Raw genomic sequence first — 230,686 nt, 5'->3', positions numbered from 1 at the left:
AAGTTAATTTAAGGTAAAAACTTACATTAAGTTAACATTAAAACCCGTAAGAGAAACATGTGAACAGGACGCTTGCATTAATCTTCATTCTTCCAATCAGTGCATTTGCGCTTAACGAATGGCATATTCAAAGCGATGGCTTTATATCTACGCCAAGCGCTGAAAAGCCTGTTATAGCATACAAATCAGATGAGCAATTTATTGCACCTCAGCCTATTGTTAACTTAACCGCGCCCCTTAATCAGCTTTCAAACAAAGCGCACGACTACTTGTACAAACAAAGGCGCTTACCTAAAACGCTAAGCGATACCGCATTTAGTGAATTTGATATTGAAACACTAAAAACCTTAAAAACCGGTGATCAGTATATTTTGAAGGTAGACGAATACCTAAGCTACACCGTCGAAATTACCGACATTATTGAAGCCAGCAACGGTGATCGCAGTGTGTTTGGTAAGCTAAATGATCACGCACAAAACTACCATCAAGCCGTTATGACCCTGACAGAAAATACCTTACACGGGCAGTTTAATGCGGGTAACGAAAACTACCAATTTGAAAGTTATGGCAAGTATGGCTGGGTAACCAAGCTGTAAGTGACAAGATTCAAGCAACAAAGGGCGAGTTTGTAGCCGCGGTTTTACATCGCACTACACGCTCGCTCTTTGCTTTTAAGCCGCGTATTACTTGTTTAACACTGGCCACAAAGTCGCGCCATCGCTGTCGATAGGGCTTAAAATTTTCAGGCCTAATATATTTGCAATAAGCGGATACACATCTAAGTTACTCACTTCATCAAGTTGCATACCGTTTTTAAACGCAGGGCCGGTGGCAATAAATGTGGCGGCCATATCATCGGTGTATGCGTAACCATGGGTGCCTAAATAAGGCGCCATTTTGCTGTCGGTGAATACGCGCGGTGCAGTCGTTTGTAAAATAATATCCCCCACACGCGGGCCTTTATCGTAATGATAATCACGCTTTTGTTGATCATTTAAAACGATGTATCGGCCATCTGCCGCCTTAGCAAGCTTTTTGCTAAACCCCGCAATATCGGCTTGGCTATCTGGTTTGGCGTAATAAAGCACGCGCGGACCGGTGTTTTTAACAATGAAGTTATCATCCTCTGGTAGCTGACTAATTTTGATGCTCTGTTGGGGATCCACTGTCGACATGCCATGATCAGAAACAATCACCAAATTAATATTCTCATCAAGCGCTTTTAAGCGTGTGTGCAAGTCTGCCATTAGGGCATCTAAGGTTTGTACTGCATCAAAGGTTTGCTTTGCATCAGGGCCATACTCATGCCCCATACTGTCTACCAACGAAAAGTAACTCACCACCAAACGTGGGCGCTTTTCTTTTGGTAAGCTTAACCATTGAATAATTTGATCAACACGTTTTTGGTAATCACTGTGCTTAGAATAGTGATAAAAGTAATCAGGCAACATGCCGTTAAAGCGCGCATCAGACTCTGGCCAAAAATAGGTTGCCGCTTTAACCCCCTGCATTTGTGCAAGGTTCCAAAGCGGAATACCATTTAACCAAGTGCTGTCGTCTTTGCCTTTGCCCATGCTGTAACACTCATTGCGCTGTGTATCGCAAAAACGGTTATCAACAATACCGTGGTTTACTGGCAACAACCCCGTAATAATCGACACGTGATTAGGAAAAGTTTTAGTTGGATAAACAGGGCGCATTTTGGTTGCCCTTACACCCTGTTCACTGATTGCTTTTAACGCAGATGCACGGTGTTTTTCAATGTAATCCCAGCGAAACCCATCAATCGAAATAAGCACAACAGACTGCTCACTATCGGCTTTTACCGTTCCACTTATGATTAACAAACCTGCTAAAAGTAACTGAAAAATACGCATACAAAACCCTTATTAGTTTAATTTTTTGATTCGTTCGAGTATGTTACCGTACTCTTTTGAAAATTTTGTGATCGTGCTTTCAAGCTTTTTCACACTGCGTTTTAAACGTGTACCATTTGCTAAGCTATACATAAATCCCCACAGCCCAGTAACCACACTCAACACAATAAATACCACAACAGGAAAGCCATCTAAATGCTCCACGACTTGCGGGTATTGATCAAGTAACTCAATGCCTGCGTCTGGCACAAGCGCATTCACCAGTGGATAAAAATCTTGCGGGTCTAAATACCAAGCCAAGCCAATTGATGTAAGGCCTAGCATTACCATACGGTTAAAACCATGCACCATACCAAAGCGTTTAACTGATGAGTAATCATATTTAATATCTTTACTCACATTCACCGCATACTCACGGAAGTACTTTGAATAACGCTGTGTTTCTACATCACTGTAGGCATAGTAAACCCAATCACCGACATCGACAGACCCTAATAAGTCTTCACCGGCTTTAAAAATATACGGCTCGCCCGAGGCTGTTTCGAGCATGATCTCACCTTTTAGGGTCGTGCTACGATTACGGTATACCTGAACGCGCTCTGTCACATCGGTGCCAACATAATTACCGCCACGGTAGGTGGTGGTGGTTTCTGTTGTAGTGACTGTTTCACGGGTTTCATTGGCGTGCGCGCTTTGTGCTTTGTCTAATACTTTACCTAGCACGGCACGGTGACGAATAGTGCCCTTTTCATTACGCGCCCACACGTTTTTATGCACATAGTTTGTTTTGTAGTCTAGGCTGTATTCACCCATTATGGCGTGTTCAAGATCAGCAATAGTGGTTGGTTTAACTAAATGTGATTCAGCCTTTCGCTCTGCACTCACCGTTTGGTTTTCTGTGCTTTGCTCGTCATCTGCCAAAACCGATGCTACCGGCTCAACATGCTGCTTAACACCACAACAATAACAGTGTGCGGCATCTTTACTAATACGCTGCTGACACGAAATACAAATTACATCGGACTTACTCGGTAAGCGAGCAAGCATGTGATACCCCAATTGATTTTGACTAGTTGATAACATCACATCGGTGGCCGCTAAAATCGCATCGTAGTGTGCTTCCTTTTTGGCCTTGGCTTTTTTATGGTATTTATGTTCTGCAATAAATACCCCGATAGCGACAGGCAAGGTTGCTAATAATGCCGGCACAAACTCAAGTTTGACAGCAAATAGCATCACTAAAAATGTAATAAAGCCCAATACAAGCCATAACACAGTCCCGCCGGTGTAGGCTCGGTTAATGCTGCTATCCCAACTGCGGTATTGTTGATCAGCAAAGTGCACAATCACAATTGGCATAAAGCGGTTATTCTTCACGACTTTAATCGCGTCGTTGTTTGCTATTCGGTAATTTAGCGTCAAGGGGCTTGGCTGAAATGCAGTGATCACATTGCCCTTTTGTAAATTAGCAATCACCTCTTTTTCAGCATCCACGCTAAACTCGTGAATCTGGCCGTGTTTGTCTTCAACTTCTAACCACCAATAGCCATATAACATATCGTCATTATTGGTTTTATAACGGCGCTTATAGTAGTACATCGATTTAACAACACCGGTAATCGTGCAGGCTTGTGGCGAGTAGTGTTTTACTTCAGCAAGCAAGTCTGGGTTGAGCTCTTCAACCGTGTGCATTTGTCTTTTTTGCTCAAGAGCTTCACCACAATCACAACAGTGAAGATCGGTGGCATACACCGTATTTTGGCAATGTTGCATAGTCATTCCTTGCTTAATTATTTACTTAAATCAATTGTTAATGTTTGCTCGCCAGCCTCTATTTGATGCCAACGACGATACGTTTTATACCCTGGTGCCGACACCTGAATATCGTACGCGCCCGTTTTTAAAGTCATTCCTGGGCGATACTTAGGCCCTATATTCATAATACGAACCGTGGCATTAGGTGCATTGGTGGCAATGGTCAGTTTGGTTTTTTGCTCAACCAAATATTGTCTGCGAGATTGTTGCTCGGCGCTTAAATTTGCCGTGTCGTGACGTAAAATATCAACCTGTGCCAGCGCATGGCTCACCGGGCTAAACCCCTCGTATATATGCAGCTTTTCTTCAAAGGCTAAGCCTAAAGGATGCAGTACCGGCTGGGCATGAAGAGTCCAACGAATCGCGTAGCTAAATACCGGATTACTCGACTCATCCACTTTGTCTAAAAAGTAGTTAACCGGACTTTGCTCATCTTCGGTAAAGCTATTATGAATAAAGAGCACTGGGGCAATTAAAATCACGGCAGGCATTATCAGTTTTTGCAGTACGCTCAGCCATGTTGTTGGCTGCTTTTCTTGGGCAGGTTTAATAAGTTGCCATAATTTCAACGGCAGCTTGCTAAACGTTAAACAAATTAAAAATAACGATAACGACATCGAAATAGGCGGAATAATCACCGAACGCAGCGCCTGTTTACCGTACTGTGCGTACTCACCGCCATCGGCAAATTTACCTTCAGCGCTATTAAGCATGGCTACGTACTTGTCGGTACGTTTTTCAATATTCGGATCGAGCACCTGATCTTTAAAGTTCTTTTTATTCCAGTCTGCGCGAATGTTTTTCACGTATAAGTCGCCCATACGGTCGGCGATTTTGGCTTGAATTTCTGGGTGTAACTGAAACTCAACCCAGCTTAAGTTAGGCTGTAAGCTCATACCCCGTTTGCGCATTTCACTTTGCCATTGGTTTGTCGCTTCTTGTGTGACTTTAGTCGCAACGGCATTAGCAAATACCTGACGTTGATTCACATTCCACGTGCTATCAAGCTCAAGGCCTTTGCTTGCAAAATGGGCACGCAGCTTTTGTTGCGTGGTGTCGTGTGCACGAAACGCCATTAAGTTTTCAAGGGTAAACGGGTAACCCGTTTCTTTAACAAACATCTTATGAAAATTAGGATGCTGTAAAAAACGTAATTGATAATGATCAGGGTCGTCGGTGTATTTATACCGCTTATCTTTAAAGCCGCCGTCGCCACCGGTCGCTAAACTTGCCGCTTGCAATGCAGTGTAAACACCGCCCGTTAGCACACCCATTAAAATAGTGCCTGCGGCGTTTTCTGCCACCGAGACATCTTCTTCAATTAACCAATAGTCTGGCTCAATGTAACCAATACCGGCTTTTAAAATGGTGCTTCGGTAATCGGCCGCTTCACGTTCGTAACAGCGATTACGGCGGTCTTTTTCGCTGCTTTTATCGTAGCGCTCACGGCACTTTGCAATACTATTGTGGTAATCGTATATTTTAGGGCCGTACTTTTGTGCACGCGCAGAGGCTTTAGCAATATGGGCTTTTTGCGCTTGTTGATACTTATTCCACCCGCTGTTGATTTCTTGCTCAACCTGTTGCCAATAACCTTGTTCGCGCTCACCAATGCTGGCTAACGTGTGGTTATATTTTTTACTGCCCTGTGCGTAGGCTTTGTACTTAACCACCAGCTCATCGTACAACTGGCTGTAATTTTTATAATGTTTATCAAAGTCTTGATACGCCTTCTTTTGCACGAAAGAGGCAATAATTTTACGCTTATCTTGCTCAAGGTTATCAGACAGTGCCGCATCGCTATAAAGTAGGCCACCAAACAACGCTAAAAAAGTCAGGTTTTCTGAGCTGTGCAGTTGTTCGGGGTTGTAATCAAGGTCGTTTACTTTAATTGAGTTAATTGCCAAGGCATCACGCAGCGCTGCGCTATAGGTTGCAAACTGGCGTTGCTCAGCCGTTGAGGGTTCTATTAACGTTTTTTCGATGGCGTACTTTTGCCCAAAAAACACCACCGGCCACACAAGGCAAAGTAGCGCAATAAACGAAACAACACCGCGGCCAACTTTAGCAACCATGGCTTTAGGTAAAAAGTCGGCTAATAACAGTGCGACACCAACGCCCGACACCGCACGCCCATAAATTTCGAGGTGCTCTAAATCGGCCGCAGAAGGGGTGCCTAACCCTACGAGCGACACAAGTTGCGCATTAAAAATAGCTTCGGGTAATAAATATAAAGTAGCTAAAACAAGCAGCAGACAGCGCCACCAAAACGGCTTTATTATTGTAGTCATAGTATTGTTCTTTATTGCTTTTTACGTAGTTCTAATTCAACCGCTGGGTCGGTTTCCAAGCTAAAGTCTTCATCGGCTTGGCGTGTGCCAATTTCGAGATTGGGTGCTTTAGGCGTCTGTGTAACCTGTGGAACATAGCTCACTGCTTGAGTCGATTTAAGCGTGCCTCCAACAGCTGGATAAAGCTTGTTACTTTGATACGCTTTAAGCTCGTCTAGGCGCTCTAAATCAAGATCATCGGGCATGCTTGCTATTAACTTAGCGTCGGCTTCATCGCTAAAATAAGGGGTCACGTTTGGCAGCTCAAACACCGAGCAAAAGCCATACACCGTGTCGTCAATAATCACGGAGTCGGGACGCACCGAGCGCGACTGCGCCAGTAAACTGCGCTCATGATAGTCGTGACCGTTAATTGAATAAGTCGCAATCATAATGCCACGCGCCTTGGCACTGGGCTTTAAACGAGCAGCGGTTTGCTTGTAGTGTCGAATATCAAGCACGTAGCCAAAGTTACGCTTCAGCTGTTTTGCTAATTTGTCGAGCTGCAACGGGCTGTCGTAACGCTTTTCACGGTGATAACGATTACCTAACGCTTGCAAGCTTTCGAGCTGTTCTTTGTTACGCTCATAAATAGGGTCACTCCCTGCACCGCGTTTTAAGTCACTGGCAAGCTTGTTCATAGACGCTTTAGCTGGCGACTGAATAAACGCTAAATAAATGTCGGGGTTAATGTCACGCATACGTGTTAAATTGCGCATTTCTAAACTGCTAAAAAAGTAATTACCGCCACCAATGTATTCATACGCCAGGTAGTCGAGCATTTTAAGATCGTTGATCGAAGCGTTTGATTTAATTTCAATATTAAGCTTTTGATGCGGTTTACGATAACGCGCAAAGCTCGATGCTAACTCACGAAAAGAGGCAGGCAAGTCATCACTCAGTAAGCCTGTATCTTGATTGCGCAGGCGTAAATACCCCCACTCTTTTTTATAACTCATCGACTCAATTTTGCGACGCTTGTTGTCGACCGTGCCCGTTTCGCGGCCGGTACGCGCATCGTGGTGTACAACCCACACATCGTCGCGGGTAATACGCACGTCAATTTCAATCACGTCAAAGTTATTATCAATGGCATCAATCACTGCATTAACTGAGTTTTCGGCGTAACGAATCGAACCTCGGTGGCTTTGCAGGTTAAATCCACTGCATTGTCGCGCCGACACATAGTTAATATTGCCAAGTTGGCTCTCAAAAAAGCCTCGGGCAAACAGTGCTTCTTGCTTGGCTTTCACTGCTTGCTTTTGTGCAACGGTGAGCGTGCTTTCAGGAGTCGCTTCTGGGGTACTTTTACAGGCCGTTAAGCCAACACAAATAAGTAAAATGCCGACCAGCAGCAAAGGTTTAGTAAACGAAGTTTGCATCATTGCATTTACAGCCAAAAGGCTTTCCTTTTTTATTAGAGCTCATAAAGAAGTGTGTAAAGCTGAATAATATATGAATAGAGGTCCCGATTTAAAGTAATAACTTTAATTAATCCAAATATTTTAATTTAAGATACAAGCTGTTAGATTAAATTTAATAACTATCGCAGTTTTGATAACAACACTGAGCAGCCTAATAGGAAGCGCCTCGTGGGAATGAAACATGATCGACTTTCGTAAAAAAATTACCCCTGCGCGCGAAATGCGCTCAACCAACACGTTACACACTGCCCTTGAAAGTGATCGGGGGCGCATTATTAACAGTGCCGCCATTCGTCGTTTACAACAAAAAACCCAAGTCTTCCCACTCGAACGCAATGCAGCGGTGCGCTCGCGGCTAACCCACTCTCTTGAAGTACAACAAGTGGGGCGCTTTATAGTGCAAACAATTTTTAATAAGTTAAGCGACGCTCAACAAAAAGAGTATGGCCTTGCAGGCCTAGAAAGGCCCTTAGAGAGCCTTGTTGAAATGGCGTGTTTGATGCACGACATTGGCAACCCGCCATTTGGTCACTTTGGCGAAGCCGCCATAAACCAATGGTTTGAAAAACACTTAGAGTCGCTCACGCCAGAGCGCTGCAAAGCCAGTGGCATACATGTTATTTTTAAGCACCTTGCACAAGACATCAAAAATTTTGAAGGCAATGCGCAAGGCATTCGCATTATTCATTCTTTGCTTTCACTCAACCTAACATACAGCCAAAGCGCCGGCATATTAAAGTACACCCGCCCTGCCAGCATGGCTAAAAAAGACATCCCACAAGACAAAAATTACTTAATGAAAAAAGTGGGTTATTACTTTAGCGAAAAACCCTTTATTGAGGCACTGCAAACCGAGCTTGATATAGAGCAATATTGCCGCCACCCCGCAAGTTACATAATGGAAGCAGCCGACGACATTTCGTATTGCCTTGCCGACATAGAAGACGCTGTAGAAAAAGGCATTATAAACGTTGAACTATTGTGCGAAAAATTAAAAGAGCAATACACGCGCACCTTAACAAACCTCACGCTTAACGACACCAAGCACAGTGACTTTGCCGAAAAAGCCATTGATTACGCACTGAGTAAAGCCGCCGAGCAGCCCTATAACTATAATAGCGAGTTTTTTATTTACCTACGCGTGACCTTGCTACACCCGTTGGTAAATTATGCCGCAGAGCGTTTTGTTGGCAATATTGAAGCCATTTACCACGGCGACTTTAACCAAGCCTTACTGGAAGATCGCAGTCACTTACATGCAGTCACACTCACGTTAAAACAAGTGGCCATTAAACATGTATTTTGCCACAAAGAAGTAGAGCGCCTAGAGCTGCAAGGTTATCGGATCATTAGCGGTTTGCTCGATTGCTACAAACCGTTACTCGCCCTTGACCACGACGCCTTTAAACGGGTTTTAAAAGGCGACCCCCAGTATTTAATTGAAACACGGCTCGTTAAAAAACTCTCAAATAAACACATAAACAGCTACCAAAAAGCCATTGATGCCTTAAAAGCAGAGCCCGATCACTTTGCAGCCTATGAGTTTTATTACCGTTGCAGACTTGTTCAAGATTATATTAGCGGTATGACCGACCAATTTGCTTACGACGAGTACCGCGCTTTAATGGTTATTGATTGATTCATTTAGCTATTTATTTTAATTTGTTAACAAAATGTGGATAAAAAACCTATCAAGGCTTAGAATTAAGTCATTGTTTGGGTCACCAGATTAACCTTACTGGTCAGGAAACTATGCCAATTATAAAAACAACACTTTTACTGATACTTGCTAGTGTAAGTTTCACCAGCGAAGCGCAGTATAATGAGGCCATGTGCATTTTGTTAAAACAACAAATGCATGAATTTCGTAATAATACGAGTAATCGCAATTATCGCTCTGCAGCTCGTAACTATGAAAAGAACTGTAAAAATCCGACGCCTGTCCACAATGTCGAAGCATTTGAAAAGTTAACCGCGCAATCGGCAGAATCAACCCCCATAACCCCCAACAAATCAGTAAGCCCAACAGAGCACTCGGCTGCCATTCAAGGCATTGCTGACGATACTCCAGCACCTGAGCCACAAAACCTCGACGTAACGCAATTAGAGCAAGCAACTCAAGATACGCCGCCCTCATCAGAACCAGAACTCATTTCTGATGTAGCCGCCATTGAACCTGCTGTTGCAAATGTATCAGCGCGTGAAACAACAGATCCAGTGCAGAGCGTACCGCAGCCGCAAAACGAGACTAACGAAGCGCTAACAACGGCGCAGGCAGCAATGCCGCAAACAACAGCATCACAAACAGCAGCGCCGCAGACAAATAATTCAACCGATAACCTTGAAAGCGAGCCCGCATCTGATACACCCCCTGTGTCAGCAACAGAGGCAGAAAAACCAGTCGATGCCGCGCCAATACCTGCAGAGCCTGCACCAACACCACAACCAGCTCCGATGCAAAGCGCCGCGCCTAGTTCGTCAACGTCACTGCTTATGCCCAGTTTAATCGTGCTATTAGTGCTGCTTGTGGCGGGTTTGTTTATAGTACGATTACGCAAAAGTAAACAACAAGACACACACCCTGAACTTGAACACAGCTTACTAGAAGCGCAAGCACTAAAAGCCGCCGCAAACGCAAATAAAGAAGCCGAAGAACTTAAATCGGCCACCGCCGCGATACTTGCAGAGCAAAGCACAGAACAAGCCTCCGACATAGAGAGCGAATTAGAGCAAAGTCGTTCGTTTACAGCCACAGACAACGAAGACAGCAACGATGAGCTTTCGGAACTTGCCCGCTTTAGTGCTGAACGCGACTTTCACGAACAACACACTGATTTTGCCGATGCGGATCAGTTTAATGAGCTTGAACTCGATAACGACGAGACAGAGCCCAAAGATACTGAGCCCACGCAAACTGAAACCTTGTTAAGCAGTTCATCATTCGGCTTCGACGAGTACGCAAAACAAGAACCGCTTACAGACGACGAGCCATTGACCAATGAACTTATTAATGACGAGCTTGAAAGTAACAGTTTTGAAAGCAGCGATTTTAAAAATGACGAGCTTGAACAAGCGCCGGCATTTACTAGCAGTTCATCATTCGGCTTCGACGAGTATGCAAAGCAAGAGCCGCTTACAGACGACGAACCATTGATCAATGAGCTTATTAATGACGAGCTTGAACAAGCGCCGGCTTTTACTAGCAGTTCATCATTCGGCTTCGACGAGTACGCAAAGCAAGAGCCGCTTACAGACGACGAGCCATTGACCAATGAGCTTATTAATGACGAGCTTGAAAGTGATGATCTTGAAAGTAACGTTCTTGAAAACGATAGTTTTGAAAGCAGTGCTCTTGAAAGTAACGAGCTTGAAAATAACGAGCTTGAACAAGCGCCTGCTTTTACCAGCAGTTCATCATTCGGCTTCGACGAGTACGCAAAGCCAGAGCCGCTTACAGACGACGAGCCATTGACCAATGAGCTTATAAATGACGAGCTTAAAAGCAGCGATCTTGAAAGTAACGAGCTTTCAAATAACGAGCTTGAAAATAACGAGCTTGAACAAGCGCCTGCTTTTACCAGCAGTTCATCATTTGGCTTCGACGAGTACGCAAAGCAAGAGCCGCTGTCAGACGACGAGCCTGTAAAAGATGACGTACCAGAGTACGACTTATCATCGTTAATGGGTGACGATTTATCATTTGCCGATCAATTTAGCGACCAGCCATCGCTAGTCACTGAACCTAAGCCATCAAACACCGACGACGATATTAGCGACGACGATTTGGCAAAAGCGTTACAAGCACTTGAGCAAGAACTGTACGAAGAGCCTAAGCACACTCAGGTTGAATATACAGAGCAAAACGATGATGAAACACCAACAGAAACCGAGCAAGAGCAAGAGCCAGCACAGCAAGATGATAACGACGAGCATACCGACAGTAAGCCACACAATCCGTTTGCTAACTTGTCGCTAGACCCTGCGTGGGATCCAAACTCATCAGAAAAACCCTCGTTAGAGAGCAAAGCTAAACAGCCTAAATCTCAAGCCTTGATCGACGCCGAAGAACGCGCCAAACAACTCAAAACCGACGACTAGCGACTAAGGTTTTTTAAAATAAAAAAAGGGAAAGCACCGTGCTTTCCCTTTTTATTTCAGTGTGGTGCGCGGGCGCATTAACCAATGAAAAACAAATATCAACGAAAAGAAAACAGCCACGGCCAGCACACACAAAAGAATAATGTTTTTTGGCAAAAACGAGTCACTCTTGTAGGTGTGGCGCTTTATTTCGCGCTCAGCACTTAACTTTGTTCTTTCGGCTTTACTGGGTAATTTAAACTCATGAAATGAGTCGTTAGATGTTACTTCTGAACGCACCGTTTGGGTGCTCTTTTGCTGCCATAGCATATCAAACTGCTGAAACTGCACTTGCTTATTCTCAATACACCACTCTAAATATTGCACTGACAATGGCTTATTAAGGCAACGAGACGGGATCACATAAAAACGGTCCCATGCGGCCTGCTTGCTAATGTATGCTTGTTCTGACAAGGGTTTCGCTAACGAATTTTCAAGGTAAGCAATATCATGGTTATAAAATGCGAACTTGCGCTCAGCTATTTGCTCTTCGGTTAAACAATTCGATGCAATGCGATCAGATAAGTTTTGAATGCGCTGTTTGTAATCATCAACTTCGTCGAGCAGGTGAGTTTTACGCAGTGCCGATTGCAGTTCACTGCGTTCAGCTTCCATAGCGTGGCATTCAACTGAAGGTGCTGTTGTTTGCGCCCATGACACACACGGCGACAATAACAGAGAGAATAAAATCCGTTTAATCATTAATTTACGTCACTGTAAAATAGATAGGCACAGAGTACCATTTTTAGCTAAAAATTCAATACGGTTGCGTTAAATCTCCGCGCTTCTTTATCCGCTCTTCTTTAAATAATGGCTAAGGTGTATACGCCCCTCGTATTCATTATTTACCTACTGAGCGCTGCCACTATTAAATCATTCTTGCTACAACAGGCAGTACTACCTATTCATTTAATTAAGTGAGCAATCTTGGGGCAATAAAATCCCGTTGATAACACGGCAAACATGTCGTTATTGAGTTGTTCTCGGCAATTGCTCCTGCATTGCGCTACCTCCTGCATCCATGCAGTCATAAACCAGACATTTTAAGCACCGCTAGCGACAGGTTTAATCCCTCAAAACGATTAAGTATTCTTGCGAATTAATATAATGCCGCTTAGTCATTAAAGTGACTGCTGATGCTTATAAAATTGCTCGTCGTCAAGCTCAAATTGGCGCATTAACCAGTCTTTAAAAACCTGCACCTTGTGCCATGTAAAATGCTCTGCTGGCCCCGCTAAATAGTATTTAAATTGGCATGGGTATTCAAAGTCGGGGTAAATTTCAAGCTGCCCAAGTTGTAATTGCGTTTCTATTAGGCGTCGGCGAACGATAGCAATACCTTGCCCTGCAAGGGTTGCTTGTATAACCAATGCCGCATTGTCTATTTCGAGCGAAGGTAACGCATCGGCGTTCATGCCTAATTGCTCTGCAAACGTTAACCAACCTCGTTCGGCATCGGGGCAAATATCTTTTATTAGTTTTTGCGCCATCACTTGCGGCTTAAGCGTTTTAGTTACATCAATTAAACCCGGTTTGTAAGCTAAAAATAAGCTGTCATCGGTTAAAAGCTCGCTTTGTAAGTCTGGGTAATTACCAAGACCAAAGCGGATACCTAAATCAACTTGCCCCGTTGAAAAGTCGGCCAATTGATCGCTAGGTTCAATACGTACTTTTATGTTTGGGTGTTGGTGTTGAAAATCGCTGATACGCCCCAGTAACCAGCCACTAGCAAACGAAGGCAGCACCGATAAGTTTAACGTATTTGGGTGACTGTCTTGGCTTAATGACTGCACACCCGTATGCAAATGATCAAACCCCTTGAGTACATGAGGCAATAATTGCTCGCCCTGACGCGTTAGTTCAACGTAACGCGTATGACGGGTAAATAAAGCACAACCCAGTTGCTGTTCGAGTAGCCGAATTTGTTGGCTCACAGCAGCTTGGCTTACATATAACTGCTCAGCGGCCAGCTTAAAGCTGCCAAGCTTTGCAGCATGCTTAAAATACCAAAGGCTCTTTAAGGGAGGAAGTTTCATATGCACTTATGGTTAATAAAAACTTAAGCATAGGCAATTTTTAATCGTTTGTCAGCATTGTTCTCTCACGTAATACTCATACAGCCAACCGCCATCAATTAAGGATAACTGTTATGAAATACTGCATCATTTTACTCTTTATTTGCCTATCGAGTGCAAGCTATGCAAACCAACCCGCTGTAACACAGCTTGATACCGACGAAGGCTACCCCTATAAAAACTTAATTCAAAAAGTAGAACGCGTTGAAATCAGCTACGTTGAAAACCAATACACCGTAACGTGCCGCGTGAATGTGCAAACACTGCATAATCAATACAATGGCAAAGAGCACACCGTGTCTGCAAAATTATTTGCCAAACGCCCCATGGCCGCCTGCCTCACACGTGACAAAGCCAAACAAATTTTAACCATGCTTTAACCTGTTTCAACCTTGTAAAACTAGGCTACGAATAGCAGTACTTCCCCAGTAGCCTAGTTTTTTTTAGCGCCCAAAATTTCTAACGTCTAACTTCTAACTTCTAACTTCTAACTTCTAACTTCTAACTTCTAACTTCTAGTTTATAACTTCTTCCACTTTCTCAACTTCAACCGGCTCTGCCAACGCATTCTCATAAAACGCGAACACCGCTTTGGTATAAGGCTGAGCATAATGCGCATCAAGCGCAGCTTGCGATACAAACTGCTCCACTAAAAACAAACAGCGCTGCTCCTTACTTGCAAACAACTCGAATCGGTTGCATCCGGGCTCTGCGCGAGTGGCAGCTAAAATGCACTGTAAACGCCCTTTACACTCTTCGAATAACGCCGCTTTAGGGGTGATTTTTGCAACTATATTTATCATACTGATTCCTTACTAAATAACTTTAAAACCCATGTTCTAATAGGCGGTGCCACTGTAAACGCCACCACAAACGCAGCCGGCCACGCATTGGCAAAGGCCTTCATCCAACTTGCTATAAACGTATCGCTTAGGCCTAAATTCACGTATGTAACCCATGCCGATAATAAAAACGACATTAAGAACGAAAACGCCGCAGTAAAAATAAAATGAATTTTCATATGTCCTCCTTGGCGTTACTATATTTGCACAGGGCAAGTGACAACAGTCACGAAAATGCAAACTAAGATTGAGGGAGTCGTATGCTGGATGATCTGCATTTGTTTATTGAGATAGCGCGCCGTAAAAGCATGAGCCAAACAGCAAAAGATCTCGGCTTAAACCTTTCAACCCTTTCTAGGCGCATACAGGCATTAGAAGACAAACTTGGCGAACCATTGCTGCAACGCACCGCCAGAGGCATTGTACTCACAGCCAAAGGTGAAACCCTTTACGATGAACTCGGCCAGCAAGTGCTTGCACTTAATAGCCAATTAAAACAATTAAATGACTCGTCGGGAGCAAAAGACTTTTACCTCCTGTGCCCACAAAATATCATTGCCGGCCCACTCATGAGCGCAATAAATCAGTTTGCCTTAGCCAACCCTGCGCTTAATCTCCACATTTACCCAAGTAATGCCAATAGCCAACTAAGCCAAAAGCGGTTTGACCTAGCGATTAGAGTGGGCGAGCAACAAGATTCAAGCTATTTTCAAAAACGCCTAGGGGCGATTGCCATAAAGCTAATAGTAAAGAAAGGGGCGCCAACATCACGCCTAGTGCTGCCCTATTCAGAGTCGCAGCTACCTAGCGGATTATTAACCGCATTAAAAAATGAATTTGAACAAATAAGCTTTTGTTTTGATATTACAATCGCCAGAAAAATGATCGAAGCAGGCTACGGTGTAGGCATACTGCCCATGAGTGAAATTGGCTGTATAAAAGACACCCACAACTTTAGTTATGTAGAAACGCCCCACAGCATTCCAGCAAGACCAATTTACGCCCTGTGGGCTCACTCGCGCACACCCTCTGCGAATGCGCAGTTATTAATAGCGCAACTACAAACCAGTATTGCGGGTTCACCAAGCTTACAGGGAGAAGTATTAGCGCTTTAAGACTTGCTGCTTGTGTTGTAAAAGAGCCTGTCGCAGCGATTTTATAGCGCGTATTCGCTCTAGGCTTGGCTCTTTAAGATAGCTAATCTAAGATCGACTCTCTAAGCTCGCACATCGCACCTTGGCGCTATTCCGCTCTTGTAGGCGTGAAATTTATTTCGCGCGTTTTTCAATTGCCGCAACACACAAAAATACACCGCCATACCTAAAAGCCACCACCCGTAGAAGCCGTTTTAACGGTGAATCTTTCGCAGCGGTTTTATAGCGCGTATTCGCTCTAGGCTTGGCTCTCTAGTCTTTGCTCTCTATGATCAACTCTCAAATCTCGCACCTTGGCGCTATTCCGCCCTTGTAGGCGTGAAATTTATTTCGCGCGTTTCAATCGCCACAACATCCAAAAACACACCGCCATACCTAACAGCCACCACCCGTAGGAGCCGTTTTAACGGTGAAATTTGGTTATCGAGCTTTTAAGTATTTTAATTAGGAACTAGAATGTTATCTTTCAAAAATACATGATGAAAGGATTTCTCATGCTCCTAAAAGATAAGTCACCCACTAAGTCTAATTCACCTAAGATCCAAGCTGGTGAAAAGCAAGAGCTAGACATCGCATTTTATTTACGTCGAGCATTCAAAGATCATCCTCAAGTCTTCGTCTTTAATGATGTTAAATTTAAGCACAATAACGAAACGGCACAGATAGACCATCTTATTGTTTATACATACGGGTTTATACTAATCGAATCAAAAAGTATTACTGGTGAAGTTGCCATAAATGAACACCAAGAATGGAGCCGTAGCTACCGAGGGAAATGGCAAGGCATGCCATCACCAATAAAACAAGTTGAGCTACAAGTCGCATTACTTAAGAGTTTAGTTATAGACAATGCGCAACATCTACTTCCTAGAATGTTTGGCAAAATACAGCAAAACTTTGGTGGTCGTGAATGGCATAGTCTCTGTGCTATATCGAGTAATGCGATAATTAATCGAGATTGCATGCCTAAATCGCTTGAAGATCGATTAGTTAAGTCAGAGTTTATAGCTGATAAGCTTTTGCAAATTATGAAACTCCCAACTTCAACACCCAATGCATTGCACTTTTTATCAACAAATGCGCGCCCTTGGTTTAGTAAAGAAAGTATCACTAGAATTTGTAAGTTTCTTTTAGAGAAAAATATCGCACCTACTGAACAGCTTATAACTGATACGACATCATTAAACCTTAGCGAGCCCACGCCAATATATAGTGGTGAAACAAAAGCAGAAGCCCTATCAAATAGTGAACAACCAAGAGTTATAAACCTACAATGTAAAGGTTGTGGTAGTGTAAATACTCTTGAAGCTCATTCAGGTCGTTATGGATATTACGTTACATGTTCCAAATGCAATACTAATACTCCAATGAAAGCTCCATGTGTTCAATGCGAGGATGTAAATACTAAAGTAAGTAAGCGCAAAGATGCTTATTCTTTAATTTGTGGTAGCTGTGAAAATAAAGCACTAATCGTATTTGATAATTCTGTCGCGTTGGCGACGGCAACCAAAGAGAAGTAACCGCCGACTTCTCTTTGGAATCTCTCGGCGCCCCGAGGTTCACACTGTTTCCTCAATTTGAATTAATTAAATGAACGTAACCAGCGTAGATAGGCCATCCATGGCCAAGCTACGCTTTCTACAGCATCCATGCTGTTAATTACTCATAATTAATTCAATTTCGGGTGTGAACACGGGGTGTAACCGTAACTAAAGCCTTCAAATTACCAATGAGTTATTATTTGTTTTCATTATCTATTTTAGTAAACTGGCTGTTCGAAAACAGGGAGTCGTTATGGAACAGGTTGGTATTTACGAGCAGCTGATTACGCAAGTAATCGAGCAACACCTAGATCGTGAACAGTTTTATGTCGGAGAACGCCAACTTGAATCAGCAGAAGCTGCCACTTGGCTGTCTCGATTTTTAGGTAAGTTAATTGCTCACGCGATTGATGCTATACCTAGTTCAAATAATCGCTTACAAGAGCAAATCAATCTAGCAAATAACTTAGTTTTTTGGCTTAAAGATCATATTCGAGATGATGAGCTAATAAGTGAAAACCTAATAGATAGCCAAGGTAGAATCCTCACTGCACTATTCAATACTGAAAACCCAATTGCAGCAAACCTCAAAGACTACGCCAAAAATATATTTCCATTAACAGGGCTTACCCAAAGCGAATTATTTAGTGGCGCGAATGCGGGTATATCGCTCGAGACAGAATTAAAGCGTGAGATAAAATCGGCCGACACTATTTACTGGTTAGTTTCATTTATAAAGTGGACAGGGCTAAGAATATTTAAAAATGAACTTGAAGCCTTTACCAAAAGTGGTAACAAACTAAAAGTTATCACCACCTCTTACATGGGGGCAACAGATGCTAAAGCGGTTGAGTTTTTGGCAAGCCTACCAAACACTGAAGTAAAACTAAGCTATAACAATCAGCAAGAACGTTTACACGCAAAATCTTACTTATTTATGCGTAACACCGGTTTTCATACTGGCTATATTGGTTCGTCTAACTTATCGCATTCGGCACTCACCAGCGGCCTTGAATGGAATTTAAAAATTACAGCGCAAGAAATTCCGCATATTATCGCTAAAACCAAAAGCACCTTTGAAACCTACTGGCAATCACCAGACTTTGAACTGTTTAGTGGTAAAGTTGAATGTAAAGAAAAGCTAATAAACTCACTGAATGAACAGCGTGGTAAAGGACAAGCAAATAACCAGTTCTATTTTGATATAACCCCTAAAACTCATCAATTAGCTATTTTAGAAAAACTAAGTGTTGAACGAAGCGTTCACAATCGCTTTAAAAACTTAGTAGTGGCAGCAACAGGCACAGGTAAAACAATCATATCTGCATTTGATTTTAAAACCGTGTACGACAAAAAACCAAATGCCAACTTTTTATTTGTTGCTCACCGAGAAGAAATCCTCACTCAAGCACAAAGCGCATATCGTGGAGTGCTAAAAAATAATGATTTTGGCGAGCTTTGGGTTGGCAACTACAAACCTCAAAGATACAACCAATTATTTTCCTCAATTCAAACCCTTAACAACCAAATCGACAACATAAAATTGAGTGCTGATTTTTATGATTATATTGTTATTGATGAAGTGCATCACGTAAGTGCTAACAGTTACCGTGGCATTCTTAATTACTTCAAGCCAAACATTTTATTGGGGTTAACGGCCACACCTGAAAGGCAAGATGGGGCAAATATATTAGAGGATTTCTGTGGTGTTATTGCCGCAGAGATCCGCTTACCAGAAGCAATAAATCAGCGCCATTTATGCCCGTTCCAATACTTTGGCCTTGATGACGATACAGATTTAAGCACGGTAACGTGGCGAGGCGGTCGTTACGATATTAGTGAGCTTAGTAACCTCTACACTGGCGAGAATAACCGCGCGAATAAAATCATATCGAGTCTCAACGACATCGTTACAAATATTAACGCAATTAAGGCATTAGCATTTTGTGTAAGCCAAGATCATGCTGAGTTTATGGCCAGAAAGTTTAACCTTGCAGGTATAAGTGCAGACGTACTTACCAGTAAAAATACTAGTGAACGAAAACACAAACAGCAGGCGCTTAGACGAGGTGAAATACACATACTCTGCGTCGTTGATATTTTTAACGAAGGGGTCGATATTCCAGAAGTAGATACCCTGCTCTTTTTGCGTCCAACTGAGAGCCTAACGCTATTTTTACAGCAATTAGGTCGTGGCCTACGTTTACCCGACAACAGTCAAAAGCAGTGTTGTACTGTACTCGACTTTGTTGGTAATGCTCGCCCCGAATATGACTTTGCTAATAAGTTTCGCGCACTCATTGGAAAAAGTAACCAGCCAATAAAAACCGAAATAGAAAATAACTTTCCGCACTTGCCACTGGGCTGTCGTATAGAGCTACAAGAACGCACGCAAAAAACTATTTTACGTAATATACAACAAGCAACAAACAGCAAACGCCGTTTGCAACAGCTTATAAACAGTTATTCTCATCATACAAGCGACGAGCTAACACTAAGTAACTTTTTACGTATAAACCCACAAGTCACACTAGAAGATATTTATAAACCGAAAGATACAAGGCATGGCGGTTGGCATTGGTTAAAAGACGATGATATTCCAGCAGATCAAGTTGATATATATAGTGCCTATTACAGAGCTATAAATACGCAATTACTTAGCTGTGATTCATTGAGCTATTTGTGCTTTTTACGCGATTTATGTAACAGCGACTTTAGCATTGAGATAACACCTAAAAATCAACAATACGCACTAATGGCTCATTACAATTTTTGGGATAACACTGGCACAAGTCTAGGGTTTAAATCCCTTAAGCAAAGCTTACAAGCACTAAAAAACCCGTTATTACAACAAGAGTTATCAGAAGTTATAACGCTTTTAATAAATCGTATTCATCAACAAGAAAGTGACTTAGCGTGCCTACCAAACCATGCAATAAAATTGCACAGCCGCTACACTCGCCAACAAATATTAGCGGCATTCGGAGCGCATACGTTTGATAAAAAATCGACCGCTCGCGAAGGTGTATTAGAGTTCAAAGAACAAAATTTAGAGCTACTATTCGTCACGCTCAATAAGTGCGAAAAAACCTACTCACCAACAACGCTGTATCACGACTATGCAATCAGCCCAACCTTGTTTCATTGGCAAACGCAAAACAGCGCCCGACCAGAACACGGCCGCGGCCTAAGCTACATTCAGCACCAACAAACAGGCAAAACCATCTTGCTGTTTGTGCGTGAACAAAGCAAAGATGAAAACGGCCGAACCATGGGATTTGTGAACTATGGCGAGGTTACATATCAAAGCCACAGCGGCAGCCAGCCAATGAATATAACATGGGAATTAGTAAGCCCCATGCCAAACGAGATGTGGCATGAGGCAGGGAAATTGGCGGTTGGGTGATTAGTTACAGTGAAATTGTAAATGAAATCATTTCTCCACTTGCATGCCTCTCAACTGGAGTTTCTTGGTGCTCAGAAGATACTCTCCAAACAGGTAAATTTGGGTATAACTCCTTACCTAATACAGTTGATATTGCCGCAAATATCTTAGGCCCTAATGGCATAAGTAATGGTCGAGTACTTGTCTGTAAGGAGCATATCAACTCTTTTAATCGTCTATAGCAAATAACAGGGTTACTTACTTCATAATAATTCAGACTCTTACTATGTATATCTTTCAGCAGATTCTCATTTTTTCTTATTACTTCTTCATCAAACCTATTATCACTACCTCTAGGTATAAAGTAAAAGACATATTCTGAATCTAAATAATTAACCACACCAAGAGCTTTACCCTCTTCATAGCCGAGCCCTAAAACTAATGATGTTGGTAGGCATAAATCACCTATTTTTCCAGTTAACTCAGAAGAGATTTCACAAACCTTAGAACTAGGCTGTAACCCTTCCGGCGGCTCAACATAACAAGACAACGAATAGCTTATTGTAATAGTAGACCCCCGACCTAATGAGTTAATTAACATACAAATAACCTCTGCTAATCTATGTCGAGTCATTACTGTAATATCAACGATGCAATTGATTTCCTGCCCTTTGAAAGTAGAGATTTCAGACTCTAAATTTTTTAAAACCGTTTCATCTTTCCCCTCATAAATAACGGATTTTTTTTCAGAAAAAATTACTTTATTATCTTGATAACTACACTTATCCGTATTACTTTCATATCCTAAACATATCAACTTTTCAGCTCTAATCTTAGATATAATGTGGGTACTTCGAGATTCATAACCAAGCCCAAAAATACCTAAATCATAAGTACCAATTTCCTTTGTTGGCTCTACTTTCATAATCCATCTATCCTTAATTGTTCTTGTGATTTTCCAAGGTTTGAAGTACTACAAAGAACATATGAAAGTTCAACCTCTTTTTGTAGAGTTAGCAGAAGATTAAAGTGATGAGAAAACAAATATGATACCCTAAACCTTAAATCGCCTTCTGTTTCTGCACTATAAAAAGTACCTAAATTAGACCCTACAGTGATAAGGGCCCCAGAGTTCAGAGCTAAACCAACAGCACTCCTTATATCTACATTTTCTTGAGATCTCATTAAAAATGAGCCTTTAGGTTTATCTTTAAACTCTTCGGAATAAATTTCACTTTTATAAAACTTTGATAGATGTTCAACTAACTCATAAATATTACGAAAAGCTAAACCCTTACCATTTAAGTCAATAGTACTTAGTAACGCCCTAAAAGAAGAGAAGTATTCATCAAGTTTATTAATTTGATCATTTATCGATATTGTGTTGTTAGCTTTAGCAATTGAAGAGAATACATTCATAATACCTATTAACATTCTTGGGTTATATTCCACAGCTTTACAAATATTCTTAAAACCAGCATAAAAATCAGCAGGTCTTCTTCGTGCTTTTATTTTGTTTTTACTCCCTTTTAAATGGTTTCTTAAATGCGTTATAAACTTTATCTTTCGTAATAAAGCTTGATTCTTAGGATCTAAATCTTGATAACTACTAAATGTACCAATAACTTTATTAAGATACTCATTAAAAGACTGATCTTTTTTTATAAGCTCATTAACATCTATATTAATATCTATTTCCGTTGGAGATTCAAAATAAAGTCCTACATCTTTTGTTAATCCCTTCCTTCTAAATACGCCGGAGCAAAGCTGTTCTGCAAATATAAACTGGTCACCATTACCTGTTAAGTCAACAAATTTAATATCCTGATCCTTCATAGCACTATCAGGGTTTCGAGTTACCTTTACTCCTTCATGATAAGGTGAAAGTGCCAACTTAAAAATCACATCTTTATTGCCCCCACCTCTCATTGCATCAACTAGTGGCTGAATTAAATCATTCGGAGCAAGTTCCAATTCATCGAAAAGGAAAGCCCACTTCTCATTTGATTCATCAAACAAAGTATTAACTATACTTACAGAGTTGCATATCATATCTGTTATATTCACGTTTAAAATAACAGGCTTTTCGATATAAACTCCATTAAAAGTTTTTGATATATAATCCGATAATTCAGACTTTTTCAAGGTCAACGCTATTATCAAACCTTTCAAAGTTGGAATTAAAGGACTTACGCACCAGTAGTCAGATAAAGTATTAACCAACTCTACTTCTTCATTCTTAGGAAGTTCTACATGTCTATATTTATTATTTTTTTTCTGGATTCTATTCGCTCTATATGAAACAACGTTACAAAAACACTCTAATATATGATAAATGAACAAGGCCTCTAGATATTTTTTAGATTCAATAAAATACTCACATTTCTCAACTCTATCGTATTGAGTTTTCCAAAAACGGTCTGTTGGTATAAAAACTCCAGAAAATTTTATATTCTCTCGATAAAAATCAGAATTATCCCCCTGCCAGTAATCCAAAGACTGTAGCTCTAACATTCGCAATAAAGTTGTCTTGCCACTGCCTCGAGGACCAACCATAATCAAATGATCTGAAGAACATATTTGGCTATAATGATCACTAACAATGAAGCCATTACATAAATCAGAAATTGCAGTACTTCTAGCATTAAATGACTCTCCAATACTCGGAATAAAGCTATACATTTTTATATCCTATCTGACTTATATTTCTATTCTTATCGTGCACTAAAGAAATACCTGCACAATCTAGTTTATTAATTGTCGACTTATACTCTTGAGGTGTAAAGTATCTCAATAAATCAGATACATAAAGCACTTCATCACCTTCAACAAATGGTCCATTTTTATGTACATAATCTGTAATCATATCTGCAGCTTCTTTTGGTGTGATTGAAGAACCAAACCCACCAAAATGAGGAAGGTTATCTGACTCTGAAGGCTGCCATCCACTCAAACAAGTCCATTCGTGGCAATAAAAATTACCTACAAGCTTACCTCTATTTTCTGTTTCATCTAAATCGACTTCTAAAATATACATTTGATTTGAAGTTAAATTATCTATTTTGTCATATAAGATTGCTGATACACTTGCTGCAGAGAGGATTGTAGGAGGAGTTCCGCTGTATGAGGAGCCATACCGTAATGTAGCGAAATGTTTATGTCCATGTATTACAAGCCAAGGTCCGACATCTGCTTCATCTAACATTTTAAGTAAGTAACTACCACCTTCCATGCTTTCATTATCATAGTCTTCATCAATGTACTCCATTTTTTCTGGATGATGGTGGCAAACAAGAATGTTAAATAAAGCACTTTTACTAAACTCATCAGATTGAATATGTTCAATAATTTGATTTGTTGTCTCGATTGGCAACCTTCCATGCTTATATTCGTCCCCATACCCATGATAAGCACTTGTATTAATACATAGAACATTAAATTTATCGTTTTTATTACAAATAGCCCAGTTCCATGCCCAAAAATGAGTATTCATTTCGTGGGCTCTAAAGGGAAACGCAGGCGATACGAATTGTAATGAATGCTTTGGTGAAAAACCGCATTTCGTTTTATCATTTCTAGACTGATGATCATGATTGCCAGGCACGCAAATTAAATGGGGGTTATTCGTTTTTTCTTGAAGCTCTCTTAAAAAAAACCAACCTGCTTCGAAAGATTTTTCGCATCCTTTATTTGCAATATCTCCAGAACAAACAATTAAATCTATAGGGTCGTCATTTATTGAACTTACATAATTGATCAATGATTCAGCATATTCTCCAAGTCTTAAGTTTTCAATGATAAGCCTTGAATCATCAATTGTATTATCTACTTGCGTATGAAGATCAGAAACCACAAGTATCTTAATTTTACCTTTCTTTTTCAAAACTACCCAATCCTATATCAAGTCGCCAAACTGTTATAATCATATATTTTTTGCAATCAATTCAGCTTTCAGCAAGCCACCTTTAGTCAATAACTTAGGTGCAAAGCTTGGATTTCGCTTAGATTTATAAGCGTCGAGTATTAACTTCAAACCATGCGCCTCGAGAAGAGAGATATTTACCTCTGTATCCATTTCAGCAGACTCAATAAAATCCTCAGAAAAACTCGGTGCAATTATTAGTACTTGAGCAACTCGTTTGCCCTGATTTTCAGCGCGAGTTACATAAGCTTTAACTTGGCGAGAGGTCGTTGAGTATTTGGCAAAATCACCGTTTTTGCAGGTTTTCGCTTCACCAATAATGATATCGTTATCACTCAACGAAATAACAATATCAGCCTTGTCTTTGGTTGTATTGAGGTCTTTACGCAGATCTTCATCAATGTTTAATTCTAAAACTTCTAATATAGCTTTTGTGACTTCTTCAAATTTAATACCTAAATCTGCCTCTAAAACTTCGACACCTGCATCTCGAAGTGCATTCACATCTCTTCTTGCTAAGGCATCGTAGTTTTCAATTAATTTATCTGTGGCATTTGCAAAGCTTTCCAATATTGCAAAACGAGGATTACCACGCTTTGACAAACCTATGCTGTCGCGAACTTCTTTTACTTCATCATTTGATAGCAGGTATAAAATGTCATGGGGTGTGATACTAAGTGAACGAAGCTTTTCTGTGTCTATAATTTCAGTTGGCTCTAACTCAAAAGCTTCTTTCAAAACTGCTGGCATGGTTGGGAAGTGCTCTTCGAGCGTTTTGAGTAATTGTTTAAACCCACTAGCACTCAAAGAATCAAACTCTTTTTCAGTTGCACCAGACAACGAATTTAAAATTAAGCCTATCCTTTCATCTAAAGTTGTCCCCAACTTTTCAGTATCAATTTCAAGATCAGTGATTAACTGCTTTAAGCGTTCTTTTCGCTGATTTTGTGTATCTTCAGGGCTATGTATATCATCACTTAAAAGCTTAGATGCACTTATACCTGAATGAATAATTGTTTGAATTTTCTCAGCTCGACTAATGCCTCTGATCTTACGGCCATGAGCTTTTAGTGCATTTGAAAGTTCAGCATCTGTGCAAGTTCTTAATATTCTTAACACATATTTATCAGCTAAGTCTTTGCCTTGTAATTCATTTAATAATGTAACAATTTCATCTGGAACAAATACTTCTTGTCGTTTTTTGCTGATAAATACTAATCCCATATCTCTCAAGCTATTTAGCGCATCTAGAACACCATTTTCTGGAATCACATCTACTAAATGCTCTATTGCAGCGCACTCATCAGTTGTTAGCTCTAATTCATTAGAAAGAACATTTAGAATACTTCTTTCATCATCAGTTACTTTTGCATCACGATTATTTTTTTGATCGTTAAAATACGCTTCATTCATGCAAGCATGATAAATTTTGAGAGCTTTATTTCTGTCGAATGTACTTTCAGGTGAGCCTTGCTTTATACATGCAAGTAGATCTTTAGATAGCTTTGACAACTCTTTCCACTCTTTTGCGTATAGAGTTTCAATCCAACTTATTCTTGCAACACAGTTACCATCTCGACTTAACAAATTAATTAATAAGTTTAGCTGTGCAGAACTCATTAAAATCTGTTCTTTAACAGACTCTTTAAAGAAGTCTCTCACTGTATTAAAAAGCTGAGTTATTTCACTGCCCGATGCATTTTTTATTTGTCCATCAATATTATCAATCGTTTTAGCTAGCTTCTTATTATTTTTAGCTGCATCAGAACAAAGGCGATCGAGACATGAAATGAATTTTGATTTTTCAACTTGGTTGACGATAGATAAAACTTGATTAAGTTTCATTTTACAGAGTCCTTTCTTATTATGTGGTTATTAACCTAGCAGTTATTTGTAATTAGAGCAATTTTCGTTCAGTTAATATTCATTTCTAGAGTTTAATGGAACAGCTATTGAGTAACACCAATCTACCAGCACACTCCAATTCCCCGTGATCACACCTGAAACTAAGTTAATGATGAGTAATTTACAGCATGGATGCTGTACAAAGCGTAGCTTGGCCATGGATGGCCTATCTACGCTGATTACGCTCACATCATTAACGTAAGTTGAAGATCAAGTGTGATCCTCGGGTGCGCCGAGAGAGTCCAGAGAGAGGTCGGCGGCAGCCTCTCTTTGGTTGCCATCGCCAACGCGATAAAACCTCAAATAGAGGTTTTTAATCCCTTAAAAATCCTGCACGCAAACTCTAGGTCTGTACGTTAAACTTCACTATCTACACGTTATAACTTGGCTTATCTTCCGCCACTAAACCAAGCTCATTATTTTGCTGTTGATAAACAGCACTTTCTGCAAACTCAAAACTATTTATGACTACCCACAATTTGGCGCTGTTTGCCTGTGCAACCTGATACGCCCAGTCGCTCACTGAGCGTGATTTTTCGGCATCACAATTAAAGTAATCGCTCAACTCACGAGTTATATGCTGGTTATATATAACGAGGTTTTGTTCTTGCCAGCGCTCGCGGTGCTCTTGCGCAGCTAAAAAATCGCGTTTGCTGTTATTGCATTTACTATGAGCTGCCACAAAGTTATGGCCTAAATCGTTGGCGTAACGCGTAAACGGAATAAAGTGATCAACCTCGGTTTTGCTGTTTAATGCCTTTTGACAATAAAAGCAGTGACCGCGTTGTAGTTCTATTAATACAGGTTTTGCTTTATTGAGTGCATTGCGATCAAAGCCAAATAAAAAGTCATGGAGTTGGCTTTGTGGGCCGATTAGCGCTTGGTTGTATTTAATACTTTGAATTTTTTGTAGCCATGCATTTTTAGCTAAGTACACAACTAAGTCGTAAAAGCGTCTAAAGCAACTGGCAATACCTGCATTTAAGGTAATGTATTGCTGCCCTTTAACATGAGGATATAAGAAACACTCTTCCTTGCCATTTAGCTTTTGTAATAACCATAACGGTCCATCTTTAATGGTTTGTAACGTTGTTCTGCGTATGTTTTTCCAATCACTGCACTTTTTTAATTGGCTAACTGAAGTAATGTTATTTAATTTTGCATCGTGCAGTGTGGTGATGATTTTGGCTTGTTTTTTGGAATTGGTATTTTGTAAAAGCAGCTGGTCTCTATTATTACCAATGGCACCAAAAGGAGATGCTTGATGCCAATACAACGCAATAAACTTTTCGACTAATTCGTCAAACGTTATTTGTAATTGCGCATTCGGATCTATTTGCTGTTTTTCAATGCTGATATCAGCAAGCGCATGCAACAAGGCAAACTTGTAAGTGGCACTAAAGTCCCCTTCCACCAGCATGCGTTGAATATAAGCGATAAAGTCGAGCTGTTGCTGCATAGCCATATCCAAACTATGCCTTTAATGAAGACTTTGATAAAACGCTGAGGGCTTCTTTTAAGCGCATAAGCTAAATCCTGTTACTGCGGCTTAAAATGAGTAAACCGCTCCATGGTTATTTATTAATACTAAATAACGAGCCGTTAAGCTGATATTAAGTTTAAAAACAATCTAGCACGAATGGCCATGATAAATATAGGGTTTATCGATGAATAAAGTGGTTGCTCTAAATTAACATGTGAGGGATTCGTTTAAAAATGCGGCATAACGAAGCATGCCGCACTGTCGTTTTGTAATTTACAAGACTAAAGACTTACTTTGGCGTTCGTCTATGCAAAATGGCGTTTAGCCATGTTTCTGAGGCACGCTCTGGGCGCTGGTCGGCGCTTTGCCACGACTTTAAAATAAACAGGTTGGTGTTTTTAATAATGCTTTCGAGGCCAACTTCGTTTAGATCGGTAAATTCGCGGCCGTTGTGTTCACGCTCGCCGTCGCCGTATTTAAACGATACATACACAATACCTTGAGGTTTAAGTGCGCGGGCTAGGTTATTAAAGGCGTCGGTTAAGTCGTTTTTTGAGACATGAATTAAACTTGCGCAGCACCAAATGCCGTCGTATTTTTCAACGTCATTTAGGTCTTGAAAACTGCTTACTGCCACCTCTTGATTTAAGTATTCTGAGGCTAGCTTGGCTATTTCGGGGCTTATATCAAACGCATCAACGTTAAAGCCGCGCTCTTTAAAAATAAAGGCGTCGCGGCCAGAGCCACACCCAGCATCTAACACGGTGCCATTTTTTGGCAGCAGCGGTAAAAACTCATCGTAAAGCTGAGTTAAATCTACATCGAGCGTGGCATCGACAAATGCTTGTGCGTTTTGGTTGTAGTAATCGATTGTTTTGGTTGCCATTTTACGTCCTTTATCGTGGCAGTAGTGCTTAGGTTAAAAATAGCATTAAAGCGAGATATCGGTAAATAAAATGAATGAAGAAAGTTTAAATTGGCCAAACTAGTTAAATAAAGCACGGCATGAAACCGTCGTTGCATTTTTACTGCTAATCGCGCCAAAAGTGTTAATTAATTTAAACACGCGAAGTATTCCCCCTGCCTACCTCACGACTAATTTAACACTTTAGCAGGTAAAAGCTGCGCCATTGAACGCGTTATGTTTGATATATAACAGGTTATTTGTTGCAAAAGTCACAATTTAACGGGGCTTTTGTCGCCCATTTCTAAACATACGACTATAATGTTAAATGAAATCAACATTCTTAATACCAAATACTAGGGATACACAATGAAAAAACTTCCTATCGCATTGGCGCTATGTGCTGCTTTCGTGTCTGCAAACACGCTTGCAGAAGTTCGCATAAATGGCTTTGCTTCAATTGTGGGGGGTAAAACTCTCGACGACGACACAACTTTATACGGCTACGATAACGATATCTCTTTTAAGAATGAGAGCATGTTTGCTTTACAGCTTTCAGCTGATTTACAAGAGAAATTAAGTGCGACAGCACAAATTGTTGCCCGTGGCGATAACGACTTTGACGCTGAGTTTGAGTGGGCTTATTTAACCTATGAGTTTACCGACGAGCTGCAACTAAGCGCAGGTAAAATGCGTGCGCCGTTTTACCGCTACTCAGACTTTTTAGATGTGGGTTACACGTACCGCTGGGTTCGTCCACCGCAATCAGTGTATAACTTACCGTTTTCGACCTATGAGGGTTTAAGCTTATTGCACAATACCCAATTAGGCGATTGGGACTCTACCTTGCAAGTTATTTACGGCAGTTTCGATGGTGATATTGCGGTTGTATCTGTTAATGGCGACACTGAGTTAAACGACATTGCGGGTATTAACTGGACTCTAGCCTACGACTGGTTTAGCGCTCGCGCTGCCTACTTTGTTGCCGAAACAACCATTGATATTGCAAACGATACCGACGCAGGTATTGCACTTAATGGCTTAGAGCAAGCATTACGTGGTGCAGGCTTTGTTGATCAAGCCAATGATATTGCTGCAAATGAAGATGATGGCTCATTCTTTGCGATTGGTTTTTCGATTGATTACAACAACATTTTATTTGACGCTGAGTACACTGAGTTTGAAGTAGAAAACAGTGCGCTGGCTAAACAAACACAATATTACACGTCGGTTGGTTATCGAATGAATGAGTGGACCGTTCACTTAACTTACGAAAACAACGACGACAAACACGATAGTAATCGCTATAACGCGTTACCTGCTGTACCGCCATTAAACGCGGGTATTAACCAGGTATTAGAGGGCGTTAAAGCAAAAAGTAACGTTTACACCATTGGTACTCGTTATGACTTCCACCCGTCTGCCGCTTTAAAAGTTGACTTTAGTCGCTTTAAAGATGACATCACTGATACAGAAACTGATGTCGTTGCTGTTGCTGTTGATTTAGTTTTTTAATTGGAGTTCATAATGAAAAAATTACTATTAGCTACAGCGGTAACGCTTTTATCGAGCACCGCTTTTGCAGACGTTGCCGTGATTGTTAATCCGGCCAATGGCAATGCAATTGATGAAGGCACCATTAAAAAGATCTACCTTGGTAAAGCAAAGTCGTTCGACGATGGCACTAAAGTAAACCCTGTAAACCAAGATGGTAACAGCGTGAGCGATGAGTTTAACGACAAGGTGGTAGGTAAGTCGAGCAGCCAGCTTAATGCGTATTGGTCTAAGCTGGTTTTTACCGGTAAGGGCACGCCTCCTGAAAAGCTGGCGAATGATCAAGCCGTTATTGACTTTGTTGCCTCTAATAACGATGCGATTGGGTATATTGATGCTGCGAAAGTGACCGACAAAGTAAAAGTTATTGCGACGTTTTAATCGGTATTTGTTTACGTAGTAAAAAGCCACTTCAATATGAAGTGGCTTTTTTAATTTTAGCGTGTCGCTTTTAGCTTATTCAACTTTAAATTTTGCTGTGGCGTCTAACAGTGAGTCAGACAGGTAATGTAAGTTTTTAGCAACATCGCGTACTGCCGAAAGCGAGTCCATGGTCTCTTCGAACGACATGTGCATATTAGATACATTTTCTACAACCATGCTGGCAACAGAGGTTTGCTCTTCGGTTGCGGCGGCAATTTGCGAGTTCATGCCGTTAATTTCTAAAATTTGCTCAGAGATTTTCTCAATCGATAGGCCTGTATTCTCTGCGGCTTCGGCGTTGTTCATTGCCATGTCGCGCGCTGAGTTCATTGCATTTACCGATTCACTGGCTGCGGTGGTAAGTGTTGAAAGCAGCTCTCTGATTTCATTTGTCGATTGCGATGTACGTGAAGCCAGCTCTCTTACTTCGTCGGCTACCACGGCAAAGCCTCGACCTTGCTCACCGGCGCGCGCGGCTTCAATTGCAGCATTCAGCGCTAATAAGTTAGTTTGCTCTGCAATTGAAGTAATCACGTTCAAAATTTGCGTTACGTTTTTAGTGTCGCTTGCCAATTGGTTGATTGTTGAAGCGGCTTGGTTTATTTCGTCGCTTAAGGTGCGTGACTCTATCACGGAGCGCTGAATTTGCGTGCGGCTTTGCTCTACTTCGCGCTCAGCTGTTTGCGCTGCTTCTGATGCACTTGCAGCAGAATGAGAGATGTCGGCAACGCTTTGGCGCATTTCTTCCATTGATTGCTTCACTATTTCTGCATCGGTCGTTTGTTTGGTTGTGGCTTTTTCGGCGCGTTCCATACCTTGAACTAATCGGGTTGAGTTTTCCATTAGCGGCTCACACACTGCAATTACTTCAAGTACTGCGGCCTTTAATAGCTTTATAAAGGCATTAAAGTTAATGGATACATGACCAATTTCGTCTTTAGCATGCACAGCCAGCTGTGTGCTTAAAGAGCCTTTGCCATCTGCAAGTAAGCGTAAGTTGTCGGCAGCCGCACTTGCAGACGAGCCAATACCACGGGCAATCCAAATTGAGGTAATCACCAATAAAACTAACGATATAATCGACACAACGAGCATTAAATGCAATGCGTTGTCAGAACGCGCTTTAGTGGCTTGTACTAATTCAAAAAAGCGGTCATCAGCGCGCGATTGAGCCCCTTTAAAACCGGTGAGTACGGCTTCATATAGCTTTGTTTTTTGCTGTGCTTGCTGCTGAATTTTACTAAAGTCGGCTGTACCGTCGATCATGGAGCTGGCAATAGCAGAAGAGGTCTTTGCGTATTGCTGTAGTTTTTCTTTTGTTTCTGCGTTCACATAGCTGTTATTGATAGCAATAATATTTTGCAGGTTTTCGTTAATTATTTTGTACGTTTGTGCTGCGCTATCTACTAAGTCTGACTCGCCAAAGGTGACTGCTTGTGTGTATAACTCATCGAGCTTTTCGAGTAAGGCCACATTTGCCGAGGTGAGTTTAACGACTTGATAAGACGACTTTTCTAGCTCATCAAGTGAGCCTCTATTATCGCTCATCGCGATATAGTTGGTTAGCACAATAATGACAAATGCAATGACTGCAATGCATGTTATGGCATGAATTTTTTTTGTAATACTTAGATTTTTAAATGAAATACCTGCAGACATTGAATCCACCTTTGCTGTCTTGTTACCTAGTATTATCGCCTGTTTTCCCTAAAGTATTAATTATATTTTCATTTTCAGACTTTATTCGTATAAATAAAGTGTAGTATCATCATGATATAGGCTTAACTTGTGTGATTTTTCTAGTATAGCAGTTATCTAAATAGACACGCTTTTTGGTGTCAGTATTTTTAGCTGTAATTCATTTATTTTCGCTAAGTTAGCAGATTATTTCGAACAGAAAACCGGTGTTAATTTTGGGGGAAAGGTCACATTTAGGGCAACATCACTAGGCCATGTTTATAAGGCATGCCCCTACTTTATACCCCCAGCCTTAACTTAAGGCTTGTAAAGTATGTTTGCTAGCTGTTTATTCGCTGCACACCTTACGTGTTAAGCAACTAACTAGCATAATAATCACATTGAAACGAAAAAAGGCCCTTTCGGACCTTTATGTTATACGGGCATTACTGGGCGTTTTGCTTTGCAACTAACGCTTTTAAGCTGTTACCAGCAACAAACAACGACGCTGCAAACAACCCTATATCTTTTAATAAAAACTCACCCACAAAGCTCAATACAGGAAAACCGGCATCGCTCGTAATACCTGATAAAAACACCATCATGCTAATAGTAACTGTAAATAACGCCATGGATAACAGCCCACCAAGCACCGACAAAGCGGGGTTAATAAAGCGTGCGAAAAATAATAAGCCGATGATAATTTCAAGCGAGCCTAAAAAGTTTACCAGGCCTTGCTTTGAGAAAAGGGCATACATCCACGAAACCAGTGGGTTATTAGCTATCATGCCGTACATGCCCTCAGCCTGCCCCGCAGAAAACTTAATACCACCAAACCAAATATAGATGATACCGAGTGTAATGTAGATAAGCGGCACACCTGCTTTTTCTAGCTTTTCACCAAGGGCGTTAAACGTTGTTAATTGTGTATTCGTAAAAGCCATGACAGCTCTCCTTTATTTAACCTACTAGTAGGTAGGTTTGCTAGGTAAAATTTTTTGAGTGCTGAACTAGGCCAGCACCTCAATCCATGCATCACACGTTTGATTAAACAAACCAGCATGATGCTCACTTCGGTTTAGCATAAGTGCGCCTTTTATTGCGCAACATATAATGACCGCTTGCTGATAAGCAGTCGGTTTAAAATTAAACTCACCGTTATCAAGTCCGACTTGCAAAATATCACTGAGTATATTTAGCTCAAGATCAGCCATTTTTAATACCTGCTTTTGCAGCGGTTCGGCCATGAGTCGCAAGTCGGTTTGCATGGCGTAAATACCACACATTTGCCCATCGTTCGCACAACTTTGAAACACAGCAAAATAACCTTGTAAACGTGCTTTGGCTGATGGCAACGTTTTTAAGTGTGATTCTAGCTGCTTTAGCTGCTCGCATTTTAACTGACAAAACGCAATGCCCAAATCGGCTTTGGTTGCAAAATGATGGTGGATACTCGCTTTGCGAATATCGAGCTCTTTAGCAAGGTCTGCATAGCTAAAACCATGGAAACCATTGCTTTGAATAAGCGCATCGGCGTGTTGCAGTATGTTTGTATATGTCGTGTTCATGTTGAGGATATTACCTACCAGTAGGTAGGCTTGCAAGTTATTTTTTAATCAATGCGTAAAATAAATCATGCCTGAGTATAAAAAATACGGTGCGTTTAAGGCTAAAAGCCGCGTTATTTCTGGCATGAGCACAGCGAGCAAGCTATTTTTAAAAACGACTTTTTTAAGCTGCATGACGTTTTAAGTGCACTGTTAAAGGTTCACTGTGAGAAACATTTTTTAATCGATTGCTCTGTTATCAGCAGCTTTATTATCAATTGTTCTTTTGTCAGTTTTTTATTGTCAGTTTGTTCTGCTAGTTAAAGGCTTGTAGCAATGTACTTAAGCGAGCCACACCACACAGAACTAAAAGATTACAACAACCTATGTAAAACAAAACAGACGAGAACATTGCACATTTACGAATTTACTAGCACTATTATATAAGAGAGTACTTAATAAATAGGTAAAAAATGCGCACTAACCAAACTAATTGCCAGCAAGTAAGCTGTAAACTGTGTGAAGACAACTTAGAACTAGGCTTTGACTTCACCATGGCTTTTCAACCTATTATTGACTGCTCCGCAAAGAATATTTTTGGTTACGAAGCCTTAGTGAGAGGCCCTAATAATGAGTCGGCTTATTCTGTTATTTCTCAGGTTAATGACGATAACCGTTACACATTTGATCAACTGTGCCGTGTTAAAGCCATTTCTCTTGCTGCAAAGCTAGCGTTACCGTCTATTTTAAGTATTAACTTTTTACCTAATGCGATTTATCAACCAGAGCGTTGTATTAAAACGACGCTAGCAGCCGCCCAAAAATACAACTTTCCTGTTAAGCAAATAATGTTCGAGTTTACCGAAGTTGAACAAGTCGAAGACACCGCTCATATAAAACGCGTTGTTGAATATTATCAATCACTTGGATTTATTACTGCGACCGACGATTTTGGCTCTGGTTACTCAGGGTTAAATTTATTAGCCGATTTCCAAAGTAATATTATTAAGCTTGATATGGAGTTAGTTCGCGATATTCACCTTGATAAAGCACGCCAAACAATTGTTAGCCACTGTATTGCAATGTTCGAAGAGCTTAATATAACGCCTCTTGCCGAGGGCATTGAATGTATTGAAGAATACCAATGGCTGCGCAGTGCCGGCGTCAGTTTAATGCAAGGGTATTTATTTGCTCGCCCAGGATTTGAATGCCTACCAGAGGTCGATTTTAGTTTGTTGAACTAGCATAAGCTGCGAAATTCGAGCTACGAAATTCGAAGTGCTAAAAGCGTAATGCGAGGTACGAGGAGCGAGTTACGAAGTGCTAAGTGCTAGCTACGAAATGCGAGTTACGTATATGGACTCCCCCTGTAAGGCAAGAAAATTCAAAGTGTAATTTGATAATAGCAAGTTCACGTATATTCGGCCTTATTGTGGGGAGCTACCCCGAGACCTGAATGGCTTAATCCACTGTATTCAAGGCTCCTTATCGAGGTTAAGGTATCCACGTACCATCGCAACTCTCAGGTTTCACCTTGCGTGCTTGTCATCACATTACATTCGTTTTCTACTTACCTTTACTCGGCTTACTCTAGCAGTGTTATTCACCTTATAGCTGTGACTAAGCTAAATCAGCTCTATAAGGCGTTGCGCTTTTCAGCATGGCTAATGCCATTCGTACTAGTTTATTGGCTACTGCTATCGTGATCTTATTAAAGTGATGTTTGCTTGATAATGCTCTGATCCAGCAACTCAGCTTATCTTGTTTATCGCGTATGTTTGATACCACCGCACGCGCTCCATGTGTGACCAAAGAACGTAGGTACTTATCTCCGCGCTTCGTGATCCCATATAACTTATTCTTTCCTCCTGAACCACTATGACTTGGCACAAGTCCTACCGACGCACTCGCATTGCGACCATATTTATACTCTGAGCCATTACCTAAACGTGCATAAAGAGCACTTGCTGTTATCCACTGAACTCCTGGTAAACTTGTCAGTAATTCACACTCCGGGATAGATTTAGCCAATTCAACTAGCTGCGCTGTCGCATGCTTTATTTTACTATCTAACCGATGAACCTCTTCAAGCAGATCAGCTAAAATGAAACGACTTGCTGGCGTTAATTGATTACCATCATCTTCAAGGATATCTGGTAAACGCTTTTTGAGTGACGTAATACCTTCAGGCAGCTTAACACCGTATTCTGCACCTAAACCACGCGCTCTGTTCGACACCTGTGTTCGCTGTTTTATATACCCTTTGCGAAGCTTAAGTAATGATGCAAGGTCTTGTTGGCTGATTGATTTTACCGCAACAGAATAAATATTTGGCCGTTTAAGTGCCTCATAAATTGCCAAAGCATCATTTGCATCGTTTTTATTACCTGCTCGGTACTTGGCAACTATGTGAGGAGGGATTAACTTAACTTTGTGTCCTTGTCCTTCAAATTTACGACCATAATAGTGAGCGCTGCTACAAGCTTCCATACATATAATCGCTTCTGGATGGTTCACTATAAATGAAAGCATCTTGCGTTCAGTCATTTTCTCATTCGACTTTAAAACACCGAACTTATTAAAGAAAGCGACTTGAAAGACCGTTTTGGCTAAATCAATCGTTATAGTGCTAGACTGTGTCATGGTATGGGCTCCTTTTTGTTTGTCACTGTCACCTTAGTCGATTTTGACAAAGGTGGGGAGTCCATACCATTGAGGTGCGAGGTGCGAGTTACGAAGTGCGAGTTACGAAGTGCGAGTTACGAAGTGCGAGTTACGAAGTGCGAGTTACGAAGTGCGAGTTACGAAGTGCGAGTTACGAAGTGCGAGTTACGAAGTGCGAGGTGCGAAGTGCGAGTTACGAAGTGCGAGTTACGAAGTGCGAGGTGCGAGGTGCGAAGTACGAGGTACGAAGTGCGAAATGCGAAATGCGAGCAGCGAGGTGCGAGGTACGAAGTGCGAGGTACGAAGTGCGAAGTGCGAAGTGCGAGGTACGAAGTGCGAAGTGCGAGCAGCTAAAAGCGTAATGCGAGGTGCGAAGTGCGAAGTGCGAGCAGCTAAAAGCGTAATGCGAGGTGCGAAGTGCGAGGTGCGAAGTGCGAGGTGCGGACTAAATACGCGATGTAGAGCCATTGCTACCGATTGAACTTTTCGCACGAAATAAATTTCACGCCTACACTGTTTAAACTGTGTAGGGTGCAAATAGGGCAATAAAGTCTGTTTTATTAGCTCTAATCTTTCCTCGTTAGTATTCATATAAATTTAATAGCCTTCCGGTGGGTGGATCTGTATAATCCGCGGCCTATTATTTACCCTATTGCTTGTTTATTTTCGCAGTTTTGCACCATAACCCTGTCAGTATTTTTCTAGGAATAATTCGTTGATCTCAACCGCAAATATCACCATGCAATTTGGCGCAGAGCCGTTGTTCGAAAACATTTCAGCCAAGTTTGGTAACGGTAACCGCTATGGTTTAATTGGCGCAAATGGTTGCGGCAAGTCAACCTTTATGAAAATTTTAAGTGGTGCACTTACCCCTTCTTCAGGCAATGTGTCGATTACGCCAGGCTTAAAAGTCGGTACGCTAAGCCAAGACCAATTTGCGTTTGAGCAATACACAGTGGTTGATGCGGTAATAATGGGCGATACAGAGCTTTGGAAAGTAAAGCAAGAGCGTGACCGCATTTACTCATTACCAGAAATGAGCGAAGAAGACGGCATGAAGGTCGCAGAGCTTGAAAGTATCTTTGCCGAAATGGATGGTTACACGGCAGAAAGCCGCGCTGAAGAAATTTTAATTCAAGCTGGTATTGAACAAGCGTTTCATTACGGGTTAATGGCCAATGTAGCACCGGGTTGGAAACTGCGAGTGTTATTAGCACAAGCGCTGTTTGCTAATCCTGATATTTTGCTTCTTGATGAGCCAACCAATAACTTAGACATTTACACCATTAACTGGTTAGCCAATGAGCTTAACCAACGTAAGTGTACGATGATTATTATTTCGCACGACCGTCACTTTTTAAACTCGGTTTGTACGCACATGGCCGACATTGATTATGGCGAACTGCGCATTTACCCGGGTAACTACGAAAAGTTTATTGAGGCATCTAGCCTTCAACGCGAACAATTACTGGCCGAAAATGCGAAGAAAAGCGCTGAAATCGATGAGCTTCAAGACTTTGTAAACCGCTTTGGCGCTAACGCCTCTAAAGCAAAGCAAGCGAGTTCGCGTGCTAAACGTATGGATAAAATTAAGCTAGATGAAGTTAAATCATCAAGCCGTATGAGCCCATCATTGTACTTTGACGAAGGCAAAAAAATGTACCGCCAAGCACTTGAACTCACTAAGTTAGGCCATGGCTTTGACGGCGAAACCTTATTCAGCGGCGGCGACTTATTACTTGAAGCGGGTGCAAAACTGGCTGTTATTGGTGAAAACGGCGTGGGTAAAACGACGTTTTTACGCTGCTTAGTGAACGAACTTCAAAGTAACGAAGGGGTTGTTAAATGGTCAGAAAATGCAAGCGTTGGTTACTGCCCACAAGACAGCACTAAAGACTTTGATAACGACTTAACTCTATTCGACTGGATGTCGCAGTGGCGCACAGCCAAGCATAACGATTTAATGGTGCGTGGCATGCTAGGGCGTTTGTTATTTACCGCAGACGATGCCAACAAAAAGGCGCGCAACTGTTCTGGTGGTGAGAAAAACCGTTTGTTATTTGGTAAATTAATGATGCAAGACATTAATGTACTCGTAATGGATGAACCCACGAACCACATGGATATGGAAGCCATCGAAGCGCTTAACAATGCGTTAAAAGATTACGAAGGCACGCTTATTTTTGTGAGCCACGACCGTGAGTTTGTTTCGTCATTGGCAACCCGCATTATCGATATTAAGGACAAACAGATCATCGATTTTCAGGGCACATTTGACGAATATATGGACCATGTTGCACAACAAGAGTCATAACCCCTTTTTATACAGGTGAGCTATTTAGCTCACCTTTTTGTTTACGTTCAGTTACATAATACCTTTGACCTACTTACCCACTTTAGGTAATTTACATCTCCCTTACAAAACATAACAAATTTTTAGGATGTAAATGAAAAAGTTCCTTGGCGTATCGGCACTGACGCTTGCGCTCACGGCCTGTGGCGGCTCATCAACAGATAAAAAACCAGATGATAAAGTAGTACAAAATACCGCACCTACATTGTCTGGCTCATTAACAATAAATACAAAAGCACTTGAGCCTGCAACCTTAGTGGTTGATGTAAAAGATGAGCAAAACGATACAATCACTGCAACAATCATTGATAAGCCAGAATGGCTGAACCTGTCTAGCAAAAATAACCAAGTCACCTTTAAAATTGAACCCAGTTTGTTCGATATTGCGAACCATACATTTACGGTTGAGGTGTCGGATGGCAAAGCGACTAATCAGTATACGCTCATTGTGAATGTCGCTGAAAATCGCGAAGCATGGCAATCTATAACGTTAAGCGATGACGATATAATCGGTAATTGGCACACTAAGGATGCGAGCATTCAACTCATTTTTGCCTCGAAAGATAGCGGCGTTCTATCACACAATGGTGAGCTAAGTGCTTTTAAATGGTCAAATCCTGACGTGGTAGCGTTAAACACACACGCTATTGACTGTGTTTTGGACTGTTCTCAAAAAGCATTGATTGAAATTGATGTTTTGGCTAAGCGTGATGATGCACTGCGTGTTGAGTTTTTTAATGTATCTGAAGACAAAGGCGACGTAGTTACATTGTATAAAACACAGCCTGAATTACGCTCACACTATTATGTTGATACCCGTGTGAGTACATTTCACACTGTAAATCATTTGAATACAGAAGCAGAAGAAAGCTACTTTGAGTTTGTGTTAGCCAGCTCAGTGCCGACTCCCTCAGGAAAAACACTATTCCAACCTTATGCCGATTTTTCGGCGATGCTTAATGGCACACAACTTACAATTACTAGCGACACGCTTGTTAATACGTATAACACGTCGCAATTACACAAAGATGGCTACGAGTTTAATGTTGCATTTGACTTAAACTTAATAGATGCAGAAATTATTGCGCAATTTGATGACTTTTTGGTCGTAAAAGTAAGCCACAATTTAACTTATCACGATGAAATAACCCCAAGCCAAATAGCTGAGTCAGCAGAGCTTGTTGCCGCAATGCAAACGCAAACATCGATCGGCACATTTCGCCGTATTACACCAACCGCAGTACCCAACCTTGAAATTGGCACACGTTATACAGGCCGTTTAGATAATAAGATTGCAGACACTGGCGAGGGTTTAACATTACGCTATGTGCCTACACACTTTGCTATAACAGCTGCTAACCAAGCGACCGTCACGTTTAACACACCAAAAAACAACGATTCATTTAAGTGGCATTACACCTTAGATAATAATGGCGAAACCATAAAGTTAACAGGCAATGGCTCAGATACATCATTGCAATTTTTTACAATGCACACAGGTAAAATGCTTTATGCGCTTGAACGTAATAAAGAAGAGCGCCAAGCACGCCTAGCCTACGAGCTATTAGAAGTCATAGACGAAACCAATATCACATTAGCTGATTACAAAGAGGTATTTAGCTACTTACGCCAAGACTTTATCATCGGAAATAATAAAGTATTTTGGTTTATTAACGACGATGGAAAGGGCAGCTACTATTTCAACTCTAGTTTTGGGGAGACAGACGCTGCTTATTTCACACCAAACGCATACTGGCAACTCGAAAGCGACAATAGCATTACGTTTGCATTAATGTCTTTGTGTCCAAACGCTGATGAGTTTGTAAGCTGTAAAAACGAAATATTAGCCAATGAAACTGGCAGTTATTTGTCATTAGCTAACTTTAAAATGCTTTATAAAGACGGTGATAAATACATTTTCGACCGCTTAATATGGCAACGTTTATATGATTACAGCGATCAAGTTTATAAAGAAAACGTATATCAGCATAGTTATTGGATGGGTCAGCAATAAGCAAACAGGTTTAGGTTTGTGTTTTTAACCTGCGCGCGTCAATTGTTTCATGATGTGGTTACACACTCTGGCGCGATGGCGCGCGAAATAAATTTCACGCCTACAAGTACGGGTTACGAGGTACGAGATACGAGGTGCGAGATACGAGGTGCGAGATACGAGGTGCGAGATACGAGGTGCGAGATAAGAGCTACGAGAGGCGAGGTGCGAGCTACGAGATGCGAGGTTCGAAGTTCGAGCTACGAGAGGCGAGATAAGAGCTACGAGGTTCGAGGTTCGAGGTTCGAGGTGCGAGGTGCGAGCTTAGAGAGTCGAGCTTAGCGCTGAATACGCGATATAAAATCGTAAAAAAGCGCGAGAGATAAGTTTCATGGCTGCATTGCGCGGTATTTTTTCGTGGCATTTATATTATAAATTTAAAGCAGGGATGATACGCTGGAGACACTTTTTAAAAAAATGGTGGGAAAGGATAATGGTATTATTACGCGTAATATTAATCTCAGCAGTAGCGCTGTTTAACGTAAGTTCGGTGCTAGCAAATAATGAAAAACTCAGTTACGACGCTGAGTTGAGTACGTACTCGTACGACTACCCTATTAAGTTTTTTAACCTGTCTTCTCAACAATCTTCTTTAAAAATGGCTTACTCGTATTTAAAACCTAAGGGTGATAAGCCTACCGTTGTGCTTATGCATGGTAAAAACTTTAATGGTCATTACTGGACATCGACAGCGAAGTATTTAAATGAAGCGGGCTATGGTGTTTTAATCCCCGATCAAATTGGTTTTGGTAAGTCATCAAAGCCTAAAGATTATCAGTTTTCGTTCCCTGCCCTTGCCAATAATACGCATCAATTAATTACGTCGTTAGGTATAAAGCGCCCAATTGTTTTGGGGCACTCTATGGGTGGAATGCTGGCAAGCCGCTATGCATTAATGTTTCCTGAGCAAGTGCGAAAACTTATTTTATTGAACCCGATTGGGCTTGAAAACTACCTTAGCTATGTTCAATACAAAGACACTGATTTTTTCTATGATCTTGAGCTTGGTAAAACACCCGAGAAGATCATTGCCTATCAAAAACAAAACTATTATGACGGGAAATGGAATCAAGACTATGAGCAACTTACGCACTTTTTGAGTGGCCAAATTGAGGGGCCTGATCATGAGTTAATGGCATGGGTTAATGCTAAAACCTATGACATGATTTTTACTCAGCCGGTTATTACTGAGTTCGACCAATTTAAAATGCCTGTTGCTTTAATTATTGGTACTCGCGATAGAACAGGTCCTGGCCGTAACTGGAAAAAGCCGGGTGTAGAATACCAACTTGGTCGCTATGACGAGCTGGGTAAAACGGCCGCTAATCTCATTCCTACTGCGCACTTAATTGAACTAAAAGACATTGGTCACTTGCCTCATATTGAAAATTTTGAGCTATTTAAAAAGGCGATGAATAAAGCGTTAGCCTTTAAAGAATAACGCTCATAATGTGCGTATTTTTGATATGCAAGCGATGCTTACGCTTTAATAATATTGCTATAAAAAAGGCCACAGCAATGCTGTAGCCTTTTGATATTTATCAACTTAAATTAAAGATCAAAACGGTCAGCGTTCATTACTTTCACCCATGCGTCGACAAAGTCGTGTACAAAACGTGCTTTGTTATCGTCTTGTGCATAAAACTCGGCGTATGCGCGTAAGATTGAGTTTGAACCAAACACTAAATCAACCCGTGTTGCAGTCCATTTAGTAACGCCTGTGCTGCGCTCAATTATGTCGTAATAACCTTTGCCTATTGGTTTCCACGTGAAGGCCATGTCGGTTAGGTTTACGAAAAAGTCGGTGCTGAGTGTGCCTACGTTATCGGTGAATACACCGTGCAAAGTCCCATCATAATTAGTGCCAAGTACACGCATACCACCCACAAGTGCTGTCATTTCTGGTGCCGTTAAGCCCATTAATTGCGTGCGCTCTAACATGAGCTCTTCTGCTGATACTGCATACTCTTCTTTAAGCCAGTTACGGAAACCATCGTGTATTGGCTCAAGCACGTCGAACGACTCGGCGTCGGTCATGTCGTCAGTTGCATCACCTCGCCCTGGTGCAAATGGTACGGTTACATCGACCCCTGCAGCTTTTGCTGCTTGTTCAATTGCTGCACTGCCACCTAGCACGATTAAATCGGCAAGGCTTACTGGCTTGCTTAAATCTGCTTGAACCGACTCGAGCGCACTGAGTACGTTGGCTAAACGTTTTGGCTCGTTGCCTTGCCAATCTTTTTGCGGTGCTAGGCGAATACGTGCTCCGTTTGCGCCACCTCGGTGATCAGAACAACGATAGGTGCGGGCACTATCCCACGCGGTAGTAATAAGATCGGCTTGGCTTACGCCACAATTCAGTAACTTGGTTTTAAGCTCGCTAATTTCGCTGTCTGTTAGCGTGTAATCGACCGCTGGGATCGGATCTTGCCAGATCAGATCTTCATTCGGTACATCGGCCCCTAAATAACGAGACTTAGGCCCTAAATCACGGTGCGTTAACTTAAACCATGCACGCGCAAACACATCGCTGAAGTATTCAAAGTCGTCGTTAAAACGCTCGATGATCTTGCGATACGTTGGGTCCATTTTCATCGCCATATCGGCGTCGGTCATAATTGGGTTTAAACGAATAGAGGGATCTTCAACATCAACCGGTTTGTCTTCTTCTTTAATGTTAATAGGTTCCCACTGCCACGCACCTGCTGGGCTCTTTTTAAGTTCCCAGTCGTAGTTAAGTAGCAAATAACAATACCCGTTATCCCACTTAGTTGGGTGCGTTGTCCATGCGCCTTCGATACCCGATGTCATGGTATCGCGGCCAATGCCACGCGAGGTATGGTTGTTCCACCCTAAGCCTTGTTCATATACATCAGCGGCTTCTGGCTCTGGGCCTACATTTGCTTCGCTGCCATTACCATGCGTTTTACCCACCGTGTGACCACCGACGGTAAGCGCTGCGGTTTCTTCGTCGTTCATTGCCATACGAGCGAATGTTTCGCGCACTTGCTCTGCCGTTTTAAGTGGATCGGGGTTACCGTTTACACCCTCTGGGTTTACGTAAATTAAGCCCATTTGTACCGCAGCCAATGGGTTTTCCATGGTGTTTGGTTTTTCTACATTGCTGTAACGTTCATCACTCGGAGCGAGCCATTCTTTTTCGGCTCCCCAGTAGATGTCTTTCTCTGGATGCCAAATATCTTCGCGGCCGCCCGCAAAACCAAAGGTTTTTAAGCCCATTGATTCGTACGCCATGTTACCAGCTAGAATCATTAAATCGGCCCAAGATAATTTGTTACCGTATTTTTTCTTAATAGGCCAAAGTAAGCGGCGTGCTTTGTCTAGGTTGGCGTTATCGGGCCACGAATTTAAAGGTGCAAAACGTTGGTTACCTGTGCCACCGCCACCACGACCATCTTCTAAACGATACGAACCAGCAGAGTGCCATGCCATGCGGATCATTAAGCCACCATAATGGCCCCAATCAGCTGGCCACCACGGTTGGCTTTCGGTCATGAGGTTTTTTAAATCGGTTTTTACAGCTTCAAGGTCGAGAGATTTAAATGCTTCGGCATAATTAAAGTCTTTGCCGTATGGGCTTGTTTTGCTGTCGTGTTGATGAAGAATGTCGAAGTTTAGCGCGTTAGGCCACCAATTTGTGTTTGATTGAGCGGTGACCGTGTTACTACCATGCATTACCGGGCATTGACCCGTTTTTCCATTACTCATTTTTTGCTCCTTATAAGCTAAAATGTGACGAAATATTTTAAATCTCAATTAAATGCAGTTTCGCCATAAAAGGGATTTTCTGTTAGTTATGAATCACTAATCAGTTAGAAGTTCCCGTTATTTAGAACTATAGGAGTTGTATGAAAATAATGCCAGACCCCAAACGCGACTTTAAATCGATTGCTCTGATAGAAAAATCTGATTTGTGTTAAAAGCGAAAGTCGACCATTTTATAAGGGTATTAATTAACAGTGAGTCCCATATGAAAACCATTAATCCTGATGTTGCTAAACAATTAAGTATTAACTTTTTCATCGCCAATTTGCCAATATTAGTATTAACGGGGATCATCGCTGCCTCTATCGCAGGACTGGCTTTTAGAAGCCCATTACTATTTTGGCTCGTGCTTATTGTTACGCCATTCAGTATTAATTATTTATATTCAAAAAGACGTATCAAACAATTTTGTAAAGACAACCGCTGCGATGATGTGTCGTGTCTTGGTAAACGCACTGATTAAATTTTAATTTTATTACCCTGTCACCAGATTATTTTCACTCCATTTAGTCTATTTTTTAGTTAGTTAGGCTATTTTCATCGGTAATTTAAAGGTTACAGCAACACCTTGATCTAGCTCGCTCGCTATACTTACTTCGCCTTGCAATGCTTGGGTTGCAAGGTTATAAACAATTGACATACCAAGCCCACTGCCTCCTGTACCACGTTTGGTGGTGAAAAAGGGTTCAAACACTTTATGTATTACCTCTGCGCTCATGCCGTGACCGTTATCTTTATAGCACAGTGTGTATGTGTCGTTTTCGTGGTTAACGGTCACTACTATATCAATGTGATTTTGCTGACGGCCCGTAAACCCATGCACACAACTATTATTCACCAAGTTTAATATTATTTGACTTAAAGCCCCGGGCACGGTGATCAGATTAAGATCATCGTCGCACTTTATGGTCACTGTAACGTTATGACCGCGGGTCAGCGGCATTAAACTGTGCACTATGTTTTCGAGGTAATGCTTAATGTTTGTTTCAAGTAAGTTAAGTGAAGACTGATCAACGGCGGTCTGTTTAAAGTCACTAATCAGCTTTGCAGCGCGCTCAAGGTTAGTGAAAGATATTTTAAAGCATTCATTTAAATGGTTCATACCATCAATAAGCGCAGCCTTTGTTAAGGTGTTTGACTGGACAAGCTTATCGAGTTCGGTGAGTTTATCTTTTGCAGAGCTATTTGCCGTGACGGCGATGCCAATAGGCGTATTAACCTCATGCGCAATGCCGGCAACAAGATTACCTAGCGATGCCATTTTTTCGGATTCTATGAGTTTTTCTTGGGTGTCTGTAAGCTCTGTTAAGGTTTTTTCGAGTGTACGAGTTCGTTCTGCAACCCGTTGCTCTAATAGTTGATTTGAGCGCTCTAGTTCAGCGTTGATGCGTTCATTTTCTTGCGCCGATAGCGCACGCCCATATAAATCGGCTAATGCCCCGATAAATGAACACTCATCTTCTGTCCATTGGCGTTGTCCGCCAATGTGTTCACAGCAAAAAATACCTATCATTTTGCCTTTATAACGAATGGGAGCGTCAAGCATCGCACCAATATTGAGGGGAGCAAGGTAACTTTCGCTAAATTCCGATGTTGCAGGGTCTGTGTGAGCATCAACAGCGGTAATCGTGCGCTGGGTATCGAGGGCTTTAAAATAAGCAGGATAAGCATCACGAGGCAATACGATCATTTGGATCTCTTTGCCGTTTTCTCTGTCGAGTAGCAAACGACATTCAATCGCGGTGTTTTCTTTATTTAGTAACCATATTCCTGCCCGACCAATTTCAAGGCCATCAAGTACAGCATTTAGAATTAAGCGTTCAGCTAATTCAACATTACCACTATCAAGATCCGAAGACATTGATACGCCGTAAAGCAGTTGGACTAGTTGTTGGCGCATTACACTCACCTTTTAGTTGCAGGACACCTTAAGTCTAGACGAACATAGAAAATCTGAGATATCAAAAATTACTTTTTAGAAACTCTTTTAGTATTAAGTAGTTGTTCAGATTAAAGTGGCTATATTGTACCTAACTCCTGTTGATACCCCCTACAACGTTATGTTGTTTAAGCAGTTTGACCAGCTCTATTTTGAGCTGGTTTTTTTTTGCCTAGTCCACACAGGCCTCGCATGTTAAAGTTACTTTAGAATTCACTAAACAATGAATATGTCATGCGTTATACCTTAATTTTATTCACCTTTTTAATGAGCTTTAGTCACTTTGCCAAGGCTCAAACAGCACAAGAAAACAGCCCTGCCTTAACCGAAGCAGAGCAACAACAGGCACTCGATAAACTGCAAGAGCCTATGTATAAGCCTTTGTTAGAGCGCTATATTCTTGATGAGCTTAAAGCGGTACGCCAAGATCAACAAAAGCTGCGTGAAGATGTAACAAAACAAGTTACTCATACCCAGTTAGATACTGCCGACCGTGCATTAACTTATACCACCGACACCATTAACAATGTGTTTTTCATTATTACTATTACGGCATCTATTTTAGTGTTAGTTGGTTGGAACTCATTACGCGATGTAAAAAATAAAGTAGAAGACATTGTAAATACACGAGTGAGTGCAATTACTAAAGAATACGAAGAACGCTTAAAAGTACTAGAAGAAAAGCTACGAGAGCGCTCTGAAGAAATATTAACGAACCAGAAAAAAATCTCGATCACCAACGAAGTACACTCTCTGTGGATGCGTGCGAATTTAGAAAGTGATGTAGCTAACAAGATTGAAATTTTTGATGAGATTTTAAAACGTAAACCAGAAGATGTAGAAGCAATCGCGTATAAAGCCGATGCACTATTAGAAATTAATCAAACAGGTGAAGCGATTGAATTGTGTAATCAAGCGCTCGAAATGGACAGTGACTATGGTTATGCCTATTGGCAACGTGCCTGTGCTTACGCGCTGTTACACAAACATGCTGATGCGATGGCTGATATTCGTATGGCCCTTGAGTACTCGCCAAACTTGCGTAATGAGTTATTACACGAAAGTGCATTTGCAAGCTTACACGATAACGAAAGCTTTAATTCGTTATTAAATGAAACGGCTTAAGCAGGTTCGAGCAACGAGGTTCGAGTAGCGAGGTTCGAGGTTCGAGGTTCGAGGTTCGAGCAGCTAGGTTCGAGGTTCGAGCAGCTAGGTTCGAGCAGCGCGATTCACTTTTATACTAAATAAATTTTACGCCTACCATTCAACAAAAAAGAGCAGCTCAGCTGCTCTTTTTTACTTAACGGAAGAATAACACCTTGGTTATTTTGCCATTCTCAATTTGGTAACTGGTCACAAACTCAGAACGTTTATCCACTACATTGGGGTCTTGTGAGCAAGTTTCTGATAACTCGTGATCAATAACAATGTTGCCAAGCACAATGCGTTTTATAGGCGATGACTTAATACACTTCAATTTTTTAAACATAATGCCGTAACGCGCAATCAGTTTTTCCTTGCCTGTGAACATTAACTCATTAGGAAACGCATAAAACTCAACATTCTCATCGTACATTTTAATAAATGCTTCAATATTACGCGCATTATAAGCCGCTATCACTTGTTCAATAACCGCCATAGACTCGCGAGATTGACGCGCTTTCTCTTGCTGTTTAGCCGTTAACGCTTCTTTAGCTTGGTTAACTGCTTTTTCGGCCTCTGCGACAGCTTCTTGCTTTGCTTGTGCTGTTTTTGGTTTTTCTGCTGGTACTGGCGTTTGTGTACCAAGCACTTTGCTGTCATCAACCTGAGCTGCTGCTTTTTGTTCTTCAGCAACGACTTTAGGTTGCGCTGTTTCTGTTGTTACAGGCTCTTGCGGGTTATTAACGGCTTGCTCTGTTGTCGTTTGTTGGTCTGTCTTTAAGGCGCGGGTGTCTGTGTGGGTTGCTGTTGTGTTGCCTTCAATAAATTCTATGGCTGGCACTGATTTTTCTGTTTTTTGCTCGCTTTTCGTTTCTTGTTCAGCTTTTGTTTGTGGCTCGGCTTTTTGGGCAGTTTCGTCACTTGCAATAGACTGCCATGTGAATAATAAACTAATTGCAAAAAATAACGGTTTCATACTTTTCCTAAATGCATCATTCCTGATTTGAGGCGCTAAAGTAGCAAATTCTCGCTGTTAGGCATAGTCTTTTACCAATACTGCTCAACGGTTATCTGCCCAGGCTCGCGGCGACGGTTGCGACTAAAGCCAAGCTCTAACAAAATTGCCGTGGTGTCTTTTACCATTTCGGGGTTACCGCAAATCATAAATTGAGCCGTGTCTGGATTAACGTGTTTGCCAGTGACCTCAAATAAACGATGATCTTTTATAACGTCAGTGATCCGGCCATTAAACCCGACTGATGCTGACTCCCTGCTGACTACGGGCGAATAGTGAAGATTAGGGTTTTGCTTTTGCAAGGCGGCAATACGCTGTTGATAGCTTAGGTCTTCGTTTAAACGCACACCATGCACTAAATGCACGTGCTCAAACTTTTGCCACACATCGCCTTGCTCTAAAATTGAAATAAATGGCCCAAGCGCGGTGCCTGTACTAAGCATATACAGTTGCTCGCTACTCGGTACTTCGTCCAGTGTAAAAAAACCCGTAGCGCGGCGTTCAATGGTCACCGAATCCCCCGGTTTTAATTGCGCTAACTGCTGAGACAGTTGACCGTCTTCAACATTTATTAAATAAAACTCAAGATCAGGGTTGTCTGGTGCATTCACATACGAATAAGCGCGTGCTACCCGTTTATCACCCACTTGCATCGCTAATTTAGTAAACTGGCCCGCTGTAAATGGCTCGACATCTGCATTCACTATTAGGCTAAATAGCGAGTCGGTCCACCATTTTACGTCTTTAACCTTCGCTTCAATCCAATTAGACATACGCATCCTCGAGTTATGTTCCTTTATTAAAGGTGGCAAGAATTGGTAGTGGTGTCAATGGGCATAGTAAGAAGTTTTAAAATACGCGATACGAAAAAGATAATACACGTTAATAGGCTAGGTAAACTCGCTGCGACCGTTTCGCAGCTGACTAGTTTTTGTTGATTATTTGCTGGCTATCCCTTTTAAATTAATACATTACACACGCATAAAAAAAGCCGCATAAATGCGGCTTTGAGGTTAGTCTCACTTCACTTTGGGCGTGTCTCCAAATTTCAGTGAATACGTTACCAAGGAACTTTTTTAATGTAATTAAATTGATTCTAAAGCAATTTTAACCATTTCGTTAAAGGTGCTTTGACGCTCTTCACTCGGCGTTGCTTCTCCGGTGATCACGTGATCACTTACGGTAAATAGTGCCATAGCTTTTGCGCCATACTCGGCTGCTACGCCGTACATGCCTGCTGTTTCCATATCAACGGCGAGTACGCCTAGTTTGTCGAGCTCTTGATAGAATGTGTTATCTGCTTGGTAGAATGTATCTGTTGTGAATACATTACCTACTTTTGCTTCGATACCTAGCTCTTTCGCAGCGTTTACGCCATTAAGTAGTAAACCAAAATCAGCAATAGCGGCAAAATCGTAACCACGCACACGTGCACGATTTACGTTTGAGTCAGTGCTTGCACCTTGTGCAAAGATAACGTCGCGAATTTTAATATCGCTACCAATACCGCCACAGGTACCAATTCGAATTAGATTTTTAACGCCATAACTAACAATCAATTCACGGGCATAAATTGACATCGATGGAATACCCATCCCAGAACCCATAATACTCACTGGCTTACCTTTGTAGGTACCGGTAAAGCCATACATATTACGAACGCCTGTTACTTGTTTTGCGTCATCTAAAAAGTTTTCAGCAATGTACTGTGCGCGCAGTGGATCACCCGGCATTAATACCGTTTCTGCAAATTCGCCTACATTGGCACTGATATGAGGAGTACTCATTATTGGTTTCCTTTTTTGTTCGCTAATAGCTCATCTTTAAAGCCATCACCGTATTCAAGTGCAGGCAGATTAAACCACTGGGCAAGGGTTTGACCTATGTCTGCAAAGCTAGCTCTTTCACCAAGCGGGGTGTTTGTCATTCCCGGTTGGTAGGCAAGTACTGGCACATATTCACGTGTGTGGTCAGTACCCGCTGCGGTTGGATCACAACCGTGATCAGCGGTAATGATAAGTACATCATCACTCTGTAGCTGATTTAAAATAGTCGGTAAGTAATCATCAAACTCTTTTAATGCTGTGGCATAACCCACTGCATTACGGCGATGACCGTACTTTTCATCAAAATCAACTAGGTTTGTAAAAATCAAACTATGGTCCGGAGCCGATGCTATCACCTCTGAGGTTTTCTCAAGTAGGTTCATCAGGCCCGGCGCTTTGTGTTTTTGGGTAATGCCTTGGTGTGCATAGATATCGGCAATTTTGCCAATACTGATCACTTCACCGCCGTCTTGCGATAATTTATCAAGCAAGGTTGGCGACGGTGGTAACACCGAATAATCACGACGATTACCTGTGCGGGCAAAATCATCGCGGTTAGAACCCAAAAATGGCCGCGCAATCACTCTTCCTATGTTCATTTCATCAAGCAGCGCCCGTGCGATTTCGCAAACCTGATAAAGTTTCTCCAGTCCAAATGATTCTTCGTGCGCGGCTATTTGAAACACGCTATCAACTGAGGTGTAGCAAATCGGCATGCCGGTTTTCATATGCTCTTCACCCAGTTGTTCTAAAATGGTGGTTCCTGAGGCATAACAGTTACCTAGAATGCCAGGAATACCCGAACGAGCAATTAGCTCGTCAACAAATTCTTGCGGAAAACACGGCTGTGTATTAGGGAAATAACCCCAATCAAATAACACAGGAACGCCCGCCATTTCCCAATGGCCAGACGGTGTATCTTTACCGCTTGATAACTCTTTAGCATAACCCCACGCACCTGTTGGCGCTTGACGGTCACTGACTAAACAAGGCTCTTTACCTGCAGCTTCACATGCATCGGCTAACCCTAAACGCGTTAAATTAGGCAACGCTAAATGCTCACCCGTTTCGTCTGCATAGGCTTTCAATAGATGAGCAAAGGTATTCGCGCCTACATCACCAAACTTCTCTGCGTCAGGTGCTGCGCCAATTCCTAGGCTATCTGCCATTAAGATGATTGCTCTTGCCATGGGTACCTCGTTATCAATGTGTGAATACTTTATATGCTCTTTGAATTTTTGGTACAGGACATAAGTCCTGTTTCATTAAACGGAAACATTATAAATTTGCGTCCTTAAGCGAAGCAAAAGAGATTAATCGTGTCTTTTTTGCTATTGTGATCTACCTAACAATGTTTCCTTCTGTGTGGGCGAGAACTTTAGTGACACGAACAATTATAGCTATTGCTGGCGCATCTGCGTCGGGCAAGTCTCTTTTTAGCAAGACAATTTATAACGAATTAGTCAGTGAGCTTGAACCGGGCGCGATCGCAGTGATCGAAGAAGATGCTTATTACAAGGACCAGTCGCATTTACCGTTCGACCATCGAACGCAAACTAATTACGACCATCCTGATGCTTTCGAGCATGAACTTTTACATGAGCACTTGCTTCAATTACGCGCTGGTAACTCTGTAGAAGTACCTACTTACGATTATGCAATGCATACACGCAGTGATGAAACACGTCGTGTTGCACCTGCAAAAGTGCTCATAGTCGAAGGTATTTTATTATTGAGTGATCCGGCACTTCGAAAAGAATTTGATATTAAGGTGTTCATTGATACACCGTTAGATATCTGCCTTATGCGCCGTATGCAACGAGATATGGAGCAGCGTGGCAGAACATTACAGTCCGTTGTTGAACAATATCAAGCGACAGTGCGACCTATGTTTTATCAGTTTATTGAGCCATCAAAGCACAAGGCTGATTTAGTGGTCACACGCGGCGGTATGAATCGCGTTGCGATTGATATAATTAAAAGTAAAATAAAATATTTACTGCAACAATAACAACGGGAAACAGTCAGTATGACAACATTTATGAGCTTAGTAGGCATTGTTGTGCTACTAGCCATTGCATTTGCGGCATCAACAAACCGTAAAGCAATAAATTTAAGAACAGTCGGCATTGCCTTCTTGCTACAAGTATTAATTGGTGGCTTTGTCTTGTTCTTTGAGGTGGGTAAAAACGTACTGGCAAGTATGTCTAAAGCCGTTTCTTCAGTCATTGGCTATGCAAATGACGGGATCAGCTTTTTATTTGGCTCACTCGCATCGCAAGATACCTTAGGGTTTATTTTTGCGATTCAAGTATTGCCCGTTATTGTGTTCTTCTCAGCGCTGGTCGCTGTGTTGTACCACATAGGGGTGATGGATTGGATAATTAAAATTCTTGGCGGTGGTTTACAAAAACTATTGAAAACCTCGCGTCCAGAATCGCTTTCTGCAACCGCCAATATTTTCGTTGGCCAAACAGAGGCACCACTGATTGTTAAACCGTTTATTGCCAGTATGACTAAGTCAGAGCTGTTTGCAGTAATGGTGGGTGGCCTAGCAACCGTAGCAGGTTCTGTTATGGCGGGTTATGTGACAATTGGTGTAGAGCTCAAATACTTAATTGCGGCCAGCTTTATGGCTGCACCGGGTGGTTTCTTAATGGCAAAAATGATTGTGCCAGAGACTGAGACCCCTAAAGAAGATTTAGCCGATTTAGACGTGCAAGAAGAAAAGCCCGTTAATGTCATCGATGCTGCGGCGTCAGGTGCCGCAAACGGGATGCATTTAGCGCTCAATGTGGGTGCAATGTTACTTGCTTTTGTGGCGCTTATTGCACTTCTAAATGGTTTATTAGGCGGTATTGGTGGTTGGTTTGATCACCCAACATTAACGCTACAAGAAATTTTAGGTTATGTATTTGCCCCAGTTGCCTGGTTATTAGGTGTACCGTGGAGCGAAGCCGTAATCGCAGGCAGTTTTATAGGTCAAAAGGTTGTAGTTAACGAATTCGTTGCTTACCTCGACTTTATAAATTATCGCGATACGTTAAGTGCGCACACACAAGCGATTGTCACATTCGCGTTATGTGGGTTTGCTAACTTATCATCGATAGCAATTTTACTAGGTGGATTAGGCGGTATGGCGCCTGGTCGGCGAAAGGATATCGCACGCTTAGGGCTCAGAGCAGTGTTAGCAGGATCTATGGCTAACCTCATGAGTGCAGCAATTGCAGGTTTTTTCCTCTCGCTAGCTTAGAAACTTAATGAGATGAGCCGTAGTTGCAAAACAATAGGATAGGACTTTAAGGGGTTAAAGGTCTATCTGACTTGAACGATACTTCACCAAGGGCCGAAAGGCCCTTTTATCGTTTTTATGTGCTAATATTTATTTACTAAGTCTTTTTAAGTACATAAATGAAATCTTCTCTACTTATATCTTTATTCTTATGTATGAGTTGGTCTGTATTCGCCGCACCATCACTCACGGTCGTGACTGAGCTCTCTCCTCCTAATCAAACGCTCATCAATAATCAGGTTACGGGCGTAAGCACTGAGTTAGTGAAAGCTATTTTTGACAAAGCTGACTTACAAGCAAATATTGAACTTTACCCTTGGGCACGTGCCTTTAATATGGCGCAAAAAAAACCTAATACCTTTATTTACAGCATTGCAAAAACGCCTGAGCGATTAAATCAATTTGAATGGATTGGTGAAGTAGCGACGTACCATATGGGATTTGTTAAACTGACCTCCCGTAAAGACATTAAAATCAGCTCAAACGAACAAGCAAAACGCTATAAAATAGCGGTACAACGTGATGATCTTGCTGCGAAGCAATTGACCGAGCGTGACTATATTCTGGTCTATACGACGGATATTACAAAGTCGTATCAGTTATTAATTTCGGGTAAAGTTGATTTAATTATCGATGATAAAAACTATCTTAATGCGATGGCCGATCAACTGGCACAGGATGAGTCACGTTTTACCTTTGTTCATGCTATCGATTTTTTAAGCATAAATGGCTATTTAGCTGCCAATAAACACACCAACCCACGCTACATAATGGCCTTAAAAGCCGCATTCAATGAAGTATCAAAAACACAACGGTATAAAGAAATAATGATGCTTAACAAACAACATTAATTATTGGGTGGGGCGTACTTAGCAATATATTTATCAAGTAGCCCTTGGCGACTTAACTTGTTGTAGCTCGCTTGCAAACGCTCAACAAACTCTTGAGGCATGTTTTTGTTAAGCGCCAAAAAGTTACCCACGGTTTCATTTAGTGGCAACTCAATAAGTTTTACCACTTCTTTTCCAACATAACCATATTGCGTAAGCTGGTAATGAAATGACAACTCAGAGCCAATTATTAAGTCGAGTTTATTTTTGAAAAAGAGGTTGATGCACTCATAATGATGGCCGAATTTGAGTAAGTTTTTATTATTTTCGAAGCCAATACTTTCGACAAATTTTTCGTAAATGCCATCTCGTACAACACCTAAGGTGTAGTCTTTCACTTCTGATAAGTCACGGGGATTAACATGGGTATTCGATTTTAAGCGGTAAAAGTAATTGCGCGATGATGCCAATGGTCCAACCCACTTAAACAATGCTTCACGCTCGCTAATACGCGCAGCTGATATAAGCCCAGACATAGGATGCTGCTGTGCTAAATGGTAGGATCTTGCCCAGGGTAACAGTTCGAAGTGACACTCAATGCCTGCATCAACGCACATTGCACTTACAAACTCGAGATTAATGCCTTGTAAGTGCCCTTTATTAGAAAAGTTATACGGCGGAAACTGCTCAGTATAAATCGTGAGCGTTTGTTTTGCTAACGCGACAGGGGCAAAACATAGGCATACTAATATTAAATATTTTAAAATAGCTAATGCACTCAGATAAAATTACTGCATTAAATATAGAAATATTCATCATGCCAGTCAATTTTTAGGCATTAAAAAAGCAAGCCGTAGCTTGCTTCTTTTTAACTTTTACTTTTCAGTAAAAATTATAACGGAGTGATGTTATCCGCTTGAGGACCTTTTTGACCTTGTGAAAGAGTGAACTCTACACGTTGGCCTTCAGCTAAAGTTTTGAAACCGTCGCTTTTGATAGCGCTGAAGTGTGCAAACACGTCTGGGCCATTTTCTTGCTCGATGAAACCAAAACCTTTAGACTCGTTAAACCACTTAACTGTACCTGATACGATGTTAGACATAGTATTATTCCTGATATTAAAAAATTAAAAATGCCCATGTGGGCGGGTGTAGCAAAAAATGAGATGGTACTTAAAAACTTCAGGACGGTACTACAAGTATTACTTATACAACAACGAAATAAAGATTTATTAATTACACGCTTTCTTTCTAGCTGACGCCCACTATATAGAGTTAAAGCGATAAGTCAAACACTATCGACAATTAAAATTCAAATTCAAGCGCTAAACGAAAGCTGTGGTCTTTACCCGATTGACTTAATTCACTTATAAAGCCGGCTTCCCATTTAAGCTGGTGTTTAGGGCTAAAGCGGTGCAAGCCGATAAAACCAGGTCCTACACCAAAAAAGTCTTCACCCGAATAAACTTCTATCGATGGCTGAAACTCAGCGCGATAACGATAACGGTATTGTAAGCGGAACTCGGTTTCCCATTCACTATCTATGTCTGCGCCCCACTCGTACACTAAAAACGCATTCATGGTTAAGCTTGTACGACCAAATTCTTTTTCCCATAAAAAGCCTGTCGTGGCCTCGTAAGCATCAATTGTATGTTGTTTTTCAAGCTCGAATAAGGCGCCCCAGTCAGCCCATAACCGCCCTTGCTCAACAAGCTGCCAGCGCAGTTCAACCTCATAAGACGCTAAACCGAAATCGCCATTATCGTCTCTTTCGCCAACCATATACCCCTCAAGGCTCATGGTATCGTTAATGGCTCCGCCAAAACCTGCACGCTGAGCAAGTACGTTGCCTTGGTCGGTTTGCCTTGAAACGAGCCGCCATTCAACCTCACGCTCAAACGGCATAACATAGGGGTGATATACTTTATCAACCACCATGCCATCGGCGTGCGCAACATGCGCCATACTTGCCAATAACAAGCAACTAAAGCTAATAATTAAGAACCGCATACAGGCTCCTTAGTGTGTTTAACGTTTAAAACACGGGCGAGGACTAAAAATACAATTGTGGCAATTGCATAAACCCATAGCGCCGTTTTACTGGGCGTTGCTTCGTAGCCTAGCAACGCTTTTAACACCCGACCCAGCTCGGAGTTTTCAACCACAAACCCGCGCCAGTCTAAATAGTTTGATGTTATATCGAGTACGTCGATTTGACTCGCTAAATCAAGCAATATGAGTAATTTCGCCGTCGCATTTAATGCCAACAACACAATTAATGGCTGGCATCCTGCACGCCTGACAATGCTCTCGAGTAAAAAAAACAACAGCACGCCAAAGCTAATGCAAATACCGACCCCTAAAAAGGTTCCTAATAGTAGTGGTTCGGCCGCGTCTTTACTGTGCCAAAAGCTCACCAAATAAATCATGTAATGACTTAAATACAGCGCCATAGTCGCTACTAATGCCACTGCTGCTGCCATTTTACTGTGCCGACAGCTTAGTACCGCGGCAACAAATATCACCACACACAGTAGCATTTGAATAAACTCTAAACCTCGGTGCTGAAACAGCTGACTGACCCACGCCGCACCTTGAACAAACAGTAAACTAACCGCAATACCTACCATGCTGTGTATCAGTACTTGTCGTTGGCTAAGGGGCACAATCAAACTTAATAAAACGGCTAAAATTACCACTGGCAACAACTGATTTATGCTCATTAATAAACTAGTTATCAGCATTTTTATCCTCCGTCGCAATCACGGTGCCGCGTGCAGTATTAGGCGAAAATTCACCGAAAAAATCGTAGCGGCCGGGGCTTAGCGGGCCAATATAAATAACGCTTGTGCGGCCTGGGTAAAGTACTTTTTCGCGGTTTAGATCAAAACTATCGAACTCTTCTGGGGTGTTATCTTGATTGTCGATCAGTAAACGTAGTTTTTTGTTTGCCGGCACTTTAATTTCGGCGGGATAAAATAAATGATCTTTTAATATGAGTGTGTACTCTTTGCCATAAGCGAGCCAAGAAGGCAGGCACAACATCATAGTGAACGCAAAAATCCATTTATTCACTCCTGTCTCCTTGTATAAAGGACACGCTCACACGTAAGCCACCTAAGTGACTATCGGCAAGCGCAATATCAGCGTTATAAATCGATACAATGTGTTCAACAATCGCCATACCAAGCCCTGCCCCTTGCTCTCCTGATGGGTGTTTATCGCCGCCCACCCGATAAAAACGGTTAAAAATACGCTGTTTTTGGGCTTCATCAATACCGGGGCCTGAATCATCAATTTGCCAGATATACCGACTATTGTCGGTTTTCAGGGTAATGCTCAGTTCTCCCTGAGCGGGGGTGTATTTTATGGCGTTACTGAGTAAGTTGCCAAATAAAGTGACGAGCGTAAATTCGTCTCCGTCGATGATAAAATCATCTCCTTCTATGCTAATTGTGTGCTCTTTTTCATCAATGCGGTCATAAAGTTGCGACACCACTTGCTGGCTAATTTCTAGCACTGAAATGGGGCTAAATTGCGCCTGCCATTGCTCGGGGTAAGTTCGCCCTAAAATCAACATTTGCTCAACAATGTTACTGAGTTTATCGAGCCCTTTTTCCATCGCATCAAGTTCAATATTATCACCCCCTTGGGCAAGTAAATTATGTACATTGATTTTTAAACTGCTGAGTGGAGTTCGCAGTTCATGGGCAGCATCTGAAGCAAAAAAACGCTCCCGTAAATAGGCACTCTCAACACGCTTAAACAAGTCGTTTAAGCGGTTAATAACGGGTTTAATTTCTTGCTCTGGGGTTTGCCATGGTATTGCGGTAAAGTCATTTGCTTGGCGATGCTGAAGCTGATTAGAAAGACGTGTTAGCGGTGCAAGCCCTTGTTTTACAAAGACACTGATTAGAACAGCCAAAATGGGCACACTCCACAGCAATGGGGTCATTGCTGACAGAATAACGGTTTCGGTGAGCGCTACGCGCTTACTTAACGGCTCTGCAATTAATACCCGCTTATTAGCTTCGCTTAAACGGTAAACCTTGACGCGTTGTCCTGCTAAGTTTTCGACACTAAAACCTGGCTGCCATTGGCTTTGATTAATAGGGTTATTGTGCAATGACGTTGAACTTGAGACCACTTTGTCATCAACCCAAACCTGAAACAACAGCTGGGGCAAATCAGTGCTATATGTGGGTGTTTCTTTGCTAAGCGGTTGTTCAATCAGCACATGCGCAAGCGTCACCAACTCATTATCGAGTAATGCTTCAGCCTGATTCATACTTTCGCGGTAACCTTTGGTGAAAGCCAAAAAGCAGGTCAAAATCACCATTGAGAGTATTAATAAGGTGAGTCGCTTACGAATTGACACTAGCGTTTACCCACCACATAGCCGATACCACGCAGGGTTTTAATAAATTCCTTAGGGAATTTTTTACGCAAATGATGAATGTGCACTTCGATGGTGTTTGAACCCACTTCTTCACCCCATTCGTAGAGTTTACTCTCTAACTGCTGTTTGGACTGCACCCGACCTTGGTTTTCTAACAAGGCTTTTAGCAACATAAACTCTTTGCGGGGTAAATTGACAGGCTCGCCTTGATAACTCACGGTAAAAGCTGCGGTATCCATTTCGACGTCGCCCACTTGCAGTATGCTCGTTTGCGCTTGCGTTAAACGCCGGCTTGCCACTCTAAGGCGAGCAAATAACTCGGCTGGATCAAACGGTTTAGCCAAATAATCATCAGCACCTAAATCAAGCCCCATCACTTTATCATCAATGCTGCCACGGGCTGTTAAAATCACCACAGGAAGCTGTTTACGATTCTTTTTTATGTGCTTTAGAATATCGATGCCATCACCATCTGGTAGCCCTAAATCAAGAACTACCAGTTCAATTTCATCGCTTTGCAACCATTGCATCGCAGACTTAACGGTCGCACTGTGTTCAACACTATAACCTTGTTGACGTAAAGAGCGACACAGGCCTTCTGCGACTAAATGATCATCTTCAACGAGCAATAAATGCATGAGTTATCTCTTTAATTTTTTCTCGACCTTCGCCAATAATTGCGTGATTTCTTGTTGGCGATAAAGATCTGCTTTTACTCTATCAGGGCGCGCAGGCGCTTGCTGAGCAACCAGTAAAAATTCTTTTGCTGATTTGTATTTATGCTCATCATATAAAAACGCGGCATATAAATAGTTGCTGTCGATTCCACGAGGATTTAGCTCAAGCGCCTGTTTAAATAGTTTTTTCGCTTCATCATCGTCACCAAAACCGATGGGCCAACCGGGTACTTTTCCGTATAAGGTTGCTAGGCTTGTGTATGCCGAGCCATCAAGTGCATTTGGGTCAAGTTTGAGTGCTTTTTCAAATTGCGCCTTAGCATCTTTAGCCAGACCTAACGCCCCTAGCCCGCCTTTTGCACCTGCATAGCTCGATAACACAATGCCGTACCAAATATGGCTTGCCGCTTGTGCGTCATTTGCTTTTGTAAATTCAGCCGTTTCACTGGCCAGCTTTTCAAACGCGTTTAACTGTGCATCATCAACTAATTCGTAATTAACCACTGCCCACTGCTTTTGCACCGAGCTTAAATCACTATTAAAGTCGGCTTTTGCTGGGGCTGCCATAATAACGCCTAACATCATCAGGGCTTTTAAATTTAGTTTAGTCATAATCGTTCACCTTAATCAATTTAGTTCGCAAAAAAACTTTTTATTTTAGGAAGTTGTTTTGCAATTGCGTTATCAACTAGTGATGGAAATGCACCGTTAATACGGGCAAATAATGTTTCAGGGAAGCCGATAAAGCGGCGACGTTTTTTTGATTTAATTAACTCAACCAATGCATCAGCTACTTTTTCTGGCGGATCCATCGTGTTACCAAGTTCTTTGTTCATGGCGCGTACTTGTGGCGAGTTAATGGCGGTGTCGGTTGCACGAGGTGCTAAATACAACACCTTAACCTCGCTGTGGCTCAGCTCTCTAGCAAGTGCTTCTGTCATACCTCGCAGGCCAAATTTACTGGCACAGTACACCGTTTGATACGGATACCCGATACTTCCAAACGACGAACCTATGTTGACGATGGTGCCTTTATTGCGAGTAATTTGGGGCAAAAACAGCTGGCATAATTTAATCGGTACAGTGAGATTAATATTCAATAGATGATCTATTTGCTGCTCACTCATTTCACTAAAGCCTTGCATAACGTTCACACCCGCATTGTTTATAAGTAAACTTGCCCCCCCTATTTGCTTCGCAAATTTAGCGAGCTCATCGCGCGATTCACTGTTATTTAAGTCGGCCTGAAAATATTCAGCGTCGTTGCCACATTCTAATTGCAGTGCAGCAAGTTGCTTAATGTTGCGCCCTACCAACACCACACGCCAGCCTTCTTTTGCAAGACGAAGCGCAATAGCACGACCAATGCCCCCCGTTGCACCGGTTAGTACACAAACGGGGCTACTCATGCGCTTTGCTCCAAATCTGACTCACGAAAGAAAGGCTCGGTATCAAGATCACGGAAAATATTGCCGTAAAGTTTATAAAAGCATTTAGCAGCGTGGATAATGGCGTGTTGATCGTCTTCGTTATCGATTTGATTCATTAAACTTTCGAAGAACTTCACATGTTCAATATCAAGTGCACCGTGTGACGTAAGGTAAGTAAACGCCTTTTTAGGTAAACCAATGACGTCACGAATTTGCCCTGCTGCGTTATCTGCCAAGGCAATTGAAGTGCCTTCGAGCACATGCACCATGCCAAAAAATGCCACTGGATTACCACGATTTATTAAATCGTACGCGTATGACACCATCAGCTCTGTTGAAAACTGCGGACGCGAATTGCGTACCCGCTCTTTATCAAAACCGCAGGCAGCAATATCGTTTAACACCCACTCTTGATGGCCCAACTCTTCTTCGATGTATTCTGCAACGGCTTCACGTAGCCATTCTTGTTTATCGCTAAGCTTTGCACCCAGCGCCATTAAAAGCGGTACGGTGTGCTTAACATGATGATACGCTTGCGATAAAAACGACGCATATTCTGCAAGGTTTACCTCACCTTTAAACACACGACCAATGATTGGTGCTGCTAATAGGTAATCACGCTCTTTTTGTGTTTCGGCTTGTAATGTATTGAAAAATTGACTCATGTTCGTCGCCTCTTGATAGAATGCTGAAATCTCGCTAGCAAAAAATGAGTTAATCACCTCGCGCTTAGGGCGATTATTGCTCGTTAATAAACCTTGTGTGTGGCTCATTGGCTCTGCCAAACGGTGCCATTTTAGGATGTGTGCGTACTCAGGCAGCTGCGCGTTTTGGGCAGCAACATGCGCGGCAAGTTCATCATCAGTCATTGCTGGGTTGGCAAATATTAGCGCCGATAAAAACGCGCGGCCTTCACCAACAACGACCGCTTGCTGTACATGACTGTGACTAAGTAATAACGACTCAGGCCACTCAGCGCTGATATTGCGGCCAACGCTCGTGATTAGCTGGTTTTTTAAGCGTCCCTGGATCACTATGCGACCCTCGTGCTCAGCGACCAAGTCGCCTGTTGCATACCAATCATCGCTCTTATGTGCCGCTTGCCCTAAGTAACCTAAAAATAATGAGCCTTTAATAAACAGTTGGTTGTTTTCAATTTTGTATTGAATGTGATTGAGCGCGCGCCCCGCCGTTTCAATATCATCATCAGCTGGGGTATTTAAGCTCACCACCGATGAAGACTCAGATAAGCCATAACCCTGATAAACCGGTAAGCCATATTCACGGGCTTGCTTGATCAGTTTGCTACTCACCACAGCTCCCCCCACAGCAATAAATTGTAAGCTAGTCGGGGCTTGCCATCCCTGCTTTGCAAAGGCCACTAAGCAGCTGAGAAGTTCTGGCACTAAAATGAGGGTATTGGGCTCAGTGCGCTCTATCGCAGCAATGAGTTTTTGCGGTTCACGTAACTGAGCACCCGAAAAACCAAGTTCAGCCAATGGCACTACATTAACACTCCCACCCGCTAACAAAGGCGCATATACACCAGCTAAGTTCTCAAGAAGTACAGGTAAAGGTAAAACACACAGATGGTTTGGTTTTTCTAAACCAATACGTTTATAAAGTGACGTTGCCACCTTAATTTGGCTTTCAAGCGATAAACACACCCCTTTTGGCGTACCTGTTGAGCCCGACGTAAAGGTTATTTTTTGCGTATTTTCGAAATATGTAATCGGCTGTGTATCAGATAACTGATATACATATAAAGGGTAGCGTTTACATACGTCAACCAAGGCCACTAATGTTGCATTTTCGCCTTCGAAAACACGGTCACATACAAACAACTCAGCCCCACTATTTTGTAGACTCAGCGCAATTTGCTGTGCGGTAAAAAACGTTGGAAGCGGAATTGCGACCCTTTCAAGTTCAGTAATTGCGGCTTCAAGCACACACCATGCTGGTGTGTTATCAAGTTGGAAAGCAACGCCTTGGCCTGAAAATTCAGCCAATGTTGGTAATAAACGCGCGACCTCTTCAAGAAAGCCATGCTTAGTTAAAGAACGCACACCATCAGGGTGCTGGCACATCAATAAAACGTCGCTATCGCGGTGCGGTAACTGTGCAAACCAATTCATAGCGCCTCCAAAAACACAGCAAGCTCAAGCGATGACAACAAACACTGTTGTTTAATATTGAATAAAGCGGGGGTGTTTATGATGCATTGATGCGCTTCATTTAAGTCAACGACACAAAGGGTCGGTTGGTTATCGTAATAGCTGCCCCAACTCGCAGGGTCTTGAAGTGCATAGGCATTCGCAACACCAATTTCATTGCAATGAACACCCAGCATTTTTAATAAAGCACGTACTTTACGAGTGGCACAAAACACTAAATGGCTTGCCCCTACTTGATAAAGCGCTTCGTTCATTAACACAAAATGCGCCAAGGTGGCTTTTCGATGCGTTGAGCACAAATTACCTAGCTCAAAAATCTGCTCACGCTTGGCATTCACGAAATGCTCAATAGGCGCTGGCAGGTACTGTTCAATAAACAAAGGATATGATGCAGAGCGAAGCCCTAGCGTACACACTTCACCATCAATATTGAGCTCGCAAAGTAACGGCATAAATTGCGTAATTTTCGCATTATAGGCAGCAGCAAAACCTTGCTTAATAGTATTCTCGAGACGGTCACGGCCGTGTCCCCCTTCGCGTACACAAACAAAAGTGGGATCGTTTACTTGCGTATATTGTGAGTGTTTAACTGAAAGCATTATCGTTCGCTCCACATAGGTTATGTATAAAATTTATCGAGCGAAACTTAAATAAAACTTAAGAAATATTTATTTTTATAAAATATTTTTATTTCCTTGAATTGAAATGCATTTATTTTCATTAAAAACAAAAATGCCAGTCGCAAGGACTGGCATTTTATCGCTCAGATAATAAAGCTATTTAACCGTGTTATTTAACGATGCTCATTTCTTTTAATAAGTTTTGGGCATTGTCGACCTTATCCATCACCCACAGCATGTAGCGTGAATCAACATGGATAGAGCGATTTAGATTAGCATCGTAATCCCAATCACCAATAATACTCTCGTACACACCGTCAAACAGTAAACCAACCAGCTCGGCATTGCCGTTTAAAGTAGGTGAACCTGAGTTACCACCTGTGGTATCAACATTCGATAAAAAGTTAACGGGCACCGTATTCATGCCGCCCGTGTAGTCGCCGTAAAGCTTTTGTTTAATCAACTCATTTTGCTTTTCAGGAGAGTTGAATGGTTCAACGCCGGTGTTCTTTGCAAGCAATCCTTCTAAAGATGTAAAGGGGGTTGCCACTAAGCCATCCTGCGGTGAATAGCCGCCTACCGTGCCATACGTCACACGTAATGTGCTGTTAGCATCAGCATAAACAGGTTTGTTCATCGCTTTGTTGTAAGCAATAATGGCTTCCATTAGAGCTGGGCGCGCAGCTTGTTGCTTACCTTCAAGCTCTTTTTTCGCATCTTCAATGTCTTTCATCACGTTAAAAATAGCGTGTGCGTATTGAATAAATGGATCGCTGCTTTGCTTTAATTGTGCAAGGTCTAAATCAGTCATCCATAGACGCTTTGTTTCATCGCTTAGCACTGAGTTAGCATACATATCATCAAGCAAAGCCTGTTGTTTTTGCTTGTCAAAACCAGCGCTTAAACCAAGTGCTTTATCAACTTCTGCAACACGCTCGTCGCTTGGTAGCGCTGCATACTGCTCAATAAAGTACAGTAAAATAGCTTTATCAACCGTTTCGTCGTAACGGCGGCTCATGCTTTCTAGGCGAGATTTAATACGTGGAATATCACGCTCTTGGTAGCCGCTTTCACGTTCTGCGTCTGGCTTTTGCTTTTCATAGGCTAAACGATACAGCATGCGCGCTGATGACATCATTTGCGAACGATGCACATACCCTAACATGCGGTCGCGTTGATTATGCTGCTGCGACTCATCGACTAACGCAGTTAAATCTGCCAACACGCTGCCGTATTTAGCTTTACGTTGACTGTCTTTATTAATCCACGCTGCTAGATCTTTTTCGAATTGCTGTTTGCGGGTATACATTGAACCTTTATTAAAGCTCTCTATCATTGAGCCATAATTTTTAATGTAATTGTTATAGCCAGCGATTGTGCTTTCGTAAGCAATACGCGCCGCGGAACCCTCTGGGGCATTTTCTTCAATCAATGAAACATATTTTGAATTGTATTTGCGTGCCAGTGGATAAGCCGTGTTAAACACGTAATCAACCTCAGGTGAAATACGGTAGCGGTTAGTGCTACCTGGGTAGCCCGTTACCATTACAAAGTCACCTTCTTGTACGCCCTTGGCACTGACTTTTAAAAACGCATCGCTTTGGTAAGGAACATTGTCTTTAGAGAACTCAGCGGGTTTGCCATCCTTGCCCACATAAGCACGGTAGAATGAAAAGTCACCCGTGTGACGCGGCCACATCCAGTTATCAATGTCGCCGCCATATTTACCCACGCCCATGGCTGGGGCATACGCTAAACGCACATCTTTAATTTCAAGTGACTTAATTAAGTAATACTCTAAGCCACCATGAAAAGTATACACATTACAGCGGTAGCTATCATCTTGCTCACACTCGCTTACCAATGCTTTTCGGTTTGCTTCAATGGCATCAAAACGCGCTTTACCGGTTAGGGTATCGGTGCCTTGGTTTACTTTATCTGTGACTTCAACGACATCTTCAGTCACGTACACGCGTGAACCTGGTGCAGCAGGCACTTCTTCGGCATGATTTTTAGCAAGAAAGCCGTTTTCAAGAATGTTGTTCTCGGTTGTTGAGTTGTACTGGATTGAGCCATACGCACAGTGATGATTTGTTACCACTAACCCTTTAGGTGAAACAAACGAAGCGGTACACCCCCCAAGGCTGATAACTGCATTCATTGGAAACTCTGTCAATTTTGAGATTGACTGTACGTCGATGTTCAAGCCTTTCGCTTTCAAAATTGATTCAAGTTCTGGCAATTGGTGAGGTTGCCACATACCTTCGTCTGCAACAGCAACATTTGCCACAGCGAGACCCACTGCAGCTGCAATAAATTTAAAACGCATAGAATACCTTTATATTATTTTGTTAATCATTTTTAGCGGTCGTATCATTCACCTTGTTTTGTACAATAGCAATAATTTGCGACTACGATTGTCAAAGTTTGTAAACATTTAAGCCTACTTAGCCTCGTAAACCACGGCATTATGCGCATGCAAACTTTCTTGATGTTCAATTTTAAACTGATAGTCAGCAAGCCCATTCATTGCCTCTAAACATGCCTTTAATCGCCTTGCTGCATCCTCACAAAATAATAAGTTTTCTGCATTAAGGGCTGCAAATGCTTGCTCATCTTCACGCTTAACCGCGGTTTGCACGGGAGTACCAATTGCGTGTTCACATGTTTGTATAAAATGCGAAAGATCAGGCAATTGTTCACTCTCAAAGGTGGCGTCTATGTAAGCATAAGAGCGCTGGCTATGCGGCGTTGCAATCGAGCTTTCTTCACTGGCAAGCCAGCCTAACAATGCGTGCTTATCGATGCTGTCCTCTTTAAAATGTGTGTCGACCGCTTCACTTAAAAGCTGTCGCGACAACGCCGCTGAGCACGGGCATGTACTACTGTAAGCAATCGTGACGTTTAATTTAACCGTTAGGTGCGCTTGCTGAGTAATGGTTAACACCACGGGGTAAGCGTTATACCCCGCGTTATCACTGAGCAATGCCGGTTTTAACAACGGTAAATCAAAATGCAGCACCAGCTTTGCTCCTTGGCTTAAGCCCTGTTGAGAAGCAAGCATGTGGTTCATACACTCAGCCAATCGATGTTGAGTTAATGTTTGCTGTGCCAACATCTGATTAAGCATTAAATACAAACGCGACATATGAATGCCTTTAGCATTGCTGTCTAGGCTAACAAACACATCGGCAAACGCATTAAGCGCCACATTTAACCCCGCCAACTCAAGCTTGATAGGTAAGGCTATTTTTTCCATACCGACCCACTTTAACGGAAATTGAAAATGGCTATTACTGTGTGAGGTTATATCGGGTAAATACATAGTGGATTCTTATAAATGACTAAAATTAAAAGCCTGATGGCCTTTTCCTAATGACTGACTTAAAAAATAAAATGCCAATACAGTTTATTGAATAATCAATGATACAATATAACATACCGTTTAATCACTGAGAATGGGGCTAAAAAATACGGTTGCTTTTAAAATTGACAAAAAGGCGATATGATTTTGGTCTGTTTATATAATAAAGACAGTCGGGGTTTAGGGTAGATTCACCACTTATCGCAGCCAATAATCACCTTATCGCAACGGATGGGGTCATTCGTCGTCATCCACAGTATCCTCAGTCTATTGGTTACACAGTCATTGTGCTCCTAGTGAGCATAACTGCGCCGCGACTAACTATTAACGAAGCTTTCGCATTACCGGCGCAATTTAATTTTAGAAATAAAAAAGAGATAAACAATGAAACACTTACTCGCAACAGCGATCAGTTCAGCGTTATTGTTAACGGCCTGTTCTGAACCACAAACAACAGCAAACAATACCACTACAGAGCAAACAGCACCGGCAAGCGCTGTTGAACAAACAAACCCACTGTTTGTGAAAAGCGAACTACAATACGAAACGCCTGATTTCAACGCCATTAAAGATGAGCACTTCATGCCTGCTTTCAATAAGGGCATGACAGAGCAAATGGCAGAAGTTCAAGCGATCATCAACAACACAGCAAAGCCTGACTTTGCTAACACCGTTGTTGCACTTGAAAAAAGCGGTGAATTATTAACGCGCACACGCAGCATTTTTTATAACCTAGCAGGCAGTGATTCAAACCCTGCTCGTCGTGAAATACAAAAAGAACTCGCTCCAAAGCTTGCTGCACATAACGACAATATTTTCTTAAATAAAGCATTGTTCGATAAAGTTGCTAGCGTACATGAACAAATGGATTCTTTAGCGCTAACAGCCGAAGAAAAGCGCTTACTTGATGTTTACTACAAGCGCTTTGTACGTGCAGGTGCAAAACTAAACGCAGAAGAAAAACAACAAATCCGTGATATCAATACAAAGCATTCAAGCTTAACCACGCAGTTCTCGCAAAACCTATTAGCACTGACTAAAACCAACGTTGTGTTAGTTGATGACAAAGCACAGCTTGAAGGCTTACCTGCGGGTCAAGTTGAACAGCTTGCTAATGCTGCCACAGAAGCGGGTCACCCGGGTAAGTACCTAATCAAAATCACTAACACCACACGTCAACCAATTTTAGCCACACTGAAAAATCGTGACCTGCGTGAAAAAGTATGGCGTGCATCTGCAGAGCGTGCTCTTTCAGGCGAAAACAGCAACCGTGAAATTGTTGCTGAACTTGCTAAGTTACGTGCTCAAAAAGCCAAATTACTAGGTTATGACAGCTGGGCTGCGTTTGGTTTAGAGTCGCAAATGGCGAAAAAACCAGAAGCCGTATTTGATATGTTTGCCAGCATGATCCCGGCATTGATGCAAAACGTCAACGCAGAAGCGGCAGCAATCCAAGCGAAAATTGATGAGTCAGGTGAGCAATTTAAGCTGCAACCGTGGGACTGGTTATTCTACGCAGAGCAAGTGCGTAAAGATAAATACAACCTAGATGAAAACGCTGTTAAAGAATATTTTGAATTTAACCGCGTATTAGAAGACGGCGTGTTTTACACAATGAACCGTTTATACGGTATTACTTTCAAACCACGCAACGATCTGCCCGTTTATCACCCAGATGTGAAAGCGTACGAATTATTTGATGCAGACGGTAAGAGCTTAGCTATTTTCTTTGCTGATTACTTTGCCCGTGAAGGTAAACGTGGTGGTGCATGGATGAGCTCGTTCGTGAAACAGTCTGGCTTAAAAGAGCAAAAACCCGTGGTTGTGAATGTTATGAACATTCAAAAAGGTGCCAATGGCGAACCAACACTTATCAGCTATGATGAAGCCACGACAATCTTCCACGAATTAGGTCATGGCCTACACGGCATGTTCTCAAACGTGAAGTACCCAACATTGTCTGGTACGTCGGTATCGCGTGACTTCGTAGAGTTCCCTTCTACCTTTGAAGAAGACTGGGCAATGTACCCTGAAGTTATCGCTAATTATGCAAAACACCACAAAACAGGTGAGCCAATTCCTGATGAATTACTGAAAAAAGTAATTCAATCTCGCAGCTTTAACCAAGGCTACGATACGCTTGAGTATGTTGCAGCAGCGCTGTTAGATATGGAATGGCACTCACTAAGTGCAGATGCTCCCCTGCAAGATATCGAGAAGTTTGAACAAGAAGCACTGACTAAACACGGCGTGAACGTACCATTTGTTCCACCTCGTTATAAATCAGCCTTCTTCTCACACTCTATGGGTGGTGGCTACTCAGCTGGTTACTACGCATATATGTGGAGTGAAATCTTAGCGGCAGATGCCTTTGCTTATGTACAAGAGCAAGGTGGTTTAACACGCGAAATGGGTGATAAATACCGTAAAGAAATTTTAGAAGTTGGTAACTCACGTGACCTTATGGAATCGTTCAAAGCATTCCGTGGTCAAGAACCTGATACCTCAGCGCTATTAAAACGCCGTGGTTTAAAAGCGACTGTTCAGTAGAGCAGTTGCGACTCCCCACTTTGTGCTTATAAAGGCACGAAGTGGGGGCATTTCGCTAGGCAATGGCTATGTGGGATTAACCCCGTAGTTTCACACCGACCTGTCACAACGTTTTATGCCGCGTTTTTAATAATTTAGAGCTTTTCTATTCCACCACAAAATCAAAGTAGGTGGCTGGGTATGCCTGAGGCTGATAAGTAAAGTGCCACCATTCCATTGAATACGGGGCAAAGCCTGCATCGGTCATCAACTGTTTAAGTTTATATCTATTTGCTTTTTGACTGGGGCTAATTCGTGAGTCGTCGGTGTTAGAAAGGGTATCAAACATATCAAACGGTGACCCCATATCAAGCTCTTTCCCCTTAGAGTCAACCAACGTTAAGTCGATAGTTGAACCTCGGCTGTGGCCTGATTTAGCAGCAATATAGTCGCCAAGCAGCTGGTCTTTCCCTAAATTTGGATAAAACTCAGCTTTTGTGCGGGTATCCTCTAGGTCGTTTACCCAACGCACAAAATGATTAACAGCGCGTTGTGGGCGGTAACAATCAAATATTTTTAGACCAAGTCCCTCAATTTGCGCCGCATTTTGCACTTTTTTAAGCGCATTGGCAGCGCTGGTGTGCAATAAACACTTAGGGGCGTTATAGCCCTCTATCGGTTTGCCGACAAAGTTATGATGGCCAAAATAACGAATATCGAGCATCGCATTTGGCAATAATGCACCGACATCTACAAACTCGCTGCGCTTATCTTCTTGTGGGGTTGCATTGACCGATGCCGCGCCCAGTAATGCCACACTGACAAAGGCCATTGATTTAGACACGCTATATAAGTGAGTGAATGCCATTAAATTTATCCGTTAATAACTTAATTAATTTCACTATTACACAATAAATAACTTATTCCAACTCTGTCGCCTCAAAAAGCGACGTATCCTGTTGATCATAAATCGTATCGACAACACAGCGATTGCGACCTGTTCTTTTTGCTAGATAAAGCGCTTGGTCGGCTAATTTCATAACGTCGTCTAGGCTTAATTGCTCAAGCGGCCAGCCCGCAATACCAATCGATACATTAATATTACCCACCGGTTCAATAATGCTTTTAGAAATGCGTATACGTAAACGTTCAGCCAATTGATACGCACGCTTAGGGTGCACATTAGGTAAAATAACAATGAATTCCTCACCGCCAGTGCGTGCCACAATATCGCTATCACGCGTCACATCGAGGAGTATTTTTGCTAAAGATTGCAAAACAACATCGCCAATATCGTGACCAAACTCATCATTTACGCGTTTAAAGTGATCAATATCAATCGCTAATACCGCAAATGAGCGCTGCTGTGCCATTAATTGGCTTAACTGCATATTTAAGCTTCTTCGATTGTGCAAACCCGTTAACGGATCAGTGTGTGCTTCGTGACGCAAAAGGCCTATTTTACTTTCTAACAGCCCAATGCCTTTGAGCATTGCTTTTCTCAGTTCATCACTCTCATAATACCAAGAGCGAATGTGTTTAAGTGCAACTGATGTTGTGGGCTCATCCAAAGTATTTGCTGTTTCAGCCAGCTTTCTTAAAGGCTGAGCTATCAATTTTGCAAGCACCCAAATTAACACGAATGTTAATATTCCTATTGGCGCCGTTTTAATAAATACTTGCCACATTAAGCTATCAAGCGGTGCAAGGGTACTTTCAAGCGGACGTTGTGTTACCACACCCCAGGGTGCCATTGTCATGGGGGCATACCCCGCTAACATTGCAACACCTTGACTATTAATCACTTGTTGCTTACCAACTTTGCCTTTAAGCACAGCATTGATCACTTGGTTATCAAATACTTGCTCACCTATGCGCTCTTTATCGGGGTGATAAAGCAAACGGTTGTTTTCATCAACGACATACAAATACGAGCCGTCTTGGTGATAATGCACCTGCAATAGTTCGTTGAGAATACTGGCACGCTTTAAATATAACGTGCCGCCTACATAGCCAATAAATTCATTATTTGAGTTAAATAACGGCTGCGACATAAAAATCAGTAAGTTACCGGCCATTGAGATATAGGGCTCACTGATCATAGGCACGCGATACGACAACGCGGCTTTGGTACCATAACTATCCACTTTACGATTTTGTAAGTTAAGTGAAAGGGGCGACACCCCTAATATGTCACCAAACTTATTGACTATAATTGTTGAGTTAAAACTGTTTGTTTGCAGCCTTAATCGTTCTGCTTCAGCATTAATGAGCGTTTGATTTGTAAAATCTGCTTCAAGTATTTTGGCAACGTATGCTAATTGCTGCTGCGCCGCCAATAAAAAGTTATCGGTAGCAGACACAAGCTTCGCCGCATACGCTTCATGATTATTTAATGTGTTATCTATCAGCTGCTGTTTTTGAACTTGATAGCTTGAGTAGTAACTATTTAGCAAGGTAATGAGCGTTGCAGAAAACGCCAGCAGTAAAATTAAGCGATGCAGGTTCAAGCCCGCTCTCAAACAATTAAGCACGATACATCTCATTTTATAAAGCTCAATCTCCGTATCGAGCACATCTAATACCTTTATACTAGCAATTATAAATTTGTACCTCTATAGAACTTTTCTCAAATATTGATTTAGCGCAACAATAAGTGCATTTACTCTAATAAATCACTTTATTGATTAACCACTGCCATAGATTCATAGATTCATAGATTCATACACTTTCATTTAAATTCATGCGTGTGGTGCCCTCGTTTATAAAAAATTAGATACGGCTTGCTTTAAAGGAATAAATTATCTAGATTAAAATCATTAATAAAAGATAAAAAATTCAAAATGAAACAACACTGTTCATCCATTCTAAACACATTACCGCCGCATCGCTTAATGGCGTTAGACGTTATGCGCGGCTTAACCATCACCGCAATGATTCTAGTAAATAATCCAGGCAGTTGGAGCGCAATGTATTGGCCGCTAAAACACGCTGAGTGGCACGGCTGGACACCAACCGATTTAATCTTTCCCTTTTTTATTTTTATTGTTGGTATGTCGATTACTCTTTCTGTCGATAGCATGCGAGCTAAAGGGTTTAACCATGCTTATATACTAAAAATGGGGGCAATTAGAGCCGTTAAACTACTCGCTCTTGGTTGGTTTTTAGCACTGTTTTTTTATAATTTTCGTGATCCAACCTTTAGCTGGATTGATGACACACTTTTGCAACTGAGAGTACTTGGCGTGCTGCAGCGTATTGGCTTAGTGTATATCGTAGCACTGTGTTGTTACCTCTATTTAACGCCTCAAAAAATTGCATTAACCTGTATTAGCTTACTTGCAGTCTATGCTGTAGCGATGCTCTACCTTCCCTACCCACTGCCCAACGGAGATGTCGTTAATGGTTTATGGTTACACGGTAATAATTTAAGCGCGTGGATTGATAATGCAGTACTGGGCAGTCACCATGTTTATTATGCTAAAGCACAGCCCTTACCTTTTGACCCTGAGGGAATTTTCTCTACTTTGCCTGCCATTGCCAGCGCGCTGAGTGGCATACTGGCGGCGGTGTACTTAACCAAACAAACAGACCTAAAAAAACAAGCGCGCGTCTTTATCCTCACAGGTGTGTTAGCGGTTATTGCAGGCTACTTAATCTCGCCACTTACACCTATCAATAAAGCACTTTGGACACCAAGTTATGTGTTACTCAGCTCTGGACTTGCAATAATTACCTATGCGTTTTGCAGTGCAATTTTAGACATTTACAAAGTACGTGCATGGGGTGCTCCCTTCATTGTGTTTGGTGCTAACGCCATTTTATTCTTTATGTTTGCAGCCATACTGGCGCGGTTATTAATTATGATCCCCGTGGGGGATACAAGCTTAAAGGGCCTTATTTACCGCTCAATAAACACGTTGATCACAGATAACCACTTAGCTTCTTTTGTGTTTTCGTTGCTGTTTTTAGCTGTCTCATACGGTGTGATGTATGGCTGCTATAAAAAAGGCATTTTTTGGAAAGTGTAAATAATGAATTAAGCCAGTTGTGGCAACACAACTGGCTCGTTCTGGCTCGTTAATAGAACTGACTGTTAATAAGACAGGCTCCTAATTAACAGTGCTGCTTTGCTTATCAAGTAAATACAAAATAGATTGATAACTAATGCCACTGTGTTCAGTTAAGCCTATTTCACAACTGCGGCTATTAGACACCCCTCGATTGCAGTTTTTTGGTACCTGTTGTTTGAGTGTTTTGAGCGCATTGGCGTTAAGCTTGGGCAGGTTAAACCCTTTATCGCCAGCAAAGCCGCAGCATTCTATATCAGCCGGAATAATAACGTCTGAGCTGCATGCCTTGGCAAGTGTGACTAAACTTTGCTCTTTTCCTAACCGCTTTGAGCTACAAGTTACATGCAACATAATAGGCTCGCTTGTTTGAGTTACCTGCAAATGCGCTAAAAGCTGCTCGGTTGCAAAGTCTGCACTTTCGAAAATAGTCAGTTGCGTATTTTTTGCTGCATTCAATGTGGTTAAAGCGCAGGGACTGGCGTCAAAAACGATGGGGTATTCTCCATTATTTGAACAGTCAATTAGCTCTGTTAGTAATTGCTCACTTTTGCTTTTAGACTCTTTATTAAGGCCTTTACTCGCAAAGGGCATACCACAGCATAATGAATCTGGCTGCTTAGGGATGATAACTTCAAACCCTGCCTTTGCAGCTAACGAATGCATTACTTCGATAAGAGAACGCGTATCATCACTGCCTTTATCGGCAGCAAAAACCCGTCCTGCGCAGCTTGGCACATACACCATTTTTTTATGTTGCGGCTTTTGCTTTACGTGACAATTAATTGGTTGCTCAGCACGAGGCCACGCCGAAAAATACAAAGGCGTACCCAGTAGTCTATGAGCAGGTTTAGTTAAGCTCACAAGGTTGTTTGTGCCGATAGCTTTTTCAAGCACCTGCATCACATTTAAACCCAATCGTGCCCCACCTGCTATGACCGCAAAATGCTTACTCGCAAAGGCTGCAAGCGAGCGTGTGAGTTTGTTTGTAGCCGCTTTTTCGGCTCTTAATGATTTAATAAATTCGCCCGTGTTAATACCCACAGGGCATTTTAAGCCACACAGCCCTGTTGCTGCACACGAATCAATCCCCAGATATTTAAAGTCATTTTCAATAACGGTGAGCTTTTGATTTAACTGTTGCTTGGTTTTTAAATCGTCTGTTGCCTGCAACGCGGAGTGTAATTCAGTGCGATGACGCCACAAAGTTATGCGCTGTCTTGGGGTTAGAGTGAGTCCTTTTGAAGGGCACACAACTTCACAAAAACCACATTCAATGCAGGTATCAATAATATCGTCACTTTTGGGCATGGTTTTTAAATGTTGCGTATGCGCATTTTTATCAGCATTGATGATCACCCCGGGGTTGAGTATATTTTTCGGATCAAACAATTGCTTAAGCTTCACCATCACGGCAAAACCATCATCGCCCCACTCTGTCGCCACAAAAGGCGCCATGTTACGGCCCGTGCCATGCTCTGCTTTTAGTGATCCTTTAAGCTCAACGGCGACTAAGTTGGCAACATCTGCCATAAATTGCTCATAGCGCGTTACTTGCTGCTTAGTATCGAATGCTTGTGTAAACACAAAATGTAGATTTCCTGCCAGCGCATGACCAAAAATGATCGCTTCATCGTAGCCATATTTTATAAAGAGCTGATGAAGCGCATTAACACCCAAAGCCAGCTTATCAAGGGCAAAAGCAACATCTTCTATAATTACTGTGGTGCCTGTTTCGCGCACAGCTCCCACCGCTGGAAATGTTCCTTTGCGAATATTCCACAGTGCGGCATTGCGTACGCTATCAGCCGAAAAGACGATGGTAGCAAGCGCAGATTCGCTAAACTCATTAATTAACAGCTGCGTGGCGTGCGTAAGCTCATTGAGCGTGTGTGCATCTTCTGCTCTTAGCTCAATTAAAAGCGCCGCGGCGTGCTCTGGGTAATCAGCAACATTCTTGGGCATAATGGCGTGCTCTGCCACTGACATCAAGGCACGTTTATCAAGTAGCTCAACGGCGGCGACATCAAGCTCGCTAAGTCTTTGCACTAACTCACACACTTTGTTTATGTCATCAAAAATAAAGAAGCCGGTGTGCTTATGGCTGTGCTCAATAACCGTGTGGTAAGTGATATCGGCAATAAATGCTAACGTCCCCTCAGAACCAATGATCACATGCTTAATAATGTCTATTGGATCAGAAAAATCTAACAACGCATTTAAACCGTAACCGGTGGTGTTTTTTAGTCGGTACTTATGCGTAATTAGCTCACTGAGTGCAGAGTTTTGCTTAACACTGGCTACTAAATTCATTAACTCATTAACCCAATCGCTATGGGTGCTTAAGAAACGTTGGCAGCTGTGTTCGTCAGCCGTATTAAGTTCTGTGCCATCGGCAAAAATAAGCGTCATATCTTTTAGTGTATGGTAGCTATTTTGTGCGACACCACAGCACATACCAGAAGAGTTATTAGCGGCCATACCGGCAATTTTACAGCTGTTAATCGACGCAGGATCAGGACCAATCTTTTTACCATAAGGGGCCAACACCTGATTGACTCTTGCTCCAATAATGGCAGGCTGAAGACGAATTGCATCGGCGTTATCTAAAATTTCAAAGTTGCTCCAACTATCACACAGCAAAACCAAGACAGAGTCGGTAATTGCTTGGCCAGATAAGCTAGTGCCCGCAGCCCGAAAGGTAATAGGCACGTTATGTTGATTTGCCGCGCTAATAACCTGCTTTGCTTGTTTTTGGTTACTGACAAGAACCACTAACTCTGGAATTAAACGATAAAAGCTCGCGTCTGTTCCATACGCATAGCGGCGCGAGTAATCTTCTATTAATGCGGACTCTGGTAAAAAAGGTGTAATGTATTGTTTAAACGCATGCAATCGGGTTAATGCCATCTCGCCCCCAAGCTAGCCTTAATCTGGTGTGATAAATATGGAATATATTATTACTTTAATTTTAATCAAAAAGCGACTTATTAAATTGATAAATTATCAACTTCGCTCTGAGCAGGTCGGGTTTTCGTTATATTTTTTGGGGTTATAAGTAATATTCAGTGTTTTAACTACGCTTTTTGCAGTCCAAACCAAAAACCGTTAGGGTAGCAAAAAAATACTGTATTTCTATTTAAAAACACATTAACATCGAGAATAATTTATTCTTAAAATTAATTAAGCGTTTTGCTTTGGAGCTTGCTGTGTTAAATAAGTTTGCACTATCGTCACTGGTTATCGGATTAGGGTGTTTCATGCCATTACAATCATCATTTGCTGAGTCTGCGTTAACTTTAAAACAGCAGTTAGGGCAAAAACTAATGCTCGACTTACGCTATTACTGCGAACAAAAAATCGGCGAGCAAGACATCGGCGAGCAAAAATGCCGCACGCCAGTTACACACTTACCCGCTGATTTAGCCAATATCATCACTAAACATAATATTGGTGGCGTAATTTTATTTGCCGAAAATATTGATACCGTGCCGCAAGTAATTAAACTTAATAACGACTTACAAAAAGCCGCGGCTAAGTCAGCGTTAGGCTTACCTTTGTTTATCTCGATTGACCAAGAAGGTGGCCGGGTTGCTCGTATACCACGCGATGTAGGCACGTCATTCACGGGCAATATGTCGATTGGCGCAACGTATAAAGAGCATGGAACTCACTTTGCCAAAGAGTCCGCTCGGATTATTGCCGATGAACTGCTTGCTCTGGGCGTTAACGTAAATTATGCGCCGACGGTTGATGTAAACATGAACCCTGATAATCCTGTGATCAACGTACGCTCTTACGGTGAAGACCCCCAATTGGTTGCTAAACTGGGTGGCGCTCAAGTGGCAGGCTTTGAAAATAATGGGGTTATTTCATCGTTAAAGCATTTTCCGGGGCACGGCGATACCAATGTCGATAGCCACACAGGCCTGCCTAAAGTGATGCACGACAAAGAGACTATTTGGCAACAAGATTTACCGCCGTTTAAAGAGATCATTAAAAACCAGCAACCAGGTATGATAATGACCGCACACATACAGTACCCAGCGCTTGATAACAGCACCTTTGTGAGCAAAGAAGGTAAGACCATGATCAAGCCTGCAACCATGTCGCGCAAAATCATCACCGATTTGCTACGCGATGAGCTTGGCTATCAAGGGGTTGTTATCACTGATGCCCTCGACATGGCAGGCATCAGCCATTTTTTCGAACCTATCGAAGCTGTAATCAACACATTTGCCGCAGGCGTTGATATCGCGCTGATGCCCATTGAAATCAGAAGCCCTAAAGACTTAGCCGTACTCGAAACACTGCTAGAGCGCTTAGAAAACGAAGTAAAACGTGGCACCTTAAATGCCGATGAAGTGAGTGCATCAGCAACACGCATTTTAAAACTTAAAGAAAAATTCAACCTAACAACGCAGCTTGACGATGAAGCCGCAATAAAAAAAGCGCAGTTATTGCTTGGTGATCAACACCACCGAAAAGTAGAGGCAGAACTGGCATTAGCGGCCATTACCGAAGTTAAAAACGAAAAGCACACTTTACCGCTTAAACTTAAAGAAAACACCAAAGTGCATATAATTATGCCTGACACACGAAAATGTTTCGCTCTGCAACAAGCTCTGCTGGATAACACACACACGTTGTTAAGCTTTAGCTGCACCAGCTTGCAAGGCTTTGAGCCACTTTCAACGTTAAAAGAGTTAAACGAAGCGGATGTGATTATTGCGGCGAATGCTTCACCAAAGCAAAGTGCTGTCGAAGTAGGTGGTATGGATGACTTGGCCGATAACCCAGAGTTTGCGATTGCAGACCAATCAGCCGCGCTAGAATCGTTACTTAAACAAGCTAAATTAGCAAACAAAAAGACCGTATTTGTCAGCTTACGCGCACCGTACGATATTGCCCAATTTGGCAAATTTGGTGATGCAGTCCTTGCCACCTATGCTTACAATATTGACGTGGACACTGACGAGAAAATCGCAGGCCCTGCATTCACAGCATTGGCAAAAGTTTTGCTGGGTAAAGCCCCTGCGAAAGGACAGCTTCCCGTTACAATTAATGGTATAAATTAATGTCTAATACCCTTAGATTGAACTGAATGTTATGGTTGGTTCAAGCTAAATACTGAAGGAGAGGCACGTGCAAAAAGATGCATCATTAACGACCCCAGCAGCGATTAGGAAATTGGTGCGGGCAGGTGACTACAGCGGTCATACTTCTGGCTTTGCTCCTGGTTTCGTGCAGGCAAATCTAGTTATTTTACCGAAACAATATGCGTTCGACTTTTTGCAATTTAGCCAAGCCAACCCTAAATCATGCCCTATTATTGCAACCAGCCACTCGCCAGGTGTAACCGATATGCCAACCGTTGGTGAAGACATTGATATACGCAGCGACTTGCCTCGCTATCGCATATTCAAAAATGGTCAAATGGTTGAAGAAGTCACTGACATAAGCGATGTATGGCGTGATGATTTAGTGACCTTTCTAATTGGCTGCTCATTCTCATTTGAAGAAGCATTGATTGCAGCTGGGCTTGAAATTCGTAATATCACCGAGCATAAAAATGTGCCGATGTATGTGACTAATATGCCCTGTCAAAGTGCAGGAATGTTTCATGCAAATATGGTCGTAAGTATGCGACCAATGAAGCCTGCTGATGCGATTCGCGCTATTCAAGTGTGTAGCCGTTTTCCAAGTGTTCATGGCGCACCAGTTCATTTTGGTGACCCAGCAGCGATTGGTATAAAAAATATAAATAAGCCTGAATTTGGTGATGCTGTCACCATTAAAAATGGCGAAGTTCCTGTGTTTTGGGCCTGTGGTGTCACCCCACAAATTGCCATTGCGAATGCAGCACCCGATTTTTGCATTACACATAGTCCTGGTCATATGCTGATCACCGATATTCCAAACAGTAGAATGGCGGCGTTATAAAATGACCATGAAACTTAATTGCGATTTAGGCGAAAGCTTTGGCATGTGGAAAATGGGCCTTGATGAGCAAGTAATGCCACATATTGATATGGCCAATATTGCCTGTGGTTTTCATGCGGGTGATGCCGATGTAATGGCAAACACATTGGCCCTTGCCAAGCAGCATAATGTCACTGTTGGCGCTCATCCAAGCTACCCCGATAAACAAGGTTTTGGTCGCCGTTCAATGGCTATGAGCGCTCAAGAATTGATAAATTGCCTGCATTACCAAATAGCGGCGATTGATGGCATGGCAGCAGTCCATGGTTTAACACTTAATTATGTGAAACCTCATGGCGCGCTTTACAATGACATGATGCGTGATGAACGTATTTTAGAGAGTGTAATGCGTGCCGTTGCAAGTTACCCAAAGTCATTAAAATTAATGATTTTAGCTACCAATCAAGCTGATAAACACAAAGAACACGCAAGCGCACTCAATTTAGAACTTATTTTAGAGGCATTTGCCGACCGCCAATACACCGACGAAGGTACACTTGTGTCACGTAACCTTGCTGGCAGTGTACACGACAAGCCCGCGTTAATCGCACAAGTTAAACAGTTGATTAAACACGGTACTGTGACCACTCGAAGCGGTCAACAGTTAACGCTGAATGCAGATAGCCTCTGCGTGCATGGTGATAACGAAGCAGGCATTGCCCTAATTCAAGAGATTAAAACATTATGTCAGCAAGCCTAAGCGACGAAGCCCTCAGCCGACAAATTGAAACCATGATGGTTGAACAAAATCCACGTGGTATGCAGCATTTATACGCAATGCAAATCACCGGCACGTACTTACGCGCAGCTCAGGCATTACATAAAGCAAATGGACCGGTATTAATTGGCACTGGATTTGCGGTTAATAACACCTTTGAAACCGATGGCCCGGTTGGTGCAATTGCACTTTATAGCGTGTTAGACAAGCTAGGAAAACAGCCCATTTTAGTCACTGGCAACCCCCTTTACAGCGCATTAAAAAACGATTTTAACTGTTTTGAATTGCCGATTAACAGTATAGAAAATGCCCGCACCTTTAGCATTAAAGCGCTTGAGCAATTAAAGCCAGATTGCGTACTGTCAATCGAACGTCCGGGGCTTAATGAGCATCAACGTTATTACAATATGCGTGGTATCGATATTTCGGAGCACTGTGGCTGTTTTGATTTTTTTATAACAGAAGCAACCTGCCCAACCATAGCAATAGGCGATGGTGGCAACGAAATTGGCATGGGTAATCTTGCAAAGCATATGCATGGGCTCAACATAACACCCAGTGTAACGCCTTGCGATGAATTACTACTTGCCGATGTATCTAACTGGGCAGCCTATGGCCTTATCGCATTTTTAAGCCGCTGGCATAACACCGATTTTTTGGCTGATATAGAGCCTTTGAACATTTTGCAATACCTGAGTGAGCGCGGCAGTGTGGATGGTGTTACCCATAAAAACGAGCTCACTGAAGACGGCCTTCATGCAATGCATGGCCAACAATTAATAACTCGGCTTCGCCAACTTACTAGACAGAATGAGGTTTAACAATGGGTACGGTATACCTAAACGGTGAATACCTAAGTGCTGATGAAGCAAAGATTTCACCAATGGATCGCGGCTTTTTATTTGGCGATGGCATCTATGAAGTGATCCCATCTTACAACGGTAAAATGCTCGGCTTTGGTGCGCATATCGAACGCATGAATAACGGCTTAAATGAGCTCGAAATAAAGCTAGATTACAGTGCTGATACGTGGCGTAAAATTTGTAACGACTTATGCGAAAAAAACCATGGTGATAACCTAGGCATTTACTTGCATGTTAGTCGTGGTGCCGACACAAAACGCGCCCACGGCTACCCAAGCAATATCACGCCAACCGTATTCGCCTTTGCCTTTGAAATTCCTGCAGAGCCCAAAAGCGATGTCGACAGTGCAACAACGTACACGGTATCACTTGAGCAAGACCGTCGTTGGCAACGCTGCCATATAAAATCAACAGCGCTACTTGGCAATGTTATGCATTACCAACATGGCGCAGCGGCAGGCAACAAAGAAACGATTTTATTTAACCGCTTAGAAGAAATTACCGAAGCAAGCTCAAGTAATGTGTTTATTGTTAAAGAGGGTGTGATCAGCACTCCACCACTTGATAACCAAATTTTACCGGGGATCACTCGCTGGTTAATCCTCAATATTTTACACAGCCACAGTGATTTTAAGGTGCAAGAGCGCATTATAAGCAAAGATGAGCTACTCGATGCCGACGAAGTGTGGATCACCAGCGCCACCAAAGAAGTGGGCCCAGTGGTAAAAGTGAACGGTAAATTGGTGGGTGACGGTAAACCGGGTGCAGTATGGCAACAAGTACAAAGCTTGTTTACCAAGCATAAATTTGATTACTAGTTAAAATTAGAAATCTAAAAAATGCCTACTTAAAGTAGGCGTTTTTGTTTTATCTGCTATTTGCTGCTTTTTGGCTCAAACGGCCAAGCCTGTAATAGACCGTCACTGGTTTCTGAATACAACTGCGTACCATCGTAAGCCACACTCAGCACCGAGGTACGTTGGCGCTGCTGTTTTGCTTCATATTCAGCGATTAGCTCGCCATCAGCAACACGGTATAATCGCATCTTCATTTTTGGCGATCCCGTCAATAGCCATTTGTCTTGATTGATAAATTGCGATGCGGTGAACTCAATAAAGTTAGAGTATGAGGCTACCTCAGCAAGTTCTTTTTTATTAGCTAAATCAAAGAAAATTCGATCATCGACCGAGTCGATTGCAAAGCCTAACGTGCCTGCTCTATTTAAGGTGACACGATTCACTCTGGTAGCTAAACGCTGTTCAAAGCGTGTACTGCCATCACTCGTTGACCAAAGCTTAACGTATTTGTCGCTCGAGCCGGTAAACGCCCATAGCCCATCAGCCGACAACGCCACGCTATTAATATCAAGACGATGAATGTCAAAGCGCTTAGTATCGCCCGTACGGGTATTTATTACCTCAGCCTTGCCGCTACGATAAGCAATCACTAATGTATCGCCTGACGCTGAAATAGCGATATCTCTGGCTATCTCCTGCCCTGTTAGCCAAGAGCCAATACTTCGACCCGTGCGGGTATCAAATAAGGTCACCGATAAACGATTAGAAATATAAAAACGCGATTTGTTAGCACTAAAGCCCGCAAGCTCCACATGCTCAGCGCCCTGCCCTGTTATGCAATTGTATAGACGTGCTTTTAACTGGTTATCCCAAACACACACTTTAGACTCAGTTGCGAGTAGAGAGTGACTGGCATCTTCAGTCAATGCTGCGGCACTTAATAACTCATCACCATGAGCAAATTCATCCTTTGCAGGCGCGGTATACACCTCACCCCCACCACAACCCACAAGGCTTAAAGCAAATAAACAAGAAAGCGATTTAAGCAATTTCGACGTCATACTACTACTCTTATTTTTATAATTATTTTGTATAGCAGCAGTGTAATAAAAATAAGTAGAAGTGTGTAGGAGTTCTGACTTTAGCTGTCAGCTTTCGATGGTTAGTGGTTAGTGGTTAGTGGTTAGTGGTTAGTGGTTAGTGGTTAGTGGTTAGTGGTTAGTGGTTAGTGGTTAGTGGTTAGTGGTTAGTGGTTAGTGGTTAGTGGTTAGTGGTTAGTGGTTAGTGGTTAGTGGTTAGTGGTTAGTGGTTAGTGGTTAGTGGTTAGTGGTTAGTGGTTAGTGGTTAGATAGTCGAGGTGCGAGGTAGGAGGTGCTTTAGCGCCGAACAAAAGCCGCCCTATCACAGCTTAAGATAACCCCACGATTTTCTTGTAGGCGTGAAATTTATTTCGCGCGAGGCCGTCACCAGTTGGGCGAGGTAGGAGGTGCTTTAGCGCCGAACAACAGCCGCTGCTACATTTGCTAGGCCCTATTTTCTAGTGCCTAGCGCCTGCTCACTTTCCTCACCCATGTGTAAAACAAAACACATTAAGTTTATTACCATCTAGGTCTCTAAAGTAACCGGCATAGAAACCGGGCATTTCGCGAGGACCCGGAGCACCTTCATCTGTTCCACCGAGTTCAATGGCTTTTTTATAAATCTCATCAACTTGAGCTGGTGTTTCAACGGCAATCGCAATCATCGTACCGTTACCAACAGTGGCTTTTTCATCATTATAAGGTTTTGTAACTGCAAAGCCTGGTTTATCTTGGCCTGTGCTCCATGCCACAAAGCGGTCAGTTTCTAAAAAGCGCTCAGCGTTTAAAGTAGAAAAAAGTTCATCATAAAACTTCACCGCTTTAGCTAAGTTATTCGTGCCTAACATTATGTAACCAATCATTTTCTGCTCCTTAAGAAAAAATAGTGTGTTCAACATAGAAGGGAATTGGGCATCTGTCTATTGATTTTTCCATTCATCGCAATGAACTATATTTTTATGGTTTGCTACTTTATAACAGAATATACACCGACCAATAACAAGGAATCATTATGAAGTTCAAAGCGTCTTTGGCGTTACTTGCTGTAGCCAGCTTTTATAGCCACGCACAAACTAGCAACACATTCCAACTTGAAAATGTCTTCGATCTTGAATACGCGAACCAATTAGAAATGACAAAAAATGGCGAGACCATTTTTTTCGTACGAAATCGAATGGACATTAAAACCGATCGCAAAGTCAGTAATATTTGGTCGGTTAATCCTGATGGTAAAACAATGCTACCGCTTACATCCGGCGTACATATGGATTACTCACCTGTGTTGTCGCCAGACGAAACTCGCTTGGCATTTATTTCTACCCGTGATGGGAGTAGCCAAATTTATGTTAAGTGGCTAAAAACAGGGAATGTCGCAAAAATTAGTAACCTAACGCAAAGTCCGGGTGGTTTAACATGGACGCCAGATGGTAAAAATTTGGTGTTTAGCCAATTTGTCCCTGAAAAATCAGCCAGCCCTGTATCTTTACCGGGCAAGCCTGAAGGCGCTAAGTGGGCGGAGCCTGCAAAATATATTGATGACGTCTATTACCGTGCCGATGGGGGCGGTTATACAAAGGCGGGCTATCGCCATTTTTTCATGATCAGTGCAACTGGCGGTAACGCGCGTCAGCTGAGCTTTGGTAACTTTGATCATGGCGGCTCAATTAGCTTTAACGAAACGGGCGATGCTTTTTATTTTTCAGCTAATCGTCATGAAGATCATGAGTTAAAACCTACTAACTCGGAAATTTACAAATTAAACGTAGCTGACTTATCAATTTCACAGGTGACCGACCGGGTAGGTCCTGACTCACGACCAGCAGTCTCTCCGAATGGCCGATACCTTGCCTACACAGGCTACGATGATAAAAAAACAAACTATGAAAACAGTGACATTTACCTTCTTGATTTTAAGTCTGGTGAGACCTCAGTTTTAACAACAGACCTTGACCGTAGCGTTGAAGAAATTAAGTGGGATGATGACAGTAGAGGCATTTACTTTAGCTATGACAGCGAAGGGAAAACGCATTTAGCGTACCAACCTCGAAACGGTAAACACAAAGTTATTACCGAGAAGATAGGCAGTGTGGCATTTGGTCGCCCGTATTCAGGCGGAGATTTTGATGTAAGCGAAGACGGTGATGTTGCAATTACACTGGCTGACACTCAGCGCCCTGCAGATATTGCATTAATTAAACGCGGTAAAGTGAATCGTTTAACTCAACTTAACGAAGATGCACTTGGCAACAAAGAGCTGGCTAAAGTGGAAGAAATTTGGGTTAAATCAAGCCATGATGGCTTAGCTGTTCAAGGGTGGATTGCCTACCCTCCTGGCTTTGATAAAAACAAAAAGTACCCATTGGTACTCGAAATCCATGGTGGGCCCGTTGCAAACTATGGACCTCACTTTAGCCCTGAAGTTCAGTTGTTTGCCGCTAAGGGCAATGTCGTTCTATACATGAACCCACGTGGCAGTGACTCATATGGTAAAGAGTTTGCGCAAACAATTCATCATAACTACCCAAGTAATGACTTTGATGACTTGATGACAGGTGTCGATGCGGTTATCGCTAAAGGCTTTATTGATGAAAGCAAACTGTTTGTTACTGGAGGCTCAGGTGGTGGCGTATTAACGGCATGGATTGTGGGTCATACTGACCGCTTTGCAGCTGCCGTTGTTGCGAAGCCGGTTATCAATTGGATCAGTTTTGTACTAACTGCCGACTACTATCCTTTCTTTGCTGATTATTGGTTTCCGGGCAAACCTTGGGACAATATTGAGCATTATATGAAACGCTCACCCATTAGTTATGTAGGTAATGTAAAAACTCCTACTATGCTATTAACGGGTGAGTCTGATTATCGCACGCCGATTTCTGAAACAGAGCAATTCTATCAAGCGTTAAAGCTACAAGGTGTTGATACGGCAATGGTACGCATTCCAAATGCGTCACATGGCATTACAGCTCGTCCATCAAACTTAATGAGCAAAGTAGCGTATATTCAATGGTGGTTTGATAAGAACAGTGGAAATGATTAACAACATCGAGCGAAGCGAGAACGTTTCATTTGCGCAAGATGAACTGATTTCGTGACGCAGTTTCGTTTAAATTATCGCAAAAAGTATTAGACACGATTTTATATCGCGTCACTTGCAAAGCATAAAATGTAAAATAGTTTCGCACATACCAGTAGCAGTGGCTTTATGCCGTGTCATGAATAAAACCATTACGCGGGGTAAACCCGCTCTTACTTTTTGACTTTACTCTTAACCATTATTGTAAACCCCCTTTACAGTACATATGTAAGTAACTCCTTACATACATTTCTCAAATATCGGACATAGTCTCCTCATCAGTTAGTAAAAAATCGGTTTATGGCCAATATCAATAACTTGAGTTGGTAAAAAATCGGTTTGTGCCGCTAAAAACCTAGCATCAGTTAGTAAAATTTTGGTTTGTAGGTCGTTTAAGTTGGTAAAAAATCGGTTTATAAACGAAGTTCTCCTCGCAAATTACCGCCCCTAATCAGCTATAAAAGCCAATTTTGGCCTTTTACCCACACTTATAAGCAATAAATAGGCTGAATCAACCAAGAAATAGCGGAGGTAGTTAAATCCTGATCCAAAAAATGCAGGCTGGTAAAAGCGTGATCTGTCTTTTCTAAAAGCTAGTAAATGGCTGATCCAAGACTTAGTTAAACTCTGATCTGAGATGCGAGATGCGTGGTGCGAGATACGAGGTGCGAGGTGCAAGATGCAAGATGCGAGATGCGAGATGCGGGATACGAGATACGAGATACGAGATACGAGATACGAGATACGAGATACGAGATACGAGGTGCGAGGTGCGAGGTGCGAGGTGCGAGATGCGAGGTGCGAGATGCGAGGTGCGTAGTGCGAGGTGCGAGGTGCGAGGTGCGGGATACGAGATACGAGGTGCAAGATGCGGGATACGAGATGCGAGGTGCGAGATACGAGGTGCGAGATGCGAGTTACGGGATGCGACTCTGAAGACTGATAACTAAAAGTGAAAAAGGGCCCGAAGGCCCCTAACAACATTATTGAATAGCTATAAAGGAATATTACAACTTGGTTAGAACTGGTTCATGGTGTTCGCTTCACCGCCCGCTTTCAGTGCGTTTTCACCAGAGAAGTACTCTTTGTGCGTATCACCAATATTAGAACCTGCTAAGTCTTGGTGTTTCACTGACGCTTGCTCACGACGGATTTCTTGACGTTGAACATCGCGAACATACGCTAGCATGCCTAAGTCACCAAAATAACCTTCTGATAGGATATCTGTGCTTAGCGCCGCGGTGTGGTAAGTCGGCAGTGTAATTAAGTGATGGAAAATACCGGCTTCACGCGCACCATCTCGTTGGAAGTTTTGAACAAGCACATCAGCCGCTGCAGCAAGCTCAGTATCATCCATTTCTGGTGCCATTAATGCTTTGTTATCATCAATGCTTGGGTATGCAGATAGGTCTTTACCTTGCTCTTGCCATTCAGCGTATACTTGCTCACGGAACTTAAGCGTCCAGTTGAACGAAGGTGAATTATTGTATACAAGCTTCGCATTTGGCACGTGCTCTTTAACGCGGTTAACAAGCTCTGCAATTTGTTTAACGTTTGGTTTTTCTGTCTCAATCCACAGTAAGTCTGCGCCTGATTGCAAGCTTGTTACACAGTCGAGTACAACGCGGTCTTTCTCTGTTCCTTCACGGAATTGGTATAAACCATTGTCTAAACGTGTTGGCTTACATAGTTGGCCATTCAGCTTCATTGCGGTGTCGCCTTCGTTTAACTCATCAACACTGTTTACAGGCGTTGTTTCTAAGAATGAAGTATATTGGCTTGCCAAGTCGCCAGGCGCTTTCGATACAGGTACTTTTTGTGTCAAGCTTGCACCTAGTGAGTCAGTACGCGCAACAATAATACCGTTATCAATGCCTAGCTCTAGGAATGCATAACGAACCGCATTGATTTTTGCTAAGAAATCTTCATGTGGAACGGTTACTTTACCGGCTTGGTGACCACATTGTTTTGCATCAGATACTTGGTTTTCAATTTGAATCGCACACGCACCTGCTTCAATCATTTTCTTCGCAAGTAGGTATGTTGCTTCTTCATTACCGAAACCAGCATCGATATCGGCAATAATTGGCACTACGTGGCTTTCAAAGTTATCAATTTTATCAAGGACTGCTTGTACGTCTCCGCCGTTTGCTTTCGCCGCATCGAGGTCTTTATAAAGGTGATCAAGCTCACGTGCATCTGCTTGCTTTAAGAACGTGTAAATTTCTTCAATTAGCGCTGGAACAGAAGTCTTTTCGTGCATGCTTTGGTCAGGTAATGGACCGAACTCTGAGCGCAGTGCAGCAACCATCCAACCACTTAAATACACGTAGCTGCGTTTCGTTGTTTTATTATGACGTTTAATCGCCATCATCATTTGTTGTGCAGTAAAACCGTGCCAACACCCTAAAGATTGCGTGTATTGGCTGTGGTCTGCATCGTATGCTGCCATATCGGCACGCATGATATCTGCTGTGTACTGTGCGATGTCTAACCCTGTACGAAAACGGTTTTGTAAACGCATGCGGCTTGCATATTCAGGGTTAATTGATTGCCACGTTTTGCCCTGGCTTTGGCATAAAGTCGCTAAGTTATCTGTTTCGCGTTGATATGTAGTCATAATAAAAATCCTTCGAACGGGTTCATTTAATCTTTTTTGTTAGTGAGAGTGGCTAAGAAGTGTTCGCTCCGTAGCGCTTAAATCAACATTAGGCCGATTTTTTGGATTTAGTAAATTTATAGTTGTTATTGCCACTATATTTTTGGTGAATGACATTTAGCCTGCCATTTACCCTTTTTTACGATATGGTTGAGCCATGACTGATCGAATTACGACCGTTTAAAGGACATTATTATGACCACCACTCTCTCACTAAATGGGTTAAGTGTTGACCAGCAGCTAGCACAGTTCGTTGAACAACAATTGCTACCTGGTACAGACATTTCTCCAGCTGCGTTTTGGCAAGGCTTTGCCGATATTGTTAATGAGTTAACTCCTATCAATCGGGCGCTTTTAGAAAAACGCGAACAACTGCAAGCCAAGATTGATAACTACCATAAACAGCAGCCGGTATGGGATGCAGCCAATTACCAACGTTTCCTTGAGGAGATTGGCTACCTGGTGCCAGAGCCCGCCAGTTTCAAAATTGAAACCGAACACGTAGAGCCCGAAATAGCCAATACAGCAGGCCCTCAGTTAGTTGTGCCTGTTAGTAATGCACGCTTTGCACTGAATGCAGCTAATGCACGCTGGGGCTCCTTGTACGATGCGCTGTACGGCACCGACGTGCTCAGTGAAGACGATGGCGCAGAAAAAGGCGCTGCATACAATCCTGTGCGAGGCTTTAAAGTAATGGCTTTTGCACGCCAATTCCTTGATAAAGCGCTGCCTTTAGCCAATGGCTCACACATTGAAAGTACCAGCTACGCCATTGTGAATAACGAGCTACTTATCACCTTGCGTGATAGCAGCCAAGTGCGTCTGGCACACCCAGAACAATTGGTTGGTTATCAAGGTGAAGCACAAAATCCGAGTGCTATTCTGTTGAAAAATAATGGCTTACATGTTGAGCTACAAATCGATCATCATCACCCAATTGGGCAAGCAGACAAAGCGGGCCTCAAAGATGTTGTTCTTGAAGCTGCACTAACCACCATTATGGACTGCGAAGATTCTGTGGCTGCGGTCGATGCTGAAGACAAAGTGAATGTCTACAAAAACTGGCTTGGTTTGATGCAAGGCAACCTTGTTGAAGCATTCAACAAAGATGGGAAGACTATTGAACGTCGCTTAGCTGAAGACCGCCAATATCAGGGTATTAATGGCGAAACGGTGACCCTAAAAGGGCGAAGCATGATGTTTGTGCGTAACGTAGGACACTTAATGACAAACCCAGCAATTCAAGATAGCGAGGGGAATGATGTGTTTGAAGGCATAATGGATGCCATCATCACCAGTACCGCAGCCCTGCATGACTTAAAAGGCACGCACGGCCTTAAAAATTCGTCAGCTCACAGCATCAATATTGTTAAACCCAAAATGCACGGCCCAGAAGAAGTGGCCTTCACCAATACCCTATTTACACGTGTTGAACAGATGCTTGGTTTACCTGCAAACACCATAAAAATGGGGATTATGGACGAAGAGCGCCGCACTTCAGCAAATTTAAAAGCCTGTATTTACGAAGCAAAAAACCGTGTTGTGTTTATTAACACAGGTTTCTTAGACCGTACAGGTGATGAAATTCATACCTCAATGCAAGCAGGTGTCGTACTGCCTAAAGGCGCTATAAAACTAGAACCTTGGATCAGTGCTTACGAAGACCGTAATGTCGATATTGGCCTTGCAACAGGCCTCAGTGGGAAAGCGCAAATTGGTAAAGGTATGTGGCCAATGCCTGATAAAATGGCGTTGATGATGGAACAAAAAATTGGCCACCCGAAAAGCGGGGCTAATACCGCGTGGGTGCCCTCTCCTACTGCGGCTACACTGCATGCAATGCATTATCATGATATTGATGTATTTGCCTGTCAAAAGACACTGATGGACCGTAAAGAAGCAAGCCTCACACGCTTACTTACCCCCCCACTGATGAAAGACTCAAGTACGTTATCAAAAGAAGATATCCAAGCCGAGCTTGATAACAATGCACAAGGCATTTTAGGGTACGTTGTGCGCTGGATTGATCAAGGTATTGGTTGCTCAAAAGTGCCAGATATCAACCATGTAGGCTTAATGGAAGACCGTGCAACGCTGCGTATTTCAAGCCAGCATATGGCGAACTGGCTGTATCATGGTGTATGCAATGAAGAGCAAATTCGTAAAACGATGGCACGTATGGCTAAAGTCGTCGATGGGCAAAACGAAGGGGATCCAGCTTACACCAATATGGCTGACTCAGCCGAAAGCCTAGCACAAAGTGTTGCGTACCAAGCAGCATTAGCCCTTGTTTTAGAAGGCGTTAAACAGCCAAGTGGTTATACTGAACCATTACTGCATGCGTTTCGTATAAAGTATAAGTCTCAACATTAATCACTTTTCTCACTCCCTTTCGAGTTTGATGTGTCGTTCTTTGCAGCCTTCGGGCTGCTTTTTTTCGTCTAAAAATCAATAAACGCATGTCTTTATACCATTTCACTTAATTAAGTGGTCTATTTTGAGGCAATAATACATCGTTGATAACAAGACAAAAATTTTGTATTGAGTTGTGCTCGGCAATTGCGCCTACTTTTATATCTATACAGTCGTTAGTGAGCGCTGTCTTACACGCTTGCGACTCATGTTATCCCTACAATAATTCAGTATTTTTTCAGCTTGATATTGTTATTTAACGGAATAAATACAGTGAATAATGGCCATTCATCGGCTAATAAAAATTGATCAAAAAAGGGGCATTTGTTATCAAATGCCCCTTTTTACGTGCTAATTTTTTAAAATTAGTTTTTGACAATCGCATTGTGATAAACGTTTTGAACGTCATCACAGTCATCTAACATCGTGATGAACTTTTCAAAATTAGCAATATCATCTGGATCAGTGATCTCAGTATGTACTTGTGGAACAAACGTGATTTCGTCTATTTCAAATGTAATACCTTCAAACGCTTCTTCAAGTGCTGTTTTTGCTTTGTAGTATTCTGTATGCGGTGCAAATACTGACACTTTGCCGTCTTCTACTTCGACATCCGTCACGTCAACATCAGCCATCATTAGGGCTTCGAGTACCACTTCGTCATCTTCGCCAGCAAAACCAAGAACCGCGAAGTGATCGAACATGTGCGCGACACAACCAGGCGTCCCAATTTTTGAGTCAGTTTTAGTGAACGGTAAACGCACATCTTTAATTGTGCGGTTAGGGTTGTCTGTTAAACAGTCAACAATCACCATACAGTTACCTGGGCCATACCCTTCGTAACGTGCTGGAGAGTAGTCTTCCCCTGCTCCACCGGCTGCTTTTTTGATGGCATTTTCGATTACATGCGCAGGAACCTGATCACGCTTTGCACGTTCAATAATGCGTTTTAATGCTTGGTTTACTTCTGGGTCGGGTTCACCATTCTTTGCAACAACGTAGATCTCTTTACCGTACTTAGAATTTACTTTTGTTTTTGCATTGGCCGTTTTAGCCATGGCGTTTTTGCGGACTTCAAATGCTCTGCCCATCTTATGCCTCTATGAATACATTTGATAATTGCCGATATTTTAGCAATTCATTGTCGCTTGGGCTAGTACCAGGTCTGTTTATCGTTCTCGCTTAAATAGACAACGACTGTGGCGACAACCTTGAATGTAAAAAATTAAGTAAACGATGCAGAAATTAATTAAAGGAAGGGCTATTTAACATAACACTTTATTTTGTTGAAATGCGCCAATTAAATTAGGTAACTCTGAAAAATGATGCAGTATGTAATCTGCCTGATCAGCATAGTCAGGAATGTCATCTGGCGCATACAAACAAGCACGCATATTCGCATTATGTGCCGCTTGAATATCAAACAAATAATCGCCAACATACAACAGCTCTGATTTATCAAGCTCCCAAAGCGTTGCAATCGCATTGAGCGCACTTGGATCTGGCTTTGCTGGCGCATCTGAGCGAGTCAGCACTGTTTCAATTGGCAAAGGGTTATTTTTAAGTTTGATTGCTGCAGCACGGTCATAATTACGCGTTACAATAGCCATTGGAATATTATTTTCTTTGAGTGCAGTAACCGCACTGGCAACACCTGGCAATAAATGCGAGTGCTGCGCATCTAAAAGCTCATGTTGATGCACGATGTTCATCGCTTCTTCGCGCATATAAGGTGAAGGTAAAGCGGCTATGAAGGCTAACAAATCTTTTTCAAGCGGGCAGCCAACTTGCGCTTTAATCAGTGAAAAATCGAGTTCTGACGAAACCAAGGTGCCGTCTAAATCGAAAATGACACCACGTATATTGTTATCATGGATATTCATATAAATCCCTGTATATGAGAATTGGGGGAAAATTTTAAGACCCATTAATAAGATAGTGTACGATAACCGTTAATTAAAGGATCAAAGGATTAAAAAATAGACTTTTTCAATCCTTTTTTATCGGATAGGGTTATTATTTAATTGACTCAAATTTAGCTTCAAGCCAGTTATCATCTTGGCTAAAGGTAAGTGTTTTCACCTTTCCTTTGCCTTCAATATTAACCATATTGACCTGCGCAGGCCATAAATCACGTAACGCGCCATTGCTCATACGAATCCCTTTGATGCCTTCAGGGATGGTAACTTCTTGGTAAACCCAAAAGAACTTACCATCAACTTGCGCTCCCACTTTTTTAAGCTCAAGTTGCTTGCCCTCTAAGGTTTGCAGTGCAATGTGTGACTCAACATAATCAGCAAAACGCTTTTGATCTTCTTTGTTACTTAAGATATCGGCATTGCCATTAAACAAATGTTCAACAGCATGCTCCGTATCGTGCAAATAAAAGCGATGCATTAGCTCTATGTTATTAGTGCGTTTATTAAATAATACCGTAGTCACAGACGCTTTTAACTGGTGCGCCATCGTTGGCGCACTCAGTAATAAAGCGAAAATAATGGCTATAAAGCGCATTATTTTTGCTCCTCAGCATCTTTTTCGTCGTCTTTTTTCAGCTCAGTTTTGATATCTTGCATGATATCACGGCTCACTTTCGCTTTACTCTTCTCACGCTTATATACTTCGATACGCGATGGAATAATACGACGAGGGTAGTTATTGTTTTCCACATCAACATCGGCTGTTTCCCAGCGAGGGTCAACCGTAACAGACACTAAGTTTTTACCTTTTTCAGTAATAATTAGCTTTTGTACGTGTTTGTGGTTACGACGCCAGATTTCAGCCGGAATGTACTGTTCTTCTTTCGTGCCATCTTCATAGGTCAGCTCTAATAAGATAGGCATCACTAAGCCACCTAAGTTTGAAAACTCAAGCACATAGTAGTTTTTATCTTCCTTAATTGCACGTTCAAACGTTTTACGCTCCCACGGCTCTAACCCTTTAAGGAACTTGTTATACGCGTTACGTTCTTTGTTAGTCACTGTAAAGCGGTCGTTTTCGTCATAGAAATCTGTGACATCTGGGTTTTCTTCAACCCATAACTTTTTGCCTTCTTCTTTATTGCGTTTAACGAATAATGGCATTGGTTTATCAGCTTCAATGTCGCGAAGACGATTAAAGTCGATATCAGGATTCTTTGTGTCTAAACGCAGTTGATAAACCTTGTCTAACGAGATATCAACATGGTCTGTGGTGTAGAACCAACCACGCCAGAACCAATCTAGATCAACCCCTGACGCCTCTTCCATAGTACGGAAGAAATCTGCAGGAGTAGGGCGTTTGTACTTCCAACGCTGCGCGTACTCTTTAAATGCAAAGTCAAACAGCTCACGACCCAGAATCACTTCACGTAAAATATTAAGTGCAGCAGCAGGTTTAGTATACGCATTAGGTCCTAAACGTAATACGCTGTCAGACTGTGTCATAACGGGTACTTGGTTTTCAGACTTCATGTATTCAACAATATCACGCGGCTCAACACCCCAAGGGATTGTGTGGTCCCATTCGCGCCCCGCAACACCATCTAGGAAGCTGTTTAGACCTTCGTCCATCCACGTCCACTGACGCTCGTCTGAGTTAACAATCATCGGGAAGTAAATGTGACCGACTTCGTGGATAACAACACCAATTAAGAAACGTTTTTCAGCTTGAGAGTAAGTACGGGTGCCATCGTCTTGAAGCTCTGTACGCGGACCATTAAATGTGATCATGGGGTATTCCATCCCCCCAACAGGGCCATTGACTGATTGAGCCACAGGGTAAGGGTAGTCAAACGAAAAGCGTGAATACACTTCCATCGTGTGCACAACAGCTTCGGTAGAATATTTCTTCCACAGGTCACCGCCTTCTTTCGGATAGAAAGACATTGCCATCACTAACGGCTGTTCTTTACCACCTTGATGGTAGCCTTTTGCATCCCACATAAACTTACGTGATGATGCCCATGCAAAGTCACGCACGTTCTCGGCTTTAAAGTGCCATGTTTTGGTTTTGTCGGTGCCTTCTTTCTCGTTCTCAAGTGCTTCTTCTTCGGTCACGATAAATACAGGGCGCTTAGCGTTTTCAGCTTCTTCAAGACGATTACGCTGCGTACGTGTTAATACACTGCCTGGGTTATCTAGCTTACCTGTTGCCGATACAATGTGATCCGCAGGAACGGTGATTTCGACATCATAATTACCAAACTCCAGTGTAAACTCACCGCTTCCTAAGAATGCTTTGTTAGTCCATGCTTCATAGTCTGTGTACGCAGCAAGACGCGGGAACCACTGTGCTAATAAAAAGATATCGTTGCCATCTTCTTCAAAGTGTTCATAACCTGAACGTGCGCCTACCGCATCTTCTTCAACAATGTTAAAGGCGAAGTCCATGCTGAACTCAACGTCTTTACCCGGTTTAAGCGGCTCATTTAGGTCAATACGCATTAATGTATCAACCACGGTTACTTTAAGCTCTTTTCCGTCTTCGTCTTTAACATTGGCGATTTGAAAACCTAGCTCGTTGTCGGCCATAAATTGCTGACGACGTAACTGGCCTAAGCTCAATTTAGTGGCTTTTGGCTGAGGGTCACCTTGCAATGTTTTACCATTGAAAGTAGCGGTCATCTCAGCAATTGAATCAGATTTAAAAATATTTTGGTCTAATTGCAACCAAAGGTACTTTAATGTGTGAGGTGAATTATTCTTATATTCGATAGTTTGACGCGCTGTTAAGCGACGTTTTTTCTCATCAAGGTTTACATCGATGTCGTAATTTACTTGCTGTTGCCAGTAGTTTTCGCCGGGTTCACCCGCGGCACTACGGTATACGTTAGGCGTTGCAAGTGCTTCATCAAGTTGACGGAACTTGTCAACAAATGAGCCTTTTGTTTGCTCAACAGACGACCCCATGACTGCGGTTGATACTGCTAAAGGCAATACCAAAGCACTCAAAGTAATAACTGCTTTTTTCATTGTTAATCCTGTAAAATATGCGTGAGCGTAACATCTCAAACCACTAACAAAATTTCAATAAAATCACGATAAAGTGCGGTTTTTTTAGGGTAGTATTCGCGCTTTCCTAGTCTGTATTTTTCAATCCTTTCATCTGCTATTAACAAAACTGTAAAGCCCCTTTACAAACCTAACAGGTTCAGTGCTAATTCATACCCCCGTATTACACTTAAAATATAGCGAGGTTGCTTATTTTTTGTTTAAAGGTAAGAGGGGACTTAAATGAAGTTTTACATTGTAAAAAAAGACTCTCGATTAGCTGCTATTCCAGCAGAAGAATCGGTTTTAAACGAATACAAAGCACGCGGATTTGAGTTTGTAGAGGTCATTGCCGCTCGCGATGAACCCGATGCACTATCGCGTACCACTCCCCACGCTAAACGCCCTAAAAAATGGCTGTTTTATGGCTCTATGCTGGTTATTTTGAGTCTAATTGCAATTATTTTCGCAATAAAGTAGTTTTTGCGACATTTTCTATTGAAATTTACTGCTGTTTGTATTTAAAATCGCCCACTTTTTTCGATTTGGGTGTTTATGTGTGTCTATTTATACCCAAAAAATGTTTCGGTAATCAGCATAGAATTCGGTGAGCGTATGGATTTTTACATCCTAAAAAAACAACAAGAACTAATTGCAATTCCAGCGGACGAACAAAATTGTAAACAATACCTAGATTCGGGGTATTTCTATATCGACAAAGTAGCGGCATGTAATGAAACCAATGCCCTTAAAGTTTTACAGGCCAAACAAACAAAGGCTATCAAAGTGCCCTTAATAATGGCATTGCTTGCTTTGCCAATGGTGTTGTTTGCGTGGTATAGCTTAAGTTAAAAACGAGGCTGGGCATCGAGGCTCAGCTTAGGTATATTGACGCTCTTAATAAATAATAAGAGCGTTTAATGAAAGTCCTTCATACTTCTGATTGGCATTTAGGCCAACAATTCTACGAACATTCCCGCTTCGAGGAACATCAGGCTTTTTTAAACTGGTTAACGGAGACTCTCGCAGCACAGCACATCGACTTATTACTCGTTGCTGGCGATATTTATCACACGGCGACACCGCCTGCGAGTGCTGAAAACCAACTCTACCAATTTATTAAGAACACCAAACAACGTTGCCCAGATTTACACATCGTGATTATTGCTGGTAATCATGACTCGGCAAACCGTATCATGGCTGCAAAACCCTTACTGGCTCAATTTGATACGCATGTGGTGGGTCGGTTCGATACCGCAAGCCCAAAGGATGTCGTACTGCCTATATCAACAAAAAATGGCCAAGCACATGTTGTTGCCATGCCATTTTTACGAAGCAGCGATTTAAGTCATTATAATCGCCAAGAAGAGCAACCTTTAAGTTACAACCAAACAGTGGCACTGGCTTATAAAGATGCACTAAATGCTGCCAGTGAGTTACCGAAAGCGCCGCTAATTGTAATGGGACACCTCCATGCAAAAGGCGGCGATATTTCGACAGACTCAGAGCGAAACTTAGTGATTGGCGGTGAAGAAGCGATCTCTGCTAATATTTTTAGTGAACAGGCTGATTACGTAGCCCTTGGTCACTTGCATAAAGCACAAACCGTCGCCAAGTCTGAGACCATTCGCTACAGTGGCACCCCCATGCCGATGTCCTTTTCTGAGCGCCGTTACCAGCACCAAGTTATGTTAATTGAGCTTTCTGATTCAAGTTGCACTGTAAACCCCCTTTACATACCGAGCTTTTGTAAAGTCATACTGCTCCCCGAAAAAGACTGTGTGCCGCTGAGTGAATTGTGTGAGCTGTTGAGTGAACTTGATTTAAGCGATGAAAACTTAGCGCCCTATTTACGCGTTAAACTGAGCGCTCACGACACCGACACCACGTTTAGAGAGCAAATTGAACAAGCGCTGGCAGGTAAGCAGCTTAAGTTTTGTGGGATTGAACGGGTGCGACAAGAGCGCAATCATCAAGACGATGAGCAAGCCTTGTTTGACGATGTGTCGCAAATCGAAGCCCTCAATCCGCATTCGTTGTTAGAGCAAGCCTTTGCCAATCATAAAGATATGGCAGGGCAAGCAGTGCCAAAAGAGCTCGAAGACTTATTAAGCCACGTTATCGATGAGTTGAATACGGAGGACGTGCTATGAAAATTTTAGCGATACGTGTTCATCAATTGGCATCCATTGTCGATGCCGAAGTCGATTTTACAGCTTCGCCATTAAAAGAAGCCGGGCTATTTGCCATTACGGGTGATACTGGGGCAGGTAAAAGTACGTTACTTGATGCCATTTGTTTAGCACTGTATACCAAAACCGCGAGACTTCGTGGCGACACAGGTAATAAAATTGACTTTAATGGCGATAATATCAAGCTCAATGACTCGCGAAATTTATTACGCCGTGGGGCAGGGCTGGGCTATGCCGAAGTGGACTTTATAGGCCAAGATAAACATCACTACCGTGCTCGCTTGAGCTTTAGCCGCGCACGGAACAAAGCGAATGGCAAATTACAACAAGCGCAACACACGCTTCATTCATTACCTGACGAAAACTTAATTGCCGATAGAAGTAATGCCAGCAAAGAAATAGAGCGCATTATTGGTTTAAGCTTTGATCAATTTTCGCGGGCGGTGTTACTTGCCCAGCATGAGTTTGCAGCCTTTTTGAAAGCAACAGGGGATGAACGGGCACAACTGTTAGAATGCTTAACTGGCACCGACAAGTTTAGTCGTATTGGGCAACGTATATTTGAACGTCACCGCGAACAACAACAGGCTCTTGAGCAATTAAAACTGAGCTTGGCGAACTTTAAGGTATTAAGCCCCGAAGAGTTAGCGGCTAAGCAAGCTGAGCATCAGTCGCTATTAACGAAGCAAACTGAACTACAAAACCAAATAAAGCAGCTGGAGCAATACCAAACTTGGTATAAACAGGCGGCGCATCTATCAGAACAAATAACGCAAGCGGAACACACAAAGCACCAAGCTGAGCAGCAATTACAACAACTTGAAGACAAGGCAAAGCAAGCCAAACAAGCGCAGCAGTGCTTAGAAATAAAAGATAACCGTGAGCGCACAGCAACAATTAAAGCCCAGCAAGTGCAGCTTGTAGAAAACCGTGAGCAACTTTTAAAAATTGATCATAACGCCCTGATAAGTGACGCAGAGCAAACGCTAAACAAACACACTGAGCAGTTAAAGCAAGCGAAACAAACGCAAAAAGATGCTCAGCCAATCATTAGCCAAGCACGTGAGTACGATAAACAACTGGCGGTATTGAACCAGCAAGCACACGCTCAAAAAGCACAACTCGAAAAAGCGAACCAGCATAACACCGAGCTGAGCAATAAACTTAATACGGCAAAGGCTGAGCAACAACAGCAACATCAGCAACAACAAGCGCTCACTAATTGGTTAGCGACACATGCGCAGTGGCAACCATTAGCGAAAGACTGGTCATATTATAAAAGTGAATTAAGCCGCTTTAATCAACTGCAGCTTCGTATTGATAAAACAAATCAAACGGTAAAGTCACTTCAGCCTACGGTTACTGAACAGCAGCACAGTCGTCAGCAATTACAAAAACAGTATCAAGCGCTTGAGCACGCACTAAAAACGCTGAGTGAACAAGACGCTAGCTTCAAAGACCGTTTAAATAGTCAGTCTATGGCCGACATAGATGCACAACTAGAGGCGATTAAACACCTTATTGAAAAGCGTCAACTGTGGCAAAGTAATCAGCAACAATTAAAAGTGTGGCAAAGCCAATCAGACACCTTAAATCAAAATAAACAACAGTTACAAACAGCCCTCAGCGCGATAGGGCAGGATGTAGAAAACGCCCAACAACAGCTGACACTATGTGATAAAAATTTACAGCAAGTTCAGTTAAGAGCCAGTGAAGGGGTAAGCCAATTAAGAGCTACTTTAAAAGCTGGTGAGCCATGTGCTGTTTGTGGTTCGACTGAACACCCGTTTCAACATAACGTGGTTAATGCGCAGTTTAGTCAGCTCATTAATGATTTTACTGAGCAGCTTAATAGTGCCAAACAGCACTTAAATAATCAGCAAGCTTTACAACAAACAAAAAGTAATGAACTGACAGCCTGTACTCAGCAAATAGCGTCATTAGAGGGGCAGGTGAGTGAACTCACCGACCAGCAGAACACGCTCAAACAGACCATGGCGGCAAATCGTACAGAGCTGAATGATTTAACAGAGGCGCAATTAAACGAGCGTCAGCAGCAGCTCACGAGCCAGAAACAGCAGTATTTTAAAGTGCTTGAGCAACAACAGCAGCTGCAAACATCATTAACAGCCAAACAAGCAGAGTTTAATCAAAAAGGGCAAGCCCTGCATGCAGCAGAGCAAAAACTGAGTGAAACACAGCTGCAACTCAACACTGAACAAACGCGTTTAAACGAGCTAAACGCAGAGCATCAGCAACTGCATACCACACTCGACGACACCTTTAAAAATGCCCCTTGGTGGCAACAGCTCAATGAGCAGCAGGTGTCATTAGAGACTATTGCAGAGGATGTGCAACGCTATCAAACGAAACTTCAACAATCAGATGAGCTAACGAAGGCTCTAACAAGCACTGAGCAAACCATCGCGCATTTACTGCCTCAGCAACATGAAGCAGCAGAAGCGAAAGCTAAGTGCACTGCGCAACTTGCCCATACCGAGAACGAGCAGGCTGATTTGCATGAAAAACGCATTGCCTTGTTTGCCGATGCGAACATGTCGGTCGATGAGTATATTGCACAACTTGAACAGGCCATTGACTCGTTACAGCAAACAGTGCAACAGGCTCAACAACACCTAAGCAATGCGGTTAAAGCACGTGACGAGCACGCTATTCAAATAAGCCACTTAACGATGCGTGAAAAAGAGTTAAGCGATGAACAAGCTGCGCTTGAAAAACGATTCACGCAGTGGTTTAGCGAGTTTAAAGCACAGCATCCTTCACTTTCTGAAGACGCAATTACAACGCTTTTAAGCATCAGTAGCGAATCAATAAAGCAAACACTCAACGAGCACCACGCGGCAGAAAATGCGCTAAAAGAAACTCAAGCAGCTTTAAAACAGCTGCATTCATCGCAGTCGGCGCATTTAAAAGATCAGCCAAAGCACAGCGAAAGCGACACTGAAACTGAACTAGCTAACGCCGTTAATGCCCAGCAACATACGAATCAATCGCTGATGCAAGTAGGCAGTGAGCTGCACACGCACCAACAAAATAGCCAAGCATTAGCAGATAAACAGCAATTATTAGTGCAACAGCAAAAGCGCTACGAGCACTGGCATTTACTTAATAAAGTGCTGGGTGATGCCAGTGGTAAAACCATGCGTAACTTAGCGCAAACGCAAACTCTCAAAATACTGCTGCATTATGCCAATAGCCACTTACACACTTTAAACAAGCGCTACAAATTAACGGCTATCGGGCAAACGCTGGATATTGCCATCATTGATAAAGACATGGCCGATGAGCAGCGTTCTGTTAATACTTTGTCAGGCGGGGAGTCGTTTTTAGTCTCGCTGGCACTGGCTTTGGGGCTTGCCTCGTTGTCATCGAATAAAGTGCAAATAAACTCTTTGTTTATCGATGAAGGGTTTGGTACGTTGGACAGTGAAACGTTAAGCATCGCGATGGATGCTCTCGATTCGCTGCAAGCACAAGGCCGTAAAGTAGGGGTTATTTCGCATGTATCTGAAATGACCGAACGCGTGGCCACGCAGGTACATGTAGCGAAAAAACCCGGTGGTTACTCAACCATCTCTGTTATTTAAAGGATTAGCATGCCAACTTTTAATCATGAAGAAGCCAGTCATTACGATGAGCGCATAACGCGTTTAGTGCCAGGGTACGCGTTATTACACCAAGCAACCGCAGCGCAACTAGTCAGCACGCTCGACAACGACGCGTGTATTTTAGTGATTGGTGCAGGCACCGGAAAAGAGATCATAGAACTTGCTAAGCTCAACGCAGGCTGGCGTTTTATTGCGCAGGATATTTCACAAGATATGTTGGATATCGCTGAGCAGCACTTTAGCCAACATAACATCAGTGACCGTGTAACGGTTCATTGTGGCGATATTAACGATATTGATGCAAGCGCCGATGCAGCATTATGTTTATTAGTCATGCACTTTGTCGAGGACAATGGCGATAAAAAAGCGCTGTTAAAAGCGATTAAAAGCAAGCTTAAAAAGCAGGGCAACTTATTCATTGCCGATTTAATGCGCCCTGAAACGCAATTTGAGCGCGAATCACAACTACAGCTTTGTACTCAGCTAGGTTTAACCGATGCCGGCAAAGAGCGCACCCGACACAATCTAGAACATGAGTTTTACCCATTAGACCGTATTCGTTTTTCAGAATTAATGAATGAAAGCGGATTTAGCACCCCTAAACAGTATTTTAAAGTGCTGGGTTTCACTGGGTATGTGGTGGGGAATTAGACTCTTTAAGTTTTAAGCTTTGAACTTCCATTGTCAGCGCGATCATACCATTCCGCTTAATTAAGTGGTCTATTTTGAGGCAATAAAACCGCGTTGATAACAAGGCAAAAATTTAGTTATTTAGTTGTTCTAAATCAGAAATTTTTAACGTAGGTAGCGACTGGTTTAATCACTCAAAATGATTAAGTATTTTTGCGGAATGGTATTATATATCGTGCAACACACGCACGCTCGCACACGAAGTACGGTTCACCTCTAAAGTCAGTCTTACTGGGGTAGGTAGATAGATAGGTATATAGGTAGGTATGTCGATAACTGATAAGCCACGCAAAGCGAGTCTCACAGCGAGAGTTAGACGCGGCTTTAAGCCGCGTCATCAATCAATTGCAACGCAATGATTTATTACCTTATATTGCCTTAATACCCTGCGGCGTGGCCGTCTTTGCGGGTTTCAGATGCGCCATAGTACACCCCTGTTTTAAGGTCTTTTAAGATAGCTTGATAACCGCCATATGGTCCAACAGCGTCTTGCAAAGTGTGGCCTTTTTTCATCAGCTCACGGCGAGTTTCCATCGAAAAACCTGATTCTAAACTCACAACGCCCCCGTCTTCCATAATTTCGCCTGTAGGCTGTGATGAGCCACTGTGCAGAATACGTGGAGCGTCACCGGCTTCTTGTAAATTCATGCCAAAATCAATCATGTTAATTAAGATTTGCGCATGCATTTGCGGTTGTGTCGCACCGCCCATTACTCCGTAACTCATGTATGGCTTGCCATCTTTGGTCACAAAGGCTGGAATTATCGTATGGAACGGACGTTTACCCGGCTCATATTGGTTCATATGGCCTTTTTTAAGTGCAAACATTTCTCCTCGGTTTTGCAATACAAAGCCCAGTTTAGCGGGGGTCATACCTGAGCCCATACCACGATAATTACTTTGAATTAATGACACCATATTGCCGTCTTTATCGGCCGTCGTCAGGTAAATAGTATCGCCTTCTACTGGGCCCGCATGATCACGTTTTGCCGCTTTATTTGGGTCAATCAGCTTGCGTCTTTCATCGGCATATTGCTGAGAAATCAAGGTCTGCACGGGAATAGTATTAAACGCAGGATCGGCGTAATATTTAGCGCGGTCTGCAAAGGCCAGTTTTTTTGCCTCGACAAACGTGTGAACATACTCAGGGCTATCAAAACCCATACCTTTAATATCGTATCCTTCTAATATATTTAGAATTTGCTGAGCGGCGATGCCTTGGCCGTTGGGCGGTAATTCCCATAACGTATAACCGCGGTAATCTGCACTGACAGGTTTAACCCATTCACTGTGGTGTGAAGCTAAGTCGTCATACGATAAATAACCGCCATTTTCTTTCATATAACGGCTAATTTCTTTTGCTATATCCCCTTTGTAAAAAGCATCACGTCCTTCCTTCGCTATTTTACGATAGGTATTTGCAAGGGCAGGATTTTTAAAAATATCGCCTTTTTCTGGCATCGCCCCATTTGGCATGTATACGTCTTTAAACCCAGGGTATTTTCCACGCGCATCAACACTTTTTTGCATGTAATAGGCAATCAATTCAGAAACGGGAAAGCCTTTTTCAGCATAATCAATTGCTGGCTGAAGTAAGGTTTTCATCGGTGTTTTACCGAACTTATTATGTAATTCAAACCAGCCATCCACAGCGCCTGGCACAGAAACAGGTAACGGGCCATAGGCGGGGATCATATCGCCTTGTGCCTTTAAGGTGTCAAATGTCAGGCTTTTCGGTGAGCGGCCAGATGCATTCAAGCCATATAACTGTTTGCTTTTATTGTCCCAAACAATGGCAAACAAGTCGCCACCTATACCACACCCTGTCGGCTCTACAAGCCCGAGTACGGCGTTGGCTGCAATTGCTGCATCAATGGCATTGCCCCCGTCTTTTAACACTTGTAAGCCAACCTGTGTGGCTAATGGCTGCGACGTTGCAACCATACCTGATTGCGCAATAACTTCTGAGCGACTGGCAAAGTTATGCCCTGTGATACGGTCGTAAGCCTGTGTCGTGCCAGCAGCGCCTAAGCATACCGCTAACACAAGCCCTTTTAGTAGTGGCGTTGGATTCATGGTTATTTCTCATTTTATTGTTTTATTCACTATAAAAAGCAAAGTCACTGTAAACAATGGTTTTGCTACCGAGGGCAAAAAAAACGCGATTGAATTCGTAAACAGCACCCGATTATTAATAAACAGCCGTACCGTAAAAACACCTATCAACCGTAGGAGAGGTTTGCACATGAGGGTACTTATTAGCAGGGACAAACTTTTCAACAATGGGGGCTATTTGCCCATTTTCTTTCATGGTATCGAGTGCGCGCTGAAGTGCGCTGACCACACTAGCTGGAGCAGATTTGTTTAAAGCCAAATAGTTTCCCCCTAAAGCAGGGTGGTTAAGTTCAAGCACAGGTATCACTTGATCAGGGTTTAAAGCCACTTTTTGTAATTGTGTTGCAAGCGTCATGGAAGAGCCAATTAATAAATCATGCTTACCACGTTTAAACATATTTAACTCTTCAAATTTACCTGAGTAGGTTAAAAAATGATGCCCTTCAACTAACTGTAAGTCTGTAAGTACGGCTTGATAAACATCGCCGCGTGATACGCCGATTGTGTAATTAGTTAATAAGCGTGAACTTGTCAGCTCAATGTCTGTGCGCTCACTTAACCTATATAAACAAGATTGCCCCGACACCAGTGGACCAACCCATTGAAACTGAGCTTCTCTTTGTGCTGTTCGAGACGCTGAAAAAATACCAGAATACGGCTGCTCAAGCGTTTTTGACATCGCTCGTCTCCAAGGCAACACCTGTATCACACATTTTAATTTTGCGTGCTTACAAAGCGTCTCAACTATTTCAGTATTAATACCCGTCGGTTGATTATGTTCCTCAAAATTATAAGGAGGAAATGATTCGGTATACAAGGTTAATGGCTGTGATTCAGCCAGTGCTGCCCATGTGAAAAATAAACAGAGTGTGGCTGGCCAGTTCTTCATCGTAATTAACTCCAGGCTTATTCGGTTTATTACGCAGGTTTAACGATTCTACTTAGCTGTTTTTGCAGCGTGTTGAGACAAAATGGCTTAATGATAAAACCACTGACTTTAGCGGCAATCATGTCAGTGACTGTTTGCTTGCTATCCTCACACGTCACCATAAGAACGGGTAAATCGTCAAACTCGGGGGTTTCGCGAATGTGATTAAGTAAACACTTTCCATCCATTTTAGGCATATGTAAATCAGTGATAACTAAATCAAAATGCTGCTTTTTTAACAACTCTAACGCTTGCGAACCATCCGTTGCTTCTGTTATGTCGTTGTAATCAAGGCTACGTAGCATGTTTATCAAAACATGACGCATTAAGGGCATATCATCAACGACAAGGATTTTCATATAAAGTGTAGTCCGTTTTACATTACCTTAAAGCTTAGTTTGCAAGCCAAATAACGCAATGATAAGGCAGACTTTTACGCGAAAATATCTGCAACCAACTGACTAAGCCGCGCAATTTTAATATTACTTAATTGCCTATAATCAAAATAGGGGCACACAATCACCTTATCTTGCTTATTAAAGGCAAACTCTTCATCAAGCCAAGTGAGCTGGCTAGATAATAAACCTAATTGAACAAGGCTTTTTGCATACGTGCGCCCAGCGATAATGTGTAATTTATCCGTGTTGTCAAATACAGGAGGGCTAAACAGCAACGCTGTGTGACTGTGTGCTTGGAGTAAGCGCGTATCACGATAGGTTTGCCAATTGGCAGAACATTTAGCAAACTGAAAATATTCGCTCGGCAGCGCAAACAGCACTTTTGCATACACATTAAAGACTTTTCGCCAACCATTTCCACAAGCCTGATTAATGTCATCTATTTGACCAATTTGCATAGCATGTAAATGATCAATATTGTGCCAAGGCACCATCGGCGGACGTTTTTCTATGTACACAGCAACGTTAAATGCACTGTCACCAAAGCCCTGTAAAGAGTGTTGTTGCTGAATCATGATGATTTTTGAGCAAGAATTCGATCTAAGTTATTAGCAAAATTCTGACGGTCAGCTTGGCTCAACGGTGGCGGCCCACCCGACATTTCGATACCACTTGAGCGCATTGTGTCCATAAAATCACGCACATTAAGGCGAGAACGTATATTTTCTGTTGTATACAGCTCACCGCGGGGATTTAACGCCTGTGCATTTTTTTCAATCACTTCGGCTGCCAACGGGATATCACCCGTGATAACCAAATCACCGGCTTCGACTCGCTTAACAATTTCGTTATCGGCGATATCAAAACCAGACGATACTTGCTGACGAAAAATGTACTTAGACGGCGGAACACGCATAGCATGATTAGCCACTAATGTAGTGACTGTTTGCGTTCGTTCTGCAGCACGAAATAAAATTTCTTTAATAACAACGGGGCAGGCATCTGCATCAACCCAAATCTTCATGGTTTTCTCTATTTAACTATTCTAAGCTTAGGTAGTTTAACGTAATTAAACTTATTTACCGCTATTAACGTATTAAATTCTTTAATTTTAAAAGGAGTGAGCGTGTGCAAAACAGCATAAAATTTATATTTCTACTTTTCTTTACGACCCTGTTATCGGCTTGTACAGGAGTGCCTGACAACATACAACCCGTTAATGATTTTGAACTAAATAAGTACACCGGAACATGGTACGAAATAGCGCGCCTTGATCATTCATTTGAACGCGGTTTAGAAGGGATAACCGCACAGTACTCAGTCAACTCTGATGGCACTGTTAAAGTTATTAATAGAGGCTATAACACCTCTGATAAAAAGTGGGAACAAGCAGAAGGCAAGGCTAAATTTGCCGGTAAAAATGACATTGGTCATTTAGAAGTCTCATTTTTTGGCCCATTCTACAGCTCCTATGTCATTTTTGAGCTCGATAAGCAAAACTACCAATACGCGTATATTACTGGCTATAACAAAGAGTATTTATGGTTTTTATCAAGAACCCCGACAGTCACCAAAGAGCAGCTAGACGACTTTAAAAATACCGCCAGACAATATGGCTTTAAAACAGACGAGCTTATTTTTGTTGAGCATGAAGGGATGTAAAGGGGCTTTACACGCGTCTTTAAACTATCACGAATGTGCAACACAATTGTCATGGAAAAGAGGCACACTGTGCGACATTAAATTGAACATGACATGTGATCCCCAATTTAATCCCCTGCTCGGGTAGGCATTGCCTACCCTTTTTTTTGAGATCAGTTTTTTACTAACTTAACTAGAAAATCATCACTGAAAGCCCACTTAAAACCAAAACAGACACATTTATTGCGCTGATGTGTTTTACCCACGAGACCGTAAAACTATATAAAATCATAAGCATAAGAACACTTAGCGCCATATAACCACAAAATAATAATGCGCCGTATCCGCCTTCACTCATCACACTCAGTCCTAAACTTAGTAAAATAGTGATCCAGCCAATCGTTAAAAATCTATATCGCTGTTTTTCAGTAAGTTTCTTTTTAAATACATCGCGAAAATGATTAAACTTTGCAAGTGCAAAACAATTAAACGCTAAAAAGCAGAGACTAAATTGCAGTAATTCCATCATCCTTGTTGCTCCTTTAACTGCCTGTTTTTAAATAAATTGCCTTTTTCTTTTACGTTGTCATGGCTAGGTATTTTTCTGCTTTGAACAATAAACATCAAACCAGCGCAGATAAACGCACTATCAATGCCAAACAGCGCCCATTGCTGAGTTAGTAAATAGCTGATCCAATTTCCCTCTGTTGTAAATGCATTAATTAAAGGGATTGAAAAACATGCCACCGCATTTAACCACGCAGCTAAGCGCCAATGTGACTGAGTACGTCCAAACAAAGCCAAAACAGCAATGAATAACCACGCTAAGAAAAAGGCTAGAACCTCTTTATCGGCACGTGCGGCTAACTCTATAGGTAGTAATCGGTTCGCGATAAAAAATGCACACGTTGCAAAGGGCAAGCCCATTAATGTAGCTAAATTTAACGTTTCAACAAGCTTCAAGCCACGGTGTGCTGATTGTTCAGGCTTCATGCGCTCTCTTAAACGCTTCGCCCACATCATGCAACCAGTCGCAATCATGGCACAGCCAGCAAACCCACATAAAAAGTACAGCCATCGTAGTAATGGCTCAGCTAATCGCCCACTGTGAAGCGCGGTCATTGAGTCGTAAAATTGTGCCGATGCACTCCAGTCTTCACCTGATTGCGCGTCTATTTGCCCTGTTACACCATTAAATAAATAACGAGGACCATTATCGACCACCTCTTTAGCTGTCGCCAGATAGACAACGATTTGTGATGACGCCGTATTGGCATTACGAACGAATACATGGCTTATATCGGCATTAGGGTACTTAGTATAAATCTGATCTAAAACCTGATTTATTGCCACCATGGGGCGGTGTTCATCGGATGGCGCCGCGCGCTTATTGACCGGTAAGGCTTCATTAAACATCTGACTTAACCCCTCTTCATACACGGTTTCTGCGGGGTAAGGGAACAACATAAAAATCAGTGTGATGATACCTGTGTAAGTAATCATAATATGAAAAGGAAGCGCCAAAACAGACGACACGTTATGCGCATCTAACCAGCTTCTACTGCCTTTATTACGACGAAAAGAAAACATATCTTTAAAAATACGCTTATGAATTACGACCCCCGTGACAAGCGCAACCAACATAAACATTGAAGCTAAACAAACAAGAATACGCGCAGTAAACACATCTATATAATGCAAATCAAAATGCAGACGATAAAAAAAGCCGCCGCCTTTTGTATCACGTGGCTCAGGAACTGGTTCCAGTGTATTTGGGTCTATATGAGTGTAATTAAACGGAGCACGACGTTGACCTGGTTGCTTAGGTTCTGCATAGCCATAACTTAAAACGGGGTTTCGCGAGTCGGGCATGTTTATACGCCACGAAAGAGAGTTAGGTGCTTTTTGCTGTAAATCTGCAAACACATCGTTAATTTGCTTTGCTTGTGAAGCAACACGGTGCTCTTGATGACGTACTTGATGGATTTCAGGCTTAGCCCAAAAACTAATTTCGTCTTTAAAGAAGCTCAACGTGCCTGCGAAAAAAATTAAAAATAAAAGCCAGCAAACTAATAAACCTACCCACGTGTGTAACCACGTCATTGAACGGAAGAAATTCTCTTTCATAGCCATCCCTTAATCAAAGCCAGTACGAATAATTGCAGACTTGTCGTTAGTAAAATGGTGATCCAAACGACCTTCAGTGACTTAACTGCAAACACCCATATGAACACGCAGCAATAAAAAAAGACCGATAAGGTTGTGGTCAACAACACACTGTCGAGTTTATTTAGCGGCAATAAGACCGCCAGTAATGAGATAAATACACTGGTAAAAACATAACCCCCTAAGATGGCAGCAACAAAACGAAAAAACACAGCAACACGATATGACAGGCTCTGTGAACGTTTTTTAGCGCCTCTTGGTTCTTTAGCTTGCCCAGCTTGTAAGGACTGAGAGTGCATGATAATCCCTTAAAAAAAGTTAAACGAGAAGAAAACGCATTATTATATAGTGACAAAACAAAAAAGATAGTGATTATCATTTGCGTAACCGTGTTTTATAAAGGAACGATTTAAAGCCCGATTTCATAGTTAGTAAAATAATGATCTGCTAGCTTTGTTTTACACAATAGCCTATGGTGTTATGCACACAGCAGAAGGAGTTATAATGCAAACAATCGGATTAATTGGCGGTATGAGTTGGGAGTCGACACAGAGCTACTATCAACTTTTAAATCAGGGAGTTAAAGATAAGCTTGGTGGTTTACATTCAGCAAAAATAGCCTTAGTTAGCCTTGATTTTGCCGAAATAGCAACGCTTCAACAACAGCAAAACTGGCCTAAAATGGCAGAAATATTAATAAATGCGGCTCAGCAAGTTGAGGCTGCGGGTGCTGATTGTTTGCTTATCTGTACTAACACCATGCATAAGCTTGCAGAGCAAGTTCAAGCAGCTATCTCGATTCCTCTTTTACACATTGCCGATGCCGTTGGAGAGCAGCTTACAGCAAGTAAACACAAAAAAGTCGCATTACTAGGTACGTCATTTACCATGGAGCAAGATTTTTATACACAGCGCCTCAGTGACAAATTTGGAATTGAAGTGCTAATTCCTGAGCCAGACGAACGCGCGGTGATCCATGAAATTATTTATACAGAGCTCTGTATAGGTATCATAAACCCAGACTCTAAAGCCGCTTATTTGAGAATTATCAATCAACTATACCAACAAGGTGCAGAAGCAATCATTTTAGGTTGTACCGAAATAGCCTTGCTAATTCAACACACTGATACCGCCATTCCGTTATTTGATAGCACCGCATTGCATTGTTCAATGGCGCTTAAGCACAGCATAAACTAGGAACCTATTATGTCGAATCACCACAGTCTAAATTATGTAGAATTCGCCGCTAAAGATTTAACCGCTACCAAAACTTTTTTCCAGCAGGTATTTAAATGGAAATTTACTGACTATGGCCCCGAATATACAGCCTTCAGCTGTGAATCAGCAGGGCTTGATGGCGGCTTTTATCAAGCACCCTTAACCAGTTTAACGAGCAATGGCGGGGCGTTATTGGTACTTTACTCTAACAATATTAAAGAAACCCAAGCTCAAGTTGAGAACCACGGCGGGGTTATTATAAAACCATTATTTGATTTCCCAGGAGGTTGCCGCTTCCACTTTACAGAACCCAGTGGCAACGAGCTTGCCGTGTGGTCAAAACAAGCATAGATCAGATTTTTACTAAGTAATGAAACATCAAACACTCTTAGAACAAGTTAGTAAATGCGTGATCTGCGAACCTGAGTTACCGTTAGGAGCCCGTCCCGTTATTCAATTTAATGCCAATGCGCGCATTTTAATAGCGGGGCAAGCACCCGGGGTTAAAGTTCACGAAACAGGTGTGCCCTTTAATGATGCCAGCGGAAAACGATTACGAAATTGGCTAGGTGTCAGTGATGACGAGTTTTACGATGCCCAAAACTTCGCTATTTTACCAATGGGCTTTTGCTATCCGGGTAAAGGTAAGTCTGGCGACCGACCACCGCGCAAGGAATGCGCTATTGCTTGGCGAGAAAAGCTCCTCGCCCAATTAAACAACGTTGAGCTGACTATCATTTTAGGTAAGTATGCACAGGCGTATCATTTACCTCATACCAAACAGTTGCCGTTAACAGAGTTAGTAAAATCGTGGCGTGATTATTGGCCTAAGTATTTACCTTTGCCACACCCAAGCCCACGCAATAATATTTGGTTAAAGAAAAATCCATGGTTTGAAGAACAAGTGCTTCCTGAACTGAGTAGCCAAATACGTTCATTACTTAATAGATAACACAATGGAAAATACTTTTTTTAAGCAACATGGTTACATGCATGTAAAGGGGCTTTACAATGATTCTGCTTTATCTGCTATTCGCCCCATTTTAGATAAATTTCATAATAATTGGCTTCGCGAAAATTCTCTTTTTTATAAAACTAAAGCTATTAATAGTTCAGGGCTCACAGCGTCTCCATGGTTAACAGAAAATGAAAAACTGAGCTTATTCCACTTTATAAACTCAACGCAATTGCTCAATCAGGTTACCTCAATCATCGCGAGACCACGGTTTTTAAATAGCCAATTATTTTTTAATCCTTACAACCCAGAACAACATAATTATTGGCACCGAGATTCGCAGTATCATTTAGATATCAATGCACAGCAATCGGCTCTAACAGGTCCTGAAGTACTGCATTGCCGTATTGCATTTGAAGATGAACATGGGATTGAGTTAATACCAGCGAGTCATAAAAATTGGGATTCTGAAGAAGAATTAGCGGTAAGGCTAGAGCTGCAAGGGGCTCACAATTATGATTCTTTAAGCCGTGGTAAAACTATCTCACTACAAAAAGGTGATCTATTGATTTTTTCGGCCAATATGATTCACCGAGGATTGTATGGGCTCAATAGGTTTTCACTCGATATTCTGTTTTTTGAACGCCATGAGAGCGTGGAGCAATTTATAAACACGGACTTTTTACCGACAGATGCTCAGCTTAAGAAATTGGAAAATCCTGCGGTTTTTATTTAATAAAAAAGCGGCTCAATAAGCCGCTTTCTCGCATTGCATTTAACACTATTGCAGCAGCGCAAATAACTGCTTTAATTGCGGCATATATTCTTTAACCAAGTTAACGTTGTTTTCGCTAACATCAACGGGGGCATTACTCGCTTCTTTAACGCCCTCTAAGGCACCGGTCATTGAACGTGTTCCAGAACTTGCAGAAGACGCAGTTAAACTTTGTAAGCCACTCATTGCTTGATTAACTCGCGCTTGGTTTTCTGGTGACAGTGTTGCCTTCACATTTTCAAGATAGGCCATAGAAACTTCAGAACCCACAGTAACAAGCTGCTCTGGCGTAAAGCCATACTGCTGAGTTAAGGCGGCAAATTCAGTGTAAAGCTCATGCTCTTTAATGTGACCCAGTGCGCTCATTACCACAGAAGTATCTACCCCGTCTGTTCTACCCAGCATGTTACCCAGGTCTACACTTTCAAGCTCAGGTTGATTTTTTGACCAGTTCACAACTGCGGGGAGTGCTTTAATATAACTTTGTAGTTGGTTTTCGGTAATATCTTGTGCGAAGCTAGAAAAACTCATCGCGAGTAAACTCATTGAAATAATTAGTGCTTTCATCATGATTTCCTTTCTTTTCCAGTTTATAACAACCGACTTGCTTAGCGAGTTATTATGATCAGCTAATTACAAGTGTTACAATACAGTTTTTAGCACAACTAACTGAACCTAATGTTAATTATTTCTAATACTGTAACAATTGATGAATGGGAGCTCGACTTTAGTGCAATCCGCTCTCAGGGGGCAGGCGGACAAAATGTAAATAAAGTGGCCAGTGCAATTCATCTACGCTTTGATATAAAGCGTTCAAAGCTGCCTGACTTTTACAAACAAAGATTACTCAATTTAAATGACTCTCGGTTGACCAAAGAGGGAGTTATTGTCATTAAATCGCAAAGTCATCGTACACAAGAACTGAATAAAGAAGAAGCACTCAATCGTTTGAAAGAGTTAATTATCAGTGCAACACAGGTTCAAAAAAAGCGTCGTGCAACCAAGCCATCAAGAAATTCACAACGCAAGCGCATGGATAGCAAAACGAAGAGAGGTCAAACTAAAGCATTAAGAAAAAATATAAGCCTATAACCTTATCACCACCCAATAGTGTCAATAATAAGCATAACTGTAAAGAAGTGTAACTTGTTAACAAAGTTAATTGATGGTTAATCCTACCAAGACTATAATAATCATACTATCTCACTTTTGAAAGGAGCCGCAAATGGGCCAAAAAATATGCTTAATCGGCGTTGCTATGATAACGCTGTCAGTTTTGCCTATGACCAGCTTTGCCGTTGATTCTTGGCAAGCCGGAAGCGCTTATCCGCAAGGAAGTGAAACCTGTTATAACGAGATACTCTATAAAGCCAGATGGTGGGCAACCCCAGGAGAAGAACCCGGTAGTTCACAATGGGGGGCATGGGTTGCCGATGTTGCATCAAAAACCTGTGTAGAGAGTATGAGTATGGCTAAGCAAGATGAGTTATTAAAGTCGCTGCCAACCATCTTCGAAACAAATAATAATAAAAAAGGGAGTTCTGATTAACTCCCTTTTTTGTCATCAGGCCCGCATGCACTAGTCAAATGTATGGTGGCGTGTCATTTCAAATCGATTGAGTGTGTGATGCATAATATAGACAGCACACAAGCTTAATAGTATTGCAACCGACACCGATGAAAAGCGATATAAAGCGCTATACACCAGATCTTGACCCGGCCCTAATGATTGACCAAACAAGATGCCAAAGGTCGTAATAATACCAAAACCAACCCCTGGAATGCCGCCAGATAAAATATGATAGCGACTAAATATAAAGGTCAAAATCCATAAAATCAGTGCAGGAAAAATTAATATATCAGTGTGATTGTATAAAAATAACTGCGCCACAAGTGCTAAATTGCAGCCAATTAATGTACCAATAGCACGCTGCCATGCAGCCATTCCCGCCGCTTTCCAGCATAAAGAAAACAAAATCAATACCGACGCCGCCTGTGCAGAAATAGAGTCTTGTAAATCAAATACCTGAAAAACAATAAAAGAAAGAGTCGCGACAGTTGAACATAACAAGACTTCATGCCGAACACTTTCTTTGGCTTTTTCAGGCATTACGCGAGCTTGACGGGGTGAAACATCAGGAAAAATTCCATGCATCAGTACCGAAAAAACAACGGTTACAATAACAGCGACTGCATTGCTGATGATCAACGGATAAATACTGATTCCTGCCCCTGTGTAGGTTGAAAAGTGCAATTGAATCGAGAGGCTGACTACCGTTGTTGCACCAAATAAAAAGTTAGCACCACGACTCATTTGGTAAAACAAAAAAGCAAATGCCAAAAAACTTACCATCGTCATGACCACAGGCAAATGTGCAAGCAAACCTTGAACGACAAGTACAAACAATGCACTGAATACTGCACCCGCATAAAACTGACGAATAATATGCATATTAAGTACAGGTACTAGGCCAAGCAACAACATAGGATACACAGTAAAAAAGATCCCATTTGGCCAATTCATCAACTTTGCAAGCGCAAACCCTAATGCTGAGCCCGTAGCAATACGCAATGCTTGACGCAAACCATTCCCATCGAGTTGCAGTGTTGACATAACTTACTTAACCTTAATATATAAAGTGCAAAACACTGATCAAACGGATTTGCATGCCCGCAAACCAGCTACCGATGCTTGACTCAGGCAATAGTTGCACCGTTGCTCGTGCGCCACTTGGAAACTTAGCCAGCATGTCGTGTTGCTCTAATTGCAGATGAATACGCTGACGCTGTGCATCACGTACCCAGCGATTGCTACTTTCAGTGGCACTTAATAAGCCATTAGCATTAAGTTGACCATCACTCACACCGGCCTCAAAGCTGATAATTTTTGCATTGAAAACTTTGCCGGGTAGGGCATCAAAACTGACTTTTGCACGGCTACCAACCTTCACATGAACGAGTGATTTTTCGCGAAAATCAGCGACAAGATCCGCTTTATTAGCCACAACCGCCATTAATGGCTGGCCTTTATTCGCATAAGTGCCTGGCGTAACTTGCAAGTTCGCCACTTTACCATCGGTCTCTGCTGTAACACTTGTATAAGACAAATTAAGCTTTGCTTGCTCTAGTTGATTCAAGGCGTGACGAAGCGCTAGGTTGTCATCGCCCATTTTACCACGCGCTAATTTAGCTTCGCTCAGTTGCGCTTCAATCGCTGCCACATTCGCTTTACTCGACTGATAATTCGCATTTATCGTTTCGTATTCCTGCTCTGATATAGAGCGCTTTTTAAGGAGTGATTCGCCGCGTTCAAACAACAAGGTTTGCTCATGTAACTTGGCCTCTGCCGCTGCTAATTGTGCTTCAATCGCTTTAACGCTGCTATCTAAGCGTTGGTTTTGCAACTTTGCATCATCGTAAGCAAGTTCGGCTTGCTGTACGGCAAGCTTAAAAGGCTCATCATTAATATGAAATAATGGTTGTTGCTTCACAACCGACTGGTTATTGGTTACGAACACATCCGTTACACGCCCACTGACTTGTGGCGTTACCTGTACAACAGGGTGATACACGCGTGCCTGCGGAGTTACAGGCATGAATAAATCAGCAACCACAAAATAAAGAAATAAAACAATAAAACCCGCTAAGGAGATTTTTACATAACGGGCAAATTTTTGATCCGGTGTCATAAACTTACTTATCTCCTGAATATTGCTTAATGCACTGGCGCGCGTTTATTTCCATTTGCACAAGACCATGCGCCATGGTATCGAGCTGCTCAGTGGTTAAATTTGCATACAAGTGTTGTTTCACATCAGCAATAATAACGCGCAAGGTGTCTAATAATTGTAGACCTTGTTCGGTGAAATAAAGGCGTTTACTGCGTTTATCCTCGGTATCTGACTTGCGTACAATAATCTCTTGCTGCTCAAGCTGCTTAATTGTGCGTGTTAGTGACGGCATTTCAATGCCTAAACTACTCGCCAATTGCTGCTGTGTGCAGCCTTGATTCAAGTGAAATAAATGAATCATTACCGTCCAGCGCGATTGCGTTAAACCTAACGGCTCAACCGCAAATGTAACGGCATCGCGGCATAAACGATGTACACGCCCCATGCTTCCGCACAAGGTTAGATCAAGGGTTTCATGAAAGGGGATAGAAGAGGACATAATGCACTCCATTTACTTAGCATGCTAACTATTTTAATGTAGTTAGCATGCTAAGTAAATATTAATGCATTTTATAAAATAGATAGAACTAATCGAAAAAACCGAAACAACGAAAATAATAACCTGTCAGTTCATAAAGGTGCGATTAACGTTTTAATATGCTGCTCATATTGGTCTAACTTATTAATTACAAAGCCCGTATGTTGGTAGCGGACTATCCCTTCTTTATCAATTAAAAAACTGCTGGGCATCCCTTTAAGTTGATATTGCCTGCCTATGACAGCATCGGGGTCATAAATGATATTAAAATTAACCGCAAAATCAGTTAAAAACTTCTCAGCATCTGCGCGCTCTACATCAATGTTAACCGCAATAACCGTCAATCCTTGTTCACGATACGTATTTTGCATTTCAATAAGCCAAGGAAACGAGCGACGACAAGGGCTGCACCACGATGCCCAAAAATCTAATAGCACCACTTTTCCTTTATTTTGACTGAGTAACGCTGCGAGTTGTTGCTGGCTAGGTGAAACAGTTGTCGATGCAGGTTGCTCTGCTATCACAGCAGAGCTAACAAAAAGAAATAGAGCGAAGATGAGTTTGATCATTGATAATTTAACAAGTTTGCTGGTGAATATTGATCCGTTAAGACCTTGGTGTCTTTTGGCCAGTCTTGGTTGCCTTTAGTATAAAACAAGTGCTCACTAAGCAACTGCATATCGACATCATAAGGGGCTAATTTTGGCGTTAAACGCTTTACCCGCTCAGCAATTTGTTGCTCTGTGGGCATGGCATGAAAACCCGCTAAAATTATCCGGTTAGAATCTTTATCTGTCACTACATTTACAAAATCACCAAAGACATCAAAATAGGTTGCAGACTCGTGCTGATAAAGCTTACTTGATGAAAAGGTGTTCGCGGCAACAACGCCGTTTTTGGTCAGAACACTTTTTACTTCAGCAAAAAACTCTTTTGTTAGTAAGTGCTCAGGAATGTAGTCGCCGTTAAAGGCATCAAGAATAATCCAGTCGTACTTTTGCTTTTTTAATGCCGCGCGTTTTATAAAAATGCGTCCATCTTGCACTTTTGATGTCACGCTGTCGGTTTCAACAAAATCAAAATAATCGCGTGCAACTTTAATCACCGCAGGGTCAATTTCTACATTTTCTATGTGTGCATTGGGGTAGAGTTCATGAATGGTGTTAGAAAGTGTGCCACCCCCCAATCCAATAATGAGCACATTCTTTGGATTATCAATAAATAATAAACTTGCGAAGGTCATTTTAGTGTAATTAAACACTAACTTTTTAGGGTCACTTTGGTACATACAACTTTGCGTACTTTTACGGGTTTTTTCATTAAATTTTAAACACAGTAAGTCAGCATTTTTCTCGACCAAAATGTTGCGATACAAAGAGCGTTCTTTGTGTATTACCTTGCTTTGTGCAATGAATGGCATGATTAACACTAACCATATTAAGACTCTAAGCATACAGCACGCTCCTTAACCGAAAGCTGACTCACAACAATAGCAAGTAACCCCAAAGCACCGAGTACAGCAGCAAATGTTTTAATAATATCATTAACATCAAATGCCAGCACCATATAAAACGAAGTGATAATAGTGCCCAGCGCACTGCCTAATGTACTCACAAAATATAACCCGCCAGCCACTTGTCCACTTTTTTCATGATCGGTAACCAATAACCGCACCGAATATGGCGAGATCATGCCTAAAATAATAGTTGGAATGAAAAACAATGCCATTGAGGCAAGCAGAGAACCATAACGACTGTCTTCGATATGACTAAAAATAAAAGCCATAATTGGCTCAGCAAACATAACTATTGGTATCACCATAATACTGGCAATAAAAAAGATAGCGCCATATTTGGTTAATGTTGGGTTGCGAGTAGAAAGTTTACCGCCAAGCAAATAACCAATTGATAAGCTCAACATAAACACTGTAATAATACTGCCCCAAATATGCACACTACTACCAAAAAATGGGGCTAAAATTCGCCCACCGAGTAATTCAATCCCCATTATACAAAAGCCACTACTGAATGCTAAAAAGTAGATAAGCGCATTGATTTTATTCATTAAACACCTGCTGATTTCGTTATAGTTTTAATCCATCTTAACCTGATGATGAACTCGATGCTATGACTGTTTTTTGCCCATAAAAGGGGCATTGATAAAAATACCTTTTTAAATAACCTTTATAAAAAAAGAGGCTAATTAGGTCATCGTCTGGTATTTTATCGGGAGCAATTAAAAAAGGATTCAAGCGATGGAACAGCACATTACCTCAATCAACGTTAGCGAAATAAAATCACTTTCAGGTTTTAAAGTGCGCACGTGTAACGCGAATGAAATGAGTGGCGAGGGCGCTCAAATAGGGCATTTATGGCAACGTTTTTATAGCGAAATAGCACCAGAACTGACCTCAACAAGCCATGTTTACGGTGTGTATACACATTACGAATCGGATGTCACCGGCGACTTTGATGTATATGCCTGTACTAATACCCCGATAAACACGGTAGAAACAGAGTCCGTTGATCTGGCTGCAGGGCATTATCTTCGCTTTAATGGTCAAGGAAGTATGCCACACGCAGTGATTGATGTATGGGTTCAAGTTTGGCAATACTTTAGTAATGAGCAGTGCCCACACATTCGCGCTTATAAAACTGACTACGAGTTTTATAAAAGTAGCGATGAGGTTGAGGTGTTTATTTCTGTTGAATAGACATTATGCTTTTAAGCTCCCAGCTATAACAAGCTTTTGGGAGCTTAATTATAAATACTACTGTAATCTTAAGCTATCAACGAAAAAGCGCTCATTGCTAATTGCTCCTCCCCATAGATTATCTTGAAGAACAGTCATTACTCCGTGCAAATAATTAAAACTGTGTTTTCTGTCTTTTAACACCAAAAGAGGTCCATCCAAATCGACATAACTCGCTTGTGCTGCAAGTAATGAAGCTGGAGCCATTGCTAAAGAGCTGCCCACCATACATCCAAGCATAATATCAAAACCCATTTCCTTAGCCTTACTTGCTAAAATACAAGCTTGAGTCAGTCCTCCTGTTTTATCCAATTTAATATTGAGGACCTGATACCGTTCCTGCAAATAAGGAAGATCATTTTCAGTATGGCAAGACTCATCGGCACAAAGAGGTATTGGTGATTCAAAATTGATAAGTATATCGTCCTTACCAGCAGGCAAGGGTTGTTCTATAAGAACAACATTAAGTGCTTTCAGAGCCTCTACGTTATCTTCTAGATCTCCAAAACTCCAGTCTTCATTTGCATCAACAATAAACTTACTATGAGGCGCAGCATGCGCAATAGCAGTCATCCTCGCGATGATATCTTGTTTATCTAACTTTACTTTAACTAAAGGAGGAGAATTCATTTCCAACACGGCCTTCTTCATAGCCTGTGGAGTATCAATGCTAAGTGTATGCGCACAAGTGCTGTTTATACAATTCTTACTCAATATATCAGCAACCGAGCGTCCTGCTTGTTTTGCTTGAAGATCCCAACAAGCACAATCTAGCGCATTACGAGCAGCCCCAGGCTGTAATTTGCTTATTAACTCAGGAAGTTCCATCTTGCTTGTGAAAGAGTTATCAGAAAGCAACGCTTTAATTTGTTCTGCAGCCGTACTTATTGATTCATCATAACGCGCATATGGAACCGATTCAGCCCAACCATAAAATTCTTTATCTTCAATCACAACGACGAGTACATTTGCACACTTCTTTGTTCCTCTGGAAATTTTAAACTCTGATTTCAATGGAATTGCCTGATGAAAAACAGAAACAGTGTACATAGTCGACAACGTTTCTATCGTTTTCTTAAATAATCTTTCTGTTAGCATAAGTTGGCCACTATTGAATTTACACCATCACGAAGGGGATCAACACAAGGCACGCCAAATGTCTGACTTAGGCGCTCACAAATTGCATTCCCTTCTTCACTAGTAACACTGGATGTATTGACCGAGATACCGACAACCTTAACGTCAGGATTCGTTAATTTTGCTGCAACAATATTTAACTCTATCGTCGTTTCAATACTAGGAAAGGAAGTGTGAGGTAAGCCACGCATATAAGTTCTATTTAAAGCATGACATATTACTAGCGCATCAGGCTGCGAACCATGTAACAATCCTAAGCTAACCCCAGCAAAAGCAGGGTGTGATAGCGAGCCTTGCCCTTCGATAATATCCCAATGGTTTTCGTTTGCATCAGGACTTAATGATTCAGCAGCACCGGAAATAAAATCAGCAATAACGCAATCTATTGCCACACCACTGCCAGAGATTAGAATTCCGCACTGTCCCGTAGCCCTAAAGTCGACATCTATATTTTGTTCTTTCATCGCTTTTTCTAGGCTTAAGCTAGTATACATTTTACCCACAGAGCAATCTGTTCCTACAGTAAGTAATCGCTTACCTTTGCGTTTATATCCCTTGCCTGTTGCAAATGTTACATTTGGGTGACGAATATCCAGTAAGCTTGTATTGTACTTTTGCGAAAGAGTAACTAGCTCATCAAAGTTAGTGAGCTTTTCGTGAAGCCCACTTATGATGTTCATCCCGTGCTCTATCGCCTCACTAATAATTGGCAACCACTTTTTGTCTAACACACCACCACTATTGGCAAAACCTAGAACAAATGTTTTTGCACCTAACTTAGCAGCTTCAGAGATGCTACATTGATTGAGGCCGGTACTCACTGTACAACCGCTAACGCTCAGCTCGCCTACACAAAGTTCAGCGCGCCAATCAGCTAAACTTTGTGCCATTTTAATTGAAAGTTTATCAGTCGCATCACCAATAAATAGTAAATAAGGAGGCTTAATTTGCATAATATATCTCTAATTTAGAAAGAAAAATTGACTAAACAGAGCATATTATTTTTTAAAATTAAGAAAAGAATGAAGAATTATTGCACCTATAACCTGCGTTTATACTTGAAATAAATACTCTTTAAATACAATGAGATAACTCATTAATAAATGTATCTAAAACATGTGATAAAGCTTTGTTTTCTAAATGCAGAGCACTCACATTGAAAAGTAAAGGAGGGCTAAATGATGCAATAGCGATATCATCAGATAAGTTTCCAATCGCAGTGTACTTATCAACAATACATACACCAACCCCTTGTGCAACTAACCGAGCTGCAATGAAGTAAGTTTGTACTTTTATTGTAGAGTCTAGGACTACATTTTCTGCAAGCATACGTTTCCACAAAATATGTCCTAAGGGACCACTATCACTTATATCAATAAACTCTGCACCTTCTAATTCTTGAAACGTCAGATGAGCTGGAATTAAAGGAAAAAGATTTCTAGGAAAGACCGCAACAAGTTCTGACTGCGCAATTTTAATAGCTTTAACACCAGGCATCGCACTTGGCGAAAAAACAACAGCTAAATCGCATTTATGTTCAAGTAATGCTTGTAAGGCCTCATTATTATGAATTGTTTGAACATTAAAATTAACTTTAGGATATTTTCGATGGTACTTTGCAATTGCACAGGGAAGTGCATCGAAACCTAAAGCTGGAGTAACACTTAAATTAATATTGCCAAACTCTGCTTTTTTTATGTTTTCGGCTGTGTTTTTAATCGAGCGCATTTGCTGGTAAATTTTGTCAACTTCATTAAATAGCATCGACGCCTCTTCCGTTGGAATGAGACGCCCCTTTACCCGCTCAAATAACTTAAAACCTAATTGCATCTCCGCATGCGATAAAACTTTACTAACTGAGGGTTGTGATACATGCAAAGCTTTAGCGGCATTCGTTATTGAACCCGTTGTATAGATTGCATGAAACACTTCGATATGTCGCAGTCGCATTTATTAACTCCCAAAATTAGGCAAAAAAGTAAACTGTCAAAGTCCAAAGTGAGCCAGCCAAACCAGCAGCAATAGATGCAGGAACAAGCTGCGACTTAACATGGTCCATCAGATCACACCCTGTGGTCATAGCGCTTAAAATCGTTGTATCTGAGATAGGTGAGCACTGATCACCAAATACACTCCCATTTAAAACCGCAGCAAAGCATACAGCCATAAATAACTCTGGGTGTGCTAGTTCTTGTGATTGACTAATAGCCCAAGCAAGTGGCATTGCTAAAGGAAATGCGACAGCATAGGTCCCCCAACTAGTGCCTGTTGAAAAAGCAATTGCTAGCGTGATCAGCTGTAGAAGTATTGGCAGCAACCAAAAGGGCAAACCATTCCCAAGTAAAGATACAAGGTACAAACCTCCACCAATTTGTTTACTAATGGTTCCTATAATAACCGCAAGCATTAAAATAACAGAGGCAACAACAACACCTTTTAAGCCTGTTGCAAACCCGTCCATAAGGTCACTTAACGACATACCTTTACACAGCGCAATAAACGCAGACATTAATAACGCAATCCCAAATGCCCAATTAACTTCAGGCGTACCACTGTATAAAAAAGTAAAAATGGCGATACTAATCAAGCTTATCAAAGGCAATAAAAACTCTAATACATGTGGCGAGTAATGAGAAGGGACATGGGTTTGCTGTAACTCTTTTGCACTCAATGGTGTTGCGTCTGGGGCATCAAGCTGTCCTGTTGATAATGCGCGTTGATGAGCATCTCTGATCCGCTTACCAGAAAAACGAGTAATATTCATGCTTAACAGAAATGTGCCCAAAACGGCAAAGAAACTATAAAAACTAAATGGAATACTAGAGAAGAAAAATTTAATCCGCTCTGACTCTGTTGCAAGAAAGGAAACTCCTGGTACAAAAATTAGCGCTTGAATATAAGCAGGCCATGCATTAAATGCGAGGATTGATGCAATAGGAGAGGCTGTTGAATCAACAATATAGCTCATTTCTTCATGGCTCACTTTTGCTTTATCAGCAAGGGGACGCACTGTGGTGCCAACTAAGGTTGTACTCATGGTACCGCCTTGAAAAAAAATAACGCCTAAAAACCATGAAATCAATTTGGCTGAGCGCTGCCCTTTCACAAAGTGCTTTGTCATAAAATTCGCAAACGCTTGAGCCGCCCCAGTTCGAGACCAGATACCAATCAACCCTCCTAATAACCACAAGTAAAGCAGTAACAAAGCTGCGCTACTTTCAGTTGCTAAATTCACAATGATAACGTCATTTGTTAAGTCGTAGTGACCAAGTAATAAAGCCCCAACAACAATGCCACTAAATAGAGATGTAAGCGGCTCTTTGGTAATCAAACACAATAAAATGGTGACAAATGCAGGCAGCAGTGACCATAAGCCATAATGAAAGGCAGGTTTTAGTAAGCGTATCTCGCCATCATCATTTATAACCCATTGCTCTTTTAAACTCGGAGTTTGTTTACTCGCATCTAAAGAGGCTTGATTTAAAAGGGAGTCTTGATATGCCACAACTGAGTTTATAGTGACTTCTTTTCCTTTATAAATATAAGCAAACTGATTATTCTCAGTTTGATATGTATCGTATAAATAAGATTGCTCTAACCATGTTGGAGTGACAAAAAAGTTCACATACAGTGCACTTGCAATGGCACATAGTAGGATCAGAAAGGGTAAAAGTTTATTGTTGCTTATCATTTTATTGTCTTTTTTTGAAATGCAAATGAACACCCAACTTGAGCCCAAAGTCGAAAGCTTGGGGCTCAAAAATACACACTATCTGGGCGATACGAATAGCTTTGAAAAGAATAAGCTATTTAAAAATAGCTTCTCTGTTCCATAAAAGTAGCCTCTAAAGTTTGGATCATCGGCAAATAAAATGACACTTCCCTTTCCTAACCTTTGTGCAACTAAACTTGTTTTCCCTGCTAGTTGCTGTTGATTCTCAACTGAAGCAAATCCTGTTAATAACGGTTTTTGAGCTATCTGTACAATAGACGCGTAAGGGTTTTTTGGCATTTCAAACGCCAGTAAGCCACTTCGGTGACTCGCAATCTCTCTTCTTACATAACCGTATCCAAGCGGGTGGGTAATGTCTAAGTCTCCTAACATGACGGCACCACCAATAATATCCTGCGCCTCAAGGTGTGACTTCTGGGCATAATTGATTCTTTCTTGCTGATTCTCAATACCCGCAGCAACCTCGACCGTAACAAGATCTAGCAACTCTTTACTGGCCCACTTAGCACCATCAGCTATACCAATAAATGTCCCTCCCGAGCGGGTCCAAGTTAATAACTTATCGGTGGTTTTCTTATTAATATTTGCGTGTTGACCGTCAACAAGCACAATGTGGCTGTAGTTATTTAGATCTAACTTTTCTAACTGTGATTTAGTCACTAAAACACTAGGAATATTCATGCGTTTATCAAGTAGGTGCCAAACTTCTCCTGCTTGATACTGTGAAATAGAAGGCCCAATAACAAGTAAAACGTGAGGCTGTTCAATTGCTTCGATATTATTACTACCCAAATCCATACCAATACTCTGAGTATGCGATGATTGCAATGCGTAGCTAGCTATCGCGTCTTGCTCTGCAGCTTGACTCATTAATGAATGTAATTTGCTTTTATCTTGATTCGATACAGGCACCACCACAGTACCGCGCATAAATGTTTTTTGCCCTTGGTCTGTTTCTGCTTGAAAGCCATTATTCGCAACACGGGGACGAAAACCTTCTTGCAGTAATTGATACATCAACTTAGGGGCGTAATAATTGCTCCATTCAAATGCATAAGCAACCTGAGCCTCACTTGGAGAGGGTTGGCGAGGAAAAGTAACAGCAAGCACTTCACCTACTTGGTAATTACTTTGTTTGAGCTCTTCATACTCAATACCAAAAGCCAAGGGCATCGTCCAGCCAGATACATCATAAAATGTATTATTTTCAAAGCGCGTTACTTTTGAGAACAAACCTTTAAGCATGGGATAACTCGCTTGTGCAGATTCAACAACGTATGCTTGATTTGCAAAAAATGATTTACCGTTAACGGTTATGTCTTTTGTCAGGGGCTTAACGTCTATTTTATTGCGGCTAAGTAGCTGTAAGAAATGAAAGATCTTTGCAGGGTCTTCTGGTGCTGAAAATACATACCCTTTAACACTATCGTTCTTCGCGGTTTCTCTAGTCTCTTTAAAAAACTGATACTGATAATTAAGTAAGGCCTGCTTTTTGTCTACAGCATTATTAAGAAGCGCTAAGCCTACATGATAATACGTTTTAATATTTTCTCGAAATGACAACAGCCCTCTTGGTGTTTCCAAAATCCCAGCAGAGCTGGCCTGTTCAAATAGAATACCTAAACTACCGTATAAATGTGGATAGGTCGCTCCTTTGCCAAGGTAGAAATTATCATAGGCCTCTTCATTAAAAAACAAAGTAGCAGAGCTATCTAGATACGCGCGAGGTTGCTCGACAACATCCGATAACAACGTCATAGCCTGCTTATTGATTAATGGATGAACCCTATCAGGCGCTCCAGGGTGAAAATAAAACGATTTATAAGAGCGCATTTCATGAAAATCAGCCACAATATTTGGTCGCCAGTCGTGGAACTTTTTCACCCAACTCACAGGCTCTGGGTGTTGCTGCAACATCCACTGCCGGTTTAAATCAAACCAATAATGATTGGTTCTCCCTGATGGCCATGGAGAACCATGTAAAGCATGCGCAGGGTCGCTAATAGATACCTCTGATTGATAACGTAAATTCCAAGAGGCTTCACGACTATTGCCATCAGGGTTCATACTTGCTGTTAACAAAATAATGCTATTTTCTAATAGCTTTTCTGTTTCTTTATCTTGTGCTGCTGCAAGGTGGTAGGCAATAGGTATCGCAGAATCTGTTGAGCTTACTTCGCTGCCATGAACACCAAAGTTAATCCAACTTATCACTGGCATATTTGAAGTATTTAATGCGTTACCTTGCTGTAAAAGTATATGCTTTTGCTGGATTTCGGGCAGCTTTTTTAGGTTCTCTGGCGAGCTAATTGTCAAAGTAATTATTGGTCTGCGCTCATGACTATAGCCAATTACTTCAAAACTAACGCGCTCTGATTGTTCCGATAACATCTTAAAGTAAGCAACTAACTGATCATTACGAACCATTTGCTCACCTAATTGATGACCCAAAAAGTTCTCTGGGGAAATTATATCTGAATTAAAATTCGTTGATGAGCTATAAAAATTACTCGCGGCGCTAGAGAACACATAACAAGAAGAAAACATGACGATGCAACAGAAAAGCGCCTTAAAAAACATTTTCATAATGACTACCTTAGTGATTGATTTTGTCGAATAGTTTGGCCTGCCAATACATTTAACACTTTGCCATTATCAATAGCTAACTGGCCATTTATTAGCATCCATTGCACACCAGAACTTAGCTTTTCAGGGTTTAAATAATCTGCATTAGCAGCAAATTTTTCTTTATCAAAAATAACAATATCAGCAACATTTCCCACAACTAATTTCCCCCTGTTAGTTAAACCAAATGTCTCTGCAGTTAGCGTGCTGCTTTTATATATAAACTCAGCTAGATTGAGCCATTTTTTTTGATAAACATATTCATGGTATTTTTTTGGGAAAGAGGCGTATTTTCTTGGGTGACCAGGGCTGCCATCGGATGATGTCATCACCCATGGAGCTTGCATATAAGCTTTAATATCGTCCTCTGACATATTAAAACTGGCAACACGCGCATTACCTGAAATAATTATTTTTTTTGCTGCGTCAATTGCATCCAACTGCCAATCTTCAGCTATTTGAGCCAGTGTCTTGCCACGTATATCAGGGCGCGTAGGGTCACTTATTAACAAAGAATCTGCACCGCCTCTTCGTCTTAAGTTTTCTAACATGGCTGTACGAATTGCAGGCCATTGCGCTGCGTCTTGTAATCTCGCTAAATACTCTTCCTTGCTACCGGCAAGCACTTCGCGTGGTACTAAACTACCCGCAACACTGGTTCCTGAGGCTCGCCAAGGATACTGATCTGCAGACACCTCTATTCCCCGCGCTCTCGCATTATCTATAAGTTTAATAACTTGCTCGCTTTCTCCCCAAACGTCAGTTCCTAACGCCTTAATGTGAGCAATGTGAACGGGCAACTTTGCTTCTTCACCAATTGCTATAACTTCTTCAATAGCGCCTATAAGACCAATACTGTAAGAGCTTTCATCACGAATATGACTATCATAAACACCACCATGCTCTGCTGCGATTTTAGCCAGCTCAATAACCTCCTCGGTTGTCGCATAGTTGCCAGGAACATAATAGAGCCCAGTTGATAAACCCAATGCTCCCGCGTTCATCGCCTCTTTTACAAGCTCTCTCATTTGTTCAAGTTCGCTGTTGCTTGGCGTGCGATTTACGCGCCCCATGACCGCCTTACGTACTGAGCCATGACCAACATAAAGCCCAACATTGGTGCCAATACCTTGCTGCTGGTAATCTTGCAATGTTCCTGCAACATCAACATCGCCACCGCCATCAACGTTACAGAACACGGTGCTGACACCTTGCGTTAAGTAGTTTGCATTCAAATTTGTCAGCCCACCTTTAAAATCGTTACACGCATGTGTATGAGGGTCAATAAAACCAGGTGCGATGATAAGATCTTGCGCGTTAATCGTCTTTTTTGCTTTGATATCAGTAGGTAGATGTTTTTGAACGAAGACTATATTGCCTTTATCAATACCAATTACACCAGAAAACGGAGTTTGAGATGCTCCGTTATAAATAACATCTCCAATAATAATTGTGTCGATAGATTGATGAGTTCCCTTGGTACAACCCGCCAGCAAAATAACACTCGCGATGATGCTTGTTAGTTTATTAATTCGCATTTTTTATATCCCATAAAGCAGATGAGAAGCACACAACTTCCCATCTAATTGAATGATTATTTATTCAAAACTAAAACTAAAATTAGCGTATAAATAACGCCCCTCTGCATTGTGCAAGCTTGCGTTATAACCGTATGTTTCATCTGCTAAAGGCGGCTCTCTATCAAACATATTTCGCATACCTAAACGAACGCGAGTACCAGAATCAAACGTGTATTGACCATACACGTTAAAAGTACTCCAACTACTTACATGCCAATACTCACCGGTTTCATCATGAACGGCGCTAGTATCGTAAAAATCACCAACATATTTACCATACAAGCCCGCTCCCCAGTTGTTATAGCGCCAAGTTAAAGTACCGGTAGCTTGCCACTCAGGACGACCGTCCATTTGAATTAAATCGCCCACATCTTCAAGAGGTAAACCTAATGCAGCTAACTTTTCCGACTCACTATCAACACTTTGATATGCTTTTAGTAATTTTGCCGCGTTAAGTTTTATATCAAAATCACCAAAATCAGTATCAGCTAAGCGATAGTTGATACTTAAATCGAGGCCCTCAGTAACACGTGAGTCTAAGTTTTCATATAAACCAACAACTTCAACCATGTCGCCTACAGCAACCAAACCAGAACCGTCAAAAAAAGCGATATCATCAGCAGTTGCTTGTGAGCGAATAACATTCGGATTTGCTGCGCCATTTAAACGGTAGAAATAATCTAAGTCAGCAATATTTTGATAGGAGCGTATACCGATCAGGTCTTCTTGTTCTATACGCCAAAAGTCGGCTGTAAGTGTTAGGTTGTCAATAAATTCTGGCGTATAAACTAGGCCCAGTCCGTAGTTGTAATCATTTTCTGGTTTTAGTTTTGTATTCCCTAAGCGAATATTAGAGACGCTGTCGCTGCCATTACATTCACTTAAGTTGCTCAACTCCCCTTTATTTATTCGCGCTTGGCATCGATAGTAATCTGTGGGGTAATTAACACGGGTTGTACTAGCGGTATGAAGCTGCTCAAGGTTAGGAGCTCTAAACCCCTCTGAATAAGAACCTCGTACTTGTAAACTAGAACTAGGATACCAGCTTAGTACTGCTTTTGGCTTAAATACACTTCCTACGTCATTGTACTGCTCAAAGCGACCAGCAAGCTGAAAATTAAGTTTCTCGACTAGAGGGACTTCCATTTCAGGGCTGATCAGGGCCCCTGCAAACTCAACAAATGCCGACGCTACATTACGTGAACCATCAGCATTTGGTTGACCACTAGAGCCCATAACATCAGAAGCATAATTACTCCCCGTAACAGTGTCTGTGTAGGTTATGGTGCCATTTAATCTGTCGTCATAAGTGTTTGCGAAACTTTCATAACGCCACTCAGCCCCCATTGCTATTCCAACATCGCCAGCTGGTAGAGAAAATAAAGCAGGATTCGACACTTTAAAATCGACTAATGCGAGTTCTGTTTCACCCTCACGACTGATATCGATTAAAAAGCTATCAATCGTCTCTTGAGAATTACAAGATGCATTACAAAATGGGTTATAAGCAGAGCTATCTTGACGATTTACACTGTCTTGGAAGAGACTTAAACTTATACGATTATTCGTTTTATCAACTGTTTTAGCCTTGGAATAAAGTACCGCACTGTCCCAATTCCATGCATCGAGATCACCTCTAACACCAGCCAAAGCACGATAAGATTTATTATCCACATTAATCCCTCTAGCACCTGCATCAACAACACGGTAAGCATCAATAGTGACATCGAGTCCTTGTGTAGGAATGCCAAAACCAGACACTTGATTAATACCGCTCCCTAGCGGGTTCCAATATGCATCACTTGAGATTGTCACTGGTGCAGAGGTTAACGTGGCGGTTTCACCTCGTTGTGAGTTTGACTCGGCTTGGTAATAGCCAAGCTCACTGTATAATTCGGTGCCTGAGTTTAGTTCATGATTAATAAAAACAAATGAATTTAACCGTTCAGTTTCAGGAATAAGCGTACGGCTACTATTAGTGTTATAACCTTGAGTGTCACTTGAAATGCTACCACTATCAATACACAAGCCATTACTTAACACACATCGCTGATTTGAATCACTGGCATCCACATCTTCGATATGAAACCGTCCGGCGGAACTTGTCAGGCCGTCAACAGCTTGGCTCGCATCAAAGCGTCCCCATGGAGTTGTTGTTGAGTTATTTCTAAAGTTAGAATCTCCCTCCCAGCGAGTGCCCTCTAAGAATGGTCTTAAATCATTATTGCGTGAAAACTTCGTTTCTGAAGCCATAACTTCAGAACCATGATAGTAATTAAGTGAAGCCGTTATATTGGTTGAACCATTATTAACATCCCAGCCAGCTAACGCATTTAAATTGAGTTTTTCACGACTCGTATTTTCTGCCTGACCATACTGCATATCAAAACGGTAACCGCTAAAGTCCTTTTTCATTTGCGTATTAACTACCCCAGCAACCGCATCTGAACCATAAATAGCAGCAGCGCCATCATGCAAAACTTCAACAGCATCAATCCCCATTACTGGAATCGAATTCATATTAACAGTAGTTACTGGCACTGAGTTTTCTGTTTGCGAACCAGGGTGTTGTACTAAGCGTCGCCCATTCAACAGTACAAGTGTATTACCAGTACCAATACTACGTAAGTTAATTGATGCAACATCCCCTCGAGAGGCATAAACACCACTCACGACATCATTACCGTTAAAGCTAACTGTTCCATTGCTTGGGATCGACGCAAACAACTCACTACCAGAAGTCGCACCAATTGCATCAACATCATCAGAATCAATAACAGACACGGGGAGTGCCCCTTCAATATTAGCTCCTTTGATCATCGAGCCAACCACACTGATAATCTCTAACTCTTCTTTTTCAGGTGTCTTAACTTGTTTCTTATTAGTTTGTTGTGCTGCAACTCCTGAAATATGGAGTAGGTTAAGTGAAATTAATAAGGAGAAACTTATTTTGTTTAATGGGTATTTTGTTATCTTTTTCGAAGGCATCTTCATCATCCTGTATTGTATTTTTAATTATTCCATCCGTTACCTTGCACAATTAACTGACCCTAAACAATTGACAAAAAAGCTTTAAATCATAGCCTTGGGTTATAGGCCTAAACTATTGGATAAATGATTCAACCTTTAGCTGTTCTAAAGAAAATCTAATAAAGTAAACCACTATTTTTGGATATTGATTTGTTACCAATATGAAAAAATAAAAAAGTGAGGAGTAATTGATAATCCTAAATAATATTAATTTTTGATGACCTACTGACACTCTTATTATCTGTAAACCCCCATTACAAATTGACTAAATGCGGCGCTGGCTATTTATAGAAACTCAGTGCTATTTGTTCAGCTTTTGCATAGGCGTTAGTGAGTGAACGCTGATGCCTTTCATCATTAAACTCTTGGTATTCACTGGCAATTTCGTCGATTTTCTCAACGCCTAAATACAGACTCATCGTGCGTAGATGAGGCACTAAATGGCTCATATGCTCGCGTATCCCACCTTGCTCGAAGCCAAACTCGCCTGTAGAGGTAATGATCACTAAGCGTTTACCATTTAGCAGCGGTTTTAAAGGAAAATCACCACGTCCTAAGTCAAAATCAAAAGTTTTGTTAATGCGAACTATTTGATCAAACCATGCTTTTAGTTGCGCGGGCATACCGTAGTTATACATAGGAGTTGAGATCACGATAGTGTCGGCCTTAGCGACTTCACTAATAAGTTCATCTGACTCAGCAAGCAGTGCTTGTTGTTCTATGGTTTGCTTATTAGCCGGTGTGAACACAGCACCTATCCACGCTTGAGTAATAAAAGAAGGCGGGTGAATCCCTACATCACGATAGATATACTCAGCTATTGCATTAGTATTTTGTAAGCAGCTTATAAAATGTTTAGCAATATTCTTTGAAATTGAATCATGGCTTGAATTATCATTTTTTGCCGCACGTACGCTAGCATCAATATGTAGAAGGGTAGTCATAAGTAAAACCTCATTAGTTAATGTATGGGTATCATCAATAAATTGAGGCGTTTTAACAAACGAGTTAAAATTCACTATAAGTAAGTTATACTCAGCTATAAATCTGCGAGAGTTTTTTATGCAAGTATCATTACAATCCTTAAAAGCCTTTGAGTCGGCTGCACGCTTGGGCAGTTTTAAAGCTGCAGCAGCAGAACTTGCGATTACGCCCACCGCGGTTTCACATCATATAAGTAACCTCGAAAGTCGTTTAAACACCGATTTATTTCATCGTGAAGTAAGAAAGATCACCTTAACTGAAACGGGTGAATACTTGAGCCTGAGCACTTCAAAAGGGTTTAAACTAATTTTTGATGCGCTAGACACGCTAAGCCAAGCAAAGAACCACATTCGGATAACAACCACCTCATCACTTGCCGCAATGAGGCTAATACCCGCTTTACATACGCTAAACACACAGTATCCACAATTAACGCTCGATATATCAACCAGTGAAGCGCTGGATAAACAATTGCATACTTTACCCGTTAGACTTGGGAATAAAGAAGAAATCAACGAAGCTGATATCATAAAATATGAGGCTTTTAATGTCTTTGCTGCAAGCACGCACCAGCGCGCGCCTTGGCTAAATGGGCACGTTACTTTGTACACTAGTCAATGGAAAAACAACGCATTAGCTGCGCCCCCTCTCACTGAGTGGCTGACTAAAAACAACCAAAGCCCATCGCAGTTCGAGATTAAGTCGTTTGATCAGGAGTTATTTGGTATTCAACAAGCATTGGCAAATAATGGCGCTGTATTTTGCTCAAACACGTTGGTCAAACCCTATGTTGATGCAGGGTTACTCACACACTTTAAGAGCCGTGCTGTAGAATCACAGCTTTGTTATTACATACCCGATAAGTCTCGCTTTGAGACGCGATTTCAACGTATTGCTATAGAGTGGGTAACCACTCTTTTAAATCAAAAATAAGGTCGCTGAGATGGCATTTAAAATAACCGTCTAACCCCCCCTGACTGATTGTTCTGTATTCTCGGTGTGGTCGGCATCGCTATTCACAGCCTGTACTTTTCAGATGCATGCTTTTCAAGCTTTATAACCAAGCCATTAAACGTACTTGTATTGATAGGGCTCCACCATTAAAGTGGAATTCACGTATCGTGATACGGACGCTTTGGTAAAGCATCAGCCTTCATTACTTTTTAATACCCATCTCAATTTACCCAATGAGCAATTAAAACGAACGCTAGAAATAATGAGACCAGTTGCCAAAATAGCACTGGATTTCGCTCAAGTAGTGGTAATTTTCTACTGTAGATTGGGTTAGGGTTATGCATATCAAATAGGAACTCAGATAAGCTTTGATACCTTTTTTGCATATCAGGGCGACATGCTTTATTAATTGCAGCATCGACCCAAACCGGAATTTTTAAGTTCTTTTGAATCAGAGGCTTGTATTGAAGTTTTGCCAATTGTCTTGCACTAGATAATTTTGCAACAGAAACACCGTAAGGGTAGTCACCACTTAACATATGGTAGGTAATGACAGCAAGAGCAAACAAATCACTCGTTGAATCAGGCCAATCACCTAAAAAGTACTCAGGAGCACTATACAACATGTCACCCGGTACATGCCCCTCAATTTGATTAAACTGTAACCCATGCAGACTTGCAGAACCTAAATCTAATAAAGTGAGATTGCCATGACAATCGATTATTATATTTTCGGGCCGAATGTCTTGATGCAATATGCCTTTACTATGTAATGCGCCCACGGCCGATACAAGCTGAGTTAACCAACCACGCACCTGTTGCAAGTTTGCCCGACCATTATCGTTAAGCCATTGCCGAAGGGTAATACCTTCAACTAGCTCGGTTAAAGTATAAAAAGAGTGTCGTTTAGAGGGCGACACTGCTTTAACAACGCTAGGGTGGTTAACCTTGGCAATTAACCACTCCTCTTTGGCGAGTTCATCTAAGTAATTAATATCTGATTGCAAAGACACCGATGGAACTTTCATGACAACGTTTAATCCTGTGCCAATGTCTTGAACTTTAAATAAAGAGCTCCTATCGCTCTTATGCAACTGTTTAATAAGCTTAAAATTGTCTACGACATCACCCACTTTCAGATCGTTTACCACAGGTAAAAACCCTTCGTCTGAGTAATCTGAGCTTTCTACTTGCTGGTGTTTTAATAGTTTAATAACTTGGATAGTAAGATTATCATCACTGCCGTTAGCTTGAGCAAGCGCCGTGACTTTTTCACATGCGTATTGCAGTTGCTTTTCTGTGCAACAGCCTTTAAAGAAATTTAGTAACATCTGCGGAGAAACAAATTCTGTTACTCCATCCGTTGCGAGTAAAACGTAATCGCCAACACTGAGCGCGATATGTTGAATTTCTAACTGCAAATTAGACCTAATGCCCAGTGCATTACTTAAATATTGATGATCAAACTCATCGGCAGCACGATGCTGTTTGCTGCAACAAACAATCTCATCACCTTGAATATGGAATATACTTGAATCACCGCAGTTAAATAGGCAAGCACTCGTTTCGGTTATGATCACTCCAGAAAAGGTGCATACAAATCCGTGATCAAAATTATCCCTATACCGACTATATTGTGTCTTTGCTAGCAGCTGCAGATTAATGACTTCAAGTACTTTTCTGCCAGCCCTTGCAGGTGACCATACATCACTAGTTCGTAAATATTCATCACAGAAAAGCGTAACAGCCAAGTCACTCGCATATTGACTAACCTGGCTGCTACTTATACCGTCTGCAATAGCAGCAATTACACCTTTCGAACGTGTACCATCTAACGTAGGGATGTAACATTTTACGCTGTCCTGATTGACCAGTTTCAACCCTTTCAATGAATGGGATTTTGCTATTACATGCGAAGTCATTGTTAACTTTTCTTGCCTATTTTTACGCATTTATTGGTTTAACTATTTTGCAATGACATTGTCGCCCATCGGTGCAGCTGTTTCCGTTAACTTGCGTTTTGGTTTTGTGCGATAGTGCGTCGTATACAAAGTGAGTCCAGTGAAAGCGAGACCACCAACTAGATTTCCAAGCGCGGTTGGAATTTCGTTCCAAATTAAATAATCAACAACGGAAAAATCCCCCCCCATAATTAGGCTGAACGGAAATAAAAACATATTTACAACGGAATGTTCAAACGCCATGAAAAAGAACAGCATAATCGGCATCCACATCGCGATGACTTTACCACTGACATGCGTAGACACCATTGCTCCTACAACCCCCATTGACACCATCCAATTACACAGCATGCCGCGTATAAAGATGGTCATCCAGCCTTCAAAACCATATTTCGCATAGCCTAGAGTACGTGCTTCACCTATGCTGGATACCTTAGCGGCAATTGCACCACCATCAGTGTTAAAACCCATAGTGAAAACAAACGACATCATAATTGCCACAGTTAAAGCACCTGCAAAGTTACCTACGAAAACAAGCCCCCAGTTTCTCAGTATTTGCGGCCAAGTAACCCCAGGGCGCCGCGCAAGCCAAGCTAATGGAGTCAACATAAAGACGCCCGTTAGAAGGTCGAACCCCATTAAATAAAGCATACAAAAACCGACCGGAAAAAGAATTGCTCCAATCAGAAAGACCCCCGTTTGCACCGCAACAGTAATTGCAAAGACAGCAGCTAATGCCAAAATAGCACCTGCCATATAGGCACGGATAATCGTGTCACGCGTGGACATATAAATTTTTGATTCGCCAGCATCCACCATCTTTGTAACGAAATCACTTGGTAACAAGTAAGCCATGTTATTCACCTTTGATAGTTAATTTTTATGTTAATTTCACAGTTAAAATGTGACTATTTTCCAGGCAAAAAAAAACGCCCGCATCGGCTCTTTTAGAAGAGCAGATTGCGGACGCCATTGTCCTTTACATTTCCAATTGTCACAGTCAGTGCAACTGTTCACAACTAATTAAACAAGTTATATGCCAACAATAGAAAACCAATAAAAGCCATTAAATTTCAAGCGCATAAATAAGTAAAAATCAAAAACACAAAATTAAAAATTAACATTTGCTTTACTTTGGAGCATAAAACGCATCAATTTGGGGCGAATGGGTGATTATGAGCACTACAGTGATAAGCCTAAACCGTGACTATAATAAATAATTGCCTCGCGTTTTCTTGAACTGTAAACCCCATTTACAGGCGAGGTAGTTGCGTTTAATAAAAATCCAAATAACACAGAGCAAACTCTCAAAAGGCGTATTTTTACACAGGGAATAATAATTGCTTATTACAAAACTATTCTATCTATGTAGTCCCTAATATATGTCGACACCATCAAATAGTACGAAACAATTTCTACTCGCAGCGAAACATGCCGAGCTCAATAGTTTGTATGCATTAGCATCAAATTGCAGGATTGTCATGGCTGCTACATGTATGATTCATCAACTTCAAAGAGAACGAGGAACAGCAAACGTCTATTTAGGGTCCAAAGGTACAGCGTATAAAGCACACTTACCTCTACAATTTAAGCATACCTCAGATGCAGAGGAGGCGCTAAGAGCACGCTTAAAATCAAAGTTCTTAAGTAGTGATTCAATGCATACTCAGGTAAGGCTTTTAACATCGATTACATTAGCGTCTCAATGCCTTGATCAGTTGCCAACATTGCGCAAACAAATTCAAAAACAAGATGTCACGCCACTCAAATCAACTGATGCGTATTGCCGTTTAATTGGCAAAATAATAAACCTTATTTTTGAGGCGGCTGATGTATCTAATGATGCGTCAATCACAAAAACGTTAGTGGCATTATTCAACTTTATTCAGGGTAAAGAATTAGCGGGACAAGAGCGCGCGCTGGGTGCAATTGGATTTTCACAGCAACAGAACGATCAAAATATTTTATCTAAAATGCAAGAGCTGGAACGTGCGCAACACGATATTTTTGAGCGGTTCCTAGAGTTTGCAGCAGCCGATGAGCAATCTGTATGGAAAACATTAAAACAATCTGAACTGACAAGTGATATCAATAAACTTCGAACAATGTTCAAAGCGCTATCCGAAACAAATAGCTATACTCCCGAGCTTGGTGAAGTGTGGTATGAAGTTGCTACGAAACGAATTGATGGATTACAAAACATTGAAAATATGCTGACCTCTCGACTCATGGAGCAGGTTCAAGTCCGTATAGAAGAAGCAAAAGGAGAAATATCAAATCATAATGTATTAATGGAAAAAATCGCGGAGGATAACGCGGTTGATTCAAGTTTTAATATGCTATTTGATCACCAGTTTTCTGGATTACATGGTATAGAGATGGGTGTCTTAGAACAACAAGAGAGAGAGGTTAGAGCTGGTCACAAATCGTTTTACGATTTAATTTGTGAACAAGCAAACCATATTAATCACATGACGAACGAGCTAGAGAATTTAAAGCGAGCACTGCATGAGCAAAAGGTCATTGGCAGAGCCAAAATACTCTTAATGCAAAGTTCTAAAATAGGTGAGCAACAAGCGCATCAGTTGTTACAAAAAACAGCGATGTCTCAAAACCAAACTTTAATAGAAGTCGCCAATAACATTGTTGCCAAGGTCGCTAACATTTAGCGTTGATTTAGAGTACTCAATCAACACTGAAATTATCCGAAAATTTAGCTCTTCCAGCTTATACTTCTTCGAGGAGCAATTGATTGCGACAGCATTTTTAATGCTGTCGCGCAAAATTTAAAAAAGCGAATTAAAATGGCAGTTGCCACGGCACTCTTTCTTTAACAAAGTAGTCTGCCTTTAACATTGCTAAATTTACATCTTTACGCTGATTTACTACGTCACCAATGATGACTAAAGCAGGCCCTGTAAAGTCTTTAAGTGCGTGTTCAACATTAATTTTTGCCAGTGTTTGGCAACATATTTTTTGTTCTGCTAACGTTCCTTTATCAACTATTGCTATCGGTGTATTAGGTTTCATACCGTGTTCAATCAGCTGCTTCACGATACTATCAACACGCGTTAACCCCATATAAAACACTAAGGTTTGTTTTGCAGCAACAAGCTGGGACCAATTTGCTTGTTGTTGTTCATCTTTGAAGTGGGCGGTAACAAACTGCACCGATTGCGAACATGTTCTATCAGTTAAGGGGATCCCGGTATAAGCACTACAAGCACTCGCAGCTGTCACACCCGGTACAATCGCAAATGGAATATTGTGTTCAGCAAGCGCATTTGTTTCTTCTGATAAGCGCCCAAAAATAGAAGGATCTCCACCTTTAAGACGAACAACTATTTTATTTTCTTGTGCTTTTTCAACTAATAAACGACTAATGCTAGCTTGTGGCATGCTATGGCAACCTTGCCTCTTACCTACAAATATAACCTCCACATTTGACGGGAAATACTGCTGTAACTCGCTACTGACTAAACAATCAACCAAAATCACATCAGCATGTTGAAGTATGCGATGTGCTTTCATGGTCAACAGCTCTGGATCGCCAGAGCCTGCACCAATCAAATAAACTTGTCCCTTTTTACAACCCTGGATGTTTAAACGTTTTGTTTGAGTATGTGAAGCGGCCAACTTAACTTTGTTAAGAAGTTCATTATGTACATTCATTACCCTTTTAAATGCCGTATTGGTAAAGGTAAACATGTGAGAAACCATCTCATTCTCCTAGGTGCTTCTGAAAACTGTTTTCAGTTAAAGCAACACTTCAATTTTATTGCCATTAATACGTGCGTCATATACTGGCAACTTGATACTGTCATCATCTAAACAGCGGCCATCACTGAGCAAGTACCGTTGCTTATAAAGCGGTGATGCGACAAAAATTTGCTCATCAGTACACCCAACTAAACCACGATAAAGTACATTTGCTTTACCAATCGGATCATAATTACCAACAGCATAGACCTGCTTTTTCTGCATTTCACAATGCATATAAAACAGCGCGATTTGTTGTTCTTGTAGATTACTATCGCGCACTAGAGCACACACGCCTGAATCCATAACCAGATCTGAAACCTCACAAACAGGTTGCCAATTTTGATTGCTATTACTCATAATTATTTCCTATGCTAACTCGCGTTTTTCTTCTAATTTCGCTGGACGAATTTGCCCTCGCTCTTCGACAAATTGAATATTTACATCTTGTTTATCGCTATTTACGAACTGACGAAAACGTTTTAATGATTCAGGGTTTTCGAGTGTCGTTTTCCATTCACACTGGTAGGTATTAACAACTCGTGCCATTTGTGCTTCAAGCTCATCTGCAACTAATAATTCATCATCAATTACCACTTTTTTTAGATAACCTAAACCGCCCTCCATATTTTCTAGCCATACAGAGGTACGTTGCAGTCGATCGGCTGTTTTAATATAAAACATCAAAATGCGGTCGATGTATTTGACTAACGTGACACTGTCTAAATCGGTGGCAAACAGATCTGCATGACGTGGCTTCATTCCACCATTACCGCATACATAAAGGTTCCAGCCTTTTTCAGTTGCTATAACACCAATGTCTTTACTTTGCGCTTCTGCACACTCGCGAGTACAGCCAGAAACCGCAAATTTAATTTTATGTGGCGCTCGTAACCCTTTGTAACGATTCTCAAGGTTTATCGCCATTGTGACGCTATCTTGCTGACCATAACGACACCATGTGCTACCAACACAAGATTTAACGGTTCTGAGCGACTTACCATAGGCATGTCCTGTTTCTAAGCCTGCGTCGATTAATTGCTGCCAAATAAGAGGAAGTTGATCAACCCGAGCACCAAATAAGTCAATTCGTTGTCCCCCGGTTATTTTGGTATAAAGACCAAATTGTTTAGCGACTTGACCGATTACAATTAACTTATCAGCTGTTATTTCCCCGCCAGGAATTCTTGGTACAACCGAGTAAGTGCCATCTTTTTGCATATTGGCAAGGTAGGTGTCATTGGTATCTTGCAGCGCTACATGTTGTGGGTTTAGGACGTACTCATTCCAGACAGAAGCCAGAATAGAGCCGACCGTTGGTTTACAAATTTCACAGCCTTTACCTTTTCCATACTCAGCTAATAAGTCAGAAAAACTCTTAATACCTTGTACTTTTATAATGTCGAATAATGCTTGGCGACTGTACGCAAAGTGCTCACAAATATCTGTCTTGATTTCAACGCCTCGTGCAGCAAGCTCACTATCAACCACATTTTTTAAAAGATTCGCACACCCCCCACAACCTGAGGCAGCTTTAGTACACGACTTCACCGATGTAATATTTGTCGCACCAGTATCAATCGCGCTGATAATATCGCCTTTAGTTACATTCAAACACGAGCAAATAGAGGCTGAAGCAGGTAAGACATCCGCACCTAAACGCGGCTTTTCTCCAGATGAAGGTAAAATAAGTGATTCGGGGCTCTTCGGTAACTCAATATCATTAAGCATGTACTGCGATAGACTGTCGTAGTCTGATGTATCACCAATCAGCACCGCTCCCAACAAACGTGACTTATCAGCACTAACAACCATTTTTTTGTACACACCAAGAGGCTGATTTTCATAGGTATAAGTTAATGCCCCGGGGGTACGTCCGTGGGCATCACCAATTGAACCTACATCAACGCCCATCAGTTTTAACTTTGTACTCATGTCTGCGCCTGTAAAATACTCATCAGACTCATCACCTAGCACAATGTGGTTCGCAACAACTCGAGCCATTGTGTAACCTGGAGCTACTAGGCCAAATATAAAGTTATTCCAAAGCGCACATTCGCCAATTGCATAAATATTCTTATCACTCGTTTGGCATTGGTTATTAATTACGATACCGCCACGTTCACCTACCTCTAAAGCACACTCTCTGGCTAACGTGTCGTAGGGTCTAATGCCAGCAGAAAATAAGATAAGATCAGTTTCAAGTACGTCACCATCGCTAAAGTAAAGTTGATACCGACGTTCTTTACCCGCTTGAATTTCTTGCGTTGCTTTAGAGGTATGCACGTGCACGCCAAGCTCTTCTATTTTTTCTTTAAGTAATTTTCCGCCTCCAGCATCAACTTGCACCGCCATTAATTGAGAAGCAAATTCGACAACATGAGTTTCTAAGCCTAGTTGCTTTAACGCGTTTGCAGCTTCAAGACCAAGCAACCCCCCCCCAATCACCACACCAACTTTACTCACTTTTGCTGACGCTGAAATAGCGTCTAAGTCATCGATAGTACGATATACCAGACAGTGTTCTTTATTTTTACCAGGAATAGGCGGTACAAAGGGGTACGAACCTGTAGCAAGTACTAACTTATCATAACTATAGATGTCACCTGATACTGTAGTCACCGTTTGTTTATGACTATCAATTTGAGTAACTTTTGCACCTAAGTGAAAGTTTATACCCCAGTGTCGATAGATATTTTCGCTGGTCATCGCTAAGTCATCAGCTGTTTTTCCCGCAAAATACTCAGATAAATGCACGCGATCATAAGCAAGTCGGTTTTCACCGCTGAGTACTGTGATTTCAACAGGTTGAGCTTCACTGTTTAAGCTATTTAATTGCTCGACAAAGTGATGCCCAACCATTCCATTGCCAACAACAACTATCTTTTTTGGTGTAGACATAAATTTTCCTCAATCATCTCGTGTTAGTAGGGTTTGCTAGAACGTTGCTGCAACCCACACCCAAAACTTATTTGTATCGACTCTCGCAAAAATCTCGTCACCGGCCATATAAGTTGCATACTTAACGCCGACACTATATTGCTTACTGAAAGACGTGCTATACATGACATCAAATTCTGAGCCTAGGTCGTCATAGCCAACGATTGATTCATCTGAAGAGTAGGCGTGATAAATAAGGCTCCACTTACCATTAAGTGAATTACCAGACACACTGGCATAAAAATCTTGCAGCCCTATTGATGGTGTCACTAAGAATTGATCTGCCCAGCCATTAAATTTATGCAAGGTAGCAAGGGGAGTTTGAAATGCTTGTTCGCCGTTATCCGAACCTAACAACTCATAACCAAGTTTGTAAGTGATATCACTTATTTTTACACCGCTCTCAAGGAGTAAATAAGTCGTATCAACACTATTTGCGCCACTTTCATTAGTTTGCAACGCATATTCTGCCGCATAAGAAACAGGGAGTTTTGCTAACACCTTTTTACCGACTAAGCGCACACCGTATGTATCCAGTGCATTATCAGTATTATTATCACTCTCTAGTAAATACCCATAAGCCGTTAATTTACCGAGCTCTGTTTTTAATGATGCATTGAGCAGATGATCTTTCGAATCAACATCTTTTTCATCCGCAAAAATACGGTTGCGTTTATTTATATATGCATAGCTGACGTTGATAGAGTCTTTTTCGTATTTAGCACTTAGCGCATCAAATGTTTGCTTATCTTGCCGCCAGCCAACATGGCCAACAAATCGATGGTTATCTAAGGTAATAACTTGTCGACCGAACTTAGCTGCAAATTGCTCGCTATTATATGCCAAGTATGCTTGATCAATTTCTGTTGATTCTGGGTCCGCAATCACTGAATATTCAGTGCCTTCACCAATCCCATTATTGTAATCATCAATGAGGGCAAGTGTATTCTCCAGCTCAATAAAAGCGGATATGCCACTCACTGCTTTGCTTTTAAAATTAGCTAAACTGCGCAGCGTAAGTGCTGATGAATCCTTTAAGGCGTTGTCTTGATTAACCGATTCGTAGCGTAACCTAAAGTCTGTGCTCAGAGTGCCCACTTCGGTTTCAACAGCTGCGTAAGTTTGGTTTGCAAACACGGCGACTAAAACAGGCAACGTTAATTGCGTTAGTTTCATTTTTATTACTCTTGTTGTTATAAATTAATCACAAAGCCGCCTAAAAAAGACGAACCAATCCGTTGCCTTACCGAGCTTTAAGCAAAAAAAAACCCACTCAATAACAGAATGTTCATTTCTGTTATTGAGTGGGCTTCTTTGCCGTAGCGCTATTTAATGAATGTTAAATAGCCGGATTTTGTATTTCATGTTCATTAATACATATTGTGTGCCAAAAAAAATAACCAATATAAATCAGCAAGATAAATTAAAACATCGATTTTAGTGTTATCTAATTCACCATTGCGGTGCAATCAGTTCACAAAAATAGGGCAGGGTGTACGGTGTGAGCTAAAAGTATGCTCATTGGGTTTTAATGGTATGTTTTAATCAAATTCATAGGCTATTGCCTATTCACTCTTAACGCGTTGAAACACCTTATACTGTAGGCGAAAAATAATAACCAACGTTATTAATAGTGACTTGAGCCTGGGCTTTCATCTATAGCAACTCGAACCTCGTAACCTGTAACGGGGGTTTACAGTTTGCATAAAAAAGCCGCAGTTTAAGTTATTAAGCTGCGGCTTTTACTAAAAGCTGAATTACGGCTTGAGTAAATGCTTTTCAAAGAAGTTAGCCATCATAGTGTGATAATGCAGGGTCGTGCCTTCACCTTCACGCAGGCTGTGAGAGCGGTTCGGGTATGAGAAGAACTCGAACTGTTTATTGTGCTTAACTAATTCGTTAATTAAACGTTCTGAACCTTGGTAATGCACGTTGTCATCGCCAGTGCCGTGGATCAGCAACAGTTTACCTTGCAAGTCTTTGACAAAAGTAATTGGCGAGGTATTGTCGTAACTTTCAGGATCCGTATTTGGATTACCAGCATAACGCTCTTGATAGATGGTGTCGTACAAGCGAATATCAGGGACTGGGGCTGAAGCAATGCCCACTTTGTACTTGTCGCCATGGCGGAATAACAAGTTAAGTGTTGAGCTGCCGCCACCTGAGTGACCCCATACGCCAACGCGGTCAGTATCAATTACACCCCAGCGCTTTGCCATTGCATCAAGTGCATCCACTTGGTCACGCACAGTGATTGAGCCAATTTTTTTGTAGATTGATTTACGCCAATCTCGGCCTTTCGGTGCGCGAGTACCGCGATTATCAACCGAGGCAACAATAAAGCCTTGTTGTGTTAAGTACGACTTATACAAGTAACTGTTGCCTTCCCAGCGGTCTTGAACTGTAGAACCCCATGGCTCACCGTATACATAAAATACGATAGGGTACTTTTTGCTGTTATCCATATTAGCAGGGAACATAATGTAACCATCAAGCTCAACACCATCACGGGCATTTACTGTAAAGAACTCGTGTGTTGGTAATTGTTCAGTTGTAAGCTTTTCTTTTAGCGCTTTATTCTCAACTAAGGTTTTCACATTGCTGTGATCACTTACTTTGATGATTTCTTTCATGGGGGGTGTGCCAAACTTAGAGTAGGTATGCATTGCCCATGATGTGTCTTTCGACATGTAGTAGCTATTAGAGCCATCAAATGACTCTGGCGTTACACGCATCGGTTTTGTGCTTCCATCAAGCGATGTACGAAATAAATAACGCTGGCCCGGATCATCAGGTGAAGCTGTGAAATACATCACATTTTTATCTTCGTTTAACGCCAGCATATCAATAATGTCGTATTCGCCCGGCGTTAAATCAATGATACTTTTGCCATCACGTGAAACACGATAAAGATGACGCCATCCATCTCGCTCACTGTGCCAAATAAAGAACGTGCCATCTTTTGACCAGTTAGCTTTATAGAACCACTCGATGAATGCATCGTCTTTGTCTTCAAGAATTTTAGTTAGCTGTTGCTTTTTCCAATCAAATAACCACACTTTGTTGTGGCTTTGCGGGCGATTAAGATCTTGGATCATTAATGATTCTCCCGTGCCAGCCCAGCTAATACGTGGGATATAACGGTCACGGTTATCGCCACCCAGTTCTGCCCAACGCGTTTTTTTATCACTTAAGCTTACCACACCGACTTTTACGGCAGAGTTCATTTCGCCCGCTTTTGGATACGGAAACTCTTTAAGTGTCGGATAAAGCTCGTCGGTGTTATTGATCATAGTGAAATATTTCACACCACTGGTATCAAGCTGCCAATAGGCGATAGATTTATTGTCAGGGCTCCAACGGAATCCATCTCGAATAGTAAACTCTTCTTCGTATACCCAGTCAAAGTTACCGTTAACGAGGGTGTCATTGCCATCGGTAGTTAATGCAGTAACCGCTTTGCTGCCTACTTTTTCCATGTAGATATTGTTATCACGCACATAGGCCACTTTAGAGCTATCTGGTGAGAACTTTGCGAACATTAATTTTTTAGCTTCAACGTTTTCACCACCTAATTGATACAGCGAGTCTGTCTCTAGGTTTAAAAGCCAAAAGTCACCACGGCTACGTGAACGCCAAACTTGCTCACCATTGGTAAACACCATCAGCCACTTGCCATCTTTTGACCACTGATAACTTTCAACGGTTAACGGCTCTTTTTCGCCTTCTGGGATCAGTTTTTCGTAGCTAACAAGCACTTTTCGATTTGTACCATCGGCATTATAAAAAACAATGTCATTGCCTTTTACACCATGTTCATCGTCTTTGGCTTTATCGTCTTGTTTGTTTTTATCGCTTTCACGCTCTTCAAGCACTGTGTAACCCGTGCCGTCGTCGAGCCATGTGAAATAGGTGCTACGTTGTGCTTTAAAGTCTTTGTCTTTGTATATTTGCTCAAGCGAAAGAGGATTAGAGATTACGCTCACTGTTGTGGTTGTATTGGCTTGCTCAGTACTTGAGCATGCTTGTAGTCCCAAACCTGCAACAACGGCAAACGCGAGGGCTGATGTTTTTATTAAGTTCATTTTGTTATCCCTTGGTTTTAACTAACCTAGCGTAGCAAAATAAGTTAATAAAATCTGAGTTTTTATCGTATAAACAGGGGGGTTGAACTTAATCATCCCACAAAAACATACTGGCATGTTTATTAGCAATACGCAGTTCATATATATCACTACATGGTCGACTAGCGGCTCCGTAACACACATGCAGTGGTAACAAATGCTCCTCACGAGGATGATTAAAGCGTGCTGCTGGCGCCATTTGCCATTCTAATAACTTAGCTTGACGCTGTTGTTCTGTAAGCGATGTATTACCGCACACATCAACAAGCCACTGCTCAAAAGCGAGATTTTGCATTTTGATTTCGGCTGTTTCCGGTGTAAAAAAAGCGCGCATATTATGGAAAGTAAACCCTGAGCCTATAATCAATAGGTTGTCGTAATGCAGGTTTTGCAGCGCTTCGCCTATTGCTAGATGCACGTTTGGTAATAGGCTAGGGTGCAACGACAACTGCACGCAAGGTATATCTGCGTCTGGGTACATTATCTTCAAAGGGACATACATGCCATGGTCGAAGCCTCGAGTGGGGTTCAACTCACTGTCAATATGTGCAGTTGTGAGTGCTTGATGAACTTGCTCAGCAAGCACTGGCTCACCGGGACATGGGTATTCTATAGAATATGCAGAATCCGAAAATCCATAATAATCATATATAAGCTCAGGCGCAGCGGAAGAGGTAATATTTATTGGGTTGGCTTCCCAATGGGCACTGATCATCAAAATAGCTGATGGCTTTTTAATTTTTGCTGCAACAGATTGCAAACAGGTAACCATATCAGCATGACTGGCATCGCCTAATAGTGGCATTGGGCCACCACCATGAGAAACAAAAAAGACGCGTGGCTTTTGCATAAACGGGCTCCTTACTTACGTTGTTATGTATAGTGCACGCACAGAGGTGCAATAACCAGCCACATAAATGCACAGCTTAGGTGTGATTTTACACACAAACAGTTTGTAAGTACTAACTTAACAACCATACAGTATTCATTGCGGGTATTTTCCCTTTAAGCCCCCCTTCTAATGGCTCTCGACAAAGTAAGGTTAATTGATAATACGCGTCGTAATGCTGATGAAGCTCGTTGGCAGTAACATTAAATGGAGGACCTGAAAACTCACTCTGTTGATACTCAAACACCACAACCAATTGCTGCGCTTTATTGGCTAACTGTAAAATGTGTTGCGTGTAACGTACTCGCATTGATAATGGCAATGCCACTAATGCCGCTCTATCATACACAGCGTTTACCGTACCAAGTTGTTCAGGAGTCAATGTAAATATATCTCCCACCCACACAGTTAAATTAGCGCTCTGATAACACGTTAGTGTGCCATGGTTAGTAATCTCTGGTGTGAGGTTTAATTCTTGACAAAGCTGCTTAATTGCAATTTCACTTAACTCAGCGCCCACAACTTTCATGCCGCTGGCTAACAAAAAATGAATATCGTGCGTTTTGCCACATAGAGGCACAAATACGGTATCGCCAGGTTGCAAACTCAAGTTGGTAAAATACTGATCCAGGTAACGATTAACATCCCCTTCATGAAATCCTATTTCATTATTTTCCCAACGATTATGCCAATGTTTTGCGTCCATCAATAACTCCTAAATAAACAACACAAATTGAGCTGATAAATATAACCCTACACCAAATAGTAAATGGGTGGTGAGAGTTTTCAAACGTGCTTGGTTTGGCTTAGCTGTATTAACAGCCATAACTCCTAATCCTAAAGCAGGTTGCATAACAAAAAATGGCATGACCGTGCTGAACAATCCGAATAAACAGGCAGGTAAAAATAGCGGTGAAGTCATCCATTCCTTACCAATCAATAACACAAAAAACAGAGAAAATAGGGCGCCGATGATGTAATGCAAAATCCAACCAACAACACATTCGCGTTCTTTAGCTTCACTGGCAGCAATATCGACATGTTTAAATTGCCCCGATGCCATAGTAAGGGCCCAACGCCCAACAAAGCAAAAGTTTAATGTAGTCTGGTTAAAGCACTTTTTAAAAAAATAACTCCATATATCAATTGAAAGCGTGGCAACAAGGCCAATAACTATCGCCTGAATAAATTGAAGGAAGGTCATATTTATACCAAGTAGTGAATCATAAAAAACATGATAAACAATTACAAAAATGCTAAAAACAACAATATAAACAAACTATGATTGCATAAATGAAATGATGATTGATGACATTGCACTGTTCATACATATCGTTAAACAAGGCGGAGTTACAGCAGCAGCCGATTACCTATCTGTACCAGCAGCAACAGTTTCAAGGCGATTACAACGGCTTGAACAGCGCGTTGGTGAAAAACTATTAAATCGTACTGCAAGGCAATGCACATTAACTCACGTTGGCGAAGTGTACTTTCAAAGCTACGTAGAGTTAGTGGAGCAATTTGAGCAAACTCACCATCAATTAAACGATCAAAAAGCGAAATTAACGGGCAAGCTAAAAGTACTCGCACCCCTGAATATTAGCCATGGATTTTTAAAACCTATGTGGCTTGCCTTCACGAAACACTACCCAGAAATTCAACTTGAGTTACTGCTAAACAACCAACGTGACGATCTCAGTAAAAACCAAGCTGATATCGCTATTCGTATTGGTCCGCAAACTGATTCACACTACCAACAAAAGAAACTAGGCAGTGTCGATACATTATTTGTCTCGACAGAGCGCTATTTAAGTGACGCTCCCTCACTCAGTACCCCAGCAGATTTAAGGCAACACCGGCTTATAGGCACGACGCTCAGAAATAAATGGCAACTAAACAACCTAAAAACAGGCGAAACACAGACTTACATGTGCCGGTTTGCTAGCACATTTAACGACACCGGGTTTGTGAAATACTTAGTCTGTGATGGCCAAGGTGTGGCGTTGTTACCACGCTTTGAGATTATTGATGAGCTTAAAAGTGGACAACTCAAGCAAGTGCTCCCTTTATGGCGTGGTGAAAGCAGAGAGATATATGCAATTTGGCCAAGCGGGCGATTACTTAGTAAAAAAGCGGTTTGTCTAAAACAGTTCGTGACACAGTTTATTTCTGAAACACTATAGCCATGCGTATTCCATTTGTTTTGCTGTTAATAAAGCGTGCTCTTTATTTATCAGCTCTGCCACTAACGCTAAGCTCATATCAATGCCTGCAGAAATACCACCAGACGTGGTAAATTTTCCATCGGTTACCCAACGTTTATTGGCAATCACTGTCAAGTCTTTAAACATAGCAGCGAGATCACTTTGATCCTGCCAATGAGTTGTGACATTTTTTTTGCATAACAGCCCTGTTTTAGCTAACAAAAATGCGCCTGTGCAGACACTCGCAACCCGTTTTGTTGTTGATGCGGTGTGGATTAACCACTCAATCACTGCGCTTTTTTCAAGCTCATGCGTATGGTCGCCACCAACCACTATAAACACATCAAGTTCTGGGCAATCAGCAAAGCTGTAATGGGGGTTTACACTGAATCCGCCACGCGCATTCACAGGGCCGTTAGTCTGTGCTATTAAACTTACTTGCCAATCATTGTTGGCTAAACGCTTTGCGGTGCTGAACACTTCAAACGGACCCGAAAAATCAAGCACTTCAGCATCATCATAAATGTAGATCCCAATATTCATACAATTGTTCCTAATATGTGGATTTATTTCTCAAGTAAAAAATCGTACTATGCCATTTTTGCAGAGCGTTAATAACATATTATTAAATTAGTACTGTATACAAATAAATCTTTAAGGCATTGTTAATGCGTTTATTATTATTACTGTGTGGTCTGCTTGTTGGGTGTAAATCAACAGAGCAAACCGTCACTGAAATCAGTGAAATATCGCCAGGTACAGTTTTGTATCAAGGCGAGACATCAAGACAAAATGTTGAAATGTTCGAAAGCGTGCTTGTGAATAGCAAAAACAAAATCGATACCCTAGTGATCAACAGTGAGGGCGGCGATGTTATGGCTGGTCTCCATTTAGGCGGCTTAGTTCACGAGTATCAATTAAAAGTGATCGTACGCGAATTGTGCGCCTCATCATGTGCAAACTATGTGATAACAGCAAGCCCAGACGTTCGCGTTGAAGAGCAGGGGATCATTGGCTGGCATGGAGGAGCTTTGCAACCGTTATATGTGCCAATGGAAAAAAATACGCAAATAACAAATTACATTGCAAAGTGGCAAGAAGCAGAAAAACAATTTTTTGAAACGATTAATGTAGAACAGGCGATAACCATTATTGGGATGATGCCTGGCATAACCGAAAAACGTGATGCCCCGATATACAGTTATGATGTAAACACATTAAAACGCCTCGGTTTGCATATACAGTTTGAGGGGGAGCAAACTGGGCTATCTGCCAAGGGTGAAAAAGTAGTGCAGATCTTTGAGCTTGAAGAGGCTGTGCTTAGCCATTTTTTAATGCTGAACAGAATCGTCTCGGCAGAGCTAATCAACTAACTAAAAAGCCAACATGTTGTTGGCTTTCACAAACGCATACGTGCGGGATATTTACGGGATTAATCAAGCTCTAACTGCGCTCTCTCGACACTGTCACTCGGGAGCTCTTTTTGCACAGATACACCCAACTCTTTAAACTCCGACGCTTGCTTAATTAAGTTTCCTTTTCCGCGGTAAAGTTGTGAAAAAGCCTTATCATAGCTTTCTTTAGCTCGATCGAGCTGTTTACCAACGCCTTCCATACTGGTTAAAAAGCCATTAAGTTTATTGTAAAAGCGCTCAGCACGGGCGGCCAATTCTTTTGAGTATTTTGTTTGCTCTTCAAATCGCCACAGTTGCTTCACAATATTTAAACTGGTTAGCAGGGTCGTTGGTGTCGCCACCAAAATATTCTTTTCGATCGCTTGCTGATATATATCACTCTGATATTTAAGCGCTTCAACAAATGCAGACTCAATGGGGACAAACATAACGACCACCTCAGGGGAGTTAATTCCTGGGAGTCTGTCGTATGCCTTACTGGCCAATTCATTGATACGCGATTGCACCGCAGTCACATGCTCTTTAAGTGCTTGTTGTGCTTCAAGGTCATTGTCGGCATTAACGTAGCGTGTATAGGCATTGAGCGAGGTTTTAGCGTCGATCACTAAATGTCGTTCTTGAGGTAAATAAACCACAACGTCGGGGCGCAGACGCCCGTCTTCAGTATTAAATGACACTTCTCGCTCATAATCGATTCCTGCGCGAAGCCCTGCACTGTCTAAGACGTTTTCGAGCATTAACTCGCCCCAATTACCTTGTGTTTTCTTTTGCCCCTGCAAAGCGGTACTGAGCCTGTCTGCTTGTTCTGTTATGGCCTGGCTTTTTGCCTGTAAATGTAAAAGCTCGGTTTTTAATGCGGCACGTTGTTTTAAGTCTTCAACATGGATTAGCTCCATTTTATCGCGGAAGCCTTTTAACTCACCTTGAACGGGCTTTAATAACTGTTCAATACTTTCTTGGTTGAGCGTTTTAAATCGTTGTGATTTTTCTTCAAGAATTTGATTTGCTAGGTTTTCAAACTCTTTTTTGAGCTGTTCTTTACTGTCTTTTATATGATTAAGTTGTTCTTTAAAGTGCAGTTCTTTTTGTTCTAAGGTGCTGCGTAAAGTACTTAAATCGACATCGCGTTGATTTAGCATTGCTTTGGTGTCAGCGAGTTCTGCTTCAACTCGTCGCCAAAATTGATTAAATTGCTGCGCTTGCTTTTCTTGCTCGACAAAGCGGGTTTTAAAGTGTTGAGATTCATCACGTTGCTCTGCGTAATCTTGCTGTAACTGCGACAGTGTTAACTGACTTTCTTGTAACTGTTGTAGCTTCTGCTCTAATTGATTCTGCTGTAACTGATGGCTATTTTCCAGTGCGACTAACTGGCTTTTTAAGCGACTCTTTTGCAACGAAAGCACAGTACCTGCTGCCAATACTCCTAGTGCACAACCGCTTGCAATCTGAAGCCAATCAATGTGGCCTAATAGCTCTGTAATCATAATGAAAACTCAATAACTTAAAGACACTTCATCATAACGAATTACATGACAGCAGAGTAGGGGAGTAGGCATAAAAAAAGCCAGCTCAAGGTGAGCTGGCTCTAACATTACTAAATTTAGTAACCAAATGGGAAATCAACATAATGCTCATGTAAACTGCAATTTAACAACAAGCATAATAATAGACGCCACTAAATTTGATTAGTTCAAAAAAAGTTTAAAAAAATTTAATTTTTTATCAGCGCCAACATCTGCTCTTCATCAAACTGAGTAAAACTCATTGATTTATCAGTAAATAATGCATCAACTAACGCTTGTTTATGCTGCTGCATTTTAAATACTTTTTGTTCAACAGAGTTGGCCATAATCAATTTATACACAAACACAGGGTTGGTTTGACCTATTCGATATGCCCGATCGGTTGCCTGTTTTTCAACTGCAGGGTTCCACCATGGGTCAAAGTGAATCACGGTATCTGCTTGGGTTAAATTTAACCCGGTGCCACCGGCTTTTAGGCTTATTAAAAAGACTGACGATTCACCTTCGGTAAACTCTTCAATAACACGACTGCGATGTCGAGTTTGACCCGTCAACATACTAAAGGTAATTCCCAACTCACCTAAACGTTCTGCAATCACATCTAAAGCGGTCGTAAACTGGCTAAATATAATGACTTTACGACCTTCACTTAACATAACGGGTAAATGCTTAGAGAGCCATTCAAGCTTTGCACTACCTGCCTGAGTTGTTGGATCAATAAGTTTGGGATGACAACAAATTTGTCTTAATTTTAGTAACGCGTCCAAAAACGCAAGCTTACTCTTTTGCACACCTTGTTGGGCAAACAAGTCAACCAGCTTTTGCTCTAGCGATTGCGTTATACCGGTGTAAATTTCTTTTTGTTTCGCTTCGAACTCAAACTCTTTAACCAGCTCTGTTTTCTCGGGAAGTTCTTGCGTTACCTGCGCTTTTGTTCGGCGTAAAATAAAAGGCATGATCAGCGATTTAAGTTCATCGGCTCGTTTAACATCGTTATCACGCTCAATAGGTGTTTGAAAATATGTTTTAAAGTGCGCTTGCGAACCCAGGAGTGAGGGCATTGCAAAGTCGAGCAACGACTTAAGTTCAAACAGGTTATTTTCGATAGGCGTGCCACTTAAGCACAATTTAAAATCGGCATTAAGGCGCTTAACCAAACGCGATACCTGCGCGGCATCATTTTTAATGTACTGGGCTTCATCCAGAATGATGTTTTCAAAATACAGTGGCGAGTAATATGCAATATCACGTTTTAACAAAGGGTACGTTGTTAAAATGCAATCGGCCTGCGATAACTGCTGGAGTTGCTCGTTTCGTAACGAACCAAATACGGTGGTGATTTTAAGGTTACACGCAAACTTATTAATTTCACTTTGCCAATTTCCTACCAAGCTGGTCGGGCAAACAATTAAAGTAGGGCCAGCTTGAGGCCGTTGTTTGGCATTCGCTAGAAAGGCAATAACTTGTAAGGTTTTACCCAATCCCATGTCATCAGCCAAAATCCCCCCCAACTGATGACGTTTTAAAAAGTTAAGCCAATCAACACCATGTTGCTGATACTCTCGAAGTTGCACACCGTCATTCAATCCCTGAATATCGGACTTTTTAACCACCGGATGGGTGTTCGTTAATTCAGTTAAATATGCATCAAGGGCATCATCAACAATACTGACTTTAATTGCTTTTTGGGCGATTAACTGGGGTAAAAATGACAATGGCATGAGTATTTCATCACGCGTTTTTATATGCTCAAAACGTTCGCGGTATTCATTAAGCTGAGTAATCGCTAACTTATCAACAACAGCAAAACGTTTACCTACGCTGAAATAATAATAACGTTCACTTTGACGATTGAGAGACTGAAAATTGTTATCCGCTGTAAAAAGTTGCTGCGTTTTTACACCAGAGATCACGATTTTACTAACTATTTGATGACCTTTTCCTCGCTCAACTTGCAGCGATATTTGCTTTAATGCTTTACTAACATCAAGTTCATCATTAATTTTCCAGCCGCGTTTAAGCAGGGTAGGGATAATTTCGAATTTCAACCAGTGTGCATGTATAACTGATTGTTTATTAAATACAAACTCGGTTTGTAAAGCCCCTTTACAAAATTCAAACCCTAAGTTCGTTAGCTCATTAACAACGGTATTCTCAAGCGATTGATTAATAATCCCCTCGGGGGCTTGGCTTAGTTCGTAAAGTGAATTTTGATAGTTAAATTGAAGCGATAGACCAATATTTCCCTCATCGTTGCGTATGCTTATAACGGGAAAGACAGAACGTGATTGATTCTTTTTACTTTGCTTAAATGCATGCGGAATAACACCCTCACCAAAATTGTCATTGAGTTGTTGGTATACACGATCAAAGTTTTCGTTGTGTATCGCAGGCATGTTAGCCAATAACGCAATTTCATCTGCAGTCAAAGGAGTACGGATACGGCCAATTTTAAGTGTGTCTGGATCTAGGTAAGTCGGGGGTGTCGTTTTGAGTAACAACCAATTATCTTGCCCTGCTAGTGACAAAGATAATGAGGTTAAATCACTATTTTGCTGCCAACTAAATTCTAAGGCTTGCATGGTATCTGCTTTAATAGCCTGGCGAGAACGGCCTAAAAATAATCGTTGTGTCGCTATGAGTTGTTGTAATGCCGAAAAGCCCCATGAGCCTTTCAACTCAAGCTTACCGAGCGCGTTTTGAGAGCGGATCCAACTATATAATCTAAAGTCAGTTTCGAGTAAATCAGTCGGTGTAACAAAGCTATTTAATTGTTGTTCTGTTAAATTACGGCCTAATGTGTAGTTATGCTCAGGATCATAATTAGCAATTTTAGGGGTAAGGGTAACAGCCGATTTTTCAACATCTAAAACAAATAATAATACATGTTTTGCTGTGTCGGTTGTTGATTGCTTTAGCGTCTTTAGCTCACTAAACCAATCATTAATAATATAGTCTTCACCATAATCACCTGAATGCTCAATTTTTAATTTAAGCAAAACCGCAGCAATATGACGGCACTTTGTTTTTGAACCACACGTACAATGTGAATCAACTGAAAATCCGGTTGGTAATTTACTGATCTCGATATGCTGGGTAAAAGTATTCCCTTCGTTACCAAACATAGAAGCATCAATCACACTAAAGTCACTACTATGCTCAAGCCAATTGATTTGGCCGTTCTGATGGTACTCTTTTGCTTTACTTAGCACATGCGGCTTAAATAGCTGCTTGATGAATCGCTCTGACAGCGGAAACTGTGTTTCTTGCTCTTGTTTGATTTCTTCAAAGATAGCTAATAAGTCATTTTTGGATAAGTTAGCAGACATAACGCTTTTAACAGTAAAAACAAAAAATAATTCTGCCAGTATATGATCTATCAGCGCCCAGCTAAAGCACTATTCCTTTATTTCGGACTGGTTGGAGCTGATTAGTTGGTAAAATTATGTTTTTGTCTAAAAAATACAGCCAAAAAAGAGGGCTCGACTATTTAACGAACAACAAACGCACAAGATATAAACAACTTAATAACAAGGCAGGGCCTTTACAGATCACTTTTTTACTAAGGAAACAGTGAAAAGGCTTAAATAGCCTGTAAAGGGGCAGATAGTTAGTAAAAATCTGATCTATGGATGCGAATTGAGCAAATTTTAAGATATTTAGATCAGTATTTTACTAACAAAATAGGGTAAGAGATCACGCTTTTACTAACAATAAAAGCGTGACAGATCGCTATTTTACTAACTAATTGAAGCTATTTAATAACTTAGTAAGCTGCTCTAAACGCTTGTCAGTCATCACTTTATTATCGATTTTTACCGATAAATCACCGCTTTTAATGTTTCGCTGTACGGTCACAAATTCACTTTCTATGAGTGATTCACGACGGCTTGGCGTAGCGGGTTCGACTGTTAAGTACTTAGTAATGGCTAGCGCACGCTTATCGTCACTGCTTATGGCGTTTATTTCGCTGTCAGTGCTGATTTCACTTACAAGGCGAGTGAATGCCTGTTCGTCACGCTCTTTCGCCGCAATAAGCTTTTTAGCCACTTCTCGGCCAACATGATTCGCTGTTGGGTAGAGGCTCAGTACAGAAGCGGGTAAATTTTCATAGGCTTTAATGGCATCCGCTATTGCTGTATGTGATACCCCTTCAATTGCTGCAATCTCACGGTACGAGCCCTTTTTGCCTTCTGCAATTAATTCATCACGGGTTTGCTGATAAGCTTGTCCAAGCTCCCACAGACTGGGGGCAATGTATTGATCAGAAGAGACTGCAAGTATTTTTGCATCTTGTTCTGTGAAATCTTCTGAACTTAGCACTAAATAGTCCGAACCACTTAAAATACACGCTTTGCGACGACGTGAGCCGGCTAAAACAAGCATTTCAGTGCCTTTATCCCAGCAAAGGGCAGGGTGTTGGTTTCGTCCGTCTTCAGCGATAGCCGGCAAAATATCAGCCACCGATTTTTCATTCAATAACGACTGAACTCGACGGTTCTTGCCATACACTTTAGTTTTAGATTCGATTTCAGAACTTGGAATGACTTTACATACCAGGGTAATTTGGCGCGTAGGATCACTTGGCGCGGGCATGCTAATAACATCGCCAGCATTGGCTTGTTCAAGTAAAGCATCTAGACTGCTGCTTTCAATTGACGTTGAAAAAGGATCTAAGCTGGTATCATTTTTACGTTTTTTAGCCATCTTAATCATTTACCTTACTTAGCTGTATTCAATTTTGATTGGGTTGATTGCCAGTTAGAACGAATCAACATTTCAAGCTCATCAACCACATCTTTAATATTCTCTTGAGCACGTAGTAATGATTCTCTACTTGCGAGACTGTCAGACGTTTTTTGGTCAAATATGGTATTAAAAGACGATGAACTCGCCGTGATAGCGGAGCTATGGTTTATTGGGTAACTCATAACTTGACGTCCAAAGGCACTGCGCACGTCTTTAACAATATCGCGTTGTGAATGATTGCCTTTCACGTAATTTGTAACGAGGAACTGCATAAAATCCCATCCTTGATGCCCTAAAGCAGCAACCGTGTGATAGATCTCGCCTAAACGTTTTAAGTATTTATTGTTTGCATCAAAATCAACAGCTTCAGGATGAACAGGAATAAGCATCGATGTTGAAGCCATTAAAGCGTTATAAAACATAAAGTTAAGTGATGGAGCTGTATCGATTAAAATAATATCAAATTGATCTTTTACAGGCTCAATCACTTTTTCTAATAATTTATGATAGTGACGTGTTTTATCGTAACTTGAACTATCTTTTAACAGTGTGGCTGTTTCATGTTCAAAATAAAAATCATCCATACCAGAAGGTAAAATACGAATATTGGGAATGTGAGTCGGTAAAAATGAATTAGTAACAAGTTCGTCCCACGTTTCATTTTCTTCAAGCTCAATGCAATCACGCATTAAGTCACCCACAGTAATTGGATCTGGTTCACTTGGCGGGAAGAAACTCGATGATGAGCCTTGTGGATCTAAGTCAATAATACCAATTCGATACCGTTTAATATTGGTTGTAGCGAGGGCCGCTGCAATATTAACCATGCTGGTTGTTTTACCACAGCCACCTTTCAAAGAGTTAATGACAATAACTTGTAGCTTGTCATCTGTTGTGCGGTGATCTGGCTTGATATCCATGATATCTGCCATAGCGAAAATATTGACTAGCGTATAGGCATAATGTCCATTTGCACCTCGTTTGATGTTTAATTCATCAAAGTCACCATTATCATGACGTCGCTTTAACGTTCTGTTATTACAGCCTAAAAGATCTGCTGCGGCTTTTTGAGTATAGGTGCGAAGTTCTTTTTCTTCCGATTTAAGATGAGCACGATAATGTTGGATACGTCCTTCTAGCGATTTTTCAGCAACTTCAGCTGTTGCTTTTAGTAACCGGTAAGTGGCTAGCGCATTATTATTAATAGACATACTTTCTTCCTCAAAGTTATGCTTTAAGTATAATGTCCATTCAAATTGCTGTAAACAACTATTTTGTACGACATGCCTTTTATTAATAAGACATTTAAGAAAAATTTGTAATCTAATTGAAGCTAAGTATAAATAAGTAAGATTAGAATTGGTTAAAGATATAGGTATATAAGGTTAACGTGCTAAAATAGCAATCTATGTTACTGATTAACCAGAATATTATTAAAAAAAGCAGATCATGTTTTTACTTGGTTAAGATCAGATCTCTTATAACTCGCAGATCAGCTTAATACTAACTAAAAAATCAGCTGCTTAGTTATGCACAGGTTAGTCACTAGTTTATGCACATTTTTACTGCTGTAGATCATGATTTTACTAACTAAATTAGAGAGTTATGCACTGAAGCAAAATCAGAATAGTGCATTTTGTTAGTATAGATCTGATCTATAGTTGGTACAGATCAGATCTATGCTAACTCAGTAAGCATTTATCCACATGCTTTTGTAAAAATGGGTTTATGTGTCGTGTTTTTTGACCTGAAAATGAATTTTAACATGACATAATATTCACTGAGTTAGTAAAATTTTGACCCATACACTATAACTTAGTAAAAATCTGATCTGAAAAGTTCTAGAATTAATCTAGTTAGTATAAAACTGATCTCAAGAAAATATTTCAGATCGGATCAAGTTTATACTAACTTAAACATTTAACTTTTTAAGTTTTATGTGTTGTTATTAACTGTCGAAGAAAAATTGGAAATAAGAACAATGAGCCGAAAGGTCAACATCTCAGTGGATAACCTCCCCGATACATTACGCGGGCAAATCCATGGGGTGGAAAGTGCAATCGATAATGAAAGTCTTGCACTGTTTACAGACAACAAAGATGTGCGCGTTTCAATTGAAAATGCAGCACATGGTTTGAGAGCTTACTCAAATACCTTTAATCATTATGATTTGTGGGGACGTTTTGTTCGTTCAGGTCATAAAAAGCTTCCAGTTGAAGAAGCACCAAAAAAGACAATTGTTACAAGAAGAATTTCAGAAAAAGTTGATGGGATTCTCTATGACGGCGAAATTAAAATTACCCCAGCAGTTGTCAGCACACGAAAAGATGGTGAAGACATTGAATATTTAGTATGGCCATCCGATCGTGAAGAAAAAGTTGAACGTGCATTAATACGTTTGGCCTCTAAAGGTAAAATTGTAAAAATTAATTTTAAATCGGGTATTCAATACGCGGTTGTTTTTTCAATGAATGAGTTGGCACAAGAATTAAAAGCGGTTGGTCAATCAATGCCGTATCCGCAGATTAAAGAATCGCTTGAAGCTCTTCAAGGTTCTAAGTTGTCATTTAAATATTCTGCAACTGACACGCGCAACTCTGATATTGATGATTCATTTTACGAGTCGAACATGAACTTTTTATCGTCGCTTCACTTTAGCGGTAAAAAAGGACAAGGCGGTAATGTAAAATGTGTGGCATGTTTAAATGCGTTTGTTCATAACATGATCGATAACCTTGAGTACAAAGGCTATTATTTTAATAGTGCTCAAGAACTGAAACGCGGTTTATCTCGCTGGATGATGTTACGTTTGTATCATCTTTGGCGTTATGCTGCGCCAGGTAAGACATATCATTTTAGATTGTTATCAATCATGGAAAAGTACGGCTCAATTTATTCAACAGATGAAATCACTGAGAATAAATTAAAAGCGTTACGTCGTGATATGACCACAACGATGAAAGATTTAATAGAAAAAGGCGCGATATCAGAATACAACATCACAAATGTGAAAGATGATAAAACGGGTAATATTATTGATTACACATACGAAATGCATCCGTCTGATCAATTTTGTGATGAAATTTTAGCGCTCAATAAACACAATAAACGAATTGAAATTCAAGGCGGTAAACGTATCGTTGAGAATGCTGTGTTAATTGATGAAGATAAAATAGAAGAAATAGTCGAAGATTAAATTTATATTTCTTATCTCCAATACTGTTACATGTTAAAGGCCACTAAAGTGGCCTTTTTAACATAATCAATCTGTTACTTGTTCCAAATAAAGTCGATCTACTAAAAAGTCATATTCTTTTTTACGTGGATGACTCTCAGGTTTTTGATAATCATTTAGTGCACCAAGTTTTACATCCGGTTCTGGATTTATAAGAATGAATGGTAATGCGGCACTCACATGATATCGGTTTTGAGCAGTGTATCGCACATTAACTTGTGGACTAACACGGGTAGGTCTTCGAATTCTTAATTTATCTTTATCATTTAAACTCGCAACACGGCTTTGTTCTTGTGCAACAAGAGATTGCCAAGTATGTTGATCTATCATTCTAGGGTTAGAGTAACTCGCCGATTTATCAAGCATGGCCAATGCCATTTTTTTGGATAAAGTTTTAGTTGCATGTTTGTGCATCCATGTGAACCTGACCGAGTAGGGTGATTCAGTTTCAAAATGAATTTTACGATATGCTGCAAGCGTAATTAAATTTGGTACAGCGTTATGCACTGCTTCAAATCGAGCATCATTATTATCGATAGCGAGTATACAGTTTTTAAAGTCAGCTTTTGCTTTGTTCAATTGTTGAATACGGGCTGTAAGTTGATTTTTATCAACATCATGAAGTACCAATAACCCAGGATGACGTTTTAAAACCCGACTACTAATCCCAGGTTTTTTATAAAGGTCTAAATACGAGTTAATAATTAATTTGTGCGCTTCATCACCTTCGAACTTTTTGACAGGAATCAGTGAGGGTATTTTTTTCTCATCGTTAATATCCGTTTCTGGTAATTGATAATAAAACGCTTTTTTAAAACTAACTTGTTTTAGATCATCGCAAAATAATTGGGTTAATTCGCTGACTAAATCAAATTGACTACGAATTTCTAATTTAGAAGTCATAAGAACACATCTTACTTTAACATGAGTTAATATTACCTCAGCTCCTTTGATATTCAAAGGATAAATTCTTCTTATACGCTGACCTTACATTAACATTAATATAAGTATGATGTGTTCTTAATTATATCCCTTAGCATGCTTTTTCAATATTTCAATCTGCTGTTTACTTTTATCTAAATACAGTGTAAAGCTGAGGTTACACTGAGCTTTATTATGGGTAAGATGTGTTCTTAATTTTATTACTCACTCACATTCTGCAAATCTAACTTAAGCTTTTGTTTTAATTAGCTATGATATAGTTGATGTCCAGTCAATCAATGCTTTGGTTTATCAAATAACTAAATAATTGAAAATAGGTGAATATAGTCCTTGAACTTACCCTGTGCATTAAGTTAGTTTTCATTAACGGTCTATGTTAGGAATGAGGAAAGAACATGCAATCGTGGAACCCAGATAGTTGGAGAAACCTGCCGATACTTCAGCAGCCAGAGTACCCAGATAAAGAAGCCCTTAAACAAGTTGAAGGGCAATTAAAAAGCGCACCGCCTTTAGTGTTTGCCGAAGAAACGCGTAGCTTATTTAAACAATTAGAAGATGTATGTGAAGGACGTGCCTTTTTACTTCAAGGTGGTGATTGTGCTGAATCATTCAGTGATTTTAATGCCGCCAATATTCGCGATACATTTAAAACTCTATTACAGATGGCTGTTGTCTTAACCTATGGCGGTAAATGCCCTGTTGTTAAGATTGCACGCATGGCAGGTCAATACGCAAAGCCACGTTCGTCAGATTACGAAACCATTGATGGAGTTTCATTACCTTCATATCGTGGTGATATTGTAAATAATTTTGAATTCACTGAACAAGCACGAATACCCGATCCACAACGTTTAATGACTGCTTATCACCACAGTGCGGCTACGTTAAACTTATTACGAGCATTTGCACAAGGTGGCCTTGCTGATTTGCACCAGGTAAATCGTTGGAATATGGGCTTTGTTGCTGCAAATCCATTAAAAGAAAAGTACCAACAACTTGCAGATCGCATTCAAGATGCGCTTGAGTTTATGGAAGTATGTGGTATTGACTCTACGGTTGCACCAAGTTTAAAAGAAACAGATTTATTTACATCGCACGAGGCGCTATTACTTGGCTACGAAGAAGCACTAACACGTCGAGACCATTTATCAGGTGATTGGTATGACTGTTCTGCGCACTTTGTGTGGATTGGTGAACGAACTCGTCAATTAGATCATGCTCATATCGAGTTCTTTAAAGGTATTAAGAACCCAATCGGTGTAAAAGTAGGTCCTGGCATGGACCCTGACGAGTTGATTAAGTTAATAGATGCAATTAACCCAGATAATATCCCTGGTCGCTTAACATTAATCACACGGATGGGTGCAGACATTCTACCAGAAAAACTGCCAGCGCTTGTTCGTAAAGTACAGCAAGAAGGACGCAAGGTTATCTGGAGCTCAGACCCGATGCACGGTAATACTGAAAAAGCGAGCTCAGGATATAAAACACGAAGCTTTAATAATATACTTCGTGAAATTAGCCAGTTCTTTGCAGTCCATAAAGCTGAAGGCTCATACCCTGGTGGTGTTCACCTTGAGATGACCGGCCAACATGTAACTGAATGTACAGGTGGGGCATATGGGCTGTCAGATGAAGATTTAGCTCAACGTTACCGCACGCAGTGTGACCCACGTTTAAATGCAGATCAGGTATTAGAGTTAGGCTTCCTTGTTGCAGACTTATTAAAGGATGCGCGCAAGTAATCTCGCTTTACTTATTAAGTATTAAAAGGCTGCATAGTGCAGCCTTTTTTATGTCCGATACTAATTATGAAGAAAAGTTGGTTAGTACTTACGACGCTCAAGCCCTGTATCAGATATAATTTTGGCTGATATTTCTTCAACAGAGTGATGTGTCGAATTCAAATATTGAATTTTTTGCTTTTTATAAAGCATTTCAACTTCGCGGACTTCGATTCGACATTGTTTTAATGATGCATATTTTGAGTTCGCCATGCGTCGCTGTCGTATATCAGCAAGTCTGACAGGGTCGATTGTTAAACCAAATAGTTTATGTTTATACGACTTCAAACATTCAGGTAGGCTGCCACGCTCTAGGTCATCTTCAGTCAATGGATAGTTTGCCGCTTTTATTCCATATTGTAATGCTAAATAGAGGCTAGTAGGGGTTTTACCACTGCGACTTACGCCCACCAAAATTATATCAGCTTCAGCATAGTTTTTTATATTAGCGCCATCATCGTTTGTTAGCGCGTAGTTAACGGCATCAATTCTAAAATCGTAGCTTTTTTCATGCATAGAGTGTGTACGGTGAACTTTAGGCACAGGCGCAACTTTGAGCTCTTTTGCTATTTGGTCACTGTACTGAGATAAGAAATCGTAACACACCGCACACGAAGATTTAATAATTTCACTTAGCTCATGATTCACAAAAGTGAAAAATACCAAAGGCTGTTCGCCGTCGCGCTGAGCTGTTGAGTTGATTAAATTTTTAACTTCGTTTGCTTTTTTTTCTGTCTCAACGAATGGAATTGTTTTGTGATTAAAATCGACAGGGAACATCGACAATGTAGCATGGCCAAACACTTCAGAGGTGATAGCTGTTCCGTCAGAAATATAGAATGCAGTTCTCATAATTAACCTTTTTATTACCTTTATCTGCAAAATAGGGGCTTCACGGTTTACGTGAGGTCTGTTGCCAGTGTAGAATGATGGCGACCTTTTTAGAAGGTTTTCTTTCTTAACTCTCACAGTTAGTACTACAATTTGTTTTATGGAGAAAGATCCGTGCAAGAATACGTTCTCTGGTATCAAGAGCTTGGTATGCAAGATGTTCCACGTGTTGGCGGTAAAAATGCCTCACTGGGTGAAATGATCTCAAACCTAGCTAACGCTGGTGTTCAAGTGCCAGGTGGTTTCGCTACAACTGCCGATGCATTTAACGAGTTCCTTGAGCAATCAGGGCTAAACTCAAAAATCCACGATATTTTAGACACATTGGATGTGGATGATGTAAATACACTCGCTAAAGTCGGTGCCGAAATCCGCCAATGGATTATCGACACACCATTCCAACCTAACCTAGACCAAGCCATCCGCGACGCATATAGCCAATTACATGGCGACGCATCTCAAGATGTATCATTTGCAGTTCGCTCATCTGCTACAGCAGAAGACATGCCAGACGCTTCATTCGCAGGACAACAAGAAACGTTTTTAAACGTACGTGGTATTGATTCAGTTATGACTGCAATCAAACACGTGTTTGCCTCATTATTCAATGACCGCGCTATCTCTTACCGAGTTCACCAAGGCTATGATCACCGTGGTGTTGCTTTATCGGCTGGTATTCAACGCATGGTACGTTCAGACAAAGCATCGTCAGGTGTTATGTTCAGTATCGATACTGAATCTGGTTTCGAAGACGTTGTGTTTGTCACATCAAGCTACGGTCTTGGTGAAATGGTTGTACAGGGTGCAGTAAACCCAGATGAATTTTATGTACATAAACCAACGCTTGCGAGCGGCAAGCCTGCAGTAGTTCGTCGTAACATCGGTTCAAAAGCAATCCAAATGATTTACTCAAGTGATGAATCACATGGTAAGCAAGTTGAAATCGTAGATGTAGATACTGCATTATCAAACAAATTCTCAATCACAGATGCCGAAGTTCAAGAACTGGCTAAGCAAGCTGTTATCATCGAAAAACATTACGGTCGTCCAATGGACATCGAATGGGCTAAAGATGGCAACGACGGTAAACTTTACATTGTTCAAGCACGTCCAGAAACCGTTCGCTCAAATGAAGATGCCAACGTAATGGAACGTTTCCAATTAAATGGCTCGAGTAATGTTGTTGTCGAAGGGCGTGCTATTGGTCACAAAATTGGTGCTGGTACGGTACGAGTTCTTAACTCTATAGACGAGATGGACAAAGTACAGCAAGGCGATATCCTTGTTACCGATATGACCGACCCAGATTGGGAACCAATCATGAAACGTGCAGCGGCGATTGTTACCAATCGTGGTGGCCGTACATGTCACGCAGCTATTATTGCTCGTGAACTAGGTATACCTGCTGTTGTGGGTTGTGGCAACGCAACTGATTTAATTAAAGCAGGCCAAGATGTAACCGTTTCGTGTGCTGAAGGTGATACAGGTTATATCTACGAAGGCATTCTAGATTACGAAGTACTTACTTCGCGCGTTGATGAAATGCCAGAACTACCAATGAAAATTATGATGAACGTTGGTAACCCAGATCGTGCATTCGATTTTGCCCGTTTACCTCATGCAGGTGTTGGCCTTGCACGTGTTGAGTTCGTTATCAACCGTATGATCGGTGTTCACCCTAAAGCACTATTAAACTTTGATGCGCAATCAGATGAGTTAAAAGCAGAAATTTCAGACATGATGGCTGGCTATGAGTCACCGGTTGAGTTCTACATTTCTAAGCTTGTTGAAGGTATTGCGACATTAGGGTGTGCGTTTGCACCAGAGCGTGTCATTGTTCGTATGTCTGATTTCAAATCAAACGAATACGCAAACCTAGTTGGGGGCCAGCAATATGAGCCGGAAGAAGAAAACCCAATGATTGGTTTCCGCGGTGCTGCTCGCTACATTTCTGAAGATTTCCGTGATTGTTTCGCGCTAGAGTGTGAAGCAATTAAACGCGTTCGTAACGAAATGGGTATGACGAACATCGAAATCATGATTCCATTCGTACGTACCCTTGAAGAAGGTAAGCGTGTTATCGAACTTCTTGAAGAACATGGCTTAAAACGTGGCGAAAATGGTCTTAAAGTGATCATGATGTGTGAATTACCATCAAATGCGCTATTAGCTGATGAGTTCTTAGAATACTTCGATGGTTTCTCTATTGGCTCAAACGATTTGACTCAGCTAACACTTGGTCTTGACCGTGACTCAGGTTTAATTGCACATCTTTTTGATGAGCGTAATCCTGCGATTAAAAAGCTGCTTTCAATGGCAATCCAAACTGCAAAAGCAAAAGGCAAATACGTAGGTATTTGTGGTCAAGGTCCATCAGATCATGAAGACTTTGCAGCATGGCTAGTTGAGCAGGGCATTGATTCTGTATCTCTTAATCCAGATACAGTATTAGAAACTTGGTTATACTTAGCTAAAAAGCTAGCAGACTAACTAGTGTTTATAAAAAAATGCCAGCGATTATGCTGGCATTTTTGTTTACTCAATTAGAAAGTATCACGATGCACTTAAGTGTTATCGTAGATTGGCAATTATCTCGCTAGTTTTTTATCTAAATAAGCACATGATTTAGTGAGTGCTTTTTGACAATAAACCAAATAGCGACGTGCCAGTGGGTAATAAAACGAAAAGCACAGTAATCCCACTATAAAAAATAGTAATGATGGGCCGGGCACAATGACAAATATCAACCCAAGTAGCATACTTAAAATACCTAAGCTTACTAATAAAATCTTTTTCATATCCCTTACTCATTTGATGCTTTAATAAACAGTATAAAAGTATTGAGACTTAAATCGATTAAAAGAGTGTTACAAACTGTAAAATCTTCAATTTAACTTAGCTATTAGCATGATATAATTTACGAAATGCCTTAATTTATCACCGTCATGATAGCAACAATAAGTCAACAACAAGTCGCTTCTGAGTTAGTCGCTAACTACCTAGAAACTATTGTAAAACAAGGTTTTTCGGGTGACACAGACGCAAGTTATTCTACGCGATTAAGCTTATCGACCGATAACAGTGTTTATCAGCAAGTACCGCAAGGAGTTATTTTTCCAAAAACGGCGAAAGATATTCAACTTGCAATGCAAATCGCCTCTCGAGATCCATTTCTGTCACTGACTTTTGGTCCTCGCGGCGGTGGCACAGGGACAAATGGTCAGTCTCTTACTCCTGGTATCGTCGTTGATTTATCTCGCTACATGCGTGAAATATTAGAAATAAATGTTGAGGAAAACTGGGTAAGAGTGCAAACAGGTGTCATTAAAGATCAGCTTAATGACTTTTTACGCCCTTATGGATTTTTCTTCGCACCTGATTTATCAACCAGTAACCGAGCAACAATTGGTGGGATGATAAATACCGATGCATCAGGGCAGGGCTCGCTTGTCTACGGTAAAACCAGTGATCATGTTTTAGGTCTGACAACATACCTAATCGATGGAACTGAAATGTCTACCTCACCCATGCCTATCGAAAAAGCACAGTTAGTTGCTGAGCAAAACTCAACAGTCGGCAAGTTGTATAAAACGGTAATGGATATTGGACTCAATAATCGTGAGGCAATTTTGCAAAAATTCCCACGATTAAATCGTTTTTTAACCGGTTATGACTTAGAACATATTTTTTCTGACGACTTACAAACTTTTGATATGAGTCGTTTAATTACGGGATCTGAAGGTTCTTTAGGTATAGTTACCGAAGCCAAACTTAATATTACCCCAATTGCTGAGTTTAAAACCTTAATCAATATTAAATACGATAGTTTTGATTCAGCATTGCGTCATTCACCTTTTTTGGTCGCCGCAAATGCAACGTCTGTTGAAACAGTCGACAGTAAAGTGCTTAACTTGGCACGGGAAGATATCATTTGGCATTCAGTATCGGACTTAATAACCGATGTTGATAATAAAGATATGCAAGGCCTCAACATGGTTGAGTTTAATGCCGTATCACCGGATGATATTAAAGAAAAAGTAGACACGCTATGTAGATTGTTAGATGACTGCGTTAAAAACGAAACGCATGGTGTGATCGGTTATCAACTTACAAATGATAAAGCCGATATTCTAAAAATTTATGCCATGCGTAAAAAGTCTGTTGGTTTACTAGGCAATGTTAAAGGTAGTCAAAAGCCGCTCGCATTTGCTGAAGATACTGCCGTACCTCCAGAAAATTTGGCAGATTTTATTGTTGAGTTTCGTCAACTTCTTGATAGTCACCATCTTCAGTATGGTATGTTTGGCCACGTTGATGCGGGTGTTTTACATGTGCGTCCAGCCCTAGATATGTGTGATCCTGAGCAAGAAAAATTACTTCGCCATATTTCAGATGAAGTTGTAAAACTTACCGCTAAATATGGTGGTTTAATGTGGGGCGAGCACGGTAAAGGTTATCGTAGTGAGTATGGACCAGAATTCTTTGGTGAGCATTTATTTACTCAACTACGAAAAATTAAATCAGCTTTCGATCCAGACAATCGCATAAATCCCGGTAAAATATGTACACCGCTTGAAAGTAAAGACTCCCTCGTTTCTGTTGATGATCAAAAGCGAGCTTGGTTTGATAAAGAAATTTCTATTGACGTTAAAACAGAATTTAAAAACGCCATGACTTGTAATGGTAATGGTCTTTGTTTTAACTATGATCAAAATTCTCCAATGTGCCCTTCGTACAAAGTAACGGGTGACAGACGCTACTCACCTAAAGGACGTGCAGGTTTAATGCGCGAATGGTTGCGTCTTCAAGAATCAGAAAATATTGATTTAATACATGTTGAAAAAGAACTCATCAATGGAGAAGTAATCACGTGGTGGGAACGTTTTCAGCATAGCCGAGATAAGAAAAAAGGCATTTATGATTTTTCGCATGAAGTGAAAGAGTCAATGGACGAATGTTTAGCATGCAAAGCATGTACAACAGCCTGTCCTATAAAAGTAGATGTGCCAACATTTAGATCGCAGTTTTTAAATTTCTATCACAGTTACTACGCGCGGCCATTAAAAGATTATTTAGTGGCAGGTATCGAACAAACGGCACCTGTCATGGCTAAATTTGCAAAGGTAGTGAATCCAATTGTAAATACAAAACTGGTTTCTAGTTTAATAAAAAATACAATTGGCTATGTTGATACACCAACGTTAAGTGTTCCTCAACTTTCGAAACGCGTAAACAAAAGTGACATGTTCAATTTTGAATTACTTAAATCACTTACCAGTGATGAACAAGCTGAGTATGTTCTTATTGTTCAAGATCCATTTACCAGTTTTTACGAGGCAGAATTGGTTGAGAGTTTTATAAAAGTAATAAAAGCGCTGGGTAAAAAACCAATGCTGTTACCCTTTAAACCAAATGGAAAAGCCCAGCACGTAAAAGGTTTTTTAAATGAATTTAAAATTACAGCAAAAAATGCGGCTGAGTTTTTAAATTCACTTTCTGAAATAAACTCTCCACTGGTTGGTCTCGATGCGTCACTTGTTATGTGTTACCGCGATGAGTATGTATCAATACTAAAAGAAACGCGTGGTGATTTTAAAGTTGAACTTGCTCATGAGTGGTTACAAACACAAAACTTTAAAAACGTATCACTGTCGGCAAAAAGTGCTGTGCCATTTAAATTATTAAGCCACTGCACTGAAACGACAGCGATGCCAAATGCCTCAAAAGTTTGGCAAAATATTTTCTCTGATTTAGGTTTATCTTTGAGTACAACAAGTACAGGTTGTTGTGGTATGGCTGGCACTTATGGTCATGAAAAACAAAATCAAGAAAACTCACGCGCATTGTACGAAATGAGTTGGAAACCACTTATTGAAAATAGTGAACCCGAAACTATTTTGGCTACTGGATTTTCTTGCCGTAGCCAAGTAAAGCGTTACGAAAAATATAAACCAAAACATCCACTGCAATTAATAGCAGAACTGTTATAAAAAAGGCGCTTTAAGCGCCTTTTTATTTATAGCTATTCGCAATAGGCTTGGTACTCATGCCATGAATAAAAACACTGAATAGAATTGTTGTTAACGTTACTGTCGCAATTTGTTCTTTGTTAGCAATTGTTGTATCCATAACCATTAGTGTAAATACAATTGACGCAAGACCTCTTGGTCCAAACCAGGCAAACGTCAATTTATCTTTTCTATTTAAGTCTGTGAAAAATAAAGAAAGTAATACAGGTATGATTCTAAATAAGGTCACGCTAAGTAATGCATAAAAAACAATAGGCCAAGTAATATCATTAATTATTAAATGTCCACAAACAAACCCAAACAAACACCAAATGAGTAATGCTATAAATTCTGCGATATGCTCCGAGTCTTTAACTAAAGTAAGACGAATTTTTCTTGGTGAAAAATAGTCAAACAATAACCCAGCGACAAATACGGCAATAAATCCACTACCATGAAAGTTTTGTGTTAACGAGAAGATCGCCATTACTAAACCAATCAATAAAAATGGACTGCTATTATTTGCAAAATAATGACGCGCCAAAGCGACCTTAAGGAGTGGAATAAATATCGCTGTTGCAACTGCGGCAACCAAAAACGCAACACCCAATTCTCTAATAAAAACAACGAGAGTATCTGTTGTTGTCACAGCACTATCTGGATTCTGAACTAGCAATAATAAAACTAAAAATATTGGCACACATAATCCATCATTTAACCCACTTTCAGTATTGATCCCTTCTCGAATTTTTTCAGGAACCGACGAGCATTCTAAAATACCTTTGCTTAACGCCGCGTCCGTCGGAGTTAAAATAATTGCAATAAGTGCAGATTGAAATAGTGATAGCTCAGAAAATATAAATAAACCACCGGCAACCCCTGCAAGTAATGTGAGTGGTAATGCTACAAATAAAAGCAGGCTAGGGTACTGAAAACTATGCTGCAATACACTTAACTTTGATTTAGCTGCATCGGTAAATAAAAAAATACTTAGCGTTAACTCAACTAAAGGTAAAATTTCATTGAGTCCATTTTCACCAAGCTTAAATTCACTGGGTAATAAGTAAGACATTGCAATCCCGACCAATACAAAGAACATTGGTCCGGTGATTTCGGTGCGCTCAAGTTGGCGGATTGTCATTGAGTAAAATAGCAACGCACAACCAACAATGGCCAATATGGTGTATTCCATTATACTTTCCTTTTCATCCCTGACTTTGCTCTTTCTTTAATATTAGTTTGAATATAAATTTGATCTGTTGTGGCTATTTTTGCATGACCAAGATCTTCAGATAAATGTTTTAAAGGGCGAGTTTGTGCATCGTGTGTTGCCCCCGTATGTCGAAGCCAATGTGCTGTGGCAGCTTCAAGTTGTTCTGCATCATCTTTAAAACCATCATCAAGTAATGATTTTTTCGCCAAGTCAAAACTTTGTTGAACTAAACGTCTAATTTGTCTAACCGTCATACCACCTTTTCCACGAATTTTGTGAACTAAAGGTTCGGCTTCATCAACTCGGGGCAGGGCGGGTAACCCACGGTATAATCGGTAACGTTTTAGGTAAGTAATAAAATCCTCACTTAATGTTACATCCCGTAATTTATTGCCTTTACCCATTATACGTAAAAACCAGAACCCATCATTATCTTGCCAAAAATGTGACATTACCGGTGACCATTGCGGCCGTTCCGACAATTCAGAAATCCGTAGATACAATCCTTTTAAGCATGCAAGCGTAAATAAGTTTCGCTCAAGATCAGGTTGTTCTTCACATAAATCACGCGTTACACCGAATACATATTCCCACTGAATATCACTTAATGTATCTGGAATTTTAATTTGAGATTGCACAACCAAATATGGGCTATTCTTTTTTACAACAGGTACAAAGTTAGCGAATGTTTTTTCTTCTAGAATGGCGAATTTATAAAATACATTTAATGCAGTAAACATTGCAGCTAACGTTTGTTGACTAGCAATATTTTCTCTTCCGATAAAAGGGCGCCAATTAGAATTTAATCGTCGAATACCTTGTTCATCTTTATATCGCCATTGAACTGAATTTGATAACCACGCTGATTCTGGCTCAACCATAAAATCAACATAAGCTTCAATATCTTCACGTTTTAGTTCAAAAACTGATTTTTCAGCTATGAGCCAAGACCATAAACAAAAACGTTCAAGTTCATTTCTAAATCGATTAAATGTCGCTTCGGATTTTCGACCATACACATAAAGAAACTGATACAAAAAAGCCAAGTCATTTTTTGATTCAGCAACAGTCAATCCAACCTGGTGTATAAATGTATCAAGTTCTGGATATTCTGTTGCTAGAGTATCATCTTCTAGGTGGGCAATTTGGTAACGAAGTTGTTTTATAGTATCGACTAGAGCAACGAGCATAATGTATAAATATCTTGTAAAATAACTAGTTATAAGAGTAACACAAAGTCCGATACTGTCTAGTATTGGACTTAAGATATCCTTAAATTAACGAGTATTTTAATTACTATCTTGCCATACAATTATTCAAGGAATATGTATGAAAAAGTTTATTGCAATCAGTTTAATCATATTATCAACCGTTTTGTCGGGTTGTGCTACTACCGGCAGTGCCTCTCCGAGTGAAAAACGGGCGCTAGTTCAGAGTATGAAAACAAACACTCTAAACACATTATATGCAGAAAAACCTGATGTGAAACAACAAATTGCTAACTCAGCTGGCTATGCTGTTTTCGATAATGCCAATGTAAATGTAGTTTTGGCAAGTTTTGGCGGTGGCTACGGTGTTGTTAAAAACAACCTAACAGGTAAATCAACTTACATGAACATGGGCGAAGCAGGTTTAGGCCTCGGTTTAGGTGTTAAAGATTTCAATGTTGTTATGGTTTTTCATAATCAGGCTGCTGTAAACCGTTTCATCGAGCATGGATGGGCGTTTGGTGGCAACGCAGATGCAGCCGCTAAATATGAAGATAAAGGTGGCGCTTTAGTTGCCGAAGCGATAGCCGATCAAGTTACCGTATATTCTTTAACCGAAAATGGCTTGGCGCTTCAAGCTGTTCTTAAAGGCACTAAATTTTGGGTAGATTCTGAGCTAAATCAGTAAATAAAAACCCTTCTATAAGTGGGCTAGTGAGTAACATAACGCCCACTTTTATTTATTGCACTATATTTAACATAACGTAATTTATGGGATATTTATAATTGCTATATCTTAATACACTAGCTTCTGCGAAATTTCAGATTTCTTTCTCAAATCCGAATATCACTTAAAATTATTGTATAACCTCCCTATCATAGTAAGCCATTTTAGTTAGGTGTGCGAAAGCTTTCGCTGACTATAAATACACTCATTTTTATGACAATACTAAAAGGAAGTCACGTGAGAAAATTATTGCTACTAATCATTATTGGATTGTTTGGTTGGGAATATTATGCAACAAATTATGGCGGCATTTCGCCAATAGACACATTACAGAGCGAAGTTATTGACCCCATTCGGACAAAGTATACTCGTAAACGTAACGGACCCTATTTAACAGATGAGAGCAAATTTGTCTGTGATGGCAGGCAATACTGTAGTGAGATGACCTCGCTTGAAGAAGCACTTTTTTTTATTAAAAACTGCCCTAATACAGACATGGATGGAGACTATGATGGTGATCCATGTGAAAACGACACGAGACTCCGCCCCTAAATATAAAATCTAAACATGGCGCACATGCTTAGTATTAAAAAATAAACTATCCCAATACACTCTGAATTCAAGATAATTTATTTAGAGTGTTCTTTTTTCTTATAGTGGGTTCTCTTTTTTAGTCCCTTAAATAATTAAAAAGTATTTACCTTCAAAATACAAAAACAGAATTTTCCTAGTTATTTTTCACTGACTTAGCGCTAAATTGATCTAAGACAACAGTCATTTTATTGGTACTGGTTAACATCTTTTTTATAAATAATGTTTAAACTTCAACCGATAAATTGATGAATTTTATTGATAGCTAACGACACACTTGGATGATTTCTACGTGATAAAAGCAAAAATAACTAACAACGAAGTGAAATTTTCTGAATCAGATATTCTCCTTTCGACAACCGATCTTAAAAGTCATATCACTTATGCGAATAAAGATTTCTGCAAAATCGCCGGTTTTGATTTAGATGAAATGAAAGGCAAGCCACACAATCTTGTTCGCCACCCTGATATGCCAAAACTTGCTTTTGCTGACCTGTGGAAACATTTACAAAATGGCCAATCTTGGATGGGACCGGTTAAAAATCGCTGTAAAAATGGTGATTATTATTGGGTTAATGCGTTTGCGACTCCTATCAGGGATGAAAATAATCGAACAATTGAATATCAGTCAGTACGTACTAAACCAAATGATGATGTTGTAGCACGTGCCAGCAGTGAATATAAAAAAATCAATGATGGACAAAAATCTCGCGCGTTATCAAAAAAGTATGATGTAACTTTATTTATTAGCATCCTTTTAGCCGCGTGTTTTGTTACGGCTTTAGCCTCTGTTTTGATCAATGGCTTTGAAATATTGAATACGGTATTACTCATCGTTTTAGCTACTATAAATAGTCTGATGTTCTTTTGGCGTAGGCGCTACACACAGCTAATTAGTAAAGCAAAAGACATATACAATAACCCTTTAATGGCTTACTTATACTCAGGAACAAATGATGACATTGGCTATTTGAATTTAGCATTTGAAATGCAACAAGCAAAACTTAAAGCGATTGTCGGGCGTGTTAATGACGTAACAATGGGAGTGAATAATAATGCAATACAGTGCGCTGAAACTGGACACCATGTTACTGAACTATTAAGTAAACAAGCTGACGAAGTGTCACAAATTGTTATTGCGACGGAGCAAATGTCAGCGTCGATAAATGACTTATCATCGAGTACAACAGACACAAGCCAAGCAGCCGAAACGGCGATGAAATCAACAGAGCAAGGGTCACAAGCTGTACAACAAACGATTAATTCAATAAACGAGCTGGACAAAAAACTTCACTCAGCCAGCGAGCAAGTTGTGAATTTAGTGGAGGGTAATAAGCATATTGTCTCCATTTTATCGGAAATAAATGCCATAGCAGAGCAAACGAATCTATTAGCATTAAACGCCGCGATTGAATCAGCACGTGCTGGTGAACAAGGTAGAGGTTTTGCTGTCGTTGCGGGTGAAGTACGCGCCCTCGCCTCACGGACTCAGCAATCAACCGAAGAAATTAATACTGTTTTAAATCGTCTCACTGGGGCATCTAAAGAAGCACAAAATGCGATGTCTGATGGCCTCAAGTTGTCTTCAGAAAGCGTGAGTTTAGCCCATAAAAGCGGCGAAAGTTTACAACATATCAACGCACAATCGGTTAAGTTAAGCGAACTTAATAGTATTATTTCACAAGCAATTAGTGACCAATTAGCAGCCAGTCAAGCAATTGCTGCCAATATATCAGCAGCGCAAGATTTTGCGCATGAATGTACTTCGCTTGGTCATTCTGCCCAGCAATTGTGCGAAGGATTATTATCGAAAGTAACGGAGCAAACCGCACTCATTAATCAATTTAAGTAATTATGTTTATTTTAAAATCGTTATTATTACATAGCAGATGAAATGTTTCTGCTAATCGTTCGGTTTCGCTAAGAACATGTTGCCAATACTTTATACGCGTGTCGGCATCAAGTACTGTGAAGTCTGTTCTGTCTGGTATTTTATTGTAGGGTAATGACGCTATAAACTTTGCTGAAGGTGTAACCATCACCACATTATCGTAATTACGCGGTGTGATCCCCCTGCTTAGGTTTTTATCAAACCACCCTGCTTTTGGCTTATTATTAAAGTGCGGATAAAGTATTAACCCTTCATTGTGAATTGTTAAATCAAAATGGTAATCAATAATACCGCCATCTCGGTACATACCTTGCGGTGTGCCTGGTATATTTTTAATGCCTTGCATTACTAACGGAATTGAGCCTGATGCAAGTAAAGCATCGGCTAGATTAGCTTCTGTAAGCTCAACTGTTTGAGTATTAAAGGTATTATTGTCACTAAAGGATAGATTACTATTCGCAGGTTGAAACACGAAACGTTCATATTGTTTGCTCAACAACCGTCTATTTACTCTGTTAAATAGGTAACTTTTTGATAACCCCATTAGCTGCATAACTTTGTTTTCTGAAGCCGTAAAACCATTTGATTTAGCAACAATAAAATGCGCCTTAAAAACGGGGTTATTAATAATTTCTTCAATACCGTTTTCAGCAAATACATAGTTCAGAAGCAATCGTGCTTTTTCTGTTATTTCAGTTGGCTTAGCTTTGTTAGAGGAATAGCGTGTTTCGGAGTACGATTTAGCTAAGCGTGATATTGCAGCCACAGGATCATTTTGCGCAAAACAGGCCGCACGAAAAGCGCCAGCACTTGAACCTACTAAATTTAAAGGTTGTGTTCTCTGTTTAAAAAACTCGCCGAATAAGTACTTGTCTAGACCGAACAAAGTAAACCATTTAGGCCCACCACTCGCACCTAAAAATGTACTAAAAAGATCTGCAGAGAGTCCCTGCTCTCGTATTGTTTTTGCAGCGGTTGGCCCTGCGTAAATATCAATCATGTACTGCTTTTCTCATCATTTTTGTTTTTGACGCCAAATACCCAGCTCAGTGTGTCCTTGTACTTTAACATGTTCGGCGTTAAATACGGGGTCTTTTCCTTCGGCACGTTGCGTGTTGTAATCTTTGGTCACTGCCAATATAGTGGGTGTTAACCGTATGATAGCGATAACATTTACCACTGTCATCAACCCTAAAGCGATGTCGGCTAAATCCCATACTTGTTTAAGTGTCGCTGAGGCTCCCCAAATCATCATCGATAAGTAAAGCCCGGTATACACTGTTCGCCCAAATTTATTGTCTAGTTTAAATAAATGAAGGTTGCTTTCTGCGTAGGCGTAATTTGCAACAACTGAGGTAAATGCAAACAAGCAAATGGCCGCAGCTACAAAATAAATTCCACCAGCAGCCATATGTGCTGTCATCGCAGATTGCGTTAGGCGAATGCCTTCCATTTCGCCAGTTATATCAATATCAGCGAGTAGTATGATCACCGCTGTGCAACTACACAGCACAATTGTGTCGAAAAACACACCAAGCATTTGAATATAACCTTGCGTTACAGGATGGTTAGGTATTGGCGATGCACAACCTGCGGCATGAGGCACACTGCCTGCACCGGCTTCGTTTGAATACAGTCCTCGTTGTATACCATTTTTAATTGCGGCGCCCATGGCACCAGCGCCCGCTTCTTGTAAGCCAAATGCAGATAGTAAGATATCCTCAATCATTTCAGGTACCTTGCCTAGATTTAATAGGGTAATAGTCACCGCAGCCAGTACAAATAAAATGCCCATTACGGGCACTACACGCTCTGCAAATCGGGCGATTGCTTTAAAGCCACCCAAAATAATGCTTCCCGCTAAAAGTGTGATCACAATCCCTGAATACAGTGTGGGGATTTCAAAAGCGTAGTTCAGGGCATCTGTTATGGTATTAGTTTGCATCGCACTGAATGTGAAGCCGTAACCAAGGAATAAACAAAAAGCAAAACACACGGCAAGCCACCGACTCGCAAGGCCTTGTTCAATGTAATAAGCAGGCCCGCCTCTAAAGTCGCCATTAGCGTCTCTTACTTTATATACTTGACCTAAAACACTTTCTGCAAAACCTGTTGCCATTCCCAGTATCGCAATAACCCACATCCAAAAGATAGCACCACTACCGCCTAACGATATTGCTACCGCAACACCGGCTAAATTACCTGTCCCTACTCGCGCAGATAACCCGGTGCACAATGCTTGAAACGAACTGATAGAATTTTTATCTGTGCTGCTGCTGGTTTTTAATAAACTGAACATATGGCGAAATTTAAGAAGCTGAATGGCTTTTAGCCGTACTGAAAACCAAATACCAGCAAACAGAAGAATATAGATGAGGAGCTGGCCGTCTCCCCACAATAGATTATTAATAGCACCAACAGCAGAATTGAACATGGTTAGCCTTTTATTGTTATTTTTTAGAATAAAAAATCACTAAAAGTGAATAGTTAGCTAACCACTTTAACTTTATTTACAAATATCTCAAGTACGTAATGTGTTTAATTGCAGTGCGTACCCTCTAAAAACTTACGGCCTGCTGCTAATCCTAATTTATGATCAAATCGCAAGTCGGAGTCTGTGCTCCCTAATAATTTACTGCGCAGTTTGTCGCCTGCGAATATTTGCGTAATACGCACATCGCTTGGGGGATTGGCTATAAAATCAAGTTCATCTTGATACGCTTGTTCATGTTGCAATAAATAATCGATTGTTTTTGGGCAATAGCCAGACACACTCACGAGTGACCTCAATTTAGTGACCCATTCAGATTGCACTTGAAAATCTTTATCAACCGTTCTTATAACCACAATATCGCGAGCGCCTCGCTTATAAGCTTCTTTAACAGGCAGTGGTGCAGCTAAGCCGCCGTCTAAAAATACATTATTTGCTAAGTCAGTATTTGCACTTTGAATAATGGCATCATTAGCAGCTTTGGTCGTAAACCAAGGCGTTAAGTTAACCCCATCTCTATATAAGAATGGCAGTGCACTAGACGCTTTTAGTAATGCAAGCCACTGCGTGTCTTCACCTGTCGGTGTTAAGTAATAGGGCTTACGATCAATTGCATGAGTGGCTGTTATTAACAGCTCTCGTTGGCCTAAACTTTGTGTTGCTGTTTTGAAATCAAGGGCGCGGTTTACTTCTTTGGTTTTATCAAAATACCAATCAAGATCAACAATACTTTTGCCAATTAAGCCACGCCCCAGTTGAAAAAAACGTTTATGCCGCGACAGCCCTCTAATAAGGCGTTTTGCGTAACCCTTTTGTCTGGCTAGATAACTGGTTAAGTTTTGTGAACCTGCTGATGTGCCAATAAATAAATCGAATGGATCGTAGTTTTCTTCTAACCATGCATCTAATACACCTGCGGTAAAAATCCCTCGTTGCCCGCCCCCCTCAGCAATTAATGCTGTTTTTGTTTGTGGCTCGACGTTGGCAATTGTTTGAGATTTCACGGTGCACCTTCCTAGGGTTGTAGTTAATATTGACAGTGTATTGGGTTTATTTAAATCCTTAAAATAGAATAATTAAATCAGTTCAATTCAAAAAACCGTTTAATTATGAGAAAACAGACACACAGTGTGGTGCGTAATTTACGTCATTACGCACCGTAACCGATTAACTCATTATGTTCGCAAGTATCGTCAGCGCGTGTTGTCTGTCGCTCAATTCGTACAGGTCGTTAGTAAAAATAAACTCATCAACCTGTAGCTCTTTTTTAATCATACTCAACTTATGCTTAACGCTCGCTTGACTACCTACAACAGCAAGCCCTAAAAAGCTTTCAACTTGCATTTTTTCTTGAGGTGACCACAGTCCATCCATACTTGCAATCGGCTCTTTTAACCACAATGCTTGACCGCGCATTAACGCTAATATTCGCTGCTTTGAAGTTGTAGCCAGAAACTGTGCTTGCTCATCAGTATCAGCAGCCACCACAGGCAACCCAAGCATCACATAAGGTTTATCTAATACGTCTGATGGTTGAAACTCGCGTCGGTACAACGCTATAGCATCATGAACAAATCGTGGCGCAAAGTGACCTGCAAATGCATATGGCAACCCTTTTTTCGCTGCTAATTGAGCGCTGTATAAGCTTGATCCTAACAACCAAATAGGAACATTTGTATTTTCACCGGGAATAGCCCTAACAGGTGAGTCACCTTTATAGGGGCCTAATAAACTTTGTAACTCGGTGACTTCGTCTGCAAAATGCTCAGCACGCTGCTCATCGCGTCGCAACGCGCGACTTGTAATGGGGTCGCTACCGGGTGCACGTCCTAAGCCTAAATCAATACGACCAGGATATAGACTTTCAAGCGTGCCAAATTGCTCAGCAACAACTAAAGGAGGATGGTTAGGTAACATGACCCCACCCGCACCGACACGGATACGCTGCGTTTTTCCTGCAACATGGCCGATAAGTACTGATGTCGCCGCACATACGATGCCACGCATATTATGATGCTCAGCCATCCAAAAGCGATTAAAGCCTAGCTCATCGGCAGTTTGTGCATAGGCAACACTATTAGCAAGGGTTTGTGAAACTGTTTCGTTCTCTTTCATTGGGCTCAGTTCAAGCAATGAAAAAGGCATACCGCTTAATTCAGACATAAGCTCTCCATAATGGGGTTGATAACGTTATAATGAGTGCGAATGTGCTTTTTTCAAATGCTAATTAAGCACGGCTTTGTTGCTGTTTTTCCACTTTTAGTCCATCTGCATCAATACCACGTTTCCAGTATGCGGATGCAACAATGTGCTCACGCGCTACAGAAAAGCGACTGGTTACTAAGCGTTTAATCTCTTTAACAAGATTTGCTTCAAGCGCCATAAAAACCAAAGGCTGAGTGTTATACCCGCCACATAATTGTGCTACTTGGTCTAAAAGTTCTGTTTCTGGCTTATTGGTGACAAGCCAATGAACACTGTGATTAATAGCCGCTTTGTTTTGCTCAAGCTCAATAATATCGTCTTTATCTTCAATATGAATGAGCACATCAACATGCGCACTACTTGGAAGTACTTGCAGATAACCATTGATAGCATTGATAGATGTGAGGTCTGCAAGCATTAAATATTGAGCCTGTTCAAAATCAGTCAATTTTTTAGGACCTGGCCCAGCAATCCCTACTTCATCACCAATACATGCGTTCTTTGCCCAATTTGTCGCAGTTCCCTGATGTTGATTAATAACAAAATCCAGTGTTATAGCACGTGTTACAGGGTCAATATCACGAATTGTGTAAGAGCGCATAATTGCAGGATGCTCAGCGTTTAGATCTTGTTCTACGTGGTATTCACCTGGATGCGGAAATAACACTTTTACGTAAGCGCCTTTCGCATCGAGTGGAAAATCGACAAAGTCTGGTGAACCAACCGTGATCCGTTGTAAGTGCGGCGAAATGCGCGTGGTATTTAATACATTTGCACGACGAACTTTTTTTGCCATGTTTGTCTCCTATAAAGTTTTACACTGCCCCATTAGTTGATATAATCAACTATATACTTTTAATTGACTTTGTCAACTAACTAGGTAAACCATGTCACAAACATCACTTTCTTCAGCTTTATTTACACTGGCGCAGAGCTACCGTGTCACAGTACGTAATGCGATTAACGCGAATGAATTAGGTTTAAATGCCCTCCATGTGCGCTGTTTACACATTATTGCTGAAACCAACCACTGTACTGCTAATCATATAGTCGCTAAAACAGGCCGTGACAAAGCACAAATAGCACGGCTTATTAAAGAACTACTCAAACTCGCATTAATTACAAAATGCGCTGATGAAAATGATAAACGCTGCTTAATTTTATCATTGACAGAACAAGGGAGTGCTTTGTTCTCACGCCTAGAGGTCGCCGAGCAAGAGGTAGACAAGACTCTGTGCCAAGGGTTAACAGAGCAACAAATCAGCGAATTCATTTCGACAGCCACAATCATGATCGAAAATATTAACCGTATCGACCGTTAATCACATTGGCAAGATTACGATAAACCACTATACTGTACAAACATACAGTATAGTGGTTTTTTTATGCGTGTTATTCCTATTTATATTGAAGCAGGCGTATGTGGTTTCGAATCACCTGCGGCTCAATACAAAGAACTTGGCTTATCATTAGATCAGCTGTTAATTAAGCACCCCGATGCGACTTTTATTGGTATTGCGTCGGGAGAATCAATGCAAGGTGTCGGTATTTTTGATGGCGACTTATTGCTTGTTGATCGCGCTGAAGATGTTAAAAATGGCGATGTAATCGTCGCAAACTTAAACGGTTTATTTGTTTGTAAATTACTCGACAAACACAATGCACAGTTATTGTCAGCCTCTGCCAAGTACCCCGCAGTGCAGTTAAGAGATTCTGATGAATTTCAACTCGAAGGTGTTGTTACCCGCTCTATTCGTATGCACCGCAGTAGCAAAGAACTACTATCATGTACGCCTTAGTTGATGCAGTGGCGTTTTATGCCAGTGCAGAAAAAGTTTTTGACCCGTCGATTCGTCGTAAACCCGTTGTGGTTCTAACTAACAACGATGGCTGTATTTGTGCTGTGTGCCCTATTGCTCGCAAGCTTGCGATCCCAAAGTTTCAACCTTATTTTCAAGTTAAACAATACCTCTTTGATCATCAGGTTGTGATCCGTTCTTCTAATTATGAGCTTTACGCAAATTTAAGCGAGCGTATGATGAATGTGATAGGTCGCTTTTGTGATAACCAACACATTTATTCGATTGATGAGTCTTTTTTAAATTTTAACGGTTTTAATCCACTCATAACTGATTGGTATCGTTATGGGCATACCATTCGACGTACAGTCTGGCGTGAAACAAAACTGCCCGTGGGCGTAGGGTTTGGTCCTACGGCAACACTTGCAAAGGCAGCAAACCATGCGGCCAAAAAACTACCGGGGTTTGATGGTGTTGCCGTCATAGATTCTGAGTCTTCACGGGTCAATATTTTACGCGCCATGGATATACAAGATGTATGGGGCGTGGGAAAACGGTTAGCTAAAAAGCTAAAGTTAATGAACATTAACACCGCACTTGATCTTGCACAGCAAGACCCCCGAAAAATGAAACGCTTATTTAGTGTAGTACTTGAGCGTACCGTTAATGAACTATGTGGCAAACGCTGTTTGAGCTGGGATGATGTACGCCAAGATAAAAAAGAAATTTTTTCAACACGTAGCTTTGGTGAGCGCGTAACAGATCCCATAACGCTAAAAACCGCATTGATTAATCACAGCGCTATTGTAGCGCGTAAACTACGCGCTCAAGGGTCGCTGACTCAACGTTTACTGATATTTGTCGCCAGTTCACCACACCAACAAGGCTACTACAAAAAATCGTATATTTATGAGTTCAATATCGCCACCGCCGACAGCCGTGTATTTGCTAATGCAATTAGCGAGGTATTCGAGCAGTTATACAAACCCAATGTGCTTTTTTACAAATGTGGTGTTGGCGCACTAGAGCTTACAAGCCACATGTTCCAACAACCCGACTTATTTCAAGCCTCCATCGATAACCCCAAGTTAATGCAATGCTTAGACAAAATAAATGCCCGCTTTGGCATCGGCACATTAGCCATAGCCAGTGAAACGTCTAGCGCTGACTGGCATATGAAACGAGAGTATTTATCACCCCATTACACAACACGCTGGTATAACTTGCCAAAAATACACTGTTAAAAGTAATGCAGTAGCTGTAGTTTAAATTGCTGCTCTGATACTTGCCAATCTTGATATACAAAAGAGCTTCTGAATCCCCAATTTTGCGCTAAGGCAATTTGCCAATGCGCAGAAAACTCAATGTGCTTGTCACTGCGGGGCTCATTGAACAGCCATAATGCTTGGCCTGATAAAGCTAACTTTTGTGACGCTGTCACTTGCCATATAGCACCGGCCTCGCTGCCTAAAGCAAATGAAAGCGAATCAATTAACGAACCTGTTTGCAACAAAGACGACGCTAAAATATAGCTTTGAAAATGGTTGGCATCACCAAAGGATTTACCGTATCCACCTTGAATAAAGCTACGGCCAGCTCGCTTTTTTAACGTGGGTTGGCGGTCATAACCAACGCGGACATTCCAAGACCAAGAATCAAAAAGTCGATTGTCAGGTGCTAAAGACATGGCATCTATCACATATAAACGCTCTAAAAAAAGGCGCTCGTTGTTATCAATACTCGCCTCTACATCAAAAAAGCTGATTTGGGCGCCGGGTATAAAGCCCCCTGCATTATCTAATAAATCGTGATAAGCAACACGATAACTTAAACCAACACGGTTGGCGCTATTTTCATAGTGGCTAACCACAGCACCAATACGCGCAGAGCCATGTCCCTGCTCGGGACTAACGCGCGGTATTTGGGGTGGCTCAAAGGGTGAAACAACATGATATTGGCTTCGTTGATGAAGAAGTCGCGTTAATCGTGGGGCTATTTCGTCGCGAGCAAGACCTTGATCATAGTACTGATAATTAAGCCATTCATAGGCCATTTCGAGTACTGGCACAGCATCTTTAGCCGAAAGTGATAAATCATGCAAAGGTTTTCCATCACGTAATGCTTGTGCCATGACAAGTTGTTCATCGGTTAACTGGCTTTCATAATTAAGTAACTTGGTGCCCGACGCTGCGCGATATTTAGGGGGCTGTAATAACCCATATTGCTTTAATGCAGCAACTGTATCTGAGGGAATTGCGTGTGTAGAAAACTCCGAGGTTAAAAACAAATCATCACGCGCTAGCTGTAACAAGGCTAATAGCTGATATGAGCAATTCTCATCAATAAAAAAATAATCAAATGTAGCCCACTGCATCTCCCATAAATGAAGCAAGATACGCTGAATTTCTGGCTCTGATAAGTTAAGCGGATACTCCCAAATATCACGCGATTCGAGATCATTATATTCACGCACCTTTCTATAGTAAGGCATTAAGGTGAACTTACCGGGGTATTGACCAATAACGCCTTTTAAAGCGTAAAGCGCCGCATTATCTGTTGCATCTGGTTCAGCAGCGAAATTTACCGCAAAAGCTATTAGTTCACGACTGCGAGTTTGATCCCTTGCGTCTATGCGCAGTAACGTATGACCAAACATAGATGAGGGATCATTCATAAACGCAGTTGGAAACACCAAGGTTATACCTTTAGGGTTTATAAGCTGTTGCCAAACATCTATCTCAGGGCACAAAAGTTCAGGCCACTGCGGAAAAAAATGATCCTTCAGCCACCTATAGCGAGCAGGAAAACGACATTGAGCCTCATTATTATCAGCCAACTCAAATGCTTTTATCGTGGCAATAAGCTCAGCATGAGGATCGCTCTTACCTACAGGCGAAAAGAAAAATGCATTACTGTCTACTTCACTTTCATACGAAGAAAAACGTTGCTGATTATAATGTCCTAGTTTAAGCCAGTAAGGGTTATAAGCGATATCTTTTGTAACCGTACTAGAAAAAACAGCGCTGCTAAAGAGCACTAAACAGAGCAATAAAAGTCTATGCATAAGAGAATAAAAGCCCGTAAAGGGCTTTATAAAGAAAAACGTCAATTAAGACAAAGTGTAAGATGCAAGTTGTGCATCATTTGCTACAAGTGTGTTTAGATTTTCAAGTACAATTTGAGATGTCACATTTTCTGATGTGAAAACATGCGAAAACTGTGTTTGCACTAATTTATTGAATGCCGCTTTATCTTGGCTTTCTACGCCCCAAACTTCAGCAAGTGTTTCAAGTGCTTCGCCTTCACCGCGAGACATATCACGTGCAAGTTGTTCCATATTGCCATCAATAAACGTTGCAACTTTCGTTGATGCAGTTACTGTGCCTGTGCCATCACAGCCTAGCGTACCAAATGTAATACCGAATGTTTGGTTACCAGAAATACCATTTGTTGTTGCACCAAGTACTTTAACAACTTTACCGTCTTTACCTGCAAATAACATTGAACCGAAACCACAACCAATATCTTGGTCGGCCATTGCAGTTGAAAGTGGAAGTAGTGAAAGTGCAGAAATAGCAATTAATTTTTTCATATCCTGAATCCTTTTAGATAAACCGTTATTAACATTAATAAGGCAAATTAAGCTTATACAGAATGCACTCTATATCAAATAAAAAATACCTAAAATAGAGAAAAAACAACAGACATGTTCAAAAATCAACCAACTTAGCCCCTGTTAAGCGACTGAGGTCGTGAACAGAAATCGAAACCTCTAAACCACGTTTTCCTGCAGACACGTACATAAGCTCACAGTTTGATGCACAATGGTGGATAAACGTAGCAAGTCGCTTTTTCTGACCAAGCGGGCTAACTCCTCCAAAAATATAACCTGTGCTATTTTCAACTTTTTGCTGAGCAGCCATCTGCACCCTTTTTACACCGGCCGCTTTGGCTAACATTTTAAGGTTTACTTGCTGCATAACTGGCAACACCGCAACAAGCAGATGATTGTCGTTATCTTCAAGTACCAACGTTTTAAATACTTGCTCTGCCGGTAAGCCTAACTTTTCAACCGCTTCAAGACCGTATTGTGTGTTATTGGGGTCATGGTCGTAGCTAAGAACATTAAACTTAATTCCCTTTTTTTTGAGTAAGTTAATTGCAGGTGTCATCTATTAATCCTTAAAAAACCAATGCTGTTTCATTAAAAAGTATCATAACTGTTTGTTATAGAGAAAGAAGCAAACACATTAAAAACCGTTCTTTAATGACCAATAAAAATTCCTGCATACGCTACACTAAAGGTATGAGCACCAAGCAAGGTCAGTATCATGTCGAAACACACCTGCTTCTATCTTATAAAGCAGTGCATAGTTATCATTACATTACTAAGCACCATAAACTTTATCTGCAACGAATACACAGCTTGGAATGCGTATATTGCCTGTCAAAATAAGTGCCATACCCTAGGGCTTGATAAGGGAAAAATTCAAAAAACTGCATTCTCAGAGGATGTAACTCTGTGTCGGTGTCTTGCCGATACAGACTACTATGTGGTGCTAAACTAATGTTTTGTATAAAAATAGAAACTAGGAAAAAATAAAATTTAACGTATTATAAAATTCTACTAACGAAAGAACGAAGGAAAGTACATGTTTTTAGACTACTTTGCACTAGTTATGCTGGTGTTTGTTACTGTAGTAATATTTTATGGCGTAATAGCCATCCATGATATTCCCTACGAGATTGCCAAAAAACGTAATCACCCTCATCAAGATGCCATTCATTATGCTGGCTGGGTCAGCTTGTTTACACTGCATGTGTTATGGCCTTTGCTGTGGGTGTGGGCAACCTTATGGCGCGACGACAGAGGCTGGGGGTTTAACCAAATTCAAAAAGAACAAGAAGAACTTGCCGAAAAAGTCGCTAGCTTGTCAGCGACCGTCGCTGCATTACAGGCACAAATAAACGCCCAATCGAATAATAAAGAGAAGTAAAATATGGATTTACTATTAATACTATCTTATACCGCACTATGTATTGGCATATTTAAAGTATTCAAGATCCCCCTAAATAAATGGACAGTGCCAACCGCTGTACTCGGCGGTGTCATTTTAATTGGCACACTCATTTTATTGATGAATTACAATCATCCACACTCGAACATGGCAAGCAGTGTCTATGTAACCACCCCCATTGTTCCAAATGTTAGAGGCACTGTTGAAGAGGTTGCGGTAAATGCAAATCAGCCGGTTAAAAAAGGTGATTTACTCTTTCGCTTAGATGATACCTTATATAAAGCAAAACTAAATGAGGCAATGGCTGGATTGCAAGATGCGACGCAATCAGTATTAGGGTTAGAAGCCGCATATAAGTCAGCACAAGCAAGTACTCTTATGAGTAAAGCAGAATTCGAGCGAAGTAAAAAAGAATACGAACGCTATGAAAAAGGGGCAAAAAGCGGTGCCTATTCAAAAGGCCAAGTTGATAATAAACTAGGAGTCTACCTCGCAGCGAAAGCAAACTACGAAGCGTCACAAGCACAAGAGTTACGTCAGAAGCTTGCGTACGAATCAGAAATTAATGGTGAACAAACCAAAATAGCCGCAGCCAGGGCCCATTTAGAACAAGCACAGTTTAACCTTGATAGCACTCGTGTTTATGCACCGACAGACGGTTACGTTACCCAATTAACTCTTCGCCCAGGGATGATTGCCGTCCCTATGCCATTGCGCCCGGTGATGACCTTTGTACACAAAGAAGACACTCGTTACGTGGCCGCATTTAGACAAAATTCATTACTTAGATTAGAGCCTGGCTATAAAGCTGATTTTATTTTTAAAGCCATTCCCGGCAAAACCTTTGCAGGTGAAGTCGTTGATGTACTACCAGCAATAGGTGAAGGACAAGTTCAAGCACAAGGTACACTAATGGGCAGTGAGTTTTTTGCACGTGAAGGGCGGGCAATCGTGACACTGAAAATTACCGACGATATGAGTGAATATCATCTCCCACAAGGCACAAGTACCGAAGTGGCCGTGTATTCAGAACATTTTGAGCATGTTTCTGTTATGCGAAAAGTGTTAATCAGAATGAAAAGCTGGCAAAACTATTTGTTCTTAGATCACTAAAACAAGCATAAAAAAGGCGCTTACAAGTAAGCGCCATTTTTATATTCAGCTAACTAAAATTACTTAGTTAAATCATCGAAGAATTTCTTCACACCGTCAAAGAAACCTTTTTCTTTTGGGCGATTTTTAGAACCATCTTTACCCATGCTTTGCTCAAGTTCTTCAAGCAGTTCACGCTGACGTTCATTAAGATTAACAGGCGTTTCTATCACGACTTTACAGATTAAGTCACCTTGAGCACCACTGCGTACAGACTTAACGCCTTTACCACGCATACGGAACATTTTACCCGTTTGGCTTTCTGCTGGGATCTTCAGTTTGGCACGACCGTCTAACGTCGGCACTTCAATTTCACCACCTAATGCTGCCGTTGTGAAACCAATTGGTACTTCACAATACAGGTTATTGCCATCACGTTGGAAAATTGGGTGTTCACGAACAGAGACTTGAACATATAAATCACCCGCAGGGGCACCATGCATCCCCGCTTCACCTTCACCTGAAAGACGAATACGGTCACCCGTATCTACACCCGCTGGGATTTTAACTGATAATGTTTTAGTCTTTTCGACGCGGCCTTGACCATGACAGCTATCACAGGGATCAGAAATAATCTGACCAGTACCCTGACAGGTAGGACATGTTTGCTGCACAGCAAAAAAACCTTGGCGCATTTGCACTTGGCCTGCACCATGACACGTTGTACATGTTTTTGGTTTAGAGCCGGCTTTTGCGCCACTACCATCACACGGTTTACAACTTACCCATGTCGGTACTTTAATTTCTACATCTTTACCACGAACAGCTTCTTCAAGGCTTAAGTCCATGTTGTAACGTAAATCAGCACCGCGCTGTTGGCGAGATTGACGACGACCACCGCCACCGAAAATATCACCAAACACATCACCAAAAATATCACCAAAGTCACCGTGACCACCACCAAAGCCACCGCCATGACCGCCACCACCTTGTTCAAAGGCAGCATGACCATATTGGTCATACATTTGACGTTTTTGGTCATCAGTAAGTACTTCGTAGGCTTCTTTTACTTCCTTGAATTTCGTTTCAAGTTCTTTATCGCCTGCTGTACGGTCTGGATGATATTTCATCGCTAAGCGCTTATACGCTTTTTTGATGTCTCGTTCGCTGGCATCTTTGCTAACGCCGAGAACTTCATAATAATCGCTTTTTGACATATCTATCACACTACTCTTTTTACTGCAGTTTTCACTGCATGAAAGTAAACCGATAAAGGGTATCGCTTTACCATCCATATACATGCAAAAGGCGCGTCAAGCGAAATCGCCGGCGCGCCTCAATCATTCATCCTAACTTAATTGGCCTAATAAAGCAGCCTCTTTTAAGCTAGGCAGAAGCGGTACGAACAATTACTTGTCGTCTTTCACTTCTTCGAACTCTGCATCAACAACATCGTCGTCTTGCTTAGCAGAAGATTGTTGTGCACCTGCGTCAGCACCACCTTGTTGTTGTGCTTTAGCTTGTGCAATTTCCATAAGCTTTTGTGACTTTTCAGCAAGCGCTTGCGTCTTCGCTTCGATCTCTTCTTTCTTGTCACTCTTAATCGCCGCTTCAAGTTCTGAAACTGCAGCTTCGATTGCTTCTTTATCTTCTGCAGGTAATGCATCGCCTGCTTCTTCGATTTGCTTACGTGTACCGTGAACCATTGCATCAGCTTGGTTACGAGTCGCGACTAGCTCTTCGAATTTCTTGTCTTCTTCAGCGTGAGCTTCTGCATCACGTACCATTTTTTCAACTTCTTCATCGCTTAGACCTGAAGAAGCTTGGATAGTAATCTTCTGCTCTTTGCCTGTATCTTTGTCTTTCGCAGATACGTGTAAGATACCGTCAGCATCAACATCGAAAGTAACTTCGATTTGTGGTGTACCACGTTGCGCTGGACGAATACCTTCTAGGTTAAATTGACCTAGTGATTTGTTATCGCTAGCACGCTTACGCTCACCTTGTAACACGTGAATCGTTACTGCAGACTGATTATCTTCCGCTGTTGAGAACACTTGTGATTTCTTAGTAGGAATCGTCGTGTTTTTCTCAATTAACGCCGTCATTACTTGGCCCATCGTCTCGATACCAAGTGATAACGGAGATACGTCAAGAAGTAGTACGTCTTTTACGTCACCTGCAAGTACACCACCTTGAATCGCTGCACCTACTGCAACCGCTTCATCTGGGTTAACGTCTTTACGTGGTTCTTTACCAAAGAACTCAGCAACCGTTTTTTGCACTAGTGGCATACGTGTTTGACCACCAACAAGGATGATGTCATTAATGTCGCTAACTGATAAATCAGCATCAGCAAGTGCACGCTTAAGTGGCTCGATTGACTTAGTAACTAAGTCTTCAACCAGTGACTCAAGTTTTGCACGTGTTACTTTCACGTTCATGTGCTTAGGACCTGATGCGTCAGCAGTCACATACGGTAAGTTAACTTCTGTTTGCTGTGCAGAAGAAAGTTCAATCTTCGCTTTTTCAGCTGCTTCTTTAACACGTTGCATCGCAAGAGGATCATTTTTAAGGTCAATGCCTTGATCTTTCTTGAACTCTTCAACCAAGTAGTTGATTACACGGTTATCAAAGTCTTCACCACCTAGGTGTGTGTCACCATTAGTCGCAAGTACTTCAAATGTGTGCTCGCCTTCAACTTCGTCAATCTCAATGATTGAGATATCGAAAGTACCGCCACCTAAGTCGTAAACTGCAACAACGTTTTCACCTTTGTTTTTGTCCATACCGTATGCAAGTGCAGCGGCTGTTGGCTCATTGATGATACGTTTTACTTCAAGACCTGCGATACGACCCGCATCTTTCGTTGCTTGACGTTGTGAGTCATTGAAGTAAGCAGGTACAGTGATTACCGCTTCAGTAACCGCTTCGCCTAAGAAGTCTTCTGCTGTTTTCTTCATTTTCTTCAGTACTTCAGCAGATATTTGTGGTGCAGCACGTTTTTCACCGCGTGCTTCAACCCATGCGTCACCGTTATCAGCCTTTACAATTTTAAAAGGCATGATGCCGATATCGCGTTGCACTTCTTCATCTTCAAAGCGACGACCAATTAGACGCTTGATAGCAAATAATGTGTTAGTTGGGTTTGTTACTGCTTGGCGTTTTGCAGGTTGACCAACTAATGTTTCACCGTCTTGCGTGTATGCAATGATCGATGGTGTTGTGCGATCGCCTTCCGCGTTTTCAATTACGCGTGCTTTATCACCGTCTAGTACTGCTACACAAGAGTTAGTAGTACCTAAATCGATTCCAATAATTCTACCCATGAATCTTCTCCAACTTCAAAATTCGTTAAAACGTTCGATGACTAGTAAATAGGGGTGCAGCAAACTGAATTCAACTATAAAAATGAAAAAAATTTACTTTTTTTTGAAATATTTTCTAAATGCATACTTTTTCCGCAAAAACCGCCAGTTTCTAAGCCAAACGGCGTGCCAAACAAACTGGTCTGATGACTTTTACTGTGCTATAACCAACGACATAATAATAAATGTTAAGGATATTTATGCATTTTGAACAATTACTCGCTAAAGCCAGTGAGCTTGGTAAAGATAAAACCAAAGTCATGCAATTCCCCGAAAACTGGTGTCAGGGTCGTACCGCGTTTGGGGGGTTATCGGCCGCTTTATTATATCAAGCTATGCGTCAGCATATTGATGGCTCGCGTCGTTTATTATCACTGAGCACCAACTTTGTAGGGCCATTATTGGCTGATACTGATTTTTCCATTGATGTTGAGGTATTGCGCGAAGGTAAAAACAGCGCACAAGTACTTGCCAAAGTCATTCAAAATGGTGACGTATGCGTGATTACCCAAGCCTGCTTTGGAGCCAATCGAGAATCAGCGGTACGCGTTGATGTGAGTAAAATAATGCAACTCAAACCGGTAGATGAGCGATTCATCCTCCCTTATAAAGAAGGAATGATGCCTGCGTTTTTCCAACACGTATCGCTGTGTTTGCAAGATGGTAATATGCCATTTTCTGCTGCCGATACCTCACACCTTGGTGGCTGGATGAAGTTTAAACAGGGGCCTTCGCAAATGGCTGAGGCACATATTATTGCGCTAACAGATGCCTGGCCGCCGACATTATTACAAATGTTCAAGCAACCTGCACCTGCCAGTAGTATGTCATGGTACATTGAATTTTTAGATGAGCCCGAAGTTGCACCTGATGCATGGGTTGGGTATGAAGCAATCACCCATCACAGTAAAGGGGGTTATGGCTTAGAAGATGGCTGCATTTGGCGTGAAGATGGCAAGCTTATCGCACTCAGTCGCCAAACTGTCGCTTTATTTGCTTAACTTATCGGTGCTGAGCTTTGCGTACTCAGTACCATCAAGGCGAATAATCGCTTGATATTCGCCTGAATCAATTATTTTTCCAAGGCCAATATTAAAGGTCTCTTTAAGTGCCTTATTGTTGAAAAAAGCGGGTCTTGGCGCACGTTGGAAAATAGGGTGGACCACAAAAGGAAGATGCTTGGCTGATTGCTTGTATTTTTCTAGATAATATAAGAACACACGACGCTCTAGAATAATGACATCGACCCAGCCTTTCATTAAATGATCAACCTGTGCCTCTTGGTTTATCACTTCGTCGTAAGAGCGTAAAATATGAGTAATTGATTTAAAGGGCGGTTCGATAAAGTTTGTCGCATTTTGAAAAGCCAACACACTTTTACCTGCAAGGTCGTACACGCTATTAATTGTAAACTCGCTGGCAGCTAGACTAATCGCAACATTTTGATAATAAAGCAATGCCTCACTTTTATATACGTCAGCATGTACCGTGGCAGGAAAATTTAGGGCGATGTCTATTTTGCCTTGAATAAGCTGCTGCTCTATACGCTTATTCGACATGTAGTGGATATCAAGCTGAGTGATGCCCTGTGATTTAAGTGCCGCTTTGACTATTTCTAATTGAATACCGCTGTTGGTACGCTCCATCATATAAGGAGGTAGATAGGCACTTGCAGCAATCACGAGCGCCTTCTCAGTATGCTGAGAAGATAAGCAGTAAGCTTTAAAATTAATACACAGCATTAAAAAGAAAAGTAATTGCTTCACCGCTCACCTTAAACAACATATTGCATAAAATACACTCAAGATTTGTACATATATTAACTTATTTAAAACAATTCTGCATTTGTATTTAAGCCTTAATTGATGCAGAATTAACTAAGTTCTTGTTTAAGAGACCCTTAGTTTGCAAACAGCATGCCCAAGTTGTGATCATGTCATTGAGATCCCAGACCTTAAAGCAAAACAATTAGCAGTCTGCCCGCATTGCAATACAAAGCTGTTATCTTCACAAGCAAATCAAGATAGCCACATTGTTGCACTGAGCTTAAGCGCCATTGTGATGCTATTAAGTAGTATGTTTTACCCATTCTTATCATTTACCAGCAGTGGCATAACGCAAACAATTACGCTGCCTGATGCTGCGCGAATATTATTTAATTACGACAGTGACTTTCTAGGCCTCTTTATCGATGTAAGCATCATCGGCTTACCGATGTTTTTACTTTTACTGATTATTCCTCTGCACTTAGGGTTACTAAAGGCATTGCCCTATTTATGGGGTAAACGACTGTTAAAAATGACCTTTGCTTTAGAACCTTGGATCATGTCTGAAATTTTCTTAATTGGTGTCATGGTCAGTATGGTTAAAATAATGTCGATGGCTGATATTGAATTTGGTGTCAGCTTTTACTCGTATGCCGCCTTTGTTATCTGCTATGTAAGTGCGACAGCAAAGCTCAACAAGCACGCTTTATGGCAACAAATCAAACCCCCAGTTTACATCAAACAAACAAAGCCTAACACCAGGGCCATCGATCAAGGCTTGCGTGCATGCCATGTTTGTGGCCAGTTAGGAGACACAGATATTTGCGTGCGTTGTGAATCTAAAACCTTCACTCGTAACCCGTATAGTGTTCAAAAAGCGGCAGCTTGGTTAATAACGTCTATCGCGTGTTATATTCCTGCCAATATTTTTCCCATTATGTACACAACGAGCCTAGGTGATGAAACCCCGTCGACATTAATTGGCGGTGTGATGATTTTATGGAACAGTGGCTCCTACCCTATTGCAATGATTATATTTTTAGCCAGTGTAGTCGTGCCTTTGGCTAAAGCATTGGTAATGAGTTTTTTATGTTTTATGGTGGCACGGCCAGCGAATAGGCAAACAAAAAGTTACACTCGAATTTATCAATTAACTGAGTTTATTGGTAAATGGTCAATGATAGATGTATTTGTTGTCGCTATTTTAGTAGCCTTAGTACAACTAGGAAACTTAATGTCAGTGACACCCGGTATCGGCACCGTCTTTTTTACAACCATGGTGATCTGCCAAATGTTAGCAGCCCATGCATTTGATCCACGACTATTGTGGGATAACCCTGAAAACTTAAAAACAGCGAAACAAGAGACCTTGGTATGAGCGAAACCGCTAAAATAAAAACAGCGCCCAATATATCGGCAATTTGGATCATTCCCGTTATTGCCTTGCTAATTGGTGCATGGATGTTATATCAATATCAAGTAAATAAAGGGACAACCGTCTTTATTAAAATGCCCCATGCGGAGGGGATTGTAGCTGGTAAAACAGAGATTAAAGTTCGCAGTGTAAAAATAGGCCAAATCGATCATGTTAGACTCTCAGACAAACAGAACAGTGTTATTGCTCGCGCTCAAATAGATAAACATTACGAAGACTTACTCACCGAAGATGCCAAAATTTGGGTTGTAAAGCCGCGCATTGATGATACGGGTATCAGCGGCATGAGCACGCTACTTTCTGGCGTTTACTTAGAATTCTCTCCTGGCGAAAGTAAAAAACTCACTGAAAAATTTGAGTTACAAGAAGAACCGGCATTAATTGGCAAAGATGTCAAAGGCGGACGTTTTACTTTACTGAGCTACAACGCTGAAGTGCTTGATGTGAGTACGGGCATCTATTTTAAAGATTATAAAATAGGTCAAATAGAAACAGCCACATTTGACTGGAAAAATCAGGCAATGAAATACGGTATTTTTATTAACGAACCGTACCAGAACTTAATAACACTCAACTCCATTTTTTGGGTTAACTCAGGCATTGAAATTGATCTTTCTGCCGATGGTATAAATGTTAACACCGGCTCTTTAAGTAAACTGCTTAAAGGCGGTATCTCTGTCGGTAGACCAGAGCAGCAAGCCCCCGGTGAAGTAGCCAGCAATGGGCATAGCTTCTCGTTAAGTGATAGCTATAAAGCCGCTTTAGAAGAGCGTTTTTATGATTTTGATTACTACTTAATAGACTTTGAGCAATCAATTCGAGGCCTGAGAGCCGGCGCTCCCGTTGAATACAGAGGAATGCGGATAGGCAGTGTGGTTGAGGCACCCGCCAGTGTCATCATAAATGGTAAACCTGCACACTTTCGAACCGATAACACAGCCGTTCCTGCGCTCATAAAAATTGAATACGGGCGGCTTTATCATGACAGTGCAGCGGCACGAGAGTTTTGGCATTCAAGTCTCAACGGCTGGATTAAAAATGGTCTGCGCGCCTCCTTAAAACCAGGCAACTTACTAACGGGTGCGGTGTACGTTGATCTTGATATTTACGACAACGCGAAGCCTGCAGAACTCACAACGATTGCTGAGTATACTGTTTTCCCGAGTGTATCGAGTGGTATCACGGTGCTTGCAGACCAAGTGTCTGATGTGCTTAATAAAGTGAATAATTTAAAAATTGAAGACAGTTTAGCGCAAATGCAAGAGACCTTTTCAGAATACCAAGCGCTCGCTCATGACATGCGGGATCTTCTTAATAAACAAGATACCCAAGATTTACCCGGTGATATTAATCGAAACTTTGCTGAAATGACCAAGAGCATGCAGCAATTTGATAAAACCATGAAACAGTTCGAAAAAACAATGGCAAGTTATGAGCAAGGCTCAACATTCCACCAGCAATTACAAACAACCTTGTCAGAATTTAAGCGCTTAAGTGAAGAGCTACAGCCACTTACCCGAGGTTTGAATCAACAGCCTAACATGCTGATTTTTGATAAAGAACTGCCAGCTGATCCCACTCCGAGGAAACAATAATGAACAATAAACATCTCGCTTTATTTAGTTTAGGCGCAGCATTACTGTTAGTTGGTTGTAGCCAAACGTCATTCTCAACCATCGAGTATTATCAGTTTTCGCAGCCAATCGTGGCTATGAAGCGTTCGAGTGACAATACACACGTTCAGCTAAGAGTTAATACTGTTCAATTGCGAGGCGCACTGAATAATCGCGGTATTGCAATGGTTCTCGATAATAACCGTGTTAACGCAGCAAATTATCACCTGTGGAGTGAATCGCCTGACTTAATGCTGACAGCCAGTGCGCATCAGCAACTATACACACAGCTGACAAACTGGATGGTAATAAAAGGATTACCGGTTATTACCGATGTCGATCAACAACGTTACTACGAGCTTGAATACGAACTCCATCACTTTAATGGCGACGAAAAAGGTAACGCAAATATCGCAGGTCTTTGGCGTTTATATTACACAACACCAGAGACTGGTCGAAAAATAAAGGCTGTTAACTACTTTAACGAGCTAACACCTTTACACGATAATGATTATGAAGGGCTCGTTGCAACACTTGAGACGACGTGGCTTAAAGTGAATCAACAAGTAGGCGATGAACTCTCAAAGCTTGCTCTTTAAAAGTAAAGTGAGTGGTTGGTGATCGTCATTAATAATGACATCACCCACCTGCTCAAATCCGAGTTTTTGTAGTACTTTTTGCGATGCACTATTTGTTTGTGACGTAATTGCCACCAATACTCCAAGTGCCTTAACGTGCGTTTTTGCTAACAATAAACCAGCCGCACGGGTGGTAATTCCCTGCCCTTCATACTCAGCTAACAAAGCAAACCCTAAATCTGGAATAGCCAGTGCGTCACGCTGAAACAAGCCCACCATTCCTATCGCTGTGCCATCCGCTAAACAAACAACATAACTGCCAAAACCGAACTGCTGGTGGCTGTTAATAAAGGTCTGTTGAATATAATGCTGTGCTTGTGCCAACGTTTTAATCTGCTTATCACCGATGTATTTGATAAAAGAGGGTTGATTTAAAAGACTGAGAATAAATTGCTCGTCACCCGGTTGCCCAGCACGTAAATGGATATCAAACATTTAAGTTCCCTTAAAATACTTTACTGACTACATCTGATGTAAAATTTAAACAATCCAGAACACGCTCTTTCTGAACGGTCGACAAGGCGTCTATATCAAAATAATCATATTCTGTATGTTCGTTACTGAGCATAATTTCCGCATTTTCAGGTAAATAGGCACGAAATATAAATGCGTGAGAGTTAAATGCAGTGTGGTAATAAACCCCACTCAGATAGCCAATTTGAATGTCGCAGTTGAGCTCTTCTTTACATTCACGCACTAAAGCCTGATGTATTGTTTCACCTTGGTCTAAGGCACCGCCCGGTAATCCCCAACTTTTTTGCCCATAGTCTGCTTTAAGTAATAATACTTGGCCCTGATCATTCGTGATCACAGCATGACTACTTAACCTGTATGTATCTGAAAAAGCCATAAAAACCCTTCGTTAAATTTTACTTAAGCCTAACATGAATACACTGCTTAAATTAATTAAGATAAGATAAAAATTCTTATTGACTAAATTAAAATTCAGGATTATTTTTCACGCGATGTTTTGGGCAAAACAATAGCAGTATATCCTCTATACTGTCTGGCGCCAGCCAACGCAGGCACTTACCGTAAAGCGGCCTTAAAGTGTGTTCGCGTAAAGCAGTGACATGAGTTGAAAAAACAACTTTTGATTTATGTAAGCAAAAGACTTTTGCTTAACTGTGTGAAAATTATAATGCAAGAACCTTCTGCGTTAAGTTTACTACCGCCAATATTGGTGGTGGTTTTGGCCGTATTTTTACGCCGCCCTATTTTATCTTTACTTATAGGTGCCCTCTTTGGTTTAGCCATGTTGGGACCTACCGCTATATTAGCAAACTTTGCTGATATTTCTCTTAAGGTGATGCAAGATGAAACTATCGCTTGGCTTATTTTAGTCTGTGGTGGCTTTGGTGCATTAATCGCTTTGTTAGTCAGGACCGGAGGGGCAACTGCCTTTGCCGAGTTAGCACTTAAGTTTGCAAGAGGACAACGCTCTTCTTTACTTATGACGTTTGCTTTGGGTGTAATTATATTTATTGATGATTACCTAAATGCGCTGACTGTTGGCGAGACAATGAAACGCATTACTGATAAATTTAAAATCAGTCGTGAAATGCTCGCGTATGTCGTTGACTCGACAGCAGCCCCTATCTGCGTACTTGTGCCATTATCAACATGGGCCGTGTTTTTTGGTGGGCTTCTAGTCGACAACAATGTTGCCGCTGAAGGCCAAGGCATTGCCGTGTATATCCAAGCGATTCCGTATATGTTTTACGCTTGGTTTGCCGTTATTGTCGTATTGCTCGTTAGCTTAAATGTGATCCCTGCATTTGGGCCAATGAAAAAAGCACAAAGTCGTGCCATGCACAACGAAATAGCCGTGTCGAGCAACCAATATAACGACGTTCATACTGCGGATGAATACGCAGTAAAGGCAGCTGAAGAAAACTTCGAAACAGCGGCTACTAACGGCAAATTGTATAATTTCTTGGTCCCTATCATCTTGCTAGTTGCTTTTACCGTGTACTTTGATATCGATGTATTCAAAGGGTTGCTGGCAACGTTTGCTGTGGTACTACCGTTTTATATGTTGCAAAAACTTATGTCATTAGGGGAGCTTATTGAGCGAATGCTTGATGGTTTTAAAAGCATGATCCCAGCTATCGGCACAGTCGTGGCGGCATTTATATTTAAAGATGTTTGTGACCAGCTTATGCTTCCACAGTATGTGATAAATACTTTAAGCCCCTATATGACAGCACAATATCTACCTGCGGTGGTCTTTTTAGCAATGGCTGTACTTGCCTTTGCCACGGGATCTAGCTGGGGAATATTTGCAGTGACAATCCCTATAGTTATGCCATTAGCATACGCAATTGACGCCAATATTCCATTGGTGATTGGGGCATTACTGTCGGCTTCGTCATTTGGCAGCCAAGCATGTTTTTACTCTGACTCCACTGTACTAGCAGCACAAGGCTCGGGTTGCGATTTAGTCAGCCATGCTGTCACACAATTACCGTATACCCTTATAGCAGCAACGGCAGCCTTTATCGGGTTCTTACTCGTTGCCTAAAATTACAAAGCCCAAGCAAATGCTTGGGCTTTTGTAATGACAACCAGAAAACTTACTTTTGAAATTTAATTCCTTTGTAATAGGTTTCTAGATTAGTCACTTTAGTTTGATTTTCGAAGTCGGCGAATGGTTTGTCTGCAAACTTACTACCACGCATTTGCACGCTTAAACGCGGCGCCTTATCATTTAACATGGTTTGCTTGTAATAGTCTTTCAAGTCAGCCAACGTCACTTTTTCAACTTCAGCAATTAACTGCTCTTTTGAATCAAAGTTAAAGTTTTCACGGTACCAATCGTTAATAAGTGGCGACATTTCATCACTGAGATTCTTTGGTTGCTCTTTTAGCGACACGAGGGTGGCATTTTTAAGCTGAGCAAATGTCTCTTCTGTCATGCTATCAAGCTCTACCGCGTATTGTTTTTTAAACTCATCAAAACGCGTTTGCATCTCTTTTGGCCCTTTAACAGGTGTTTGAATGTACAAACCAAGCGCAGAGTAATCTTCAATAGGTCGAGCCAATGCACCCACCGCATAAGCTAATTGCTCTTCGGTGCGCAGTTTATCAAAAGCAACAGTTCTGAAGTGGTTTTGCAACACTTGTGCTTGTGCTTTTTGTTTATAACCCGGCGTTGGATGAACGACCATATCGATGATCGCAACATCAGCTACATCAATATCTTTTTGTAATACTATGCGCTCACCTTCTTGTGGTAACCACGCTTTGCTGCGCGCAAACTCCGTCGTTTTATGACCCTTTGGTAAAATGGCTATCAATTTATTTGCAATTGACTCAACATCTTTTTGATTATAATTACCGAATGAGAATACACGTAAGTCATTAGCTGCTAGGGTTGATTGTTTAATACTTTCAAAGTCAGCCAAAGTGAGTTCATCTGCTGCGGCAATTAATGTCTCAGTATCAAACTTACCACTGCGAATTAATTTAGAATACTCACCAAAAGCTTGATAAAACGGAAATTGCTTTTGCTGGTTTAATAAATCGCGCTTAAAGCGGTCAATCGCTTGTGCAAACCCTTCTTGAGACACGTCTAATTGCAGATTTTCTAACGCTTGTGCGAGTAAAACGTCTTGCTTATCGGTAAAGCCACTGAGTGATAAAATCAATCCATTACTTGGCTGTAAGCCAAGGCTCATCCCCGCAACAGCAGCTTCAGTACTTAGTTTACTTTGTTGTAAATTATAGACATCAGCCCAAATTGAGTAGAGAACCTGTGATTTTGCGTCAACTAATGCATCGGGTGTATTGATATAAACTTCGACTAAGCCTTTAGGTTGCTCAGTAAATTGCTGACTTGCTTGACGCCATACTTTTACGCCTTGCTTATCAAACACGAGTTTAGGATGATCTTGCTGCTTAAATTCACCCGTTTTAATAGCAAAACTTTCGGGTAATAAGCGATTGACGGTTGGTAAGGCAAGTGCAAATTCACTTGGTTGACTCCAACGTTTAATTTCATCTTCACTAATATCTTCAATACGGTATTTACCATCATAGAAGTGTAACTGTGAGTCTGTTTCTTCTTGCTTAGATATATACCAAATACGCAAAGTATCTTCATTGAGTTGAGACAGCACATTCTGCACGGCTTCAGCATCAAATTGAGCGTAGTAATAAGGTGCATTAATTGCATTATTAACAGGGAACTTTTGCATGCTATCAGTTAGATTACTTACATAACCAAACTCATCGCCTTTTTCTAAAAACTGAAATTCATTGTTTAAAGAAGTGCGGATCTCATTAAAGTATTTACTATCAACACCCTGCTCTTTTATCAATGCAATGTATTGCATGATGGTAGCGACAATTTCCTCGCGGTTTTGCATGCCTGCATCTGTCAGCTCAACGTTCACAGTTAGACTGCCATAGTTACCATATTGTGTCGGAGCAGCAGACGCTGTTAATTGAGAAACCCAACCTTTATCTCGTAGAATCTGAGCGGGGCTACCTTGCATTTCATTACTCAGCAGGTAAGAAACAAAACGGTTTGGCTTAACGGCAAACTGATTACTGTTATCAGCAATCGTAAACTCTAACTGAAGTTGCTTAACATCTTCATTTGGCGAGTAATAAACGCGTTTGCCACCGGCTTGGTCAAAGTCTAACTTAGCTGTGACAGTGGGTTTCTCTATATTTTTGTTTTCAATGTCTGCAAAATATTGCTTAGCTTTAGCTTCCATTTCAGCAAGCGGACGATTAGAAATCATTGCAACTTTCATGATGTTAGATGAGTAGTACTTATTATAAAACTCAACTGTTTGCTGATGTAAGTTACTGCCTTCTTTATCCCCTAAAGTTTCAAGGTTTCCGATTAAGAAACGATTAGCTGGGTGTGAACCCATCATTTTACGCGCTAACTTAAATTGCCCAAAAAAATCCATTTCGCGGCGCATTGACCATTCCGCATTTACTGCATTTTTTTCTTTATCGGTGTATTCAGGATATAGCTTGGGTGATTTAAAGAAATCTGCAAAACGATCTAATGCTTCATCGTATGCATCATTATTCACTTTAAACATGTAGTTGGTAATATCTAACCACGTATAAGCATTATGTGCCCCACCGTTTTTAGTCATAAAGTCACTGTACCCTTTAGTATCCGGGTAACGATCGGTTCCTAAAAATAGCATGTGCTCTAAATAATGTGCCATCCCCTGTTGTGACATAGGGTCATGCAAAAGACCAACACCCACACTTAAGGCTGCCGCTGATTTTTCAACACTGGGATCTGAAATTAAAATAACATCTATTTCGTTGTCTAATTTAAGTGTTTTGTATTCACGGCTATCGTTTGGGCTAACAACCAACGAGTCTGGGATCAGGCTGGTATTAACACTCGGTGGTGTAGAAGTAGAAGAACAGCCTGCTAATACTGCAAATGCAATCGCACTAAGCCCTATTATTTTTGTCATTTTATTGTATCCATTAGATATTACATTAATTATTATTTATCATGAGTTTTCATAGGTCGCAATTCAATGCTTTTTAGCGTAACAACCCTAAAAGTTTGTAACACATTGTGAAAAAAGCAGGACTAACGACTTAAACTTTACAACTATAACTATAACAAAGGATGAACTATGGAAAAGTGGCTAATTGTAGCAATGTTCACGCAGGTCTTACTTACGTTCATTATTATGTTCATAATGGGTAAACGCCGTTTTCGTGCTGCAAAGCAAAAAACAATTGAAATGAAAGATTTTCTTACCATGGAGCTCGAAAAAGCCGGCTCAGATGTGCGTGTCGCAGATCGAAATTTTATTAATCAATTCGAAATGCCTGTGTTGTTCTTTATTGCCTGTTTAACAGCCTTACAGTTAAATGCGGTAGGTTATATGTTTGTGGCATTAGCGTGGGTTTATGTTTTGCTGCGTGTTTTGCACAGTTATATTCATTTAACATCAAATACGTTAAAAGTGCGTTATTACAGTTTTGTTATTAGCAGTTTAGTTATGCTATCTATGTGGGTGGTCATTTTAACTCGCGTTTTTTAGCGTCCATACTCGGTAAGGCGAATTAAACGCCTTACCGAAATAAGTGTTTATTTTTTAAAGCGACTCACGCCAGCAAAGGCAAGAAGAGATAGTAGCCATGCCATGCTCCCTGAACTTCCGCCACTGGTCCCATCCCCAGAATCAACATTCTCAATTAAGGTGTTTTCTTTAGGTTGCAGCGATGCAGATGAGTTAGGGTCGTCATTTACGATAATAACACTGTTAATCGTCACTAAGTCCTCAGCATTAAAACCCGATGTCGTATCAGGACACTGATCTTTATTAAGGCCTACAACGGGAATTTCACCACAATGGACCAAAGACGTAATTGCATCAATTGCCTGTTGGCTATCTGCTGTAATTTCACCGAACACAGTAAAACCACCATTTTGTACGTCTAAATTCGCGCTGTTATCTTTTAAGTTAAAAAACCATTGGCTTGTTGCACTATTCGCATTGCCGCCTTGTTTGGCCATCGCTATTGTGCCTTTCACATTTGATAACTCAGGTTCGTTTTTTATTGCAGGCTTCGTTTCAATCTCTTTAAAATCAGTATCATAACTAAAGCCACCGCCTTGCAAAACAAAGTTATCTACAGAGCGATGAATAACACTGCCATCATACGCGCCATCGCCAACGTAGCTTAAGAAGTTTTCAACTGTTACCGGTGTTTGTTGATCATATAAGTTGATAGTAATAGTGCCGTGATCGGTTTGCATTTCTACAACCGTTGCATTTGCTTGGAAACACGCAGCAAATAACAATGAAGATACCAAGTGCTTTTTCATTATTAATCATTCCTGATAATTTTTATTATAAAACTGCCAAGAGACTAAACAAAAAACAGCTGTCGTAAAATAGCAGACCAAACAGTTACACAAAACACATCAAATCAATCACAACTTAGTTACACTTATTTACATCGCGTATTCATTTTAGTTATATAAAAATTGCTTTTAAAAGCAAAATCGTCTTATCAAATACACTGAGTTTGTTAGTATCTACACGACAACAATGAACACATAGGAACACCACTATGGCTAATGAAGAAACCGCAATCTGCGATTTTGGCTTACACCAAGGTGAGCCATACAATAAGCTCCCAGCAAGCTTCCTTAACTGGATGGTTGGTAATAACCACCAAAAATCCCATTATGCTGAACAAGAGTTACAACGTAGACAATTAGCGGCGACGGGACAATTAAATACACAAATGAGCAATAAAAACGTATAAAAGTCATTTAATTTAAACCTCAGTCGTTTAAACTAAGCGCATAATTAACCTCATGCTTTTATCAGGCAACATATTATGCGCTTTTTTATTTTATCTTCACTACTTGTCACACTCACTGCATGTAGTAGCTCTTCAAATCATACTGATAGTGTTCAATACCTTACACTTCTCCACACGAACGATAACCATGGCCGTTTTTGGCACAATGAACAAGGTGAATACGGTATGGCTGCTCGTAAGACCCTTATTGATCGATTAAAAGCAGAAGCAGTCAACAATGGACACGCCGTATTATTATTGTCTGGTGGCGATATTAATACTGGTATTCCTGAATCTGACTTACAGCACGCTGAACCAGATTTTAAAGGAATGTCTGCAATTGGTTATGATGCAATGGCAATTGGAAACCATGAGTTTGATAACCCATTAGCTGTTTTAGATAAACAGCAACAGTGGTCAAACTTTCCATTCTTATCTGCCAATATTTTTGATAAAGAAACCGGAAAAACGGCCTATCAGGCTTACGAAGTATTCGAAAAAAATGGCCTTAAAATAGCCGTCATTGGTTTAACAACCACGGATACGGCAAAGATTGGTAATCCGCAATACATTGGCGGCCTAGATTTTCAAGATCCGGTCACTGTGACAACCCGCTTAGCCCCTAAAATAGAGGCGCAATATAATCCCGATATTACAATTGCTGTTACGCATATGGGCCATTATGTCGATGCAAACTATGGTATTAATGCACCCGGCGACGTGACAATGGCGCGCAATTTACCGAAGGGTATGATTGATATTATCGTAGGCGGCCACTCTCAAGAGCCTGTGTGTATGTCAGAAGAGAATGTCGCAGATGTTAATTTTGCACCAGGAAAGGCTTGTAAACCAGACCAACAAAATGGGACATGGATTATGCAAGCCCATGAATGGGGTAAATATGTTGGTAAAGCCGAGTTTAAACTAGAAGGTGACGAATTGACTCTCCTTAACTATTCACTTATTCCTGTTAACTTATATGTTGAAAATAAAGAGGGTAAAAAACAGCTAGCAGGTGATTATATAGAGCCCGATAAGTCACTCAAAAACATGCTTGCTGTATACCAAGAAAAAGGCGCAGCCCAAATTGCAGGGAAAATAGGTGAAGTTGATAGCAAGCTAGAAGGAGATCGTAATAAAGTGCGTTATCAACAAGTAAACCTAGCTCGCGTGATTATTGCAGCACAAATGCAATCTGTCGGAGCTGACTTTGGCATAATTAGTGGCGGTGGTATCCGAGATAGTATTCACGCAGGTGATGTAAGCTACAAAGATATTTTAAAAGTACACCCGTTTAAAAATAGAATTACGTACATTGATATAACAGGTAAAGACCTGTTTGATTACCTTGACGTTGTGACATCATTCCCGCCCGACTCAGGTGCGTATTTACAATATCATAAGCTTAGTTTTAAACGCGAAAACAATCAGCTATCCGATGTTAAAATTAATGGTGCGCCAATTGAAATGACTAAAACCTACCGTATGAGTATCAATAGCTACAATGCCTCAGGCGGTGATGGTTATCCAACGCTTACCAAAAAAGCCGGATTCGTTAGTACTGATGATACCGATGCACAGGCATTGAAACGTTACTTCGAACAGAACAGTCCTCTAAAAGCGGCTGATTACGCGCCTAATTAGGGGCAAAGTAAATAAAGCAAGGGAAGTCAGTAACATGCACTTCCCTTTTTTATTTCTTATAAGCTACTTTGTGGTTGTTATTTTCCAATGACTTCAATGTCATCTAGCGTAATGCCCTTTAAACCATAATGGTGTAGACGAGAGCGAGACCCTTCCCCATGTGCTTTAGGTGGATAATAGGTGTCTTTAATTTCTGGGAGTTCCTGCCAAACCTCATCAAGGGCCGCGCGTATTTCACTTAATGTTTTTTCTAAACTATTCGTGAAATTTGGTCGTTTGCGTATGGTGTGACCAAGTTCTACTAACCGGTAAAAATACTTATTAGCCAGTGCTAACAACTCTTCGGGAACATCTTTATTTTGATTAAGTATGACGTCTGGGTTTTCAACACAAAACTCAACTAGGGCCAAATAAAAACACAGCGGCTTATTCGCTAAAGCAACGGTTTTTTCTTTGTCGCAATTTGCTGACAATGTTTTACTTTTAAGGTCAACAATCAGTTTTGGTTGCAATTGAGTATGTTTTTCAACATCAGGGGTATGTTTCGCAATTTTTATCTTAGTGCGCTCACTCAAAAAGAGTAAATAGGTAAACAATCCTGCAAATCCAAAAACTAAAATCAATACAAGAATGTCATTTTTTTCAAATATTGAGGAGTCTACGACAAAACTAACACTGAGAGATTTTTGTGGTGTATGCAATTGTTTCACAATCAAATCTGCACGCGCAGGGTATTCTGAAATTCCCTCAATAGAGTAAACAAACACATCAGAGGCAGATAACTGGCTATTTAACTGTTCAATATAATTAAGCACCATGTCTTTACTACCCGAATGTTTAAGAAAGTCATCGGGTAAATTTAAGTAGTTCAGGTCAAGTGCAATCCGATTTTCTATTTTAACGATTGTTAACGCATTATTCGCACGGTTATCACTATATTTTGCAGAAATATAACTCGCAAACATCATAATACTTGCGACACAGAAAACCACTGCATAAGCAAACTTTACTCTAGTTGGCAGCATTGTTTTCCCCTGTACTGCGTTTTATTTGCTTTTCAGCATCACATTCCCAAAATGATTCTACATGATTAAAGTAGTGTGAATTCTGGCTGCGCGCTAATTCTGTTAAGCGTAATTGCACAGCACAAAGTAGATCAGTATTTTCATTTTCCATTTTTAAGTACCAGCGACTACCACTAATATTATCGCTAATCGGGGTAATATAATTTGCGGAAAACTTTGCTTGATCCGAATCTTGCCAATATGAAGAAATCAAATCGACCTGACCACTGGCAAGTAATTCTCTCAGTTCAGAATGAGAGCTGGCATAAACAATGTTTAAATTCTCAAGGTTAATATCTAACTTTTTGAATAATTGCTTCGGTAGTATATGACCAGAACGACTTGTCGGATAATCTAACAGGCCAATACGTTTATCAAGAAAGTAACTTTTTTCTACACGTGGTTTTTCAGTACTTGAAATTAAATAAGCGGTGTAATTTGGAAACCCAACTACAGCTTGGTAGTTATAGGTCGATTCTGCCATAAACGCATTTATAAGATTCTCTTTAGCGAGAATAAGGTCAGCAATTCCTTTACCTAAAAACTCGATTGTGTCTGAGGTTTTATAGCCCCAGTAAGAAGTAACCGTTCCATATTGCTTACTAATAGTGTCATCACTACACAGTACTTTCGCAACGTCCTCAGCAAGCACTTTACCTGATGAATAAACAACAAGTTCATTAAGATTAAGATCTGACTTTGTTGCACATTGATACGAAGTTTCTATGAAAGCGTCAATATCAGAAATCGGTGCTTTACTCTGCATCGTTCCGATGCAAAAAAACAAAATAAGAGACAGAAACAAAAATGTAACAATCGATGATTTTTTTATTAGTATTGTTTTCAAATTCAATTTTAATAGCCAACAACGCACTGTTGTCTCTATTTGAACAATTATTCTTACTCATTGCAATAGGTAACTTTACTTAAACATTGTAACCTATTGATTTTATGAATTTATGAACAAGAAATTATGAATCTTATTGAGTCCTTTCTATTTCAGCTGAAATTCAGGAGAATTGACATTATGGAATCGTGCTTAATAACGCATTTATTCGGACACTGACTCAATGTTACAAAAAACAAAAACAATGTTGCTCATATCAACTGGCATTTTATCTATGTCAATGAGCTCACCTTCTCACGCATGGGGGCAAAACGGCCACCGTATTGTAGGTGAAGTAGCTGCAAACCATATTACCGACACCACTCACCAGGCTTTAACTCCCCTATTAGACGGTGAATCATTACCTCAAATTGCTACCTGGGCCGACGAAATGCGCTCAGCACCTGAAACATTTTGGCAAAAGAAATCATCACGCTGGCATTACATAAACTTTGATGAAGGCGATGCAAAGCCAAAGTACGATGAACACGCACACCATAATAAAGACTCTGTTACAGATATTTTAGAAGGCATTGAATACTCAATTACAGTCTTAAAAAATGACAATGCATCTATTGCTGAAAAGCAGTTCGCTTTGCGCTTTTTAGTTCATTTGGTCGGCGATAGTCACCAACCTTTTCATGCAGGTAGAGGCGAAGACCGCGGCGGAAATAATATTTCTGTCACATTCTTCGGTCAGAATACAAATTTACATAGCTTATGGGACACAAAGTTAATTGAAAACGAAAACTTGTCCTATAGTGAATTTGCGCAATTTATAGACACAAAAAATGAAGAACTTATAGCAGATTACCTCTCAAGCTCTCCAAGCGATTGGTTAATAGAATCTCATAATATTGCAAAATCAATCTATAAAGAAAATGAAACAAACATAAGTTATAGTTATATCTATAAAAATGTACCAGTTATAAAAACTCGCCTACAACAAGGTGGGATCAGATTAGCCGGTTTATTAAATTCGTTGTTTGATAAATCAGCAAAACCGTTAGTAAAGGCACTAAAGATGCCAACTGACAGCAAACTATAAATGAAACATAACCTTTAACACGGGAAATAACATAATGAAAATCCAACTCCGCAAAACAGCCCTGTCACTTGCTATTGCAGCATGTGTTGGTGTAAGTGGTGCAGCGTTAGCAAATGAAACAACATCTGCTATCAAGGGTCAGATTAAAGGGCCAAACGGTAATCCTGCTGCTGGCACAAAGATTACAATCGTACACTTACCGTCAGGTTCAACAAAAGAAACTGAAACGAATGATGCGGGTTACTTCACAGCGAAAGGCCTTCGTGTAGGTGGTCCTTACCGCGTTGTTGTAGATTCTGACGTTTTTGCAGATCAAACGTTTAACAACATTAACCTACAAGTTGGTGCTGACTACCCTGTTAATGTTACGTTAGAAAGACAAACTGATGTAGAACAAATCGTTGTTACAGGTCGTCCTATCAGCCGTATGTCGGGTGGTACAGGTCCAGCAGCGACGTTTACACTTGAAGATTTAGAAAACCAACCAGCAATCAACCGTGACTTACGTGACATCGTACGTATTGACCCACGTGTAACAATAGATGATAGCCGCGGTTCAATTAACTGTGGTGGTGGTAACCCACGCTTTAACAGCTTAACGCTTGACGGCGTTCGTATGAACGATAACTTCGGCCTAAGCTCAAACGGCTACCCGACAATCCGTGCACCTTTCTCGTTTGATTCAATTGAACAGGTTGCAGTAGAACTTGCACCTTTTGACGTTCAATACGGTGGTTTCACATCATGTAACATCAATGCCGTTACTAAATCAGGCGGCAATGAAGTTCACGGTGGTATGTTCTTCGATTACACCAATGACTCTATGAAAGGTGACAAAATCGAAGGAAGAGAAGTTGACCCAGGTAACTACACTGAAAAACGTTATGGCTTTAACGTAGGTCTACCACTTATTAAAGATAGCCTTTTCCTTTTCACATCTTATGAAAAGCTTGAAGGTGTTAAACAGTATGAATACGCTGGTTTAGATACAGGCAGTGTTTCTGCTGCAGATCTTACTCGTGTTCAGCAAATCGCTCAAGATGTATACGGCTATAACGCAGGCGGTATGCCATCAAGCGCTCCAGTAGAAGATGAAAAAATCTTAGTAAAACTAGACTGGAACATTAACGATGCACACCGTGCAAACTTAATTTACAACTACAATGATGGTTTTACACTGTCTCAGTCTGATGCATACAGCGATACTGTTGCTTTAGAAAATCATTTCTTCAAGCAAGGTGCTGAGTTCACATCATTAATCGGTTCAATCTACTCAGATTGGTCTGATCAATTTTCAACAGAAATCCGCGTTGGTAAATCTGAATTAGATGCGACTGTACAATCTTTAGATGCAGCAAGCAGCTTCGGTGAAATGCAGATTAGTACGTCTGATGGCGGTACAGTTTACATTGGTCCAGATGATTCTCGTCAATCAAACGATTTAGACTACGAAACAACAACAGTGAAACTTGCGGGTACTTATTACCTAGACCAACACACTATCACTGGCGGCTATGAATACGAAAAACTTGACGTGTTCAACCAATTCGTACAGCACACGCAAGGTGAGTGGCGTTTTAACTCAGTAGATGATTTCGAAGATGGAATTGCGAGTGGCTTGTACTACAACAACGCGGCATCGACAAATGATCCAACAGACGCTGCAGCAAGCTTCTCGTATGCTCAACATACTTTCTATGTACAAGATGAATACAGCTTCACTGATTTAGACGCAACATTAACATTCGGTCTACGCTACGACCGCTACACAAGTGATGATGAGCCAAACTTCAACGAAAACTTTACTAATCGTTACGGTTTCAGCAATCAGTCAACATTTGATGGTATTGATTTAATTCAGCCTCGTGTTGGTTTTGAATGGTATGCAACAGATGCATTAGAAGTACGTGCAGGCGTTGGTTTATTCTCAGGTGGTAACCCGAACGTATGGCTATCTAACTCGTATTCAAACGACGGTATCACGAACATTAGTACTGGTATTAAAGACGTAGACGGTGTTTACTTCCTAGATGAAGCGAAAAGACAAGCACGCTTAGACTTATTTGACACACCAAACGTCAATGGCGGCACTCCAGGTTATGAAGTACCACAAGATTTATTTGATAAAGTTGCTAACACTCAAATCGGTGCAGGCGATTCATCAGTTAATGCCGTGGATCCTAACTTTGAAATGCCATCTGAGTGGAAATACTCTATTGGCGCAACGTACACAACTGAAGACGAGTATGTTTTCTCTGTAGATTACTTATTCACAAAACGTAAAGATGCTGCAATTGTACAAGATATTGCGTTACGAGATTCAGGTGAAACTACATTTGATGGTCGTCCAGTGCTTGAGTCTATTGAAGGCCGTAGCGGTGACTTATTACTAACAAACGTTAATGGCGACAGCGGTGAATCACAAATTATCTCTGCGGCTATGAGCAAGCGTTTTGATAACGGCATTAGCATGCAAATTGCGTATGCTTATACAGACTCTACAGATGTTAACCCAATGACAAGTTCTGTAGCGAGCTCGAACTACGGCAACATGGCAACATTTGATCCTAAAAACCCAGGTGCCCGTACTTCTGATTACGAAATCCCGCATCGTTTTACTATGACTCTTGGTTACACAACTGAGCTGTTTGATGGTTATAACACGCGCTTCAACTTATTCAGTGAAACATACAAAGGCTTACCTTATAGCTACACGTTTAACGGCAGTGACTCTGTATTCGGTGACAGCAACTCAAACCGTAGTCGTCAGTTAATGTATATTCCTGAAGTTGATGATCCAAATGTTGTTTACGACATGACACCAGAAGAAGTTAATGAGTTTAACCAATGGATTTCTGCAAATGGTTTAGAGCGCGGTACTATTTCAGCTCGTAACCGCCAAAATGCAGATTGGTTCACTAAAGTTAACTTCAAAATGACTCAAGAAGTACCTGGGTTCATGGACGGTCATAAAGGTGAAGTGTTCTTCGTTATCGATAACTTAACAAACCTTCTAAATGATGACTGGGGTGTACTTAAGAAAGGTAACTTTGTTGGTAACCGTATGATTAAGACATCAATCGATGATCAGGGTCGTTATGTTTACTCTGACTTCAGCCCTAACAATGGCAAAACAGCTACGCAAAGTGGTGCTTCTGTTTGGGAAATGCGTGTAGGCGTTCGTTACACATTCTAATAACAAGTTAGTCTTGTTATAAAATAAAGCCTAAAGCCCGCCCCTACTGGCGGGCTTTTTACGTTTTAAACATTATTCTTGCTAGTTACTAATTTATAAATTTGAGAGCGTAAAAGAAAGTTAGAGCAATTAGCTTATACCATTGCGCTTAATTAAATGAGCTATTCTGAGGCAACAAGCCTCGATGATAACAAGGCAAAAGTTTCGTTATTTAGGTGTTCTCGGCAATTGCTCCTGCATTGCTCTACCTCCTGCATCCATGCAGTCGTAGAACACAAATTTTAACCTAGGTAGCAACGGTTTAACCCATCAAAATGATTAAGTATGAGTGCGAACAAGTATTAAATAGAATAGAAAAGAGAAGTTGCAGGCCTTAAAGACCTGCATAAATGATTTATTTAAACTGCATAGACCGCAAGGGGGTGAGTGGTGTTGATTGACACATGAACTTCATCATCTGGGCGGACAATCACTTCGTGGCTTACGCGACTCGTCACAACCGTATCACATGCAAGTTTCACTGCACATAAACGGCTGCCACCTTCATAGCGCACCCATGTCACCTTACCATTGGTTGAACTGGCATTTTGAATAAGATGAACATCATCAGGGCGCAAAAGTACATCAACATCGGCTGAGTCATGATCTATTTTAATTATCGGCGCATTCCCTAAGTCAGTTGTTGCGATATCACCTAACGACTTTCCAGAAATAAAACTTGCCTCACCAAGAAAACGAGCAACAAAACGATTACTAGGTAAACTAAAACAACATTCTGGTGTGTCGAGTTGTTGAATAACCCCTTCTTTCAATACACCAACTCTATCACCAATAGATAATGCTTCTTCTTGATCATGCGTAACCCAAATAGCGGGAACACCCGCTTTTTTCAATGCATTGCGAATATCCCATCGCAACGTATCTTTTAATGCCGCGTCAAGGTTTGATAAGGGTTCATCCAATAAAACAAAATCAGGTTCATGCGCAAGTGTACGTGCCAGTGCAACACGTTGCTTCTGACCACCTGATAACGTGGCCGGTTTCTTGTTGCGAAACTTTTCAAGACCCAATAATGCAATCCAATGATCTCCTTTAGCTGAATCTGTCAGTCTAAAACAAATATTTTCTTGCACTGTTAAATGCGGAAATAACGCAAAGTCTTGAAAAACCATACCCACTTTGCGCTTTTCAGGCGGAACTTTTTGTTTTGGCGTTGCACGCCACGAACCTAAGTTAATTTCACCCTCGCTGATAGGGATAAGCCCTGCGAGTGCTTGTAATATTGTACTTTTACCACAGCCAGTTGGTCCAACTAGCATGAGGATCTCACTTTTGCCTAGTGACAAGTTAAGATCACTTACCACTCGATTGCTACCATAATCGATAGACAGCTTACTAACTGATAGCATTAAACTGATCCTTAATGTTCTAATTGACTGCGTTTTTCACCGGACAGCATTATAGCTAAACCACATGCTGATATCACGACAAGAAGCAAACCTGGAATCGCTGCGCGACCAAAATAGCCCGCTTCATAAACACGCCATAAATACGTAGATAAGGTTTCAAACCCTGTTGGGCCAAGTAACAACGTCGCCTCAAGCTCACGCATCGATTCTAAGAAAACAAGCGCAGCCCCGGCAATAATACCACGTAAGGTTAAAGGCAACGTAATGCGTAAAAATGCTTCACGAGGACTTGCTCCTAACACCCTGGCAGACTTAACCAAGCTTGAATCTAAGTGCTCAGTACTGGTGCGGACAGAACCAACTGCAAGCGGTAAAAAACGTAATACATACGCAATGACTAATAAAGCAAGAGTTTGATACAACATTGGTAATTGCAATCCACCATACACCAGCGCAGTTCCCATTACGATACCCGGTATACCAAAACCAAAATAAGTCACGCGCTCCATAATACGTCCCGCTTTACCGGTCAGTGCGGCATGCGCTACAGGCACAGCAACTATTACAGCAACAATGGCAGCTAGGCCCGAGGCGTACGCTGAGTTCCATGCAATACTGAAGTCAAAATTAGCAAAGCCATCACGCGCTAACCACACGCAAAAAATACCGAGCGGTAAGCAAATCGCCAAAATCAAAATGGGTGCAAAAGTTAATAGCATCATGCACTTTTGACCATTCGTTGGAAATAACATTAATGGCCGACCATGACGCTCTGAGGCCGTTTTTATTTGCGACTCCATAAACAATAAAAAGCCGACAATTACCATTAGTTGCAGTGATAACATTGCCGCGCGACTTAAACCAAACGCGTTATATTCGACATAAATCACACGGGTAAACGTATCAAGTCGCATCATAGCTGGCGTGCCAAAGTCCGACAACGTATACAGAGCCACCAGTAAAGAGCCGGCAGCAATCCCATTAACTACTCGCGGTAATATGACTCTAAACACACTCATTGTCATCGACATACCCAAGGTGCGTGCAGCGTTAACCATGCTCGCATCAAGACTGAGCAATGATGAACGTGTAGTCAGCATTACAAATGGAAAGGTATACAGCGTCATCACAATCGCTGCACCTGTTAATCCATACATAGGTGGGGTTTCAAACCCTAATAGCTGGTTTATCTCACCACCTGGACCAAACGCTGCGTAGAGCGTAAATGCACCGATGTAGCTTGGTATTGCAAGCGGCGCTGCAAACAACACCAGCCAAAACTTCTTAAAAGGGAGCTGCACATAGGCACTAATAAATGCCAGAGGAACACCAATTAAAATTGAGCCTATTACGGTTAACACCATGAGGGATAAGGTATTACCAAGAATTTTTAAATTATGACTATCAAAAATAGCTGTTGCATCACTGGCTAAGGTGATCAGAATATAAACAGGCGCTAACGCCAAAAGCGCTGCAAGCAGCGCCATAGGATATGAAGCAGGTATGCGCATTATAGAACACCGCTACTTCGCATAAGGTCAAGTGTTGGCCTTAAATCTGCCAATTGTGTTAAATCAACTTTCGGTGGTGATATTGCTGATAAAGCAGGTAAGCCAGAAGGCTGTTCAATCCCTTGAATAAGCGGAATTTCATAGGCCTCGCGAGCAAGGTAGCTTTGTACTTCTGCACTTAATAAATAGCGCATAAAGTTCATTGCATTCGGGTTATCGGTTAATGAAAGTACACCCGAGGCATTAACTAAGCAACCCGCGTCTTGATTTGTGAAGGCAAGATCGAGATTTGCATCAGGTTTGCCCGACTTTAATCTAAGTGTGTAATAGTGATTTGCAAAACCAATATCAACCTCACCACGCTCAACAGCCATCACTACACCTAATTCACCGGCATACGTTTTAGAACGTTTCTGGACTTTTTTAAGCCACTTAGCGGTTTTATCATCGCCTTCAAGAATGCGCATTGCAGTTACAAATGACTGGAATGATGCATAGGCGGGTGCCCAGCCAATTGATAAATCGCTATCGGCTATCGCCATAATGCTATCTGGAATTTGCTCTTTGGTGAGGCGCTTCGTGTTATAGGGTAAGGTACGGATACGCCCTGTCACGGGTGCCCAACCTGGGTAGCGAAATTGCGGCTGTAATTGCGATTCTAAATCGCCTGGTAACGGTTTGGCGAGTCCCGCATCGGTAATTAAACCAATTGCACCTGAGTCCACAGCCCAAAATAAATCAGCCCGTTTCACGCCTGCTTTTGCTTCAGCAACAATCATATTTCCAAGCGCTGCTGTCGGCCCGCGACGAATCGATAGGTTAAGTTTTGGATTTTTCTTTTCGATTGATTTCAATACGTTTTCGTATAAACCACCTTCACCACGGCCTAGGTATAAAGTCAGATCGCCCTCTAGGGCTGGTAGGTCATTCACTGAAATTGGGCTTACTGGGCTTGCGGCAAAAGCACGAGAAAGAGGTAATGGCATGCTGCCCACTACCCCTAACGCAGCCAGCCCTTGAATAAAGGTTCTGCGTTTCACTAAAATACATCCTTACGTGACTTTTCAGCTTCTTCTAATAGCACTTTAGCGCGATCAAGTTTTTCTTGCATATCAATAACCACATTTCTAACTTGGTCAACGTCTTTTTTGTCTGAAATGGCTTTTGGAAGTGTGACGTTAAAATCTTTTTCAAGTACTTCCACAAGTTTTGCGTCTTTTTCAATAAGAGTACCTTCTACGCCTTCAAATAAGTGAAGGTAAGTATCGTGTACAATTTGAGTCGCTTCGTCGCTTAAACGCTCAGCATATTTTGCCACAACGCGGTCTAACTTATGTTTAATTTCATCAATAGTGGCGCTTTGCGTCATGTTTTCAGAGGCCGTCGCTTTTACCGCTTTCAATAAGCCTTTTTGTTGAAAATCAGCGGCTAATTTAACAGCCCCTAGCCCCTGCCATAGAGCCGCATCTAGTGCCTGCTGGTGTTGACGTACTTCGCTTGCAGGTTTTTTATCATCGATGGCCATTTTAATACCATAAATGCTTTGCCAAATAGATGCATAAACTGGAACGTAATTAGTTTCGATGGCACTGTGAAACTTTACTGATTCCCAATACTCAATTAAATCATCGCTTTTAACAGCCTTAGCGCCATTTTTTTCATACTCTGTCACTAAAGCATCCACTTTTGCTATCATCCACTCAACATCATCAGAATAATCTTTTAAGTTTGCTTTAAGGTGATTAACGTGCTCGCCAATTGGGCCATTTGCCAATACTGGTTGCGTAATAAATGCTGATGCTAATACAAGGCTAAGGCCAAAAGTCTTCATTGTGTTTAACGCTAATTTCATAGGGAGAGCATCCAAATTTCTAATTGTAAATGATATCGATTATCATATCCGTATCGATTCACTAAATCAATATGTAGCAGCACTAAGATTACAGAATTAAACATTTTTATTGAGGCTATCGTAAACTTTATTCAGCGTTGAGATAAAGTTTTCATATTCATGTTCATTTATGTCTTTTAGCATCTCTGCTTGCCAATCTAATGCCACCGATCTAATTTTTTCAACCATATCGCTGCCATCACGTGTTAATGACAGTAAGGTTGCTCTTTTATCGAGTGGATCAGATTGGGCGCTTATAATGTCTCTTTCTAATAAGCGTTTAACCGCTCTTGATACCGTAGACTTATCCATGTGTGCCAAATCACATAACGATTTTGCACTTAGCTGACCGTATTGGGCTAGATTGGCAATAATGCGCCATTGTGGCACGGTTAAGTCAAATTGGCTTTGATATAGCTCACTAAATTGTTCACTCATTTGCGTTGCAATATTGTTGAGTGTGTAGGGCAGAAAACTGTTTAAATCAAATGTCGCTTTCATCTCTTTTGTCATGGCTTTTTTACTGTCAAAAAATATTTACAGAGTTAAATTCTATCCTATTTGAATTTACTCTCACATGAGAGTATCTTACCTAAAACCTTTCAGGAGTCTAGTGATGAATAACAACGAATTACAATATATGACAGGCTTTGGTAATGAATTTGAAACCGAAGCACTGCCGGGTGCATTACCAATTGGTCAGTTCAGCCCACAAAAAGTAAACTACGATTTATACGCTGAGCAATTTAGCACAACGGCTTTTACAGCACCGCGTGCAGATAATCGCAGAACATGGTTTTATCGTATTCGTCCTTCGGTTGTTCAAGGCGACTATACAGCAATTGATAATGGTTTAATTCGCACTGCACCAATCACCGAAGTACCAACACCACCGACGATGCTACGTTGGGATCCGATTGATATCCCAGCAGAACCAACTGACTTTATCGACGGTCTAGTCACAATGGCGGCAAATGGTAGCGCAAATGCACAAACAGGTATTGGTATTCATATTTATGTTGCTAACAAGTCTATGGATAACCGTTACTTTTACAATGCAGATGGCGAGATGTTGTTTGTTCCTCAACAAGGCGAACTACTGCTTAGAACTGAGTGCGGCAAATTAACAGTGCGTGCCGGTGAAATTGCCGTTATTCCACGAGGCATTAAGTTTGCAGTTGATTTATTAACGGAGACTGCGCGGGGTTATATTTGTGAAAACTATGGCCATGCGTACATATTGCCTGAGCGTGGTCCAGTTGGTGCAAACGGTTACGCTAATGACCGTGACTTCCACTACCCTGTTGCTGCATTTGAAGATATCGAAGGTCACTTTGAATTAGTTGCGAAATTTAACGGTAACATGTTCCGTTGTGATATTGGTCATTCACCACTCGATGTGGTCGCATGGACGGGTAATAGTGCGCCCTATAAATATGATTTAGCGCGTTTCAATGTCATGAACACCGTAAGCTATGATCACCCAGATCCATCAATCTTTACTGTCCTTACGTCACCTTCAGGTACTGAGGGTGTCGCAAATATAGATTTTGCTATTTTCCCTCCACGATGGATGGTAGCAGAAAACACTTTCCGCCCACCCTATTATCATCGCAATATTATGAGTGAATTTATGGGCTTAATCGAAGGTGTTTACGATGCCAAAGAGCACGGTTTTGTACCGGGCGGCTCAAGTCTACATAATTGTATGTCACCACATGGACCTGAAGCTGATGTATTTGAAAAAGCATCGAATGCAGATTTACAGCCACAACGCTATGAAAATACACTCGCATTTATGTTTGAATCACGTTACGTTATTTCACCAACAAAATATGCCCTTGAAGGTAAAGAGCGTCAAGCAAACTACACAGATTGTTGGCGAACTATTAAAAAACACTTTACAGGTAAACAGGACGTATAATGAAACTTTATAGCTATTTTCGTTCATCTGCGGCGTACCGCGTTCGTATCGCCCTTAATTTAAAAAACATTGATCATGAACTTGTAACCGTAAATCTATTAAAATCGGAACAGCAAAGCGACGCCTATTTGGCAAAAAACCCACAAGGCCTTTTGCCAGCGTTAGAAACCGATCACGGGGTTTTAGCGCAATCATTAGCTATTTTAGAATGGCTTGAAGAAACCCATACAGAAGTCCCTTTACTGACGGGTGATGCATGGCAAAAAGCACAGATCCGTAACCTTTGTTACGCCGTAGCCTGTGATATTCATCCAATTGATAACTTACGCGTTTTAAAATACTTAGCCAATGATCTTGGTGTCGATGATGAGGCTAAGAACACGTGGTATAAGCATTGGGTTGAGGTCGGATTCGACAGCATAGAAAAAATGTTAGATGAGGGTAATCGTTTTTGTGTAGGGAATGAGCCAACCTTAGCTGATGTCTGTTTAGTGCCTCAAGTATTTAATGCACTGCGTTTTAACGTTGATATGAAAAAATATCCAAAAATCGCCGCTGTGTATGAACACTGTAATACACTTGATGCATTTATTGATGCAGCCCCGCAGAATCAACCCGATTCAATATAAATTAAAAGGCCCGATTTAATCGGGCCTTTTGCTGCAAGGATTAGTTAACGGATGATTTATCTTTATTAGGTGAAAGTATCGTATAGTTTGTTGAACTGCTGGTTGTATTAAACAAGCTAGGTGATCCACTCGACTTCATCGTCTCTGGCATCCAATAATTTTCAGGAATTGTTTCATAGATATTAATCCGTGGAGCAATCAATATAGAAGGCGCACCTTGGCTATTGTACCAACCATTTTCATCTAACAAATAATAGTCTTTTTCTTTTACGTATAATCGTTCACCGGCAACACCCGGTTGAGATTTTAATATCTCCCATTCACGTTTGCGACATGGTTTAGACATATCATCACTGCATGAAAAATTACCAAAATAGTTAATCGTGACGTCTCTAGATTCTTGCATCCAACCTACATTTACGCCATCTAAGGTATAATCTTGCTCGGTGCCATTGACTAGATTTAAACGGCGACTATCCGTTTTTGTTAACTGAAAGCCAAACACATTAAAGCCATTATCGCTGTTACCTTCATAATAAAACTCTAGCTTGCCATCTTTCCAGTTTGCTTTTGTCCACTGATTTATCATAGTCTGCCAGAAATTGCCGGGCTCATTTGTTACATCAACGGCGGCTGCACTCGTTTCGTCAACCTTAAAGCCATACATAACTTCAGTTGCGATAACAGCGCCCTCTGCGGAGTATGCAACATTCAGTAATTGTAAATCACCATTTAACTGGTCAATAATTCGGCTTTCTTGATATCGCTGATCAGGGAAAGTAACTTTAAGAACACCTTCTTCGATTTGCCACTGAAGTGCTGTCTCTGCATCTTGTAATTTACCCGTATTATCAGCAGAAAAAACGTATGGGTCTAAAACAAATCCGACAACCCCATCATCACTATCACTTTGATAATGTTGTATTGCCCAAGTGCCTCCCATATCTTCAGCTTTAAACGCAAGGTCAGAGCCTGAATATGGCTTTCTCATTGAGACATCTGATTCATTTGAAACGCTAAATTCAGGTGTTTCAATCACATTTTCGCCCAAGTAAATAGGTGTCATTTGAGCCGTTTGTGACATTGTTAAGCGATAACTATCAATGCTCTCACCTTCGACAATCCTTTTAAGTGTCGCTGTTTGAGGTGAGTAGGTGACTTCAACTTGATAAATCCCTGCATTGAAAAGATCATCAACTTGTTGCTGAGAAAGCCCAGCAACGCCGACATCAACAGAAAGGAACCCGATAATGCCCTGACCACTAGTAAAATCAAGTGTGATAACACCTTCAGTAAGTGCCCAATTGTAATTAACAGCGCCACTACTATGAACATATTTGCCCATACCGTTTTCTTCAAATGTGTATTGCTGGCCACCACGTGAAAGGAACCCTGTTGCTGTAGGGTATGTTCTTACATAGTAAGCAGGTAGAGATGATTCATCGACAGGTGGAGTTAGCTCTGGATCTGCTATTATTTTTGCAACTTCATTTTCGATTGCGCCTGGGTTTGATTGCTCAACAGCGGCGACAAACTCGTTATAAGCGTCTGGGTTTTCAATAAGATCAATTAAATTTTCCGTTCCTTCTGGAAGGGTCACTTCATTTTCGGTCGCATATTTCACGACGGCTGCAGCTTCAATCAACACATCTGGATCAACCCCTTTTTCTACCAATGAAAAGCTTTCAAGGTCAGCCGGTGGTATCCCCTCATTTGCCGCTGTAATAAGCGCAACTAACGCCGTAGAAACAGCGCTTAAACTTACCGTATTAGCGCCTTCATCACCATGGGCAAAATTAGCCTTAATTTTGGGTGCTGCTTGTACTTGGGCATTGGCAGTTAAATCGGAAACAAATGCACTGTATTCAAGACTCGAATTAGTCGCAGATATAGCATTAATACGACTAAACAGATTCGTTTCATCATCGTCAACAGTAAACGTAAACGTAAAATCACCGTTAGCATCGCTCGTTTGTGTGTAATTAGTACCGAGTAAAGTTGCATTAACGGTCGCATTACTAAACTTATCACCCGTAATTGAACCCGCTAAGGTATACGTGTTATCGATACTCGCTATAATGAAACTTTGTTCTAATTCGGTACTATCGCCTGAATCATCTGTAACTGTTACTTTGAATTTAAGCTCGGTATCTTCGGCAACACTTGGTAAAGTAAATGACACTTGTTGTTCAGTCGCACTGCTCAACGTAACTGTGGGCCCTGCTGTTTGCTCCCAGTTATAACTGCTAATACTGCCATCGTCATCAGTCGCATTTACTGAGAGTGTCGCCATCGACTTTTCTTGTGCAGAGCCAAAGTCTGCAGAGACCTTAGGGGCAACATTATTCAACAAACTCACCGTAATTGATTTTGATGTAGCTTGGCCTGCTGAGTCCGTAGCCGTAAGCGTAAACATAGCTTCTGTGTCGTTATCAAGTGCTGGCGCAATAAAGCTGATAGAGTTTGTGTCTGCTCCCGTTAGCGTAATATTCGGGCCTGAATCTTGTACCCAGTTGTAGCTAATACTCGCGTTATCATCGGTAACCGTTGCTGATAATTCTGTGCTTTCACCCTCTTTTACACTCGCAGTGCTATCAAGTTGAATGACGGGGGGAGTGTCGACGACTTCAGGTTCATTTTCATCATTGTCCGAACCACAGCCAGCTAATAATAAAGTAATTGTACTGCTTAGAAGTGCAAGTTTGAGTTTATTCGTTTTCATCACGAGTCCCTTTATTTAAATAAAATGAATTTAAATGAATGAAAACTGAATGATAGTATGGTTTAGTGAATTTGCCAGTTGACTATTAGCAAAAAACTAATAATAAACTGGCTAAAGTGGGCAGGATTTAGGCTTATCTAAGCAGTTGTGGCTATTTTAAAGCCGAGTGGATCAATGTAACATGTTCTATTAAATCAAGACCTAAATCGGTTAGGTAGCCTCCATCGCTGCTATCAGTAATTCCTTTATCGTATAAGCGCTTCGCTGCATCAATCAGTGAAGAATCTGCATCAGAATGAATCTTAATACCTTGCATTTTTGAATTTCGCGGGAATTTAGCGAGGAGTGTTAATTCGTCAATCATATTTTTATCAAATTGCATATGTTCACCTTTTTATTATTTCCATCATTGTGTTTTTATAGCATATAGACTTAAGCTTAGTGAAGATATTAAAAACTGCTACTGCGGGGTGAAATTTGCTTACACGTATCTCAATCTTTTTATTATTTTTTTTAGTGTTTTCTCATATAGCAACAGCGAAAGACACTCCGTTAGTGGTGCTAGATGGTGACAGTGCATTAACCAACGCAAAGGTATGCTGGTATGAAAATAAACGCTATACCGAGGGTGCGATTATTGCTGTCGCGAACAGCATGCTTATATGCGCTACAAAAACAGACCATCTGTCTAATAGTGATCTCATGTGGTATCGATTGAATGAAAACGGCGATATTATTTACCCTAAGCAGGCGAAAACAATTCGTGTCAATTAGCATCTAGTGACGAGATAGGTTACTATTGCGCGGTAATAAGTAACCTAAGATTTAGTATGGATAATCAACCTAATAATCCTTTGCATGGCGTAAAACTTGCCGATATCGTCACTAAGCTACAAGAAAAATTTGGCTGGGAAGGCCTCGCTGCGCATGTCGATGTTCGCTGCTTTCAAAATGATCCCAGTGTAAAATCAAGTTTAAAATTTTTACGTAAAACGCCCTGGGCACGTGAAAAAGTAGAGCAACTTTATGTCGATACGTTTTTCAATACCCAAGAGGACGATATGGCAACTTTCCAGTGGAAAAGCATTAAAAAATAATTATTCTTCTGCCATTATCACCGAAAGCGATTTCGGTGATATTTCTACAACGATTTCATCAGCTGTTTTCACCTCGCCATCAATTACATAGCTTAATTCATTTTCTGCCGTAACACAGACACGCATAGCATTTGTGTGATGGCTGTTAATTGCAAAACTTGTCTGAGTAATGCTCGAAAAAACCAACTCAGCAATACTCAAGGTACTGGCTTTCGAGTCTGCACTTGGGGTAAGCCAATTAACATCTAGTAACCCATCTTTATGGTCGGGCTGCCCTGCTGATTGCGCTAACAAGGTGGTGAATGGTGCTGCGTTGGCGATAATCAGGCTTGTGGTATGAATTGACTGCGGTTCATTGTTATCAAGTTTTACGGTGTAATCTTGAGCTTCATGCTCGCCGAGCGCGTGCCAAAAACCTTGTAAATAGGCCAATTGCCCCGATTCATTTTTTGCATCACGATGCGCTTTTTCTATCATCTTTTGCTCAAAACCTATCCCTACAAGCAATAGCATACGTTCGCCATTACACAGTGCGGTATCAATACGACTCGCCTGCCCTTCAATAATGAGCTCACAGGCTTGTTCGACAGGAATTATTTTTGACCGAATGCCCATTAAAACATGCGCTAACGCATTTGCAGTACCTAATGGAATGATCCCTAATTTACAGGGGGTATCAACTAACACACTTGCAACCTCTGTCACAGTGCCATCTCCCCCACATGCAATGATTACATCGGGCTGTGATTTAATGGCCTCTTTTGCTAAATCAATGCCACTAATTTCGGCCGTTGTCGTGTGTACTGTTAAATCGTAGTACTGTGATAAACGGGCGGTAATTTGTTTATTTTTAGATTCCCATAATTTCGTGCCCGATACAGGGTTAGCAATAAGTACAGCTTTATTTTTAATTAATAAATCACCGGCTTTATGACGTCTTATTAAATGACGTAATTGACGTTTATTAAGATTTGCAGTCTCACGTGTTTCTTTAATTTGCTCAAGTATCGTGTGCACATCTGCATCTTTGTTTTGACTCAATAAATAAGCAGCCATGACAAATACGGAACGACCACGTCCTAATGCACAATGCACTACAACGCGTCTGTCTTCTTTAATCTGATGATGTATCCAATTAATGGCTTGATTTAATTGTGCGCGGGTTGGCACGCTGTGATCAAGTACTGGAATATTTAGATAACGGATATTTTCTTGAGTAGACGACCATTCTAAGCCATCAAACTCACAGGTTACATCTAAAACGGCTGTGATCCCCATTTCTTTCATACTGTCTATGTCAGATGGAAATAATCGACAAGCCAAAAACAAATGCTCGTTTATTTGTTGAAGTGGCGGCACTTTATCGTGTTTTCTAGACCACGCGTTATAAAGTTGTGCGCCAAGTAAAAATGGAATAAACGCCCACCGTATATACATGGGAATAATGCCATTTTCACGTTTACGGAATATTCGCGCGATATCAAAAAAATAAGCCGCGCTCACTAATAATAATGAAAGCGCTGTCCAATAAAAAAATAGCGCAAAGTACACCGTATCTACACGCAACGCAGCAATAATAAACGCTACGGCTAAAACTAAATAGGTTGATGCTGCCCACATAATCACTCCTTGTTATTGTAATTATTTATACATAGCAAGTTTCACTCCAGAGTTTAAAGTACACCACGCCTTTTGATATACCTTAAATCAATAACTTAGCAGATTTACTATTTATATATAAATAAGTTTAGGACATTTTTTCAATAACATATGAATAACTTACACATTATGAATAACTTACACATTATGAATAACTTGAAACCTATAAATTTGCCAATAAGCACATCCCTGCTAACCTAATTAATAGAAAAGAGGTGGGTTAACATTGATTTCACATCCTTTTTTCTAAAAATAATGTTTCGTGCATCTAAACCGGTGAGTAAACCGTTACTTCTATACAACAAGAAAAACAGGAACTTTATGGACAACGATCAACTATTAGCGTTACTGAGTGCAACAGCGAAAGGTGACAAAAATGCCTTCGCAAGTTTGTACAAATCAACTAGCGCTAAGTTATTTGCCATTAGCTTAAAAATGCTGGGTAATCGGGCTCAGGCTGAAGAAGTATTGCAAGATGCCTTTGTAAAAATTTGGCACAATGCCAGTGACTATCAAGTATCAAAAGGGGCAGTTATGTCATGGATGATAAGCATAGTCAGATACCGTTGCCTCGATTTATTACGCCACCACAAAGTGCGTAAAGAACAGAGCTTAACTGATGAGCAAGAACAAGAAGATTTAACGTCTATTCAAGTTGCTTACGAAGATGATTCAAAGTTGGTCGACTGTATCGAACAACTTGATCCACAGCAAAGACAAGTAATTCACTTGGCTTATTATAAAGGGTTGACTCATCACGAGCTTGTTGATCACATTGCATCCCCTCTTGGTACAGTTAAAAGCTGGATCAGACGTGGGTTACAACAACTACAAAGGTGCCTAACGTTATGAATTATGAAAACCAAACACTTATTGATATGTTAGCAGCCGAGTATGTTCTTGGGACATTAAGAGGCCCCGCTCGCGACCGTTTTGCTCGTTTAATGTTAACCTCTACCCGTGCAAGAGAAGCAACATGGATGTGGGAGCAACATCTCAATAACTTAGCAAGTTCAATTGAGTCTGTGCCACCCGATGAAGCCGTATGGGAAAAAATTGCCAGTCGTATCGACCCCAACGTTGTCCCTTTGCAATTAAAAACCAAAAAGCCACGCTCAACGATACTACAAGCATGGTCACTTATTGCCACCGCTGCGAGCATTGTCCTTGCGCTTATTATTTGGCAGCCTCATGAGTCGGTTACATCGCAAGCGCAACAAATTGCACTTTTTAAGAATCAAGCCGAATCTGCACTTTGGTTTATTGATGTCCAAGACGATAGCCTTGCAATTAAAGCATCGACAGCACTTATACCACGCACAGACAAAGATTATGAGTTATGGATGATTTTAAAAGGGCAAGAAGCGCCCATATCCTTAGGTCTACTGCCCAAGTCAGGCCGAATTGAGCTACCTAAAAATACCCAATTTAATGCGAATGACATTGCACTCCTGGCTGTTAGCTTAGAACCCTTGGGAGGATCGCCTAATGGCTCCCCAACCGAGGTCTTATACACCACCGAATTGGTTATTCTTTAAATCTAAAAGCCGTGCATTGCACGGCTTTTTGCATTTTTGTTAAAAAATTTTCAAATTATTGCATCCAATTAAATTCTTCGCCCGTATTTCACTATGACTTAATTTAAAAACTAAGGAAAAAGTCATGAAGAACGTAACTCCATCTCTAATTGCTATTGTAGTATGTAGTACCCTGTTCAGCTTGCCTACAGAGGCATCTAGTCACCGAGAAGCACCGAACATTACACGCTTCCCAACATTAGACTCAACAGACTTTTACGCGTTTAATAGTTACGAAGAAGGCCGTGGCGATTATGTCACGTTCATCGCAAACTATATTCCACTTCAAGATGCTTACGGCGGTCCAAATTATTTTGCGATGGACCCAGATGCAACCTACAGCATTCATATCGATAATGACGGCGATGCTGTAGAAGATATGACCTTTGCTTTTAATTTCAAAAGCATGTTACCTAATGACAACATGGGTGTTGCTTTAACAGTCGGCCCAGAAGGCAATCAACGCACGGTTGCAGTGCCATTAAAGAATGTCGGCGGTGTAGCGGCCGGTAATAATGCAGCGGTTAACTTTAGCGAGTCATATACAGTGAGCATTGTAAAAGGCCCACAACGTACTGGCTCTAAAACAATGCTAACAAATTCAATGAATAGCAGTAATGAATTTTACAAACCGCTTGATTACATTGGTAACAAAACATTCTCTTCAATGAGTGCTTACAAAGAATACGCTGACCAGTACATTTACAGCGTGGCAATCCCAGGCTGCGACGGTATGGGTAAAGTGTTTGTAGGTCAACGTAAAGACCCATTTGTTGTTAACCTAGGTAAAACTTTTGACCTTGTAAATTATGTCCCTGTCGAAGGTGATAGTGCTCCGGGTGCTGGTGATGGCGGTGGTTTTCCTGGTGGCATCACACAATCAGCTGATAATGACGACCTAGCAATGAAAAATGTGACAGCCATTGCTGTTGAAGTACCTAAAGCCTGTGTGACAGGTGAAGGTAATGGCACGATTGGTAGCTGGACAACAGCAAGTCTTCCGCAAGCGCGTATTTTAAATCCAAATGCGTCATTTGCTAAAACAGCGGTTAACGGTGGTGCATTAACTCAAGTATCACGTTTGGGTAGCCCACTGGTTAATGAACTTGTTATTGGCTTAAAAGACAAAGACACCTTCTCTACCTCAGCACCTGCTGACGATGGTCAATTTGCTGATTATGTAACGCATCCATCACTGCCTGAGCTGCTTAACATCTTATTTAAAGATGCCGTGAACAGCACCTTAGGCACAAATATTGAAACACTCGCGCCGACTAATTTCCCTCGTAATGATTTAGTCACTGCATTTTTAACTGGCTTCCCAGGTGTAAACCAACTAGCCACAGTCACACCGTCTGAAATGCTGCGTCTAAATACAGCGATTGCGGCAACACCGCAAACTGAACAATCAGCATTTGGTGTTGCGGGCGATGACCTTGCAGGTTTCCCTAATGGTCGCCGTCCAGGTGATGACGTGGTTGATATTGCACTGCGTGTCGTAATGGGCCGCTTGTGTTACCCAATCCCAGTAAATGGCACTGACACCGACTTAGGCTTATGTACATCAGACGATGCGAGTGTAGGTAATGTACCGTTCACAGATGGTGCCCCTTTAGATGCAACCATGATGGATGCGAGCTTCCCATACCTTGCGACTCCAATTGCTGGTTCTAAATAAGGAGAGCTACGATGCGTAATTTAAAACGCTCTACAATCACACTGATGATTATGGCTGGTGTTCTTGCAGGCTGTAATGACAGTGATAATGATGACAAAGATGATATGAAGCCTGTTCCAGTTAACAAGGCACCCAGTGCAACTGATGCAATGGTAACAACGCAAACAGAGGTTGTTATCGAAGACATGCTAGAGGGCTCTGACCCTGAAGGTGATGCTCTTACTTACAGTCTTGTATCAGAGCCCACATTAGGCAGTGTGGTTGTGCAAAGTGATGGCAGCTATACCTATACCCCTAATGCAGAGACCACCGGCGCTGATAGCTTCGAATTTGCTGTCAGTGACGGTGTAAACAGCCAAGTAACTGCCACTGTCAGTATTACCATTGAAGCATTACAGGTTGATTTTGCTGCTATTGGCCGTGCTGCATTTAATCAAGCTGCTTCTGACGAACCATTACGCCTCAATGGTCGTGTGTTCTTAAACACCGGTGCTGAAGCAAACTTCGATGATTTAGTTACTGGAAACTAAGGTTTAGAAATTTGGCCATGGATGGCTTTTATAAGGAGCAACAATGAAATATTTAATCTGGTCGTTTATTTTTGTAAACACATTCGCTCACGCTGAACCTTACATTCCAAACGATAACGACGTTATTGCCACATCAAGCACCCCTCTTGCTGCTACCCTGACACTTCAAGAGCTTGCAACGTTATTTGAACAAACACAATACGCGGGCCAAACAGAAAGTAAGCAAGGGCTCCTAAAACGCTACTTAGAACAGCAAGTCAATACAAGCGACGATCCCGAAATTCTTTATTATTACGCGCGTGTACTACAACGCGAGCATCAATTTGACGAGGCTTTAGCCTTTTTAGCCAGAGTAAAAGAGCTAAGTCCTCATCATGTGAATGCCGCATTATTAACAGCAAACATATTAATGGTGCAAGGTAAGTTCGACGACGCAAAGTCTGAGTGCTTAAACTTAATTGGCCATGCAAGTATTGAAACTGTGACCACATGTAGTTTAGATGCACAAAGTCAAACGGGTAAGCTTGAAGAAAGTTTTCAGGCATTAAAAAAGATCGCTCGCAAAGAGACGATGAGTCTAAATACCCGCCATGTACTTGCCGAGATGGCTTTTAGATTAAATAAGCCTGAGCAAACAATTGATTATCTTGCGACTGTGAATTTAAAAAACTCACCAGTGAGTTTGGTGGTGTTATGGGCTGATGCACACTTGGCAATGAATAATCTAGATACCGTATTATCGACTCTGAGTGCATTATTAGACGATAGCGCCAACCTTGAAGATGCCATTTTGCTGCGTCTTGCACAGGCAGAAAAAAATAAGGTCGATAATCAATCGAATAAATGGCGACTCAAATTAAAAGAGCGCATTATTTTAAGAGAATTACGCCAAGATCTATTTCATGCCAGCGATCTTACTTGGTACTATTTAACAATTGAAGAAAATCAGTCTAAAGCACGCTATTGGGCAAATATTAACTGGAAACACGCGAAAATGGACAGCGAT

Annotated in this window: 190 protein-coding genes (1 of these 190 running past the window's edge); 75 read left to right on the top strand and 115 right to left on the bottom strand. The window is 41.1% G+C overall.

What is annotated here, in order from left to right; translation table 11 throughout:
* Positions 1-59: 59 nt before the first annotated feature.
* The gene (locus tag D0907_RS18795; RefSeq protein WP_065979268.1) at positions 60-596 is read left to right on the top strand and encodes a hypothetical protein; all 537 of its coding nucleotides are present in this window, start codon (positions 60-62) and stop codon (positions 594-596) included.
* An 87-nt stretch (positions 597-683) separates the two neighbouring features.
* Here D0907_RS18795 and D0907_RS18790 read toward each other — a convergent pair whose 3' ends face one another.
* Genes D0907_RS18790 through D0907_RS18775 form a run of 4 tightly spaced genes read right to left on the bottom strand, consistent with a single transcriptional unit; the run spans position 684 to position 7,422 of the window.
* Positions 684-1,877: an alkaline phosphatase family protein gene (locus D0907_RS18790; protein WP_036972487.1), complete on the bottom strand. Its 1,194-nt coding sequence runs from the start codon at positions 1,875-1,877 to the stop codon at positions 684-686.
* A gap of 12 nt (positions 1,878-1,889) precedes the next feature.
* Positions 1,890-3,650 carry a hypothetical protein gene (locus D0907_RS18785; RefSeq protein WP_118845013.1) on the bottom strand — a complete coding sequence of 587 codons (1,761 nt, stop codon included), beginning with the start codon at positions 3,648-3,650 and terminating at the stop codon, positions 1,890-1,892.
* A gap of 17 nt (positions 3,651-3,667) precedes the next feature.
* The gene (locus D0907_RS18780; RefSeq protein ID WP_118845011.1) at positions 3,668-5,983 is read right to left on the bottom strand and encodes a carboxypeptidase-like regulatory domain-containing protein; all 2,316 of its coding nucleotides are present in this window, start codon (positions 5,981-5,983) and stop codon (positions 3,668-3,670) included.
* Between the two features lie 11 nt (positions 5,984-5,994).
* Entirely contained in the window at positions 5,995-7,422 is a 1,428-nt protein-coding gene (locus tag D0907_RS18775; RefSeq protein ID WP_230236217.1) for a glycerophosphodiester phosphodiesterase, read from the bottom strand.
* 205 nt (positions 7,423-7,627) lie between these two features.
* On the opposite strand from D0907_RS18775, the gene dgt reads away from it, so the two are divergent.
* Both dgt and D0907_RS18765 read left to right on the top strand, forming a co-directional pair.
* Complete coding sequence (gene dgt, locus D0907_RS18770; protein ID WP_065979264.1) at positions 7,628-9,085, top strand: dGTPase; 1,458 nt, start codon at positions 7,628-7,630, stop codon at positions 9,083-9,085.
* 113 nt (positions 9,086-9,198) lie between these two features.
* Complete coding sequence (locus tag D0907_RS18765) at positions 9,199-11,544, top strand: hypothetical protein (protein ID WP_118845010.1); 2,346 nt, start codon at positions 9,199-9,201, stop codon at positions 11,542-11,544.
* A gap of 51 nt (positions 11,545-11,595) precedes the next feature.
* Here D0907_RS18765 and D0907_RS18760 read toward each other — a convergent pair whose 3' ends face one another.
* The gene (locus tag D0907_RS18760) at positions 11,596-12,285 is read right to left on the bottom strand and encodes a hypothetical protein (RefSeq protein ID WP_141687249.1); all 690 of its coding nucleotides are present in this window, start codon (positions 12,283-12,285) and stop codon (positions 11,596-11,598) included.
* Positions 12,286-12,704: 419 nt separating this feature from the next.
* Positions 12,705-13,619 carry a LysR substrate-binding domain-containing protein gene (locus D0907_RS18755; protein ID WP_118845009.1) on the bottom strand — a complete coding sequence of 305 codons (915 nt, stop codon included), beginning with the start codon at positions 13,617-13,619 and terminating at the stop codon, positions 12,705-12,707.
* Positions 13,620-13,732: 113 nt separating this feature from the next.
* On the opposite strand from D0907_RS18755, the gene D0907_RS18750 reads away from it, so the two are divergent.
* Positions 13,733-14,038 carry a hypothetical protein gene (locus tag D0907_RS18750; protein ID WP_036972957.1) on the top strand — a complete coding sequence of 102 codons (306 nt, stop codon included), beginning with the start codon at positions 13,733-13,735 and terminating at the stop codon, positions 14,036-14,038.
* 135 nt (positions 14,039-14,173) lie between these two features.
* Here D0907_RS18750 and D0907_RS18745 read toward each other — a convergent pair whose 3' ends face one another.
* Positions 14,174-14,461, bottom strand: coding sequence for a putative quinol monooxygenase (locus D0907_RS18745; protein ID WP_036972494.1), 288 nt, complete (start codon positions 14,459-14,461; stop codon positions 14,174-14,176).
* On the bottom strand, positions 14,458-14,679 hold the full coding sequence (locus D0907_RS18740; RefSeq protein ID WP_065979259.1) for a DUF2798 domain-containing protein: 222 nt from the start codon (positions 14,677-14,679) through the stop codon (positions 14,458-14,460). The genes D0907_RS18745 and D0907_RS18740 overlap by 4 nt, the downstream gene beginning before the upstream one ends.
* Before the next feature lie 81 nt (positions 14,680-14,760).
* Between D0907_RS18740 and D0907_RS18735 the strand changes: the two genes are divergently transcribed.
* The 3 genes from D0907_RS18735 (at position 14,761) to D0907_RS18725 (ending at position 20,601) form a co-directional block, all read left to right on the top strand.
* Positions 14,761-15,615: a LysR family transcriptional regulator gene (locus D0907_RS18735; RefSeq protein WP_118845008.1), complete on the top strand. Its 855-nt coding sequence runs from the start codon at positions 14,761-14,763 to the stop codon at positions 15,613-15,615.
* Between the two features lie 533 nt (positions 15,616-16,148).
* Positions 16,149-17,174 carry a nuclease-related domain-containing protein gene (locus D0907_RS18730; protein ID WP_118845007.1) on the top strand — a complete coding sequence of 342 codons (1,026 nt, stop codon included), beginning with the start codon at positions 16,149-16,151 and terminating at the stop codon, positions 17,172-17,174.
* A gap of 274 nt (positions 17,175-17,448) precedes the next feature.
* Positions 17,449-20,601 carry a DEAD/DEAH box helicase gene (locus tag D0907_RS18725; RefSeq protein ID WP_118845006.1) on the top strand — a complete coding sequence of 1,051 codons (3,153 nt, stop codon included), beginning with the start codon at positions 17,449-17,451 and terminating at the stop codon, positions 20,599-20,601.
* Between the two features lie 4 nt (positions 20,602-20,605).
* Here the strand turns inward: D0907_RS18725 and D0907_RS18720 are convergent, their stop codons facing one another.
* The 6 genes from D0907_RS18720 to D0907_RS18695 form a co-directional block, all read right to left on the bottom strand.
* Positions 20,606-21,505 carry a hypothetical protein gene (locus tag D0907_RS18720; protein ID WP_118845005.1) on the bottom strand — a complete coding sequence of 300 codons (900 nt, stop codon included), beginning with the start codon at positions 21,503-21,505 and terminating at the stop codon, positions 20,606-20,608.
* Positions 21,502-23,262, bottom strand: a complete 1,761-nt coding sequence (locus D0907_RS18715) for an ORC-CDC6 family AAA ATPase (protein ID WP_118845004.1) — start codon at positions 23,260-23,262, stop codon at positions 21,502-21,504. The genes D0907_RS18720 and D0907_RS18715 overlap by 4 nt, the downstream gene beginning before the upstream one ends.
* Entirely contained in the window at positions 23,255-24,463 is a 1,209-nt protein-coding gene (locus tag D0907_RS18710; protein ID WP_118845003.1) for a metallophosphoesterase family protein, read from the bottom strand. The genes D0907_RS18715 and D0907_RS18710 overlap by 8 nt, the downstream gene beginning before the upstream one ends.
* A 39-nt stretch (positions 24,464-24,502) precedes the next feature.
* Positions 24,503-26,347: a hypothetical protein gene (locus tag D0907_RS18705; RefSeq protein WP_118845002.1), complete on the bottom strand. Its 1,845-nt coding sequence runs from the start codon at positions 26,345-26,347 to the stop codon at positions 24,503-24,505.
* Between the two features lie 430 nt (positions 26,348-26,777).
* Positions 26,778-27,866, bottom strand: a complete 1,089-nt coding sequence (locus tag D0907_RS18700) for an HNH endonuclease (RefSeq protein WP_244223158.1) — start codon at positions 27,864-27,866, stop codon at positions 26,778-26,780.
* Positions 27,867-28,179: 313 nt separating this feature from the next.
* On the bottom strand, positions 28,180-28,776 hold the full coding sequence (locus D0907_RS18695; RefSeq protein ID WP_118845000.1) for a class I SAM-dependent methyltransferase: 597 nt from the start codon (positions 28,774-28,776) through the stop codon (positions 28,180-28,182).
* A 387-nt stretch (positions 28,777-29,163) separates the two neighbouring features.
* Here D0907_RS18695 and D0907_RS18690 point away from each other — a divergent pair, with 387 nt between their 5' ends.
* Positions 29,164-30,309 (top strand): porin, encoded by a 1,146-nt coding sequence (locus D0907_RS18690; RefSeq protein WP_075593398.1) that lies wholly within the window; start codon positions 29,164-29,166, stop codon positions 30,307-30,309.
* 12 nt (positions 30,310-30,321) lie between these two features.
* On the top strand, positions 30,322-30,729 hold the full coding sequence (locus D0907_RS18685) for a type 2 periplasmic-binding domain-containing protein (RefSeq protein ID WP_065979240.1): 408 nt from the start codon (positions 30,322-30,324) through the stop codon (positions 30,727-30,729).
* Between the two features lie 75 nt (positions 30,730-30,804).
* On the opposite strand, the gene D0907_RS18680 is transcribed toward D0907_RS18685, so the two are convergent.
* The 3 genes from D0907_RS18680 to D0907_RS18670 form a co-directional block, all read right to left on the bottom strand.
* Positions 30,805-32,430, bottom strand: a complete 1,626-nt coding sequence (locus tag D0907_RS18680) for a methyl-accepting chemotaxis protein (protein ID WP_118844999.1) — start codon at positions 32,428-32,430, stop codon at positions 30,805-30,807.
* Between the two features lie 464 nt (positions 32,431-32,894).
* A complete protein-coding gene (locus D0907_RS18675; protein ID WP_036972511.1) occupies positions 32,895-33,392 on the bottom strand; it encodes a DUF417 family protein in 498 nt (165 codons plus the stop codon).
* Between the two features lie 66 nt (positions 33,393-33,458).
* Positions 33,459-34,016 (bottom strand): TetR/AcrR family transcriptional regulator, encoded by a 558-nt coding sequence (locus D0907_RS18670; RefSeq protein ID WP_118844998.1) that lies wholly within the window; start codon positions 34,014-34,016, stop codon positions 33,459-33,461.
* Between the two features lie 452 nt (positions 34,017-34,468).
* Between D0907_RS18670 and D0907_RS18665 the strand changes: the two genes are divergently transcribed.
* Entirely contained in the window at positions 34,469-35,239 is a 771-nt protein-coding gene (locus D0907_RS18665) for an EAL domain-containing protein (protein ID WP_118844997.1), read from the top strand.
* Between the two features lie 376 nt (positions 35,240-35,615).
* Here the strand turns inward: D0907_RS18665 and D0907_RS18660 are convergent, their stop codons facing one another.
* Positions 35,616-36,638, bottom strand: a complete 1,023-nt coding sequence (locus tag D0907_RS18660) for an IS110 family RNA-guided transposase (protein ID WP_118844996.1) — start codon at positions 36,636-36,638, stop codon at positions 35,616-35,618.
* Between the two features lie 736 nt (positions 36,639-37,374).
* Here D0907_RS18660 and D0907_RS18655 point away from each other — a divergent pair.
* From D0907_RS18655 to D0907_RS18645, 3 genes are all read left to right on the top strand, one after another.
* Entirely contained in the window at positions 37,375-38,973 is a 1,599-nt protein-coding gene (locus D0907_RS18655) for an ABC-F family ATPase (RefSeq protein WP_074988464.1), read from the top strand.
* Positions 38,974-39,106: 133 nt separating this feature from the next.
* On the top strand, positions 39,107-41,026 hold the full coding sequence (locus tag D0907_RS18650) for a hypothetical protein (RefSeq protein WP_118844995.1): 1,920 nt from the start codon (positions 39,107-39,109) through the stop codon (positions 41,024-41,026).
* A 472-nt stretch (positions 41,027-41,498) separates the two neighbouring features.
* Entirely contained in the window at positions 41,499-42,506 is a 1,008-nt protein-coding gene (locus D0907_RS18645; RefSeq protein WP_118844994.1) for an alpha/beta fold hydrolase, read from the top strand.
* A gap of 110 nt (positions 42,507-42,616) precedes the next feature.
* Here the strand turns inward: D0907_RS18645 and katG are convergent, their stop codons facing one another.
* Positions 42,617-44,794, bottom strand: a complete 2,178-nt coding sequence (gene katG, locus D0907_RS18640; RefSeq protein WP_118844993.1) for a catalase/peroxidase HPI — start codon at positions 44,792-44,794, stop codon at positions 42,617-42,619.
* A gap of 262 nt (positions 44,795-45,056) precedes the next feature.
* Here katG and D0907_RS18635 point away from each other — a divergent pair, with 262 nt between their 5' ends.
* Positions 45,057-45,314 carry a hypothetical protein gene (locus D0907_RS18635; RefSeq protein WP_065979235.1) on the top strand — a complete coding sequence of 86 codons (258 nt, stop codon included), beginning with the start codon at positions 45,057-45,059 and terminating at the stop codon, positions 45,312-45,314.
* A gap of 63 nt (positions 45,315-45,377) precedes the next feature.
* Here the strand turns inward: D0907_RS18635 and D0907_RS18630 are convergent, their stop codons facing one another.
* Complete coding sequence (locus D0907_RS18630; protein WP_065979234.1) at positions 45,378-46,751, bottom strand: GAF domain-containing sensor histidine kinase; 1,374 nt, start codon at positions 46,749-46,751, stop codon at positions 45,378-45,380.
* 273 nt (positions 46,752-47,024) lie between these two features.
* Here D0907_RS18630 and D0907_RS18625 point away from each other — a divergent pair, with 273 nt between their 5' ends.
* Entirely contained in the window at positions 47,025-47,915 is an 891-nt protein-coding gene (locus tag D0907_RS18625; protein ID WP_036972521.1) for a tetratricopeptide repeat protein, read from the top strand.
* Between the two features lie 175 nt (positions 47,916-48,090).
* Here the strand turns inward: D0907_RS18625 and D0907_RS18620 are convergent, their stop codons facing one another.
* The 4 genes from D0907_RS18620 to D0907_RS18605 all read right to left on the bottom strand — a co-directional run bounded on the left by D0907_RS18620 (position 48,091) and on the right by D0907_RS18605 (position 51,964).
* Positions 48,091-48,909 (bottom strand): nuclear transport factor 2 family protein, encoded by an 819-nt coding sequence (locus tag D0907_RS18620; protein ID WP_036972522.1) that lies wholly within the window; start codon positions 48,907-48,909, stop codon positions 48,091-48,093.
* 71 nt (positions 48,910-48,980) lie between these two features.
* Positions 48,981-49,721 (bottom strand): ferredoxin--NADP reductase, encoded by a 741-nt coding sequence (locus D0907_RS18615; RefSeq protein WP_036972964.1) that lies wholly within the window; start codon positions 49,719-49,721, stop codon positions 48,981-48,983.
* Positions 49,722-50,033: 312 nt separating this feature from the next.
* Positions 50,034-50,735, bottom strand: a complete 702-nt coding sequence (deoD, locus tag D0907_RS18610; RefSeq protein WP_036972525.1) for a purine-nucleoside phosphorylase — start codon at positions 50,733-50,735, stop codon at positions 50,034-50,036.
* The gene (locus D0907_RS18605) at positions 50,735-51,964 is read right to left on the bottom strand and encodes a phosphopentomutase (protein ID WP_036972526.1); all 1,230 of its coding nucleotides are present in this window, start codon (positions 51,962-51,964) and stop codon (positions 50,735-50,737) included. Before D0907_RS18605 ends, deoD begins: the two co-directional genes overlap by 1 nt.
* A gap of 191 nt (positions 51,965-52,155) precedes the next feature.
* On the opposite strand from D0907_RS18605, the gene udk reads away from it, so the two are divergent.
* From udk to D0907_RS18590, 3 genes are all read left to right on the top strand, one after another.
* Positions 52,156-52,785, top strand: a complete 630-nt coding sequence (gene udk, locus D0907_RS18600; RefSeq protein WP_036972527.1) for a uridine kinase — start codon at positions 52,156-52,158, stop codon at positions 52,783-52,785.
* A gap of 18 nt (positions 52,786-52,803) precedes the next feature.
* Positions 52,804-54,027: a NupC/NupG family nucleoside CNT transporter gene (locus tag D0907_RS18595; RefSeq protein ID WP_075593388.1), complete on the top strand. Its 1,224-nt coding sequence runs from the start codon at positions 52,804-52,806 to the stop codon at positions 54,025-54,027.
* A gap of 158 nt (positions 54,028-54,185) precedes the next feature.
* Positions 54,186-54,917 (top strand): substrate-binding periplasmic protein, encoded by a 732-nt coding sequence (locus D0907_RS18590; RefSeq protein ID WP_036972530.1) that lies wholly within the window; start codon positions 54,186-54,188, stop codon positions 54,915-54,917.
* Here D0907_RS18590 and D0907_RS18585 read toward each other — a convergent pair.
* From D0907_RS18585 to folE2, 13 genes are all read right to left on the bottom strand, one after another.
* Positions 54,914-55,537, bottom strand: a complete 624-nt coding sequence (locus D0907_RS18585) for a substrate-binding periplasmic protein (RefSeq protein WP_244223176.1) — start codon at positions 55,535-55,537, stop codon at positions 54,914-54,916. The genes D0907_RS18590 and D0907_RS18585 overlap by 4 nt on opposite strands.
* Positions 55,538-55,788: 251 nt before the next feature.
* On the bottom strand, positions 55,789-55,998 hold the full coding sequence (locus D0907_RS18580; protein WP_036972536.1) for a cold-shock protein: 210 nt from the start codon (positions 55,996-55,998) through the stop codon (positions 55,789-55,791).
* A gap of 202 nt (positions 55,999-56,200) precedes the next feature.
* Entirely contained in the window at positions 56,201-56,905 is a 705-nt protein-coding gene (locus D0907_RS18575) for a hypothetical protein (protein WP_074988454.1), read from the bottom strand.
* A complete protein-coding gene (locus D0907_RS18570; RefSeq protein WP_118844991.1) occupies positions 56,893-57,639 on the bottom strand; it encodes an iron transporter in 747 nt (248 codons plus the stop codon). The genes D0907_RS18575 and D0907_RS18570 overlap by 13 nt, the downstream gene beginning before the upstream one ends.
* Positions 57,626-57,943, bottom strand: a complete 318-nt coding sequence (locus tag D0907_RS18565; RefSeq protein ID WP_118845288.1) for a cupredoxin domain-containing protein — start codon at positions 57,941-57,943, stop codon at positions 57,626-57,628. The genes D0907_RS18570 and D0907_RS18565 overlap by 14 nt, the downstream gene beginning before the upstream one ends.
* A 19-nt stretch (positions 57,944-57,962) precedes the next feature.
* Positions 57,963-59,273: an ATP-binding protein gene (locus tag D0907_RS18560; protein WP_036972542.1), complete on the bottom strand. Its 1,311-nt coding sequence runs from the start codon at positions 59,271-59,273 to the stop codon at positions 57,963-57,965.
* A complete protein-coding gene (locus tag D0907_RS18555; protein WP_036972544.1) occupies positions 59,273-59,932 on the bottom strand; it encodes a response regulator in 660 nt (219 codons plus the stop codon). The genes D0907_RS18560 and D0907_RS18555 overlap by 1 nt, the downstream gene beginning before the upstream one ends.
* Before the next feature lie 3 nt (positions 59,933-59,935).
* Positions 59,936-60,583, bottom strand: a complete 648-nt coding sequence (locus tag D0907_RS18550; RefSeq protein WP_036972546.1) for a tetratricopeptide repeat protein — start codon at positions 60,581-60,583, stop codon at positions 59,936-59,938.
* 20 nt (positions 60,584-60,603) lie between these two features.
* On the bottom strand, positions 60,604-61,380 hold the full coding sequence (locus tag D0907_RS18545) for an SDR family oxidoreductase (protein ID WP_065979227.1): 777 nt from the start codon (positions 61,378-61,380) through the stop codon (positions 60,604-60,606).
* A complete protein-coding gene (locus D0907_RS18540) occupies positions 61,377-63,536 on the bottom strand; it encodes an AMP-binding protein (protein WP_074988447.1) in 2,160 nt (719 codons plus the stop codon). Before D0907_RS18540 ends, D0907_RS18545 begins: the two co-directional genes overlap by 4 nt.
* The gene (locus D0907_RS18535; protein ID WP_051501895.1) at positions 63,533-64,174 is read right to left on the bottom strand and encodes a thermostable hemolysin; all 642 of its coding nucleotides are present in this window, start codon (positions 64,172-64,174) and stop codon (positions 63,533-63,535) included. Before D0907_RS18535 ends, D0907_RS18540 begins: the two co-directional genes overlap by 4 nt.
* Before the next feature lie 190 nt (positions 64,175-64,364).
* Positions 64,365-66,524: a S46 family peptidase gene (locus D0907_RS18530; protein WP_036972550.1), complete on the bottom strand. Its 2,160-nt coding sequence runs from the start codon at positions 66,522-66,524 to the stop codon at positions 64,365-64,367.
* 114 nt (positions 66,525-66,638) lie between these two features.
* Positions 66,639-67,454, bottom strand: coding sequence for a GTP cyclohydrolase FolE2 (gene folE2 / locus D0907_RS18525; protein WP_244223157.1), 816 nt, complete (start codon positions 67,452-67,454; stop codon positions 66,639-66,641).
* A 489-nt stretch (positions 67,455-67,943) separates the two neighbouring features.
* On the opposite strand from folE2, the gene D0907_RS18520 reads away from it, so the two are divergent.
* On the top strand, positions 67,944-70,109 hold the full coding sequence (locus D0907_RS18520; RefSeq protein ID WP_036972554.1) for a M3 family metallopeptidase: 2,166 nt from the start codon (positions 67,944-67,946) through the stop codon (positions 70,107-70,109).
* Positions 70,110-70,254: 145 nt separating this feature from the next.
* Here the strand turns inward: D0907_RS18520 and D0907_RS18515 are convergent, their stop codons facing one another.
* Complete coding sequence (locus D0907_RS18515; RefSeq protein WP_206770764.1) at positions 70,255-70,956, bottom strand: M15 family metallopeptidase; 702 nt, start codon at positions 70,954-70,956, stop codon at positions 70,255-70,257.
* A 52-nt stretch (positions 70,957-71,008) separates the two neighbouring features.
* The gene (locus D0907_RS18510) at positions 71,009-72,664 is read right to left on the bottom strand and encodes a sensor domain-containing diguanylate cyclase (RefSeq protein WP_341868786.1); all 1,656 of its coding nucleotides are present in this window, start codon (positions 72,662-72,664) and stop codon (positions 71,009-71,011) included.
* A gap of 267 nt (positions 72,665-72,931) precedes the next feature.
* Here D0907_RS18510 and D0907_RS18505 point away from each other — a divergent pair, with 267 nt between their 5' ends.
* Positions 72,932-74,119: an acyltransferase family protein gene (locus D0907_RS18505; RefSeq protein ID WP_075593382.1), complete on the top strand. Its 1,188-nt coding sequence runs from the start codon at positions 72,932-72,934 to the stop codon at positions 74,117-74,119.
* An 81-nt stretch (positions 74,120-74,200) separates the two neighbouring features.
* On the opposite strand, the gene D0907_RS18500 is transcribed toward D0907_RS18505, so the two are convergent.
* On the bottom strand, positions 74,201-77,068 hold the full coding sequence (locus D0907_RS18500) for an FAD-binding and (Fe-S)-binding domain-containing protein (protein WP_118844990.1): 2,868 nt from the start codon (positions 77,066-77,068) through the stop codon (positions 74,201-74,203).
* A gap of 350 nt (positions 77,069-77,418) precedes the next feature.
* On the opposite strand from D0907_RS18500, the gene D0907_RS18495 reads away from it, so the two are divergent.
* The 5 genes from D0907_RS18495 (at position 77,419) to D0907_RS18475 (ending at position 82,539) form a co-directional block, all read left to right on the top strand.
* Complete coding sequence (locus D0907_RS18495) at positions 77,419-79,236, top strand: glycoside hydrolase family 3 protein (RefSeq protein WP_118845286.1); 1,818 nt, start codon at positions 77,419-77,421, stop codon at positions 79,234-79,236.
* 67 nt (positions 79,237-79,303) lie between these two features.
* Positions 79,304-80,101: a putative hydro-lyase gene (locus tag D0907_RS18490; RefSeq protein WP_036972558.1), complete on the top strand. Its 798-nt coding sequence runs from the start codon at positions 79,304-79,306 to the stop codon at positions 80,099-80,101.
* A gap of 7 nt (positions 80,102-80,108) precedes the next feature.
* A complete protein-coding gene (locus D0907_RS18485; protein WP_118845284.1) occupies positions 80,109-80,840 on the top strand; it encodes a 5-oxoprolinase subunit PxpA in 732 nt (243 codons plus the stop codon).
* Positions 80,825-81,679: a glutamate cyclase domain-containing protein gene (locus tag D0907_RS18480; RefSeq protein WP_118844989.1), complete on the top strand. Its 855-nt coding sequence runs from the start codon at positions 80,825-80,827 to the stop codon at positions 81,677-81,679. Before D0907_RS18485 ends, D0907_RS18480 begins: the two co-directional genes overlap by 16 nt.
* Before the next feature lie 2 nt (positions 81,680-81,681).
* On the top strand, positions 81,682-82,539 hold the full coding sequence (locus D0907_RS18475) for an aminotransferase class IV (protein WP_075593378.1): 858 nt from the start codon (positions 81,682-81,684) through the stop codon (positions 82,537-82,539).
* 56 nt (positions 82,540-82,595) lie between these two features.
* Here D0907_RS18475 and D0907_RS18470 read toward each other — a convergent pair whose 3' ends face one another.
* Together D0907_RS18470 and D0907_RS18465 are read right to left on the bottom strand one after the other, a co-directional pair.
* Positions 82,596-83,579, bottom strand: a complete 984-nt coding sequence (locus D0907_RS18470; protein ID WP_118844988.1) for a WD40 repeat domain-containing protein — start codon at positions 83,577-83,579, stop codon at positions 82,596-82,598.
* Positions 83,580-84,082: 503 nt separating this feature from the next.
* Positions 84,083-84,460 carry a VOC family protein gene (locus D0907_RS18465; protein ID WP_118844987.1) on the bottom strand — a complete coding sequence of 126 codons (378 nt, stop codon included), beginning with the start codon at positions 84,458-84,460 and terminating at the stop codon, positions 84,083-84,085.
* A gap of 149 nt (positions 84,461-84,609) precedes the next feature.
* On the opposite strand from D0907_RS18465, the gene D0907_RS18460 reads away from it, so the two are divergent.
* Positions 84,610-86,637 (top strand): S9 family peptidase, encoded by a 2,028-nt coding sequence (locus tag D0907_RS18460; protein WP_118844986.1) that lies wholly within the window; start codon positions 84,610-84,612, stop codon positions 86,635-86,637.
* 1,054 nt (positions 86,638-87,691) lie between these two features.
* On the opposite strand, the gene D0907_RS18450 is transcribed toward D0907_RS18460, so the two are convergent.
* Positions 87,692-89,293, bottom strand: coding sequence for an isocitrate lyase (locus tag D0907_RS18450; protein ID WP_036972569.1), 1,602 nt, complete (start codon positions 89,291-89,293; stop codon positions 87,692-87,694).
* Positions 89,294-89,527: 234 nt separating this feature from the next.
* Here D0907_RS18450 and D0907_RS18445 point away from each other — a divergent pair, with 234 nt between their 5' ends.
* On the top strand, positions 89,528-91,705 hold the full coding sequence (locus D0907_RS18445; protein WP_065979217.1) for a malate synthase G: 2,178 nt from the start codon (positions 89,528-89,530) through the stop codon (positions 91,703-91,705).
* 404 nt (positions 91,706-92,109) lie between these two features.
* Here D0907_RS18445 and D0907_RS18440 read toward each other — a convergent pair whose 3' ends face one another.
* The 4 genes from D0907_RS18440 to D0907_RS18425 all read right to left on the bottom strand — a co-directional run bounded on the left by D0907_RS18440 (position 92,110) and on the right by D0907_RS18425 (position 96,696).
* Positions 92,110-92,835 carry a YebC/PmpR family DNA-binding transcriptional regulator gene (locus tag D0907_RS18440; protein ID WP_036972571.1) on the bottom strand — a complete coding sequence of 242 codons (726 nt, stop codon included), beginning with the start codon at positions 92,833-92,835 and terminating at the stop codon, positions 92,110-92,112.
* A gap of 174 nt (positions 92,836-93,009) precedes the next feature.
* Entirely contained in the window at positions 93,010-93,627 is a 618-nt protein-coding gene (locus D0907_RS18435; protein WP_118844984.1) for an HAD family hydrolase, read from the bottom strand.
* Positions 93,628-93,760: 133 nt separating this feature from the next.
* A complete protein-coding gene (locus tag D0907_RS18430; RefSeq protein WP_036972575.1) occupies positions 93,761-94,258 on the bottom strand; it encodes a DUF6702 family protein in 498 nt (165 codons plus the stop codon).
* Complete coding sequence (locus D0907_RS18425) at positions 94,258-96,696, bottom strand: M1 family metallopeptidase (RefSeq protein WP_118844983.1); 2,439 nt, start codon at positions 96,694-96,696, stop codon at positions 94,258-94,260. Before D0907_RS18425 ends, D0907_RS18430 begins: the two co-directional genes overlap by 1 nt.
* 261 nt (positions 96,697-96,957) lie before the next feature.
* On the opposite strand from D0907_RS18425, the gene D0907_RS18420 reads away from it, so the two are divergent.
* From D0907_RS18420 to D0907_RS18400, 5 genes are all read left to right on the top strand, one after another.
* Positions 96,958-97,194, top strand: a complete 237-nt coding sequence (locus D0907_RS18420) for a hypothetical protein (protein ID WP_118844982.1) — start codon at positions 96,958-96,960, stop codon at positions 97,192-97,194.
* A gap of 135 nt (positions 97,195-97,329) precedes the next feature.
* Complete coding sequence (locus tag D0907_RS18415; RefSeq protein WP_036972579.1) at positions 97,330-97,566, top strand: hypothetical protein; 237 nt, start codon at positions 97,330-97,332, stop codon at positions 97,564-97,566.
* A gap of 68 nt (positions 97,567-97,634) precedes the next feature.
* Positions 97,635-98,867, top strand: a complete 1,233-nt coding sequence (locus D0907_RS18410; protein WP_118844981.1) for an exonuclease SbcCD subunit D C-terminal domain-containing protein — start codon at positions 97,635-97,637, stop codon at positions 98,865-98,867.
* Positions 98,864-102,514, top strand: a complete 3,651-nt coding sequence (locus D0907_RS18405; protein WP_118844980.1) for an AAA family ATPase — start codon at positions 98,864-98,866, stop codon at positions 102,512-102,514. The genes D0907_RS18410 and D0907_RS18405 overlap by 4 nt, the downstream gene beginning before the upstream one ends.
* A gap of 9 nt (positions 102,515-102,523) precedes the next feature.
* Positions 102,524-103,186, top strand: coding sequence for a class I SAM-dependent methyltransferase (locus D0907_RS18400; RefSeq protein ID WP_065979214.1), 663 nt, complete (start codon positions 102,524-102,526; stop codon positions 103,184-103,186).
* A 417-nt stretch (positions 103,187-103,603) separates the two neighbouring features.
* On the opposite strand, the gene ggt is transcribed toward D0907_RS18400, so the two are convergent.
* The 5 genes from ggt to D0907_RS18375 all read right to left on the bottom strand — a co-directional run bounded on the left by ggt (position 103,604) and on the right by D0907_RS18375 (position 107,690).
* Positions 103,604-105,301 (bottom strand): gamma-glutamyltransferase, encoded by a 1,698-nt coding sequence (gene ggt / locus D0907_RS18395; RefSeq protein WP_065979213.1) that lies wholly within the window; start codon positions 105,299-105,301, stop codon positions 103,604-103,606.
* A gap of 115 nt (positions 105,302-105,416) precedes the next feature.
* Complete coding sequence (locus D0907_RS18390; protein WP_065979212.1) at positions 105,417-106,229, bottom strand: substrate-binding periplasmic protein; 813 nt, start codon at positions 106,227-106,229, stop codon at positions 105,417-105,419.
* Between the two features lie 29 nt (positions 106,230-106,258).
* Positions 106,259-106,627, bottom strand: a complete 369-nt coding sequence (locus tag D0907_RS18385; protein WP_036972586.1) for a response regulator — start codon at positions 106,625-106,627, stop codon at positions 106,259-106,261.
* 74 nt (positions 106,628-106,701) lie between these two features.
* Positions 106,702-107,241 (bottom strand): DUF6942 family protein, encoded by a 540-nt coding sequence (locus D0907_RS18380; protein ID WP_036972587.1) that lies wholly within the window; start codon positions 107,239-107,241, stop codon positions 106,702-106,704.
* Positions 107,238-107,690: a YaiI/YqxD family protein gene (locus tag D0907_RS18375; RefSeq protein WP_036972589.1), complete on the bottom strand. Its 453-nt coding sequence runs from the start codon at positions 107,688-107,690 to the stop codon at positions 107,238-107,240. Before D0907_RS18375 ends, D0907_RS18380 begins: the two co-directional genes overlap by 4 nt.
* Before the next feature lie 116 nt (positions 107,691-107,806).
* Between D0907_RS18375 and D0907_RS18370 the strand changes: the two genes are divergently transcribed.
* Positions 107,807-108,328, top strand: a complete 522-nt coding sequence (locus tag D0907_RS18370; RefSeq protein ID WP_065979319.1) for a lipocalin family protein — start codon at positions 107,807-107,809, stop codon at positions 108,326-108,328.
* A 172-nt stretch (positions 108,329-108,500) separates the two neighbouring features.
* Here D0907_RS18370 and D0907_RS18365 read toward each other — a convergent pair whose 3' ends face one another.
* Genes D0907_RS18365 through D0907_RS18355 form a run of 3 tightly spaced genes read right to left on the bottom strand, consistent with a single transcriptional unit; the run spans position 108,501 to position 110,772 of the window.
* On the bottom strand, positions 108,501-108,836 hold the full coding sequence (locus D0907_RS18365; protein WP_036972590.1) for a DUF3325 domain-containing protein: 336 nt from the start codon (positions 108,834-108,836) through the stop codon (positions 108,501-108,503).
* Positions 108,833-110,434 (bottom strand): PepSY-associated TM helix domain-containing protein, encoded by a 1,602-nt coding sequence (locus tag D0907_RS18360; protein WP_065979211.1) that lies wholly within the window; start codon positions 110,432-110,434, stop codon positions 108,833-108,835. Before D0907_RS18360 ends, D0907_RS18365 begins: the two co-directional genes overlap by 4 nt.
* Complete coding sequence (locus D0907_RS18355; RefSeq protein ID WP_036972593.1) at positions 110,431-110,772, bottom strand: hypothetical protein; 342 nt, start codon at positions 110,770-110,772, stop codon at positions 110,431-110,433. Before D0907_RS18355 ends, D0907_RS18360 begins: the two co-directional genes overlap by 4 nt.
* Before the next feature lie 205 nt (positions 110,773-110,977).
* Here D0907_RS18355 and D0907_RS18350 point away from each other — a divergent pair, with 205 nt between their 5' ends.
* From D0907_RS18350 to D0907_RS18335, 4 genes are read left to right on the top strand one after another with little or no spacing between them, the layout of a single operon-like run.
* Positions 110,978-111,670 (top strand): aspartate/glutamate racemase family protein, encoded by a 693-nt coding sequence (locus D0907_RS18350; RefSeq protein WP_065979210.1) that lies wholly within the window; start codon positions 110,978-110,980, stop codon positions 111,668-111,670.
* A 9-nt stretch (positions 111,671-111,679) separates the two neighbouring features.
* Positions 111,680-112,042: a VOC family protein gene (locus tag D0907_RS18345; protein WP_036972597.1), complete on the top strand. Its 363-nt coding sequence runs from the start codon at positions 111,680-111,682 to the stop codon at positions 112,040-112,042.
* A 19-nt stretch (positions 112,043-112,061) separates the two neighbouring features.
* Positions 112,062-112,643, top strand: a complete 582-nt coding sequence (locus D0907_RS18340; protein ID WP_036972599.1) for a uracil-DNA glycosylase family protein — start codon at positions 112,062-112,064, stop codon at positions 112,641-112,643.
* A 4-nt stretch (positions 112,644-112,647) separates the two neighbouring features.
* On the top strand, positions 112,648-113,382 hold the full coding sequence (locus D0907_RS18335; protein WP_065979209.1) for a phytanoyl-CoA dioxygenase family protein: 735 nt from the start codon (positions 112,648-112,650) through the stop codon (positions 113,380-113,382).
* 45 nt (positions 113,383-113,427) lie between these two features.
* Here D0907_RS18335 and D0907_RS18330 read toward each other — a convergent pair whose 3' ends face one another.
* Positions 113,428-113,988 carry a short-chain dehydrogenase gene (locus D0907_RS18330; RefSeq protein WP_065979208.1) on the bottom strand — a complete coding sequence of 187 codons (561 nt, stop codon included), beginning with the start codon at positions 113,986-113,988 and terminating at the stop codon, positions 113,428-113,430.
* Between the two features lie 111 nt (positions 113,989-114,099).
* On the opposite strand from D0907_RS18330, the gene arfB reads away from it, so the two are divergent.
* Complete coding sequence (gene arfB / locus D0907_RS18325; protein WP_065979207.1) at positions 114,100-114,513, top strand: alternative ribosome rescue aminoacyl-tRNA hydrolase ArfB; 414 nt, start codon at positions 114,100-114,102, stop codon at positions 114,511-114,513.
* A 133-nt stretch (positions 114,514-114,646) separates the two neighbouring features.
* Positions 114,647-114,970, top strand: coding sequence for a hypothetical protein (locus D0907_RS18320; RefSeq protein WP_036972603.1), 324 nt, complete (start codon positions 114,647-114,649; stop codon positions 114,968-114,970).
* Positions 114,971-115,000: 30 nt separating this feature from the next.
* Here D0907_RS18320 and D0907_RS18315 read toward each other — a convergent pair whose 3' ends face one another.
* The 6 genes from D0907_RS18315 to D0907_RS18290 form a co-directional block, all read right to left on the bottom strand.
* The gene (locus D0907_RS18315) at positions 115,001-116,035 is read right to left on the bottom strand and encodes a DUF2955 domain-containing protein (protein ID WP_065979206.1); all 1,035 of its coding nucleotides are present in this window, start codon (positions 116,033-116,035) and stop codon (positions 115,001-115,003) included.
* Between the two features lie 13 nt (positions 116,036-116,048).
* Entirely contained in the window at positions 116,049-117,110 is a 1,062-nt protein-coding gene (locus D0907_RS18310) for an HlyD family secretion protein (RefSeq protein WP_065979205.1), read from the bottom strand.
* A gap of 4 nt (positions 117,111-117,114) precedes the next feature.
* Positions 117,115-117,591 carry a MarR family winged helix-turn-helix transcriptional regulator gene (locus D0907_RS18305; protein ID WP_036972607.1) on the bottom strand — a complete coding sequence of 159 codons (477 nt, stop codon included), beginning with the start codon at positions 117,589-117,591 and terminating at the stop codon, positions 117,115-117,117.
* Between the two features lie 131 nt (positions 117,592-117,722).
* Positions 117,723-118,199: a TlpA disulfide reductase family protein gene (locus D0907_RS18300; protein WP_065979204.1), complete on the bottom strand. Its 477-nt coding sequence runs from the start codon at positions 118,197-118,199 to the stop codon at positions 117,723-117,725.
* Positions 118,196-119,083 (bottom strand): spermidine synthase, encoded by an 888-nt coding sequence (locus tag D0907_RS18295; protein ID WP_065979203.1) that lies wholly within the window; start codon positions 119,081-119,083, stop codon positions 118,196-118,198. Before D0907_RS18295 ends, D0907_RS18300 begins: the two co-directional genes overlap by 4 nt.
* Complete coding sequence (locus tag D0907_RS18290; RefSeq protein WP_036972611.1) at positions 119,068-119,694, bottom strand: fused MFS/spermidine synthase; 627 nt, start codon at positions 119,692-119,694, stop codon at positions 119,068-119,070. Before D0907_RS18290 ends, D0907_RS18295 begins: the two co-directional genes overlap by 16 nt.
* Before the next feature lie 190 nt (positions 119,695-119,884).
* On the opposite strand from D0907_RS18290, the gene D0907_RS18285 reads away from it, so the two are divergent.
* A complete protein-coding gene (locus D0907_RS18285; protein WP_065979202.1) occupies positions 119,885-120,343 on the top strand; it encodes a GyrI-like domain-containing protein in 459 nt (152 codons plus the stop codon).
* 57 nt (positions 120,344-120,400) lie between these two features.
* On the opposite strand, the gene dgcA is transcribed toward D0907_RS18285, so the two are convergent.
* The 8 genes from dgcA to D0907_RS18245 all read right to left on the bottom strand — a co-directional run bounded on the left by dgcA (position 120,401) and on the right by D0907_RS18245 (position 133,431).
* Complete coding sequence (gene dgcA, locus D0907_RS18280; protein WP_244223155.1) at positions 120,401-121,480, bottom strand: N-acetyl-D-Glu racemase DgcA; 1,080 nt, start codon at positions 121,478-121,480, stop codon at positions 120,401-120,403.
* Entirely contained in the window at positions 121,474-122,472 is a 999-nt protein-coding gene (gene dgcN, locus D0907_RS18275) for an N-acetyltransferase DgcN (RefSeq protein ID WP_065979201.1), read from the bottom strand. Before dgcN ends, dgcA begins: the two co-directional genes overlap by 7 nt.
* Before the next feature lie 121 nt (positions 122,473-122,593).
* On the bottom strand, positions 122,594-123,469 hold the full coding sequence (gene dgcR, locus D0907_RS18270; RefSeq protein WP_065979200.1) for a LysR family transcriptional regulator DgcR: 876 nt from the start codon (positions 123,467-123,469) through the stop codon (positions 122,594-122,596).
* Between the two features lie 16 nt (positions 123,470-123,485).
* Positions 123,486-125,210, bottom strand: a complete 1,725-nt coding sequence (locus D0907_RS18265; protein ID WP_065979199.1) for a Na+/H+ antiporter NhaC family protein — start codon at positions 125,208-125,210, stop codon at positions 123,486-123,488.
* A 78-nt stretch (positions 125,211-125,288) separates the two neighbouring features.
* The gene (locus D0907_RS18260) at positions 125,289-127,703 is read right to left on the bottom strand and encodes a M14 family zinc carboxypeptidase (RefSeq protein WP_162898073.1); all 2,415 of its coding nucleotides are present in this window, start codon (positions 127,701-127,703) and stop codon (positions 125,289-125,291) included.
* Between the two features lie 140 nt (positions 127,704-127,843).
* Positions 127,844-129,415 (bottom strand): N-acyl-D-amino-acid deacylase family protein, encoded by a 1,572-nt coding sequence (locus tag D0907_RS18255; RefSeq protein ID WP_065979197.1) that lies wholly within the window; start codon positions 129,413-129,415, stop codon positions 127,844-127,846.
* 60 nt (positions 129,416-129,475) lie between these two features.
* A complete protein-coding gene (locus D0907_RS18250; RefSeq protein WP_162898072.1) occupies positions 129,476-132,445 on the bottom strand; it encodes a TonB-dependent receptor domain-containing protein in 2,970 nt (989 codons plus the stop codon).
* A 323-nt stretch (positions 132,446-132,768) separates the two neighbouring features.
* Positions 132,769-133,431 carry an FMN-dependent NADH-azoreductase gene (locus D0907_RS18245; protein WP_065979316.1) on the bottom strand — a complete coding sequence of 221 codons (663 nt, stop codon included), beginning with the start codon at positions 133,429-133,431 and terminating at the stop codon, positions 132,769-132,771.
* A 118-nt stretch (positions 133,432-133,549) separates the two neighbouring features.
* On the opposite strand from D0907_RS18245, the gene D0907_RS18240 reads away from it, so the two are divergent.
* Positions 133,550-134,404 (top strand): LysR family transcriptional regulator, encoded by an 855-nt coding sequence (locus tag D0907_RS18240; RefSeq protein WP_065979196.1) that lies wholly within the window; start codon positions 133,550-133,552, stop codon positions 134,402-134,404.
* 242 nt (positions 134,405-134,646) lie between these two features.
* Here the strand turns inward: D0907_RS18240 and D0907_RS18235 are convergent, their stop codons facing one another.
* Together D0907_RS18235 and D0907_RS18230 are read right to left on the bottom strand one after the other, a co-directional pair.
* Entirely contained in the window at positions 134,647-136,347 is a 1,701-nt protein-coding gene (locus tag D0907_RS18235; RefSeq protein ID WP_065979315.1) for a bifunctional protein-serine/threonine kinase/phosphatase, read from the bottom strand.
* A gap of 42 nt (positions 136,348-136,389) precedes the next feature.
* The gene (locus D0907_RS18230) at positions 136,390-137,241 is read right to left on the bottom strand and encodes a formate/nitrite transporter family protein (RefSeq protein WP_065979195.1); all 852 of its coding nucleotides are present in this window, start codon (positions 137,239-137,241) and stop codon (positions 136,390-136,392) included.
* A 626-nt stretch (positions 137,242-137,867) separates the two neighbouring features.
* Here D0907_RS18230 and D0907_RS18225 point away from each other — a divergent pair.
* A complete protein-coding gene (locus tag D0907_RS18225; protein ID WP_162898071.1) occupies positions 137,868-139,055 on the top strand; it encodes a nitrate regulatory protein in 1,188 nt (395 codons plus the stop codon).
* Between the two features lie 130 nt (positions 139,056-139,185).
* On the opposite strand, the gene cobA is transcribed toward D0907_RS18225, so the two are convergent.
* The 8 genes from cobA to D0907_RS18185 form a co-directional block, all read right to left on the bottom strand.
* Complete coding sequence (gene cobA, locus D0907_RS18220; protein ID WP_065979193.1) at positions 139,186-140,106, bottom strand: uroporphyrinogen-III C-methyltransferase; 921 nt, start codon at positions 140,104-140,106, stop codon at positions 139,186-139,188.
* A gap of 36 nt (positions 140,107-140,142) precedes the next feature.
* Positions 140,143-140,505 carry a nitrite reductase small subunit NirD gene (gene nirD, locus D0907_RS18215; protein WP_065979192.1) on the bottom strand — a complete coding sequence of 121 codons (363 nt, stop codon included), beginning with the start codon at positions 140,503-140,505 and terminating at the stop codon, positions 140,143-140,145.
* 9 nt (positions 140,506-140,514) lie between these two features.
* A complete protein-coding gene (gene nirB / locus D0907_RS18210; protein ID WP_065979191.1) occupies positions 140,515-143,046 on the bottom strand; it encodes a nitrite reductase large subunit NirB in 2,532 nt (843 codons plus the stop codon).
* Between the two features lie 36 nt (positions 143,047-143,082).
* Positions 143,083-144,261 carry an alginate export family protein gene (locus D0907_RS18205; RefSeq protein WP_065979190.1) on the bottom strand — a complete coding sequence of 393 codons (1,179 nt, stop codon included), beginning with the start codon at positions 144,259-144,261 and terminating at the stop codon, positions 143,083-143,085.
* Between the two features lie 581 nt (positions 144,262-144,842).
* Positions 144,843-147,170, bottom strand: a complete 2,328-nt coding sequence (locus D0907_RS18200; RefSeq protein ID WP_065979189.1) for a S9 family peptidase — start codon at positions 147,168-147,170, stop codon at positions 144,843-144,845.
* An 88-nt stretch (positions 147,171-147,258) separates the two neighbouring features.
* Complete coding sequence (locus tag D0907_RS18195) at positions 147,259-148,059, bottom strand: DODA-type extradiol aromatic ring-opening family dioxygenase (RefSeq protein WP_065979188.1); 801 nt, start codon at positions 148,057-148,059, stop codon at positions 147,259-147,261.
* A 112-nt stretch (positions 148,060-148,171) separates the two neighbouring features.
* Positions 148,172-148,804, bottom strand: coding sequence for a thiopurine S-methyltransferase (tmpT, locus tag D0907_RS18190; protein WP_118844979.1), 633 nt, complete (start codon positions 148,802-148,804; stop codon positions 148,172-148,174).
* 9 nt (positions 148,805-148,813) lie between these two features.
* Positions 148,814-149,302, bottom strand: coding sequence for a DUF2938 domain-containing protein (locus tag D0907_RS18185; protein ID WP_075593361.1), 489 nt, complete (start codon positions 149,300-149,302; stop codon positions 148,814-148,816).
* A gap of 94 nt (positions 149,303-149,396) precedes the next feature.
* Between D0907_RS18185 and D0907_RS18180 the strand changes: the two genes are divergently transcribed.
* Positions 149,397-150,281 carry a LysR family transcriptional regulator gene (locus D0907_RS18180; RefSeq protein ID WP_083633622.1) on the top strand — a complete coding sequence of 295 codons (885 nt, stop codon included), beginning with the start codon at positions 149,397-149,399 and terminating at the stop codon, positions 150,279-150,281.
* Here D0907_RS18180 and D0907_RS18175 read toward each other — a convergent pair.
* Positions 150,276-150,845, bottom strand: coding sequence for a DJ-1/PfpI family protein (locus tag D0907_RS18175; protein WP_118844978.1), 570 nt, complete (start codon positions 150,843-150,845; stop codon positions 150,276-150,278). The two genes, D0907_RS18180 and D0907_RS18175, sit on opposite strands and share 6 nt — an antisense overlap.
* Before the next feature lie 125 nt (positions 150,846-150,970).
* Here D0907_RS18175 and D0907_RS18170 point away from each other — a divergent pair, with 125 nt between their 5' ends.
* Positions 150,971-151,675: a hypothetical protein gene (locus D0907_RS18170; protein WP_036972620.1), complete on the top strand. Its 705-nt coding sequence runs from the start codon at positions 150,971-150,973 to the stop codon at positions 151,673-151,675.
* 59 nt (positions 151,676-151,734) lie between these two features.
* On the opposite strand, the gene D0907_RS18165 is transcribed toward D0907_RS18170, so the two are convergent.
* The 4 genes from D0907_RS18165 to D0907_RS18150 form a co-directional block, all read right to left on the bottom strand.
* Entirely contained in the window at positions 151,735-153,201 is a 1,467-nt protein-coding gene (locus D0907_RS18165; RefSeq protein ID WP_118844977.1) for a DNA recombination protein RmuC, read from the bottom strand.
* A gap of 227 nt (positions 153,202-153,428) precedes the next feature.
* Complete coding sequence (locus D0907_RS18160; protein WP_118844976.1) at positions 153,429-156,569, bottom strand: DEAD/DEAH box helicase; 3,141 nt, start codon at positions 156,567-156,569, stop codon at positions 153,429-153,431.
* 415 nt (positions 156,570-156,984) lie between these two features.
* The gene (locus tag D0907_RS18155) at positions 156,985-157,947 is read right to left on the bottom strand and encodes a transcriptional regulator (RefSeq protein ID WP_036972625.1); all 963 of its coding nucleotides are present in this window, start codon (positions 157,945-157,947) and stop codon (positions 156,985-156,987) included.
* Between the two features lie 14 nt (positions 157,948-157,961).
* Positions 157,962-159,200 (bottom strand): AAA family ATPase, encoded by a 1,239-nt coding sequence (locus tag D0907_RS18150; protein WP_036972627.1) that lies wholly within the window; start codon positions 159,198-159,200, stop codon positions 157,962-157,964.
* A 770-nt stretch (positions 159,201-159,970) separates the two neighbouring features.
* Here D0907_RS18150 and D0907_RS18145 point away from each other — a divergent pair.
* Positions 159,971-161,185, top strand: a complete 1,215-nt coding sequence (locus D0907_RS18145; RefSeq protein WP_036972628.1) for a hypothetical protein — start codon at positions 159,971-159,973, stop codon at positions 161,183-161,185.
* 66 nt (positions 161,186-161,251) lie between these two features.
* On the opposite strand, the gene D0907_RS18140 is transcribed toward D0907_RS18145, so the two are convergent.
* The gene (locus tag D0907_RS18140) at positions 161,252-162,127 is read right to left on the bottom strand and encodes a DNA replication terminus site-binding protein (RefSeq protein WP_118844975.1); all 876 of its coding nucleotides are present in this window, start codon (positions 162,125-162,127) and stop codon (positions 161,252-161,254) included.
* A 434-nt stretch (positions 162,128-162,561) separates the two neighbouring features.
* Between D0907_RS18140 and D0907_RS18135 the strand changes: the two genes are divergently transcribed.
* A complete protein-coding gene (locus D0907_RS18135) occupies positions 162,562-163,911 on the top strand; it encodes a class II 3-deoxy-7-phosphoheptulonate synthase (protein ID WP_036972631.1) in 1,350 nt (449 codons plus the stop codon).
* A gap of 81 nt (positions 163,912-163,992) precedes the next feature.
* On the opposite strand, the gene ppsR is transcribed toward D0907_RS18135, so the two are convergent.
* Positions 163,993-164,802, bottom strand: a complete 810-nt coding sequence (gene ppsR, locus D0907_RS18130) for a posphoenolpyruvate synthetase regulatory kinase/phosphorylase PpsR (RefSeq protein ID WP_036972633.1) — start codon at positions 164,800-164,802, stop codon at positions 163,993-163,995.
* A 153-nt stretch (positions 164,803-164,955) separates the two neighbouring features.
* Here ppsR and ppsA point away from each other — a divergent pair, with 153 nt between their 5' ends.
* Positions 164,956-167,331, top strand: a complete 2,376-nt coding sequence (gene ppsA, locus D0907_RS18125; protein ID WP_036972634.1) for a phosphoenolpyruvate synthase — start codon at positions 164,956-164,958, stop codon at positions 167,329-167,331.
* Positions 167,332-167,429: 98 nt separating this feature from the next.
* On the opposite strand, the gene D0907_RS18120 is transcribed toward ppsA, so the two are convergent.
* On the bottom strand, positions 167,430-167,639 hold the full coding sequence (locus D0907_RS18120) for a PGPGW domain-containing protein (protein WP_036972636.1): 210 nt from the start codon (positions 167,637-167,639) through the stop codon (positions 167,430-167,432).
* Positions 167,640-167,786: 147 nt separating this feature from the next.
* On the opposite strand from D0907_RS18120, the gene ydiJ reads away from it, so the two are divergent.
* Positions 167,787-170,831, top strand: coding sequence for a D-2-hydroxyglutarate dehydrogenase YdiJ (ydiJ, locus tag D0907_RS18115; protein ID WP_118844974.1), 3,045 nt, complete (start codon positions 167,787-167,789; stop codon positions 170,829-170,831).
* A 22-nt stretch (positions 170,832-170,853) separates the two neighbouring features.
* On the opposite strand, the gene D0907_RS18110 is transcribed toward ydiJ, so the two are convergent.
* Both D0907_RS18110 and D0907_RS18105 read right to left on the bottom strand, forming a co-directional pair.
* A complete protein-coding gene (locus tag D0907_RS18110) occupies positions 170,854-172,041 on the bottom strand; it encodes a cation:proton antiporter (protein WP_074988390.1) in 1,188 nt (395 codons plus the stop codon).
* Positions 172,041-173,252 carry a tyrosine-type recombinase/integrase gene (locus D0907_RS18105; protein WP_036972641.1) on the bottom strand — a complete coding sequence of 404 codons (1,212 nt, stop codon included), beginning with the start codon at positions 173,250-173,252 and terminating at the stop codon, positions 172,041-172,043. The genes D0907_RS18110 and D0907_RS18105 overlap by 1 nt, the downstream gene beginning before the upstream one ends.
* Before the next feature lie 139 nt (positions 173,253-173,391).
* Here D0907_RS18105 and D0907_RS18100 point away from each other — a divergent pair, with 139 nt between their 5' ends.
* The 3 genes from D0907_RS18100 (at position 173,392) to D0907_RS18090 (ending at position 176,440) form a co-directional block, all read left to right on the top strand.
* The gene (locus D0907_RS18100; protein WP_036972643.1) at positions 173,392-173,958 is read left to right on the top strand and encodes a lipid-binding SYLF domain-containing protein; all 567 of its coding nucleotides are present in this window, start codon (positions 173,392-173,394) and stop codon (positions 173,956-173,958) included.
* Positions 173,959-174,234: 276 nt separating this feature from the next.
* Positions 174,235-174,549, top strand: coding sequence for an excalibur calcium-binding domain-containing protein (locus D0907_RS18095; RefSeq protein ID WP_244223171.1), 315 nt, complete (start codon positions 174,235-174,237; stop codon positions 174,547-174,549).
* A 331-nt stretch (positions 174,550-174,880) separates the two neighbouring features.
* Positions 174,881-176,440, top strand: coding sequence for a methyl-accepting chemotaxis protein (locus tag D0907_RS18090; RefSeq protein ID WP_162898070.1), 1,560 nt, complete (start codon positions 174,881-174,883; stop codon positions 176,438-176,440).
* Here the strand turns inward: D0907_RS18090 and D0907_RS18085 are convergent.
* The 5 genes from D0907_RS18085 to D0907_RS18065 all read right to left on the bottom strand — a co-directional run bounded on the left by D0907_RS18085 (position 176,433) and on the right by D0907_RS18065 (position 181,971).
* Complete coding sequence (locus D0907_RS18085; RefSeq protein ID WP_118844971.1) at positions 176,433-177,479, bottom strand: patatin-like phospholipase family protein; 1,047 nt, start codon at positions 177,477-177,479, stop codon at positions 176,433-176,435. The two genes, D0907_RS18090 and D0907_RS18085, sit on opposite strands and share 8 nt — an antisense overlap.
* A gap of 15 nt (positions 177,480-177,494) precedes the next feature.
* Positions 177,495-178,913: an alanine/glycine:cation symporter family protein gene (locus D0907_RS18080; protein ID WP_118844970.1), complete on the bottom strand. Its 1,419-nt coding sequence runs from the start codon at positions 178,911-178,913 to the stop codon at positions 177,495-177,497.
* 104 nt (positions 178,914-179,017) lie between these two features.
* Positions 179,018-179,974, bottom strand: a complete 957-nt coding sequence (locus D0907_RS18075; RefSeq protein ID WP_118844969.1) for a patatin-like phospholipase family protein — start codon at positions 179,972-179,974, stop codon at positions 179,018-179,020.
* 163 nt (positions 179,975-180,137) lie between these two features.
* Positions 180,138-181,133 carry an LLM class flavin-dependent oxidoreductase gene (locus D0907_RS18070; RefSeq protein WP_036972660.1) on the bottom strand — a complete coding sequence of 332 codons (996 nt, stop codon included), beginning with the start codon at positions 181,131-181,133 and terminating at the stop codon, positions 180,138-180,140.
* Positions 181,134-181,197: 64 nt separating this feature from the next.
* Positions 181,198-181,971, bottom strand: coding sequence for a siderophore-interacting protein (locus D0907_RS18065; RefSeq protein WP_118844968.1), 774 nt, complete (start codon positions 181,969-181,971; stop codon positions 181,198-181,200).
* A 91-nt stretch (positions 181,972-182,062) separates the two neighbouring features.
* Here D0907_RS18065 and D0907_RS18060 point away from each other — a divergent pair, with 91 nt between their 5' ends.
* From D0907_RS18060 to D0907_RS18050, 3 genes are all read left to right on the top strand, one after another.
* A complete protein-coding gene (locus D0907_RS18060) occupies positions 182,063-182,497 on the top strand; it encodes a MarR family winged helix-turn-helix transcriptional regulator (RefSeq protein WP_065979176.1) in 435 nt (144 codons plus the stop codon).
* Positions 182,498-182,560: 63 nt separating this feature from the next.
* Positions 182,561-182,974, top strand: coding sequence for a LexA family protein (locus tag D0907_RS18055; RefSeq protein ID WP_036972666.1), 414 nt, complete (start codon positions 182,561-182,563; stop codon positions 182,972-182,974).
* Positions 182,962-184,218, top strand: a complete 1,257-nt coding sequence (locus D0907_RS18050; protein ID WP_118844967.1) for a Y-family DNA polymerase — start codon at positions 182,962-182,964, stop codon at positions 184,216-184,218. The genes D0907_RS18055 and D0907_RS18050 overlap by 13 nt, the downstream gene beginning before the upstream one ends.
* Here D0907_RS18050 and D0907_RS18045 read toward each other — a convergent pair.
* The 3 genes from D0907_RS18045 to ybaK all read right to left on the bottom strand — a co-directional run bounded on the left by D0907_RS18045 (position 184,215) and on the right by ybaK (position 187,146).
* Positions 184,215-186,038, bottom strand: coding sequence for an Lnb N-terminal periplasmic domain-containing protein (locus D0907_RS18045; protein WP_118844966.1), 1,824 nt, complete (start codon positions 186,036-186,038; stop codon positions 184,215-184,217). The two genes, D0907_RS18050 and D0907_RS18045, sit on opposite strands and share 4 nt — an antisense overlap.
* A 45-nt stretch (positions 186,039-186,083) precedes the next feature.
* Entirely contained in the window at positions 186,084-186,566 is a 483-nt protein-coding gene (locus D0907_RS18040) for a DUF3015 domain-containing protein (protein ID WP_065979173.1), read from the bottom strand.
* A 118-nt stretch (positions 186,567-186,684) separates the two neighbouring features.
* Positions 186,685-187,146: a Cys-tRNA(Pro) deacylase gene (ybaK, locus tag D0907_RS18035; RefSeq protein WP_065979172.1), complete on the bottom strand. Its 462-nt coding sequence runs from the start codon at positions 187,144-187,146 to the stop codon at positions 186,685-186,687.
* A gap of 480 nt (positions 187,147-187,626) precedes the next feature.
* Here ybaK and D0907_RS18030 point away from each other — a divergent pair, with 480 nt between their 5' ends.
* Both D0907_RS18030 and D0907_RS18025 read left to right on the top strand, forming a co-directional pair.
* Positions 187,627-187,971: a DUF3302 domain-containing protein gene (locus tag D0907_RS18030; RefSeq protein ID WP_036972677.1), complete on the top strand. Its 345-nt coding sequence runs from the start codon at positions 187,627-187,629 to the stop codon at positions 187,969-187,971.
* 3 nt (positions 187,972-187,974) lie between these two features.
* Complete coding sequence (locus D0907_RS18025; protein ID WP_074989157.1) at positions 187,975-189,105, top strand: HlyD family secretion protein; 1,131 nt, start codon at positions 187,975-187,977, stop codon at positions 189,103-189,105.
* A 59-nt stretch (positions 189,106-189,164) separates the two neighbouring features.
* On the opposite strand, the gene dnaJ is transcribed toward D0907_RS18025, so the two are convergent.
* Both dnaJ and dnaK read right to left on the bottom strand, forming a co-directional pair.
* Positions 189,165-190,301: a molecular chaperone DnaJ gene (dnaJ, locus tag D0907_RS18020; RefSeq protein ID WP_036972987.1), complete on the bottom strand. Its 1,137-nt coding sequence runs from the start codon at positions 190,299-190,301 to the stop codon at positions 189,165-189,167.
* A gap of 192 nt (positions 190,302-190,493) precedes the next feature.
* A complete protein-coding gene (gene dnaK, locus D0907_RS18015) occupies positions 190,494-192,413 on the bottom strand; it encodes a molecular chaperone DnaK (RefSeq protein ID WP_065979170.1) in 1,920 nt (639 codons plus the stop codon).
* A 239-nt stretch (positions 192,414-192,652) separates the two neighbouring features.
* On the opposite strand from dnaK, the gene D0907_RS18010 reads away from it, so the two are divergent.
* Complete coding sequence (locus D0907_RS18010; RefSeq protein ID WP_074989156.1) at positions 192,653-193,453, top strand: thioesterase family protein; 801 nt, start codon at positions 192,653-192,655, stop codon at positions 193,451-193,453.
* Here D0907_RS18010 and D0907_RS18005 read toward each other — a convergent pair.
* Positions 193,442-194,218: a substrate-binding periplasmic protein gene (locus D0907_RS18005; protein ID WP_230236346.1), complete on the bottom strand. Its 777-nt coding sequence runs from the start codon at positions 194,216-194,218 to the stop codon at positions 193,442-193,444. The two genes, D0907_RS18010 and D0907_RS18005, sit on opposite strands and share 12 nt — an antisense overlap.
* Positions 194,219-194,357: 139 nt before the next feature.
* On the opposite strand from D0907_RS18005, the gene D0907_RS18000 reads away from it, so the two are divergent.
* Genes D0907_RS18000 through D0907_RS17990 form a run of 3 tightly spaced genes read left to right on the top strand, consistent with a single transcriptional unit; the run spans position 194,358 to position 197,865 of the window.
* On the top strand, positions 194,358-195,596 hold the full coding sequence (locus tag D0907_RS18000; RefSeq protein WP_118844965.1) for a PqiA/YebS family transporter subunit: 1,239 nt from the start codon (positions 194,358-194,360) through the stop codon (positions 195,594-195,596).
* Complete coding sequence (gene pqiB, locus D0907_RS17995; RefSeq protein ID WP_036972689.1) at positions 195,593-197,248, top strand: intermembrane transport protein PqiB; 1,656 nt, start codon at positions 195,593-195,595, stop codon at positions 197,246-197,248. The genes D0907_RS18000 and pqiB overlap by 4 nt, the downstream gene beginning before the upstream one ends.
* On the top strand, positions 197,248-197,865 hold the full coding sequence (locus tag D0907_RS17990; RefSeq protein ID WP_118844964.1) for a PqiC family protein: 618 nt from the start codon (positions 197,248-197,250) through the stop codon (positions 197,863-197,865). Before pqiB ends, D0907_RS17990 begins: the two co-directional genes overlap by 1 nt.
* On the opposite strand, the gene D0907_RS17985 is transcribed toward D0907_RS17990, so the two are convergent.
* Positions 197,848-198,339 (bottom strand): GNAT family N-acetyltransferase, encoded by a 492-nt coding sequence (locus D0907_RS17985; RefSeq protein WP_036972694.1) that lies wholly within the window; start codon positions 198,337-198,339, stop codon positions 197,848-197,850. The genes D0907_RS17990 and D0907_RS17985 overlap by 18 nt on opposite strands.
* Positions 198,340-198,349: 10 nt before the next feature.
* Positions 198,350-198,754, bottom strand: coding sequence for an NUDIX hydrolase (locus D0907_RS17980; protein WP_118844963.1), 405 nt, complete (start codon positions 198,752-198,754; stop codon positions 198,350-198,352).
* A gap of 291 nt (positions 198,755-199,045) precedes the next feature.
* Between D0907_RS17980 and D0907_RS17975 the strand changes: the two genes are divergently transcribed.
* Positions 199,046-200,428: a Na+/H+ antiporter NhaC family protein gene (locus D0907_RS17975; RefSeq protein ID WP_118844962.1), complete on the top strand. Its 1,383-nt coding sequence runs from the start codon at positions 199,046-199,048 to the stop codon at positions 200,426-200,428.
* A 52-nt stretch (positions 200,429-200,480) separates the two neighbouring features.
* Here D0907_RS17975 and D0907_RS17970 read toward each other — a convergent pair whose 3' ends face one another.
* The gene (locus D0907_RS17970) at positions 200,481-203,360 is read right to left on the bottom strand and encodes an insulinase family protein (protein ID WP_118844961.1); all 2,880 of its coding nucleotides are present in this window, start codon (positions 203,358-203,360) and stop codon (positions 200,481-200,483) included.
* Positions 203,361-203,528: 168 nt separating this feature from the next.
* Between D0907_RS17970 and D0907_RS17965 the strand changes: the two genes are divergently transcribed.
* Positions 203,529-203,942, top strand: coding sequence for an MAPEG family protein (locus D0907_RS17965; RefSeq protein ID WP_036972702.1), 414 nt, complete (start codon positions 203,529-203,531; stop codon positions 203,940-203,942).
* 47 nt (positions 203,943-203,989) lie between these two features.
* Here D0907_RS17965 and D0907_RS17960 read toward each other — a convergent pair whose 3' ends face one another.
* Positions 203,990-204,730, bottom strand: coding sequence for a peptidylprolyl isomerase (locus D0907_RS17960; RefSeq protein WP_118844960.1), 741 nt, complete (start codon positions 204,728-204,730; stop codon positions 203,990-203,992).
* Positions 204,731-204,978: 248 nt separating this feature from the next.
* On the opposite strand from D0907_RS17960, the gene D0907_RS17955 reads away from it, so the two are divergent.
* Positions 204,979-205,176, top strand: coding sequence for a hypothetical protein (locus D0907_RS17955; RefSeq protein ID WP_036972706.1), 198 nt, complete (start codon positions 204,979-204,981; stop codon positions 205,174-205,176).
* A gap of 75 nt (positions 205,177-205,251) precedes the next feature.
* Positions 205,252-206,859, top strand: coding sequence for a bifunctional UDP-sugar hydrolase/5'-nucleotidase UshA (ushA, locus tag D0907_RS17950; protein ID WP_074989151.1), 1,608 nt, complete (start codon positions 205,252-205,254; stop codon positions 206,857-206,859).
* A gap of 77 nt (positions 206,860-206,936) precedes the next feature.
* On the opposite strand, the gene D0907_RS17945 is transcribed toward ushA, so the two are convergent.
* Entirely contained in the window at positions 206,937-207,884 is a 948-nt protein-coding gene (locus D0907_RS17945; protein WP_244223170.1) for a hypothetical protein, read from the bottom strand.
* Positions 207,871-208,776 carry a type 2 periplasmic-binding domain-containing protein gene (locus D0907_RS17940; RefSeq protein WP_118845280.1) on the bottom strand — a complete coding sequence of 302 codons (906 nt, stop codon included), beginning with the start codon at positions 208,774-208,776 and terminating at the stop codon, positions 207,871-207,873. The genes D0907_RS17945 and D0907_RS17940 overlap by 14 nt, the downstream gene beginning before the upstream one ends.
* Before the next feature lie 217 nt (positions 208,777-208,993).
* On the opposite strand from D0907_RS17940, the gene D0907_RS17935 reads away from it, so the two are divergent.
* On the top strand, positions 208,994-209,857 hold the full coding sequence (locus tag D0907_RS17935) for a S1/P1 nuclease (RefSeq protein WP_118844959.1): 864 nt from the start codon (positions 208,994-208,996) through the stop codon (positions 209,855-209,857).
* Positions 209,858-209,891: 34 nt separating this feature from the next.
* The gene (locus tag D0907_RS17930) at positions 209,892-213,053 is read left to right on the top strand and encodes a TonB-dependent receptor (protein WP_118844958.1); all 3,162 of its coding nucleotides are present in this window, start codon (positions 209,892-209,894) and stop codon (positions 213,051-213,053) included.
* 398 nt (positions 213,054-213,451) lie between these two features.
* Here the strand turns inward: D0907_RS17930 and D0907_RS17925 are convergent, their stop codons facing one another.
* From D0907_RS17925 to D0907_RS17905, 5 genes are all read right to left on the bottom strand, one after another.
* Positions 213,452-214,462: an ABC transporter ATP-binding protein gene (locus tag D0907_RS17925; RefSeq protein ID WP_118844957.1), complete on the bottom strand. Its 1,011-nt coding sequence runs from the start codon at positions 214,460-214,462 to the stop codon at positions 213,452-213,454.
* Positions 214,463-214,473: 11 nt separating this feature from the next.
* Entirely contained in the window at positions 214,474-215,973 is a 1,500-nt protein-coding gene (locus tag D0907_RS17920; protein ID WP_036972726.1) for an ABC transporter permease, read from the bottom strand.
* On the bottom strand, positions 215,973-217,013 hold the full coding sequence (locus D0907_RS17915; RefSeq protein WP_118844956.1) for an extracellular solute-binding protein: 1,041 nt from the start codon (positions 217,011-217,013) through the stop codon (positions 215,973-215,975). Before D0907_RS17915 ends, D0907_RS17920 begins: the two co-directional genes overlap by 1 nt.
* Positions 217,013-217,825 (bottom strand): hypothetical protein, encoded by an 813-nt coding sequence (locus tag D0907_RS17910; protein ID WP_036972731.1) that lies wholly within the window; start codon positions 217,823-217,825, stop codon positions 217,013-217,015. The genes D0907_RS17915 and D0907_RS17910 overlap by 1 nt, the downstream gene beginning before the upstream one ends.
* Positions 217,826-217,921: 96 nt before the next feature.
* On the bottom strand, positions 217,922-218,377 hold the full coding sequence (locus D0907_RS17905; protein ID WP_244223169.1) for a MarR family winged helix-turn-helix transcriptional regulator: 456 nt from the start codon (positions 218,375-218,377) through the stop codon (positions 217,922-217,924).
* 103 nt (positions 218,378-218,480) lie between these two features.
* On the opposite strand from D0907_RS17905, the gene hmgA reads away from it, so the two are divergent.
* Together hmgA and maiA are read left to right on the top strand one after the other, a co-directional pair.
* Positions 218,481-219,788, top strand: coding sequence for a homogentisate 1,2-dioxygenase (gene hmgA / locus D0907_RS17900; protein ID WP_118844954.1), 1,308 nt, complete (start codon positions 218,481-218,483; stop codon positions 219,786-219,788).
* Positions 219,788-220,417, top strand: coding sequence for a maleylacetoacetate isomerase (gene maiA / locus D0907_RS17895; protein WP_118844953.1), 630 nt, complete (start codon positions 219,788-219,790; stop codon positions 220,415-220,417). The genes hmgA and maiA overlap by 1 nt, the downstream gene beginning before the upstream one ends.
* Before the next feature lie 40 nt (positions 220,418-220,457).
* Here maiA and D0907_RS17890 read toward each other — a convergent pair whose 3' ends face one another.
* Both D0907_RS17890 and D0907_RS17885 read right to left on the bottom strand, forming a co-directional pair.
* Positions 220,458-223,139, bottom strand: a complete 2,682-nt coding sequence (locus tag D0907_RS17890) for a PKD domain-containing protein (RefSeq protein ID WP_118844952.1) — start codon at positions 223,137-223,139, stop codon at positions 220,458-220,460.
* A gap of 151 nt (positions 223,140-223,290) precedes the next feature.
* Positions 223,291-223,521, bottom strand: coding sequence for a TIGR02647 family protein (locus tag D0907_RS17885; RefSeq protein WP_036972742.1), 231 nt, complete (start codon positions 223,519-223,521; stop codon positions 223,291-223,293).
* Between the two features lie 95 nt (positions 223,522-223,616).
* Between D0907_RS17885 and D0907_RS17880 the strand changes: the two genes are divergently transcribed.
* On the top strand, positions 223,617-223,913 hold the full coding sequence (locus tag D0907_RS17880) for a DUF1496 domain-containing protein (protein WP_051501899.1): 297 nt from the start codon (positions 223,617-223,619) through the stop codon (positions 223,911-223,913).
* Positions 223,914-223,969: 56 nt separating this feature from the next.
* Positions 223,970-224,236 carry a VF530 family protein gene (locus D0907_RS17875; protein ID WP_036972744.1) on the top strand — a complete coding sequence of 89 codons (267 nt, stop codon included), beginning with the start codon at positions 223,970-223,972 and terminating at the stop codon, positions 224,234-224,236.
* Here the strand turns inward: D0907_RS17875 and D0907_RS17870 are convergent, their stop codons facing one another.
* Entirely contained in the window at positions 224,237-225,856 is a 1,620-nt protein-coding gene (locus D0907_RS17870; RefSeq protein WP_118844951.1) for a diacylglycerol kinase family protein, read from the bottom strand.
* Between the two features lie 360 nt (positions 225,857-226,216).
* Between D0907_RS17870 and D0907_RS17865 the strand changes: the two genes are divergently transcribed.
* The 5 genes from D0907_RS17865 to D0907_RS17845 form a co-directional block, all read left to right on the top strand.
* Complete coding sequence (locus D0907_RS17865; protein ID WP_036972749.1) at positions 226,217-226,747, top strand: sigma-70 family RNA polymerase sigma factor; 531 nt, start codon at positions 226,217-226,219, stop codon at positions 226,745-226,747.
* The gene (locus D0907_RS17860; RefSeq protein WP_074989144.1) at positions 226,744-227,433 is read left to right on the top strand and encodes an anti-sigma factor; all 690 of its coding nucleotides are present in this window, start codon (positions 226,744-226,746) and stop codon (positions 227,431-227,433) included. The genes D0907_RS17865 and D0907_RS17860 overlap by 4 nt, the downstream gene beginning before the upstream one ends.
* A 124-nt stretch (positions 227,434-227,557) precedes the next feature.
* Positions 227,558-229,150, top strand: coding sequence for a DUF4331 domain-containing protein (locus tag D0907_RS17855; RefSeq protein WP_065979149.1), 1,593 nt, complete (start codon positions 227,558-227,560; stop codon positions 229,148-229,150).
* A gap of 11 nt (positions 229,151-229,161) precedes the next feature.
* Positions 229,162-229,680, top strand: coding sequence for an Ig-like domain-containing protein (locus D0907_RS17850; protein ID WP_065979148.1), 519 nt, complete (start codon positions 229,162-229,164; stop codon positions 229,678-229,680).
* 43 nt (positions 229,681-229,723) lie between these two features.
* A protein-coding gene (locus D0907_RS17845; RefSeq protein WP_118844950.1) for a tetratricopeptide repeat protein crosses the window boundary here: on the top strand, positions 229,724-230,686 show its 5' portion. The gene runs 36 nt beyond the window's last position; 963 of the gene's 999 nt are visible here — the first part of the coding sequence; the start codon lies at positions 229,724-229,726; the stop codon falls past the right edge of the window.

Origin of the sequence: Pseudoalteromonas lipolytica (assembly GCF_003515105.1) — a bacterium.
Classification (GTDB): Bacteria; Pseudomonadota; Gammaproteobacteria; order Enterobacterales; family Alteromonadaceae; genus Pseudoalteromonas; species Pseudoalteromonas lipolytica.
Note: the sequence above shows the minus strand (reverse complement) of the source record. Positions and strands in the feature narration are given on the sequence as shown.

What these genes read in the sequence shown, in the direction of transcription:
- D0907_RS18615 (WP_036972964.1), bottom strand. Translation starts at nt 49,721, where the DNA reads ATGTCTAATTGGATTGAAGCGAAGGTTAAAGACGTAAAATGGTGGACC.
- D0907_RS18685 (WP_065979240.1), top strand. Translation starts at nt 30,322, where the DNA reads ATGAAAAAATTACTATTAGCTACAGCGGTAACGCTTTTATCGAGCACC.
- D0907_RS18715 (WP_118845004.1), bottom strand. Translation starts at nt 23,262, where the DNA reads ATGTATAGCTTTATTCCGAGTATTGGAGAGTCATTTAATGCTAGAAGT.
- D0907_RS18540 (WP_074988447.1), bottom strand. Translation starts at nt 63,536, where the DNA reads ATGAATTGGTTTGCACAGTTACCGCACCGCGATAGCGACGTTTTATTG.
- D0907_RS18765 (WP_118845010.1), top strand. Translation starts at nt 9,199, where the DNA reads ATGCCAATTATAAAAACAACACTTTTACTGATACTTGCTAGTGTAAGT.
- deoD (WP_036972525.1), bottom strand. Translation starts at nt 50,735, where the DNA reads ATGAGTACTCCTCATATCAGTGCCAATGTAGGCGAATTTGCAGAAACG.
- D0907_RS18085 (WP_118844971.1), bottom strand. Translation starts at nt 177,479, where the DNA reads ATGATTGATATTTACGCAGGGCCAACCGCTGCAAAAACAATACGAGAG.
- pqiB (WP_036972689.1), top strand. Translation starts at nt 195,593, where the DNA reads ATGAGCGAAACCGCTAAAATAAAAACAGCGCCCAATATATCGGCAATT.
- D0907_RS18435 (WP_118844984.1), bottom strand. Translation starts at nt 93,627, where the DNA reads ATGAATATCCATGATAACAATATACGTGGTGTCATTTTCGATTTAGAC.
- D0907_RS18495 (WP_118845286.1), top strand. Translation starts at nt 77,419, where the DNA reads ATGCCATTACAATCATCATTTGCTGAGTCTGCGTTAACTTTAAAACAG.
- D0907_RS18470 (WP_118844988.1), bottom strand. Translation starts at nt 83,579, where the DNA reads ATGACGTCGAAATTGCTTAAATCGCTTTCTTGTTTATTTGCTTTAAGC.
- D0907_RS17910 (WP_036972731.1), bottom strand. Translation starts at nt 217,825, where the DNA reads ATGAAATTAGCGTTAAACACAATGAAGACTTTTGGCCTTAGCCTTGTA.
- D0907_RS18450 (WP_036972569.1), bottom strand. Translation starts at nt 89,293, where the DNA reads ATGACTACATATCAACGCGAAACAGATAACTTAGCGACTTTATGCCAA.
- D0907_RS18010 (WP_074989156.1), top strand. Translation starts at nt 192,653, where the DNA reads ATGCATTTTGAACAATTACTCGCTAAAGCCAGTGAGCTTGGTAAAGAT.
- D0907_RS18350 (WP_065979210.1), top strand. Translation starts at nt 110,978, where the DNA reads ATGCAAACAATCGGATTAATTGGCGGTATGAGTTGGGAGTCGACACAG.
- D0907_RS17965 (WP_036972702.1), top strand. Translation starts at nt 203,529, where the DNA reads ATGGAAAAGTGGCTAATTGTAGCAATGTTCACGCAGGTCTTACTTACG.
- D0907_RS18040 (WP_065979173.1), bottom strand. Translation starts at nt 186,566, where the DNA reads ATGAAAAAATTAATTGCTATTTCTGCACTTTCACTACTTCCACTTTCA.
- nirD (WP_065979192.1), bottom strand. Translation starts at nt 140,505, where the DNA reads ATGAGTAATAGCAATCAAAATTGGCAACCTGTTTGTGAGGTTTCAGAT.
- D0907_RS17885 (WP_036972742.1), bottom strand. Translation starts at nt 223,521, where the DNA reads ATGCAATTTGATAAAAATATGATTGACGAATTAACACTCCTCGCTAAA.
- D0907_RS18475 (WP_075593378.1), top strand. Translation starts at nt 81,682, where the DNA reads ATGGGTACGGTATACCTAAACGGTGAATACCTAAGTGCTGATGAAGCA.
- D0907_RS18295 (WP_065979203.1), bottom strand. Translation starts at nt 119,083, where the DNA reads ATGCTTAGAGTCTTAATATGGTTAGTGTTAATCATGCCATTCATTGCA.
- D0907_RS18675 (WP_036972511.1), bottom strand. Translation starts at nt 33,392, where the DNA reads ATGGCTTTTACGAATACACAATTAACAACGTTTAACGCCCTTGGTGAA.
- D0907_RS17875 (WP_036972744.1), top strand. Translation starts at nt 223,970, where the DNA reads ATGGATAATCAACCTAATAATCCTTTGCATGGCGTAAAACTTGCCGAT.
- maiA (WP_118844953.1), top strand. Translation starts at nt 219,788, where the DNA reads ATGAAACTTTATAGCTATTTTCGTTCATCTGCGGCGTACCGCGTTCGT.
- D0907_RS18375 (WP_036972589.1), bottom strand. Translation starts at nt 107,690, where the DNA reads ATGAAGATTTGGGTTGATGCAGATGCCTGCCCCGTTGTTATTAAAGAA.
- D0907_RS18620 (WP_036972522.1), bottom strand. Translation starts at nt 48,909, where the DNA reads ATGAAACCGTTATTTTTTGCAATTAGTTTATTATTCACATGGCAGTCT.
- D0907_RS18415 (WP_036972579.1), top strand. Translation starts at nt 97,330, where the DNA reads ATGGATTTTTACATCCTAAAAAAACAACAAGAACTAATTGCAATTCCA.
- D0907_RS18160 (WP_118844976.1), bottom strand. Translation starts at nt 156,569, where the DNA reads ATGTCTGCTAACTTATCCAAAAATGACTTATTAGCTATCTTTGAAGAA.
- D0907_RS18030 (WP_036972677.1), top strand. Translation starts at nt 187,627, where the DNA reads ATGTTTTTAGACTACTTTGCACTAGTTATGCTGGTGTTTGTTACTGTA.
- D0907_RS18225 (WP_162898071.1), top strand. Translation starts at nt 137,868, where the DNA reads ATGGCTGCTACATGTATGATTCATCAACTTCAAAGAGAACGAGGAACA.
- D0907_RS18330 (WP_065979208.1), bottom strand. Translation starts at nt 113,988, where the DNA reads ATGAAAGCACTAATTATTTCAATGAGTTTACTCGCGATGAGTTTTTCT.
- D0907_RS18365 (WP_036972590.1), bottom strand. Translation starts at nt 108,836, where the DNA reads ATGATGGAATTACTGCAATTTAGTCTCTGCTTTTTAGCGTTTAATTGT.
- D0907_RS18545 (WP_065979227.1), bottom strand. Translation starts at nt 61,380, where the DNA reads ATGAGTAGCCCCGTTTGTGTACTAACCGGTGCAACGGGGGGCATTGGT.
- D0907_RS18635 (WP_065979235.1), top strand. Translation starts at nt 45,057, where the DNA reads ATGAAAACCATTAATCCTGATGTTGCTAAACAATTAAGTATTAACTTT.
- hmgA (WP_118844954.1), top strand. Translation starts at nt 218,481, where the DNA reads ATGAATAACAACGAATTACAATATATGACAGGCTTTGGTAATGAATTT.
- D0907_RS18500 (WP_118844990.1), bottom strand. Translation starts at nt 77,068, where the DNA reads ATGGCATTAACCCGATTGCATGCGTTTAAACAATACATTACACCTTTT.
- D0907_RS18255 (WP_065979197.1), bottom strand. Translation starts at nt 129,415, where the DNA reads ATGCGAATTAATAAACTAACAAGCATCATCGCGAGTGTTATTTTGCTG.
- D0907_RS17890 (WP_118844952.1), bottom strand. Translation starts at nt 223,139, where the DNA reads ATGAAAACGAATAAACTCAAACTTGCACTTCTAAGCAGTACAATTACT.
- D0907_RS18605 (WP_036972526.1), bottom strand. Translation starts at nt 51,964, where the DNA reads ATGGCAAGAGCAATCATCTTAATGGCAGATAGCCTAGGAATTGGCGCA.
- D0907_RS18175 (WP_118844978.1), bottom strand. Translation starts at nt 150,845, where the DNA reads ATGAATATTGGGATCTACATTTATGATGATGCTGAAGTGCTTGATTTT.
- D0907_RS18650 (WP_118844995.1), top strand. Translation starts at nt 39,107, where the DNA reads ATGAAAAAGTTCCTTGGCGTATCGGCACTGACGCTTGCGCTCACGGCC.
- D0907_RS18150 (WP_036972627.1), bottom strand. Translation starts at nt 159,200, where the DNA reads ATGTCTATTAATAATAATGCGCTAGCCACTTACCGGTTACTAAAAGCA.
- D0907_RS18405 (WP_118844980.1), top strand. Translation starts at nt 98,864, where the DNA reads ATGAAAATTTTAGCGATACGTGTTCATCAATTGGCATCCATTGTCGAT.
- D0907_RS18670 (WP_118844998.1), bottom strand. Translation starts at nt 34,016, where the DNA reads ATGAACACGACATATACAAACATACTGCAACACGCCGATGCGCTTATT.
- D0907_RS18290 (WP_036972611.1), bottom strand. Translation starts at nt 119,694, where the DNA reads ATGAATAAAATCAATGCGCTTATCTACTTTTTAGCATTCAGTAGTGGC.
- D0907_RS18135 (WP_036972631.1), top strand. Translation starts at nt 162,562, where the DNA reads ATGCAATCGTGGAACCCAGATAGTTGGAGAAACCTGCCGATACTTCAG.
- D0907_RS18740 (WP_065979259.1), bottom strand. Translation starts at nt 14,679, where the DNA reads ATGAAAATTCATTTTATTTTTACTGCGGCGTTTTCGTTCTTAATGTCG.
- ppsR (WP_036972633.1), bottom strand. Translation starts at nt 164,802, where the DNA reads ATGAGAACTGCATTCTATATTTCTGACGGAACAGCTATCACCTCTGAA.
- D0907_RS18700 (WP_244223158.1), bottom strand. Translation starts at nt 27,866, where the DNA reads ATGCAGCAACAGCTCGACTTTATCGCTTATATTCAACGCATGCTGGTG.
- D0907_RS17855 (WP_065979149.1), top strand. Translation starts at nt 227,558, where the DNA reads ATGAAGAACGTAACTCCATCTCTAATTGCTATTGTAGTATGTAGTACC.
- D0907_RS18565 (WP_118845288.1), bottom strand. Translation starts at nt 57,943, where the DNA reads ATGATGTTGTGCCTGCCTTCTTGGCTCGCTTATGGCAAAGAGTACACA.
- D0907_RS18145 (WP_036972628.1), top strand. Translation starts at nt 159,971, where the DNA reads ATGAGCCGAAAGGTCAACATCTCAGTGGATAACCTCCCCGATACATTA.
- D0907_RS18110 (WP_074988390.1), bottom strand. Translation starts at nt 172,041, where the DNA reads ATGGAATACACCATATTGGCCATTGTTGGTTGTGCGTTGCTATTTTAC.
- D0907_RS18660 (WP_118844996.1), bottom strand. Translation starts at nt 36,638, where the DNA reads ATGACACAGTCTAGCACTATAACGATTGATTTAGCCAAAACGGTCTTT.
- katG (WP_118844993.1), bottom strand. Translation starts at nt 44,794, where the DNA reads ATGAGTAATGGAAAAACGGGTCAATGCCCGGTAATGCATGGTAGTAAC.
- D0907_RS18725 (WP_118845006.1), top strand. Translation starts at nt 17,449, where the DNA reads ATGGAACAGGTTGGTATTTACGAGCAGCTGATTACGCAAGTAATCGAG.
- D0907_RS18695 (WP_118845000.1), bottom strand. Translation starts at nt 28,776, where the DNA reads ATGGCAACCAAAACAATCGATTACTACAACCAAAACGCACAAGCATTT.
- tmpT (WP_118844979.1), bottom strand. Translation starts at nt 148,804, where the DNA reads ATGGACGCAAAACATTGGCATAATCGTTGGGAAAATAATGAAATAGGA.
- D0907_RS18180 (WP_083633622.1), top strand. Translation starts at nt 149,397, where the DNA reads ATGATGATTGATGACATTGCACTGTTCATACATATCGTTAAACAAGGC.
- D0907_RS18360 (WP_065979211.1), bottom strand. Translation starts at nt 110,434, where the DNA reads ATGAAAGAGAATTTCTTCCGTTCAATGACGTGGTTACACACGTGGGTA.
- D0907_RS18285 (WP_065979202.1), top strand. Translation starts at nt 119,885, where the DNA reads ATGGAACAGCACATTACCTCAATCAACGTTAGCGAAATAAAATCACTT.
- D0907_RS18520 (WP_036972554.1), top strand. Translation starts at nt 67,944, where the DNA reads ATGAAACACTTACTCGCAACAGCGATCAGTTCAGCGTTATTGTTAACG.
- D0907_RS18155 (WP_036972625.1), bottom strand. Translation starts at nt 157,947, where the DNA reads ATGGCTAAAAAACGTAAAAATGATACCAGCTTAGATCCTTTTTCAACG.
- D0907_RS17955 (WP_036972706.1), top strand. Translation starts at nt 204,979, where the DNA reads ATGGCTAATGAAGAAACCGCAATCTGCGATTTTGGCTTACACCAAGGT.
- D0907_RS18745 (WP_036972494.1), bottom strand. Translation starts at nt 14,461, where the DNA reads ATGATAAATATAGTTGCAAAAATCACCCCTAAAGCGGCGTTATTCGAA.
- D0907_RS17975 (WP_118844962.1), top strand. Translation starts at nt 199,046, where the DNA reads ATGCAAGAACCTTCTGCGTTAAGTTTACTACCGCCAATATTGGTGGTG.
- D0907_RS17970 (WP_118844961.1), bottom strand. Translation starts at nt 203,360, where the DNA reads ATGACAAAAATAATAGGGCTTAGTGCGATTGCATTTGCAGTATTAGCA.
- D0907_RS18645 (WP_118844994.1), top strand. Translation starts at nt 41,499, where the DNA reads ATGGTATTATTACGCGTAATATTAATCTCAGCAGTAGCGCTGTTTAAC.
- D0907_RS18400 (WP_065979214.1), top strand. Translation starts at nt 102,524, where the DNA reads ATGCCAACTTTTAATCATGAAGAAGCCAGTCATTACGATGAGCGCATA.
- D0907_RS17870 (WP_118844951.1), bottom strand. Translation starts at nt 225,856, where the DNA reads ATGTGGGCAGCATCAACCTATTTAGTTTTAGCCGTAGCGTTTATTATT.
- D0907_RS18050 (WP_118844967.1), top strand. Translation starts at nt 182,962, where the DNA reads ATGTACGCCTTAGTTGATGCAGTGGCGTTTTATGCCAGTGCAGAAAAA.
- D0907_RS18705 (WP_118845002.1), bottom strand. Translation starts at nt 26,347, where the DNA reads ATGAAACTTAATCAAGTTTTATCTATCGTCAACCAAGTTGAAAAATCA.
- D0907_RS18665 (WP_118844997.1), top strand. Translation starts at nt 34,469, where the DNA reads ATGCGCACTAACCAAACTAATTGCCAGCAAGTAAGCTGTAAACTGTGT.
- D0907_RS18305 (WP_036972607.1), bottom strand. Translation starts at nt 117,591, where the DNA reads ATGTCCTCTTCTATCCCCTTTCATGAAACCCTTGATCTAACCTTGTGC.
- D0907_RS18185 (WP_075593361.1), bottom strand. Translation starts at nt 149,302, where the DNA reads ATGACCTTCCTTCAATTTATTCAGGCGATAGTTATTGGCCTTGTTGCC.
- ggt (WP_065979213.1), bottom strand. Translation starts at nt 105,301, where the DNA reads ATGAATCCAACGCCACTACTAAAAGGGCTTGTGTTAGCGGTATGCTTA.
- D0907_RS18505 (WP_075593382.1), top strand. Translation starts at nt 72,932, where the DNA reads ATGAAACAACACTGTTCATCCATTCTAAACACATTACCGCCGCATCGC.
- D0907_RS18555 (WP_036972544.1), bottom strand. Translation starts at nt 59,932, where the DNA reads ATGCATTTATTGCTCGTTGAAGATGATCATTTAGTCGCAGAAGGCCTG.
- D0907_RS18105 (WP_036972641.1), bottom strand. Translation starts at nt 173,252, where the DNA reads ATGCTCGTTGCTCTAGTCGATACTATAAAACAACTTCGTTACCAAATT.
- D0907_RS18720 (WP_118845005.1), bottom strand. Translation starts at nt 21,505, where the DNA reads ATGAAAGTAGAGCCAACAAAGGAAATTGGTACTTATGATTTAGGTATT.
- D0907_RS18680 (WP_118844999.1), bottom strand. Translation starts at nt 32,430, where the DNA reads ATGTCTGCAGGTATTTCATTTAAAAATCTAAGTATTACAAAAAAAATT.
- D0907_RS18390 (WP_065979212.1), bottom strand. Translation starts at nt 106,229, where the DNA reads ATGAAGAACTGGCCAGCCACACTCTGTTTATTTTTCACATGGGCAGCA.
- D0907_RS18580 (WP_036972536.1), bottom strand. Translation starts at nt 55,998, where the DNA reads ATGTCTAACATCGTATCAGGTACAGTTAAGTGGTTTAACGAGTCTAAA.
- D0907_RS18690 (WP_075593398.1), top strand. Translation starts at nt 29,164, where the DNA reads ATGAAAAAACTTCCTATCGCATTGGCGCTATGTGCTGCTTTCGTGTCT.
- D0907_RS18760 (WP_141687249.1), bottom strand. Translation starts at nt 12,285, where the DNA reads ATGATTAAACGGATTTTATTCTCTCTGTTATTGTCGCCGTGTGTGTCA.
- dgcN (WP_065979201.1), bottom strand. Translation starts at nt 122,472, where the DNA reads ATGCAAATTAAGCCTCCTTATTTACTATTTATTGGTGATGCGACTGAT.
- D0907_RS18245 (WP_065979316.1), bottom strand. Translation starts at nt 133,431, where the DNA reads ATGACTACCCTTCTACATATTGATGCTAGCGTACGTGCGGCAAAAAAT.
- D0907_RS18355 (WP_036972593.1), bottom strand. Translation starts at nt 110,772, where the DNA reads ATGCACTCTCAGTCCTTACAAGCTGGGCAAGCTAAAGAACCAAGAGGC.
- D0907_RS18780 (WP_118845011.1), bottom strand. Translation starts at nt 5,983, where the DNA reads ATGACTACAATAATAAAGCCGTTTTGGTGGCGCTGTCTGCTGCTTGTT.
- D0907_RS18195 (WP_065979188.1), bottom strand. Translation starts at nt 148,059, where the DNA reads ATGCAAAAGCCACGCGTCTTTTTTGTTTCTCATGGTGGTGGCCCAATG.
- D0907_RS18060 (WP_065979176.1), top strand. Translation starts at nt 182,063, where the DNA reads ATGTCACAAACATCACTTTCTTCAGCTTTATTTACACTGGCGCAGAGC.
- D0907_RS18165 (WP_118844977.1), bottom strand. Translation starts at nt 153,201, where the DNA reads ATGATTACAGAGCTATTAGGCCACATTGATTGGCTTCAGATTGCAAGC.
- D0907_RS18440 (WP_036972571.1), bottom strand. Translation starts at nt 92,835, where the DNA reads ATGGGCAGAGCATTTGAAGTCCGCAAAAACGCCATGGCTAAAACGGCC.
- dgt (WP_065979264.1), top strand. Translation starts at nt 7,628, where the DNA reads ATGATCGACTTTCGTAAAAAAATTACCCCTGCGCGCGAAATGCGCTCA.
- D0907_RS18300 (WP_065979204.1), bottom strand. Translation starts at nt 118,199, where the DNA reads ATGATCAAACTCATCTTCGCTCTATTTCTTTTTGTTAGCTCTGCTGTG.
- folE2 (WP_244223157.1), bottom strand. Translation starts at nt 67,454, where the DNA reads ATGGAAAAAATAGCCTTACCTATCAAGCTTGAGTTGGCGGGGTTAAAT.
- D0907_RS17925 (WP_118844957.1), bottom strand. Translation starts at nt 214,462, where the DNA reads ATGCTATCAGTTAGTAAGCTGTCTATCGATTATGGTAGCAATCGAGTG.
- D0907_RS18025 (WP_074989157.1), top strand. Translation starts at nt 187,975, where the DNA reads ATGGATTTACTATTAATACTATCTTATACCGCACTATGTATTGGCATA.
- D0907_RS18045 (WP_118844966.1), bottom strand. Translation starts at nt 186,038, where the DNA reads ATGCATAGACTTTTATTGCTCTGTTTAGTGCTCTTTAGCAGCGCTGTT.
- D0907_RS18250 (WP_162898072.1), bottom strand. Translation starts at nt 132,445, where the DNA reads ATGCCTTCGAAAAAGATAACAAAATACCCATTAAACAAAATAAGTTTC.
- D0907_RS17905 (WP_244223169.1), bottom strand. Translation starts at nt 218,377, where the DNA reads ATGACAAAAGAGATGAAAGCGACATTTGATTTAAACAGTTTTCTGCCC.
- ushA (WP_074989151.1), top strand. Translation starts at nt 205,252, where the DNA reads ATGCGCTTTTTTATTTTATCTTCACTACTTGTCACACTCACTGCATGT.
- dnaK (WP_065979170.1), bottom strand. Translation starts at nt 192,413, where the DNA reads ATGGGTAGAATTATTGGAATCGATTTAGGTACTACTAACTCTTGTGTA.
- dgcR (WP_065979200.1), bottom strand. Translation starts at nt 123,469, where the DNA reads ATGCGACTGCGACATATCGAAGTGTTTCATGCAATCTATACAACGGGT.
- D0907_RS18535 (WP_051501895.1), bottom strand. Translation starts at nt 64,174, where the DNA reads ATGCTTTCAGTTAAACACTCACAATATACGCAAGTAAACGATCCCACT.
- D0907_RS17935 (WP_118844959.1), top strand. Translation starts at nt 208,994, where the DNA reads ATGTTACAAAAAACAAAAACAATGTTGCTCATATCAACTGGCATTTTA.
- D0907_RS18385 (WP_036972586.1), bottom strand. Translation starts at nt 106,627, where the DNA reads ATGAAAATCCTTGTCGTTGATGATATGCCCTTAATGCGTCATGTTTTG.
- ybaK (WP_065979172.1), bottom strand. Translation starts at nt 187,146, where the DNA reads ATGACACCTGCAATTAACTTACTCAAAAAAAAGGGAATTAAGTTTAAT.
- D0907_RS17990 (WP_118844964.1), top strand. Translation starts at nt 197,248, where the DNA reads ATGAACAATAAACATCTCGCTTTATTTAGTTTAGGCGCAGCATTACTG.
- D0907_RS18530 (WP_036972550.1), bottom strand. Translation starts at nt 66,524, where the DNA reads ATGCGTTTTAAATTTATTGCAGCTGCAGTGGGTCTCGCTGTGGCAAAT.
- D0907_RS18335 (WP_065979209.1), top strand. Translation starts at nt 112,648, where the DNA reads ATGGAAAATACTTTTTTTAAGCAACATGGTTACATGCATGTAAAGGGG.
- D0907_RS18120 (WP_036972636.1), bottom strand. Translation starts at nt 167,639, where the DNA reads ATGAAAAAGATTTTATTAGTAAGCTTAGGTATTTTAAGTATGCTACTT.
- D0907_RS17865 (WP_036972749.1), top strand. Translation starts at nt 226,217, where the DNA reads ATGGACAACGATCAACTATTAGCGTTACTGAGTGCAACAGCGAAAGGT.
- D0907_RS18445 (WP_065979217.1), top strand. Translation starts at nt 89,528, where the DNA reads ATGACCACCACTCTCTCACTAAATGGGTTAAGTGTTGACCAGCAGCTA.
- D0907_RS17960 (WP_118844960.1), bottom strand. Translation starts at nt 204,730, where the DNA reads ATGAAAAAGCACTTGGTATCTTCATTGTTATTTGCTGCGTGTTTCCAA.
- D0907_RS18575 (WP_074988454.1), bottom strand. Translation starts at nt 56,905, where the DNA reads ATGCGGTTCTTAATTATTAGCTTTAGTTGCTTGTTATTGGCAAGTATG.
- D0907_RS18315 (WP_065979206.1), bottom strand. Translation starts at nt 116,035, where the DNA reads ATGTCAACACTGCAACTCGATGGGAATGGTTTGCGTCAAGCATTGCGT.
- D0907_RS18065 (WP_118844968.1), bottom strand. Translation starts at nt 181,971, where the DNA reads ATGGCAAAAAAAGTTCGTCGTGCAAATGTATTAAATACCACGCGCATT.
- D0907_RS17945 (WP_244223170.1), bottom strand. Translation starts at nt 207,884, where the DNA reads ATGCTGCCAACTAGAGTAAAGTTTGCTTATGCAGTGGTTTTCTGTGTC.
- D0907_RS18790 (WP_036972487.1), bottom strand. Translation starts at nt 1,877, where the DNA reads ATGCGTATTTTTCAGTTACTTTTAGCAGGTTTGTTAATCATAAGTGGA.
- D0907_RS18055 (WP_036972666.1), top strand. Translation starts at nt 182,561, where the DNA reads ATGCGTGTTATTCCTATTTATATTGAAGCAGGCGTATGTGGTTTCGAA.
- arfB (WP_065979207.1), top strand. Translation starts at nt 114,100, where the DNA reads ATGTTAATTATTTCTAATACTGTAACAATTGATGAATGGGAGCTCGAC.
- D0907_RS18625 (WP_036972521.1), top strand. Translation starts at nt 47,025, where the DNA reads ATGCGTTATACCTTAATTTTATTCACCTTTTTAATGAGCTTTAGTCAC.
- D0907_RS17920 (WP_036972726.1), bottom strand. Translation starts at nt 215,973, where the DNA reads ATGCGCATACCTGCTTCATATCCTATGGCGCTGCTTGCAGCGCTTTTG.
- D0907_RS18480 (WP_118844989.1), top strand. Translation starts at nt 80,825, where the DNA reads ATGTCAGCAAGCCTAAGCGACGAAGCCCTCAGCCGACAAATTGAAACC.
- D0907_RS18235 (WP_065979315.1), bottom strand. Translation starts at nt 136,347, where the DNA reads ATGACTTCGCATGTAATAGCAAAATCCCATTCATTGAAAGGGTTGAAA.
- D0907_RS17860 (WP_074989144.1), top strand. Translation starts at nt 226,744, where the DNA reads ATGAATTATGAAAACCAAACACTTATTGATATGTTAGCAGCCGAGTAT.
- D0907_RS18515 (WP_206770764.1), bottom strand. Translation starts at nt 70,956, where the DNA reads ATGGCATTCACTCACTTATATAGCGTGTCTAAATCAATGGCCTTTGTC.
- D0907_RS18230 (WP_065979195.1), bottom strand. Translation starts at nt 137,241, where the DNA reads ATGGCTTACTTGTTACCAAGTGATTTCGTTACAAAGATGGTGGATGCT.
- D0907_RS18205 (WP_065979190.1), bottom strand. Translation starts at nt 144,261, where the DNA reads ATGAAACTAACGCAATTAACGTTGCCTGTTTTAGTCGCCGTGTTTGCA.
- D0907_RS18785 (WP_118845013.1), bottom strand. Translation starts at nt 3,650, where the DNA reads ATGCAACATTGCCAAAATACGGTGTATGCCACCGATCTTCACTGTTGT.
- D0907_RS18140 (WP_118844975.1), bottom strand. Translation starts at nt 162,127, where the DNA reads ATGACTTCTAAATTAGAAATTCGTAGTCAATTTGATTTAGTCAGCGAA.
- D0907_RS18080 (WP_118844970.1), bottom strand. Translation starts at nt 178,913, where the DNA reads ATGTTCAATTCTGCTGTTGGTGCTATTAATAATCTATTGTGGGGAGAC.
- D0907_RS18590 (WP_036972530.1), top strand. Translation starts at nt 54,186, where the DNA reads ATGAAATCTTCTCTACTTATATCTTTATTCTTATGTATGAGTTGGTCT.
- D0907_RS17980 (WP_118844963.1), bottom strand. Translation starts at nt 198,754, where the DNA reads ATGGCTTTTTCAGATACATACAGGTTAAGTAGTCATGCTGTGATCACG.
- D0907_RS18345 (WP_036972597.1), top strand. Translation starts at nt 111,680, where the DNA reads ATGTCGAATCACCACAGTCTAAATTATGTAGAATTCGCCGCTAAAGAT.
- D0907_RS18750 (WP_036972957.1), top strand. Translation starts at nt 13,733, where the DNA reads ATGAAATACTGCATCATTTTACTCTTTATTTGCCTATCGAGTGCAAGC.
- D0907_RS18485 (WP_118845284.1), top strand. Translation starts at nt 80,109, where the DNA reads ATGAAACTTAATTGCGATTTAGGCGAAAGCTTTGGCATGTGGAAAATG.
- D0907_RS18380 (WP_036972587.1), bottom strand. Translation starts at nt 107,241, where the DNA reads ATGATTCAGCAACAACACTCTTTACAGGGCTTTGGTGACAGTGCATTT.
- D0907_RS18100 (WP_036972643.1), top strand. Translation starts at nt 173,392, where the DNA reads ATGAAAAAGTTTATTGCAATCAGTTTAATCATATTATCAACCGTTTTG.
- D0907_RS18320 (WP_036972603.1), top strand. Translation starts at nt 114,647, where the DNA reads ATGGGCCAAAAAATATGCTTAATCGGCGTTGCTATGATAACGCTGTCA.
- nirB (WP_065979191.1), bottom strand. Translation starts at nt 143,046, where the DNA reads ATGTCTACACCAAAAAAGATAGTTGTTGTTGGCAATGGAATGGTTGGG.
- D0907_RS18460 (WP_118844986.1), top strand. Translation starts at nt 84,610, where the DNA reads ATGAAGTTCAAAGCGTCTTTGGCGTTACTTGCTGTAGCCAGCTTTTAT.
- D0907_RS18170 (WP_036972620.1), top strand. Translation starts at nt 150,971, where the DNA reads ATGCGTTTATTATTATTACTGTGTGGTCTGCTTGTTGGGTGTAAATCA.
- D0907_RS18340 (WP_036972599.1), top strand. Translation starts at nt 112,062, where the DNA reads ATGAAACATCAAACACTCTTAGAACAAGTTAGTAAATGCGTGATCTGC.
- D0907_RS18570 (WP_118844991.1), bottom strand. Translation starts at nt 57,639, where the DNA reads ATGCTGATAACTAGTTTATTAATGAGCATAAATCAGTTGTTGCCAGTG.
- D0907_RS18265 (WP_065979199.1), bottom strand. Translation starts at nt 125,210, where the DNA reads ATGATAAGCAACAATAAACTTTTACCCTTTCTGATCCTACTATGTGCC.
- ydiJ (WP_118844974.1), top strand. Translation starts at nt 167,787, where the DNA reads ATGATAGCAACAATAAGTCAACAACAAGTCGCTTCTGAGTTAGTCGCT.
- D0907_RS17850 (WP_065979148.1), top strand. Translation starts at nt 229,162, where the DNA reads ATGCGTAATTTAAAACGCTCTACAATCACACTGATGATTATGGCTGGT.
- D0907_RS18730 (WP_118845007.1), top strand. Translation starts at nt 16,149, where the DNA reads ATGCTCCTAAAAGATAAGTCACCCACTAAGTCTAATTCACCTAAGATC.
- D0907_RS18310 (WP_065979205.1), bottom strand. Translation starts at nt 117,110, where the DNA reads ATGACACCGGATCAAAAATTTGCCCGTTATGTAAAAATCTCCTTAGCG.
- D0907_RS18410 (WP_118844981.1), top strand. Translation starts at nt 97,635, where the DNA reads ATGAAAGTCCTTCATACTTCTGATTGGCATTTAGGCCAACAATTCTAC.
- D0907_RS18735 (WP_118845008.1), top strand. Translation starts at nt 14,761, where the DNA reads ATGCTGGATGATCTGCATTTGTTTATTGAGATAGCGCGCCGTAAAAGC.
- D0907_RS18430 (WP_036972575.1), bottom strand. Translation starts at nt 94,258, where the DNA reads ATGCGCTTTATAGCCATTATTTTCGCTTTATTACTGAGTGCGCCAACG.
- cobA (WP_065979193.1), bottom strand. Translation starts at nt 140,106, where the DNA reads ATGGTTTCTCACATGTTTACCTTTACCAATACGGCATTTAAAAGGGTA.
- D0907_RS18420 (WP_118844982.1), top strand. Translation starts at nt 96,958, where the DNA reads ATGAAGTTTTACATTGTAAAAAAAGACTCTCGATTAGCTGCTATTCCA.
- D0907_RS17985 (WP_036972694.1), bottom strand. Translation starts at nt 198,339, where the DNA reads ATGTTTGATATCCATTTACGTGCTGGGCAACCGGGTGACGAGCAATTT.
- D0907_RS18200 (WP_065979189.1), bottom strand. Translation starts at nt 147,170, where the DNA reads ATGAACTTAATAAAAACATCAGCCCTCGCGTTTGCCGTTGTTGCAGGT.
- D0907_RS18240 (WP_065979196.1), top strand. Translation starts at nt 133,550, where the DNA reads ATGCAAGTATCATTACAATCCTTAAAAGCCTTTGAGTCGGCTGCACGC.
- dgcA (WP_244223155.1), bottom strand. Translation starts at nt 121,480, where the DNA reads ATGCTAACAGAAAGATTATTTAAGAAAACGATAGAAACGTTGTCGACT.
- D0907_RS18465 (WP_118844987.1), bottom strand. Translation starts at nt 84,460, where the DNA reads ATGATTGGTTACATAATGTTAGGCACGAATAACTTAGCTAAAGCGGTG.
- D0907_RS18755 (WP_118845009.1), bottom strand. Translation starts at nt 13,619, where the DNA reads ATGAAACTTCCTCCCTTAAAGAGCCTTTGGTATTTTAAGCATGCTGCA.
- D0907_RS18070 (WP_036972660.1), bottom strand. Translation starts at nt 181,133, where the DNA reads ATGTCTGAATTAAGCGGTATGCCTTTTTCATTGCTTGAACTGAGCCCA.
- D0907_RS18595 (WP_075593388.1), top strand. Translation starts at nt 52,804, where the DNA reads ATGACAACATTTATGAGCTTAGTAGGCATTGTTGTGCTACTAGCCATT.
- D0907_RS18550 (WP_036972546.1), bottom strand. Translation starts at nt 60,583, where the DNA reads ATGACTAAACTAAATTTAAAAGCCCTGATGATGTTAGGCGTTATTATG.
- dnaJ (WP_036972987.1), bottom strand. Translation starts at nt 190,301, where the DNA reads ATGTCAAAAAGCGATTATTATGAAGTTCTCGGCGTTAGCAAAGATGCC.
- D0907_RS18630 (WP_065979234.1), bottom strand. Translation starts at nt 46,751, where the DNA reads ATGCGCCAACAACTAGTCCAACTGCTTTACGGCGTATCAATGTCTTCG.
- D0907_RS18425 (WP_118844983.1), bottom strand. Translation starts at nt 96,696, where the DNA reads ATGAAAAAAGCAGTTATTACTTTGAGTGCTTTGGTATTGCCTTTAGCA.
- D0907_RS17930 (WP_118844958.1), top strand. Translation starts at nt 209,892, where the DNA reads ATGAAAATCCAACTCCGCAAAACAGCCCTGTCACTTGCTATTGCAGCA.